The sequence below is a fragment of the Neorhizobium sp. SOG26 genome, assembly GCF_003491345.1.
Classification (GTDB): Bacteria; Pseudomonadota; Alphaproteobacteria; order Rhizobiales; family Rhizobiaceae; genus Neorhizobium; species Neorhizobium turbinariae.
Map to the genome: position 1 here is coordinate 829,265 of NZ_CP025513.1, position 223,900 is coordinate 1,053,164.

Sequence of the window (223,900 nt, forward strand, 5' to 3'; positions counted from 1 at the left end):
AGCCGGCGGCTGCACGGAAGCGTTGACCTCCTTGAACCCCATCGAGGAATGCGCAAACCAGCCGACGGAGAACAACAGTGCGACCGCCGCAATCTTCCGCAGGACATGCAGTGTCCGCGCCGTGGCAAGACCGGCGGAAAGGCGTCGCGCCGCTTCACGGGTCTCCGGGCGGCCTGATGCGTCCGTCGCGCTCATGGCGAGCTTCAAAGTCGATCGAACGCTGAGATCCGCCATGACCTGCGCTGCGACATCCGGATTCTTTGCCAGCCAGTTTTCCACCCTCAGGCGACCGGCTGGATCGAGCTGGTTGTCGATATAGGAGTCGAGATCGGTCGTCTGGACAGGTTCGAGATCAGTCATTGCCGCCTCCTTCGATCAGTCGCAGATGGCTGGGTTTGGCCGCCCCGTTCTCGTATTCGCGCAGCGCAGCCCGCGCTCTCGATACGCGGGACATCAACGTTCCGACGGGGATGCCGAGAATGTCGGCGGCTTCCTGGTAGCTCAGGTCCTCGACCGCAACGAGATGCAGCGCCTCACGCTGTTCTTCGGGAAGCGTCAGGAAGGCCCGCCGCACCTGCGCGAGGCGCACGTTGAGCTCCTGTTGGGCCGGATAGGCCTCGTCTACCTCAAGCGCGATGGTCTCATCGCGGCGCCCGCGCGCCATCGCGGAGCGGACACGATCGATGTGGGTGTTGTGGACTATGGCCAGCAGCCAGCGCCGCAGGCCCATGCCGGACTTATAGGTCGAGCGTCGCTCGTAGGCCCTGACCAACGCGTCATGCACCAGGTCCTCGGCATCAACGGCATTGCGCACGAGGGAACGCGCGTAGCGTCTCAAGCTCGCGAGTTGGCCGATGACATCGAAGGCGCGTCCGTCTTGTTTCATACCGTCGTATACGAAAGAGACAGCGCGCTTATTCCCGCCGGAGAAGAAAATTTTCCGACGGGTGTTTGATGACGGGTGACCGTCAGCCGCGCCAGCTCAGGAAGCGGGCTTCGATCTGTCCGATGACGAAGTTGACGATCAACCCGAGCACGGAAAGGATCGTCACGCCAGCAAACAGCTTCTCGAGGTCGTAAAGCGAACCAGCTTCGAGAATATAGGAGCCTACGCCATATTGAGCGCCGAGCATTTCAGCGGCGACCAGCAGGATGATGGCGATCGAGACCGAGACGCGGAGACCGGAGAGGATAGCCGGAAAGGCGCCGGGCAGCACGATCTTGCGAACGATCGACCACCAGCTCAGCCCGAAGCTCTGGCCCATCCGGATCAGTGACCGGTCGACATTGTCGACGGCGCCGTAGGTGGCGACGACCGTTGGCGTAAAGGTGCCGAAGGCGATCAAGGCGTATTTCGACATCTCGTCGATCCCGAACCAGATGACGAACAGCGGAAGCAGCGCGATCTTCGGAATTGGGAAGAGTGCGGCCACCAGCGGCACGAGCCCGGCGCGCACGTAACTGAAGAGGCCGATCAGCACACCAAGCGAAATGCCGGCCACGATACCGAAGGCACCGCCGACCAGAAGGCGCTGCAGTGACGGCAGCAGGTGGCGCCAAAGCCCACCGGTCTGCCAGAGCTGGACCAGTGTTTCGAGAACCGCCGATGGCCGTGGCAGCGTGAGGTTGGAAATAAATCCGACGCGTGTTCCGACCTCGGCAAGGAGGAGGAGTGCGACGAAAACCACCAGCGCCATGCCGCGCACCGGGATCGGCGAAAAGCCGCCGCCGCGAAACGGCACCTGCTTGACGCCGGCTGCTGCGGTCGTGCTCGTGCTAACGCCGGATGGCGTGGAGATTGTGCTGATATCAGACATTGGCCAACTCCTTGTCGGCAGCCATGGCTTCTTCGCGCATCAGCTCCCAGAGTTGCTTCTGCTTTTCTTCTAGAAGAGCGTGCCCGAGATGCCGCTCCGCAAGCGGGATGTCGATATCGACGATCTCCCGAACGCGGCCCGGCCGGCGCGACAGCACGATGACGCGATGCCCGAGGCGAACGGCTTCGCTGAGGTTGTGGGTGACGTAGACAGACGTGAACGGCTGGCGCGTCCAGAGCGAGACGAGGTCGTCCATCAGCAGTTCACGCGTCTGGCTGTCGAGCGCCGAAAGCGGCTCGTCCATCAGCATAACCGCGGGACGAACGGCCAACGCCCGGCTGATGGCAACACGTTGCCGCATGCCGCCGGAGAGTTGCTTGGGCAGGGCGTCGCGAAAATCCGAAAGGCGAGTGCGCTCCAGCACGTCTGCCACGATCGCTTCCATCTCGTCGCGTTTCAGGTTGTGGTCTTCAAGCACGAGCTTGATATTGCCTTCCACCGTGCGCCAGGGCAGCAGCGCGAAATGCTGGAAGACGTAAGTCAGCGGGTTGAGGCAGTCCTTGGGAGGCTGACCGATCTGGAGAACTTCACCGCTGTCGGGCCTTTCCAGCCCGCCCAGGAAGCGCAAGAGTGTCGACTTTCCGCAGCCGGATGGTCCGACGAGGCAGACGATCTGGCCTTGGGGGATTTCGAGCGAGATATCGCGCAGAACCTCGACGGTGCCATAGCGATGGGTGATGTTCTTGAGCTTCAGGTCCATGTGGTCTCCCGACGGAGGCCCGCTCGGGCCTCCCGTCGTCTTCGTAGCGTGTTCAGATCGTCTTGACGTAGGATGTGTCGAAGAGCTGTTCGCTGCTGATGGCGTCCTTGACCATGCCTTCGGACTTGAACCATTCCAACTGTTCGGTGCAGCTGTTGAGCGACAGTGCCAGCCCCTTGTTGATGCGCATCGCACCTTCAATCAGGTTCTGCTTGGCCACTTCGTAAGGGCTGTCCTTCTCGACATACTTGTAGACGAGCTTTGCCAGAGCATCCTGCTCCTCGGCGCTGGCCGTTTTGTCGACGAAGGCAGCGTTGTAGTCGTCGATCGCCTTTGTGTAGGCGTTGATGAAGGACTGCGTCAGCTCGCGGTTCTCGGCAGCGTTCTTCGACGAGGTGAAGGCGGTCGTGACCTGGTAGTCCGGCGCGTAGTCCGAAACGAGGCCGATCTTCTTGGCCGCACCTTCACGGATCATCTTGTTGGCGACGTTCGCCTGGATTGCCCATGCGTCGATCTGGCCGGTGGAAAGCGCACCGACGACGGCGCCGAGCTTCTGCAGCGGCCGCAGCTGGATGTCGGCAAGGTTGATGTTGTTTGCCGACGCGATCTTGTGCGCCATGAAATGGAAGGAGGAGCCTGCGGTGGTGATGCCGAAGCTCTTGCCGGCGAGCTTGGACGGATCAGTGAGGCCGGCCTCGTAAGCCTTGTTCGATGCCAGGATGACTGCGCCGACGATGCCCTTCTCTTCCGTGAGTGCACCGCCAACGACCTTCACCGCCCCCTTTTGAGCCAGGCTGATCAGGCCACCACTCATCGCGGTTACGCCAAACTCGGCGTCGCCGGAGGCGATGGCAACAGCCATCGGCTGGGCCGCTTCAAAGAACTTGAGCTCGATGTCGAGACCTTCTTCCTTGAAGTAGCCGCGCTCGAAAGCAATGAAGCTCGGCGCATGGCTGGCAAGGCTAAGAACCGCCAGGTTACGCTTTTCGGCGGCGCGCGCAGGCAGGCCAAAGGCTGCGGCGGCACTTGCAGCGCCCATGGCAAATAGCGTCTGGCGACGATTCAGGGTCACACTCATCTCTTAATCCTCCGTGATGACATAAGCGGCGTCATACCCTCAGTGCCACTCATTTCGGGCAAGCACAACAACCATGGTGATACGTGGCCTTGTTCGAGCGCATCTGATCAAACCTGCCTTGCGTTAGAACTTGGCGGGCGCGAGTTCAAGGTTTGGCCGCAGCTATATGATCACATCTTTTCAGGTTGGCGCGGATGCGCATGCCGGTTAGACACGAGCAAAAACAGAGTGAATCGCCATGATAGGAAGCAGTACTCGTCTGGTCGCGATGATCGGCACGCCGATCATCCAGGCGAGATCCCCCCAGAATTTCAACAGATATTTCGATGCCAGGAATGAAGACCGGGCGATGATCCCTGTCGACCTGCGGCCCGAACAGGTCGCGGATTTCGTCGCCGCCGCTCGCGGCTGGGATAATCTCGACGGCTTCGTTGTGACAATTCCTCACAAGACGGCCGTTGCTGGACTTGTAGATGATATGACGCCGCGCGCCAAATTCCTTAATGCGGTGAACGTGGTTCGGCGTCACCCGGACGGACGTCTCTCGGGAGACATGACGGATGGTGAGGGTTTCCTCCTCGCTGCCCGCGCCAACGGCTTCGACGCGGCGGACAAGACGGCGCTTGTTGTCGGAGCAGGCGGTGCCGGCCGGGCGATTGGCCGTGCATTGGCGGAAGCCGGTTTGTCGGAGCTCTTCATCCATGACGTGGATGAGGCTGCCGCGAACAGCCTTTGCTCCCGGCTCAAGGAGGCGTTCCCAAGCCTTGCCGTCGCTGCCGGATCGATCCCGCAGAGGAGCTTTGATCTTGTCGTCAACGCCTCCCCGTGCGGCATGGGCGGCAATGATCCCCTGCCTGTGCCCGAAGAGGTCATCAAAGCCATCAATCCGGGCGGCCTCGCTGCAGACGTCGTCACAAGTCCGGAGCGGACGCGGTTTCTGGAGCTTGCGGCCCATCACGGCGTGAAGATCCAGTTCGGGCATCAGATGGCCGGAGCACAAATGGAGGCGCTTGGGCGCGCCATGGGTGTGATGGGAGCCGATGCGAATGTCTGACAGGCGAGCGGAACGTTACGACGTCGTAGTCGTGGGTGGCGGCGCGGCGGGCATGAGTGCTGCCGTTGCGGCGGCAAGGACGGGTGCCAAGACCGCCCTGATCGAGCGGTACGGCTTTCTCGGCGGCGCGGCATCAAACTCGCTGGTGCTGGCCTATTGCGGTTTCTTCCAGAAGGGGGAACGGCAGGTCACCGCGGTCCGCGGCATCGGCGAGCATTTCTTGAACATCCTTGGCGACATCGGTCAGGACGTGTCGCCACTTCTCTCGCCAAGCGGCAACAGGATCATCCTGCTTGATCCCGAGGCGGTGAAATTCGCGGGCGACCGCCTTCTGGAGCAAGCGAATGTCTCGGTTTTCCTGCACAGCCGCGTCACCGGCGCGACGATGGAGGGTGACCGGATTAGCTCGGTCACCGTCACCGACCATGGCGGCAGCTTCGAGCTTTCCGCCGACGCATTCGTTGACGCAAGCGGCGAAGCCACTCTGTCTGCCTTGGCGGGGGTCGAGATGACCGCCGACAGCCTTATGGGTCAGCATGTCCAGCCGGCGTCGATGCCGGTGCGGATTGGCGGGGTGGCGCCGGGTATCGGGTTCGATCGTGAGCGCGTCGCCGCCATCATTGCAGAACACAACAAGACGGCGGATAAGCCGATCCAGCGTGCGGATGGCGGGATCATGTTCCGGCTGCCGATATCGAACGATTACTGGTGGATGGCGATTGACCTCGCCACAGACGGGTTGACGGGTGCCGATCTCGGCGCTGCCGAACGGCAGGCGAGGTGGGAGGCTTGGCGCAATCTCGGCCTGTTGCGCCAGCTACCGGGCTTCGAAACTGCCTACATCATTTCCACCGGCCCGCAGATCGGCATTCGTGAGACCCGCCGGCCACGGTCGCGAGAAGACTTGACAGGCGAAGCGCTGCAACAGGGACTGCAGCGGGAGGACGGGATTGGACGCGCCGCCTGGCCGATGGAGGTTCATGAGGCGCCGGGAAAGGTCCGCTTCATCGACATCGGCGGCGAGGGGTTCGCCGATATTCCACCGGGAGCCCTGCAGGCTGCGGGACGCGATAATCTGTTTCTCGCGGGACGCGTCGCCGGCGCGGATGCTGTCGCTTATGGCTCATCCCGTGTCATGGGAACCGCTTTTTGCACCGGACAGGCAGCAGGGGTCTTGGCGGCGCTCAATATAGCAGGCAAAGCTAATATCGCAGCTGTGCGCCGGGAGCTCGTCAGCCAGGGGGCCCTGATCTGTTGAGAGCAGGACGGATAGGAGCCGATGGTGGCTTGCAATAGGAAGCGATGGCTGTAGGAGGAACCTGGGACAACGCGATTTTTGGGGGAGAAATCAATGTATCGCGCATTGCTACTATCACTGTCGACTGCATTGCTGATGACCGCCGGTGCCGCCTCGGCGCAGGAAACGGTGAAGCTGGGTATGGTTGCTGAGCTTTCCGGTGCTGGAGCGCCGGCGGGCACCAATTGGCGGGACGGCATCAAGATCGCCGTGGAGGAAATCAACGCTGAAGGTGGCATCCTCCAGAAGAAGATCGAACTGACCGAATACGACACGCAGACGGACCCGCAGGTCTCGCGCGCGCTCGTGCAGAAAGCGATCGATGGCGGCGCCTATGTGATCCTCGGAACGATCTATTCCGGCTCGACCCTGGTCAACATGCTTGTGGCGCAGCAGAACAGCGTTCCGCAATTCGTTGGTTCAGAAGCTCCCAACATCGTGGAAAAGGGCAACCCCTTCGTGTTCCGCACCTCGTCAGGTGCCCAGAAGGGCGTTCCGGCGCTGACGCCTTACTTCAAGGATACGCTGAAGGCGAAGAAGGTGGCCGTAGCCTGGGTCAATAACGAGTTCGGCAAGGGCGGCCGCAACGTCTTCATCGAGGAGATGAAGAATGCCGGCATCGAGGTGATTGCCGACGTTCCTTCCGAGCAGGCGCAGACCGACTATGCGGCTGACGTTGCCAAGCTGAAGCAGGCCAATCCGGATGCCGTTTTTGTTTACATGAACCAGGAAGAGTCGGCCCGATTCCTCATCGAGGGCAAGAAGCAGTCGCTCGCCATGCCGCTCGTTGGTGAAGTGACGCTGACCGAGGCGAAGGTGATCGAACTGGCCGGTGGCGCTGCAGAAGGTGCGATCGCGCATGTTGGCGTCACGGCGACGGCAACCGACGTTCCGGGCATCGGCGCGTTCTCCAAGAAGTTTGAGGAGACCTTCAAGCGCAAGCCGACCCATGACGCGATCAAGGGTTATGTCGGCGCCTGGACCACGAAATACGTAACCGAACTGGTCGGCGAATTCGATGGCGAAGCGTTCTCCGAGAAGATGCACGGGCTTTGCCTGAAGGTCGCCGACCATCCGAAGATCCTGCTCGACACCTGCTGGGATGATCGTGGCGAAATGTCTCGTCCGAGCTTCATGGTCCAGGTCAAGAACGGTGCTCCGGTCGTTATCGGTACCGTGCCGGCCAACTAAGCGGCTCGATATTGCCGCGGCGGATCGCCGCCGCGGCTTCTTTCAAGAGAGACCTCCGTGTCACAGTTCATGCAAGTGTTGTTGTCCGGTCTTGCGACCGGCTCGATCTACGCGCTGGTTGCTATCGGCTTCACGCTGGTATGGCAGGCGGCGCAAACGGTGAATTTCGCCCAGGGCGAATTCGTCATGCTCCCGGCCTTCTTCGTGCTGGCTGGCGTGAGCTTCTTCGGCCTGCCGCTCTGGGCCGCCTTGCTGCTCGGTCTTGTCGCGTCCATCGTGGTTCTGGGCATCCTGTTCAAGAAGCTGATCGTCGAGCCGATCCTGCCGCATGGCGGCATCACCTTGATCATCGCGACCATGGCGCTCGGCATCCTGCTGAAGGAAAGCGTCAAGGAGTTCTATTCCGCCGAAGCACAGCCGTTCGCGTCACTGGTGCAGAGCGCGCACGTTGACGTGCTTGGCGCCGTTCTTTCGCTGCAGGATCTTGTCAATCTCGCCATCTCGCTGACGATTGTTGTCCTGCTGACCCTGTTTCTCAATCGGACGCGTACCGGGCGCTGCATGCAGGCGACCGCCCAAAACCCCGCGGTTGCGGAAATCCTTGGCGTCAACGTCAAGCGGATGATCCTTTACACCTTCATCATCAATGCCGCGCTTGCCGCGCTTGCATCCTTCCTCATCACTCCGATCTATCTTGCCAAGTTCTCCAACGGCGAGACGCTCGGCCTGATCGCCTTCATCGCGGCGATCGTCGGCGGCTTCAACCAGATCCGCGGTGCGTTGGTTGGTGGGCTTTTGATCGGGGTTCTGGACAATCTGACCGCTGCCTATGTTACGGCTGAGTATCGTGCGGCCCTTCCTCTCGTGCTCCTGATCGCGATCATTCTCCTGCGCCCGCAAGGCATCATGGGGACCTCCGAGGGGAGGACGGTATGACGCTCAACCGGTCGCTGCTGACCAAAATAGCCATCGCGGTCCTGCTGCTCGCGGCGATCGTCGCGCCGATTGGGCAGGGCAATTACATCACCTATGTCCTGACCTCCTGGCTGGTGTTTTCCATCGCCGCGATGGGGCTTAACCTGACGCTCGGTTACGCAGGCCAGATCTCGCTTGCGCAGGCGTCCTTCATGGCGATCGGCGCCTATACAACGGCGCTGCTCACGCTGGCGGGCTGGCACTGGGTTCTAGCCATGCCGCTTGGGCTTATCTTGTGCTTCGGCGTCGGGCTTCTGCTTGGTTATCCAGCGCTTCGGGTGAAGGGGCACCTTCTCGCCTTCGTGACGCTGGCCTTCAACACGCTGGTTTTCCTTGTGCTGCGCAATGAGGAATGGCTGACGGGCGGCACCTTCGGGCTCGTTGGTATGCCGCGTCCCGACTTCTTCATCTTCAAGACGATGAAGCAATTGCACTTCTATTACTTCACCCTCGGCATCACGGTGTTCGCGTCACTAGCCATGTGGGGCATCGTCCGGTCGCCCTGGGGTCGGGCATTCAAGGCTCTGCGCGAGAACCCCGTTCGTGCCGAAAGCCTCGGCGTCGACACGCGACGCATCACGTTGCTCGCTTTCGCAATTGGTTCCGCTTACGGCGGACTTGCCGGCGCGCTGATCACGCCGCTCGTGCAGTTCATCGAGCCAGGCTCGTTCGGCCTGGCGCATTCGCTGCGCATCCTGCTGATGGTTGTTGTCGGCGGTAGCGGCTTCTTCTTCGGCCCGTTCCTGGGTGCCGGCGTCGTGATCCTGCTCCCCGAGGTCCTTCGATTTACCGAGGGCTACTACCTGATCATCTACTCGGCACTGGTGATCGTGATGCTGGTCTTCGTGCCCTCCGGGCTGATTGGTCTTGGTGGCCGGTTGCGGGAAAAGCTGTGGCCGCGCCAGCAGGTGCGAGGTGATCTAGTTGAAGGGGCGGCGCAGAAATGAACATGCCGATCCTTTCCGTCCGCAATATCGAAAAGAGCTTTGGCGGCATCCGCGCCGTTCGCGATGTCTCTTTTGACGTGCAGAAGGGCGAGATCCTCGGCCTCATCGGGCCGAACGGCTCTGGCAAATCCACGCTGTTCAATTGCATTCTGGGCCAGCTGAAGCCGGAAAAGGGTGAGGTGGAAGTGCAGGGGCGCAAGGTATCTGGCCTGCGCGCCTCGCAACTGAACAAGCTCGGTGTCGGCCGCACCTTTCAGCAGCTTTCCGTCTTTCCGAAGATGAGCGTCCTCGACAACATCATTCTTGCGGGACAGGAGCATCATGGCAGCATGCTGTCGCGCCTGTTTGGGCCGAGCGACGCAGGATTGACGGAGGCTGCCGAACGGCTGATCTCGTTCTTCCGGCTGGATCACCTGCGCGACACGCTGGCAGGCTCATTGTCCTACGGCCAGCAGAAGCTGGTGGATGCGGCGATGGCATTCATGGCGGGACCAAGCCTGGTGCTCCTCGACGAGCCGGCCGGTGGCGTCAACCTCACGATGCTCGCGCATCTCAAGGAGCGGCTGGTCGCTTACAATGCCGAGCATGGCACGACCTTCGTGGTGATCGAGCACAATATGGAATTTGTCATGAGTCTGTGCACCCGCGTCATCGTGCTGGCCGAGGGGGAGGTCATCGCCGAAGGAACGCCGGCTGAGATCCGTGCCAACCCGAAGGTTATCGACGCATATCTTGGAGGCGGGGCGTGATCGAGCTCAAGGACGTCTACGGCGGCTATGGCCAGATCACCATCCTGAATGGCGTGTCCTTCTCGATCCCGAAGGGCTCGATCACCACGATCATCGGGCCGAACGGGGCAGGCAAGTCCACCGTCTTCAAGGCGATCTTCGGCCTGTTGAACATCCACTCCGGCCAGGTCATCCTCGACGGGAAGGACGTGACGCGCCAGACGCCGCGGCAGATGATCTCGCATGGCGTGACCTATGTGCCGCAGGGCCGCAACATCGTGCCGCAGCTCTCCGTCTACCATAATCTTGAACTGGGCGGCATCACCGCGCCGGATCAGGCGCTCGTGCGCCGGCGCATTGAGGTCGTCATGGACCAGTTCCCGATGCTGCGTCAGTTCCGCGACCGCAAGGCGATCGAGCTTTCCGGTGGGCAGCAGAAGCAGCTCGAGGTTGCGCGGGCGCTCCTTCTTGACCCCAAGCTCATCCTGATCGACGAGCCCTCGATCGGGCTTTCTCCAAACCTGGTCCAGGAGGTGTTTCGCACGCTGATCCGGCTTCGCGACCAGGGTGTGACGATCCTGATGGTGGAGCAGAACGCAAAGGCTGCACTCGCCATGTCCGACTACGGGCTTGTGCTGGAACTGGGCCAGACCCGCATGCATGACGAAGCAGCCAAGCTGCTGCGTGACCCCCGCGTCGGCCAGTTGTTTCTCGGCGGGCACGTCGCGGAAGCCTGACCGCGGCCGGTCTTCTAAAGAACCTCGCGGATCCGGGTCGCGGTATCACGGAGCAACTGAAGGTACTGGTTTTCCTTCTCCTCGGTGAACCGGGCGCTTGGTCCGAAGACGGACATACCCACCAGCATTGTTCCCTCCGCCGTAGTCACGGGAACGGCAACGGCGGACAAACCTGTCTCGCGTTCGCCGCGGTTGAGGGAGAACTTCCGGCTGCGAGTGAGCTCCAGGTCGGCTCGCAGGGACGCCGGATCGACTAGCGTGTTGTCGGAAATGGCGTCAAGCGTGGTGGTGCGGAAGTAGCTGTTGAGCGCCGTCTCGTCCAACGTGGAAAGCCAGAGCTTTCCGTTGGCCGTCGCATAAGCTTCCATTCGTGCGCCGACGCGGGCGTTAAAGCTGAACGTGTGCTCGGAATGGGCCGCCGCGATACACGTGATCAGCGAGCCGTCGAAGGTGGTCGCCATCGCACCCTCCTGGGTCGCGGCCGCCAATTCGTTAAGGAAGGGCTGCAACTGTGCAGCCAGCCGGCTGAAGCTCTTGGCGCGTTCCCCATAATCGACCAGCTTGCTTCCGAGCGAAAAGACGCCCTTTCGAGGTGAGCGCAGAACGCCGATCTGCAGCAAGGTCTTGAGGAAACGATGGGCGGTGACACCGTTCAGCCCCGTCAACTCCGCGACCTGGCCGGCCGTGACCTCCTGCCGCCGGTCGTCAAACAGGTCAAGGATCGCGAATGCCTTGATGATCGAGCCGTTAGACGGAGTAGGCATTGCCACCTATAGATGTTTAACAAGAAAACTATCGGGCGCTTGACCCATAGAATTATAGCTGCGATACTGAAATTACTATTTCAAATAATGAAATTCAAGCAGTCTCGGGAGGAGCGCTTGGACTCGTTGAGCGGGCGCGAACGCAAGGTCAGTGCCGGTAGCGTAATCTTCAGTCGCTTGAAGACGCTGGGCGTTGATTACGTCTTCGCGAACTCCGGGACAGATTTTCCTCCGATCATCGAAGGTTTGGCCGAGGCCGCTGCCTCTGGCACGGAACTCCCGCAGGCGCTGACAATCCCGCATGAGCATGCCGCCATGGGAATGGCGCATGGCTATTACTTCATGTCGGGAAAGGCGCAGGCCGTCATTCTTCATACCAATGTTGGACTCGCGAATGGCGCCATCGGCGCCATCAATGCAGCAACGGACCACGTTCCGATGCTGCTTATGTCCGGGCGGACACCGACGGTCGAAAAGGGCCGGTTTGGTGCTCGTACGGTTCCGATCGGCTGGGGTCAGGAGATGCGCGATCAGGCGGCCCTCGTCCGTGAGGCCGTGAAGTGGGACTATGAGTTACGCTTTCCGGAACAGATCAAGGAAGTGCTCGACCGGGGGCTGGCAATCGCCAATACCACACCGAAAGGGCCGGTTTACCTCAGCCTTCCGCGTGAAGTCCTGACGGAAACCATCGATGTGTCCGACATGCCGGCAACGCCGCTGATGGCGGCGGCCACTGCGCGCGGTGCCCAGGCGGATTATCAAACGGCTGCCGAATGGCTGGTCGCGGCGAAGAACCCGGTCGTCTTCGTGCAGCGTGGTGCAGGTGACGAGCAGGGTTTCCAAGCACTGTCGCAAATGGCAGACCGGTATTCGATCCCGGTTGTGCATTATTGGGCGACCCAGATCGGCATCCCGACGGACCATTCCATGTGGGCGGGTGGCGACCCGGCGCCTTGGCTTGCGGAGGCCGATGTCATTCTGGCGGTGGATGCGCTCGCGCCATGGATGCCGGATGCTCACGGCCCGCGTGCTGGCGCCAGGGTCATCCAACTGGGGCCGGACCCGCTCTTCAGCCGGTTCCCGGTGCGCAATTTCCGTTCTGACCTGTCGATCACATGCGAAACCTCGATAGGGCTTGTCGCTCTTGCCGCGGAAATGGACGCAGCCGCAGCCCGTCTTGGTCGCGACGGTCGCGACGAATGTGCTTGCCTGCGGGAGCGCCTCGCAGCTCAGAGAGACAGGGAAATCACTGCCGCGCGAGACGAGTCGGGGCCGCTGATGACGAAGGCGCATGTCGCCTGGTGCCTGTCGGAAGCGCTGAAGGGCTATGATGCCACAGTCCTGTCTGAGCTCGGTTGCCCGCTTGCGCCGATGACGCTGAGGACGCATCGGGGCTGGTATCAGGAGCCGCATTCCGGTGGGCTTGGCTGGTCCTTGCCCTGCGCCATGGGCATGAAGCTCGCAAAGCCTGACCACCTGGTCGTGGCGACGATGGGCGATGGCTCCTACATGTTCGCCAATCCGGTCGCCTGCCACCAGATCATGGAGGCTTGCGGGATCCCTGTGCTGATCCTGATCGTCAACAATGCGGAATGGGGTGCGGTGCGGCAGTCTGTATCAATGCTATATCCCGATGGTTACGCAGCAAAGGCCAACCGCATGCCGCTCACCGGCTTGTCACCGAGCCCGGATTTCACCAAGGTTGCCGCAGCCAGCAATGCCTGGGCGGCAAGGGTTGCAGAGCGCGAGGATTTACCTGGAAAGCTGCGCGAGGCGATAACGGAAGTCATGGTCAACAAGCGTACGGCGCTGCTCGATGTAAAGATCGCGTGAAATGGTCTCCGCCGCCGGCGGAGATTGGTCAACTGTCTGTTACGGGAGGAATGGACACATGAGACTTACCAAGACCCTGATGCTTGCGGGTATCGCGGCTATCGCCATGTCGACGGCGGCCGCCGCGCAGGAATTCAAACTCAAGCTGCACCATTTCCTCGGTCCGAAGTCACCGGCACAGACGCAGATGCTGGAGCCCTGGGCCAAGACGGTCGAGGAAAAGAGCGGCGGCAAGGTCAAGATCGACATCTATCCGTCGATGTCGCTCGGGGGCGGTCCGCCGGAACTGATCAGCCAGGTGCGCGATGGGGTTGTGGACCTTGTCTGGACCGTCAATGGCTACACGCCAGGCCTCTTCCCGCGCACCGAAGTTTTCGAACTCCCCTTCATTCACACCAACGACATCAAGGCGACGAACCTCGCCATGCGCGCCATGTTCGACGAGTATCTCGCCGACGAATACAAGGGCGTGAAGGTGATGTTCCTGCATGTCCATGGAGGGCAGGCGATCCATATGGCCAAGAGCGAGGTGCGCAAGCCCGGCGATCTGGCCGGCAAGAAGATGCGCATTCCGACGCGCACCGGCGCATGGGTGATCGAGGCTCTTGGCGCGGCGCCCGCCGCCATGCCGGTTCCGGATACGCCGCAGGCGCTGTCCAAGGGTGTCGTCGATGGTGCGCTCATTCCCTGGGAAATCATCCCGGCCCTCAACCTGCAGGAGCAGACCGATTACCAGATCGAAGGTGTCGACATGACGCGCTTCGGCAATACGACCTTCCAGGTTTCGATGAATGCCGATGTCTGGGAATCCCTGCCGGATGACGTGAAGAAGGCCTTCGAAGACGCGTCCAACGAGGAATGGGTCAAGAAGGTCGGCGACATCTGGCGCAATATCGATGACAACGGCATCAAGGTGGCAACCGATGCCGGTAACAAGCACATCCAGCTGACGCAGGAAGAGACGGATGCCTTCCGGGCAAAGCTCGAGCCGGTTGTCGATCGCTGGGTGAAGGAGGTTGCGGCCAAGAACATCGATGGTCAGGCCCTGGTTGCCAAGGCGCGTGAATTGATCAGCGCCAACGCTTCTAAGTAGGCAAACAATGGCAGACGCGGAGACGAGAAGGGAGGCGAGGCTGTTCAGCCTCGCCAGATCCGTCATCACCGGATGGGCGCTGCTGGGTGGCGTGGTTACACTCGCCGTCGTGGTCGTCCAAACTGCGAGCGTCGTGACCGGGATCTTCGGAGCGCCTGTTCCGGGCGACTTTGAATTGACCGAACTCGGCATCGCCGTCGCCGTCTTCGCGTTCTTGCCCTATTGCCAACTGACCGATGCCAATGTCACGGCCGACATCTTCACCTCCGGCCTTGGCAAAAGAACTCAGTCTGCCTTGGTGCTTCTGTCTTCGGTGATCGCGCTGGTCTTCGCCATTCTCATGGCCTGGCGCACCTGGCTCGGTGCGGAGAACCAGTTCGACTACGACTATCAGACCGCGATCCTGCAGATCCCGATCGGCTATGCCTTCATCGCGATCGTGATTTCCCTCATCCTCGTTGCGGTGGCGGCGATCATCACGATCGTCGAAAGCTACCAGGGCGTCGTAACCCGTAGCCAGAACGTGATCACAGATGGACCATAGCCTCTTCCTTGGCGTCGTTGGTCTGGTTGCGCTCGTCGTCCTCATCGGCATCCGCGTCCCCATCGCCTATGCGATGATCGTCGTCGGCGCGGTCGGAACGGTGGCGCTCAATGGGCCGAACGTCTTCCTCAACCAGTTGAAGACTTTAGGCTTCAGCCAGTTTTCAAAATACGACCTGTCGGTCATCCCGATGTTCGTGCTGATGGGATATATCGCCACCCGCGCCGGGCTGTCTCAGGATCTCTTCCGCGCCGCGAATGCCTGGTTCGGACGTTTGCGCGGCGGCGTTGCCATGGCGGCGATCGCCGCCTGCGCAGGGTTCGGTGCGGTCTGCGGCTCGTCGCTCGCTACGGCCACGACCATGGGGCAGGTGGCGTTGCCGGAACTGCGGCGCTACAGATACAAGGGTTCGCTGGCAACCGGTACGCTCGCGGCCGGCGGATTGCTCGGCATCCTCATCCCGCCTTCGGTTGTCCTTGTTGTTTACGCCATCATCGTTGAAGCCAACATCGTTTCGATGTTTGCGGCGGCCCTTATTCCCGGCTTCATCGCAGTCGCCATCTTCATCGTCGTCATTGCCGTTTTTGTCCGGATCTACCCGGATTCGGCACCGTTGAGCGGGTCGGTCGAGCGGGGCGAGTGGCTGGCGGCGACCCTTGGTGTCGTGCCGGTGCTCGGCATCTTCGTCATCGTGATCGGTGGCATCTATGCCGGCTTCTATAATCCCACACCGGCTTCGGCAGTGGGCGTCGCGTTGGTTGCAATCTACGGCTCGCTGCGTCGCGGCGTACGGCTTGCGGATTACAAATGGGCGCTGCTGGAAACCGCCAAGACAACAGGCATGATCTACCTGATCCTGCTCGGCGCCGAGCTGCTGAAGATCTTCATGTCGCGCGGCGGCGTGCCGCAAGCGGCGGCCGAGATGATGGTGACGTCCGGCCTTTCGCCGATGTTCATCCTGATCCTCATGCTGGTCGCGCTGATCTTCCTCGGTTGCCTGATGGACTCCATGTCCATGATCCTGCTGGTGATGCCGTTCTTCTGGCCGGTTATCAGCGAGCTCGATTTCGGCATGGACCCCAACGACGTGAAGATCTGGTTTGGTGTGCTGGCGCTGGTGGTGGTGGAGCTTGGACTGATCACGCCCCCTGTCGGCATGAATGTCTTTGTTATCAACTCCCTGGCGAAGGACGTGCCCATGTGGGACACGTTCAAGGGCGTATTCCCCTTCTTCATCGGCGAGCTCGTTCGCCTCGCGTTGCTGATCGGCTTCCCCGCGCTGACACTCTGGTTGCCGCACATGGTCAGTGGCTGACGCGACGACCGCGCAGCCGCTGCGTGATCCGCAAGGTGGTACGTCACGGCCACTGCTTGACATGCGGTTGTGCTGCCCACAGAAGTATCGGCTCCTAAAGCAGGTGAAGCAGGTTCCTGATGCATGACGAACAGGACACAGTTGGTCCGTTTTCGCGCAAGACCGACTGGCCCTACTACTGGGTGACGCGGGTCAGCGCCCGCTACATCAACGAGATGGAAAAACTGCTGAAGCCTGCCGGTCTGGATGTTCCGCGCTGGCGGGTGCTGTCGTCGCTTCGCGAGCACAGCCCCCTGGGTGTTTCCGAGATCTCCGACTACTGCATCCTGAAGCTGAACACGACGACGAAGATCGTGCAGCGTATGGTGGCGGATGGCCTGGTGACGACACGCAGCAGCCCACAGGACGCCCGGGTCACGGAAGTCAGCCTCACGAAGAAGGGAGAGGAGGCGGCCATTCGCGCCTCCCATTTCGCGGAAATGGTCTTCGACCGCACCTTCGCTGATTTCAAGCCGGACGAAATCGCCCAGATGAACCAGTTGCTGAAGCGGCTTTTCGAGAAGCTTGGCTGATCAGTCCTGCGCGATCGCCGGGATCTCCAGCGCCCGGCCCATGCGCGCTTCGATGCGCATATAACGCCAAAGCCGGTATTCCCCGACCTCGATCGTCCGGAACAGGTTGCAGGCAGCCTGCACCGTTTCCCGATCCGGGCAGTCGGCCATCACGTAACACGTCCACGGGAAACCGGTGGGCGAGGTGCCGACCATCGTCTCGTCGTCATCCAGCGTCCCGAGAACCGTTACGCCCGGAAGGTCCGCGACGCCGCGCAGGAAGGCGGAGAAACCTTTCCAAACCGGACCAATATCCTTGAATGGCAGGTCGAAGAAGTTCTGTTGGACGGCAATGCAAAACAGCGTTCGGATCGGCTTCTTTTCTGCCATGTCATCGTTCCCTTTGTTCATTTGACAGTGCTTGACCAAGCGTGTGGTCTGCGGTGAAGCTAGGGGAGATTACGTGAAAAGTACAGTAAGCTCCAGGCGCCACGTTGACCGCTTGAAAGGAATACGGTAAAACTACCGTAATAAGGGAACTACATCGGCGCATCAAAAGCCTCGCCATCTGCATCTGACGGATGCCCCGTCCGGTGCCACGCTGGACCTGGCCGCGTCTTGGGAGCGAGACATGGCAGAACCCCTTGCAGTACTACGCGACTCTTCGACCGAGCTTGCGGATCTTCTTGCAGAGATTCGCATGCGCAGAGGCGAGTTTGAAAAGCTGACCTATGTCCCGGTGGACATGGTCGCCAAGCTCCAGAAAATCGGCGTCTATCGCGCTTTCGTCCCCAAGGGGCTGGGCGGAGATGAAGTTTCCCCTGCTGAGTTCCTTCGTCTCATCGAAGCGCTGTCCACGGCCGATGCATCCACCGGCTGGGTGGCGAGCTTCGGAGTATCCTCGACCTATCTCGCATCACTGCCGAAGGAAACCTTCGAGCACATCTACGGCACCAACCCGGATACGGTTTTTGCGGGAGCTATCTTCCCGCCCCAGACCGCGAAAAGGACTGCGAACGGCTTCAAGGTGACCGGGCGCTGGCCTTATTGCTCGGGCAGCATGGGCGCTTCGCTCATCGGCGCCGGCATCAAGGTAGACGACGGAGAGGCGGGCGGTGGACTACCGCGCATGGCAGTCATGCCGCGCAACAAGGTATCGATCAAGCACACCTGGGATTCCGCAGGCCTGACGGCAACCGGCAGCCATGACATCGTCGCGGACGGCGTCGAGGTGCCGGAGGACTGGACCTTTGTCCGCGGCTCTCCCGCCAATCGCTCCGAACCTATCTTCCGTTATCCGGCGATGGCGCTGGCGGCCCAGGTGCTCGCCGTCGTGGGTCTCGGATCGGCACGCGAAGCCTTGGATTGGATCAGAGGCGAGGCTGCAGGCAAACCCTCCATTACCGGAGCCCCCTCGCTTGGGGCACGGCCGCATATCCAGTCAGAGCTCGGAAAGGCGGAGGCGCGACTGGGCGCTGCGCGCTCCTACTTCTACGATACGGTAGAAGGCGCATGGGAAACCGTGCTGGCCGGCGGCGGCCTCTCACAGGAACAGCGCGTGACGCTGCGGCTTGCCGCGACGAACGCGGCGAGCGAAGCTGCCTCTGTTGCTCAATCGGCTTTCTATATGGGTGGTACGTCTGCGATTGCGCGCGGGCACGTCCTTGTCCGTTGCATGCTGGATACGGCGTCGGTTGCACAGCACGCGTTCCTCGGTATTGGAACATGGACGTCGGCCGGTGCCGGGCTACTCGGTGAAAAGACACCTCCCGGTTATCCCTGATCAAGACCTATCGAGTTGAGGAGGAGCAAGCTATGACGGCACCCGACGGGATCGGACCGCAAACTGCCATTGTCACCGGAGCCGCGGCTGGTGTCGGCGCCGAGATTGCCCGCGCCCTGCACGCCGCCGGGCTGCGCGTTGTTGCAACCGATGTGGATGAAGCCGGTGCCGCTGCCTTGGCACATGCGTTGGATCAAAGCGGCGAGACGGCGCTTTCGCAGAAGCTGGATATCGCCAAGCCGGAAGATTTCCAGCATGTGCTTGATTGGACGGTTGAGCGTTGGGGTTCCGTTCAGGTTCTCGTCAACAACGCCGCGATGACCAAGGCGCGCCCGGTTCTCGAGATCGAGACGGACGAGTTCAACGAGATCATGGCGGTGAATGCCGGTGGCACGTTTTCCGGCTGCCGCATCCTGGGCCGGTATTTCAAGCAGCAGGGCTACGGGCGCATCATCAACATGGCCTCGCTGGCGGGGCAGAACGGCGGCACCGCCACCGGCGCGCATTATGCCGCATCCAAGGGCGCGATCCTCACGCTCACCAAGGTGTTCGCGCGCGATCTCGGACCATTCGGCGTGACGACGAATGCCATTTCGCCGGGCCCGATGGACACGCCTCAGGTGCGGTCGATCGTTCCGGAAGCCGCACTGCCAGGCTTGATCGCCGGCATCCCCGTCGGTCGTCTGGGCGATACCGGTATTGTCGCCGAACTGGTCGCCTTCCTTGCCTCTACCAAATCGGGCTTCGTGAATGGCGCATGCTGGGACGTCAACGGCGGCCTGTTCATGCGCTGACAAAAGAGGAGCCGGCGGCGATGCATCCGAAGGCACTGGATTTCCGCGAGGGCATGAGCCGGCTCGGCGCTGCCGTCACGCTCATCACCACAGATGGCCCGGAAGGCCGGCATGGCATGACGGCGTCGGCCGTCTGCTCCATCACCGATGACCCGCCGACTCTGCTTGTCTGCGTCAATCGCACCAATCGCTCGCATGACCTGTTCAACGGCAACGGAAACCTCTGCGTCAACATCCTTGCAGGGCGACATCAGGAACTGGCGAATGCCTTCGCTGGTCGCGGCGGAACCGAACGGTTTACCGGCGGCGAATGGAACACGTTGACAACGGGCGCACCGGTGCTGGTGGACGCCGTAGCCGCCTTCGATTGTCGCATCGTTGAACGCGTTGCCATTGGCACGCATTCAGTGTTCTACGGCCGGGTAGAGGCAGTGCATCTCAACGACGCGCCGCCCGAAGCGCTGATCTGGTTCGGCCGCGGTTTTCACACACTCGTCGCTCAATCGTAGACATCGGCGCGTTGGTTGCGCCGACGTGTCAGCGCGTGAGCTTGTAGCCTGCCTTCTCGCGATCCCAGGTGTTCTCGGTAACGCCCTTGGCCGTCAGCTTGTACTTCTGCACCTTGCCGTTTTCCGTGAGCGGGAGCTCGGTCACAAAGTCGATGAAGCGCGGAACCGAGAAATAGGACATCCGTGGTTGGCAGAAATCCAGAAGTTCTGCCGGTGTCACGCTCGTCCCCTGCTTCAGCACGATCGCCGCCATCACCTCGTCTTCCGCGAGTTCGGACTGGACGGGGAACACGGCGACGTTCTCGACAGCCGGATGCGCCACGATCACCTGCTCGACCTCGTAAGACGAGATATTCTCGCCCCGCCTGCGGATCGCGTCCTTCATCCGGTCGAGGAACTGGATATAGCCATCGCTGTCCATCACCACGCGGTCGCCCGTGTGGAACCAGAGATTGCGCCAGGCCTCAATGGTTTTTTCCGGCATACCGAAATAACCCGTGGCGGTCGAAAAAGGCTCGTGCGGGCGCACGACCAGTTCTCCTGGCGTGCCGGCCGGAAGGCTGTTGTCGCTTTCGTCAAAGACAGCCAAGTCAAACCCGGGACGCGCTTTGCCCACACGCCCCGGCTTCTGCTCATGATAAAGGCTGCCGATCACGAAATTGGTTTCGGTGGAGCCGTAGCCTTCCAGCATCTCGACGCCGAAGCGTTCAGTAAACGGTCCGTGGAACTGCGGCGGCACGCCGGGTGCAAGAGCAATACGCGTCTTGTGCGCGCGATCTGCCGGCGAAGCTTCCTTCGACAGGAGCATGGGGACCATGGCGCCGAGCAGATAGGTGACCGTTGCCCCGGATTCTGCCAGTGACGTCCAGAAGCGCGAGACGGAAAACTTCGGTTCAAATGTCACCGGCGCGCCCGTGAGCAGCGCCTGGTAGAAGGTGTTCAGCGCGTTGGTGTGGAACAGCGGCAGGCAGGTCAGCAGCACATCATCGTCATCGATGCCGAGAAGGGCTGCCGTATGAACGCCCCACCAGAAATATTGCGCATGAGGACAGCAGACGCCTTTGGAAAGGCCGGTCGTGCCCGAGGTATAGAGGATGGCGACGGTGTCCGAAGGCTTGCATGGATGCGCGTCGATATGGGCTGTCGGCTCGGGAAGCGGTGCGTGTTTCACCTTCAGATCGATATTGGCCGGCACCTTGCCGATCGTCCAGATCTGCTGAAGCGGCAGGTCTGTCGGAAGGTTTGCAAACACGTTGAGGAAGCTAGCCTCAACGATTGCGAGGCGAGCCCCGCAGTTCTTCAGGATGTGCTCCAGCTGCGCGCCACGCGAGGCGTTGTTGATCGGCACTGCAATTGCGCCAGACCATGCACAGCCCAGGAAAGCGGTTAGGAATTCGATGCGGTTGCTGCACATGATCGCGACCGTGTCGCCAGGCTTGATCCCGGCTTCGCGCAGCATGTGGCCCGCGCTTCCTGCCAATGCCTTCGTCTCGGCAAAGCTGAGGGAGCGATCACCAAAGGTGACGAGCCGTCGATCGCCGTAGCGCTCCGCCTGGCGGGTCATGATCTGCGGGAAGGTCCGCTCCTCGGGGGCGAACACGTCTTTCAGGCCAAAGACCTTTGCTTCGCGGTTCCGTTCGATCTCAACTCGGTTCATCGTCTCCCCCACTCCTTTTTCTCCGGCCTCGATCAGTCCTGAACCAGCGCCAGCACCCGCAACGGGCTCCCGGAACCGTTCTGGATCTTGAGCGGCGCAGCGAAGATCAGGCTGCCGGTCGGTGGAAGCTGGTCGAGATTGGTGAGGCACTGCAAGCCGTAGCGTCCGGCGCCATGCAGGTAGTGATGGGCGGGGTAAGGCGGCGAGAAATGCCCCGCCTGGCCCGCATCTGTTCCGATCGTTTCCGTTCCGAGCCCGATAATGCCACGCTCCTCGACGAGAAACCGCATGACCTCCGCGTCTGGCCCCGGCGTATGCGCGCCATCAGCCTGGAGGTTCGCGTAAGCGGCGCCGGACTTCTTCGACCAATCCGTGCGCAACAGCACCCAGGAGCGTTCGGGAATTCGGCCGTGCTGGTCCTCCCAGTGGGCGACATCCGACACGGTGAAGAGGAAGTCCGGATCTTTGGCGGATTGTTCGGAGCGATCGATGACGCAGGCCGGCGCGATCATGTCGGCGGGCGGAAGCGTGTCGACCGAGTTCAGTGGCAGGTCGCGGCCGGTGTACCAATGGATCGGCGCGTCGAAATGCGTGCCCGTGTGCTCGCCGAAGGAGAGGTTATTCCAGTACCAGGCAGGCCCGCCGCCGTCATAACGCGAGATGCGCTCCATGCGGAAGGGAGCCGACTGGCCCAGTTCCGGTGGCATAACGATCACCGGAAAATCGGGCGACAGCGTGTGGGTGAGATCGACGATCCTGACCTCCCCGCCGCCGAGGGCACTCGCCAGCGATGCAAGAAGATTGCTGCTCATTGCCCCGCCTCCCGTTCAACAGCCTTGGGATTGTCGAGGAGCCTGGCTTCCAGGTCCTTTGCGACATCGCCCACGTAAAGGTCTTCCAGTCCTCGCTTGAGGCCGTCTACGATGGCATCAGCAAGTGTCTTCGGCGCAAGTTTCGGCGGCGGTACCGTCTGGAACCACTCGGCATCGAGCGGTCCGGCAAACGCGTTCATCAGCCGTACCCCACCTTGGCGAAGTTCATGGCGCAACCACTGGGACAGTGAAAGGCACGCCGCCTGGCTGGCGGAATGGATTCCAAACTGGGGAACGCTGCTCAAGGCGTGTACGGAAAGCACGTTCACCCAGGCCGCCGCGCTGTTGACGCCATCGGCGCCGCGCGATCGCACGACCGGGCCAAAGGCCTGCGCCAGTCGCATCAACCCCATGAGGGTGTGGTCGAGCGTGTCGCGGGCGCTTGCGGCAGCACCAGCGTCGAACAGATGCACCTGCCGCACATGGTCAGCGGTATTGATTAGGATGTCGACCTTGGCCCCGATATCCTTGGCGAGATCCTGCACCGATCGCTCGCTCGTAAGATCCAGGTCGACAAGTTCGACGCCCTCGATGATCTCGAGTGCCGCCCTTCCATCGAAGGGTTTCCAACGATCAGCTATGCCGACGAAGATCTTCGCCGCGCCCGCCTTCTTGAGGGCCTGCACCAGGGGGGGCGCAAGCGAGCTGCGGCCATCGGTCAGCAGGATGCGGCGGTGCTTGGGATCGGCTGTCAGCTCTCGCAGCTGGCGGTCATCTTCCATATGAGGGGTCTCCGAAAGAGGCTTGCCGAAGAACACGGCTTGGCCGGCTCGGTCCAGTTGCAGGCTAAGCGTGAGCAGACTGCCCGGCCCGCCGCAGTCCCCGTGCAGATGCGCGACCACAGTTGGTCCGCAATCGAGCTTCACGAGACCCGCGCGCCACGGCATCCTTTCACGATAATAAGGATCGCTCGTGACGCCGATCTGAGTTTCGGACAACAGGGTACCGCTTGCCGGCGCATCGCGGAACGGCAGATTGGACGACAGGCAGTTCGGGCAGGCATCACGGGTGGGATAGGTGTATTGCCCGCACTCATCGCAGCGCTGCAGCATGAAACGACCGTGCGCAGCCGCGCGGGTGAAGCCATGCGCCTTTCGGCTGCGCGACGAGGGTGGCAGAAGCGGTTGGTTGGTGCGCGCGAGCGGGTTCTTTCGCTTGGGCTTGGGAAGTGGCTCGGTCATTAGGGCCTCGCAAGGATGGCGGCGGCGGAGGCAAGGCCGCGGTCGTAGTTGATCATGCCGAAGCCGGAAACGATGCCCAGTTCGGCGTCCTTGACCTGGGTGCCGCCGGCGGTGCCGAGCAACTGGCGCATCGCCTCGGTGATCCCGAGGTGACCGCCGGCCGCCCCCGCCTGACCGACAGATAGCTGACCACCCGAGGTATTGTGCGGGATCGTCCCGTCGATCGTGAAGGTGTTGGAGCGGACGAAGTTCGCGCCTTCGCCCTTGCCGCAGAAGCCAAGGTCTTCGAACTGCATCATCGAGATGACTGGGTAATCGTCATAGGTCTGGACGAAGTCCAAGTCCGATGGCTCGACTCCGGCCATGCCGTATAGCTCGTCGCGATCGACCACCCAGCCGCCACGTACCTGCACGGGATCCTCGGAAAAGGCATTGTGTCGTTCGATCGCCGAAAGCAGCCGTACGAATGGCAGGCCAAGCTCCTGCGCAGTTTCCTCGCGCATCACCAGAAACGCTTCTGCACCCGCGCAAGGCATGACGCAGTCGAAGAGATGCAGCGGCTCGGCGATCGGTCGCGCCGACATGTATTGGTCGAGCGTCAGCGGCTTCTTCATCAGCGCGTTCGGGTTCTTCAGCGCATTATCGCGCTGCGCCACGCACAGCTTGCCGAAATCTTCACGCCGGGCGCCGTAGGTGTCCATGTAATGGCGCGCGATCAGCGCGAAGCTGCCGTTCGCGCCGCCAGCGCCATAAGGATAAACGGCATCCTGCGAGAACCGTGAAAAGCCTGCGAGAAGATGGCGGAAGCTGTCGACGCGGTTGGTGTCAGCCGCCACGCAGGCGACGATATCCGCGTCACCGGCCTGGACAGCGCGCGCGGCACGCCGAATAGAGACGATGCCGGCAGCACCACCCATCGGCACGTGGTCGATATGGCGCGGCGACAGCCCGAAATGCTGCGTCAGCCCGATGGCAACATCCGGGCCCATGGTGAAGCTCGCGACAGAGAACCCATCGAACTCCCGGTGGCTGATTCCTGCGCCCTCGGAAAGCGCGCGCAGCGCCTTGCCCATCCACCAGGGCGCCGCCTCGATCGAGTAGCGCTGATACGGCACGGTCACGGGGACAGCGAGGACGACGCCGTCATAACCGCGCCGTGCACGTGCAAACCGCCCGCGGCCATATGCTTCCGATGCAGCAACCGTCATGCGGCGCCGCCGAGATACGCCGTCATCAAGCGTGGATCCTGGAGCAGTTCCTGGGCGGGGCCGTGGTGGGCGATCTCCCCCGTTTCCAGCACATAGCCATAATCTGCTGTTTCCAGCGCGGCACGTGCGTTCTGCTCCACCAGCAGGATGGAGACGCCGGCCTTTCGGAGCGATGCGATGATCTGGAAGATCTCGCGAACGATGAGCGGCGCAAGGCCAAGGCTCGGCTCGTCCAGCAACAAAAGGCGCGGCTGCGACATCAATGCTCGCCCAAGGGCCAGCATCTGCCTTTCGCCGCCTGAAAGCGTGTTGGCCTGCTGACGGCGACGCTCAGCAAGGCGCGGGAACTGCTCGTAGACTGCCGCCAGGCGCTCCTGAAAATCGCTGCTCTTGTAGCGGCGCGAATAGGCGCCAAGCAGAAGGTTATCGGCGACCGACATTTCACCAAACAGCTCCCGCTTTTCCGGAACAAGGCAAAGCTTGCGCTGAACGCGTTCTTCGACATCCAGCCGTTGCAGGTCCTGGCCCTCGTAGCGGATGGTTCCGCGGCTCGGGAGCAAACCCATCAGCGCACTCAGCATGGTTGTCTTGCCGGCGCCGTTAGGCCCAATCACGGTGACGATCTGGCCTGGCTGGATGGACATCGATACGCCGCGGACAGCCTCCACCTTGCCGTAACCGACATGGAGGTCGTTTACCTCAAGAAGAGCTGTCATGCGGTACCTCCGAGATAGGCATCCTGCACGCGCTTGTCGGCGCGCACATCTGCGGGAAGGCCTTCGGTCAACTTGGATCCGAATTCCATCACCACGATTCGGTCGACGAGATCCATCACGAACTCCATGTCGTGTTCGACAAGGAGAATGGTGACGCCTTCGCCACGCAGGGAACGAAGCAGATCTGCAAGTGCCTTTTTCTCCAGCCGGCGGAGACCTGCTGCCGGCTCGTCCAGAAGGAGTAGGGCAGGGTCGGCGGCAAGGGCTCTGGCGATTTCCAGAATGCGCTGCTGGCCAAGCGCGAGGTTGCCCGCCAGCTCATGCGGATTGTCGCCAAGCCCGCATCGACGCAACTGCCGCATTGCCTCGTGCCGGGCGCGGCGCTCCTCAGCCTGGTTCAGCCGCAACGCGCCGGCAAGGAAACCAGACGAGGTTCTGCGGTATGCGCCAAGCATGACGTTGTCGATGAGAGACATCGTCGGGCGAAGCTTGACGTGCTGGAAGGTGCGGGAAAGACCAAGCGACGCGATCCTGCGCGGACCATAGGAAGTGATGTCCTGCCCAAGGAAGCGGACGCGACCTTCGGTGGGGCCCAAGACGCCGGAAATCAGGTTGAACATGGTGCTCTTGCCTGCACCATTGGGGCCGATCAGCGCGACGATCTCACCCGTCCTGACGGTGAAATCCACTTCATTGACCGCAACGAGGCCTCCGAAGCGCTTCACCACCTTGTCAACTTCCAGCATCAGCGAACCCGGCTCGGGCATTACGCGGCGTGGCATTTCCTCGGCCTCGGCCGGCATCGGGAGCGCCCGGCGCGGAAGCCAGCGCTGGACGGAAGCCACGATGCCCGTGCGTGCATATTGCAGCAGCAGGATGAAGATGACGCTGAAGATCACGGTCTCAAACGGCCCGGCATTCGAGGTAATGCTGGGCAGCACGTCCTGCAGGAAGTTCTTGGCCACGCTGGTGAAGGCGGAACCGACGATGGCGCCTGCAAGATATCCTGAACCGCCCGAGATCGCCATGAACAGGTAGTCGATGCTGGCGCGAACATCGAACGGGGCGGGGCTGACGAAACGGCTCATATGCGCGTAGAGCCAGCCGGACAGACCGGCGAGTAGAGCCGCGATGACAAAGGTGTAGAGCCTGATGCGGAATGTATTGATCCCGAAGCTCTCGCTCATGATCCGGCCGCCGCGCAGACTGCGGATCGCGCGGCCTTCCCGCGACCTCAGGAGGTTCCAGCACAGGAGGGCTGAGATGCACACCGTGATCCAGATCAGCACGTACATCGCGCCGTTGGTGGCAAAGGAGATCGGCCCCAGCGTGATCGGCGGCACGCCGGACAAGCCGCCGAAGCGGCCGAGGCTGTCCATGTTTCCGAACAGGAAATAGATCGAGATGCCCCATGCAATCGTGCTGAGCGGCAGGAAATGCCCACCGAGTCGCAAGGTCACGGTGCCGATGACCAAAGCAGCGACACCGGTCAGCACCAGAGCAAGCACGAGACCAGCCCAAGGGGAAAGGCCGTAGGCAGTCGTGAGCCAGGCGGTCGAATAGGCGCCAACACCGACGAAGGACGCCTGGCCGAAAGAGGTCAGCCCGCCGATGCCGGTCAGCAGCACCAGGCCGAGTGCGACCAGCGCATAGATGCCGATGTAGTTCATCAGCGTCACGGCAAAGGTCCCGGCAAACGACGGCAGCAGGACGAGCACGAGGAGGCCTGCGATCAATGGCAGCCGGGCGATCAAGCTGGAATTGCTCACTCCTCTTCCTCCTCTTCCTCATGGGATGCAGCGCTGATCGATCGCCAGAGCAGAACCGGGATCAGGAAACTGAAGATGACGACTTCCTTGAAAGCGCTGTTCCAGAAGGAGGCGTAGCTTTCCAGCAGGCCGACGAAGAGCGCGCCGAGTGCGGTGATCGGATAGCTGACGAGGCCGCCGATGATCGCGCCGACAAAGGCCTTCAATCCGAACAGGAAGCCGGAGTCATAGTAGATGGACGTGATCGGGCCGATAAGGACGCCGGCGACACCTGCAAGCAAGGAGGCCAGGAGAAACGCGACATCGCCCGTCACCGTCGGCCGGATACCCATAAGGCGAGCGCCGACGCGGTTGACCGCCGTCGCCCGCAGCGCCTTACCCGTATGAGTGAACTCGAAGAACAGGTAAAGCAGGCCCATGAAAACAACAGACGCCAGCACCACCAGCATGGCCTGGGCGGAAACCACCGTGCCACCGATCTCGTAGATCGCATCGCTCAAGGGTTCGGTGCGGAAGCCTTCCGGCCCGAAGAAGATCAGGCCGAGACCTGCCAGTGCAAAGTGAAGCGCGACCGCCACGATGAGCAGCACCAGGACGGGCGCATCCGCGATCGGTCGAAACGCGAGGCGATTGAGGAGCGGTCCAAGAGGAAGCACGAGCAGGACGGCAAGGATGACTTCGATCGCCATCGGCATGTCGGTCTGTGCCAGCGCAATGCACAGAAGCACGGGGATCATCGGCAGGACGAAATAGACCGCGGCGAAGGAGGGGATCTTTCGCGCGCGCCCGGAGCGTACAAGCCTCGCAGCCTCTGCAAGAAGGGTCAGGCCCGCCACCACTGCCACCAGCCAGACCGTTCCGGGCAGTTGACCGGACTGCAGTGCTGCAAGCGTCAGCGCTGTAAAGGCTGCGAGGTCTCCGAACGGCACGAAGACAACACGGGTGACGGAGAAGATCAGGACGATACCGAGTGCGACGAGCACATAGATCGCGCCGGTTGCAATGCCGTCCACTCCCAGGATCAATGCGATTTCTGCCGTCAACTAGTGCTCCCCACCATCAGCCTAGATTTGAAACAAAAATTTGCATACAAAGATACCAACTTCAAGGAGAAAATCATGAGCCAAACATCGGCATCTGCTACTAAAGAGACTGGCGCCACTGCTGACGCTGCCGTCGATGAAGGCGTGCGGCATGAGCAGGCCGTGAACGCGTTCGAATATGCGATCTGGCACCTTGGCTCCTCGTTTGCCCGCTGGCGCCGCGACTGTCTGGCATGCCTCCCCGAAACGTCATTGACCGGCGCCGAGGCCTCGATCCTGCATGTCATCCACCTGAATGGTACGGACAAGGGCATCACCGAAATCAGCCGATTGCTTCACCGCGACGACATGGCGAACCTGCAGTACGGGATCAAAAAGCTTCTTGCGCAAGGGTATATCGAGAAGGCCAATGCCTCCGCACCGAAGAAGAACGTCGCCTACCGCACGTCAAGCAAGGGTGCGAAACTTGTCGAGGACTACCTGACGGTTCGACGCGAAACGCTGATGAAACTTACGGACCGCATGCCGGGCATGACCGATGCGATCAACGAGGTGACGATGATGATGCACATCATGATCGGGATCTACGACCAGGCGAGCAACATCGTGGCCGGGCATGGCGGCCCACTTGGGCGTCTGCAGCCTTGACCAATAAATTGTGCTGACAACCCGGGGGCTTTGTGCAACAAATTTCCCATGACAGCCATGTCTGCGGCTGTTAACTGGGAGAAGATCATGAAAAAAATGAACATATGGCTTTTGGGTAGCGCCTTGGCGGCAGTTCTGTCTGCTGGAAGCGCGGTCGCAGCTGAAATCAAGGTTGGCTTTGTGACATCGATGTCGGGCCCGGCTTCCTCGCTGGGTATTCCGTATTCGAAGGGCTTGGCCGCTGGCCGCCAGTCGATTTCCGAGATCGAAGGGAACACGATCAAGGTCATCGAGCTGGACGACGCGTCCGATCCGACGGCTGCGGCGAGAAACGCGCGCAAGCTGGTCGAGGAAGAAAAGGTCGACCTGCTGATCGGCAGCGCCGGTTCGCCGGCCGCGCTTGCCATGGCGGCCGTCGCATCCGAACTGAAGGTTCCGCTGATCTCGATCGCCAATGCCAATCCGACCGGGGAGGCTGGTGCCTGGACGATCACGGTTCCGCAGCCCGCACCGCTGATGGTGAGCGCGCTGGTCGAACACATGAAGAAGAACAATGCCAAGAGCATTGGCTATATCGGCTTCAGCGATCCTTGGGGTGACCTCGTCTACGACGCGTTGAACGAAACGACCAAGGGCTCCGACATCAAGATCGCGACCAATGAACGCTTCGCACGCTCTGACTCGTCGGTCACCGCGCAAGCTCTCAAGATCGTCGCCGCTCGCCCTGACGTGGTGGTGACGGGTGGATCCGGCACGCCAGGCGCGCTGCCCCACATCGCTCTTGCCGAACGTGGCTTCAAGGGCACCGCCTACGGCACGCACGCGATCATCAACCCCGACTTCGTTCGCGTCGGCGGCAAGGCGGTCGAAGGCGTCATCGCTCCGAGCGGCCCTGTGGTTGTCGCCGAGCAGCTTCCGGATTCCAACCCCATCAAGAAGGTCGCGATGGATTTCCGCAAGGACTACGAGGCCGCCAACAAGGAAAGCAACTACAACGCTTTCGCGGCCTACAGCTATGACGCCTGGCTGCTGTTTGCGGATGCTGCAAAGCGCGCCCTGCCAAAGGCTACCCCCGGCACGCCCGAATATCGTGCGGCGCTGAAGGAAATGCTGACAAGCACCAAGGAAGTTGTCGGCACGCATGCCGTCTACAACTTCACGCCGGATAGCCGGTACGGAACCGACGAACGCTCTCGCGTCCTCGTCCAGCTCAAAGACGGCAAATGGTCGCTGGTCGAATAATGAACCATGGAAGCTCCCCAAGCTTGGGGAGCTTCTCTCTACGCCTGTCGTTCGTGACTCTTCAGCATTTGTAGAGATTTGCCGCTCAATCTGACCTGGCTGCGAATCAACAGCAGCTATGGAGAGAGAATGACGGTTCTACAATTTCCCGCCGATCGAAGAGCTGCGGATATCAAGCGTTGCGCAATGAGGCTACTTGATCTCCACGGTGAAGCAGCAAACCGTTTCTGGCGTGCAGAGATGGCAGAGCTTGCCGCTTCTTTGCGAGCTCAAGGCGCATCGGAAACTGAACTGTCACTGCAGGCCGGCATGTTCATGCAGGCTGTCCAGGCGGAAATGCAGCGCGCTTACGGGCCGGACCTCGCGGAATCGACCGCAGGATAACGGTGCGGGCGCCAGCGCCCGTCACTTAGGCGTCTCCGACGATGACCGTCACCGTTCCGGTGCCGCCGCATCCCGGGCAAGTATTGCCATCCACTTGTCCTTCGCCGCCGCAATCGGGGCAGATGCCATCGGCCGTCTGATCCGTGCCGGGTTTGGCTTCGTCGCCATGAATGGACTTCGCGTTCCCACCGTTTCTGTTCTCGCTCGGCTGCATTTGGTTGTCGCTCCTGGTTTCGTGGATTGAACTTCCCGGCGCGCGATCGAGTTCCCCGCGCGGATGCTCGCGTTCCGACCAAAGGCCGATGCGCCGAAACAAAGGTCCTAACCCGGAAACATCCGCCTCCTCCCGCCGTTTGAGCCAGAACTTCAGAGGACAACAGCTTCGGAGGGCAGCAGCATGAGCGACACAGGGCACAATCTGCGGCGGGTGGCCGCCGAACTGACGGCGGGCTCACGGCGCTACAACGACGGCGATACCGCCGCCGGGGCTCACGTGCTTGCTGGGCTTCTGTTGGAAGTTTCAGTTCATGATCCCGAACCGGATCCGCAGACCGTCGAGACCTTTCTCAGAGTGGCGGACAGGATCCTGGAGCGTTCCGTTCGACTGCACTAGCAGCCGGTCGTCGACTGGTCAGTTGGAGGAGACCCTGCGCATGCGGCTCGCGGCCTCCGGTTCAGCGCGATGAGCGTTGTCGAGCTTGGTTAGCAGTTCCTGGAAGACATCGGGCGTATCCTGCGGCAAAGCAAATGCCGGGAGTCGACCCAACTGCCGACCGGCATTCTGCACCGCATGCTGCGATATCAGTTTTGCTAGTTCGTTGTTTGCTTCTTTTGTCATGATCACACAACTTGGAACATCGAAAAGCGGTTCCAGATTTTCTGCAGCTTCTGCTTCAGCAGCCTCACGCCCACATCGTGACCTTGAAGGGTTTCCCGCTCGTTAGGTGAACGCGAGGCGACGTCGCCACGTGCTCCTATAGTTAACGATTTACCTACGGGATCTCCGGCTTAGAAATCGACCCAGTAAGCATGCGAAAGGCCGGAAAACCGCATTTTATCTGGTTTTAGTAACATATGTTCCATGGCGGGAAGCGGCTGCTTAACGGCTGCATGAGCAAGCCCGAAAACTTTTAATAAAACAGTCCGATATTCCATTAATAGGTCGTAACCATTGCAGGGGAATGGGTTTGAACCGCCCCCCCAACAGATCTAGGTCTCTGTCCATACGGCATCCCAAACATGAAGTTGGATAACGGCCTTGCAGATCAGAGCGCTCAGCAAAAACGTCATCGACATCGAGAAGAAGCGTGATCCGTCGAGCGTGATGCTGGGCGGCCTACCGATCGCTCGCTACTCGATGGACGAAGCCGCATCGAACATTGTCGAACACGCGCTTCGGGTTCGCGGTCGCAACCTGCGGCCTTTGTTCTCGACCTCCGCGAATGGTCAGGTCCTGGCGATGTGCCTGCGGCAGCCGGAACTGCTCGACTTGATGCACAAGGCGGACCACATCCACGCTGACGGCATGCCTCTCGTCAAATTCTCGCGGTTCTGGAGCCCGGAGCCGCTTCCGGAGCGCGTTTCGACCACCGATCTCGTTCACGCGGTCGCGGCGAAGGCCCAGGCAGCCGGCGCGAGCTTCTATTTCCTCGGTGCCACGGAGGAAGTGAATGCCAAGGCGGTCGACGCCATGCAGCAGGCTTATCCGCAGTTGAAGATCGTTGGCCGTCGCAACGGCTACTTCACGAGGAACGAAGAAGAACGGATTGTCGCGGACATCCGCCGCAAGCGGCCGGATATCCTGTGGGTCGGCCTCGGCTTCCCGCTCGAGCAACAGTTCATCGTGCGCAACCTGGACAGGCTTCGGGGCGTCGGTGTCGTCAAGACGTCAGGTGGGTTGTTCGACTTCTTGTCGGGCAGTGTGCGCCGCGCGCCGGAATGGATGCAGCGGAGCGGGCTTGAATGGGCCTACCGCGCCTACCAGGAGCCGCGTCGCCTCGCGCTTCGCTACCTGATTACCAATCCGCTCGCGGTCTACGCGCTCTGGAGTCGCTCTCCGCTACGCTGATGTCCATCACCCAGCGCAGCTAGCTGGCGTAGGACATGCTTTCGGTGCGCCGACGCCCGAACCCCCACAAGCCCCAGCCAACGGCTGCAGCACAGCCGATGATGCCACCAGCGACAGCCCCGCCTATCAGGAGGTAGAGGTTGCGCGGTGGAAAGCTGTGCGTCTTGGGGATCGCGGGCGGCGAGATGATCCGGATATTCGTCGTGCTGATCTGCTGGCGCTCGGCAATCTCGCGTGCGCGGCCCATGAAGGCGTCATAAACGGAAGACTTGGACTGGAACTCGCGCTCCAACTGACGAAGCTGGACAAGCGCCTCGTTGTCCTCGAACACGACAGACTTCATCGCATCGGCCTGGCTTTGTTGCGCCATCAGCGAGGCCTCGGCCTGGGCGAGTTCGGATTTCGCCGCTTCCAGCAGCCGCCTTTGTTCGGCGTTGATCTGCGCCTGGATTGCTTCAAGCTGCGGCCGCATTGTCGCAAGCCGTGGATGGCGGGCGCCAAAGACGGCTGCCTGAGCATCAAGCTCCCGCTTGACCGCCGAATATTGGGTACGAAGCGCCGTCATCGTCTGTGACTCGATGGATGCGCTATCGAGGCGGCTTTCCATGTTGCCGGTCGAGAGCTCCTGGTAACGACTGCGGGCCCGGATTACGCGCGCCTGCGCCTCCACCAGTTGTGTATTCGTCTGGTTCGCCACCAGCGTGCTCACAAGTTCGCCAGAGCTCGACAGGATGTTGTTCTCGCGGCGGAAGCGCTGCACTGCTTCGTCGGCCTTGGCCACTTCTTCCTTCAGCGTATCGAGGCGCGCGAAGAGCTCGGTTGCTGTGCGGCCTGCCTCGCCGGCTTGCGCCTTTATCAATTCCTCCCGGAATGTTTCCACGATCGTATTGGCAATCCGAAGGGCCTTGGGCGCCTTCTCGCTCCAGACGCTCAGGTTGACGATGAAGGATCCTTCTTCGCGGTTTGCACCGACATGCTGCTCCAGCGTCCGCAAGGCTTCCAGCTGACGTAACGACGCGTCGCCTCCAGCATCGCCGGCGAATTCGGGGTCCTCATCGAGCTTCAATGTCTGAATGACACTGTTGAGGACGTTGGATGAGGTCAAGATTCGCAGCTTGCTTTCCACGTCGTAGAGCTGCGCGTCGAGCTGGCTGTTCTGCGCGAAGAGATCCTCGGCCATCACCTTCAGGTGGCTGGGGTCGACGAAGATTTGGGCATTGACTGTATATTTGCGCGTCGCGACCTGGCCGAAGACGATGCCGGCAAGCGCCCCAATGAGCAGGAATACGCCAATCAGCACGCGTCCGCGCCAGAGCCATTGGATGACCATTTCGCCGGAAATATCCTGCCAGGACGGCGCGCCTCGCGAAACCGGTGCCCTGACTTCCCTCTCGGGAACGTCCGCCAGTGCCGGTCGTCTAAGCTCCGCCTCGTCCGCGGGATAGGACAGCAAGGAGGTGTAGCCGGGCCGGTAGCCATGCCTGCGCGACACGCTTGAATAGCTTGAGGCGTCGGACGCTCGGTCCGATTGGACTTCCTTACCGTGACGCGCTTTCTTCAAGGTGTACATCGGGTGCCCTGAGCTTCTCAAACACCAGATGAAATGCCATCGGCGCTAAGATTAGGTTAAGCATCCGCCCACGCGGCGTCCCCGAAGGGAAAATAGTTTGAAGTTTCCCTTTCTCATCACCCAAAGATTAAGGATTTTCGGCTTCCGTAGCGAATACTAACGCCAGCGGACGGGACCGGTTTACCATGACGCGCTATCTGGTTCTCACATCAGACGCCGAGACCCTCTGTGGCGTCGAGGCGTTCACGCGAAACCTGGCGGAGCATCTCGGCAGGTCGGCGCAGATGGCGCCTCTGAGCTTCGACATTCCCACATTCAGGCAACGCCTTCGCGACTTTGATTGCATTGTCTTCAACTTTCCGATCGTCGCATGGAAGAAGCGGCTGCTCGAGCCGATGCTCGTAGCGATGCTGGCGAAGCTGCGGGGCAAGAAGGTTGCGGTCGTCCTCCACGAGTGGACCAACCTCGATTGGAAGCGACGCCTGATCATATGGCCGGTTGTCAGGGTGGCGGATCAGCTATTGTTTTCGGCTCCCGAGATCGAGCGAGAATGGCGCGATAGCGCTGTCTCCCGGGGATCGAAGCAGCAGACAGCCGTCATACCCATTCCGCCGAACGTGGTTCCCGGCAACTCTGATGGCACCGGTGAAGCTGGTACTGCGATCTGTTCACTGCGAAAGCCCGGCCGCATCATCATCGGCCAGTTCGGCTCCATCTATCCGAAGAAGAACTGCGCAGAACTCCTGTCCATCGCGCGCGTGCTCATCGATGCCGGTCACGATGTCGGCGTCGCCTTTGTGGGCTCCTTCATCAAGGGCGTGGACGACGTGGAGCAAGACTTTTACCGGGAGGTGGAGGCTCGTGGCCTCGACGGGCGTGTGGTGGTGACTGGCTATCTCGCGACGGACGAAGAGGTCTTCGCGGCATGCCGCGAGATCGACGTGTTCTGTTATCGCTTCACCGAGGGGTTGACCGCGCGGCGCGGCAGCGTGCTTGCAGCCGCGCTGACGGGACGGGCGGTGGTCGTTAACGCGCCGAAGGTTGAGCGTGCGCTCGCGCACCACAGCCTTTTCACCAGCCTGATCGAGAACGGGAACGTCGTTTTGGCACCCTATAATGCCGATCCGACAGCCATGGCCGGGGCCGTGAAAATTGCGACCGCCAAACGCCCGCCGCAAGTAGAGGTGGAGAAGGAAATCGGGCGTCTCTGGCACAGGATCATCGAGACGCTGGACAAGGTGCAGCAGCGATAACGAGAGACGGAGCGATCAGCTTACGCCAAAAACGGCTTCTCGGATGGCGGCAGGCGAGGTCGCGGTGTGGGACTGGATGGCGATTGCGTATTGGGTTTCGTCGAGCCCGGCTATGAGGTTTCGGATGCCGTCAGTATCGAGCGACGGGCCGCTCCAATAGGTGGCGCACATGCTGTGTTCCACGAGTTCATGACGTTCTCGCAGGCTCGCCTGCGTCATCACCCCCACTCCATAGAAAATGTATTCGGAGAAATGCCTCACCCTGCATAGCGCCTTCCACCATGCACGCCCCGTCACGCTCTCCAGCCTCTCGACGACTTGCTGCAGGCTCTCGCGATCCCACACAATCATCTGGCCGATGTAATCGTCCCCCGGCAGCGGTGGTTCCTGCCTTCCAAGCATATGATAAGCGTTCTTCTGCCATAGAACATGGTTCGGGAGCTTCGAGGTGATGACGCCGCGGTCCAGGTAGAGCGGAGAGCGAAAGTCGCCCGCAGCCTTTGCAGCGTCAAACGGCCTGACGAAACAATTGTCAGAGTCGATGCAGATCACACGCGGGCAAGGTTGCGAGAGCGTCATCGCGATCTTGCGCAATTGCTGGATATGCCAGCCATAAACGGGAAGGCCGGCACCAGACACCCAATAATACTGACGGTTCTTCCACTTCAGGAATGTGGGGAGGGGATGCAAGGCGCCGGGCAGCAGCACCGAGTCCGGAAGGACGTCGCGCTTCGGGCTTCGGAACGACTGAAACAGAGGAAGGTCGGCATCCGCCACGACGAGGTAATGCTTGTCATATCCCGTCGCGAAGGCATCGATCGAGTCACACAAGAGGCGGCAGGACTCAAGGTCACCGCGATAAGTCGGCGTGATCAGGCTGACCGCTACGCCCATTACCCTGACACGCCTCCCGATCCTAGCAAGCCTCTAAACTGCACACCGTGTTCCTAATGGTCCGTTAATCGCGCTTGGCCATAGTGATGGCAGTCTCATTTCGGAAACGCTAAGGCGTATCCGGACAACGCCGGGATGATCTCGGCTGGCCAGCACTGATTGTCGGCAGGAGCTATGGAGATCCTCGCGTGAAGTTGATGCCCAAGCGCGATTTCAGGCGGCTCATCGGGCCGGTTAGCTCCTATCTGGGGTCGAGCAGCGCGTTGCTCGCATCAAGCCTTGCTGTCCTCTTCACCTTTGCGCTGTTGGCGCGCCATCTCGGCCACGAACAGTTCGCACTGAACGCGACCATCACGGCGTTGACCAATCTTGGCGTCCAGATCTGTGGCCTCGGCTCGCAGGAAGCGCTCGTTCGGCGGGTCGCACAGGACCGTAGCTGCTATCCTCGACTGCTGGGCCACGTGCACATCCTGAACCTTACGACTGGCGCGGCGCTGTTCGTGATCGGCATGATACTGATCCCGTGGATGTTTCCGATTTCAGCCGATCTCGGGGTAACACTTCTTGCCACAGCCCTCATTCTCTTCACCAACATCATCCTCCTGAAGATCGTGTGGCTGGCCACGAACAGCTATATTGCCCATGGCAGGTTTGCGGTCGCGAACCGGATCGAATTCATCTTCGCTGGCCTCCGGATGGCAGCGGCGGCCGTTGCTTGCCTGGTCGTCAACATCACGACAGTCGCAGAGTGGGCCATCTGGAATTTCGCCGCTCATGCGGTGGCGGCGGTTCTTTCGTTGGCCGCCATTCGACGTCTCGGTCGGCCACGGTTCGGTCTCCTTCGGGAAGAGCTGTCGATCGGCGTCATGTTCGCGAGCCAGTTTTTCTTCAAGGCGGGCCGCAACAATGCGGATATCCTGGTGCTGAGCGCAGTCGCCGGCTCGGAGCTCGTCGGTAGTTATTCGATCGCGCGGCGCCTGACGGAAGCGTCCTATATGTCCGTCGATGCGCTAAACCGCATCCTTTACCCCGGTTATGCCGCTGCAGCGCTCAATGGCGTGAGCAGGGTTTGTGCGCATGCAAAGCGCATGCTGAGCGTCACCGGCGGGATCGCCATCACGGCAGCCTTCTTTGTCTGGGCTATTTCTTCATTTCTTCCGCTCCTGTTCGGTGCGGAATATATATCGCTGCCGCTTCTTGCCCAACTGATGTGCTGGACGGTTGTGCCGATTGCCGTCGCTGCCGCTGCTTTCGAGGCACTCGGTGCCGCCGGGCTGCAGAGGATCCGTGCCCGGATCGTCAACCTCTCGAACCTGATCGGCACTGCGCTTGTCGCTGCCGCAGCCTTCCTGATTGGCTTGAGCGGGATGATCGTCGTTACCTACTTGCTCGAGATCATCATCGCCGTTTTGGCTTGGCGTGCGCTGACGCAGGCGGCCAGTGCTTCAGTCGCCGGTGGATCAGTAAAAGTAGACCCTGCCGAAAGCACAACTGATACGAAGGCCGCTTAGATTGGTGCGCGTCAGGTTTGCGATGATGTAGCGATGCGCGCGTCAGCCGCAGGAATAGCGCTCGCTTCATAGGGAGTTGGCAGGAAGCCAAGGCTCGCGGTGACGCGTCCAAAGGACATCAGGATGGGATGGGTCGCGGGCAGCAGCGCTTTTGTCTTGAAGAGAATGGCGATCGCCCGCGGAATGCTGAGACCAAGCGAGATGACGTTCTTCAACTGAAGCGCGGCCACCGTGACTGGCGACCTCGCACGTTTCCTATCGATCACGTAGTTAATGCTTCCGGTTCGGACAGACCGCCGCATCAGCCAGGATGGCGACGCGCGATCCGCAGCAACGGTTTCGTGGATCAGCACTTCCTGGCACCACCAGAAGGTGAAGCCTGCCTCCCTGCAGCGCCTGAAGAAATCCATGTCGCCGCCACCGAGGAAGTTGAACCTCACGTCGAAGAGGGAAGGGTCGAGCGTCTCGAAGACCTTGCGGCTGATAAGGCAGTTCCCGGTTCCATGGATGGCAGGCACCTGCCGGCTCGGCCCATCGATATATCCATAGAGGGCATGGGCGCTAACCGCATGTGACACCGGCACCTCGAACTGACGGACAACGGGGCCGCCGACGATATCGGCTCCGGTTCGGCGCGCGGTGCTGACCATCGCCTCAAGCCAATGCGGGTCTGCCACCTCGTCGTCATCGATCATCAAGAAGCAGTCGGCAGATGGATAGATTTCTCTTGCCTCGGAAAAAGCCCGGTTGATCGCGTGGCAGTTTCCCTGCTTAGGCTCCACGACCACGTGATGCGGCAGGGCGGCGGAGCCCAAGACCTCCCGTGCAACCTGCGACCCGAGAGGATTGGCGGCATCGTTTTCAACGACAACGATTGCGAACGGCAAGTCCGTTTGCTGCTGGATCAGGGACTGCAGGGTCTTGCGCAGGCCCTCAGGTCGCCGAAAGGTCGGGATGCAAACCGTGACTTCAATCGAGGCATTGCCGTCGGTCAATTTCGCCTCTCATCGCCAATGGACGACCATCTGTTCCTACCGTCTTACGAGAAGTCGTTTATCGGCGCAATTTGATGTCCGTCAGTGCGTTAACGTGCGGTTTCGATCCGCCTCGTCTGCGCTGCGCAGGGTGGCGCTTGCCTGCAGCCTGAGTCCGAACACGGCGACCAGCATGCTGAACCATGTCGGTCCGGAGTTGATGAAGAACACGCTTTCAAGCGACCCGAGGAGGACGCAGAAGATCCAGATCCTCAGGAACAGCCGGGTCAATGCCATGTCGTTGTTGCTTTCAAAGGCGGTGCCGGCATCGCGGATCGGCAGCAGGATGAGCCAGACCACGACCAGCAGGCAGCCCAGGAGCCCACCACCGAGAAGAAGTTCGAGAAACGAATTGTGGGAATGCGCCGCGAGATAAGCCCAGGACTCGGTCGATGTTTTGCTGACGATCTTACTTCCCCAGAACGACTGGAAGCCATAACCCGTCCAGGGACGATCTCCGATGCGGTCCAGTGCATAGGCCCAGATCGCGTCACGCCCGGTGAACGTGATGTCGATTCCAGCGTTATCCAGCAATTGCCGGACGCCCTCGAAACGCGGGAGCCCGATCAGGACGACGTTGAGCACTATGATCGATCCCAGCAGGATGACCATGCCCGAAAGCTTCGAGCGCTCAAATATCCAGACCATGGATAACACAAGCGGAAGCATTGCCGTTGCTGTCTTTCCTCGCGTCAGCAAGAGGAAGACCATGGCCAGCACGGCGGCCACCGTGCCAACCTTCGAGTAGCTGGTTTTGCGCAGGTAAAGGCCGAACATCACAGCGAGCGCCATGGCGGCAGCGGTCATGTTCTTGTGACCAAAAATGCCTCGCCAGTCCCCGGCAAGCGCGGCTTCCACTTCGCTGCTCTGGTGAATGCCGATCGACGGCACGATGAAGACCGCGAAATAACAAAGACCGAGAACAAGGATAACGGCGGTCGCAAGCAACTTGTCGAATTCCTCGCGACTGCGGGGCAACAGGATCGCGGCGCTCGCGCATCCACAAACCAGAACCGCATAGGCGATCCGGCGGAATGCCGTGGCTGGGTCAACCGCGAACATCGAAACGAGCGAAAACCAGCACAGGATGAGAAGCAGAAGCCCGTGAGGCAGGAAGAGTGCACTCCGATTTTCATCCCGCGCGACAGTCGCCACCGCGACCGTAAACATCAGGATGACGACCGTCTGATTGAGGAAATCTCCTCCTGCAGTCGCCGCGCGTTCAGCTCCCGGCGTCGCGAAAGGCTCGAGGCCGATCCAGAAATAACCGAATACGAAAAGCGCAATGACGGCGCCGAGGCTCCAGGGCGCGGCGCTGGATATCCTGCCCGCGTTCAAGCTGTCGAAGCTTGCCTGTTCCGGCTCATGAACGGTCAAGAAGTCCTGCTCCATCTGGCTGGCAGCGCGATCAGCCAACAGGAACACGAGAACGGTTAAATGCCAGTGAAGCTTGAGGCTCCCGAAGGCGTATTAACGTAACTTCCCATTAGTATTTTAGCCTGCGGTGCCGATATGCGACATTCCTCTCCAAACTTGGCGAGGAGGGATGGAATTATGCGCAGACGTGAGTTCATCCAGGGCAGCCTGGCCGTTGCGGCGCAGGTCGGCCTCCCCGCCGCGACCGCGAACGCAGCTCCCACTCTGACTATACCGTATGGTGCCGCCGTGCGCGGCGATGTTCTCGTTGATGACTACAATTACCGCAAAGCGCTGATCGATCACTGCCAACTGATTGTCGCCGAGGGCAGCATGAAATGGGAGAGCATTCACCCGACGCCCGACAGGTTCGACTTCTATGACGGCGACAAACTGATCAACTTCGCCGAACAGAACGGGATGAAGATGCGTGGTCACACGCTTGTCTGGTACGCCGCCATGCCGGAATGGGCGCTGGCGCTCAGAGGCGCAAACCAGGCGAACAGCGAAATGAGCCGCCACATCGAGACTGTCGTCGGCCGGTACCGTGGCCGGATCCCAAGCTGGGATGTCGTCAACGAGGCCGTAGCGGATGAGCCGACCGCTTCAGACTATCTGCGTCCCAACGTCTGGCTGGAGAACCTGGGCAAGGATTATCTGGCGACCGCGTTTCGTCGCGCCCATGCAAGCGACGACAAGGTACAACTGGTCATCAACGAATATGATATCGAGTGCGTTGGCGAACAGTACAAGCGGCGGCGCGAAGCGTTGCTGAGGATCGTGCGCGATCTTCGAGATAGGGACGTGCCGGTGCATGCCGTGGGGCTGCAAGGGCATCTTCGGGGCGAGTTGGAGATCGACAAGCACGCGCTTTCCGAATTCGTCTCGCAGGTGAAAGCGATGGGGCTCGATGTCCTGGTGACGGAGCTCGACGTCACCGACAACCTTCTGCCGCCAGACCAGCAGGAGCGCGACAGGATCGTCGCATCGCGTGTTGAAGATTTCCTGGGCGCCATTTTTGATGCCGCTCGACTGACCGCCATTGTCACCTGGGGTATATCGGACAGACATACTTGGGTGCCGATGTATTTCACCCGCGAAGACGGGCGCCACAACCGACCTCTGCCGCTTGACCGAAACTACCGGCCCAAACCGATGATGGAGGTGATCGAGCGGTTCACGCGGAAGACTGGCTGAGAAGGGCATACCAGCATCTGGCCCAAGCCGGCACACCGCAGACCGGCCGTAACCTACCATTAACATAGGTCGGCAGGACCTTCTAAACCCTGATCTGCTTTTCCTGGGCTCCGGCAGGCGATGTTAACTCTCTGGTTCGCGCCGGCAACGTAGTTTCCTCGTAAAGGCGCCGGGGCATGTTCGCCCAGCAAATACAATTGGTGCCAAAGCCAAGCAACGCGGCCTCGGTCGAGCAGACGCAGAAATGCACTGCCGACCAACAGTCTGACGTTGCTGAAGGGGACGTACCGGGATGAACCTGAGGGTACAGCAACTCATCGATGTGCCGCTGGCAGTTGACCTTGACGGCACGCTGATTTCGACGGACCTGCTTTGGGAAAGCATCTTCATGCTCCTGAAGCAGAACGCGCTGTACCTGTTCCTTCTGCCCATCTGGTTGATGTCCGGCAAGGCGCATCTGAAGTCCGAGATCGCCAAGCGCGTGACGCTCGATGCAACGACCTTGCCCTATCGCCAGGACCTCGTCTCATTCCTGCGGCGCGAGGTTGCGCGGGGCAGGGAGGTTCTCCTCGTCACCGCGGCGGCCGAGCCGTTCGCGCGAGCTGTCGCGGCGCATCTCGGTATCTTCAGCGGCGTCTACCACACGGATGGCACGAACAACCTTGCCGCCCACCGCAAAGCTAAGCTGCTTTCGGAGCTTTATGGCGAAGGCGGTTTTGACTATGCGGGCAATGACCGGGCGGATCTCGCCGTATTCAAGGCGGCCCGCAGTGCGATCGTCGTCGCACCGGATGCTGCCGCCGATCGTTACGGCAAGACGCATTCGTCCGTGCGCTTTGACTACGGACGGCCGAAGATCAAGACCTACCTGAAGATGCTTCGCGTGCATCAGTGGCTCAAGAACCTGCTGGTGTTCGCGCCCGCGGTTCTTTCCCACGACATCACCAATCCAGCCGTGTTCCTGGCCGCGACCTTGGGAATGATCGCCTTCTCACTGTCGGCGTCCGCCATCTACATCCTGAACGACATCCTCGACCTGCCGCTCGATCGACAGCACCCGACAAAACGGAACCGGCCTTTCGCGGCTGGATTGCTGTCGATCCCGTTCGGCCTGACGGTATCTGCCTCGCTGCTGGCGCTGACGGCGGTAATCTGCCTCTTCCTGCCGATCCAGTTTGCGCTCGTCATCGGCATCTATCTCGTGGCCACGACAGCCTATTCGCTTGCGCTCAAGCGCATGCTGCTGATCGACGTGATCTGCCTGGCGGGGCTCTACAGCCTGCGCTTGATCGGCGGCAAGATGGCAACCGGCCTGCCGCTTTCCTTTTGGCTGCTGGCCTTCGGTCTGTTCTTCTTCCTCTCGCTTGCGCTGGTGAAGCGATACGTCGAGCTTCAGGGCACAAAGATTGAAGAGAAAGACCGCATCGTCGGGCGTGGTTATCGCGCCGAGGACATGGATATCGTCGGCCAGAGCGGCGTTGCCGCCGCCTTCGCCGCTGTGCTCGTCCTGTCGCTTTACATCCAGTCGGACGAGATCCAGGGGCTCTACAGCGACCCGTGGCTGATCTGGCCGCTTGTCCCGATGGTGCTCTACATCAACGTGCGTATCTGGATCTTGGCTCACCGCCGGGAAATGTATGACGACCCGGTCGTCTTCATCGCTACCGATTGGCGCAGCCAGCTCTTCATCGGTACTGGAGTCGTGCTGTTCACCGTGGCGAGCGTGTTCTGATGTCCGGAACCTTTGAAAGCTTCGGGCGCATAAGACGGCATGAACGGCGTGCGATCGACCCAAGCTCGGCAATGGAAGCCCTTCGCGTCGGGCGATGCGAACCAGCCGGGCTGCTCGCCTTCGGTAATGGACGATCCTATGGCGACAGTTGCCATAACGACGCCGGTTCGCTCATCGCGATGCAGCGAGGGGCGCAAATTCACGCCTTTGATCCGACAACAGGCATTGTTGATGCCGATGCAGGTGTCACGCTCGCCGAGCTGATCGAATATGCGGCGCCGTATGGTTTTTTCCCGGCGGTCACGCCCGGCACCCGTTTCGTCACTCTCGGCGGTGCGGTTGCCAACGACGTGCATGGCAAGAACCACCACAAGCGCGGCACGTTCGGCTGTCATGTCGAGAGCTTCGAACTGCTGCGCTCCGACGGGAAAACCCATCACTGCACCGTAACGCAGAACCCGCATCTATACGCGGCGACGATCGGCGGCATGGGTCTGACCGGCGTCATCCTGCGGCTGCGCATGAAGCTCATCAAGGTCAATTCGCTCGACATCGAGCAACACGTTACGCCGTTCGCAAACCTTAGCGAATATTTCGATCTGGCGGACGCGGCGGACGAGGAGAACGAGTTCGCGGTGGCGTGGGTGGACCAACTGGCGACGGGGCGGTTTGAAGGCCGTGGGGTACTGATCACCGGCAACCACGCCGACAACGGGAATTTCGCCGCTAAGCGTTCGCGCCTGCCGCTCCGCGTCCCGTTTGATCTGCCGTTCGCCGCGCTCAACCGGACAACCCTCGGCCTGTTCAACAGCGCCTACTTCAACGTCAACAAACGCAAGACGTCTCCGCATCTGGCCAACTACCAGAGCTTTTTCTACCCGCTTGACACCATTGAGCACTGGAACAGACTCTATGGTCCGGCAGGCTTGTACCAGCATCAATGCATCATCCCGTTCGATGCCGCACGCTCGGTCGTTCCCGCCATGCTTGCGGCAAGCCGCGATGCGGGCCAAGCATCGTTCCTCACCGTGCTGAAGCGGTTCGGCCACGTGCGGTCACCGGGCCTGATGTCGTTCCCGCAGCCGGGTTACACGCTGACGATGGATTTCCCCAACCAAGGCGAGGCGACACTTCGCCTGCTCGACCGGCTGGACCGGATGACGGTGGAAGCCGGCGGCCGGATCAACCCTTACAAGGACCAGAGGATGAGCCCCGCTGCGTTCGAGGCAGGTTTCCCGGAATGGCGGCAGCTTGAGCGGCTGCGGGATCCGGCTTTTGTTTCCGATTTCTGGCGCCGGACTGCCCTGGCGCTCGGAGCAGACGCTGCCGCCCCCATGGCTCAATACGCACGAGGACATGCATGAAGTACATTCCGTTCATCCTGTTTACGGTGCTGACGAATGCCGCCGCCCAACTGCTCCTGAAGCATGGCATGATGACGCTTGGGCCAATCAGCTTTTCGGCGGAAACCGCCATCCAACGGATATTCCAGATCGTCTTCAACCCTTGGGTCTTCCTGGGCTTGAGCACCTTTGTCATCTCGATGGCCTCGCACCTTTACGTGCTGAGTAAGGTCGATCTTTCCTACGCCTACCCCTTCCTCAGTCTCGCTTATGTCGCTGTCGCCTTCTTTGCTTGGCTGCTGTTCAAGGAGGAGTTGGGTGCACTGAAGATTGCCGGCATTGCCTTCATCTGCGTCGGCACAGTGCTGATCGCGCAGAGCGGACACAAGCCGACCGAGGACGACGTTGCTGCCGTAGAGGAACTCAGCTCCTAGCGTCGACGAAGAACGAATGAAAAGATAGAACCACGAGGATCCGGGACATGAGACATATCATCTTTGGGGGAGACGGATTTGTCGGGCGCCACCTGGCGCCGCGCCTCGCCGCAGAAGGCCACGAGGTTATCGTCGCTGACATCGTCAAGAGCGACCTGCCGCATTACCGCGACGTTCGGTTCGAGCAGGTCGATGTCACCGACCTCAACTCGATCGAGCGGCTTGGCCTGCGCGCCGACGATATGGTCTACAACCTGTCAGCCAAGATGCTTTCGCCGATCCAGGTGAGATCAAAGCGGCACGATTTCTTCTTTCCCGTGAACTACTACGGGACGGAGAACATCATCAAGGCGATGGCGCGCGTCGACGCAAAGTCGCTCGTGCATTTCACGACCGACATGGTCTACGGTCATACCTATGTCTGGCCGCAGACGGAGGAGCACCCTTGCGCGCCTCTGGGCGAATACGGCCTCTCGAAGCTGAAGACGGAGGAGCTTGCCGCCGAATGGCGCGAGCGCGGAATGAACATCACGCTGTTCAGGCCGCGTCTCATCATCGGCCCAGGACGCCTCGGCATCCTGGCAAAGCTCTTCAAGCTGATCGACCACAACCTGCCGGTTCCGATGATCGGCGCCGGCAAAAACCCGTATCAGTTCATCTCGGTGTTCGATTGCGCGTCGGCGGCGCACGCCGCCTTCAGCGCCGGCGTTCCCAATGAAGTCTACAATCTAGGCTCCTTGAACCCTCCGCCGGTGCGCAAGCTGCTCGGCGACCTCGTCAAGCACGCGGGTTCTCGGTCGATCCTGCTCCCGACGCCCGCTTGGCTGGTGAAGCGGACGCTCGACCTCCTCGACTTCATGAACATGCCGCTGATGGATCCCGAACAGTATCTCATCGCGGATGAAATGTGCGTGCTCGATGTCTCGAAGGGAGAGCGCGAACTCGGCTGGGTGCCACGCTACCGGGACGAGGACATGCTGATCGCGGCCTATACCGAATACCGGAAGGTCGTGGAACGCGGCGTTGACGCCAAAGTCGCAGAGCCGAAAGCTGCTTGAGGAAAACCCCATGGCCATTCTAGCGCAAGTGATCGAAGACCAAGACGATATGCCCGCCGAAGCGCCGCGCGCTTCGACGTCCAAGCCGGCACTCCTCTCCGTGGAGGAGGCGAAGGCGCTTGATGTATCGCGGATGACGGAGCTCTTCCTGCGTCATCTCAACCCCGGCCAGCTTCACTTCATGAAGCTTCTCGGCTTCCACAAGGTGAAGATCGAGCGTGCCGAGGGCATGTACTACTATGACCAGAATGGCCGCGCGATCCTCGACTTCTTCGGGGGGTTCGGGTCGCTGGCGCTTGGCCACAACCATCCGCGGATTCTCGCGGCCCGCCGCAAGTTCCAGGAGGAACATCGCCAGGAGATTGCGATCGCCTTCATGTCGCAATACGCAACGGCCCTTGCGCACAACCTTGCTGCCTGTTCACCGGGCGACCTGGATATGGTCTTCCTCGGCTCTTCCGGATCCGAGGCGATGGAGGCGGCCGTGAAAGTGGCCGAACGTGCAGCCGGCCCGAAGCGGCCGAAGATCGTCTATGCCGAAAACTCCTTCCACGGCAAAACCAAGGGCGTACTTTCAATAACCGATGGTGCCCTTTACCGCGGCGACTTCAAGCTGGTTGACCACACCGTGCGGGTCCCGTTTGGCGATATCGCTGCGATCGAGCATGCCTTTCGCACCGACCCCGAGATCGGCACGATCGTGCTTGAGACGGTGCAAGGGGGCGGCGGGATCATCCAGGCGGATGCTGCTTTCTGGCAACGCCTGCGCCAGCTTTGCGATAAGTACGGCGTGTTCTGGGTGGCCGACGAGGTACAATGCGGCTTTGGCCGTACCGGCAAGTTCTACGCCTTCGAGCATTATGGCGTGGTTCCGGATGTGACGGCTCTCGCCAAGTCTCTGGGCGGCGGCAAGTCCGCCGTCGGCGCGATGATCGCCAAACGCGACGTCTACATGAAGGCCTATGGCTCTCCGAAGACCGCGATGATCCATGCCATGGCAACCTTCGGCGGCATCGGTGAGGCTTGCGTGACCGCGATCGAGGCGATCAACACGCTCTACGACGAGAACTTGATTGATAACTCAGCTGAGGTCGGCGGTTACCTTCTGGAGCGGTTGAAGGAGTTGCAGGCGCGTTATCCGAGCCTGCTGAAGGAAGTGCGTGGGCAAGCCATGATGGTCGGCCTTGAATTCCATGATTTTTCGCAGGCAATGCCGATGGTGCTGCGCCCGCTGATCGGCATGCTCGACGACAAGCTGAAGGGCTCGCTCCCCGGCTTCATCGGCAGCCATCTGCTGCGCGATCACGGTGTTCTCGTCGCCTTCACTGAGTATAACCGCAACGTCATCCGGCTGGAGCCGCCGCTGATCTGCGAACGGCAGCACGTGGACGCTTTCATCAAGGCGCTCGATGAAGTGATGGCGCGCGGCATCGTGAAGATCGTCAAGGATTTCATTGCCGCACAGGTGAAGTAGGATCGCAGACGAAGCGGCGGGCGAGCCCCGCGGCCGCGGCAGCGGAGATGCGCATAATGGTCCGGAGACGGGATGTAATGGTGGATCATCTGCTAGGTGCCCGGCTGTGGATGGCTCTGCTTGCGATCTCGCTGACCGTTTCGCCCGCTCGCGCCATGGCCGAAATCACGAACCTCTGCTCGGAGGAAAACTTCGAGGGCAGCAAGCTCACCGTCTGCTCGTTTGACCCCACAAAGACCAAGCTGCGAATGTTTTGGAAAGCGCCAGACGGCGCGCCGTTGAAGTCGTTCGCCCGCCTGGCGGAAGAGGTCACGAGTGGTGGCAAGCAACTCGTCTTCGCGGTGAACGGCGGGATGTATTCCGAAAGCTTTGAGCCGGTAGGGCTTTATATTGAGGATGGTCGCGAACTCAGGCCAATCAATACAAAGACAATGACTGGGTCACCCGGATCGATTCCGAATTTCTATAAGAAGCCGAACGGCATCTTTTTCCTGACGGGAAGCGACGCGGGGCTCCTGACGACCGAAGAGTATCTCGGCCGGCCGAGAACGGTACAGTATGCCACGCAATCGGGCCCGATGCTGGTCGTGAAGAACAAGCTGCATCCGGCGCTTATTCCTGGCTCGACGGACAAGACGCGACGTAGCGGTGTGGGTATCTCGAAGGATGGCATCATTCATTTCGCGATCAGCGAGGATGACATCAACTTCCATGCTTTCGCGCGCTTCTTTCGTGACCAAATGAAGTGCCCCAACGCGCTGTTCCTCGATGGCGGACGAGGGGCTGGGATCTATAGCGAGCGCCTGGGACGAAGCGATTGGTCGTGGCACGGCGGGTTTGGTCCGATGATCGGCGTTGTGGAGTGATAGCCTTGTCCGCCGTTCACGAGAGCTGCTCGTAGCAAGCCTGGGCGATCTCCTGCAGGCGTTGGCGTGAGACTTCACCGGTAACGGCGTACCCAAGCTCACCGTCGATCCAGTAGAAGGTTTCGATCGATCCGGCGGAATGAAAGCGGAAGCTCGTCGTGGTGTTGTCCCGGTTGCGCGCCAAGACGATGGTGACCCGCTGGCCGGCCTGATCCTCATACATGAACATGCCGCCGGGTTTGCCCGCCACCGGGATCAACCGTCCGCCGACAAGCTGGAAGCCGAGCGCCTGTAGCGCAGGGATCTTCAGGTCGGCGACCGCCAAGCGCTTGCCGAGCCAGGTCGCGAGATGAGCCTCTTCCTCGGCAAAAACTTCGACCGGATGGCGTACCTCGCCAGCATAGACCAGATAAGCATCCTGCGCTTCGCGCGGAAAGGAAGCAGCTGTGGTGACGGTCTCAATATCTTTCCCGCCGAGGGCGGGGCCGTAGTGACCGGCAGCCGCGCCGGTTAAAAAGATCGCCACGGCTGCCAAAGCAGACGCCAAACGCGCACGCGGCTTGCCGAGGCGAGGCCTGGTCAGGAGGAGATCGAGATCGTCAGGATGAGACCGCTCGTAGGGGGCGAAGGTGCGGCGGAGTCCGACGTTCTGGGCTTCCCATTTCGAAACCAGCTCGGCGGCATCTGGATTCCCTTCCAAATACCGTTCCACCCGCACGCGATCGGCCTCGCCAAGCAGTCCATCTGCATAACCGTGCAGATCAGCCTCGGTGATGAGGGAGGCTTCGGTCATGTGGTTCTCCGTAAAGGGACAACATTATCCTCCTGCAGCTTGTCTTGAAGCGCATGTCTGGCGCGCGACAGGCGGGACATGACAGTGCCGACGGGCACCTCCAGAATATCGGCCACCTCCTGATAGGAATACCCTTCAACGACCACCAGCATCAGCACGGCCCTTGCATCCTTCGGAAGCGCGTCGAGCGCGCGGATGAGCTTGCGTCGCTCCAGCGGATCGCTCGGCGACGTCTCCTCTGTCGCGTTCTCAGCAGCTTCGATGGGAACGGAGGGGTGTCGGGCGAGCGCCCGCCTCGTGTTGAGGTGAACATTGGTCATGATCCTGTAGATCCAGGACTTGAGGCTGCCTCCGCGCCACTGGCCCCGGTTCGCCAACGCCTTTTCGAGGCTATCCTGTAGCAGGTCGTCGCTTTCGGAATCCGAGCGCGTCAGGCTGCGCGAATAACGGCGCAAGCCAGGAAGCAGGGTCAGCACTTGCAGTTCAAAGGAAAGAGGCGCGGCACCCGGTGGCTGCCGCGTCGCCATGTCTGTCGCCGGGGGCGGCTCTGGTTGCTCAGGGTCTTGCAAGATCCCACACGCCGTTCACGCCGTCGCCTGTTGTGTCGCCTTCCTTCTTATCCTTAACCCAGTAGTAGAGCGGCATGCCATCCTTCGCCCACTGCTTTGCGCCATCCTTTCGCGTCACGAGCGTGTAGTCGCCTTCGGCATTGGCGCCGGATGCGGACAAGGCGGGAGGCCAGTTCGTTGCGCATTTGTCATAGCAGTTGGAGGTGCCGGGCTTGTCGTTCTTGAAGGTGTAAAGGGTCATCCCCTTGTTACCGGCAAGAACCTCACCCTTGTCTGTCTTGACGGTCTTGAACGGACCGGCAGCAAAAGCTGTCCCGGCCACTGCGGCGAATGCTGCCGCCAAAATAAGCATCTTCTTCATTACCATCTCTCCCATTGGAAGGCGGATCGCTTGACCGCCGAATGTAGAGACACTGCAGGGGCAGGATTTATTCCTTCAGCCGTCGAAAATTCGTGTGAAAGCCCATTCGGGCAGGATCACAGGCTGTTTATGCCGTTGCGCCGTCGCAACCTCGGCCTATGTAGGTGGGTATGGTAATGCATCAGAAATATCGGATAGCGTGATGGCCTGGGTCGTTGCCATCGCAGTCCTGGCTATCGGCCTCAGCTTCCTGCTCAATCGTCGCTTGGGATACATCCTGCTGGCCGCGGCCTTCGTGGCCGGATGCGGCCTGTGGTGGTACAGTTCGCAGCAGGCAGAGAAATCTGGACAGGTGAAGGATGCGGTCGCGGCAGAAGCATCGGCAGATGCAGCCTCCTGTCCTGATCCGGCCGCGCCCATCCTGGTGAAGTTCAGCAACGGCAATCGTCGTGCCATCGCGCGAATCTCCTTCAGCCTCACCGGACGCCTTAAAGGCCATTCCTCCGTTGCCTACCGCGGCTATCTGCGTGACGACAAGATCATCGAGCCGGGACAGACCTCACAAACCTGCTTCGGCTTGCTGCCGCATGGGTTTGCAGCGCCCCGGCCGGAGACGGTCGTCGTTGGCGACTATGACTGGATGGTGGACATCTCACTCGTCGATTTCCTCAACTAGGTCGGGCCGTCGGCTATGCCTCTCGGCGCCACATCGGGCCGAAACCTCGTCCGTCGAGGAGCCATAGAAGGCTCACGTCAAGCGTCAGGGCGACCGTTTCAAGAAGGTGGGTGGCTGGCGCGTCGCGATCGTTCTCCCATGTCGTCCAGACGTCCGGATCGACGTCGTTCAGGTTGGCAGCGTCTTCCACGGAAATGCCTTTGGCCGCGCGGGCCAAGGAGATGCGACCACCGAGCGTATCGCCTTGTCCGAAGGCCCGTTCGTTGGACATGTCATACATCAATCGTCCTCCGAGAAGGGGGAGTGGCTCCGGAAGGATCCGGAGCCAGCAGGATCAGTTCTTGTCGCCGAGCCAGGTTTTGACCTGGTCCGGGTGATCCGTGATGTATTTGGCAACTGCCTCGTCGTAGGAGGTTTCCTGAGCGGTGAACATCGCTGCTTCAAGATCCGCGATCGGCAGCTTCATGCGCGACAGGAAGCCTGCAACCTTCGGGTTGTCGGTGCTGAAGTCCTTGCGGGCAAGCACGTCGATATGTTCAGCTTCGCCAAGTGAGGTCTTTGGGTCGTTCAGGTAACGGAGCTTGTACTTGCCGAACATCCAGTGGGGGCTCCAGGAGGTGGCCACGAACCACTTCTCGCCCCGGTAAGAGCGGTCAACGCTGGTGAGCATCCCGGCTTCACTGGAAATTTGAAGCTTGTAGCCGTCGAGGCCGTATTCCTTGACTGCCTTTTCCGAAAGCCGCGTCAGGCCAGCGCCCGGATCAATACCTTGGATCGTGCCGCCGAGTTCCTTCTGCACGTTCGGCTTCTTCAGGTCCTCGATCGAAGCGATCTCGCTTTCCGGGATGTATTCCGGAACAACCCAGCCGAGCTTGGCGCCGTCGTAAACGGTACCGAGCGTCTCGACGCGGTCCTTCACCTTGTCGAAGTAGTCGGCATGCGTCTGAGGCAACCAGGCCATCATCATCGCATCGACGTCCCCGCGGCTCACGCCCTGATAAAGAGGCGCTACGTCCGTCTGAACCAGTTCTACGTCCTGGCCAAGTTCGTCCTTGATGAGCTTTGCGGCGAGCTTGGTAACAAACTCGGCGTCTGACCAGGCTGCCCAACCGATCTTGATCGGCTTTGCATCCTGGGCAGCGACCGGCATGGTCGATACGGACAGAACGGATGCCGCAAGCCCGAAGGCTGTCAGCAGGGCCGTCCGGCGAGTTGCAGATTTCAGTTTCAACATGGTAGCTCCTTTTTGTGGAGTTCGGTTTTGCGGGTTCAGCGCCCGCGCGGGTCCGGCACAGGAAAAAGCTCAGGCGGTCGCCGTCGTCATCTTCTTGCGCTCGTTCTTCCTGAAGAGGCCCTGCCAGAAAGAGGCGCGGGACTTCCCCAGTGACTGGGTAAGGCGGTCGAGAATGACAGCCAGGATGACGACAGCGAGGCCGCCCTCGAAGCCGGTGCCGACATCAAGGCGTTGGATACCGGTGAGTACCGTGTTGCCGAGGCCGCCCGCGCCGATCATCGAGGCAATCACCACCATCGACAGCGACAGCAGGATCGTCTGGTTGATGCCGGCCATGATCGACGGCATGGCGTTCGGAAGCTGGACCTTGAACAGCAACTGCCACGAAGTGCAGCCGAAGGCGTTGCCGGCTTCGATGAACTCGGGATGGACCTGTCGGATGCCGAGATTGGTGAGGCGCACGACCGGTGGCATCGAGAAGATGACGGTGGCGAGCGCACCCGGCACGGCGCCGAGGCCAAAGAACATTGCCGCCGGAATGAGATAAACGAAGGCAGGCATCGTCTGCATCAGGTCGAGGATCGGCCGCACGACGGCTGCGATTGAATCCTTGCGGGCCATGACGATGCCGAGCGGCAGGCCGACGATCATTGCCATCAGAGTCGACGCGATCACAAGCGACAGGGTTTCCATCATCGCGTCCCAAAGGCCCATCTGGTTGACGAGCCAGAGCGCAATGCCAGTCAATAGGCCGAAGCCGATGCCGACGCGCCAGAGTGACAGGAGTACGAAGATTGCCAGCGCAACGGGCATGGGAGCGGCTGTGAGCAGGTCGTGGATCGTACCCGTCACAAAGCCGATGGCCGCCGCGATGAAGTCGAGGACGGGCGAAAAGTTGTCCAGAATGTAATTGACGGCGGCGTCGATGCCGTCACCGATATCGAAATTCATATGTATCTCCGGTGGTTGGCCGGTTGGTCAAATCAGCTAGCGCGGTCGAGCGTTTCGAGAAGCGAAGACTTGCTTATGGAGCCGACATAGCGCCTGTTCTCATCGATCACGGGAACGGGCCATGGGCTGGCCGCCACGCGGCCGAGAACGTTCGAGAGAGGTTCGTTGGCCGGGATTGCCTCGACCTCTTTAAGGAACGCGTCGCGATAGGGATCAGCCGCCTTGAGGCGCATCTTCTCCACAAGAGACGCCTGGCTGACCATGCCGTGATACGTCTTGTCGCGTCCAAGAATGATCGCGTATTCGCGGTCAAAGTTCTGCATCCGCTCCAGCGCGGCGGCGGCAGAGACACCTTGCCGCTCGATGATCGTCACCTGTGTCTTGCGGGCCACGTCACCCGCCTTGAAGACGTGGGAGACGTCGACATTGCGGAAGAAGGAACGGACATAGTCGTTCGCCGGGTTCATGACGATCTCGTCAGGCGTCCCGACCTGGACCACCGCACCGTTCTGCATGATGCAGATCCGGTCTCCGATGCGCATCGCTTCGTCGAGATCGTGGCTGACGAAGACGATGGTGCGGCTGTGCTCCGCCTGCAGGCGGACCAACTCGTCCTGCATCTCGGTGCGAATGAGCGGATCGAGTGCCGAGAAGGCCTCGTCCATCAGAAGCACTGTCGGCTCGCTGGCAAGTGCCCGTGCAAGTCCGACGCGCTGCTTCATGCCGCCAGACAACTGGTCGGGGCGGCTATCGGCGTAACCGTCCAGCCCGACCGCCTTCAGCGCATCGAGCGCCTTCTGGTGCCGTTCCGCTTCGCCAACGCCGGCTACTTCGAGCCCGAAGGCGGCGTTGTTTAGCACGGTCCGATTGGGCAGCAACGCGAAGGATTGGAAGACCATGCTGATGTCGCGCCGGCGTAACTCGATGAGCTCGCGCCGTGACATGCTGGTGATGTCCTTGCCGTCGATTTCGATTGTGCCGGATGTCGGCTCGATCAGGCGGTTCAGGAGGCGAAGCAGGGTCGATTTGCCCGAGCCGGACAGACCCATGATCACGAAGATTTCGCCGGCCCTGATGTCGAAGCTTGCATCGTGGACGCCAACGAAGGCGCCGGTCTCGGCGTGGATTTCTGATTTTGTCTTCCCGGCGCGCACCATCTTGAGCGCTTCGTCGGTATTCTCGCCGAAGATCTTGTAGACGTTCTTAACACTGATTTTGGTCGTAGCCGGTTTGTCCAGCGCGTCTTCCTCAGTTGCAAAAGCCATTCATTCTAAGCCCCGCTCAACAGCGCAGGCATTCTCCTTATAGGTCTTCAGCCCAGCAGGATGCGTATCCTCTGAGCGGAAGAGCAGCAAATTGATTGTCGTAGGACGTATATCCCCCTCAGTACCTATGCAGTATGTCGATGATTGACAGGGAGTGTCCATAAAAAAACATATTTTTCGGATCGCGTTGTTCGAAGCGGCGCACTGATCTTTTAGGCGCATCGCCTTTTGAACCACCGGCTTTGGCGTCCTGTCTTTGCCGTGCGTGTATCTGCTCACAAAATCGTGAGCGGGGTGTCCAAGCCGTGATCGGATGCTGACATAAGCTTTGCGCAGGTGCACATGCTCCATGATCGTCGCACTGTCGCGCGAAACTGCTTGGGCTTGCGCCTCCAGTGACGAGACGTTTCTGCTTTACCGGTTTGAGAGAGCTACCATGGAACTGCTACAAAGCTGCAGCTCGCTGCTGGAAGATCATGAACCGCTGAAAGCGGCTGTTGAAACGCTTTCGAGCAGTGGCGCGCATGTCGACCAGAACCTGGTATTGCGGCTTGCAGTCTCCTTGTATCGGTCCGGGCTGAACGATCCGCAGCGTCTGGCGGACGCCGTTGCTTTCCTGTCCACGAGCAAGCTCTTCACGACAGGATTGTTCTAACCGAGCCTGCAGGCCGATTAACAACTGCGGTCAGGAGGAGTACACTAAATATAGGGGGCGGCTTGTTCAGAAGGAGAACATGCGATGCCTGCTGTATCCGAAGTCGGTTTCCAGGAAGTTTCTCGGGAAGATGGGTTCCACCGGCTGTTCGAGCATGACGTTCACAGCTCGCCCACGGCGAAGATGGAGACGCTCCGCGGCCTCATCTCACAACAGGGCTATACGCCGGAAGGCATGAACTGGCGCCTGCTTTTGCTTGAGTGGCAGTACGATCTCGACATCCTGTTCGGCAATGTCCGGAACTGGATGAGCTATGTTGACCGGCAGTTTGATCCCGAGGCGACGAAGGCCGAGCAACCCGGTGAAGGCCAGGCGCGTTGACGGTTCAGGGTGTAGGAGAGGCCCCGAGGTGAGGCCTCCCGATTTCTGGCTCAGCGGCCTGCCGCGAGGCCGAGGATCAGGCCAGTCGCCATGCTGACGAGTAGGTAGTCGTTGTCGACCTTGATCCACTGCTGGCCCTTGCCCGGTGCGCGCAGGCCGTAGCGGCGATAGTCGCGCACGTGCTGGCGGCGCTTCCAGTCGGAAACCTTGTGGCCACGCGCCCACTTGTGCTTCGGCGGCGGACGATGGGCCTGGGGCTTGTGCGACTGATGGAACGACGGCTTGCGGTCCGGATGGTGCGACTGCGCCTGGGCGGAAAGCGGAGCCGCAGCGCATGTCATTGCCAGGGCGACTGCAAAAGCGCGGGTGAATAGCTTCATAATGAAGTCCTCATGTTTTCGACGAGAACAGCCTTAGGAGCCGAGTGGTTAATCAAAGATGAATCTCAGGATTAAGCTTTGGTAAGGCAGATGCTGGCCCGTGCCTTCAACTTGCCTGGGTTGCCCGGGCATAGGCACCAGGCGGGGTTCCGACGTGCCGCGTAAAGGCTGCTTTGAAGGCGCTGGCGGAGCCGTATCCGACGCGGCGAGCGATCTCTGTGGTTGCCAGATCCCGGCGCAGGAACTCCTTGGCGAGCGCCATCCGCCATGCTGTTGCATATTCCATTGGGGAAACACCCAGCTCGCGGCGGAAGCGCTCGAAGAAGCTCGACCGGGATAGGCCGGCGCTGCGCGCCAGCGCCTCGACATTTACAGTTCGAGCCGGGTCCTCGTGGATGCCGCGTAGAGCGGGTGCCAGATGCCGGTCGCTCATGCCGCGCAACAGGCCAGGCGGCACCTCGCTGCCAGCGGTGCGAACCGCCTCGATGAGCAGCACCTCCAACAGACGGTGCAACACCATGTCCCGGGCAACGCGGCTGCTTCTCGTTTCGTCGTGGATCATGCCGACCAGCAATGCAAGCCGATCCTCGCCGCGGATGTGGATCACCTCCGGCAGCAGGGACACCAGCAGCGCCTTGTCATCGGTCGCAAAGGCGCAGTGACCTACCATCATCTTCACGTCAGCAGGCAGTCGCGGATCACCAAGCCGGAAGACACCTGGCGCGGTTTCCAACCGCTCTGCGAGCGCGCCGCGCGGAAGCGGGTCGATGCTTTCCATCGTGAAGGAGCAGACTTCTGGGATGAGCACGAAATCGCCCCCACTGAGGATGACGGGCTCGCGGCCCGTGATCGTCAACCGACAGCAGCCTTCTACCATGGCGCAATAGAAAGAACTGTCGAGGTCCTTGCGCTCCACCATCCAGCGTCCGCCGCCGGTGACGAGCTTCGAGATCGAGAGGCTTGGCTTCAGAAGCGATACGACTTCGGCGATCGGATCTGCCATTGTTGGACTTTCGCTAAAGCATGCTGGACTTCCAGATATATAAAGTCCGCCGCTGAGAGTCCATTTCTCCAGTGTCACACCACCAGGAGAAACAGAATGCCAAGAATTCTTATTACCGGCTGCTCGTCCGGCTTCGGCCTTGCCACCGCCCGCACCTTCCTTGCAGAAGGCTGGGAGGTCATCGCGACCATGCGCAAACCGCGACCCGGCGTGCTTCCGGACCATGAGCAGTTGAGCGTCATCGCTCTGGACGTTTCGGAGGCAGACAGCATTGCTGCTGCAGTGGAAAGCGTTGGCACCATCGATGCCCTCGTGAACAATGCCGGCGTCGGCATGCTGAACGTGTTAGAGGGTTCCGGGATGGATCAGGTCCGGGAGCTTTTCGATACGAACGTCCTCGGTCCTATTGCCATGGCGAAGGCTTTCCTTCCAGGCATGCGCAAGCAGGGTTCGGGCGTGATCGTCAATGTCAGCTCAGTCGTCACGGTGAAGCCGCTGCCGGCCCTGTCAGTCTACAGCGCCAGCAAGGCGGCCCTCAATGCCTTCACCGAAAGCCTCGCGCTGGAGGCCGCTCAGTTTGGCGTAAGGACGCGGCTCGTGCTGCCGGGTGCCGCACCCACCACGGACTTCGGCAAGAACGCCGTAGCTCGCATGGGGATGGAGGTTCCGGAAATCTACCAGCCGTTCGTACAGGAGCAGTTGCAGAAGCTGCAGTCATCGACCGAAGTGACGACAGCAGAAGATGTCGCGCGTGCTGTCTGGACGGCCGTGACGGAGCCGGACGCACCGATGCGGATTCCTGCGGGAGCAGATGCCGTCACCTCGTTTCGCGCAGCCGGCTTGAAAGCAGCGTGAGGACCTAAAGCCTCCATTCCCGTACTGCGAGATCAGCGAGTGGAGTTGCTCGCTGACTTGCGGGCGTTGGATTATTCGGCGTTGCGGGTTTGAGTGTTCGACCTTGCTCGGGTTGTGGTTCGAATGGTCGACGCATAGATTCGGGCGATGCTTGACCGTTCCTCCCAGCCCGTGACCCAAGCGCCTTCTGATCCCTTGAGCGAAGTCCTCCAGGATTTTCGTCTGAGCGGCATCACCTATGGTCGCTGCGAACTGCGCCATCCCTGGAGCATAACCTTTTCCCAACAACCGCTGCTTCGTTTTCACTTCGTGAGTGAGGGGCCCTGCTGGATCCATACCGAAATGCACGGATGGCAGGAACTGCAGAACGGCGATCTGGTCCTGTTGCCGCAGGGCGTTGAACACCGTCTCGCGAGCCAGCCGGATGTTGCCGCAGATACGTTTGACCGCTGCCACGTGAAAAGGTTCGGCGGTAATGTCTGCGAAGTGGTGCAGGAAGGCACGGGTGCAACAAGCACTCTCTTTTGCGGCTCGATGGCCTTGGGCGCGCATGCGCTCAACCCGTTGCTTGCGCTGATGCCGCCGATCATCAAGGGCTGCGACGTTGCGGGCAATGACCCCATTATCGGCCCACTGATTGCCGCGATGACCGCAGAATCCTGCGAGCGGCAGATGGGCAGCGCTACGATCCTGTCGCGCATGGCAGATGTGCTCGTTGCGCGGCTTATCCGCTGCTGGGTCAACTGCAGCGGCGCTTCGACCAGCGGCTGGCTTGCTGCCATCCGTGATCCGCATGTCGGCCGGGCACTTGCCGCCATTCATCGTGATCCCGGCCGGGACTGGACGCTGGAGGCACTTGCGGCGGTCGCCGGTCAATCGCGCTCCGTTTTCGCGGAGCGTTTCAGTGCGATTCTGGGAGAGGGCGCGGCCCGTTATCTCACGCGCCTGCGCATGCAGCTTGCCCGCGATCTCCTGCGCAAGAACATGTCTGTTGCCGAGGTCGCTTCGCATATGGGCTATGAGTCCGAAGCCTCTTTCGCGCGCGCCTTCAAGCGCATCACCAGCGTCTCTCCCGGCGTTGTGCGTCGCACCAAATCCGGACGAATGGACATGCATATCGGACTTTAAGCTACATATCATCCTGCCTGACTTCGTTATTAAAGGCCACCAATCTTGGAGGTACTTCAATGACGGACACAACATCTCAGCTAGACAGCGCCACCATTGATCTCGACGATGCGGTTCCGACGAGTTGGAGCCCGACGACCTGGTTTGCTGTTATTTCCATGGCAGCCACGAGTTTTGCTCTCGTCTCTGCCGAATTCCTGCCGGCCGGACTGTTGACGCCGATGGCGCGTGATCTTGGTGTCAGTGAAGGCACGGCGGGCCAGGTGGTTACCGCCACGGCATCTGTTGGTGCAGTGACCGCCCTGTTGAGCAATGTGCTCATCGGCAAGTTGAACCGGAAGACCGTTCTGGTCGGGCTAAGTGCACTGGCGATCATTTCCAACCTTCTCGCCGCGTTCGCGACAGACTTCTGGCTGTTGTTGCTCGGCCGCGCTGGGCTTGGCATTGCTCTTAGCGGCTTTTGGGCTCTCTCGGTGGCGGTAGTCGCGCGTCTCGTAGGCACGAACGCGACAGGTCGGGGGATGGCGATTGTGACGCTCGGCGTCTCGCTTGCCACCATTGCCGCACCTTCCATGGGGGCCTTGATCAGCGACTGGATCGGCTGGCGTGCGGCCACGGCACTGACGGCGGGCTTGGCGGCGATCGCCATGCTTTTGCAGATCCTGAGCCTGCCGAGCCTGCCCGCAAATACCAGCAACAGCCTGTCGGACGTGTTCCGGCTGACAAAGCGCCGCACCGTCCAGCTCGGCATGCTCGCCATCCTGATGCTGATGACGGGGCACTTCGCCGGCTCCGTTTACGTGCGGCCCTTCCTTGAGCAGGTAACGCTGCTGGACACCGGTCCGATCGCGCTCGCCCTGCTTGGCTTCGGCGTCGCCTCCGTGTTCGGCAACTTCGTCGGCGGCCGTCTGGCAGACGCAAATGTTCGTATCGCGCTCGCGGTCACCGGCGGACTGATGGCCTTCTCGGCTGTCTCGCTTGTCTTGTGGGGCGTCAACAGCAGCGTCGCGTTCACGCTTGTCACATCCTGGGGTCTCGCCTTCGGCATGGCGCCGGTCGTTCTGCCGACCAACCTCTCTCGTGGCGCGAGTGACGCATTGGAAGCGGCCGGAAGCCTGATGGTGGTTTCCTTCCAGGTAGCCATCAGCATCGGTGCGCTGTTCGGTGGCTTCGCGGTCGACCACTTCGGCGCGTCTGCACCGCTGACGCTGACCTCGATCCTTGCTGCGGCAACGCTGGCGCTGGCACTGCTTCAGCCTCGCACCTGAGGGCGCAGAACTCCGGCCAGGTTGACGGGAAACCGCACTTGGCCGGAGCCTTTAGTAGTACGGAATCATCACTCTCATACGGCTGAAGCGTGCAGGATCTACAATCCTCGCGCTACGCGAGTGATCATGAAGGCTCGGAACGAATGGCTCGCCAAGTCTTGAACCGTGAGCAAGATATGTTCGTCAGGCCCGGTTAGTTAGAATTCTTATGTCTACCGAATGAGTAGAGTTAGCTTACGGTTTTAGAGACGGAAAACAGGTCCTCTCTAGCTCTGGAGCTAACACATGAAGCGTCGAGACTTTCTGCTAACATCCGCAGCAGCGGGAGCAGCAGCGCTGGTAACACCATCGATTGGTCGAGCCGCAACCAAGCCAGGCAAGCTGGTCGTCGCGGATCAATCGGAGTTCGTCCGCAACCTTCTCAAGGCAAGCGGCGAAGGTGAAGCGCTCGATTTCGAGCTTGAACTTCCCAACTTTGCAGGCGGACCTGCGATTCTTGAAGCTATCCGCGCCGGGGCGCTTGATATCGCCTATGTCGGTGACACGCCGCCGATCCAGGCGCGTGCCGCGGGAACGCTCCTACCCATCATCGCCACCTTCACCCGCGAAGTTGCGCAGTATCGCCTCACCAGCCGACCGGACCTTGTCATCAACAAGCTCGCCGAGCTCAAGGGCAAGAAGCTGAGCTACGTGGAAGGCTCCGGCCGCCAGGTATTTCTCATTGAAGCGCTGAACAAGGCGGGCCTGACCCTCGATGACGTTGAGCTCATCAATCTGCGCGTCGCCGATCTGCCGGATGCGGTTCGGTCCGGTGCAGTCGATGTTGCGGTGCTGAGCGAACCGTTCGTCACCCGGCTTACCAAACAGGTCGGCGCGAGTGCGGTACGCGATCCGGAGGAACGCAAGATCCTCCCCAGCACCTCCTACATCTACGCACGTCCCGACGTTCTTGCGGACCCACAGAAGGTGGAAGCGATCAACCAGTTCCTGCCCGCCTTCGTGAAGGCTGGAATCTGGAGCAACAAGCACGAACAGGAGTGGGCGAAGTTCTACTTCACGGACTTCCAGCGTGTGTCGGCCGAAGACACGGCCGCGATCTTGGAGGGGCAGTCGCCGCTCGTCTTCCAGACTTCGGACGAAGCCATTCCCCACCATCAGAAGCTGATCGATATCCTTTATCAGGCGAAGTCCATCAAAGAGCGCTTCGACGCCAAGCAGTCCTTCGTCGGCACCTTCGACACGCTGATCGCACAGTCGCGGTAGGAAGGGGAGCCCCATGGTAGATATCTCCACGAGCGGCCTGATCAGGCAACCTGCACGCGTCGAACGGCGTACCACCACCGGTCGGCAGGCGACGCGGCTGACCCCGGAAAAGCTGCCCGCGGGCGTGCGCCTCCTGGGGCCCGCTATTGTCCTGGTCATCTGGGAAGCGGCATCGCGTCTCGGCTTCCTCTCGCCCGGCACGCTGGCGGCGCCTTCCACGGCACTCTGGACCGGCTACGAGATGTTGATGGACGGCAGCCTGCTGCCGCATCTGACCGCCTCGGCTGGCCGGGCCTATTCAGGGCTTCTCCTTGGGGTCGTCGCTGGCGTTGTCCTGGCGCTTCTGTCCGGTCTCACACGTACAGGTGAGGCACTGATCGACGGGCTCGTCCAGATCAAGCGGGCTGTTCCGACGCTCGCCCTGATACCGCTCGTCATCATCTGGCTCGGCATCGGCGAGGCGATGAAGATCTTCCTGATCTTCACGGCGGTGCTGATCCCCGTCTACATCAACACGCATGCTGCACTGCGTGGCATCGACATCGGCCATGTGGAGCTTGCCCGGACGCTGGGCCTCTCCCGCGCCGAATTCATTCGCCACGTCGCTCTTCCGGGAGCCTTGCCGGGCTTCTTCGTGTCGCTGCGCCTGGCGGTCGCATTGTGCTGGACGGCGCTCGTCGTGCTTGAGCTCATCAATACCCAGACTGGGATTGGCTACCTGATGAACCGAGCCCGAGACTGGGGCCAGACCGAGATCATCGTCGTCGGCATCATCATCTATGCCGTGCTCGGGCTGGTCTCGGATGCGCTGGTGAGGCTCCTTGAGCAGCGTGCACTGTCCTACCGGAGGGCGCTCGGCTCATGAACGTTCACGTGACCAACTCCGTCGTGCTTCGTGACCTGTCGCGAAGCTTCAAGGGGAAATCGGTTCTCGACCGCATCTCGCTTGACGTGCCGCGCGGCCAGTTCGTGTCGCTGCTTGGCGAATCCGGTTCTGGCAAGACCACGCTACTGAGGGCACTGGCTAGCCTCGATGACGATGCAGAGACCTCGGGACGCTACACAACGCCGGAGAGTGTTTCGGTGCTTTTCCAAGATGCGCGGCTCTTGCCCTGGAAAACGGTCATCGAAAACCTCACGCTCGGCCTTCGGGATCCCAACGCACGGGATGTTGCAGCGGCCATGCTTCACGAAGTTGGTCTTGGCGACAAGGCCGATGCCTGGCCGGCGACCCTTTCGGGTGGACAGAAGCAGCGCGCATCGCTGGCGCGCTCCCTGCTTCGTGCGCCCGACCTGCTGCTGGCAGATGAGCCCTTCGGCGCGCTGGACGCGCTGACGAAACTGCGCATGCAGGCTCTACTCATGAAGCTCGTGGAGCGCACGCGTCCGACAGTGATCCTCGTGACCCATGATGTGGATGAGGCACTGCGCCTTTCTGACCGGGTGCTCGTCCTGAAGAACGGCAGGATCGCCGAGGACCATGCCATTTCCTTGCCGCATCCGCGGCATGACCACCAAGCCGAAATCATCTCGCTGCGTGCGAGGCTCCTGAAGAGCCTCGGCGTCGACACCGACACTATCTGAAAGGGCGTTATACCATGTCGCGGCAGTTGCACCTCAACCTGTTCCTGATGTCCCGAGGCCACCATGAAGGCGCATGGCGGCATCCGAAATCGAACCCGAAGGCGCTCACCGATCTTAATCTTTATGTCGAGGCGGCGAAAATCGCGGAGGATGCAAAGTTTGATGGCGTCTTCCTGGCCGACACGCTGGCTGCGGGGAACAGCAGCGGTCTTGCTTCATCCGGATCGTTGGAACCGATCGTGCTCCTCTCGCTGCTGGCCGCGCATACGAAGCGCATCGGGCTCATTGGCACGGCATCGACCACATACAGCTTACCCTACACGCTTGCCCGGCAGTTCGCGACGCTCGACCACCTGAGCAATGGCCGCGCTGGTTGGAATATCGTGACATCCTGGGCACCCGAGGCGGGTGCCAACTACGGCCTTCAGCAGAACCTCGACCACGCGGACCGGTACAAGCTGGCGGAAGAGTTTGTCGAAGCGGTCGATGCACTGTGGAAAAGCTTCCCTGCGGATGCCATCATCGATGATCGCGAGGGCGGCCAGTATCTTGACGTGTCGAGAGTGACGCCTGCGAACTACCAGGGAAGCCACCACAAGACCAAAGGGCCGCTCAATGTACCCGGCAGCCCGCAGGGACGCCCGGTTTATATCCAGGCCGGTCAGTCCGATGCAGGACGCGCCTTTGCCGCGCGCTGGGCGGAAGCCATCTTCACCGCCCATATGGTAAAGGACACGGCCAAGACCTTCTACTCCGACGTCAAGAACCGCGCCGCTGCCTACGGCCGGCGTTCCGAAGACATCGTCGTCCTGCCGGGCATCAGCGCCGCCATTGGTTCGACCAAGCGCGAAGCGGAGCAGGTGTGGGAAGAACTTGACGCGCTGACCAGCACGGAAGTTGGCCTCACGCGGCTGTCGGCACGGTTCGGCGGCCATGACTTCAGCCACATCCCGCTCGATCGGCCGCTGACCAAGGATGATTTCCCTGATCCGAACTCGGTCGAGGCGTCAAAAAGCCGGGTTGTCGGTTACGTCGACATGACTTTGCGGGAGAAGCTGACACTGCGGCAGCTGCTGCGCAAGCTTGCCGGTGCACGCGGGCACTTTGCGCTCGCCGGAACGCCGGAGGAGGTCGCCGACGTCATCCAGGACTGGTTCGAGTCCGGAGCGGCGGATGGCTTCAACGTGATGCCGCCGATCATCAATAGCCAGCTTGAGCTGTTTGCGCAGGAAGTCGTGCCCATCCTCCAGAAGCGCGGGTTGTTCAGGGCAGACTACGAGGGCGCGACCCTTCGCTCCCACTTCGGACTTGCCGATGTGCAGCAGGAAAATCCGCTCGCCAAGTCTGCTTAAGAACGCCGCAAGGCGCGGCAACCCCTGCCGCGCCTTGCCTCGCCCGCCGCATTGAAGTTGGCAGTGACCTACAGGATCGATGCCAGGAACTCGCGGGTCCGTTCGTGCTTCGGCTGGCCGAAGATTTCTTCCGGCGCACCCTGCTCGCAGATCCGCCCCTTGTCGAAAAAGCAGACGCGATCCGACACCTCGCGTGCAAACCGCATTTCGTGGGTGACGAGCAGCATGGTGAGGTCGTGTTCATGCGCGAGCGCGCGGATGACGCCGAGGACTTCGCCAACCAACTGCGGGTCGAGCGCCGAGGTCGGTTCGTCGAAAAGGAGAACGCGGGGGCGCATGGCAAGCGCCCTGGCGATCGCAACGCGCTGCTGCTGCCCGCCAGACAGCTGCACCGGGTAATGGTCCTTCTTGTCCGCGAGGCCCACCATCTGCAACAGTTCGATCGCGCGGGCTTCCGCCTCGGCGCGCTGCATCCCGAGAACGCGAACCGGCGCTTCCACGACGTTACGAAGCACGGTCATGTGCGGAAAAAGGTTGAAGCTCTGGAACACCATGCCAACGTGGTTGCGGATCTGGCGCAGATGCTTTTCCGAGGCCTTGAACCGTCCTCGGGCGCCCGGCTCATGATAGGACGTGCCGGCGAGTGTCAGCGTGCCTTCCTGAAACGGCTCGAGCGTCATCAGGATGCGCAGTACGGTCGACTTGCCCGAACCGGAGGGCCCGATCAGCGTCACCTTCTCACCCTTGGCGACACTGAAGTTGAACTGGTCCAGCACCGTTAGCACGCCGAACCGCTTGGTCACGTCGGAAAACTCGATGATGGGCGGATCTGTCGTGTTTGTCATCGCATCGGGATCCCTGCTTTGGGAAGAGCCTTCTGCAGCCGGTGGAGCCCGGCCGAGCAGATCAGCGTTAGGAGAAGGAAGATCAGGCCGACGAGTGTCAGCGGCACGAGGTATTCAAAGGTGCGTTCGCCAATCATGTTGGCCAGTCCCATCATCTCGAGGACCGTGATCACGGAAAGCACCGGCGTCTCCTTGATCATTGCCACCATGTAGTTGCCCATGGCGGGCACGATGCGTGGAACCGCTTGCGGAATGATGATGTCGCGGTATGTCTGCATGCGGGTGAGGTTGAGCGCGGTCGCTGCTTCCCACTGGCCGCGGTGAACCGCCTCGATGCCGCCCCGATAAACCTCCGAGGTATAGGCGGCGTATTGCAGCCCGAGAGCGATTGCTCCTGTAAGGAAGGCTGGCAGGACGATGCCAAAGTTCGGCAGCACGTAATAAAGAAAGAAGAGCTGCACCAGAAGCGGCGTGTCACGGAGAAACTCGACCACGACAGCGGTTGTCCAGGAGATCACCTTCAGGCGGCTGCGACGCAGCAGTGCAAACACGAGGCCAAGCACCAGCGCAATAGCAAAGCCTGCGGCGGCTGCTTTCAGCGTCACCGTCAGGCCGATCAGGATGATCGGCAGGATCGAGATCGTGTAGGTCAGCCAGGTCGTCGTGTCCCACTCATAGCCATACATCATGTGTCAGGTCCTCATGAATGGGCCGAGCGCGGGAAGACATCGCCGCGCCTGACGAAATGCTCGATGATCCGGATGGCGATCATCAGCACGAGAGACATCGCGAAATAGCAGATGAGCGTCACGGAATAGATGCTGGCGCTGTCGAGCGTCAGGTTCCGGATCGACTGCGCGGTGAAGGTGAGGTCGGCAATCGAGATCAGGGATACAAGCGAAGAAAGCTTCAGCGTCTCGATTGCAAGGTTGCCGAAGGCCGGCATCATTTCGACGATGGCCTGTGGCAGCGAGATCCGGAACAGCGTCTGGAAGCGGTTGAAGTTGAGCGCTCGCGCCGCCTCCAATTGCTGCGTGGATACTGACGACAGGGCGCCGCGCACGATTTCCGCCCCATACCCGCCGGCATGCGCCGCCAGCACAAGGATGCCGGTGGTGATAGGCTCGAAACTGAGCCCGACCAGCGGCAGCGCGTAATAGAACCAGAACAACTGGACGAGCAGGGAGGTGCCGCGAAACAGCTCCGTGTAACAAAGCGCAATCGTCGACAGCACCGGGCCGCCTTCGACGCGCAGAATGCCGAAGAAGAACGCCAGCAGCGTGCCGACAACGATGGAGGCCAGCGTGATCGTCATGGTGACGCCGGCGCCCTTCAGGATCATCGGCAGGTATGCACCCCAGTCCATCCAAAACCTCCCTGCAAAAGGTGGCGCCCGGAAGGTGCCGGGCGCCGTCTTGAGCTATTTGCCGGCACAGAGGTCAGCGACGTTCTTTTCTGCAGCGGCCGCGATGCTCTGCTCGGACAGCCCGTATTTGCCGAGGATGGCCTTGTAGTCGTCGGTCTTGCGGAACTCGATCAGCGCCGCATTGAAGGCGTCGCGCAGTTCCTTGTCTTCCGGACGGAAAGCGAAGCCGCCATAGTTGCGCACCGGCTGGTCGTTCACGATGGGATCGGTGAAGGGCGAGACCTGCTCGACCTGGGCCTGGTCCTTGGCAAGTTCCGAGACAGTCAGTTCGGTTGCGGCATAGGCGTCAACACGGCTCTGGACAGTGGGAATGGCGTCGGCATTGGCCTGGATGAAGACGATCTGGTCGTCCTTCACGCCAACAGCGCGCAAGAAGTCGACATTGTTGGCGCCGGACACCACGGCAACCTTCAGCGACGGATCCTTGGCGATGTCGGCATAGGTCGTCAGCTTCTTCGGATTGCCCTTCTTCACCAGAAGCCCTTCGCCGTAAGAGGAGTTCGGCTCGGTGAACGCCACTTGCTTGCAGCGCTCGGGCGAGATGTTCTGCTCGGCGGCGACGAAATCATACCGCTTAGCCTTGAGGCCCGGAATGAGCGTTCCGAACGGTGTCACGGTCCAGTTGACTTCCTCGATCCCCATCGTCTTCAGCACCTGGTTGGCAACATCCGGACCAATGCCAGCGGACGTTCCGTCAGGCTGCATGTAGGAATAAGGAACTTCATTCGCGGTTGCGGCGCGGATGAAACCCTGCTGCTTAACCTCTTCGACCGTAAGGGCGGCGGCGGACGTGACGGTGGCGGCGAGTGAAAGGGCGGAAAGCCCGATAATTTTCGAAAACTGCATCTCTCTTCTCCTCTGGTTGACGGTTCTCCGTGGCCCGTTTTCGAGTCTCACGCGGTTTTGTGGCTAAGGTTGCTCCGTAATCGTGGCGATGACGGAAAGGCAGTCGCCCGCCTTGATAAGGCCGGGGACATGGCGCGCGGCCAGCACACCATCCATGGTGGCCGCGTAGGAAACTGGAGCGATGCCCGTCCTGCCGACGGGATAGACGCGGGCTATAGTGTCACCCCTGCGGACCGGATCGCCCAGATTGCAGGCGAAGGCGACAAGGCCGTCATCTTCTGCGAAGGTGAAACAGTCGCCGGAGGGCATGTCCAGCCAGCGGGTCGGCTGGAGCTCCGGCTCACCTGATAGTATCCCCGCATGCCGCAGCAGGTTGCGTGTTCCGCGTCGGGCGATGTCGATCGAGCGGGCGCTCGCTGTGCCGGCGCCACCGAGTTCCGTGGTTACGAAGACCTTACCCATTTCCTCAACGGTGGTGTCGAGCATGCCGACCGCGTCGATTTCCAGCATCTTCATGGAATAGGGGGCCGAGAACGCGGCCACCGCCCTGAAGCAGCGTGCTTCGTGGTCCTTATTTGGCAGGTCGTGGGCCGCCGCGTAGGGAAGGAAATCGAGGGTCTTTCCGCCGGAATGAAAGTCGAGCACGATGTCCGCCAGCGGGATCAGGTGGCGCGTCACGTAGTCGGCGATCTTCTCCGTCACCGAACCGTCGGGCCGGCCGGGGAAGCTGCGGTTCAGGTTTCCGCGGTCGATCGGCGAGGTACGTGTCCCGGCGCGGAAGGCCGGATAGTTTAGTGCCGGCACGATGATGACGCGGCCCTGCACGTGTGATGGGTCGAGCGTCTGTGCCAGTTCGAAAAGCGCTGCCGGACCTTCATATTCGTCGCCATGATTGGCGCCGGTGAGGAGGGCTGTCGGGCCATTGCCGTTGGCGATGACGCAGATCGGGATCATCACCGAACCCCATGCGCTGTCATCGCGGCTGTACGGCAGCCGCAGGTGACCGTGCTGCACCCCCTTGGCGTCGAAATGGACGGTCGGAGTAATCGGGGAAGGTCGTGGCGCCGTCGTCAGCATGGCGTCAGGCCTTCACGAACAACTGGCGGGGTACGTTGGACAAGCATTCGACGCCGGTCTCGGTGATCGCGATGCTTTCGGTGATCTCCAGGCCCATGTCTTCGAGCCAGAGGCCTGTCATGAAGTGGAAGGTCATGCCCGGCTTCAGCTCCGTGCGGTCACCCGGGCGCAGGCTCATCGTCCGCTCCCCCCAATCCGGCGGATAAGAAAGGCCGATGGGATAGCCGGTGCGGTTATCCTTGATGATCCCGTATCTCTTCAAGACAGCAAAGAAAGCGTTGGCGATATCTTCGCATGTATTGCCCGGCTTGGCGGCGGCAAGCCCCGCTTCCATGCCTTCAAGGGTCGCTTTCTCCGCATCGAGGAATGCCTGCGTCGGCTTGCCGAGGAAAACCGTGCGCGACAGCGGGCAATGGTAGCGCTTGTAGGCGCCGGCAATCTCGAAGAACGTGCCTTCGCCGGTGCGCATCGGCTTGTCGTCCCAGGTCAAGTGCGGTGCGGAAGCATCGGCGCCCGACGGCAGAAGTGGGACGATTGCCGGATAATCACCACCAAACTCGGCGGTGCCGCGAATGCCGGCGTCATAGATCTCGGCCACCAGATCGCATTTGCGCATGCCTGGCTCAACGACATCAACAATGCGCTTATGCATCAACTCGACGATCTTTCCGGCCTTGCGCATGTAGTTGAGCTCGGTCGGGCTTTTGACGGCGCGCTGCCAGTTCACCAAGCCCGCCGCATCCGTGAAGCGGGCATTCGGCAGATGTTTCTGCAGCGACGCGAATGCTGCGGCCGAGAAATAATAGTTGTCCATCTCGACGCCGACTGTAAGGCCGGACCACTTCCGCTCGTCGATGATCTGCGAGAGCAGGTCCATCGGGTGACGTTCGGTCGACTGAACATAGTGATCGGGATACCCGATGATATTGTCATGGGCGAGATAGGCGGTGCGCTTGGCGCCGTTGGCGTCCTGCTTGCGACCGTACCAGATCGGCTCGCCGGTCGGCGGTACCAGCACGCATTGATGCACATAAAAGGACCAGCCGTCATATCCGGTCAGCCAGTGCATGTTGGACGGATCCGTGACGATCAGGAGATCGATCCCGGCCTGCTCCATCGCGCGACGGGTTTTCGACAGGCGCTCGGCATATTCCTCGCGCGTAAAGTTCAGCGTCACGCTCACGCTGCATCTCCCATGTTCAGTTTGTTTTCGATGATCTGGCCGCGTCCCGCGTCTTTCGCGCGGGTGAGGGCGAGATTGGCAATTGCGGTGTCTTGCACGCCGGTTCCGGTGAGGTCGGCAAAGGTGATGTCACTGGCGGCAGTACGTCCAGATGCCTTCCCGGCGATGACGGCTCCAAGCTCCCCGAACAGCTCATCCGCGGATGCCACGCCCGCCTTGATCGCGTGGTGCAGCTCCCCGAGCACCCGCGTCTGCGTGATGCGGTCGGCGACATAGGTTGCCCGGGCAAAGACGGCCGGGTCGATCTCGTTCTTGTGCTCGGAGTCAGATCCCATGGCGGTCAGGTGCTGGCCAGACTCCAGCCAGTCCGCCATCAGAATGGCAATTTCCGCCGGTGTGGTCGTGACGATGATGTCGGCGCCGCTAACGGCCTGCCGCGGATCGGGTATCGCGGTGACCTCGATACCGTGGTCGCGCGAAAACTGCACGGCAAGTTGCTCCGCCTTGGCATAGTCACGAGCCCAGACGCGCGCCGACTTAATTGGCCGCACTAGCGTCAGTGCCTGAAGCTGCAGCCGTGCCTGCATGCCGGCACCGAAGATCGTGGCCACCGAAGCATCCTCGCGTGACAGATGCCGCGCGGCGACTGCCCCGGCCGCGGCCGTGCGCACGTCGGTCAGGTAACCATTGTCGAGCAACAGTGCCTCAACCAATCCTGTCCTGGCGCTGAGCAAAATCATCAAACCGTTGAGACTTGGCAGGCCGAGCTTCGGATTGTCGAAGAAACCAGGGCTGACCTTGATGGCGAAGCTGTCGAAACCGGGGACGTAAGCAGTCTTGACATCGACCTCGCCGCGGAACTCGGGAATGTCGAGACGCAGGATCGGCGGCATGGCGACGGCTTTGGTCGCGAGCGCGGCGAACGCCTGCTCAACGCAATCGACCGCAGAAGCATCGAGCTTCACGATGGCACGCAGATCACCTTCCGTCAGGATGCTGATGCGGCTCATCCGGCTGCTCCCACGATGTCCCGGTGTTTCTTGGGATCGATGTTGGCGCCGGAGACGATGATCGCCGTCGGACCAGTCGGCTGGATTTTACCTGCTAGGATGGCCGCGATGCCGACCGCGCCGGCACCTTCCACGACTTCGCCTTCCTCGTGCGTCGCATGCCGGATGCCGGCTGCAATCTCCTCCTCGCTAAGCAGGACCACGTCATCGAGAAGCTCGCGGCAGAGCGCGAAGGTCACTCGGTTTTGAAGCCCGATGCCACCGCCGAGTGAATCCGCCAGCGTCTCCTCCTCGCAGATCGGGACCGGCTTGCCAGCAGCAATGGCCGCATGCATGGCCGCGCCGCGCTGCATCGAAATCCCGATAATGCGCGCCTGTGGTCTCAGCGCCTTCACCGCCACAGCGATACCGCCCGCCAGGCCGCCACCGGATAGGGGGATCAGCACGGTCGCGAGATCCGGCAGGTCCTCGATGATCTCGAGCCCGATCGTACCCTGGCCGGCCACGACATCGACGTTGTCGAAGGGCGGGATAGGGGTGAGGCCGGCGCTTTGAACGAGACGCTCGACTTCTTCCTGTCCGTCATCCTGCGATGTGCCGACGATGCGGATATTGGCACCCAGCGCGCGGATTGCCTCGACCTTGTTCGCCGGAACAAGGGAAGACATGCAGATCGTTGCTGACACACCAAGTTCGCGGGCCGCATAAGCGACGGCGCGGCCGTGATTGCCAGTCGATGCGGTGACGAGACCACGCTGACGTGCCGCGTCATCGAGGGCGAGGGTGGCGTTTGTCGCCCCGCGAAGCTTGAATGCACGGATCGGCTGGCGTGTCTCGAGCTTGAGATGAACCGGATGGCCGCTGCGGTCCGAGAGGGTGCGGGAAAAGACGAGCGGCGTGCACGCAACGTGGCCTTTGATCCGAGCCGCGGCCTGTTCCACATCGGCCAGCGTCACCGGCAGGGGAGTATCTTCGCTCAACTTGGACAGGCTCGCGCTCTTCATGATTGTCATGTTGCGAGCGATGTAAAATCATGTCAATTGTTATATTGTCATGATTCAATATTCGTGGAGCGCCTTACCCGATTGAACCGATGTCATAGACCGGCGGCAGTTGTTCGAACGTATTGCGCACGGTGGTAAGGGCGTTGGTCAGCGTCGCATGGCTCATGCGACCGCCAAGACAAATGCGGATGCCGCCGCCGTGACCGGGCCCGGCTATGAAAGGTTCCGACGGCGAGACGGCAACATTCTGGTTGGCGAGCGCACGCACCAATCCATCTTCCGTCCAATGCGTTGGCACCTTCAGCCAGGCGCAGAGCGAGAGCGGGTGGCTGGAGGCGATGTGTTCGCCAAGAATACCTGTCGCGATCGACTGGCGCGCAGCCGCTTCCCGGCGCTGTACTTCCACCAGCCGCAGTGCTGTGCCGCTCTCCACCCAGCGGGTGGCAATCTCACCGGCCAGATAGGTCCCGCTCCAGCTTGAAACGCGCAGGATCGAGGCTGCACGGATGGAATAGGACGGCGGGACGACGAGATAACCCACGCGCAGGCCCGTCAGCACCGCCTTAGTGAAGCTGGTGACGAAGAAGCCGAGATCCGGCAGCATCTCGCTGATTGACGGCAGATCCTCATCGATCATCGGACGGCAGACTTCGTCTTCAACGACAAAAACGCCGTGACGAGCGGCAATGGCCGCGATTGCCCTTCGACGCTCGGCGCCGGAGACGTGACCAGTTGGGTTGTTGAGGGTTGGGATCAACACGAGTGCACGTACGCCGCCGGCTGCACACGCCGCTTCCAGCGCATCAGGCAGGATGCCTTCGTTGTCGGTCGGCAGGCCCTTGAGGCTAAAGCCAAGCACGTTGGAAAGGCCAATGATGCCGTGATCGGTCAGGTTTTCGCACAGCACCACATCGCCTGAACGGACGATGCAGCTCAGCGCAAGGAAAATGCCGTGCGCCGCGCCATTGGTGACGAGGATGCGGTCAGCACCGGCCGGTACTCCAAACCGCCGCAGCCAGAGGCTCGCCGTATCGCGATGACGCTGAAGGCCGGCGATCGGACGGCAGGGGCGCATGAAGCTCGCGATATCGCTTTCCGCCAACTCATGGAAGATCTCGCGCGAAGCCGTCTCGTGCTCTTCCAGATAAACGCCGCGGATGATCGACAGGTCGAGCACTTCATTGGGGCTGTGGTCGAGCATCATCCGCCCCGCGCGGTCCGTCACCCGCGCCTTGACGAAGGTGCCGCGGCCGATCTCGCCGCTGAGGAAACCGAGCCGTTCTGCCTCCTTGTAGGAGAGGCTGACGGTCTGGACGGAAAGACCAAGCTCGCGCGCCAGGTCCCGGTGCGTCGGCATCCTGTCCATCGGCTTCAACACGCCGGCGTCAATATCGGCGATGATCTTCTCGGTGAGAGCCGCGTGCTTCGTCACGCCCTTCTGCTTGGCGAGTACCGGTCGCCACGCCACCGGTTTTGTGGCAGGCACGGGATCCCTGGCGAGTGGATTGGCTTGACGAAGCATGAAATTGACTCGTTCTCGGCGGAAGCAATTTCATGACATTATGCACGCTCCCGCGGAAAAGCGGAAGTGCGATGAGGTGAGTCGGGCGGCGAACCGCCCGACCTCGAGGTGGATCAGATGGTTTCGCCGGCCCGGACGAGATCATCCATGACAGAGCGCACTGCCGCTTCCGCGATGGATACGATCTCATCGACCTCTGCCTTTGTCGTCACCAGCGGCGGTGCGAAGCCAAGGATGTCGCCATGCGGCATGGCACGAGCAATAAGTCCACGCTCGCGCGCCGCCTTCGATACCTTAGCGCCGACGGTGAGGTTTGGCTGGAAGCGGGTCTTCTTTTCTCGGTCTGCGACGAACTCGATTGCGCCCATCAAGCCGACGCCGCGCACCTCGCCCACAATGGGAAGCTGGGCGAACTTCGCCTTCAACTGCTCCTGGAAGTAGGTCCCGACCTCCCGCGCATTTCCTGGCAGGTCTTCCTTTTCCACGATGTCGAGGACGGCGTTGGCGGCAGCCGCACCGATTGGGTGGCCTGAATAGGTATAACCATGTGAGAAGGCGCCGACCCGATCCGCTCCGTCTTCAAGCACCTTGTAAACCTTCTCTCCGACGATCGCGCCAGACAGCGGGAAATAAGCCGATGTCAGCCCCTTGGCGACAGTGATCAGGTCCGGCTCGATGCCATAGTGTTGCGAGCCAAACATGGAGCCGGTGCGCCCGAAGCCGGTAATAACCTCGTCAGCGATCATCAGGATGTCGTACTTCCGGAGAACCTTCTGCACAGCTTCCCAATAGCCCTGCGGCGGCGGCGTAATACCGCCGGTGCCCAGAACCGGTTCGGCGATGAAGGCGCCGACCGTGTCCGGATCCTCGCGCAGGATCATTGCCTCAAGCTCGTCCGCCCGGCGGTTAGAAAATTCCTGCTCCGTCTCGCCTGCTTCCGCGCCCCAGTAGTGATGCGGGGCACCAGTATGCAGGATGCCGGCGCGCGGCAGGTCCATGTGGTCATGGTAGAAGCTCATGCCGGTCATCGAGCCTGAAACGACGCTGCACCCGTGATAGCCTCGCTCGCGCGAGATGATCTTCTTCTTGTTCGGCTTCCCGCGCAGGTTGCTGTAGTACCAGACGAGCTTCGCCTGCGTCTCGTTCGCGTCGGAGCCGGACATTCCGTAGAACACCTTGCTCATCTTGCCCGGCGCCATCTTCACGAGACGGTCGGAGAGGATCGCCAACTCGTCCGTCGTGTGGGCGGCATAAGAATGGTAATAGGCCAGCCGATAGGCCTGGCGCGAGATGGCTTCTGCCACTTCGGTGCGGCCATACCCGACATTGACGCAGTAGAGGCCTGCAAAGCCGTCGATCAACTCCTTCCCGTGCGCATCCTGAATGCGGATACCCTTTCCGGTCTCAACGATCGTCGGGTCGCCCATCTTGCCCAAGGCAAAGTCCTTCATCTGCGTGAAGGGATGCAAGACCGAGTTGCGGTCCATCTCGGCGATCTGGTTGAGGTTGATGGTCATCGATGTAGGTCCTTTCATGCAGCAAGATTGCCGAAGCAGACGTATTTCGCTTCAAGATATTCCAGAAGGCCGTGGCGGGAGCCTTCGCGGCCAAGACCGGACTGCTTCCAGCCCCCGAACGGGATCGGCGCGCCTGTAAACTTCGGCGTGTTGACGGCAACCATGCCGTATTCCAGCCGATCTGTAAGGCGCATCGCACGGCCCAGGTCATTGGTGTAGAGGTAGGCGGCAAGGCCCATTTCCGTGGCATTGGCACGCGCCAGCACTTCCGCCTCGTCATCGAATGGCAGGATCGCGGCCACCGGCCCGAAGGTCTCTTCCTGCGCGATCAGCATGTCGTCAGTGACATCCGCCAGTACGGTGGGCGTGACGAAGTTGCCGCCGAGCGGGCTGTCCTGTCCGCCGCAGACAAGACGTGCGCCCGCTGAAACGGCCTGGGCAATCTGCTGCCGGCATTTCTCAGCCACCGAGGCGCGCGTCATCGGGCCGACATCGGTTCCGGACTCAAGGCCGTGGCCGACCCTAATTTCCGCGGTTGCCCGGGCGAACTGATCGACAAAACGATCGTAGGCGCGGCGCTGGACATAAATGCGGTTCGCAGCAAGACAATCCTGACCCGAGGTCGCGAACTTCGCACCAATGCAGTCTTCAACAGACTTGGCGAGGTCGACATCATCGAACAGGATGAATGGCGCATGGCCGCCGAGTTCGAGCGAAGCCTTCTTCACGGTTGCCGCGGATTGGGTGAGCAGGATGCGCCCAACCTCGGTGGAACCGGTGAAGGAGAACGCACGCACCTCGGTATTCTCCAAAAGGCGACGAGCAAGCGAAGCGGCTTCGCCGGTGAGGACCTGGAAGACACCCGGCGGCATGCCCGCCTCTTCGGCCAGTTTCGCCAGCGCGAGTGCCGAGAGTGGTGTTTCCGGCGCGGGCTTGACGATCATCGTGCAACCGGCGGCCAAGGCGGCGCCTGCCTTGCGGGTAATCATCGCGGTGGGGAAGTTCCACGGCGTGATGGCAACGGTGACGCCGAGAGGCTGCATCTGTACCGAAAGTCGGCTGCCGGGCAGGTGGCTTGGAATGGTTTCGCCATAGGCGCGCTCGCCCTCGGCTGCGAACCAATCGAGAAAACTGGCGCCATAGGAGATCTCCCCGAGCGCTTCGGCGAGCGGCTTGCCCTGCTCGGCCGTCATGATGGTGGCGAGATCGCCGGCATTGTCGCGCATCAGATTCGCCCAATGGCGCAAGATCGCGCCGCGCTCGGCGGGGAGCATGTCGCGCCAATCGACGAACGCTCGCCTCGCGGCAGCGACGGCATCGTCCGCATTGGCGGGAGAGCAGGCCGCAACATCCGCTAGATGTTCACCCGTTGCGGGGTCGGTCACGCCAATGACGTCGCGGCGGGAGGTCCAGACACCATCCAGGAAGGCACGATCTTCAATCAAGTCCGGTCGCGAGAGCTTTTTGAGGGCCGCAACGGCGATGCCTTTCATACGGGAACTCCATGAGTGTTTACATCAGCCTATCCGCGTCGCATGATCATTCGTCTGCGTTGGTGCTGACGCCGATGCAGATTTCCGGAGTTTTGGAGCGCTCGCGCGCAGGAATCCTGCAATGGTGACACTAGACAGGGCGGATCGGGCGCTTCTTTCGGCGGTCCAGAAAAACAACCGCTTGACGTCAGAAGAGCTGGCGCAGATCGTCAATCTTTCGCCGACCGCGTGCCAGCGGCGCCTGAAGCGTCTGCGCGAGGAAGGGGTAATCGAGGCGGATGTTTCGATTGTCTCGCCGAAGGCGGTCGGGCGCGGCATCACCATGATCGTCCTGGTTTCGCTGGAACGCGAGCGCGCGGATATTGTCGACCGCTTCAAGTCGGCTATCCGCGCCACCAAGGAAGTAATGATCGGTTACTATGTCACGGGTGACGCTGACTTCATCCTCGTGGTGACTGCCAAGGACATGGAGGACTACGAAAGCTTCACCCGCCGCTTCTTCTACGAGAACCACGACATCAAGGGGTTCAAGACCATGGTGGTAATGGATCGCGTCAAGGCAGGTTTTGCCTTTCCGATTGGCGACTGACGCGTAGCGGTCGCGCCGAGCTTCAGGCAGTACCTTTCGAGGCTTCGAACACCGCGCGCTGTGCCTCAAAAGCGCGTTTGTAGGCTGGCCGGGCTTCGCCACGTCCGACGTAAGCGAGGAGGTTCGGGTAATCCTCCAGGATAGTCGACCCGTGCAGCCTGCGTAGGACCGAGACCATCAACAGGTCACCGGCGCTAAACGCGCCGTCAAGCCATTCGGCGTTGCCCAGCCGGGTAGAAAGCCCGTCCAGCCGCTTGCGGATGTTGGCTTCGAGCACTTGCAGTCGCTGCTCAAACCAGGGCTCGTCGCTTTCAAGGATCTGGGCGAGCGTGCGCTCGAAGATCGGCGTCTCAACTGTGTCAAGCGCAGCGAACATCCAGGTGATCGCGCGGGCCCGCGCATCGCGCTCGTTGGGAAGCAGGCTGGAGTGACGCTCGGCGATATGGAAGACGATGGCGCCGGATTCAAACAGCACAAGATCCTCTTCCTCATAGGTCGGGATCTGTCCGAAGGGGCTGCGGGCGAGATGATCGGGCTGCTTCATCGCTTTGAACGAAACAAGCCTGACATCGGCTGTCCTACTTCCTCCAGTGCCCAGCGGACGCGCATGTCGCGTGCCAAGCCTTTCCCTCTGTCGGGTGATCGTTCAAAGGCCGTTATGGTAATGGTCATCAGTCGTCTCCATGGCTTGCTCACCTTGAAGACGACTGAATGGCGGAGATCCCGACGTGGCTCTCTTGCGAAATTCAGTTCGTTGTGCCGAACTTCCGCAGCAGGCCCGCGATCGCTGAGAATGCTGCAATGAATGCACCATAAACCAGGCTCGTATTGGTCAACCCGAAGGTGCCGATGGCAACGCCGGCGACAAGTGCGGGAAGGCCAAAGGCTAGATAGCTCAGGGTGAAAAGTGCGGCGAAGAGCTCGCCGCGTTCGCCGGGCCGTACCAAAGGCACGATTGAACGAAGCACGCCGTAGAAGCAGGTACCAAAGCCGGTGCCGGCGATGGCAAGCGCGACGAGGTAAAACGGCAGGGACTGCATAACGATAGCGACGAGCGTCAGGATCGTCCCGATTGACAAGGCGGACGCACCATAAAGCGTGACCGCTCGGGAGGAGTGGCGGCGGGCGACATAACAGGCGAGGGCGCCCGCACCGCAGAGCAGGGCAATAACAACCGACTGCGTGACGTGATCCTCGGCGTCAAACGTTTGTCTGACGAGTGGCGCGCCGAGCGAGAGGTAAAGCCCGCCTGTCGCCCAACCCGCGACGACCGCAGGCGAACTGCGCCAGAAGGCCGTCTTTGCAGAGGACGGCACGCCGATACGCGGACGAAGCGAGGCGAGGATCCCCGCATGCCGTGGCGCCGTTTCTGCGACAAACCAGATGATGACAGCGAGCACGGCGCAAATCGTTACGAGCGTGCCGAACACATCCGCTTTCGCGAACGTCGCGATGTCCATCATGATGCCGGTAACCAGCGCACCTGCGGCCAATCCCATGAGCGGGATGACCGAGTTCCAGATTGATGCGCTGCCGGGTCTTTCCTTCGGCTCGAAATCCACGACGGCCGCGGAAAGGGCAGAAAGAAGCAAGCCGGCTGCCACGCCTTGCAGCACTCTTGCTGGAAGCAAGGTGCCGACACTGCTGGCCTGCCAGAACAGCAGAAGGCTCAAGGCCATTAGCGCAAAACCGGCGGAAATGACCGGGCGGCGCCCTAGATGGTCAGAAAGCGATCCCGTGATGAGCAGCGATGCCAGCAAGGAGACGGTATATATGGCGAAGATGCCGGTGAGGGCGGCCGCGGAAAAACCGATTTCAGCCTGAAGCACCGGATAGAACGGCGAAGGCGCACTTGCCGCTGCCATCAAGACTGCCATGCCAGCAAGCGTGAGGCGGAAGCCAGCATTGGCACGCACGGAAGCAGGGATGGTCGTGTCAGTCATGACGCTGTCCATGGTTCGAGTATTTTCGAACCATTTTCTACCACTTCCGCAATGGTTCAAGTAAATTCGAACAATGCCACAGGATAACGCCGACCTTCCGCATCCAGAGCGCGATGCGCTGCAATTGACCGAGGTGCTGTTTGCGCTGAGTGATCCGGAGCGCCTGGCGATCGTCCGTCAACTTGCCGACGGGCCGCTTGAGATGGCGCAGTGCCATCTTTCCGATCCGTCGATGCCCAAATCGACGAAGTCGCATCTCATGAAGGTGCTGCGAGAAGCTGGCATCATCCGGAACCAGGCCCTGGGCCGCGGGCGGCTCCTGACGCTGCGGCGCGAGGATCTTGATGCGCGTTTTCCGGGCCTGATCGACTCCGTTTTGAAGAGTTCAGCTTAGTGTTCCGATCATAGTATCTTCAAAAAGCCGGCCATACTGCTGATGGAGATCAATGGGAGGAAGGATCATGATCAAGCGGATGTGGAACGGCTACACGACACCGGAGAATGCTGATGCCTACGAGCAACTGCTGGACACGTTCGTCTTCCCCGGCATCGAGGCAAAGCAGATCCCGGGATATCGCTCGATCGAGCTGCTGCGACGCGACCTTGGCCACGAAGTGCAATTCACGACAGTGATGGAGTTCGACTCGCTCGAAAACGTCATCGCGTTTCAAGGCCAAGACTACGAAACGGCTTACGTGCCTGCGGAGGCTCGCAAGGTGCTGAAGCGATGGGATGAGCGATCCACCCACCACGACGTGCGGCAGACACGACGCTATTAGCCATCTTTTGCGGTCGCTTCGACGTCGCAGACAGGCATTTCAGAAAGTCTCAACATTGTTATGGCAGCGTGAATATCACGAGCGGGCCGGCAACCGGTGCGCTCGTTGTGGAATAGATGGAATTTCTTTGCTTGTTTACGCAGCAGCAACTCAACTCGATCCTGTCATCCCTGCCTGATCCGGCCTTCATCCTGACCCGTAGCGGCCGATACGCGGCCGTTTTCGGTGGAAAGGATGTCCGACATTACCATGATGGAAGTGGTCTCGTGGGTCGCAGCATGTTCGACATGGTGAGGGAGGAGAAAGCCCGCTGGTTTCTCGGTGAAATCGAGAAGGCGCTGGAACACCGCGGGCTCCACATCGTCGAATATGAGCTCAGCGGCGCCGACGTTAAGGGTGCAGGCGAAGGGCCCAGCTATTCGATCTGGTTTGAAGGCCGGGTACAGGCGCTCGATTTTCCCGTCGATGGCGAGCAGGCCGTTGTCTGGGTAGCGAGCAACATCACGGAAAAACATCAGACGCAGAAGAAGCTGCTGCAGTTGAGTGAGACGGATGCGCTGACGGGCCTCTTTAACCGTCGCAAGCTGATCGAAACGCTCGACCATCGCCTCGGCATCTTCGCGCAGGATAGCGATCAAACCTCGGTTCTGGTCTTCGATCTTGATAATTTCAAGCGTCTGAATGACGAGATGGGCCACGACGCAGGCGACGCGGCCCTCGTGGAGATCGCGCGGATCTGCCGCCAGCAATTGCGCAGGAGCGATGTCGTTGCGCGCTTAGGCGGTGATGAGTTCGTGGTGGTAATGCCCGGCACGCATCGGAGCGATGCCTTGAATATTGCCGAGCGCCTACGCCAGGATGTCCCGATCATCCTGAAGGAAAACATCCATTACGAGTCGACGATTAGCGGGGGACTCAGCCAGTTCGACCAGCTTGACCGGTTCTCAAGCGACGTCCTGAAACGCGCCGACGAGGGGCTGTATCGGTCGAAGAGACGCGGCCGCAACATGGTGTCAGCCGTCTAAGCGTTAAACGCCGCGTGCACCTGGGCTGGGTTGCTCGAAGGTGAACGACGTCAGGAGAGTCGTGACAACATTGGTCGCCTTCTCCTTCACCAGCGTTTCGGTCCATTCGCTGGTACCGCGCAGCCTCAAGTCGCTGTAGATGCTGTCGACCGCGCCTTCTTCGATACGCTTGATGTGCGCCTTGAAGACGGCTTCTCCCTGGCTCTGGTAGAGGTCGCGGATCACCATGCGCAGGATTTCCTGCATTGCGATCTGCCACGCGGTGGTGCTGGCCTGAAGTTCATGATTTTCATTGGGCATTGGATCTCCTGAAGCATGAGGCACTTGAGTTGGCGAGGGCAGGGTGACGCACGTCGTCAATCCTTGGCGGCTGATGCGGCTTTCGTGCTCTCGTCAGCCTCTTTCGCCAGTCGCGCTGCCCTCAGGCGTGCTGTCTTTGCATCACGGGCCTGTGACGCGAAGTCCTGTTCTTCCACTGCCTCGTCCTTTGCGAAAAACTGGCTTTGGATCTTGCTGAATGCGTTTTCCGCCTGCTGACGGGTTTTGCTGAATGTCTGTGTCATGAGGTTCCCTTTCCGGGTTCGGCCAGTCTTTTGGCCAAAAAAAAGCCGGGCGTCGCGCCCGGCTTTGGTTGGTTCAAACTCTCGACAGTGCCAGTACATCCGTGGTCACAGGAGAGCAGATCCTTGGTGTCAGACGGCCTGGAGATTGCAGGCCGACATCTTGCCCGACTTGTTGTCGCGCTCCAGCTCGTAGCTGAGCTTCTGGCCTTCAACGATTTCGCGCATGCCTGAACGTTCGACAGCCGAGATGTGAACGAAGGCGTCTGCGCCGCCGTTGTCAGGCTCGATGAAACCGAAACCCTTGGTGGAATTAAACCATTTTACTGTGCCAGTGGTCATGATGAACCCTTTCTATAGCAATAGAGATCGACCGCGATGCCGATGGCATCGTGGATGGTGATAGCGATGTTTTAAAAGGAAGGTTCGTTCAGGGCGCGGTGCCAATCGCGCAATAACCAAAGCTCAGCAAGAAAAAGATCGATAAACTTTAAATAGAGATGCTGGGCCTGAATGTCAACTAAAAGTTTTCGGGACTGGTGGCTACGATGGTTTTCCCGGCGAGGTTGCCGGCCTCCCGCATCGGCCTCAGGAGACGGTGGACCGTTTGAGCGTCTTGGCAACGTGCTCCGCAAGCCTGAGTGCAAGAGCGACGGCCGGCAGTGTGGGGTTCGCGTGGCCACCGGTCGGAAAAACGCCGCTGCCTGCGACATAGAGATTGGCAACCCCATGGAGCTTGCAGTTGCGGTCGACTGCACCGTCGTTCGGATTATCGGCCATCCGTGACAGCCCGATCTGGTGATAACCGTCGAACGCCTGCGCCATCACCGCCTGTCGGCGTTCCGCCAATGGGTGGATATACTCGAGCCGTCCGATCCGGTTGCGCCGCAACCAGGCGTCGAGCAGGTCATGGGATGTGAGGACGGAGTCGATATCCTGATCAACGACCCGATAATCGACAGACAAGGCTGCCTGAGAGCTTCCCGGTGACTGGGGTTTAAGCAAGACGCGGCTCTCCGGGTTTGGTACCTGCTCGGCGTGGTAGCGTAGCAGGTACCGGCCCTTTGGGTTGAACAGTGTTTGGTGCGGTTTCGTTCGCCGCTTCAACAAGTCTCGCGTCGCCTGCCACAATTCCACAGGCCAACGCGCATTCTGGCGGATGTTGCGCCAGTGCTGTTGTTTGTCGATGTTGCCAAGGCCCCTTGCGGTAGGCGCCAGCCCCTTCGACATGCGACGGTAGAGGCCGGACGCCGCCAGGAACAGATAACACAGCGACAGCGCTCCGGAGCCATGGACGGGATCAGCGATTGAAAGCGCGTCGATCCAGAACACCGTGTTCAGGAGCTTCTTGTCTGCCTGCAGTTCAGGTGCGATCTGCAGCCGCTGCCGGTAGCTATACCCTTCATCATCGGTGCGAAACGAAAGTGATCGCGCCTTCCGGGGGTCGGCAAACTTCAGCATCGCAATATAGCCGGTGAGATGGCCTTGGTAGAAGCGGCCGAGCGAGGCGGAAAACCGGGCAGCCACGTCCGGGCGCGCCGCCTGCAGCGAAAGCAGCAGCCGAGCATTTTCGAGGCCGCCACCGGCGAGGATGAAGACCTTTGCGGACACCTTCGCCGCTCGTCCCGCATGTTTCAGCGCAAGGCTCTGAACTTGGTCCCCCTGGGCGTCGAGATCAATGGATGTCACTGTGGCCGAGGGGACAACCGTCACGTTTCGGGAACGAGCCAGCCGTTGCGAATAATGCGGTCCGAGTGCCGGATGTTTGCTCCAGCGCTCGATGGCATCAACAACAACAGCTGAATCCGGCAGCCCGAGGCTCTCTGAACGCAGCGCGCCGGTTCTGCAGGTGAGGAACTTGTAGGCTTCTTTGTAATACGGACGAACCTCGTCGTGCGAGATGGGCCAGCCGGAATACGGGACATGCGCCCGTGGTTGGAAATCGAGGTCGTCGAGTTCAACACAACGCCCTCCCCACAGCGCGGAGGTGCCGCCAATACCGGGGCGCGAGACCGCTTCGGAGAGGGCATGATGGCCGTTGCGAAATTCAGTGTCGGCCGGCACATCGGGGGTAGAGGTCTCACCGCTGCCACGTTCCAGCACGATGACGTTTAGCCCAAGCGTCTCAAGCCTAAGTGCCAGCGCCAGGCCGACGGGGCCGGCTCCAACGATGCAGACATCGTTTTCGGTGGGGAACGTGTCGCCATCCGCGAGTATCATGAGAGCGTGGAGTTACCTGGAACTTGAGTGGCGACGCGACTGCCATGGGACTAGACCGGCTTAGGCGGTGTCCGTCAACTCCCTTTCTCCGGATGCCGGGTCAGGCGCGCCGCCGGTCGAGCTGGCGCAGGTTAGCAATGAGATCCCCGAAACGGTCACCCTGGACGGCGATATGGCTGCGCAGCCTCACGGTTGCCGCATCCGCGTCCCCCGCAAGGATGGCGTCAACAATGCCTTCATGCTCCGAGAGCGAAACCGACATCCGGTTGCGCACCCTCAATTGCAGCCGGCGATATGGCCGAAGCCGCCGATGCAGCGCGATGCATTGTTCTTGCAGGAAGCCATTGTGGCTCGCGACATAGATGGCGTGATGGAAGGCTTCGTTTTCATAATAATACCGATCGGTGTCGTTGCTTTCTGCCGCGTCTCGACATTTCGCCAGGGCCTCGAGAATGGCGATCTGGTCCTGCTCCTGGTGCCGACGGGCAGCCATCGCACCGGCCATGGCCTCCAGTTCAGCCATAACCTCGAACATCTCGAAGATCCTTTCCGGACCCGGATCTACAACCGTAGCGCCGCGTCGGGGTTTGATTTCCACCAGGCCGATGGCGCTGAGTTGCATGAGAGCTTCCCGCACGGGTGTTCGTGATACCTGGAAGCGAGTGGCAAGCTGGACCTCGTCCAGCCGATCCCCCGGATGGAATTCGCCGGTGAGAATGCAGTTCTCGATCTGGTCCCTTAGCTTGTGGTGGGTACTGGTTGTCATTGATGCTCTCATACAAGTCTACATTTCTTGTATACAAGAGGGTTGACATTGTCCACAACCTGCACGCATCATTCGCGGGCTTCAACAGGAGGGTTGAGGCCAAGGGAGGAATTTAGTCATGAACCTGACGAAGGCATTGAAGCTTTCAGCCGCGGTCCTGATCACCGGCATGCTTGCCTCTGGTGCATCGGCGCAGACGATCCTGAAGGCATCCCACCAGTTCCCTGGCGGCAAAGGCGACATCCGCGATGAGATGGTGCAAGTCATCGCGCGTGAAGTTGCCGCGGCAGATGTGGGCCTGGAGATCCAGGTCTATCCAGGCTCTTCGCTCTACAAGCCCAATGACCAGTGGAATGCCGTCACGCGCGGCATCCTAGACATGACGTCGTTCCCGCTCGATTATGCGTCGGGGCGGCATCCCGAGTTTTCCGCCACTCTCATGCCAGGGCTTGTCGGCAACTTTGATAGGGCGAAGCGCCTGAACGAGTCGGAGTTCATGACTGACATCAAGAAGGTCATCGAGGACGCCGGGGCAATGGTCATCGCCGATGCTTGGCTTTCGGGCGCGTTCGCCTCAAAGAAGGGCTGCATTACCTCGCCCGACACGATCAAGGGTCAGGTTATCCGCGCCGCCGGCCCGGCCTTCGAGGAGATGCTGGTGGCAGCAGGCGCCTCGATCTCATCCATGCCCTCGTCCGAAATTTACACGGGCATGCAGACGGGCGTGCTTGATGCCGCCAATACCTCGTCGGCAAGCTTCGTGTCCTACCGGCTCTTTGAACACGCCAAGTGCCTCACCGCGCCAGGCGAGAATGCGCTATGGTTCATGTACGAACCGGTTCTGATGTCGAAGAAGGTCTTCGACCGGCTGACGCCGGAGCAGCAGAAGGCGATCCTTGCAGCCGGCGAGAAGTCGGAGGAGTTCTTCGACGCAGAAGTGCGCAAGGGCGACCAGATCATGATCGACGCCTACAAGAAAGCGGGGGTTGAGATCGTCGAGATGAGCAAGGCGGATTATGATGCCTGGCTCGAGCTCGCCAAGCAGTCGTCATACAAGAACTTCGCAGAAAAGGTTCCTGGCGGTGACAAACTGATCGAAAAGGCCCTGGCCGTCCAATGAGCGAAGGCGGCGCATTTGCGCCGCCACTTCCTCGGAGAACCGTTCCATGCTGAGTGCCTATGTTCTGTGGGTGGGCAGGCTGTCGCGCCTGTTTGCGATCATCGCGACCGCACTGATCATCATCGCCATGCTCGTCGTCTGCCAGATGATCCTGATGCGCTACGTTTTCCGGCTGCCGACGATCTGGCAGACGGATTTCGTGGTTTTTTCCGCAACTGCGGCGATCTTTCTCGGCGCGCCTTATGTGCTGCTCAAGGGCGGGCATGTCGGCGTTGACGTCATCGAGATGTTGCTCAGCGAGCGAAATCGCTTGCGGCTGAAGGTCGTCGGGTCTTTTCTCGGCCTCATCTTCTGCATTGTGATGCTCGCCGCGACCTGGGTGCAGTTCGAGGAAGCCTGGACAGGCAACTGGAAGCATTCGAGCGTCTGGGCGCCGCGGCTCTGGATTCCCCTGGCGGCCCTGCCACTCGGTTTCCTTCTGCTTTGCCTGCAATACGTCGCGCAGATCCTCGTGCTTCTGCGGCTCGGACGTGAGCCGGCTGCTGTTGGTGACTTGCCATCATCGCATCTCCCGCTTCCCGCCACGCCAGCGGCCGAGCATTCCATGGAAGGACGCCGCTCATGAGTGCGACCGGGGCAGGACTTCTCCTCATCTCATTGCTGTTCATTCTGCTCGCCACAGGAATGCCGATCGCGTTCGCACTCGGGCTTGCAGCCTTCGCCGCGCTTTTCCTGCAGGACGGGTTCGACATCTTCTACATCCTCGGCGACACGATGTTCTCCGGCATCGCCAACCTTGCCTATGTCTCCATCCCCATGTTCGTGTTGATGGGGGCAGCCGTGGCATCGTCACCGGCAGGCTCCGACTTATATACCTCGCTTGACCGATGGCTGAACCGCGTGCCGGGCGGGCTCGTGCTCTCGAACATTGGCTCCTGTGCTATCTTTTCCGGCATGACCGGCTCGTCGCCCGCAACCTGCGCGGCCATCGGCAAGATGGGCATTCCGGAGATGTTGCGACGCGGTTATCCGAACTCGGTTGCCACCGGATCGATCGCGGCAGGTGGGACCCTCGGCATCCTTATCCCGCCGTCGGTGACACTGATTGTCTACGGCATCTCGACGGAGACCTCGATCGGTCGCCTGTTCATGGCCGGCGTCATCCCCGGCATCATGCTGACGATCATGTTCATGGCTTGGGCCATCATTGACTGCCGGCGCAAAGGTTATGAGTTTGCCGCACGCTCGGTCCGCTACACGTTGAAGGAGCGGCTGGCGGCCATGCCGCGCATCCTGCCCTTCCTGCTGATCATCGCCGGCACGCTTTATGTGCTCTACGGCGGCATCGCCACACCTTCGGAAGCGGCAGGCGCAGGCGCACTGCTGACGCTTCTGGTGGTCATCATCGCCTACCGCTTGTTCCGCTTCAGCGCCGTGAACGGGATCTTTGCCTCGGCGATGCGCGAAAGCGTGATGATCATGATGATCATGGCGGCAGCAGAACTCTTCGCCTTTGCCCTGTCCTCGCTCTTCATCACCCAATCCATCGCCGCCGTGATCGCCGACATGGAGGTCAACCGCTGGGTGCTGCTCGCGGTGATCAACGTCTTCCTGCTCGTTTGCGGCATGTTCCTGCCGCCGGTGGCCGTCATCGTTATGACCGCGCCTATGTTATTCCCAATCGTCACACAGGCCGGCTTCGACCCCTATTGGTTCGCGATCGTGCTGACGATCAACATGGAAGTGGGGCTAATCACGCCACCCATCGGCCTCAACCTCTTTGTCATCAACGCGATCGCGCCCACCGTGCCGACGAAGGACATCCTGTGGGGCTCGCTGCCCTACGTCCTGGTCATGTTCCTGGCGATCATCATCCTGTGCATCTTCCCTGATATCGCAACATGGCTTCCGAACCAGATGCTGGGGGTCGTGCAATGAACAGCGCTCCGTTCCTGCTTTCCGACATGCTTCAGGCGATTGCCGACAAGGGCCGGCGTTTCCTTTCGCTGGCGCCGCGGGAGACGGATGATCCGATTGCCACGGTGTCGGCGCTTTGCGACACGCTGCTGTCGAGCAGGGGCGAGGCGTCCGGAATGGCGCTCGCCCAGGATATCCTTAACCGCTGGCAAGGCTTTTCGCGCGAGCAGCAGCGCGATTTCATGGTGATGCTGCTTGAGCGTTTCGGCCCGGACGTACAGCGTCTGGAGCGCGCCATCAGCGCCTATAAGGCGGATCCCAATCCGGAGATCCTGCTGGAACTGCATCTGGCTGCTGAGCCGCGTCGGCAGGAACTGATCCGGCGCCTCAACCTTGCGCCGCAAGGCATCCGGACGCTGGTGCGCATGCGCGAGGTTTTGCTGGGGCTGAGGGAGGAAAATCCGGATCTTGCCGCGGTTGACGCGGACTTTGCCCACCTTTTCGGCTCCTGGTTCAACCGCGGCTTCCTGCTGCTTCGTCCGATCGACTGGTCGACGCCAGCCAACATCCTGGAAAAGATCATCCGCTACGAGGCGGTGCATGACATCGGCGGCTGGGATGAATTGCGTCGCAGACTCGAGCCGGACGACCGGCGGTGCTTTGCCTTTTTCCATCCGCAGTTGTCGGACGACCCTCTTATCTTCGTCGAGGTGGCGTTGACGCGCGAGATACCGTCGAACATTGATGAACTGCTGCGCGAGGACCGGCCGGTTTTGGGCGCCGAGGATGCGACGACTGCGGTCTTCTATTCGATATCGAACTGCCAGAACGGGCTGAGGGGCGTCTCGTTCGGCAACTTCCTCATCAAGCAGGTGGTGGAAGACCTGCGGCGTGACCATCCCAAGCTGCAGACCTTCGTGACGCTGTCGCCAGTCCCCGGCTTCGCAGGATGGCTCGCGAGAGAGCGCGGCAATGAGGCTTCCGAGGTCCTGTCACAGACGACAAGGGAACTGCTGGGCCTGCTGGACCAGCCCGGCTGGGAGAACGATGGCCAGGCAAGGGAGCAACTCGAGGCGCCACTTAAAACCGCGGCCGCTTGGTATTTCCTCAGGGCACGCAATTCGAAGGGCCGGGCGATCGACCCGGTCGCCCGCTTCCACCTTGGCAATGGCGCCCGGTTGGAACGGCTCAATGTTCTGGGCGACAGCTCTCCGCGTGCGATGCGCCAGGCCCACGGATTGATGGTCAACTACCTCTACAAGCTGGACGAGATCGAGGCCAACCACGAAGCCTTCGTCGGGCGCGGCGAGGTGGTTACCACACCCGCTATTCGACGCCTTGTTCCTGCAGAGAAAAGCGGCCGTCCTTTGATTCCAACAATGCTGGCTCCCATCGGAGCCGCTGATGAGACAAAACAAGTCAATGCCGGGGAGCCTAGACCATGACCAACCACCTCTTTGACGCCATCCGTTCGGCAGCCGATCCGGCAGCAACATTCGTCGAGGACAGCAAGGGCAAGGTCTGGACCTATGGCGAAATGCTCCAGGAATCGGCACGTCTTGCTGCAACGCTTGAGAAGCTCGGCGTTAGTCCCGGTGACCGCGTTGCAGTTCAGGTAGAGAAGAGCGTCCCGGCGCTGATGCTGTACCTTGCATGTGTGCGGGCCGGTGCGGTCTACCTGCCCCTCAACACGGCTTACACCCTGAACGAGATCGAATATTTCGTTGGTGACGCAGAACCAAGTCTGGTCGTCTGCGATCCGCGTAATCAGGCAGGTATTGCCGAGATTGCGGCCGCGAAAGGCGCTTCTGTTGAAACGCTTGATGAGGCTGGCGAAGGGTCACTGATAGAGCAGGCACGCACTGCACCCACCGAATACCAGGATGTGGCGAGGGGGGCGGACGATCTTGCCGCCATCCTTTACACCTCGGGCACCACGGGCCGCTCGAAAGGCGCGATGCTCAGCCACGACAACCTGCTGTCCAACGCCCTGACGCTGCGGGAATTCTGGCGCTTCACCTCATCGGACCGGCTGATCCACGCCCTGCCGATCTTCCACACTCACGGCCTCTTCGTCGCGACCAATGTGATCCTGATGGCGGGGGCGTCGATGCATTTCCTGCCGAAGTTCGACCCGGACGAGGTCATCCGGCTGTTGGGCGGTTCGACCGTGATGATGGGCGTGCCCACCTTCTACGTCAGGTTGCTGCAACATCCCGGTTTGACGCGCGAGGCCGCGGCGAACATGCGACTCTTCATCTCCGGATCTGCACCGCTCTTGGCGGAAACTCACCGCGCCTTTTTCGGGAAAACCGGCCATGCGATCCTTGAGCGTTACGGCATGACCGAAACCAACATGAATACCTCCAACCCTTACGACGGCGACCGCATCGCAGGGACTGTGGGCTTCCCGCTGCCCGGCGTCGACTTGCGCGTCACTGATCCGGCCTCCGGCAATCCACTGCCCCAGGGCGAAACAGGCATGATCGAAGTGAAAGGCCCCAACGTCTTCAAGGGTTATTGGCGCATGCCGGAAAAGACGCAAGCCGAGTTTCGGGCCGATGGCTTCTTTATCACCGGCGATCTCGGGATCATCGATGACCGTGGCTACGTGCATATCGTGGGGCGGGGCAAGGACCTCGTCATCTCCGGCGGATACAACATCTATCCGAAGGAGGTCGAGACGGAAATCGACCAGTTGGATGGCGTCGTGGAAAGTGCCGTCATCGGCGTTGCACATCCGGATTTTGGCGAAGGAGTCACCGCGGTTGTTGTTCGCAAACCCGGCTCCACCATCAGGGAACAGGACATCCTTGACGGGTTGAGTGACCGGCTGGCTCGCTACAAGCAGCCGAAGCGGGTGATCTTCGTGGATGAGCTACCGCGCAACACGATGGGCAAGGTGCAGAAGAACGTGCTTAGGAACAGCTACGCTGATCTTTACGCCCCGGTTGCGTGATGCCGGTCGCAACAGGTTGGTGTGTCCAAGGGTCCTCATCCCTGTGAACAACATGCGGTACGGCGGCATCCGCCGTGCCCTCTGGCGCAAGGTCGGTTGACGACACCGGCCATGCGACGTATCCAGATCTTGAGATGGTTCTGCCTCGGCAGATTAAAACGGGAACGTGGTGATGCTCATCTTGGGCCATTCCACGACTGCCCCCGCAACTGTGACCGCTGAGCCCTCTTCCACAATGCCACTGGAGACATCCGTCTCCGGGAAGGCGGAAGAGGAGCGATGACGCGGAAGTCAGGAGACCTGCCATTTCAGTCACCCATGCAAGAACACGGGGTGTGTTCCTGCGCGGCTACCGTTGCGGTGACGATCGATGAACGTTGCCGTGGCGGGGTAAGTGCAGGCTGTTTCTGCATCTGTCCCCCGACACGACCTTTGATGGACCTGCGCTTTGCGGCGCATGGAGTTGGAGCGGATATGCGCAAACTAATCCCGTTATTGGGACCTTTAATGATAATGACTAGTGGCAATGCCCATGGACAGCAGGTGGAGCAGGAGGCTGTCCTTGAGCCCATCGTGATTTCCGCGCCGCTGAGGCGGGAAGCCGACATTGCCACCGCGACAAGTTCTGTCACCGTAATCGACGAAGCCGAGATTCGTGCGAGTGCGGCATCGGATCTGGCCTCATTGCTGCGCTCGTACCCCGGTGTCAGCATCGCCACGTTTGGCGGGTTTGGCTCGAATGCCGAGGTCACCCTGCGCGGCGTCTCACCGACCCAGACGCTCGTGCTCATCAATGGGGTGCGCGCCTCATCAGCCACCAGCGGCACCACGTCCATCTTCAACGTGCCGCTCGAGTCCATCTCGCGCATCGAGATCGCCAAGGGGGCGCATTCGGCGCAGTACGGATCCGACGCCATCGGCGGCGTCATCAATATCATCACCAAGGATGGTTCCGGTTGCCCCGACGGCAAGGACCACTGCTCGACGGTGACGGTCGGCGTGGAGCACCCGTGGGGTGCGTCTGGCCGCGTCGAAACCCGCGGCAAGACCGATGGCGGCTTGAACTACGGCTTCGGGATCACCGGCCGGGGAACGCGAGGGTATGACTTCACCGGCCCGACCTCCTGGGGACACGAGCCCGATGATGATGGTTTCCGCCAAGGCAGTTTCGACCTTCGCCTGTCACAGGATTTCGATTGGGGCAGGCTTTATGCCGACGGTTTCTACGCACGCGGCATGTCAGAGTTCGATGCTTTCCCCGATTCCAACGAAGCGCGCACAGTGACATTTGCCGGCAAGGTTGGCGCGCAGATCAATCATAGCGATGACTGGTTCTCGCGCATCGAAGTGTCGAACGCCATTGACGACGCACGAAACCATCGCGATGGCGTCCCGGGCCACGAAGACTACCGCACCGTGCGCTCTGGCGTCTTGTTGACCACCCAGAAAACGCTCAAGACAGATCTTGCCGAACACGTCTTCAGCGGCGGGGTAGAAGCCTACCGCGAACAGATTGACACCAATGTCGTGAGCTACGCGGTTGAGGACCGCACACTCGCGGGCATCTTCGGGCAGTACGCGCTGTCGATGGGATCGTTCAACGTCGATGCTGGCCTTCGCCATGACTATAATGAGCAGTTCGGAGAGGCGACCACCTACAATCTCGGCGCGCGCTACGAACTGATGGAAGGACTGAGCGCGCGCGCCTCCTTTGGCACGGGGTTCCGCGCCCCGACCTTCAACGACCTCTATTACCCCGGTTGGTCGAACCCGAACCTCTTGCCGGAGCGCTCCAAGTCCGTGGAAGCCGGCCTCGCATGGCAGATCGATCCGGACACAAGTCTGGATGTCGCCATCTACCGAACCTGGATCTCCGAGGCGATCGCTCTTGATGCCTCGTATCTTCCATACAACATCGGAAGTGCTCGAATTTCCGGAATCGAGGCGACCATGTCACACCGGATCAATGAGAGCTGGACGGTGAACGGAAGCCTGGATCTTCGCCAGCCGCGGGACCAAGATACCGGCAATGACATCCCCAACCGTGAGCGGTTCAAGGGCTCGATCGGCGCTGTCTATACGCCTACGGAGAGCCTCACGCTTTCCGCCAACCTGCTCTACGTTGCGTCGCGTTACATCGATGCAAGCAACACCAGGAAGTTGCCAGACTTCGTGACCATGGATTTCGCCGCCACCTATGATGTCGATGAGCAGTCACAGTGGAAACTTGCCGTCCTGAACGCGTTCGATGAGGATTATTCGACGCGCGAAGGCTTCCGGGCACCCGGCCGGACCATTAGTCTCAGCGTCTCCCGTCAATTCTGATTGAGACAGCGGTAGGGGGATGAGCAGCTTGGCAAGAATGATGTGCATGCCCCACCTGTTGCGGAGTTTGAAGAGCGGGCGTTTTGTGCTGGTGGCTGCCGTTCTTGGCCTCGTCAGCACACCCGCCTTCAGCCAGCCTCGCCGTGTCGTGTCTTTGAACGTCTGCACCGATCAGTTGGCTATGCTCGTGGCGGAGCCTGGGCAATTGCTGTCGGTCTCTCATCTTGCAGCCGATCCCGCGGTTTCCGCACTGGCTGAGGCTGCCCGGGCGTACCGTCTCAACTATGGCTCGGCGGAAGAGGTCTTCATGATGAAGCCGGACCTAGTGCTCGCCGGTAGCTACACAACCCGCTCCACCGTGAACCTGCTTCGCGGACTGGGCGTAACGGTGGAGGAATTTCCTCCGGCGAGCTCGCTTGATGACATCCCTCGGGACATCAGGCGGATGGGGCAAGTTCTCCAGCGCGAGACGCAGGCTGAAGCCCTCGCAGGCAAGTTCGAGGCGGAACTTGCAGCCCTGGAGGCGCTGCCACCGACAGGCATGAGCGCCGCGTTCTATTACGCCAACAGCTATACTGCCGGGGGCGGCACGCTTGTTGACGCGATCGTCGCGGCTGCCGGTATGACCAACGCCGCGCAATGGATCGGCCTGTCCGGCACGGCGTATCTACCCTTGGAGAGCCTGATTTTAGCCGGGCCTGATGTCGTGGTGCTGGGTGATCACGCGTATGAAAAGCCGGCACTGGCGCAGGCTAACTTTGCGCATCCGGCTCTCGCCGATTTCATCAACAGCCGGCGCTCTGTGTCCGTGCCGCCGCGGATGACGATCTGCGGTGGCCCCGTCACACTTGAAGCCGCGCGGATCTTGCGAGCGGTAGCCGAGGGGGATAAGGGAACGTGAACCCACGCCTCTCCCATCGGCTGCTGATCACCGGCCTCGTCCTGCTGGTCATGTTGACCTTCCTCCTGTCGCTCTTCAGCGGGCCGGCCAGTTTTGGGGTGTGGGAAAGCCTGCGGGCGCTGATGTCTGACGACGCCGGCTCCATCGCGCTCATCATGCACGAGATCCGCCTGCCGCGCGCCCTTCTCGGGCTGATGGTCGGTTTCACGCTCGGCCTCTCGGGTGCAGTGCTCCAAGGTTATCTGCGAAACCCATTGGCCGAACCGGGGCTGATAGGGGTCAGCGCCTCCGCCTCGCTGGGGGCGGTACTAGCGCTCTATACCGGGCTCTCTGTCCTGTTCCCGCTGGCCTTGCCGCTTGCTGCACTGGCCGCTGCCGTGGTCTCGGTCCTCGTCGTCCAGTTTCTCGCCGGTGCCTCGGGCAGTTTCGTCACCATCATCCTTGCCGGCGTCGCCGTCTCGACCTTTGCGACCGCCATGACATCGCTGGTCCTTAATCTGTCTCCCAATCCTTATGCCGCCCTCGAGATCATGTTCTGGATGCTGGGGTCGCTGGAGGATCGGTCTTTTGAACATGTCCTGCTGGCCGCACCTGCGATGATCCTCGGCTGGGTCATGCTTCTCGGCGTTGGCCGGGGCCTCGATGCCCTGGCCCTTGGTCGTGACACGGCTGCCAGCATGGGCGTCAATCTGCGCCAGGTGCAGTTCCTCGCGATCTTCGGCACGGCGGCGTCCGTCGGCGCGGCAACCTCGGTGACCGGCTCGATTGGCTTTGTCGGGCTTGTCGTGCCGCATCTCCTGCGGCCGTTGACCCGGTCGCTGCCCTCTCGGCTGTTGCTCGCCAGTGGCCTCGGTGGTGCGGCACTCATTCTGGCAGCCGATGTTCTTGTTCGCCTTGTCGCTCCGGAGCGTGGCCTGAAGCTTGGGGTCGTCACGGCCGTCATCGGTGCGCCCTTCTTCCTAGCACTCGTCTGGCGCAGCAGGAGGCAGATGATTTGACCCGATTGCCTTTGCTTGAAGTCGCGCTGCAGCGGGTTCTTCGGGGAACCCGCTCTGTCCTGGGGCAGATCGCCTGTCGGATCGAACCCGGCGAGGTCGTCGGCCTGCTTGGCCCCAACGGCGCCGGCAAATCCACCTTGTTGCGATCGCTGTGCGGTCTGATCCCCTTCGAAGGCAAGGTCCTCGTGCAGGGAAAACCCATCAACAGGCTTCACGGGCGCGAGCGGGCAGGTCTCATCGCGTATGTTCCGCAAGAGCATGATGTCGCCTGGCCGATCAGTGCCGCCGATCTCGTCGCGCTGGGACGGGACGCACACAGGACGAGTTGTGTAGCAAAGCTGAGTTCGGAGGACCAGCGTGCCGTCGTACAAGCGATGGAGCGCATGGATGTTGCAAGGCTCGCATCACGGCCGGTCGACACATTGTCAGGCGGCGAAAAGGCCCGCGTGCTGATTGCGCGGGCGCTGGCGCAGGAAACGCCGCTGCTGCTCACCGATGAGCCTGCCGCAGGGCTCGATCCGCTCCACCAGGTCAATCTGATGAAGACATTCCGCAGCCTCGCGGACGATGGGCGTGCGGTGGTGCTTTCGATGCATGACCTGGGTCTTGCGGCGCGCTGGTGCACGCGGCTCATTCTCCTGAACAGGGGTGAGGTCGTCGCAGACGGGTCGCCGGAAGTGGTCCTGCGGCCGGATGTGATAGCGCAGGTTTATGGTGTCTCGGCCTACATCGCCACTGTTGAGGGCGGTTTGGTTGTCCAGGTGCTTGAGCCGACCTCTACCCGATAAAGCTTTATCACGCCACCGCTTCCGGGCCTGACGTGCGTCAGGCACTTGCCCGGGCAGCGGCAAGAGCAGCAGCGACCTGGTTGACCACCGCCAGCCGTTCGTTCGGCTCGGATTTCTCAAAGGCTGCATCGAGCATCGTTGCATACCCTTCAAGCCGTGCCAGTTCCTGGTCGAAGACTGCGGCATGGATCGGCTCGCCATAGTGGAGATCAGCGACTTCCTGGGTGGCGGTCGCGAGCAGGAAATAACCGCTGGCCCGCTCCTTGTCGCGCAGCGCGGCCTCCTGGGCCGCCGTTGCGGCGGCGCGATAAGCCCGCGCTGCATTGCCCTTCTGGCGAATGATGTTCGGTGATCGACCTAAACATCGTATCGGGATCCTTCATTGTCTGGCGGAGGGCATTAATCTTCCCCGACCGTTTGGCAGGGTTCATCAGGAACTGGTGCAGGACAGTCGTGGCGATGGCGAAATCGGCGATCTCCATCGCTTCCTGCGGGTTGTGCGAGCCGTTTCGGTTGCGAATGAAGATCATGCCGGCGGGAACGCCAGCATGCGCAAAGACGGCCGCATCATGGCCACCTCCGGACGGTAAAAGTGCCGGCTCGACGCCCACCGCTTCCGCGGCCCGCAAGAGTTCATTGATGAGTGACGGATCGCAGAGCGCAGGCTCGGTTCTGAGAGGCGTGCCGAGCTCGAAGCGCACCGCACGTTCCTGCTCGATGCGCGCCACATGCTTCAGCATCAGCGCGTGCATGGTCTCCAGCGTCTCGCGATCTTGGCTGCGAACATCAAGGCTGAAGTGGACGCTATCCGGAATGCGGGAGAGCGCATGTTTTTGCTGGTCGGTCGAAACCATGCCGCTGGTGACAACAAGATGGCAGCCTTTCGCCACCAAGTCATGCCATGCGGCATCCAGCACATTGAGCAGTTCCGCCATGGCCAGCACAGGATCGTGCCGATAAGCGAGGGGAACTGCGCCGGAATGACCGGCTTCACCAAAGCAGGAAATGGTCTTGTAGCGGAAATTTCCGCGGATGCCGGAGACGATCGCGGCCGGCAGGTTGCGCTCGATCAGCACGGGGCCTTGCTCGATATGGACTTCGACATAGGGGGTGATCGCCTCCCGGTCGAGGAGCGGCCTCCCGGCCCCTACGGCTGTCATGTCGACGCCGGCTGCTTCCATGTGTTCAAAGAGCGTGCGGCCATCGCCCTTGTGGCGAGAGACTAGCTCCTCCACTACGCTTGCGGCCAGCCGTATCAAGCGTGATGGTCCCGCCGGTCGCCTGATCGAGGCCAGAGATGAGACGCAGCAGGGTGGATTTACCGCAGCCGGATGGACCGACAATCGAGATGAACTCGCCTTCCTTGATGGTGATGGTGACCGGCTCGAGCGCCGTCACCGTCCCGTGGTCCGCGACGAATGTCTTATGAACACCCGCAATATCGATCATCCGCTCCGACTGCGCCACCCGCAAACTCCGTGTACCAAGATAGGGAAAAGCACGCGCCGGGGACAACGCCCGGGCAAGCTGAAATGTGTCCACAACGTCGATCTCGCACGTCCGCGTGGAGAGGGCACCAAGCTTGATCCTGCTTACCACGCACTCGTCGCCCAACTTCGCCGCGATCTGCGCGATCCACATTCTGCCACGAGCGGGGAGGGCACTGATGGCGAGGCGCCTCACCGCGTGGGTGGATTACGCGCTGGCTCTTGCTGGTCTGCTCGGTGCCTGGTGGTTTGCTACGGGACCGATGGCAATGCCAACATACCTTCTGCCGTCACCTCTGCGGACCTGGAATGCGTTGGCAGGCATAGCCGCCTCTGGCGAGCTCTGGTTGCATCTCGGCTTCACGCTGCAGAACATCGTTCTCGGCCTGGCGCTCGGCTGCGTCGCAGGTATTGGACTTGCCTTCCTGATGACGCGCTTTCCCAAGCTCGCCGTGTGGCTTGATGGCCCGTTGGTGATCCTGCAGACCGCGCCGAAGATCGCGCTCGCGCCACTTTTCATCGTCTGGTTCGGCTTCGGCGTCCTTTCAAAGGTCATCCTGATCTTCTCGCTGGTCTTCTTCCCGGTCTTCATCGGGGCGATCGCCGGCTTCCGCGCGCTTGATCCCAAGATGAAGGATCTCGCGAAGCTATTGGGCTTGAGCAACATCCTGCGCTTTCGGCAGATCGAGCTGCCGTCCGCCATGCCGGAGATCTTTGTCGGGCTGAAGATTGGCGCCGTGCAGGCCCTTGTGGGCGCCGTGCTTGCCGAGTGGATGTCCGGCAAATTCGGTCTCGGTTACCTGATGACCTTTGCGGGTGCGACCTACAAGACGCCGCTGCTGTTCGCGGCCGTGCTGGTGACCGTGTTGGTTGGGCTGGCCATGCATGTCGTGCTGACGATCCTGGAAAACCGGCTGCTTTCCTGGAAGGGAGCGAAGAAATGACGAGCGCCGCCTTTCCCTGGAAGAACGGTCGTCCGCCGCATCTGCCCTGCGGGCCCGGAGATATTGCCGAGAATGTGCTCACCCCCGGCGATCCGGATCGCGTGCGGCTTCTCGCCGACATGCTGGAGGACGTGACGGATTTCGGCCGAAAGCGCGAGTTCGCCGTCATCACCGGGACCTATGAAGGCGTACGGCTGACGATCTGCTCCACCGGCATCGGCGGCCCGTCCACCGAAATCGCACTGGTGGAACTCGCCATGCTCGGCGCCAAGCGCGTGGTGCGCATTGGCGGCATGTCGTCGCTCGTGGCGGAATATGCAACTGGCTCTTTTGTGGCGGTAGATCGGGCCATTGGCGAGACCGGCACGGCCCGCACTTATCGTGCCGCGGGCGGTGAGGCGGCAGCATCACCCCGCATCGTCAACGGTCTGGTTGGTGCGGCCGCACAACTCGGACTCACCTGCCGCCCGGGCATGGTGGCCTCGACCGACAGCTACTATTTTGGCCAGGACCGTCGTTACCGCCCCGTTGATGACGGGCAGGATCTCTCCGCTAATTTCATCGATCGCTTCCAGGCTCAAGGCGCCATCGGCGTCGAGATGGAAAGCGAGATCACCATGACCGTTGGCCGGGCGATCGGCCTTGAGACCGGTTGCCTACTTGGTGTCCATGGAAACCGCGCCACCGATGACTGGCTCGATGACTATGAGGCCACCCAGCGAAACCTTCTGCGCATCGCAGGAAGGGCCTTTTCCTCCACAGAATGGGAACTCAGGAGTAAATCATGATCCAGTTTCGCGTGAAGACGGCAGCAAGCCTTGCTGCCCTGCTCACCTCATCGCTGTTCGCCATGGCCGCTGAAGCCGCCGACAAGGTCGTGCTGCAGATCGACGGCGCTGCCGCTCCGTTCTACGCGCCGCTTTACGCTGGAGTCGAAAACGGCATCTTCGAGAAGAACGGGATCGAAGTCGAGTTCATCTATGCGGCTGCGGCCGATATCCTGACCAACATCGCTGCCGGCAACGTCGACTTCGGCTTCCCCAACGGTGATGCGGTTGTGGCCGCCGCTGCAAACGGCCTGCCGGTCAAGGTCGTTCACACCACCTACCAGCGCGGTATTGGCGCATTGCTCGCCAAGGAAGAAAGCGGCATCAAGTCGTACAAGGACCTGAAGGGTAAGAAGGTCGCCGTCACCAGCTTCGCAAGCCCGAACTACCTTCAGTTGCAGGTTGGCCTGCAGCAGGCTGGCCTGACGCTCGATGACGTCACCGTCGAAGTCGTTGCTACCGGTGCAATCGTCCAGTCGCTGCAGGCTGGCCAGGTCGACGCTATCGTCTTCTCGGAACTGCGCAAGTACAACCTCGAAGCTGACGGCACCAAGGTCACGATGATCCTGTCGAACGACTTCCTGCCATCCTTCGGCAACGTCGTCGTCACCAGCGACAAGAAGCTTGCTGAGAACGCTGACGTCGTGAAGCGCTTCACCACCGCCGTTACTCAGTCTTACGAATGGGTCATCGACGGCCATATCCCGGAAGCGCTCGACATCGCGCTGACGAAGTACACGCCGACCTGGCCGAAGGACCAGATGCCGATCCTGACGACCGCTTTCGAACAGACCTTCGTATCGTCGGTCTGGCAGAGTTCGCTCACCAAGGAAAAGGGTCTCGGTGCTGCTGACTTCGCCGCCTGGCAGAAGAACGCCGACATCCTGGCGCAGTACAAGGTCATCGACAGCGCGCCGAAGGCTGAGGACTTCGTCGTCGATCCGTCGACCATCGGTCAGTAAGCATGATCCTGCGTGGCTTAGCGGGTCTGATCGTGACCCTCGTCCTGTGGACGGCGATCGTCTTCATCTTCAACGTTCCGGCCTTTCTCCTGCCGGGACCTGTTGAGGTGTTCGATCGCGTCGCGTTTCTGTTCGAAAACGCCAAGCTGACCCGGCACATCTGGGTCACGCTCTCGGAAATCGTCGCTGGTTTCGTGTCCGGAACCGCCGCCGGCATTTTCGCTGGCGTCGTTTTCGCGCGCCTGCCTCGCGTCGAACGCTTTGCCACGCCGCTCATCCTGCTTCTGCAGACCGCTCCGAAAATCGCGATCGCGCCGCTGCTGTTACTCTGGCTCGGCATCGGCCCCACGCCAAAGATCGTGCTGATCGGGATTGTCACCTTCTTCCCCGTCATGCAGGGCATGGTGACAGGCCTGCGCTACGGGGAGGGGAGCTTCCGCGACCTTGCCTCTGTTCTGAAGCTCAGTCCCTGGCAGCGTTTCCGGCACATCGAACTGCCGTCTGCCTTGCCGTCAGTGCTGGCCGGCATGGCTGTTGCCACGACGCTTGCGATGACCGCCGCGGTCATCGGCGAACTGATCGGCGCCAACGAGGGCATCGGCTATCTCCTGTCCTCCGGCCAGGAAAACAGCGACACCGCGATCGTCATCGGCATGGTCATGCTGCTGTCGCTGATCGGCTGGGCCTTCTACGAGATGATCGAGTTCGTGCGCCGGCGCTCGCTTGGCCGGTTCCAGCTCTCCTGAGGTTCGAGCCGATGGCGAGGGCCTTTCTCTGTGTCCTTGATTCCGTCGGTTGCGGTGGTGCACCCGATGCGGCAGCCTACGGTGACGAAGGGGCCAACACGCTCTTTCATATAGCCGAAGCCTGCGCTGCAGGCCGCGCGGAAGACGGTCGGAGCGGACCACTGAGTCTCCCGAACCTCGATGCTTTGGGGCTGGGCGCGGCGATCACACTTGCCTCCGGCATGGTCGCGCCCGGTCTCACTGCCGTTCCGTCCGGCCGCTGGGGTGCGGCACAGGAAATATCGGCCGGCAAGGACACGCAGTCCGGACACTGGGAACTTTCCGGCGTCCCGGTGGCGCGTGACTGGCATTATTTTCCGCGGACCGAACCTGCGTTCCCTGCCGATCTGATGGCAGAATTGATGATCCGTGCCGGCCTTCCCGGCACGCTTGCCAACAACCATGCGTCGGGAACTGAAGTCATCGACGCATTCGGGCTGGAGCACATCGCGACGGCAAGCCGATCGTTTATACGTCCGCCGACAGCGTCGCGCAGATCGCGGCACACGAGACGCATTTCGGTCTCGACCGGCTGCTGGAAACCTGCCGGATCGCCGCGGACATCTTCCACCCGCTGAACGTCGGCCGGATCATTGCCCGACCGTTCGTGGGGGAGGCGCCTGGTGAATTCGTCCGCACCGCAAACCGCAAAGATTTTGCCATCGCGCCGCCGGATGGAACCATCTGCGACAGGGTGGTTGCCGCTGGTGGCGCTGTGCATGCGGTGGGCAAGATCGGCGACATCTTCGCCATGAAGAGCATCACGGACGTCTCCAAGGGCAAGGACGACATGGCCTTGTTCGACCATCTTCTTGAGTGGACGCAGAAGGCTGCGCCGGGCGACCTCGTCTTCGCCAATTTCATCGAGTTCGACAGCCTGTGGGGCCACCGCCGCAATGTTTCCGGTTATGCCCGCGCCCTTGAGACCTTCGATGCGCGCCTGCCGGAACTGACACGGCGTTTGCGCAAGGGCGATCTCCTCATCATTACCGCTGACCATGGCAACGATCCGACATGGCCCGGCACCGACCATACCCGCGAAAGGGTGCCGGTATTGGTGACGGGGCCGGATATCGGGGAGCAGGCGCTTGGGATTGTTCCATTCACCGCGGTAGCGGATATGGCAGCATCCCATTTGGGGATCGCTTGACCGAACCTCTTTGGTTTAGAAATTGCGCTGCAGATTCAGCCAGCGCCCAGGCGGCAAGCCGAACGCGTTGCGGAAGTGCCGGGTAAAATGCGCCTGGTCGGAAAACCCGCTGCCGAGGGCCGCATCGGCAAGGCTGCTGCCTGAGACCAGCATTTCCTTCCCGCGGTCGAGCCGACGCATCACCAAGTACCGGTGCGGGCTTGTGCCGAGCAGCCGGCGGAAGTGCCGGGCAAGCTCGTAGCGATCAAGTTGCGTCACCCTTTCCAGGTCTGCCGAAGTCACGTTGGTCGCTACCTGCACGTCGAGGTAATCGCGCGCTGCCAGCACGGCGAGTCGTGCCACCGGCTGCACCTTCCCCCGAACCACGCCCGCCTGCCGCCCAAGCGCTGCTGCGATGCGAGCAAGCGCGTCGTCAATCAGAAGATCGTCCGGCTGCTCATCAAGATCGGCGAGAAGATCCGCAAGCGCGTGGCGAAGCGCCGGGTCGCTGACAACAGGGTCCGCAACGAAAGGAAGAGCCGTACGATGATCGAAAGCTTCGGCCACCAAGGTCGGCGGCAGGTAGATCATCCGATAGATCAGACCAACATCGGTTCCTGCTGCACCATCATGAACTTCGTCCGGATGCAGGACGATGACATTGCCGGGCTGGCTGAAGCGCGGGCTGCCGCGGTACCGGAACGTCTGCACGCCATGCATGGTCAGTCCCAGGGCATAAGTATCGTGCCGGTGCGGCAGGAAGCCGTTGCCGTGAAATCGCGCCTCCATCCTCTCCATTGCTCGCCGTTTTGCGCCGACGCGCAGTCCCTGCCGGATGGACATGACGCACGAACGTTCAAGACCGTCGGGTTCGATAGCCGTTAGATCGGTGCTCCGCGGATCATCGAAGAAGGAGCTGCTTTGCATGTTTGACACCAAGATCGCGATTGTGGTGCGTGAGGATCTTGCCATGTGGCAGAAGCTGAACGTCGTCGCCTTCCTGACGAGCGGGATCATGGCCCAGAACCCGAAGATCATCGGCGAAGAGTATCGAGACTTGCAAGGGAATGTCTATAACCCGATGACCATCCAGCCCATGGTTGTCCTGGCGGCGGACCAGGAGACCTTGCGCACCATCCAGAAGCGCGCGCTGGAGCGCAACGTCACCACGTCGGCATATATCGAGGAAATGTTCTCGACGGGTCATGATGCCGCGAACCGGGAGGTGTTTTCGCGGTTTTCACCCGATGACGCGAAGCTGGTGGGCGTGGCACTCAGGTCAGACCGGAAGATCGTCGACAAGATCACCAAGGGGGCGAAGATGCACCCCTAGCAGCGGCGCCAGTCTTATTCAGCTGCGGCGTCGGCGTGCCGCTCTGCTATGCCGCGGCGATGTTCGCGCCACACCGTGAACAGTCCCGCTCCGACCACGATGACGGCGCCGACGATCATGTTCGTCGTCAGGGTTTCGTTGAAGAAGAGCGATGCCAGCGCGACGCTCAGCACCAGCTGAAGGTAAGTCACAGGCTGCACTTCGACTGTCGTCAGGTGGCCATAAGCCTTGATCAGGAAGTAGTGGCTCGTCGCGCCGCAGATGCAAAGCGCGGCCATGGCCGGCCAATCCTCCATGGCGATCGGCGTCCAGTAGAAAGGCCCGATCAAGGAAGCAGTCAGAGCGCCCACTACGCCTGCGTAGAACACACTAGTGACTGCCGTGTCGCGGCTGCCGACAGCACGCGTCGCGATGTTGTAGAGCGCGTAAAGAAAGCTTGCCCCGAGCGGGATGAGGAGGCGAAGGTCGAAGTGAACGTTGAGGGGATTGAGGATCACCATCACGCCGAGCAAGCCGACGATGACCGCGAGGCTGCGCCTCCAGCCGACCTGCTCGCCGAGCAGGGGAATGGACAGCACTGTCACCATCAGTGGCGTCACCTGCATGATCGCCTGGCTCATCCCAAGGCCAGCCGTCGTAAAGGAGATGACCACCACAACAACCTCGGTGACCAGCAGTACGCCCCGCAGCACCTGAAGCAACGGGCGCTGCGTCTTCACTGCGGCGCGAAGACCTCCAGGCGCTGCTGCCGCGAGGATGGTCACGAAGAACGCGAAGGCCCAGAACCGGATCATGGTCACCATGATCGGCGGATATTTCTCACCCAATATTTTCGAGAACGCGTCCTGCCCGGCGAATATGCCGATCGCGATGAGCACGTAGAGGTAGCCGAGGGTCTTGTTGTTCATGACCTGCCAAAAAAAATGGGCTCACGGAAATCCGGAGCCCATGAAGTGTGAAGGTCATGGACCTCCAGAGGGGAACAGCAGATACGCGGAACTGGGAGGGAAGCCGCGTGGTGCATCTGCTGCGGGCCTTATGCTCGCTTTATGGGCGGAAGGAAAACATTTCCTGGGCAGTGCAGCTATGTTGAAGCTGCATTGCTCCGGCGACGGCATGGTTTTACACCGAAGCGAAACTTGATCAAGTGAGTCGCAGGGCAAAATGACGATGGCAACCCCGGACCGGACCTTCCTGGGTATCGGACTTGCATCTGCGGGATATGCCTGCTTCGCACTGCAGGACGCGATCGTGAAACTGCTGGTCGCCTCCTACGAGGTGCCGCAAATCCTGTTCATGCGCAGCATGATCATCGTGATTGTCACGGGCGTCCTGGCGAGGCATTTCCGCCATCCATCGGTCATGAAAAGCCAGCACCGGGGAACGCTTGTCTTCCGTGCGGCGCTGCTGCTCATGGCTTGGCTGCTTTTTTATAACGCGGCCAAATATCTCGGGCTTGCGGAGCTGACGACGCTCTATTTCTCAGCGCCGGTCCTCGTCGTCCTGCTGTCGATCGTCGTTCTCAAGGAAAAGGTCGGGGCCGGTCGGTGGATTGCCTGCGTCGGTGGCTTCATCGGCGTGCTTGTTGCCGCGAACCCGACTCATTCCCCGAACCTGCTGCCGGCGGCGATGTGCGTCGCGGCCGGCTTCTGCTGGGCCTGGAGCACCGTGCTTGTCCGTCTGGTCAGCAAGACGGAAACGACGCTGGTCCAGATGTTCGCCACAAGCTTGATGTTCGCCATCGCCTGCGCTGCGTCATTCCCGTGGATATGGAAAACACCCGATACCACGGGCTGGATGCTGATGATCGGGCTCGGCGTGGTCGCGACGATCGGCCAGTACCTTTTGTACGAAGGCTTCCGTCACGCCCCGGCGTCAGCCCTCGCACCGGTAGAATATACCGGCCTCATCTGGGCGTTTGTCTATGGTTACGCGATCTGGGCCGAAATCCCGGCGCCTTACGTTTTTCTCGGGGCGGCGCTAATTGTCGCCTCGAGCATGGTTCTGCTGGTGTTCGAGAAGAGGACGGCCGCCAGCGCGCGCTAGCGGCATCCGATGATACGCCGCAAGGCGGTGGGACGGGCTCGGCCCGTCACCTTAGGCCTTCATGCTTCCAGTTGCCTGCTGCCGGGTGTGCCAGGAGAACGCCTCTTCCAAGATGTGAGGCGTGTGGCCGCCGCGCGCTGCTGCACGCTGGAAGTAATCCATCAGGGCTTCACGGTAGTCCGGATGGGCGCAATGCTGGATGATCTGTTCCGCCCGCTCACGCGGCGCAAGCTGGCGCAGGTCGGCAAGGCCGTTTTCGGTGACGATCACATCGACATCATGTTCGGTATGGTCGACATGCGGCACCATCGGCACCACCGACGAAACTCGACCTTCCTTGGCGAGCGACTTGGTGACGAAGATCGACAGGTAGGCATTGCGGGCAAAGTCGCCCGAACCGCCGATGCCGTTCATCATATGGGTGCCGTTCACATGCGTGGAATTGATGTTGCCGTAGATGTCGACTTCCAGCGCCGTGTTGATGCCGATCACGCCGAGGCGGCGGATGACTTCCGGGTGGTTGCTGATTCCTGCGGGCGAAGGATGAGCCGGTCCTTGTATTTTCCAAACTGGCCGAACACGCGCTCGCTGCACGCCGCCGACAGCGTGATGGAGGAACCGGAGGCGAAGACGAGCTTGCCGGAGTCCAGCAGGTCGAACGTGCTGTCCTGCAAAACCTCGCTATACATGCGAAGATCATGGAATGGCCCGTCTACCAGGCCGGTCAACACGGAGTTGGCAATCGTCCCGATGCCGGCCTGCAAAGGCTGCAGTGTCAGGTCCAGCCGGCCTGCATCCACTTCGCCCTTGAAGAAGTCGATGAGGTGGCCGGCAATCGCCTGCGTGCCTTCATCGGGTGCTTCCACCGTTGAGAAACTGTCCTTCTTGTCGGTGACAACGATTGCCGCGATCTTCTCAGGGTCGATCGGCACGTAAGGGAGGCCGACGCGGCTTTCGCAGGCAACAACGGGGATCGGCGTACGTGTCGGACGTTTGGTCGGGATATAGATGTCGTGCAGGCCTTCGAGATTGGCCGGCTGGCTGAGGTTGATCTCGACGATGATCTTCTTGGCGAGAATCGCAAAACTCGCGGAGTTGCCGATCGAGGTCGTTGGCACGATGCCGCCTTCTTCGCTGATCGCAGTGGCTTCCACGACCGCATAATCGATCGGTCCGAGCTGGTTCGAGCGCAGGTGCTCCACCGTCTCGGACAGGTGCTGGTCGATGAACATGACGTCGCCGCGATTGATCGCGGCGCGCAGCGTCCGGTCGACCTGGAACGGCATGCGGCGGGCCAGAACACCGGCCTCGGTCAGCATGCGGTCGATGTCATGGCCGAGTGATGCACCGGTAATGAGAGTGATGTTGAACGGCTGCTCTTTTGCTTTCGCCGCCATGGCAATCGGAACGGCCTTCGCGTCGCCTGCACGCGTAAACCCGCTCATGCCAACGACCATGCCATCCTTGATGAGATCGGCCGCAGCTTCGGGGGTTGTGACTTTGTCGAGAAGGGATTTCAGGCGAATGCGATCGTTGACCATAATCAACTCCGGATGATCAAAAGCTTGTCGGCGCGAGACCCGGCGCGCCAAGTTTGTTTATGTTCTACTGATAGTCTCCGCCCTTGCTCGCAAAGCGACGTACTTGCAGGGGACGCACAGTTGCGCGTCCTTTACTCCTTACCCATTCTCGAAACCAGCTAATTTAGCCTACGGGTAAGAACTGGTACCGGGTTCTTCAGGAAGGTGATGGTGGCTATCGCCAGAAGATCAGGGTCATACCAGCCACGACAAGCGCAGCACCAGCCCAAGCGCCGGGTGCCGGCACTTCGCGGGTCTTCAGCCAGAGCATTGGCAGGATGATCACCGGCGTCGTGGCCGAGAGAGTCGAGACAATGCCGAGCTTGCCGCCGGAGAGCGCGAAGAGAAGAAGCGTCATGCCGAAGGCAAGCGCAATGATGCCGGTCATGGCTGTCTGGAGAAACACGCCGCGGGTCAATGCACCTTTGGGCCGCACCGCTTCGAAGGGCGTCTGGGTCAGGATGGTCAAGCCAACGGCCGCGATCGCCACCCGAACCATGGAGGCGGCGAGCGGATCAATGCCGGTCGCCATGACGGGCCTGGCAATCAGTGAGCCGATGGCTTGGCCAAGTGCTGCGAGGAGACCAGCCAGCACGCCGAGCCAAAGCGGTCCCTTGACGGCTTCCCATTGGTGCAGTTGCGCCTTGCGCTTGCCAAACAGGATTGCGAGCAAGACGCCGCAGAGTGTTAGGCCGATGCCGGCCAGAGCCGTTAGGGATAGCTGTTCGTCGAGAACCGCCCAGCCGAGCAGCGCCGCGATCGGGGCGTTGAGGGCGAACAGGATCCCGGCGCGCCTCGGCCCCAGCCGGTTAAGGCAGGTGAAGAGCAATGTATCACCAAGAAAGATGCCGATGAAGCCGGACAGGAGAAGCGGCCAGAGGATGTCGGGCTGCAGGTCCTGCCAGGTTCCCGACGCCAGCACGTAAAGGCCAAGCAGGACGGCGATGAAGAGCTGTCGCGTCCGGTTGAAGGCAAGTGCGCCGAGATGCGCTGCCGGGCCTGCGGACAGCAGCCCCGTCAGTGCCCAGCAGGTTGCGGCTCCCAAGGCCGCCAGTTCATAGATCGGCATCCCGTCCTCCTCCGGCGCGCCTAGTGCTACACCGCTGTCGCCCCACTATGCGTGCTTCTGCGCCCATCTCAGGTTCTGCGTGAGCCCGCCGTAGCCATAAGTGTCACCATCCACGGCGTGAACGAGCACATAACTCGCTTCATGCACCGGGCCGAGAAGCTTACGCATCTCGTCATATACGACACGAACCCATTTCGTCGTCTCGTCGTTGATGTTCGTGTGCTCAGTGATCGAAACCTCGACATAGAAGGTCGCGAGCTTCTGGTCGGACGCGGTGGCTCCGGCAAGGAACCAGTCCTCGGGATCGGCAGTCTCGACCAAGACTGCCGTGACGGACGGATCCTTGTGCAGTATTTCTGCCGTGAGGCGAGACAGCAGGGCGGCCATTTCCGGTCGCAGGTCGCCTCCGTCACGGGACTTCGTATAGCGGGCTTTGATCATCGGCATGGTGTTGTCTCCTTGTTTGCAGGAGCACCTTGCACCACGACATTCATAGTGAGAAGATGGTGGTGCGTATCTCAATCATAGCGATTTCATATGATTGATCTGGAAAGTGTTCGCCTGTTTGTTCTTACCGTCGAGCTTGGCAGCCTGACCAAGGCGGCCGAGGCGGCAGGAACCGTGCAGCCGATCGTGAGTCAGAAGCTGAAACTGCTGGAAAAGCGGCTCGGCCGGCGCCTGGTCGACCGCACGCCACGCCACCTGCGGCTGACGGAGGACGGGCAGGTCTTCCTGCCAAAGGCACGGGAGTTGCTGGCCAAGCACGAGGAGGCGCTCACTTTCGGCAACGAAGCGCCGCTGCATTTCATTCTGGCGGCCAGCGACCACGCCATCGGCAGCCGATTGTCGCCAGCGATCCGGGCCATGCGGCTGGCACTCCCGGTCAATGCAGTGATCGAGGTCAGCTTAGGTTTTTCCCGCAATGTCAGGGAGGCCTTCGCGTCGGGCCAGGCGGATGCGGCCATCATCCGGCGAAACGGGGGAGGGTTAGACGGCGAGGTGCTCCGCACGGACCGGCTGGGTTGGCGGACTGCACCGAACTGGCGGCTACATTCTAACAGAGCCATCCCGCTGGTGTCGCTCGGATCCGCCTGCGGCGTCCGCGATGTTGCGATTGCGGAGCTTCGACGCGCGGGCGTGGAGTGGCGAGACGCCTTTACCGCGGGAAGCTGCGCGGCACTTCATGATGGCATCCTTGCAGAAGCCGGGGTGGCGCCGATGGGGGATATCAGCGCGCGCGGCCTGCCCGACCGCGGTGCCGAGCTCGGCCTTCCGCCGTTGCCTCCGTCGGAAATCGTGCTTATTTCCAGAGCACGCTCGCCCGCACATGCCGCAGCCATCAGGGCGCTCGCCGCAGCCGTGTCGGGTGCTGCCGGCTGACCCCGAAGTCACCCCTTGCCTCCGGCAGTCGCGCGGCAATATCTGGAGCGACGAGCAGGTCCTTCGGCCGCGCGTCGAACAACAAAACAAGGAACAAGCCATGGGCAAGCGGATCGTTTTCACCGGAGGCAGCGGCAAGGCCGGTCGTCATGTCCTGCCATACCTGAAGGCGCAGGGGCATGAGGTCCTGAATATCGATCTCGTGCCGTCTCAGGTGCCGGGCATCAATACGATCCACGCAGACCTGACAGACAGTGGCGAGACCTTCAACGCTCTGTCGATGCATTTCGATTTTGCCGACCTCGAAACTGGCAAGGGACCGGCTCCGGTGGATGCCGTCGTGCATTTTGCAGCTGTGCCGAGGATACTGATCCGTCCGGACAACGCGACATTTGCTGCGAACACGGTCTCGACCTACAACGTGATCGAGGCGGCGGTGAAGCTCGGGATCCGCAAGATCATCATCGCCTCCAGCGAGACCACCTATGGTGTCTGCTTCGCCGAGGGGGACAAGGACTATCACTCGTTCCCCCTGACTGAAGACTATGACGTCGATCCGATGGATAGCTATGGGCTGTCGAAGGTGGTCAACGAGAAGACGGCGCGCGCCTTCGCCATGCGGTCCGGCGCGGACATCTATGCGCTGAGGATCGGCAATGTCATCGAGCCGCACGAATACGACAAGTTCCCGACATTTCTGGCTGACCCGCCATCCCGCAAGCGCAATGCCTGGAGCTACATCGATGCCCGCGATCTTGGCCAGATCGTCCACCTCTGCGTCGAGAAGAGCGGGCTTGGCTTCCAGGTCTTCAACGCGGTGAACGACACGATCACGGCCTGGGAGCCGACACGCGACTTCCTGAAACAGTGGGCGCCTGAGACGCCAATCAATGGAGAACTCGACGAGTTCGGCGCACCGATCTCCAACCGCAAGGCGCGCGAGGTTCTGGGATTCCGCGAGGAGCATGATTGGCGGAAATACATTCTGCGGTCGTAGTGGCAGCGTATTCAGCACGCATGCGGCAACATGGCCGATGTTAAGAGGCACCACTTTGCAGTAGCAGTTCCTCATCAACATGCGTCTCAATCAACCGCCTGGATATACAAAATGTGGGATTGGTTCCCTCTCGTCGTGCTGCCGTTCAAGCTCATCGTGCTGGGCACGGGCATGTTCTTTGCCATCAAGTGGCACCACGACCAAGCGAAGAAGAAGTAGCGCAGCAGTGCCTACTTCGTGGGACGCACCAGCGAGATGACGCGCGGTTTCGACGGCGTGTCCAACCATTCTGTCCACTTATCGCGCTCTTCCAGAGTGTCGAAGAACCGCCAGAGTTTGTAGTCGTCCTCGGTCGTCTGCAGCATTTCGCCGATCGTGACTATCTCCAGCGGAAGCGTCACTTCGTTGCCCTCGAAGCGGACGAGATAGGCACCATCGATGGCCGGGCGGATGACCTGGCCGACGGAGTATCCGCCGTCCTCGTCATCGACTGTGAAGTACATTCCGCTCAGTGTCTCGAAGAGTTTATCATTCATTCTCGGCGTCAGTCCTGGAATTGGTTCGGAAGATGCGGAAAGGCCCTCCGATAGAAGGGCGGTTTTGGAGCTTCAGGGTACAGCTTTTGCGAACCGACGCAACGCCTCAACCGATCTGCAGTCCCGGCGGATCCATACTGCTAGATACTGTAGTCCAAAGGCTCGGTAATGGCTGACAGCATGCGCGGGACGTCTGTCGCGGGAACCGGCCGGCTGTAGAGATAACCTTGGCCCAGTGTGCAGCCCCGGCCGCGCAGGTAACGTGCTTGCTCATCCGTCTCTATACCTTCGGCGACAGTTGCCATGCCAAGCCGGTTGGCCATCTGGAGGATAGCGTCGATCACTGCGGTCGCCTTCGGCTCATTGTCGTCGATGCGCTCGACGAAGGACCTGTCGATCTTGATCACATCGACCGGGAAATCCTGAAGATGGGTGAGCGACGCGTAACCGGTGCCGAAGTCATCAAGCGCCACCGCCATGCCAAGCTGGCGCAGTTCCTGCAACATACGCGCGACATCGGGACCGAGTTCGCCGATGAGCACCGTCTCGGTCACCTCGATATCGACTGACGCAAGATCCTGGTCGGACGCACCGGCGTGGCGCCGAAGCCGGTCCAGCAGGTCGTTCTGGCGGAAGTCTGCCGCGGATACATTGACGGCGATGCGTCCCGGCGACACACCTTCCGCCTTCCAACGTTTGAGATCGGCAAATACGAGCGCGAGCATCCGGTCGGTCAACTGAACTGCAAGTTCTGCATCGGAAAAGGCTGCGGAGATCTCGGATGGCGGCAGGATGCGGTCGCCTTCACCACGGATGCGGAGAAGCGCCTCCCAACCTGTCACGCGATTGCTCTTCAGGTCGACCTTCGGCTGGTAGAAGGGGACAATGCTATCTTCCTTGAGCGCCTGCCGTGCCCGCGCGAGCATGCCGGAGCGCCGCTCGGCGGCTCCCTTCAATGCGGGCGTAAACTCCAGCACCGTCCCCGGCATTTCCGCCTTGGATGCATACAGTGCGAGATCTGCGGCGATCAACAAGGACTCCGGCTCACCTCCGTCCCGGGGCCATATTGCCACGCCGGCGGAAACGCTGGCGGGAATACTCTGGTCGCCGAAGGTAAAGGGTTCCCCAAGTGCCTGCAGGGCATTGTCGATCGTTTCCTTGTACGCGTCAGGCGTCGGAAGCCCTGGCAGGATGATCGCGAACTCGTCGCCGCCGAGGCGGGCAACTGTCGCGGAAGCGGGAAGAGTGGTCCTCAGGCGCTCGGCAGTCTGCCACAATACGCTGTCACCTGCGGCATGGCCCAAGCTGTCGTTGAGTTCCTTGAACCCATTCAAGTCCAGCAGGACCAGGCCAACAAAGGTGCCGCTGCGCGCGGCGGAATCGATCGCTGCGAGCTTCTGTTTTCGATAAAGCGTTCGGTTGGGCAGCTTGGTCAGCGGGTCATGGTGGGCAGCCCAGTTGAGCTCCGCTTCCGCCTTCTTCTGCTGCGTTACATCCAGCATCGAGCCTACAAGGCGCACAGCCTCACCGGCGTTGTTGCGGACAATGACACATCTGGTGCGGACGTCTATCCAATCGCCCGAGGCGTTCAGGAATCGATATTCCTCATTCCAGTAGTCCGCCCCTTGCTCCAGGGCCAACGCCTGGCTCGCGAGCACCCGCGGTCGGTCCTCTGGATAGATGCGATCGAGCCACCAGTTCAGGTCCGTTTCGTGTTGCAGTTCCGGATAACCCAGAACCTCCTGATGGGCGCCTGCCCATCTCGCCCGTTCGCGCTCGATGGACCAGTCCCAGATGATGTCGTTGGTTGCGCGGCTGGCGAGTTGGTAGCGTTCTTCGCTCTCGCGAAGCGCGGTCTCGGACAGCACCTGTTCGTGGATATCTTCAAGGGTGCCGTACCAGGCAACAATCGTTCCTTCGGCATTGCGGCGCGGTCGGGCACGCGCCCTGAACCATCGGTATTCGCCATCGACCAGTCGCACACGGTAGCGAACGTCTGCAAGCTTGCCTTCACCTGCCTCGATCGCATTTCGCCAAAGTTCGATGACACCTGGGATATCATCTGGATGCACCACATCAGCCCAGCCTTGGCCGACACTGGCTTCACGCGGCAGCCCGACAAGCTGGCTCCACAAGGGCGCGATCTCGGTCACCCGGCCTTGCGGGTCAGCCACCCAGGCAATCTGCGGGTTCAACTCAATGTAGGCACGGTGATGGTCTTCCGTTTCGCGAAGGACCTCAAGGGTGCGGATATAGCGGCTTTGCTCCCGAGCCGTCGCCTGGGCCAAACGCTCTGAATGCCATGTATAGAAGATCGCCCCGAACAGGATAATGAGGAATGCTGCGACAACGACGATCGAGAGTTGATCGACCGAGGCGATCCAGACGCTTGGCTCCACAGGGTTTGAGGCCGGTACGACCGTAGTACCGGACATCGCGATGATGTGAAGCGCGAAGATGGCAGCGGAGAGCGATACGGCCGCCGGCCAGGCAAAGATATGGTTCCGGGAGCGGACGAGGCAGTGACCAGCGAGGCCTGCAAGAAACATCCCACAGGCAACTGCTGCTACGTTGACTTTCGGATCCTGGATGATCCCGCCTGGCAGCCGCATCGCCTGCAGATCCAGAAGATGGGAGATCGCGATGCCAACGCCGATGATAGTGCCAGCGAGGATGCCGCGTGGGCGTCCTAACAAACCGACGCACCCGGCGACGACGGTCAATGCCACGGATAAGAAAAGCGAAAACGCAACGGTCTTCAGCTTGAAGTGAATATCTAGATCGCCTCGATATCCGAGCAGCAGCGTAAAATGGGTCGTCCATATGCCAAGGCCCGTCACCACCGAACCGAGAAGCAGCCAGCGCCGGCGCGAGGATGCTTGTTCCGTCAGGCTGTACTGTGCGATGCCAGCACTGGTCAGGCTTGCCAACGCGCAGATGCCCACGGCCAAAGCGACAAAGCGCAGGTTATGCTCATAGATCAGTGTATGGAGTACTTCGCCCATCCAGAACTCTCAGCCGATGAGTTCCAACCTGCCCTTGATACTTTAATAAACGTTCAAGAAGGAAGCGCTAAAGCATGCGTTCTGGACGTCTTTTCAAGTTCCTTTCGTTCGCATTAGCTAGCATGTTTCTTGTCCGGTGAAGCGATGCACTGCTCAATGCAGGTGCTTCAACTTGTCCGGATTGCGCATCACATAGATCGCGGTGACCTTGCCGTCCTCTATATCGAGGGCAGTGGTTTGCAACTCCCCATCTGCTTCGCGGGTGATAAAGCCGGGTAAGCCGTTCACCATTGTGATCCGCACGAGTTGCCAGCCACCTCTTTCGAAGAAGCGCACCAGCGAGCGCTGTACCTTCATCACGTCTTCGATCCCGAACAGCAGCCTGAGCGCTGCCGGGCGCTTGCCACCGCCATCGGAATGCAGGCTGACATCGGCGGACAGCATGGCGGAGAGTGCGGTCATGTCGCCGCTACGCGATGCGGTGAAGAAGGCTTCGGCGATTTCCAGTCCGCGCTTTTTGTCGACCTGGAAACGGGTGCGGGTTTCGCGCACATGAGCGCGTGCCCGGGCCGCCAGTTGTCTGCAGGCCGCTGGTTCACGGTTGATCGAGGCCGCCACCTCGTCGAACTCTAGGCCGAACACGTCGTGCAGCAGGAAGGCCGCGCGCTCCAATGGCGAAAGGCGTTCCAGCGCCAGCATCAACGGCAGCGTTACATCCTCTTCTTCCTCCTCCTCGACCACGGGATCGGGAAGCCAGGGGCCGATATAGGTTTCACGCGTCTTGCGTGCAGATTTCAAGTGGTCAAGGCAGAGCCGGGTGACGGTGCGGCGCAGGAAGGCTTCCGGCTCGCGCACTTGAGCCCGGTCGGCCCTCATCCAGCGGATGAAGGCCTCCTGTACCACGTCCTCGGCATCGGCCACGGAACCGAGCATACGGTAAGCGACGCGCATGAGGCGGGGGCGCAAGGGCGCAAAGCTTGCAGCAGCATCCTCATGGCCGACGACCTCCATCAGGCGACCGCCTTTTCCGCTTGGGGACGGGCCGGCGTTTCGAGCCACAGGCCGAAGCCGACGGCTAGGCGGTTCCAGCCGTTGATGACATTGATCATCAGGGTAAGCTTCACCTGCTCCTCCTGCGTGAACTTCGCCTCCAATGCCTGGCGAGCCGCATCAAGTTCAGGGCCTTCTGAAAGCCGCGTTAAAGCGTCCGTCCAGCCGAGTGCCGCCCGCTCACGATCAGTATAGCACGGCGCCTCGCGCCAAGCCGAGAGCAGGTAGATGCGCTGCTCCGTCTCGCCCTTAGCCCGCGCTTCGAGCGTGTGCATGTTGATGCAGTTGGCGCAGCCGTTGATCTGCGACGAGCGGATCTTCACCAGTTCGATCAGGCTCGGTTCAAGGCTGGCAGCCGCATCAAGCGACATGCTCATCCACTTCTTCATCAGGACTGGCGAAGCGGCGAAGGGATCAAGTCTCGGTGTCATTATCATATCCTCTGTTGGGGTTACGACATCATGACGAGCGAGCGTCGGCCGGTGTGACATGACGGGCAAATTCTCCAGAAGTCGCTTCGCTTGCGAAGCGCCATTCGCCAACTACCGCGCATCTCCCGGTCCCATTGACACCAGTGCGGCAGCCTGTATTCTGTTATAAAAGTTTATATAACATAATTGTGGAACATAAGTGGGGAGACTGCCATGAAATTGAGACTCGCATTTCTTGTCGCCACGGCGCTTGTTGCCGCGCCTTCGCTGCTGATGGCCCAGGAGAAGGGCGGCGTGATCAACGTCGCAACGATCGGCGAACCGCCGACGCTCGACCCGATGACCTCGACCGCCGACCTCGTCGGTATCGTCACGCAGCACATTTTCGAGACGCTCTACACTTTCGACAAGACCTGGAATGTCACGCCTCTCCTGGCGGAAAGCCTTCCGGAGGTCAGCGATGACGGTAAGACCTACACGATCAAGCTGCGCTCCGACATCAAGTTCCACGACGGTAGCGACATGGCGTCCGATGACGTGGTTGCCTCGCTCAACCGCTGGACGAAACTCGCCTCGCGCGGCAAGCAGGCCGCCGGTTTCATCGAATCCATCTCCGCGGCAGATCCGTCGACCGTCGTGATCAAGCTGAAGCAGCCCTACGCGCCACTCGCTTCGCTGCTCGCCTTCAACAACTCTGCCGCAATCATCATCCCGGCTGAAAAGCAGGCCGACACGATGACAGATTTCATCGGCACCGGTCCCTACATGCTGAAGGAACGGAAGGCAGACCAGTACATCCAGTTGGCTCGCTTCGACGGCTACAAGGCACGCTCCGGCGAGAGCGACGGATACGGCGGCGCTCGCAAGCAGTACCTCGACGAAATTCGCTTCGTGCCGGTGCCGGATGCCAATACCCGCGTCGAGGCTGCCGTTTCCGGCCAGTATGACTACATCGACTCGCTGCCAGTTGAATCCTTCGACAAGTTGAAGGCCTCGACGGCGACGCAGCCGCTAATGCTGAAGCCCTTCGGTTATCCGGTTTTTGTCTTCAATACGGCGGAAGGCGTTGCCAAGGATGTCGAGGTCCGCAAGGCAATTCGACAGGCGCTCAACATGGAAGACATGCTGGCCGCTGCATTCGGCAGCACGGATTTTTACGCGCTGGACGGCAATATCTACCCGGAACCCTATGCGTGGGCGACGGATATCGGTGCCGAGGGTAACTACAACGTCGCCGATCCTGAAGGTGCCGCGGGGGCTGCCAAGGCCGCCGGCTATGACGGCAAGCCTGTCCGCATCCTGACCAGCCGCCAATATGAATTCCACTACAAGATGGCGCAGGTCGCCGCAGAATATCTCAAGCTCGCCGGGTTCCAGGTAGACATGCAGGTCGTGGATTGGGCGACGCTAACCCAACGCCGCGCCGACAAGGCCCTGTGGGACATCTATATCACCCACAGCCCGTTCCTGCCGGAGCCGGCGCTGATCGGCTCGCTGTCGCCGAGTTCTCCGGGCTGGTGGGATACGCCGGTGCGCAAGGAGGCCGTTGATGCTTTTTCGGCGGAATCTGACCCGAAGAAGCGCGTCGAACTGTGGGCGAAGGTCCAGAAGGCGGTCTATGACGAGGTGCCCTTCATGAAGATCGGTGACTTCAACGCCGTTTCTGCAATGTCGACCAAGCTTCAGGGCGTTGATCCGGCTCCGTGGCCCTACTTCTGGAACGCCTCGATCAAGAAGTAGCATCTCGTAGGAATTGAACTGATGCTCACTCTCTCCCCGTACGCGGGGAGAGATACGTGCCCGGCCGCCCGACGCTTCTTCTGTGGAAGAGGAGGAGCAACAGGCGGACGAGGCGCAAACCGACAGAATAAGCGGACACAGGAACCGCCCATGATACGTTACATCCTCCAGCGCCTCCTTGGCATGATCGTCGTGATGTTCCTTGTCGTCACGATCGTTTTCGTGATCGTGCGTGTCACGCCGGGCGATCCGGCGGCGGTGATGCTGGGGCCTGATGCGACGCCGCAGGATATTGCAGAGCTACGCAGCCGGCTCGGCCTAGATCAGTCGATTGTCCTGCAATACATCTATTACATCGGGCAACTGCTGAAGGGCGACCTTGGCCAGTCGATCTTCCTCAATATGCCGGTCACCTCGGCACTTCTTGACCGCGCCGAGCCCACCTTCTTCCTGACGATTTTTTCACTGGCCATTGCCAGCGTCATCGCCCTGCCAATCGGCATCTATGCCGCCTACCGGCGCGGTTCGTTCGTCGATCAGGCCTCGACCACGATCGCCATGCTGGCGGCTTCGATCCCGAGCTTCTGGCTCGGCCTCATCCTGATGCAGTTCTTTGCCGTGCGCTTCAGTATGTTCCCCGTCTCAGGGTATGGCGGGCCGGGAGCGAGCTTCGCGACGCGCATGTATCACTTGACGCTTCCAGCCTTTGCGCTCGGTCTCGTGTCCTCCGCGCTCATCCTGCGGTTCACCCGGGCTTCCATGCTTGACGTGCTGGGCGACGATTATATCCGCACTGCCCGCGCCAAGGGGCTGATCGAGCGGAAAGTCATTCTGAAGCATGCGCTGAAGAACGCGTTGATCCCGATCCTGACGGTGATCGGGCTCACCGCCGCCGTTCTCATCTCCGGCGCAGTGGTGACGGAAACCGTCTTCGGCCTGCCCGGCGTTGGCAATCTCGTCGTGTCCGCCGTGCTGCGCCGTGACTATCCGGTGATCCAGGGCGCGTTGCTCGTGATCGCTGGGCTCTATGTCTTCATCAACTTCGCGATCGACATGCTTTATCTGCTCGTTGATCCTCGTGTCCGTTACTAGGGGGTGCGCGACGATGGCTGATATCGCGACCACCGCCCAGAAGCCGGAAGTGAGCGAACGGAGCCGTTTCTTGCGGCGCTTGCTGAAGCGCAAGACCGTTGCCGCCGGCTTGATCGTTCTGACGATCTTCGTGTTGCTGGCTGTTCTGGCGCCGTGGATTGCACCCTATTCGCCAACGAAGCTTTCGATCGTCAATCGACTCAAGCCGCCGAGCGAACTGTTCTGGTTCGGGACCGACGAGTTCGGCCGCGATGTTTTTAGCCGCACCATTTACGCTGGGCGACTGTCGCTGCTGGTCGGCGCCGCAGTTGTCGCTCTTTCGGCCGTCATCGGAGTGACGATGGGACTACTCGCTGGTTTCTTCCAGCGGCTCGACACGCCGATCGCGCGCCTGATCGACGCGATGATGGCTTTCCCGGACATCCTGCTTGCGATCGCGCTGGTCGCTGCACTCGGTCCGTCGCTGACGACCGTCATCGTGGCACTGTCGATCGTCTATTCGCCACGCCTCGCGCGGATCGTCCGTGCTTCGACGCTCGTCATTCGGGAACTGCCCTATGTGGAAGCGGCGAAGGCGCTCGGGATCTCGACCTTCCACATCATGACGCGACACGTGCTGCGCAACCTCGTCTCGCCGATCCTGGTGCAAGGCACGTTCCTGTTCGCCAGTGCGATGCTCGCCGAAGCCGGCCTTTCCTTCCTTGGCCTCGGCGTGAGCCCCGAAATCCCGACCTGGGGCACAATGATCTCCGCCGGCCGCCAATATATCGGCCAGGCCGACTGGATGACCTACTTCCCGGGCTTCGCCATCATCTTATCCGTGCTGTCGCTGCAAATGGTCGGCGATGGTTTGAGAGATATGCTCGATCCCAGACTGCGAAAGGATCTTTGAATGAACGGTGAAAAAGCGGCCAAGCCGCTCCTCATCACCAATGTGAAACCGATGGCGTTCCGGCAGAGTGTGCCGGATGCAGCGACGGACATTCTCGTCGGCTCCGACGGTAAGATCGCCGCGATCGGCTCTCAGCTTGCCGCTCCCGCCGATGCGGAACGCGTCGACGGCAAGGGCGCCTGGATCTCGCCCGGTTGGGTCGACCTGCATGTCCACATCTGGCATGGCGGCACCGACATCTCCATCCGCCCGTCCGAATGTGGCGCCGAGCGGGGCGTCACCACGCTGGTCGATGCCGGCTCCGCGGGTGAGGCGAACTTCCACGGTTTTCGCGAGTACATCATCGAGCCGTCGAAGGAGCGCATCAAGGCCTTCCTCAATCTCGGTTCGATTGGTCTCGTCGCCTGCAATCGCGTCGCCGAGCTCCGTGATATCCGCGACATCGATCTAGACCGTATCTTGGAGTGCTATGCCGAGAACAAGGAGCATATCGTCGGCATCAAGGTTCGCGCGAGCCATGTCATCACCGGCTCTTGGGGTGTGACGCCGGTCAAGCTCGGCAAGAAGATCGCCAAGATCCTCAAGGTTCCGATGATGGTGCATGTCGGCGAACCGCCGGCGCTGTATGATGAAGTCCTGGAAATTCTCGGCCCCGGCGACGTCGTCACGCACTGCTTCAACGGCAAGGCTGGCTCCTCCATCATGGAAGACGAGGACCTGTTCAACCTCGCCGAACGTTGTGCTGCCGAAGGTGTGCGGCTCGACATCGGCCACGGCGGAGCGTCTTTCTCCTTCAAGGTGGCGGAAGCTGCGATTTCGCGCGGGCTGTTGCCGCATTCGATCTCGACCGATTTGCACGGTCACTCGATGAACTTCCCGGTCTGGGATCTGGCGACCACGATGTCAAAGCTGATGTCGGTCGGCATGCCCTTCGACAAGGTGGTTCAAGCTGTGACGCATAATCCGGCGGACGTCATCAAGCTTTCGATGGAGAACCGGCTTTCGGTTGGCGAACGCGCCGATTTCACGATCTTCGACCTCGTTGATGCCGATCTGGAGGCGACCGATTCGAACGGCGACGTCTCGCGCCTGCAGAAGCTGTTCGAGCCCCGCTACGCGATCATGGGATCGGAGGCGGTAGCTTCCAGCCGCTACATCCCGCGTGCCCGCCGGCTCGTCCGTCACAGCCACGGCCTGTCGTGGCGGTGATCGGTAATCTCATGAAAATCGCATGACAGGAGTTTACGTGACGACGTCTCCAGCAAAGGCCGCTCCCACGGCAACTGCGCCCTACGACCGGTTGGCGGCACTCGGAATCGCGCTGCCACCTTCGCCGCCGCCGATCGCCAATTTCGTGACGCATGTGCTTGAAGGCAACATGCTCTACCTTTCCGGCCAAGGGCCGCGCGAGGCGGACGGGTACCTTCATGCCGGGAAGGTGGGGGGCGAAGTGGATGTTGCTCTCGCTTATCAACACGCGCGCCTTGTCGGCATCAACCTGCTGGCCGTGATGCATGAGGCACTCGGCGACCTTTCACGAGTGAAACGCGTGGTGAAGCTCTTGGGAATGGTCAACGCCGTTCCCGACTTCCGGGATCACCCGAGCGTCATCAACGGCTGCTCGGACCTCTTCATCGAAGTCTTCGGCGAAGCGGGCCAGCATGCCCGATCTGCTGTCGGCTTCGGTTCGCTGCCGGGCAACATTACCGTCGAGATCGAAGCGATCGTCTCGCTTAGGGATTGACCAATGACCTCAGTGGTTGCGCCAGCCCATCAGTTTTTCGATTTGCTCGGCGGAGGCGCGAACGTGCTCTGTGTAGTGGTTCTCGTCGGAAAGAACCTTCTGTTCCGGAAGGACGATGGAAATGGTCGCAACACAACGGCCGTCACGGTCGCAGATCGGCGAGGCGATGCAGGCAACCGCGTAGTCGGACTCGGCAACCTGGATGGACAGGCGCTCTCCAAAGGCCTTGCCGGCGGAGTCGGAAAGCGTGCGCGCGTCGATCTCCGCGCGGCCGGTCGGGGAGGTGCGGGCGCAGCGCTTGAACAGCTCGATCCGCTCGCTCTCCGGCAGGTGTCCTACCAGGAGCCGTCCGGACGCTGTCCAGTTGAGCGGCACGCGGGTACCGACGCGCGACGCGACCTGGAAGTGGCTCGGACCATCGGCCATGGCAAGCACCAGCATATGGTCGCCGTCGCGGCCGCAGAGCTGGACGGTTTCGCCGGCTTTCCGGCAGAGGTCGTGCATTTCGTGGGTGGCAACGCTCATGAAATCAAGCGAGCGGGCGTAGGCGAGGCCGTAATGGTAGAGCCGTGCACCGAGCCAGATCGAACCGTCGGCGCCGCGGGCCAGCATGTTCTTTTCGACCAAGTCGTCGATGATGACGTAGACGGTCGAAAGCGGCGCCTTGATCGCCTTCGCGATCGCATAAGCGCCGGCTGGCGAACCAGTTTCGTAGAGATGATCGATCACCTGCAGCGCACGATCGATGCCGCTCACACGAGAGCGGCGCGCGCCTTTCGCGCTGGTTTCCTGTGCAGCGCCAGCGTCCTCGTCGAAAACAGCGGGTGAAGTCTTCGCGTCCAAATAGGGTGGTCCTCATCTGATTTGGGAGCCTATTACATTATTATGGCATAGCTGTCGATGGCAAACTACGGCGGCCAGCATCTGGAGAGAGATAAAATGTCCGATGACATCCGCACCAAGATCGGCCTTCGCCCGGTCATCAACGTTTCCGGCACGATGACCAGCCTTGGCGCATCGATCGTTGTTCCCGAAGCGATCGAGGCGATGACGGCGATCCTGCCGCAGTTCGTCGAGATCAACGACCTGCAGCGCAAGGCAAGCGCGGTCATCGCGCGGTTGACCGGCGGCGAGGCAGGTTTCGTTACGGCGTCCTGTTCAGCCGGCATCAGCCTTGCCGTTGCGGGAGCAATCACCGGAGACAACCTGCTGGCAATCGAAAAGCTGCCGGATGCGACGCCTGAGAAAAACGAAGTCATCGTTCAGATGGGCCATGTGGTGAGCTACGGCGCGCCGGTGGACCAGGCGATCCGGCTTGGCGGTGGCAAGGTCGTGCTCATCGGCCAGGCAACCTCGACGCACCGTTTCCACATGGAAAACGCCATTACCGAGAAGACGGCTGCGGCTGTCTATGTCGTTTCCCATCATGTGGTTGATTACGGGCTTCTGCATCTCGCCGAATTCGTTGAGATCGCCCATGCCAAGGGTGTGCCGGTCATCGTTGATGCGGCTTCCGAGTACGATCTGAAGCTGTTTCTGGCGCAGGGTGCCGATATCGCGCTCTATTCCGGCCACAAGTTCCTTGGCGGCCCGACTTCTGGCATCGTTGCTGGCAAGAAGGAGTTGGTCCGCCATGCCTTCCTGCAGAACATGGGCATCGGCCGCGGCATGAAGGTCGGCAAGGAAAGCGTCTACGGCGTCATGGCGGCGCTGGAAGCGTGGGAGACGCGCGATCACACCGGCATTCGAGAGCGCGAAACCGGCTACCTGAACCTCTGGAAGGAAACGCTCGACGGCCGACCGGGCATTACCGCGCTGATCGAGCCGGATCCGACCAACAACCCGCTCGACCGCCTGCGCGTGATCGTCTCGCCCCCGGAAGCCCATATCACCGCTTGGGATCTTGCGGCCGCACTTGGCCGCGGCAACCCGCCAGTCATCGTCCGCGACCACGAAGTGGAGCACAACTACTTCTATCTCGACCCCTGCAACCTGCATCCGGGCCAGGAGAAAATTGTGGCGGCGCGCCTTTCGGAGGAACTCGACAAGGCGCGTGCCTCCAACGAGATCATCGCCACGCCGCTTGAAAACCGCAGCAGGCACCGCTTCGACAACCTGTTGCGCTGGCCAGACTGAGGCTTTTCCCTTCTCCCCGGCGGGGGGAAGGTGCCCAAAGGGCGAATGCGGGAGCCGTTTAGCTGGCTCACAGGAACGAGGGAACGATCATGACAAACATCGAAACCAGGAACATCGCCCCGGTTCTGTCCGTCCAGAACCTTACCACCTCGTTCAACGTGGACGGCGAATGGAAGCCGGTGGTTCGCAACGTTTCCTTCTCGGTCGCGCCGGGAGAGACCGTGGCGATCGTCGGGGAGTCGGGATCCGGCAAGAGCGTCACCTCGCTGTCCATCATGCGGCTGCTGCAGGAAGAAACGAGCCGCATCGAAGGCAAGATCATCCTCGATGGCCGCGACCTGCTTTCGCTTCCCGAGCACGAGATGCGCAAGGTGCGCGGCAACGAGGTCTCGATGATCTTCCAGGAGCCGATGACGAGCCTCAATCCGCTCTTCACCATCGGCGACCAGATCTCCGAGGCGCTGTTGTGCCACAAGCCGATGTCCGCCGCGGAAGCGAGGGCTGAAACCATCCGCCTCCTGGACAAGGTTCGCATCCCTTCTGCCGCGTCGCGGTTCGATGAATATCCGCACCGGTTCTCCGGCGGCATGCGCCAACGCGTGATGATCGCCATGGCGCTCGCATCGAAACCGAAACTCTTGATCGCGGACGAACCGACAACGGCGCTCGACGTAACGATCCAGGGGCAGATCCTCGACCTGATCAAGATCCTTCAGGAAGAGGAGGGGACCTCGGTCCTCTTCATTACTCACGACATGGGGGTGGTGGCGGAAATTGCCGACCGCACGGTTGTCATGTATCGGGGCGAGCAGGTGGAAACGGGGGCGACAGCCGACATCTTCCACCGCGGCAGGCATCCCTACACGCGTGCATTGCTGTCAGCGGTGCCGGTTCTTGGCTCGATGCAGAAATACGAGCGGCCGTTGCGTTTTCCGGTCGTCAACAATGCGACGGGCCAGTCTGATACGCCGGTGGAGGTGCCGGATACGGTTGCCAGAGATAAGCCAATCCTGGAGGTGAAGAACCTCACCAAGCGGTTCGAGATCCATTCGGGCCTGTTCGGCCGCCTAAGCGGCCGCGTTCATGCCGTCGAGAATGTCTCGTTCGACCTTTATGCCGGTGAGACGCTGTCCTTGGTTGGCGAATCCGGCTGCGGCAAGTCCACGACGGGCCGCGCCATCATGCGGCTGATCGAGCCCGACTCCGGCTCTGTTACCGTCGAGGGCCGTGACCTGCTGGCGCTTGACAAGCGGCAGATGCGGGAGATGCGCAAGTCCGTCCAGATGATCTTCCAGGATCCGTTCGCGTCCCTCAACCCGCGCATGACGGTCGGCCAGGCGATCGCCGAGCCCTATCTTGAACACAGAATGGGAACGTCGAAGGAGGCTAAGGAGGTAGTCGCCGACATGCTGCGCAAGGTCGGGCTGACGCCAGACATGGCAAGCCGCTATCCGCACGAGTTCTCCGGCGGCCAGCGTCAGCGTATCTGCATCGCTCGCGCTCTTGCGCTGCAGCCCAAGGTGATTGTCGCGGACGAAAGCGTCTCAGCACTCGATGTTTCGATCAAGGCGCAGGTCATCAACCTCATGCTCGATCTGCAGCAGAGCCTCAACCTCGCCTTCCTGTTCATCTCCCACGACATGGCGGTGGTGGAGCGGGTGAGCCACCGCGTGGCGGTCATGTATCTGGGGGAAATCGTCGAGATCGGGCCGCGTGCGGCAGTGTTCGGCAACCCCCAACACGAATACACGAAGAAGTTGATGGCTGCCGTTCCCGTCCCCGATCCGGATCGTCGGCGGGAGAAGCGCATGGTTGCGAGCGATGAGCTCAGGAGCCCGATCCGTCCCGCCGATTATATCGCGACGAGACGGGAATATCGTGAAGTGTCAGCAGGCCATCTCGTCGCTCAGTAGAGGCCGGGACGACGGCTCACGGATAGGACATGACTTCCGCATGCGAAGCAACGCGGAACTCACCGGCATCGGTCACCCAGCCGCGGAACATGCCATCCGTATTGTAGGGTGCGGCAACAGAACCATCAGCGCCAACCGCAACGAGGCCCGCACCGATATTGTGGACCTTCAGGTCTTCCATGATGACCTTGGCTGACGCTGTCTTCACGTCCTCGCCGAGATAAGCCATGCGCGCCGCAATCTCGTGGCCGACGACATGGCGGATGAAGAACTCGCCCTTGCCCGTGCCTGAGATGGCGCAGACGCCATCACGCGCGTAAGTGCCGGCGCCGATGATCGGACTGTCGCCCACGCGTCCCTCCGGCTTGTTATTGTAGCCGCCGGTTGAGGTGGCGGCGGCAAGATGGCCGTGCTGGTCGAGCGCGACCGCGCCTACCGTGCCGTGCTTTTCCGCCTCGCTGGCGGCGACCGCCGTACCGGCGGCGACATGCGCCTTCATCGCCGCGAGGGCCCGCTTGCGCTTCTCTGTGGTGAAATAAGCCTGCTCCTCGACTGCGAGCCCTTTGGATTCGGCAAATCGGTCGGCGGCGGGGCCAGCAAGCAGCACCGCATCTCCGTGTTCGAGAACGGCACGTGCGCCGATGATTGGATTGCGGATGTGGCGTGCGCCGCAGATGGCGCCGGCGGCGAGCGTTTCGCCGTCCATGATGGAGGCATCCAGTTCATGGATGCCGTTTTCGTTCAGCGCTGCGCCATGGCCGGCGTTGAAATGGGGACTGTCTTCCATGACGACAACGGCAGCCTGGACAGCATCGATGGCCCGTCCGCCGCGCTCCAGGATAGCATAGCCGGCTTCGAGTGCACGCCCGAGGTCGCTGCGGGCGGCATTCCATTCGGCCTCGCTGAGGTCCAGCTTGGCCATCACGCCACAGCCGCCGTGGATGGCAAGAGCGAATTTCGTCATGGGTATCCTCCGATAAAAGAGAAGGGCACCGGGTGTTGCCGGTGCCCTCGTAATGTTTCGCTTACTTCTTGGGCTGGACGTCCATGGCCAGCGTGTCTTCATCAGAACGCGGGTTGTACGTCACCTTATCAGCCTTGGCACCCCAGGCAGACAGGTTCGTCGCCAGCGGCAGGTCCGGACGGTCCGTCGCAACCAGCATGTTGGCTTCCTCAAGCAGGGCAAGGCGCTTGGCTTCGTCCATCTCGACGGCGGCGTCCTGGATCAGCTTGTCCATCTGCGGGTTCGAGTAACCGCGCACGTTGAAGGCGCCGAGCGACTTCTCCGCGTCATTGGTGTGCATCAGCGACGACAGCATGTAGTTCGACTCGCCCGTCAGCGTGCCCCAGGAGGCCATGTAGAGCGAATACTCTCCACGCGTCTTGGCCGGGTTGAACACGGCTGCCGGAACGCCCTGGACGTCGACCGTGACGTTGATCGCGGCCAGAAGCTGTGCCACCGTCGGACCAAGCTCGGTCGGCATGCGGTCGTTGGCGTAGCTCAGCGCGACCTTGAAGCCTTCCGGATAGCCGGCTTCAGCCATCAGCTTCTGAGCCTTTTCGACATCGAACGCCGGAGCAGGGATCGCCTTGTTGTAACCGAAGATGTTCGGGGCAACGAGCTGGGTTGCTACGACGCCCATCCCCTCGAGCGCGAACTCCACAATGGTCTCGCGGTCGAGCGCGAGGTCGAAGGCTTCACGGACGCGAGGATCCAGGAAGGGGTTCTTGTCCAGCTTCTTGCCGGAATTGTCCCAAACCTGCGGGGAATTCTCGCGGAAGTCGAACTCCAGGTAAGGAATGTAGACAGATTCCTTCTTGATCACCTGAAGCTTGGAGTCGGACTCGATGCTGGCGAGGTCGGTTGCCGGAACCTTGGCGATGAGATCGACCTGGCCCGCCTTCAACTGCGCAACGCGTGCCGCGTCATTCGGGATCTCCTTGCGGATGACCTTGTCCCAAGGCTGGGCTCCGTCCCAGTAACCGTCGAACTTCTCCAGCACTAGGTCCTGTGTCGGTGCCCAGCTGACAAACTTGTAGGGGCCGGTACCGATGGTGGCCTTGCCCATGTTGAAGCCTTCGGCCGAGGTGTCCTTCGTCGAATAGTCCGCCGCAGCCTTGTGCGACACGATGAACAGGCGAACGAAGTCGTTCGGCAGGTTCGGCGCCGCGCCGTTCGTCTTCACGCGGATGGTATAGTCGTCAACGATCTCGACGCTGGCCACGCGGCGCACATAGATGGTGGACGGGTTCGGGCCGGTGACGTTCGGGATACGCTCGATCGAGAACTTGACGTCCTGCGCGGTGAAATCCGAGCCGTCGTGAAACTTCACGCCCTGGCGCAACTTGAATTCCCAGGTGGTGTCGTCAAGCGCCTGCCAATTGGTTGCCAGACCGGGCAGGATTTCGAGGTCGTTGCCCGACCGCAGCAGCGTGTCGAAAACGTGCTTGGTGGCTTCGGCATTGGCCGAGGTCGCCGTGAAGTGCGGGTCCATGGACGCAGGGCCATTCTTGGTCGCGATCACCAGGTCGGCTGCGAGTGCCGCGACGGGCGACGACAGAATGGTGGCCACAAGGGCCGCACGGATTATGGATTTCATCGTCATAGGTTCCTCTCTTGTTGAGTGTTTTGGGTTCTGTCGCTCGGCCCATGGCCGGGAAGTTGTGCTACGCGATCAAATCGCGTCGTCGGTATCCTCGCCTTCGATCATCGGTGGCCACTCGGCTGACGCCGTGACGAGTTTTGTCAGGATTTCGGAAAGGCTCAGCCGCTCAGCCGGACTGAGGCACTCCAGCATCCGGCGCTCGTGCTCGATCATCTTCCCGCGGGCCGATTCCACTGCCGCCCGACCTTTCTCCGTCAGGCCGAGCGTAACGCGCCGCTGGTCGTCCTGGTCGATCTCGCGATCGATCATCTCCAGCCGGGAAAGCTTGTTCGCGGCGCGGCTCAACGTGTTCTTGGGAAAACCCGACGACCGAACAACATCAGTCAGCGTGGAACTGCCGCCAAGGTAAAGCGACCACAGCACCACGAATTCAGGACGCAGCAAACCAAGGTTCTGCTGGATGTAGCCGTAGACCGGATTGTTGAAATGAAGGGCCAGATAGTTGAGCCGGAACGAAAACCAGCAGGGATTATCCCAAAGCTTCGCGTGCATCATGGCGTCGATCTTCGGGCCGGGCGACGTTGCCGGTTCTTCCCGTCCCGCTCGCCCTTCAAACAGCGCCTGACGCATTGCGTCGTCCATTACGATATCCACCGCGAAAACCGATATTGATCTCGAATGGAACTGTATTCCGCCAAAAAGGCTTGCGTCAATCGCCTTTTTCGATCCATAAAGAACTAAATTGGAGTTTTGGCCGCCGGGAGCGGAAGGGACGAAACGCGTCCTGGAGGTGGCGGCACAGCAGTGAGAAGGATAGAGAATGCGCATTCAGGACATGCACTGGGCCCAGGTTGAGGAGCGGGTAAAGGAGGACGACCGTTGCGTCCTGCCGGTCGGTTCGATCGAGCAGCACGCTTACCTGAGTCTCGCTACTGACATGATCCTCGCAGAGCGCGTGGCCGTGGAGGCCGCCGAGCCGCTGGGCGTGCCGGTTTTCCCTTGTTTGCCGTATGGCATGGCTTCGGGATTTGCCGATTTTCCGGGCACGATCACGCTTTCCTTGCGCACCTATATCAGCGTCTTTGAAGACATCCTCGACAGCATCTACCGCTCTGGTTTCCGGCGTATCCTGATCGTCAACGGCCACGGCGGAAACACGCCGATCAATCCGTTGATCGGTGAATGGATGAACCGCAACCGCGACACCTCGGTCAAGCTGCATGACTGGTGGCGCGCGCCGAAGACCATGGCCAAGGTGCTGGAGATTGATCCGGCGGCATCACATGCAAGCTGGATGGAAAACTTCCCGTGGACACGCCTCGAAGGCGCACCCGTTCCGAACTTCCAGAAGGAGCGGATCGATTTTGCCGCCACGAGCCGGGTCGATGCAGGGCGCAAGCGCGAACGCATCAGCGAGGGCAACTACCATGGCGTTTTCCAACGGCCGGACTCCGACATGATGGAGATCTGGCGGGTTGGCGTTGAGGAAACGCGCCACGAAATCCAGCACGGCTGGCACTAAGACTTCAGGGGGCGCTGCCCCCTTTCAAGGATCTATCCGGGGGCAGCCATGGCATCATTCATATTACGCCGTTTCATACAGGCACTCTTCGTGCTGCTGATCATGTCGATGCTCGTCTTCATGGGGGTTTACGTCATCGGCAATCCCGTCGATGTGCTGATATCGCCTGACGTGACGCAGGAGATGCGCCAGCTCGTCATCGAGCAGTATGGCTTTGACCTGCCGTTGTGGCAGCAATATCTCCAGTTCCTGCAGCGGCTGCTGACCGGTGACTTCGGGCGTTCCTTCGTCTTCAACATGCCGGTGGAGACACTGATCGCCCAGCGTCTGCCTGCAACGCTGGAACTGACGTTGATCGCGGTATTGTTCGCTTCGGTCGTCGGAATTCCACTTGGCGTTTACGCCGGCTACAAGCCGGACGGCCTGCTCGCTAAGATCATCATGGCCGTTTCGATCCTCGGTTTCTCGGTGCCGACATTCTGGATCGGCCTGATGCTGATCATGGTGTTTGCCGTGCAGTTCGGCGTGCTGCCGGCGGGCGGGCGTGGCGAGACGGCGGAGCTTTTGGGCATACCGTTTTCGTTCCTGACACTCGACGGCTGGTCGCACCTGATCCTGCCGGCGCTCAATTTGTCCCTGTTCAAGCTCGCCATGATGTGTCGCCTGGCCGCATCCGGCACGCGTGAAGTCATGCTGACCGACACAGTGAAATTCGCCCGTGCCGCGGGCATTTCGGAATGGACGATCCTGCGCCGGCATGTGCTGAAGCTGATCTCTATTCCTCTTGTGACGGTGTTCGGCCTGGAACTCGGTTCGACGCTCGCCTTTGCGCTTGTTACCGAGACAATCTTTAGTTGGCCGGGCCTTGGCAAGCTCATCGTCGATTCCATCACCTCGCTCGACCGGCCCGTCATGGTCGCTTACCTGATGCTTGTCTCGGCGCTGTTCGTCATCATCAATCTTAGCGTGGATCTCGCCTATGCGGCGCTCGATCCGCGCCTGCGGAATGGGAGGCGCTGACATGGCCACGGAAGCCCGCGCAGTAAAATCCATCTCACCGCTTGCCGAGTTCTGGCACACGTTCCGCCGCAATAAGGTTGCGATCGCCGCCCTTGCGGTGGTGGTGGTCATCATCCTCGCAGCGGTCTTCGCGCCGTTCATCGTGCCGCAAGACCCTTACGACCTGAAGTCGCTGGTGCTGCGCGACGCGCGCCGTCCGCCAGGCTATGTCAGCTCGAAGGGCATCGTTCACCTCCTCGGCACCGATAGCCAGGGTCGTGACCTGCTGTCCGCCATTGTCTATGGCCTGCGCATCTCACTGCAGATGGGTCTGATGGCCGGCGCGATCGCCTTCTCGATCGGTGCAGTGGTGGGATGTTTTGCTGCTTATGTCGGTGGCCGCATCGAGCAGCTCATCATGCGCATCGTCGACATCCAGCTATCCTTCCCGGCCATCCTGCTGGCATTCGTGGTGGCGGCTGTTCTCGGCCAGGGCAAACCGCAGCTCATCCTCGCACTTGTCTTCGCACAGTATGCGTATTTCGTGCGCACGGCCCATGGCGCAGCTGCCGCGGAGCGTCAGAAGGACTATGTGCAGGCCGCACTTTCCGTGCCGATGAGCGGTTGGTTCGTCATCACCCGCCATATCCTCCCCAACTCCTTGCCGCCGCTCATTGTGGTCGCCACAGTGCAGGTCGCCTCCGCCATTTCGCTTGAGGCGACGCTTTCCTTCCTCGGCGTCGGGCTTCCGCCGACCGAGCCGTCGCTCGGGATGCTGATCGCCAACGGCTTCCAGTACCTCATGTCGGGGCGCTACTGGATTGCGATCTACCCCGGCGTGGCACTGATCATCCTCATCATGGCGATCAACCTGGTTGGCGACCAGATCCGAGATCAGCTCAATCCGAGGCTGCGCAAATGACCCATCTTCTGGATGTCCGTAACCTGCGGACCTATTTCGAAACCGACAAGGGTACCGTTAAATCGGTTGACGACATTTCCTTTTCGCTGAAGCGCGGCGAGATCATGGGGTTGGTCGGCGAGTCCGGCTCCGGCAAGTCGATCACCGGCTTCTCGCTGATCGGGCTGCTGGACGAGACCGGTCGCATCCAGCCGGAAAGCTCGATCCGCTTCAACGGACGCGAACTGGTCGGGCTGAGCCAGAAGGAGCTGCGCAAGATTCGCGGCAAGGACATCTCTATGGTGTTCCAGGACCCGATGATGACGCTGAACCCGGTTGTCAGGATCATCGACCAGATCGGCATGGCAATCCGCGCGCATGAAGATGTATCGGACGCGGAGGTACGCCGCCGGGCGGTTGAGGCGCTGGCCAAGGTTAAGATCGTCGATCCGGAAAACAAGGTCGACCAGTACCCGCATGAGTTTTCTGGCGGTATGCGTCAGCGTGTGGCCATCGCGATTGCGCTCCTTCATCGGCCACAGTTGGTGATCGCCGACGAGCCAACGACCGCGCTCGACGTGTCGATTCAGGCTGAAATCCTGCGCATGGTGAAGGCGCTCGTTGCGGAAATGGGTACGTCGCTGATCTGGGTGAGCCACGATCTCGCGACGGTGTCGTCTATTGCCGACACCATTGCCGTCATGCGGCGCGGCAAGATCGTTGAGGCCGGCCCTGCGCGGGAGGTGCTGCACAATCCGAAGCATCTATATACACAAGGTCTGCTGGATGCCTTGCCATCACGTTCGACGCCTGGGCAGCCGCTCGCATCTGCCGCAACGGAAGCCGCCGGGCCGGTTGATCTCGGCAACCTTGCCGGCGATGCCGTCGGCGCCCCGGCCGATCCCGAGTTCGTGAAGGCCGAGGCGATCGACAAGATCTTCTCGCCACGGGTCGGCGCGCTCCGTAGCCTTGCTATTCGCTGGGGCTTGATGAAGCAGCCGAGCCCGGTGCATGCGGTCATTTCCGCCAATCTGACGATCGAACGCGGCGAGATCCTGGGGCTCGTCGGTGAATCGGGATCAGGCAAATCGACCCTCGGTCGCATCCTGTGCGGCATCTATGCACCGACCTCCGGCACCGTTTCCATTGGCGGCATGCCGGTGCGCTCGGCAACTGGAAAGCTTGGTACCCACGTGCAGATGATCTTCCAGGATCCGTTCGCCTCGCTCGACCCGCGCCGAACTATCTTTCAGTCAGTGGCCGAAGGTCCGATTGCGCATGGTTTCTGCACGCGGTCCAACGCACGGGAATATGTGAACCGGTGGCTGCGTGCCGTTGCCTTCGATCCTGCACTCGCCGATCGCTATCCGCACCAGTTCTCGGGCGGCCAACGGCAGCGCATCGCCATTGCCAGAGCGCTCGCAATGCAGCCGGAGGTCATCATCTGCGACGAGCCGGTCGCCTCGCTCGATGTCTCGATCCAGGCGCAGGTCATCAACCTGTTGATGGATCTACGCCGCAACCTCAACATCACGCTGCTGTTCATCAGTCATGACTTGTCGGTCGTGCATCACCTTTGCGACCGCGTGGTGGTGATGCGGCATGGCGAGATCGTGGAGGAGGGGACTGCAAGGCAGGTCTTCAGCGCGCCGCGCCACGCCTATACGCAGATGCTGCTCGATGCGGTTCCGAAGCTGGAAACAGCGCCCTCGGCTTAAGGTCGAAGCCTTCGCCCAAGAGATGCTGCAATAGCGGTGATCGCCAAAAAATGTGCCTGGGATCTGGACCCCAGGCGCCTCTCACTCGGCCGATTCACGCTTTCTTGTGGATCGTGCTGTAGATGATGTTGCGGTTGCTACCCCACCACACGTCGACCTCGACCTTTGACGGGTCGCTGCTGAGCTTGGCGATCTTCCACATCTCCTCTTCCGAGCGCTGCAGCAGTTCCCAGTTCATGTAGGATTCCATGTAGCCGTCGTCCGCCATCTCATTGGAGAAGTTGGCGAAAAGGAAGACACCGCCCGGCTTCAGCATGTCCAGGCATACTTCGGTGAGGCGGATTGCCACTCGGTCCGCAAGGTAGTCGTAGAGGCCGGCCGCATAGATCAGGTCGAACGTACCGAGCTGATACTTATTGGCCAGCAGGCCGCGCACGGATCCCTCGGTCGGCTCGATGCAGGTGTTCTGGAATTGGCGGGCGATCGTGGCGATGCTTAGCGGGTCCTGATCTAGGGCAATCCACCGCTTGATCCCGTCATTCTTCAAGGCCTCCGAGGCTTCTGCTTCGCGCAGGTGACCGGCGGCGACCGTCAGAATTTCTGTATCGGGCCCCTTCTCGGTTGCTATACGATCGACATACTGGGTGAGGATATCGCGCCGTTCCCGCACGGCCACCGGCCCCGGCGCATTGATCGTGTATTCGAAGATTTCCAGCCCCTGCGGCGTGGACCGTGCCACCTCTTCGGCCACGTCTTCATGGCCATAGATGAAGTCGATCAGGCTTGCGTCACCAGAATATCCACGTGGCTTGTCGAATGACCAGCGGGTGAACGGGCACTGCTGCATGATTTCGGCAGAAGGATGCGCCTGGATGAGAGGGATGAGCTTCTGCCACACCGCCGGACCGGCCTTGGCGCGCAACTCGTGCATTTGGGTGATCAGCCATTTGACAGCTTCGGGAAGATTTTTGCCTGCTTCAAAACGTTGCGCTGCAATATTGGCGATAAGCGCGAACTCGGCTTCTGCAGTTAAAAGTAAGTCGTTGATATCGTTTGTAGGTTGTGCCGCAGTCGTATTGCTGACGGACTGTGGGGTGATCAAGCTTGCGCCATCAAGAGAAAATAAAGGCTGGGCCACGCTAACCTCATAATTAATTTCAGATAAATGCATTGACTAAAATCCTTAGCATTCTCCAAAAGGTCAAGTTGCAGCACGCAATCTTTGGTCGCATTCCCTCAAAAGTTTAGTGAACGTTAAACCCTTGGAAGGATAATTGCCTGAAATCGCGTCTGAAAAAACCGACGCCGGTTGCCTTCGAGATCGTCTGAGGCAACTAGGTTTGGTCCGGAGTAAAGGGTGTGCATCAGGCGCAGCCGAACCATTGGGTAAACAGGGCATGATGCACATGTTGGCCGATACCAATGTACCCACTGTCGGGTCGGCATATTCGGCGGAGCGGATGCGCGACCTGTACCGCCAGGAAAGTGAGGACGGGCGCAAGCAGGTGACACGGCGCGGGCTGTGGATCGCGGTTCTCGCCTATGTCGCCTATTCGGTCACCGATCTTCTCTTCGTCCCTGATGTCGCGGCCCACACGATTGTCGGCCGCGTGATCGTTGGCATCACGTCGCTTTGCTTGCTTGAGTTGCTCCTGCGCCTCAAGGCCTCCGCCGATTTGCTGGATGTGAACGCCGCCCTGGCTGTGCTGGCAGGTTACGTCGTCTGGCTGCTGACGGCGGAAAAGACGATCTACGCAGAGGCCTTCACCTATTACATGGCCTTTGGCGCCATCTTCATGATGAGCGTCAACCTGTTCTTCAGCTTCCGCTTTCGGCTCGCGGTTGCCTCATCAGCGACGAACCTGCTGATCTTCATCAGTGCGCTCTATTTTTTCGGGCCGATGCTGCTTCTCCACAAGCTGATCCTCGGCGCCTTCTGCATCTCGTGCTTCATCTTTACGGCCTATGTAAACCTTGAGCTCAATCGGGAGCGCTACAAGGTCTTCCTCAACGCCTTTGAAGCGCGTTTGCAGCAGGAGGCTGCGGAAGAACGGGGCAGGGCGCTGCTCCATCTTTCGCATACGGATTCGCTGACGGGGCTGGAAAACCGGCGTGCTGTAGACCAACGCCTGCGGAGCCACTGGCAGGATTGGCAAACGTATCAACGCGGCTTTGCCGTGCTGCTTGTTGATGTCGACTTCTTCAAGCGCTACAACGACTTCTACGGTCACCAGGAGGGTGACCGTTGTCTCATCGCCGTAGCACAAGGGCTCGATCAGGCGACTGCGGCCCGGGGGGCTGCAATCGGCCGTTATGGTGGTGAAGAATTCATCGTCATCGCTCCGATCGACAACCCGGAGCAGGCCATCCGGCTGGCCGACGACCTCTGTGCCTCAGTGCAGGCAATGGCCCTGCCGCATGAGTACCGGCGCGACGGTACCTCCGTCGTGACCGTCAGCGTCGGCGTTTCCTACACCCGCAGCCAGACGAAGCAACTCGAGAAGATCGTGCATGAGGCCGATCGCGCGCTCTATGCGGCCAAGGCCAACGGTCGCAACTGCGTCATGGTTTTCGACCCGGAAGATCCGCAGACCGGCGACGAGAGCGAAAATATTGCGGCGATCCTCCGGATTGCGCTGGAGCAGCGCCTGATGTCGCTCGTCTATCAGCCGATCTGCAACGTGCAGACAGGTGCGCTGGATGGTGCCGAAGCCCTGATGCGGATGAAGATGCCGGACGGCACGCCCGTAACGCCCAACACCTTCATTCCTGTCGCTGAACGCACAGGCGCGATCGTAGAGCTTGGCCGCTGGGCCATCCGCACGGTTTGCGAAGAGTTGCTTGCCACCAACCGGGTACAGGTCGCAAGCGTCAATGTTTCACCGACCGAGCTCAAGATGCCGGGTTTCGCAGCCTATGTTGCGGCAACGCTCGCAGAGCATGGGTTGATCGGAACGCGACTCGCCTTCGAGATAACCGAGGGGGTCGAACTGGAAGTGGACACGGAGGTCGTCCGCTGCATCAGCGAACTGAAGCGGCTCGGCGTACAGATCTGGCTTGACGACTTCGGCACCGGCTTTGCCGGCCTATCCTGGCTGCGGATGATCGAGTTCGACACAGTCAAGATCGACCGCTCGTTCCTCCATGACTGCGCGGAAGAGCGAGGGCGGGTGATGTTGCGCGACATCATCAGCCTGTTGCGCCATCGCGGCCTCAGGATCCTCGTGGAAGGCGTCGAGACCGAGGAGCATGAGGATCTGATGCGGGCATACGGGATCGACCAGATCCAGGGTTACCACGTCGGGCGCCCCGCGCCGGCTGCACGTTTCGCCATGGTCGACCGATTCCGCTCTGCAGCGGCCGTCGGCCTGTCGTCTGCTTAGCGGCCGACCAGGTGGCCGCCACCGATATCGACAAGCTCCACGCGTTGCGGTTCTTCACCGACCTTACAGACGGGGCTCGGAATATCTCCTGAAAGCCGTGCAGTTGCCTGCCGCTCACGGCGCGGATCCGGCACCGGCACCGCCTCAAGCAGGCGCTTGGTATAAGGGTGCTGGGGATTTTCGAAGAGCTGCGCGCGTGTGCCCATCTCAACGATCTGGCCGAGATACATGACCGCGACGCGGTCGGAAATGTTTTCCACCACCGCCATGTCATGGCTGATGAAGAGATAGGTGACACCGCTCTCCTTCTGCAGGTCGCGGAGAAGGTCGAGCACCTTCGCCTGGATCGAGACGTCAAGCGCGGCGACGCTTTCGTCGCAAATGATCAGCTTCGGCTTCAGCGCAAGGGCGCGCGCAATGCAGATGCGCTGACGCTGGCCGCCCGAGAATTGGTGCGGATAGCGGTTGTAGACGCTGGGCGACAGCTCGACGCGCTCAAGCAGTTCGCGAACGCGTGCCTTCTGCTCGGCGGGTGTGCCGATGCCGTGGATGACCAGCGGCTCGCGGATGAGCTCGCCCACGGTCATGCGCGCATCAAGCGCCGCCATCGGATCCTGGAAGACGATCTGGAGGTCGCGGCGGATTGCCTTGCGCCCCTTCGCATCAAGATCGCCCAGCGCCTGGCCGTTTATCTCGATGCGGCCGGTATGCGGTACGAGGCCGACGAGGGCCTTCGCCATGGTGGACTTTCCGCAACCGGACTCGCCGACCAGGGACAAGGTCTCTCCGCGGAAAATATCCAGCGACACATGCTCGACCGCATGGACGCGTGCCGCGACCCGCCCAAGCAGGCCCTGCCGGATCGGGAAGTTGACGGACACGTCCTCATACCGGACCAAGACCTCGCGCTTGGCGAGGTCCGGGCGTGAGGCGCCGGTTCCAATGCGCGGCACCGCCGCAAGCAGGTCGCGGGTATACTGCTCCCGTGGAGCATCGAAGAGATCAATCGTCGGCGCGGCCTCCACCATCCTGCCCTTGCGCATGACGATAACGCGGTCGGCCATTTCGGCCACGACGCCCATGTCATGGGTGATCAGGATTACGGCCGTCCCGAGGTCCCTCTGCAGGTCACGCAGGAGATCAAGAACCTCGCGTTGCACGGTCACATCGAGCGCGGTGGTCGGTTCGTCGGCGATGAGCACGGCCGGACGCAATGCGATCGCCATGGCGATCATCACGCGCTGACGCATTCCGCCCGACAGCTCGTGCGGATATTGCTCGAGGCGCTTTTCCGGCTGCGATAGCCTTACTGCCTTAAGAGCTTCCAGCGCGCGTGCCCTTGCCTGCGCGACGGAAAGGGTTTCATGTGCTCGGATGGCTTCTACGAGCTGGCGGCCAATGCTCATCACCGGGTTGAGCGCGGTCATCGGTTCCTGGAAGATCATCGCGATGCGCGCGCCCCGCATCTCCTGCATCTTCTTCTCAGGCAGGCTCGTGAGTTCGGTTTCGCCGAAGCGGATGGACCCGCCGGTCACGCGAACGGCGGGTGCCGGCAAGAGCCCCATGCAGGCAAGCGACGTGATCGACTTGCCCGAGCCGCTTTCTCCCGCAATCGCAAGGGTCTCGCCTCGATGAAGATCGAAGCTGAGGCCCTCGACGAGCGGAACCAGTCCCTGTTCCGACCGGGCAGAGACCTGCAGGTCTCGTACCGACAGGACGACGTCCGTCGCTGTATCGACGATGGGAGAAAGCATGGCTGCGGTCATTCGAAGACGGCCCTCGGGAAGTAGAAGCTGACCACGACGTTCGGCATGTCGACGATCTCGGAGATGCGGAGATCGCCACAGGTCGAAACGAGCATGTATGCGTCGACCGGATCCATCTTCTGCGTTGTAGCGAGAAGATCGACCATGTTGGCAACAGCGTCCTTGGCCGCAGTCCAGAGGTCTGGGCCAATACCGGTCGTCACTTCGTAGCCTTTGGCGTCGAGGTGGCGCGTCACCGGTCCGGGCGTTGTGAAGCGCGGCGTCTTCAGCGGCTGGTCCTTGATCAGGTCGAGCGTCAGCACGACGTCGAACGGGCTCTCGATTGCGGTGCCGCAGACCTCGCCGTCGCCCTGTGCGGCGTGGGTATCACCGACGGAGAACAGCGCGCCGTCAACTTCCACCGGCAGATAGAGCGTCGTGCCAGCAGCCAAGTCGCGGATGTCGAGATTGCCGCCAACGCGACGCGGCGGAACCACCGAGTGATGGCCCTTTTCGGCGAGCGCATTGCCGATAGTGCCGGCAAACGGCTTCAGCGGCACGCGGCCGTTCTTGCCAAAAAGCGCCGGCTCCATGCTCGACGCGTCGAACTTCCAGACGTTGAGAGCCGGTTCGGTGAACTGGTCGGCAAGAAGACCGAAGCCGGGGATGTTGGCAGTCCAGCCGAAACCTGCACCGTCGCGAAGCTGCGGCGTGAAGCTTTCGATCGTTACCTTCAACACGTCGCCGGGCTTCGCGCCGTCAACATAGATCGGCCCCGATACCGGGTTGATCTTGTCGAAATCCAGCGCCTGGACATCCTCGACAGTGGACTGAGGGCCGAGCTGGCCCCCAGAACTGTCAAGGCACTGGAACAGGATCGTTTCGCCCGGTGCAGCCGTCAGGGCAGGGGCAAAGGAATTGTCCCAACCGAAGTGGTGCTGGTGCGCATGGATCGTGTGGTTGCAGTGCTTGCACATGACCAGACTTACTCCTTGATATAGACGTAGTCGTAGTTGACCGGGATCGAGACGGGATCGACGTAAAGCGCATCATCACCGCCCATGCGCGCAGACTTCATGGTGAAGCGCTGCTCGTTGAACACGGGTGCCCACGGTGCGTCTTCCATCACCTTCATGTAGATCTCGGACCACTTGGCCAGGCGCTCGTCGACCTTGTTCGGGTCAACGATCGAGTCAGCTTCGGCGGCCAGCTTGTCGAGTTCCGCGTTGCAGTACTTAGACCAGTTCCAGCCGCCTTCGACCGCACCGCTGCAGCCCAGGATCGGGCCGTAAAAGTTTGCCGGATCCGGGAAGTCGGCGATCCATGCCATGCCGCCCGACCAGATCATCGGCGCAGTGCCAGCACCGCCAGCTTCGATCACGTTGGCCTGTGCGAGCGACTTGATTTGGGCATTGATGCCGATCGCCTTGAGATCCTGCTGGATCGCCTGGGCGATGCGCGGGTTCGGGTCCGTGTTCATGACGAAGAGTTCGGTGTCAAAGCCGTTTTCGTAACCTGCGTCAGCAAGCAGCTTCTTTGCCGCTGCCTGGTCGAACTTGTAGCCTTCGTAGTCTTTGGTGTAGCCCGGCATGGACGGGGGCAGGGGCTGGTTTGCCGGAACGGCGCGTCCGTTGATCACCTGGACGATACGGTCCTTGTTGATCGCCATGTTGACCGCGCGGCGCACTTCAACCTTGTCGAACGGTGCCTGCGTTACGTTCATGGTGATGTAGCCGGTGTGGAGCTGACCACCTTCGACAACGAGGTCAGCCTGCGCCTTGTCCTTCATCACTTCCACGAACTTTGCCGGCGGAATGCCGTCGCCTGGAACGTCGACTTCGCCTTTCTGTGCGCGCAGAAGGGCAACAACGGGCTCCTGGCCGACTTCAACCGTGAAGCTGTCGAGGTAGGGAACGCCGGAGATCCAGTAGTCGGCGTTCTTTTCGAACACGAGGCGCTGGCCGAGCGTCCATTCTGTCAGCTTAAATGCACCCGTTCCAACGGGCTTCTTGCCGAAGTCGGCACCGGCTTCCTCGACAGCTTCCTTCGGCACGATGAACGAGAAGTTCAGCGCCATGATGTGCAGGAAAGTCGCGTCCGGGCGCGACAGCTTGAAGACAACCGTGTTCTTGTCGGGTGAAGAAACGCCGGAGACGGTGTCAGCCTTGCCGGCGGCGGCATCATCAAAGCCTTCGATCATGCCGAAGAAGCCCTGGCCAGGAGACTGGGTGGCCGGCTTGATAACGCGGTTGATGGAGTAGACCACGTCGTCAGCAACCAGTTCACGGCCATTGTGGAACTTGACGCCCGGGCGAAGCTTGAAGGTGTAGGTAAGGCCGTCCTCGGAGATCTCGTAACTTTCCGCCAGACCCGGACGCAGCTTCGTGGTGCCCGGCTCGTAGTCCATCAGCCCGTCGAAAACCGACTTGATCATCGACCAGTTCTGCCAGTCGTAGCCGATGGCCGGGTCAAGGGTCGCCACATCGTCCTTGTAGGTCACGACCATGTTGCCACCATGCTTGGGCTCCTGGGCCTGGACCGGCGCAAGCGCTGGCAGCGCCATGAGCGTTGCAAGCGCGGTAGAAAGGATCAGCTTCTTCATAGGCTTCACTCCTGAGGGTTGACGGTTCAGCGCAGCTTGATGCGCGGGTCGATGAGCGGCGAAATCAGATCGGCGATGAGGTTGCCGAGAACGATGCCGCAAGCTGAGACGAGCGTGACGCCCATGATGATCGGGATGTCGACGCGCTGGATGGCCTGCCATGCGAGCTGCCCGATGCCGGGCCACCCGAAGACGCTTTCGACAACGACGATGCCGGACATGAACAGGCCGATGTCGATGCCGATCATGGCGATGATGGGCAGGATGGCGTTGGGCAGTGCGTGGCCAAGGATGACCTTGCTGCGGCCGAGCCCCTTGGCGCGGGCGGTGCGAATGAAATCAGCGCGCAGCACGTCAACCATTGAGGAACGCATGATGCGCGAGTACCAGCCGGAGCCGAGGATGCCGAGCGTGACTGCCGGCAGGACGATATGGGCGAAGGTCCCGTAACCGCCGATGGGGAACCAGCCGAGCTTGACTGCAAAAACGAAGAGCAACAGTAGCGCGACGACGAACTGTGGGGCGGACACAGTCAGGAAGCTCGTCAGCATCAGACCGTTGTCGATCATCTTGCCGCGGTTGAGGGCGGCGACGATGCCAAGTGGCAGGCCGATCAGGAGTTCGCATGCAATGGCGGCAACAAGGAGGAGCAGCGTTGCCGGCAGGCGCGACACGATGAGCTGCGCCACCTCCGTCTTCTGCAGGTAGGAGCGGCCGAAATCACCCTGGATGAGGTTCAGAAGGTAGTTGCCGTACTGGACCAGGAAAGGCTGGTCGAGGCCAAGCTGCTGGCGGATGCTCTCAACCGTCGCGGCGGTCGCGGAACGGCCCGCAATCTGCCGCACCGGGTCAGCCGGCAGGACATAAAGAAGTACGAAGGTAATGAAGGACACGCCAAGCAGTATCAGCGCGGACTGGATGAGGCGTCGAACGATATAGGCGGCCATCAGTCACGCCCCTGCTGCGTTGGATCGAGGATGTCGCGGAGAGCATCGCCCACGAGGTTGAAGGCCAGTGCAAGAAGCAGGATGGCTGCACCCGGAATGAAGACGAGCCATGGCGCCGACTGGAAGTAGGTCTGATTTTCGAAGATGATGTTGCCCCAGGACGGGATTGGCGGCTGCACGCCAATGCCCAGGAACGAAAGCGTTGCTTCCAGAAGGACGGTTGTCGAGATGCCGAGCGTGCCCCAGACGATGAGCGTCGGGATGAGATGCGGCAGGATGTGCTTGAACACGATGCGGCCGTGGCCGGCGCCCAGCGTCTTTTCGGCGGCAATGTAGTCCCGTTCGGCGAGAGACGAGGTCTGGGTAAAGATCACCCGCGCCGTCTGAACCCAGTTCACGAAGGCGATGACCATCGCGACGATCCACAATGACGGCGAGAAGATCGCGGCGAGGCAGATCGCCAGCAGCAGTGCGGGGAAAGCCATCATCAGGTCGGTGAAGCGCATCAGCACTGCGCCAACGATCCCGCGGAAGTAGCCTGCCGTCACGCCCACAAGCGTCCCGATGATCAATGCAGTTCCGTTGGCCACGAGGCCGATGATCAGAGAGGTCTGCGCGCCGTAAAGGATTCGCGAGAACAGGTCGCGCCCAAGAAGGTCAGTTCCGAACCAGAAGTTCTCGTTCGGTGAAAGCGGTGCACCTTCTAAGGTCAGCCCGTCGAAGAACTGCTCGTAGGGGTCAAACGGTGCCAACCATCGTGCAAAGACCGCGCCGCCGACGCAGATGAGGATGATCAGCAGTCCCAGGATCGCCAACTTGCGCCGGGCGAGCCGGCGCAGCACGGAAGGTCCGTTTTCAGGCACCGCCATGGGTTCAGGCGAGATCGATGCGTCGGCCATCGTCATTGCCCCTCTCGTTCGAATGGTTTGCCACCAGCCGCTCGGCGGCGGTCTCGATTGTCACGCGCCATGCCATCGCGGTCTGGCGCAAAAGGTCGTAGGCCTCGGCCTCGGTCTTGCCCTGCATCACGAAGATCATCACCGCCCGAACCACGGTCTGACGCGCCGAAAGGCGGTTCTGCAGGTCGGTGATGATAGCATCCGATGACTTGGCCCGGTCGAAATTGCTGCGCGCAACGAGGAGGGCTGCGTAGACACCCTTGTCGCTCATTGGCTTCAGAAGTTGCGCATGGGCGCCCATCTCCATCGCCCAGCGAAGGCGACCGGGTGCTTCCGAGCCGATCAGCGCGATCATCGGCATGGGTGACTGGCCAGCCGCCCACGGGAACTGCTCATCATGGCCCATATCGGCGTCATAGAAGATGAAGTCCGCGCCGATCGCTTCGGCCGGCAATTCGGGCCAGGCTTCGCGAACAACAAGCCCGATGACGCCAAGCTGGCGGATCAGGCCCTGCACCGATGGGTGCGGCCGGTGCAGGATCCAGGCCGTAGCGCCGCCGAGATTCTCGGTGCGGATGCCTGTCATGACACCACCTTCAACAAGGGGTGGTCATGGGAGGCTTCGAACTGTCGCGTCAGATAAGGATCTGCCGCAAGCGGCGGCAGCCGCTTGATCTCATGGAAGCGTCCGTTCAGCAGCCGCGCTATGATGGCGGGCTGGCGCGCGTGGAGATTGGTAGGGTCGAGCCGCGGCGTGTGGCCAGACCCGGCTGCAGACTGCACGAGTTCGGAGAGCGGAAGGACATCTGCACCAGGCCGGCCGTGCAGCAGCTTCGCCAGCTCATGTACCGACTGGCGCGCGATCTCATGGAATGATCCGCCGGAGCCACCCTCCGGTTCAAACCAGGGACCGGCTGAAACCAGCCCCTCGGCCGCACGGCCGGCCGACTCGACTTCGCATTCGGTGAAGTTGCAGGAGAGGACCGTGAGACCGCTCTCGAAACCCGCCTCCCGCTTCAACTCTGCCAGGCGAGCCAGGAAGGCATAGGAGCTGTCCCCCACAAGAGAGTTGAGGATGAAGTTCGGCTTCAGCGCCCGGATCTCCTGGATGATGTGGTCAAGGTCAGTATCGCCGACGGCGATATATCGGTCACCCAGAACGTCACCCGCGGCTGCGGCGACGCGCTCGCGGGCGATCCGGGCCATTTCCCAACCCCAGATATAGTTGGAGCCGACGAAATAGGCGCGTTTGCCGAGCGAGGGCAGGGCCCAGTCCAGAAGCGGGATCAAGTGCTGGTTCGGGCATGCGTGCATGTAGGCGACGTGTTCCGACGCCTCGAAACCTTCATAGGGTACCGGATACCACAGGACGCCGCCGAAACGTTCAAGCTCCGGAATGACTTCCTTGCGGCTCGCCGAGGTGATGCAGCCGAAGATGTGGCGGGCCTGGGAGTCGCGCAAGATCTCGCGACAGAGCGGAGCGTAGCGGTCGAGACGACCTTCGGGGTCGCGCTCCACGACCCGAAAAGCCACGTCGAGCGTACGATCGGCATTCACCTCGGCAACACCTTGGAGGACGCCGAGGCGGCTCGCGTATGCCAGGGCCGCATACATGCCGCTGCGCGAAAGGAGAACGCCAATGTCCAAGGTCCGCTTCATCAATGGTCCAATACAAAAAGCCCCGACCGATGCGCGCTATCAGACGCGATCGAAACGGGGCTCGAGTGCCGGCTATTTCCTCCAGCTTAGCGATGGTCAGCGTTGAAGGGAAGCAAAATTACGTAGTGAACCCATGAAAATGCACAGTTACGTCTCACCCGGTCGGTGGCGCGAAAGAAATGTGCATGTGCTGCTTTTCTAATCCTCCATTTGCTTTGGTAACAGGCGCTCCCGAGGGATCACGAAGGCGCGAGGCAGCGCCCCGAGGGTTGAATGCCTGCCTACTAGAAGATAGATGAGGATCATGAGCAATTTGACCAACACCCCCGATGCTATCCTCGCCTGCGCGAGAAACCTGATCATGAACGGCGGCTACAACGGCTTCAGCTATGCTGACATTGCCGATGTCGTCGGAATTCGCAAAGCCAGCATCCACCACCATTTCCCAAGCAAAGTCGATTTGGGGCGCGTGCTGGTGTCGCGATACATCGAGGACGCGCGAGCCGGCCTTTCACAGCTCGAACAGTCCGTGGAGGATCCGCGCGCCATCCTGGAAGCCTACACCAACCATTGGGCGCAGTGCATTGCCGATTCAAGCCGTCCGTTTTGTGTCTGCGCGATGCTCGCAAGCGAGTTGCCGATCCTGCCGCCTGAAGTCGCGGCCGAAGTCAGGGCCTTCTTCCGTCTCATCTCCCGCTGGCTGACGTCGGTCATGGAGCGTGGCGGCAAGGAAGGTGTTCTCGTCCTCTCCTCGGCTCCAGAAGTTGAAGCCGAAGCATTCATGGCTTCCGTTCACGGTGCCATGCTGTCAGCCCGCGCCTATGGAGATGGCAGGACCTTCGCCACCATCCTCGCGCCAACTCTTCGCCGCCTCTCTCCCGTAGCGGCCCACTAGGGCAGCGGGCGGGTCACGCCGCCCACCGCCACCCTTGTTACCCGTCCACCTATCAACTAGTAGGAAGATTTGCCATGAAGCGCATTTTACCAGCCATTGTTTTTGCCCTTTCCAGCGCAGTGTCCGTCACGACTTTCACTGCACCCTCCTATGCCGCGGAACAGCAAGCCCCCACAAACGTCCGCGGCAGCGTCATCAGTTACGCCGGTTCAACGCTCAAAGTGAAAACTCGCGAAGGCAAAACCGTCGATGTCGCTCTTGCTGACGACTGGAAGCTTGCCGGTGTTGCGAGCGCAAAGGTTACCGACATCAAGCCCGGCGATTTCGTCGGCATTGCCTCCTTGCCGAAGGCTGGCGGAGGTGACGGCGCGCTTGAAGTTCTTATCTTCCCGCCGGCCATGAAAGGTACGGGCGAGGGCAGCTACGGCTGGGACCTGAAGCCCAAGAGCAGCATGACCAACGCCACCGTGGCGGATGCAGTGAAGGGCGTCGACGGCCGGACCGTCACAGTCACCTACCACGGCAAGGAGAAGAAGATCGCCATCCCGGATGGCACGCCGGTCGTGACCATTGCCGCCGCATCGAAGGATGACCTGGTCCCCGGCGCGGTCGTCTTCATCAGTGCCGAGAACGCTGCTTCCGGTCCCGTCGCCCATCAGGTGGTCGTCGGCAAGAATGGCGTGGTTCCTCCCATGTGAGCCACGTCGTCGCTGGCCGGGTCAACCGCCCCCTGGTCCGGCCAGCAACTTGCAGAACAAGCTGCATGATCTGCAGCCGCTTGATGCCACAGATGAAAGGCGCAGCGATGAACGAGAATGCTTCCAACGACAACATTCGTTACCCCCGAACGGTGTTCATCCGCCGTCATTCGATTATCACCCGGTTCACCCATTGGCTGAACGTGCTTTGCCTGAGCTTCCTCCTCTTGAGCGGGCTACAGATCTTCAATGCCCATCCGGAGCTCTACTGGGGCCAGTATGGCGCCGACGGCGACCCCGCTTTCCTGACGATCGGTGCCGATGACGCGGGCGACAAGCCACAAGGCTTCGTGCGCATCGCCGGGCTGAAGTCTCCGACGACAGGCGTTCTTGGTGTTTCCAATGTTGATGGCGAACCCACCAAGCGCGCATTCCCGGAATGGATAACCATCCCGTCGTTCCAGGACCTTGCAGTCGGCAGGCGCTGGCATTTCTTCTTTGCCTGGTTGTTCGTGATCAACGGTCTGCTGTACCTCGGCTTCAGCTTGGTCAGCGGGCATCTGCGGCGTGACCTGGCGCCGAAGACGGAGGAGCTTTCACCGCGCCATCTCGGGCAGGAAGTCCTCGACCACGCGCGTCTGCGCTTTCCCAAAGGGGAGAAGGCCAGGCACTACAACTCGCTGCAGAAGTTGACCTACCTCGCCGTGATCGTTGTCCTGTTGCCGCTCATGGTGCTGACGGGGCTGACCATGTCGCCCGGCGTTGATGCGGCCGTTCCAGTGCTCGTTGAGATCTTTGGTGGCCGCCAAACCGCGCGCACCATCCATTTCATCACGGCGTCTGGCCTTGTGCTCTTTGTCGTTGTCCATGTGGCGATGGTCATCCTGTCCGGCACTTGGAACAACATCCGTTCGATGATCACAGGACGTTACGCCATCCGTGAAGAAGGACCGAATGCATGAGCACGTTTCTCACCCGCCGCAGGTTCCTGATCGGCAGCACCCTCGGCGCCAGCGCGCTGATGCTGAGCGGCTGCGATATCCTGGGACAGAATACCGATGTCGAAGAAGTTTTGCATTCAGCTGAACAATTGACCATGAAGGCGCAAAGGGCTCTTCAGGGGCGCGGTGCGCTGGCCCGCGAGTTTGACGAGAAAGACATTTCTCCCTCGTTCCGCGTCAACGGCACCAGTGCTCCTGACAGCGATGAATATGCGCAATTGCTGGAGAACAAGTTCGAGACATGGCGGTTGAAGGTCGACGGGCTGGTCGAACGGCCCCGGGACTTCTCGCTCGCTGACCTGAAGAACCTGCCAGCCAGAACGCAAATTACCCGGCACGACTGCGTCGAGGGCTGGAGCGCCATCGGCAAGTGGACCGGTGTTCCGCTGGCGAACCTGTTGCAAGTGGTGGGGCTGAAGCCCACGGCGCGTTATGTCGTGTTGCACTGTGCCGATGAACTTGAACAGACGCTTGATGGTAGCGGCCGCTACTACGAGAGCATCGATCTCATCGACGCGATGCACCCTCAGACTATCCTCGCCTACGGAATGAACGACAAGGACTTGAGCGTTGGCCATGGCGCGCCGTTGCGGCTGAGGGTTGAACGACAGCTCGGTTACAAGCAGGCAAAGTACATCATGCGCATCGAACTCGTCGATAGCTTCGCGGGCTTGTGGGGTGGAAACGGCGGGTTCTGGGAAGACCGCGGATACGAGTGGTATGCCGGAATTTGATGCCGATGCCGCCGATGTGCTTACCAGCGGAGCAGGCGAGGGCCGGCAAGGGCACCGAGGGCTCCGACCAGAAGGATGCCGACGGAATACCAGGTCAGCACGAAGGGCATGCCGTTTTCCGTGCAGAACCAGGAGTAAACCCAAGCCCCGGCGGCGCCAGCTGCAATGCCGGAGATGAAGCCGGTCAGGCGCAGGTTCGCGGGGGCGCCTTTTCGAAGCACCCAGGAGATGCCTGCGAAGACCGGTAGCGCGAATGCGAAAATCAGGAACGGGCAATGAAGCGCCGAGGAACCGAGGATCAACTCCCCATAGGCTTCTGGCGGTGAGGTGACGAGTTGAACCGCGGCGGCAATCGCCATGGCGAGGACAATGGCAGCGCCCATCTTGAAGAACCCACCTTCCGCTCCATCCGGCCGTGCGAGGTGGTAGGTGGCCCAAAGGGCGACGAGAGCGATGAGGGCGTTATAGGCGGACTTGATCCAGAAAACCGGCAGCATGAGTGCTTCCGGCATATCTGACCTTAGGCCGAGAATCGCCAGCATCAGCAGGAGCGACACGGCAAGTGCCGGCAAGAGGCCCAGCAGGAAACGGTCGCGCAGCGCGTGGCGCGGCACCGGCCTCAGGTCGCGCACCAAATCAGTGATCATCCTGTCCGTGTCTCTCACGATCCGCCTCGCATCCTTTCGCCAAGTGCTTTCAGTGCCCGATGAATGCTCACCTTCACCGCCGATTCCGATTGGCCCACCCGGTCGGCCGTGTCGGCGATCGACTGCCCCTCCAGCTTGACCTGCCGGATCAGTTCCTGCTGCCTGGGCGTCAGCCCATCCAGCAGTCGTTCGACATCGAGACGCGCGGTCAACGCCTCTTCGCTGAAGCCGCTTTCCAGTTCCTCTCCAAGCTCGGTCTCGGCCAGTCGCCGTCCACCGCGGCTTCGGTGGTGGTCGATCAACTTGTAACGGGCGATTGAGAAGAACCAGGCCGTGAAGGGGCGGTCTCGGTCATAGGTTGCCCGGCGCGAGTGCAGTGACAGCAGGGTCTCCTGGACGAGGTCTTCCATGTCCGCCTTCGTCGCCGCGCCCATGCGCCGGGTATAATATCCGACCAGCAGAACGCGCAGAGTCGTCAGTAAACGCCGATAGGCTGCCTCGTCCCCATCAAGGGAAAGAAGCATCAGGGCTTTCAGTACGTCTTCCGAATGGGCGATCGTCATGCTGATGCAGGTTCATTCGAAGCAGCGCGGAAACGGTTACAGCCAACTTCGGATTTTTTCCGGCCGCCGAAATCTATCACATGCACGTGAGGGCGTAACGCCTGTCGCGGACGCTCGAATGAATGGATGTGTGCCAACGGCAAGGTGCCGGCGGACACGTGTCATCTCGAGGAGAACACCATGACCAGGATCTTTTCCGCCATTCTAGCTTCCACTTTCATCGTCGGCCTGTCGGTCGCGGGCGTCGCGTCCGCGCAGGATGCCATGCAAGCCGATCCGATGAAGAAGGACAGCATGCAGACCGACACGATGTCGAAGGATGGCATGAAGAGCGATGCGATGACGACCGGCAGCACCAAGGCAGATTGCATGCATCAGGCCGACATGGAAACCGACGCGATGAAGAAGTCGGATATGATGAAGGCGTGCGACGCGATGAAGTAACCTGAGACGCGGCTGTCCAACGTCTTGACGCGGCGGCCGCTACTTCCTTAGCCGAAGGTGACTTCGCTCACTGTCCGCTCGATTTCCTCAACCCTGTGGCGAGGTGTGCGGTTTGCGGCCGCAAGCAGCAGGTCAAGTTCGGCGCGGTCGCTGCCAAACCTGCGGATATATCGTCGTGCCTGCTGAATGCTGATCTTGTACCTGCGGGCGAGATCTTCGGCCCCGTATTCTTCCATGGATTCGTCGGATGCGTCTGGCATTTGAAAACCTCCTTTTGACGTCAATGGCCGTGGGCGCGAGACGTTCCAACACATGATCAGCTTCCGCTTGGAACAATCAATGGCTGGGCCGGTTGACGAGGGAGAGCTGGCGCCAAGAGCGCGTGCTTGATCTCAAGGAAATCCAGATCCAGGAGCGGCCGAGAATGAACCACCTGCCACCCGAAATGCGGACATGCATCGAGAACTGCCTCACCTGCTACAGCGAGTGCCTTTCGATTGCCATGGGACATTGCCTGGAGATGGGCGGCAAGCACACGGAGCCAAAACACTTCAAACTGATGATGGCCTGTGCCGAGATCTGCAGGACATCAGCACACTTCATGCTCATTGGCTCCGAGCACCATCGCCACACCTGCCGCGAATGCGCCGAGATCTGCCGGCAATGCGCTGCCGATTGCGAACGGGTGGGAGACATGCAGAGTTGCGTCGATGCCTGCCGCAAGTGCGCGGAGAGCTGCGAGAAAATGGCAGCCTGACCAGCCGCGCGGGAGACTGCGCGGTCCACACTGGAACCGCGCAGCTATTTTTCGGACTTCAGTCGAGACCGAGCTTGCCACGCAGGGTGGAGAGGTCTTCCGCCAGCGTATTGACCGCAGCCGACAGGACATTGCGGTCATCGTCCGTCAGCTTGTCGTAGGACTTGTACCCGTCGCCTTCCTTGTACTTGGCCAGCGTCGTTTCGATGGTCGCGAAGTTGCCGGCGACCTTCTGCACGAATGCAGGGTCCTGCTTCTCGACCAACGGGCGCACGAGCTGGAAGATCTTGTCGGCCCCATCGAAGTTGCCCTTGAAGTCCCAGAGGTCGGTGTGGCTGTAACGGTCTTCTTCGCCGGAGATCTTGGTGGCAGCCACTTCTTCCATGAGGACAGCCGCGCCGCCGACAACCTTTTCCGGCGGCAGGGCGAGATCGGTGATCCGCTCCCGCAGCGCCTTCACGTCAGCCAGCAATTGGTCGGCAACCGGATCCAGATCCTTGGTAGAGCCCTTTTCCCAAAGGCCATACTCGATGCGGTGGAAGCCGGGGAAGGCCGGATCCTGTTCCTGCTTTTCATAGTCGTCTGCGCGCGAATCGATCGACGCATCAAGATCGCTGAACAGTTCAGCGATTGGCTCGATTGCTTCGTAGCTGAGGCGGGTCGGCGCGAAAAGCGACTTCGCCTTCTCGACGTCGCCAGCCTTGACTGCGGCAGTGAAGGCTTCCGTATCCTCGACCAGCTTGTCGAGCTTCTCCGATACGTAGATCTTGTAGTCGGCGATCGGTTCGACCAGGTCCAGAACGGTGCTGGGGGCCGCAAGGCTGCTGCCGGCCATGAGAAGGAAAGACGCTGCTGCAAAAAGAGTGTGCCTCGTCATGTGACGTATCCTTTGGATGTTAGGTGGGACAGGCAGTGGTTCGGCAGGCGGCCCGGACCAGGGTTTCGCCGAGATAGGTTTCGGGCGCCGGTGCACCAGGCAGCACGTAGAAGTAGCCGCCGCCGACGGGCTTAAGGTATTCCTCGAGCGGTTCTCCATCGAGCCGACGCTGTACGGCGATGAAACCTTCCTCAAGGTCCGCCTGAAAGCTGATGAACAGCAGGCCCTGGTCCAACTGGCCGGATTTCGTCACGCCGTTGGAGTAATTGAACGGCCGCCTCAGCATGAGGTTCTTGCGGGATTTTGCCGTGCGGGGATTTGCCAACCGAATATGCGCATCAAGTGGCGTGATTTTGCCGTCGGGGTCCTTCTCATAAGCCGGAACGTCAGCTTCCGTTCCGCCATCGAGCGGCGCACCGGATGCCTTGTTGCGGCCAATGATCCGCTCCTGTTCGCGAAGCGGCGTCCGGTCCCAGCGCTCCACAAAGTTGCGGATGATGCGCACCGCCTGATAGGTGCCGTTAAAGGCCCATTCGGGCTCGTCGCGCTCAGCGCCGACCCAAACCGTTTCCGCCATCAGGTTGGCGTCGTTGGAATCCGGATTTGCCGAGCCATCCCGAAAACCCAGGAAGTTGCGGGCGCTTTCGGTGCTGCCGTTTGGTTTCGGTGGGACAACAGGAACATTTCCTTCCTGCTTCCAGCGCAAGACGAGATGAGCCGACATCGTTTTCAGGATGTCGCGCAAGGCATGGATGTTGGTGTCCGGGGTGTTTGCGCAGAATTGCAAAAGCATGTCGCCATGGCAGATGTCGGCCGACAAGGCATCGTTACGGAACTTCGTCATCCGCTGCAGGCGCCTGGGTTTGTGCGGTTTCAGCCATTCCCGATCATCGAATAGGGAGGAGCCGAGCGAAACGGTGATCGTGAGATTGTCGGGCGCGATCAGGGGCCCGAGGATCCCGGAATCTGGCGGCGGCAGCCGCGGATCGAGCTCCGGCACGGCGCCGCCCTGCGTGAGGAAGAGGATACGCTCGGTCAGCAACCGGAACATGGCCTCAAGATCTTCCGGCGTCTTCGCGAGCACCGAGAAGGCGGCGACCATGCCATTGGCGGGACGCGGCGTAACGACGCCTTGCTGAACCATGCCAAAGAAGGGCCAGGCATCCTTGCGCGCCTCGTGTCCGGTGGGTGCATCCGCCACGTGAGGAGGATGGGCAGGACCTTGTCCTTCGGCAGCCGGCGACACCCTGGCGATGACACTTCCGCCCAAACCCGCGCCGAGCCCCAGGATGAGCCTGCGCCGACCGAGACTGGTCTCGTTATTCCGTGCCATCTTGGTCATGCGGCAACCCGCCCGAGCGCGTCTCCAGCGGCCTCGAAGGCATTGGCCAGATCATTGAACGCGGATTTGATCTTCGCTCGCTCGTCAGCCTTGATCGACGTGTAGTCGGGATAGGCGTCGCCTGTCTTGAAGCTATCGAGCAAGGCTGAAAGCGCCTCGATGCGCGCCTGCAACTGCTGGGCGGCAGGCAGCGCGTCCCCTGTCATGGCGGGAGCCAGAAGCGCCGCCATCTTCTGCATGCCGACGAGGTTGGCGGCAAAGTCCACGAGGTCGCTATGGGCATAGAGGTCTTCGCCAGTATCGACACGCCCATCGGCAATGCGGCGGGCGAGAAGGGAAGCACTGCTCGCCAGATAATCCGGCGAGAGCTTCGCTTCACGCAACCGCTGCTTCAGTGCGGCGGCATCCTCTGACAGATGCCTGGCAACATCCTGAAGACCGTCGAGGCTGTTCTGCTCATAAAGCCCGTACTCGATCCGGTGGAAGCCCGTGAAGGCCGGATCCTGCTCGTGCTTTTCGAGGTAGAGTGCAGCGACGTCCAGCCGCGATTGCAGGTCCGCAAAGCGGCCACCGATCGCTTCGATCTGCTTGTAGGGCAGGCGGGTCGCCTGATAGGCGTCGCGTGCCTTGTTCAGGTCCCCCGACGCGACCGCCTCTGCAAGCGCCGCAGCTTTTCGCTCGAAGGCAGAAGCCTGCAGGGTCACATAGACCTTGTATTCCGAAAGAGGCGCGATGAATGCCTTGAGCGACGGAACGGCGTCGCCCGAAGCATCGGAAGCCGCGGTCGGCGTCACGACCATGTTGCCCGGCGGGTTCGAAAGGAGTCCGCAGGTCATCCGGTACTCGCCCGGCGCGAGCGTTGCCGTCAGTGTCTGACGGAAGCCAGGTGCGATATTCTCACGCTCCTCGACCACCATCACGCCCTGGAGGATCTCCCATTCGATCGGGCGCGACGACGCGTTGAAGATCTCGAAGGTCTGGCGACCGGCCGGCACGCTCAGATGGTTTGGATTGCAGGTCTTGTCTCCGACCTCAACCTTCACGACGTCCGCAGTCGGTTGAGCGCCATATTGCACGGTGGCGGCGTAGAACAGCCCACCACTCAGGATGGTGAGGAAAACGGCGCCGCCGAGGGCAAGGCGCATCAGCTTCTGTGGCGGTGCGGAGGAAGAGGAGGGGGCAGGGGTCATGACCGTGCTCCTTCAGCGTGCCGAGCCCCAGCCGGCACATGTTTCTGCGGCGCGAGGAACAGCGCAAGCGTGATCAGCAGGAAGGCGAGATAAACAATAACCTCTCCGACGGCCGGAGATTCCTGGTAGTTCAGGAGGCCCGACAACACGGTTCCGATCATCCCGTGCTGCGAAAGGATGCCGCTCATGTCGTAGGCTCGCTCCTGCAGCATGTTCCAGAGCCCCGCCTCGTGCAGGCTGCGAACAACGGCGGACAACAGACCCGCAGCAACAAAGAGAATGAAGATGCCCGTCCAGCGGAAGAAGCGTTTAAGGTTGAGCCGAATGCCGAAGGCATAGATGATGTATCCGATCGCGATCGAGACCAGCAATCCCGCCAGCGCGGAGAGGGGAGCCGCGGGACCAGCGCTCTGCTGGAAGATGGCAAGCAGAAAGAATACGGATTCCAGGCCTTCGCGGGCGACGGCGAAGAACACCATGAGGATCAACCCCGTCCCGCTGCTGCCCGACGACAGTGCGGCCTCGACTGAGTCCTGCAGCTCATTCTTGATCGACCGCGCGGCTTTCTTCATCCAGAAGACCATGGACACGAGCACGACAACGGCAATCAGCCCAACAGCCGCCTCGAAACCTTCCTGGAGTTTTTGCGGGAACTGCGCATTGGCATACTGCAGAGCGGCGCCGACGAGCAGCGACAGGGACACCGCCAGGAGGATGCCGATCCAGACGGCGGGCATCCAGGCCGAGCGGCCGGTGCGGCGCAGGTATCCAGCGACGATGCCGACGATCAATGCGGCCTCGATCCCCTCGCGGAGCATGATGAGGAATGGAGCGAACGTGGGAGTGACCTTTCCCAGCAATTGATCTTGATTGGCGGTGTCAGGTTTTAATGCTTAAATTGCCCCAAGTTCAAGAGGATTGTTTACGCCTATTGTCAGCTTTTGCGTTGGCAGGGCGAGGGCTGAAAAAAGGCTGTTGCAGCCAATCTAGGGCGCTTGGTCGCGGAACCTGCGGAAATGGTCGGTCAGCGCCCGCAGCTTCTGCGTTACAGTGCGGCTGCACGAGATCTACCTTCTGCGGGTTGAGCCGGCGCACAGTCGACGGGCCCGTGGGACTTCTACAACCTCATTGTAACGGTGCCGGATGAGCAAGCTTATCGGGAGGTTGATCGATGCAACCATCAGGCCTGGCGGCGGTTGGATGTTCCATAATGCCGATTATCTGATTGAAAAGTGTAGCCGCAAAGTTGGAATGTCCTGTTTCTGCAAAGTTGGAATGTCACACTCCCCGGGTCTGAATGATGCCTGGGAGATTGCAGATGGGATTGATAGCGATGAGCGAGCGCGATCTGCGGCGGATCGAGGTTTTATCGAAGGTCGCTGGCGGACGGATGACGACGGTGTCAGCGGCGCATGTGCTTGACCTGAGCGAGCGCCAGGTGCGCCGGCTTCTGGAGCGAATACGGACTGGCGGCGCGGCGTCGATCCGGCACAAGGCGATCGGCCGGCCATCGAACAACCGGATCAGCGACGGCGTTCGGGATTATGCGATGATGCTGGTGCGCGAACGTTATGCGGATTTCGGTCCGACCTTGGCGACGGAGAAGCTTGCTGAACGCGATGGTTTGCGCGTGTCGCGCGAGACGGTGCGCGGTTGGATGTCCGAGGCTGGACTGTGGTTGTCACGCAAACAGCGTCGGACGTTTCATCAGCCGCGTCTGCGCCGCGAAGCTTATGGCGAACTGGTGCAGATCGATGGGTCGGAGCATCGCTGGTTCGAGGATCGCGGACCGCCATGCTCGCTGTTGGTGTTTGTCGATGATGCGACTGGCAGGCTGATGCAATTGCGCTTCGTGCGCTCGGAAAGTGCCTTCACCTACTTCGAGGCGCTAGATCTCTATCTCCAGCGTCACGGCGCACCGATCGCCTTTTACTCGGACAAGCATTCGGTGTTCCGGGTGGCGAAGAAGGATGCCAGGGGTGGCCAGGGCATGACCCAGTTCGGGCGTGCACTTTGCGAGTTAAACATCGAGATTCTTTGCGCGAATTCGAGCCAGGCCAAGGGCCGCGTCGAGCGGATGAATCGGACGCTGCAGGATCGGCTGGTCAAGGAGCTGCGGCTGGCTGGCATCGACGATATGGAGGCTGGCAATGCGTTCTTGCCGGGCTTCATGGAGGATTACAACAGGCGGTTTGCGGTGGTCCCTGCCCGGCCCGATGATTTGCACCGGCCGATCAATCTGGGGCCGGACCGATTGGCGGAGATCCTGTGCAAGCGCGAGCAACGTTATGTCGGAGCGCAGCTGGCGTTTTCGTTCGAGCGCAAGCGGATCATGCTGCAGGAGACCGATGTGACGCGGGGGCTGGTTGGTCGCTATGTCGAGACCTATGCCTATGCGGACGGTCGCCTGGAGGTGCGTTGGAAAGGATATTCCCTGCCCTACACGGTGTTCGACAAGGACCAGCGGGTGACGCATGCGGCGATCACGGAGAACAAGCGACTGGGTGATGTTCTGGCCTATATCAAGGAACGCCAGGATCAGCAGTCGAAGCCGGACGTAAAGACCAACAGCGAGAAGATTGGCTATAAACCGCGTGGCCGGAAACCCGGTCCCCGGACAGATTACATGAACGATCCGGCGATCATCGCGCGACATGAGAAGGCACTGTTGCGGCAGCAAGCCGCAGAGTGAATGCTCGTTCGAATAGCCTCAAAGCTAAAGCCGAGGGGTGGTTCTCACCCGCCCCGATCTGATCTTGCAACCGGGATCAGCCGCTCAGATCGGGGCTGGTCCTCGTCCCATGCGGCGACTTCTCGGACATTTCTTTTTTGCAGGCTGGCGGACATTTCGACCTTGCCGTCACAAAAAGTTACGCCCGGCATCTGCGAAGGCTAAAGGAACCTCTTCCGGTTGATGACGTTGAGTTCCCGCAAGACAAAGACCTCAACATAGTCAACAGGAGACACAACATGGGTCGCGGTATTCTTCTCTGGCTTCTTGGTATCCCCCTGCCGATCGTCATTCTTCTCGTCCTGTTCCTGCGCTAACAGGCACGGGCATCTGAAAGCCAACCATGGCAGCATCGGCATCAAGTCCGATGCTCCATCCTTCATGAACAGTTCGACCGCCGCTCCGGCGATCAGCCTTCCTTCCCGGCGGCGGATGTTCTATCGAGATGGCCAAGGTCGCGGTCCGGATCAATCACGTCCCGCACCCGCTGCTTAAGCTCCTTGGGTCCAGGGAAACCGCCGTCCCGTTTCCGCTCCCATAGCAGTTCGCCATCAAGCCTGATCTCGAAATTGCCGCCGGTGCCGGGCACCAGCGCCACCTCAGCGAGCGAATCGCCGAACGTCTGCAGCAGTTCCTGCGCCATCCATCCCGCTCTCAGCAGCCAGTTGCACTGGGTGCAGTACAAGATCGTTACGCGCGGCTTGGTCATCTAAGTCTCCTGTCGCAATACGGGCTCTTTCACGAGAATGTCACCTGCCGGGCTCAAGGTTTTGATCGCCATTGGCTCGACAGGGTTAAAAGAGGAAGCGATGTGAAGCCGTGATTGATTCAACATCCTCTGAAGGTCCTCCCATGTCTTTTGATTCCGCAGGTCGCTCGAAGCTGATCGTACCAGCTCTGGCGCCGCTTTATAGCTCCACCGAACAGATCGTCGAGACGATCCTGCGCGTCACCGCGGGCGTTCTGCTTGTTACCCACGGCATGATGAAGATCGTCAACCCGTTTGGCGCGGTCGGCATGGTGGAGAGCCTCGGCTTCTACCCCGGCGTCTTCTGGTCGCCGCTGCTCGCCGCGACCGAGTTCTTTGGCGGCATCCTCGTCGCGATCGGCCTGTTCACGCGACCCGCTTCGTTCGCGGCAATGATCGTGCTCCTCGTCACCGTCTATTTCCACGGCATCGTGCGCGCCGAAGGCCTGGCCGGAGCGGAAAAATCCATCCTGTGGAGCGCAGTCTTCCTGTTCTTCGCCATCCGCGGCGGAAACCGGCATTCCGTTGACGCGCGGCTCTCGCGCACATTCTGAACTGACTTCAGCCGGCGATCCCAACGATCTCCGGCTCCCTCCCCGCCCTAAAATTCGCTTATTAGCCATTTCGCATGCGAAATACGCCCCGTGTAAAGATTGCATTCAGGATTTCCTGGTAATCCTCTGTTAGCAATTCTCGTCGATTTGCGACGGCGTGGGCTGCCTCTCTTGTTGTTTTGCGTACGGGTTAGAGATGCGAATATCGGCTGCACCAGCAATCCTTCTTGCATGCCTGAGCTTGTCCAGTTGCTTCTGGTCCGACGACGTCGTCGCGCGCCGGGAAACAACCGGCTCCATCGCGCGTCCCGCTGCCCCGGTTCCGTCCGTCGGCGTCGGCAAGAGCGGCCGGATCGACGCGAACCGCTCGGCAGAAACGGCATCTCCACAACTTGCCTCCGCCTCCCCCGCGTCTTCCGGTGAACCGCATCTGGAACAACTTGCATGGGCCGATGCGGAGCGCCCGCCGCAGGCTTTCGCGAGCCAGACGACGGTCGGCATGCCGCTACCAACAGGTCGACCGGTGGCCATTCTGATGCCCGATAACCCTGCAGTTGATCCGGCACCCCGGCGCGGCGAGCGGATGCGCATCTATAGCCGCCAGTTCCGTGACGCCAAGCCGATCGATTTTGGGCGCGTAACGCCGAAACACTATCCGGTACATGGCGTCGACGTGTCGCGTTGGCAGGGCGAGATCGACTGGGCCAAGCTGCGGACCCAGGGGGCGAACTTCGCCTACATCAAGGCAACCGATGGCGGCGACCATCTCGACCCGATGTTCAAGACCAACTGGAACCGCGCCAAGGCAGCGGGCCTTAAGCGTGGCGCCTACCATTTCTTCTATTGGTGCCGTGTTGCCAGCGAACAGGCGGATTGGTTCATCCGCAATGTGCCGCGCGATCCGGATGCACTGCCGCCGGTCATCGACGTGGAATGGAACGGCGACTCGCGGTGCAAGCAGCGCATCAGCCGCGCCCGCGTGCTGGAAAAAATGCAGGTGTTCATGGACAAGATCGAGCGCCACTATGGCCAGCGTCCGATCATCTACACGGCTCCCGATTTCTACAAAGACAACCTGCAGGGCGAGTTCCTGGATTATCCGTTCTGGCTGCGCGCCGTCGCGCAGCACCCCTCGAAGGTTTACCCTGGCCGCAAGTGGGTCTTCTGGCAGTATTCCGGATCTGGCCTATCGCATGGCGTGAGCGAAAAAATCGACCTAAATGCCTTCCACGGAACGGTGGAGCAATGGCACAGCTGGATAAACTCAAAGGCACTTGTCGCCCGAAACTGATCTTGCCTGACGAGAATTTGAAAAGGACTGGCCTTCGGAGGTCAGTCCTTTTTTGCGTTCAGGTTTCGGCGATTCTCCCAATGCCATTCGACGTTGCCCGGAATGAAACCGAGCCGCGGGTTTCGGGTCGCGATGATGCGCCCCGCCGCCGAGTTTGGCGTGAAGGGATCAATGTCTTCGCAGAAGGTCTCGAAGCTGTTCCTCCAGTGAGGATGGACATGCTGACTGGACGTGAGCATTCGGCGATATTGCTCGCGTAGAAACCGTTGTTTTCTCGTTTTAGGCATGGCTCACAGATGGGCGCCGGCGATTCTTTTCGCAACTGCCCGCGACGTTTTTGCCCTGTCTTATGGCTTGCGAACAAAGGTGCGATGGCGGCGCGCTTTTCTTCCCGTATTCAGTTTCATTGCGTTTCGCTGCATATGAGCTAAAACGAAACAGAAATGAATAGCGGGGGCATCATGTTCCTTTCTGATCGCCAGGCGAAGATCATCGAGATGGCCAAATCCGCCGGGCGCGTGCTGGTGGATGACCTGGCGGTCCATTTCTCCGTCACCCCGCAGACGATCCGCAAGGACTTGAACGACCTCTGCGATGCCCAACTGCTGAACCGCATCCATGGTGGCGCGACGCTGCCGCGCGGCACCGAAAACATGCGGTATGAAGCGCGGCGCCAGATGGCGGCGGCGGAAAAGCAGGCGATTGGCGCTGCCGCCGCGCAGCTGATCCCCAACAACACTTCGCTGTTCATCAATATCGGCACCACGACGGAGGCGGTTGGCGAGGCGCTCGTGGACCACAAGGAACTGATGGTGGTCACCAATAACATTAATGTCGCCAACACCTTGCGGCTGGTTGATGATATCGATGTGGTCATCGCCGGCGGTGTGGTGCGCCAGTCCGATGGTGGGATCGTTGGCGAAGCAGCAGTCGACTTCATCCGGCAGTTCAAGGTGGATTATGCCGTAATTGGCGCGTCCGCCATCGATCCGGACGGATCGATCTTCGACTATGACTTCCGTGAGGTGAAGGTGGCGCAGGCGATCATCGCCAATGCACGCCACGTGATCCTTGTTGCTGACTCGAGCAAGTTCGAGCGCACGGCGCCGGTGCGCATCGGCCAGATCAGCCAGATCCACACCTTCATTACAGATAGATGCGAGTGGGCGGAGTTCCGCGGGATGTGCGAGCAGAGCGGCGTGAGGTTGATCGAGACCTCTGAGTTGGCGTCCTGACCGTACCCCCAGTAGCTTTCGTTTGACATTCGAAAAATTTCGGTTCTAATCTCCTGAAGTTTCGATTTGAGCAGCGGGCGCTGCCTCTCCGGCAGCCGACAGGTACATGAACCAAGACGTGCTGGACATCTTTGTCATTGGAGGCGGTATCAACGGGTGCGGTATCGCACGCGACGCCGTCGGCCGTGGCTACAAGGTGGCCCTGGCGGAAATGAACGACTTTGCATCGGGCACCTCGTCCGGCGCGACCAAGCTTATCCACGGCGGCCTTCGCTACCTCGAACATTACGAGTTCCGGCTGGTTCGCGAATCGCTGATGGAGCGCGAAGTGCTGTGGGCCATGGCGCCGCATATCATCTGGCCGATGCGCTTTGTCCTGCCCTACCACAAGGGCGGCATCCGGCCCGCCTGGCTGATCAGGCTGGGCCTGTTTCTCTACGACCATCTCGGTGGCCGCAAACTGCTTCCCCCGACAGCGACGCTCGACATGCGCAGCGACCCTGCGGGCAAACCGTTGAAGCCGCTCTTCACCAAGGCGTTTGAATATTCCGACGGCTGGGTGGATGACGCGCGCATGGTGGTGCTCAATGCGCGTGACGCCGCAGACAAAGGTGCGACGATCCTGCCGCGGACCAAGGTCATTTCAGCCCGTCGTGAAGGTGGCGTCTGGATCATCGAGACCCGTAACACGCTGACTGGTGAAACGGGCACCTATACTTCTCGGATGCTGGTCAATGCCGCTGGCCCTTGGGTGGACCAGGTCATCCGCACCGCGTTTGGCAAGAACGATGCCAAGCATGTTCGGCTCGTGCAGGGCAGCCACATCGTCATCCGCAAGAAGTTCGAGGGCGAGCGCGCCTACTTCTTCCAGAACCCGGACAACCGGATCATCTTCGCGATCCCTTATGAGCGTGATTTCACGTTGATCGGCACGACCGACCGCGATTTCAACGAGGATCCGAAGAGCATCCAGATTACCGACGAAGAGACGGATTATCTCTGCAAGGCGGCCAGCGAGTACTTCCGCGAGCCGGTGCGGCGCGAGGACATCGTCTGGACCTATTCTGCCGTACGCCCCCTCTTCGATGACGGTGCCTCCAAGGCGCAGGAAGCGACACGCGACTACGTGCTCAAGCTCGAGACCGAAGAGGCCGCACCGCTTCTCAATGTTTTCGGCGGTAAGCTCACCACCTACCGGCGCCTGGCCGAGCATGCATTGGAGAAGATCGGCGAGGCGATCGGTCCTAAGGGCAAGCCGTGGACAGCGCAAAGCCATCTTCCGGGCGGCGATTTCGCGACGAAAGGCTACGAAACCGAAGTTGCGAAATTGAAGTCAAACTACGGCTTCCTTTCGGACGGGCATGCCCGTCGGCTGGTTCGCCGTTATGGCACCCGATCCGCTGTTCTGTTGGGCAATGCTGCCAGTATTGCAGATCTCGGGCAGCATTTCGGTGGTGATCTCTATGAGGCGGAGGTTCGCTACCTGATCGAAAACGAATGGGCGATGAGCGCCGAGGACGTCCTTTGGAGGAGGACGAAGGACGGCTTGCGCGTGGATGAGAATGGTAAGAGGCTGTTGGAGGAGTACATGGCCGCATTACCAGCCGGACGAATGGCTGGTTGACGGCGTGTGTTCCCGCTGTGAGGAGGCGGGGGAACAGGCATGCTGGAACTGCGCAATGTCGCGAAGATGGTTGCCGGTGAATATCACATTCATCCGACCAACCTTGCGTTCGAACGAGGCTCACTGAACGTCCTGCTTGGCCCGACCCTTTCGGGCAAGACGTCGTTGATGCGGCTGATGGCGGGTCTTGACCAGCCGACCGCAGGCTCCGTGCATTTCGATGGTTCGGATGTCACTGGCGTGCCGGTCCAGAAGCGCAATGTCGCGATGGTCTACCAGCAGTTCATCAACTACCCGCTGCTGACCGTCTATGAAAACATCGCGTCGCCCATGCGCATCGCCGGCCAGGAAAAATCGGTCATAGACCGCGAGGTCCGCAAGGCCGCCGAACTGCTGCGCCTGACGCCTTATCTTGATCGCACCCCTCTGCATCTTTCCGGCGGCCAGCAGCAGCGCACCGCGCTTGCGCGTGCTTTGGTCAAGAATGCCAGTCTGGTGCTGATGGACGAGCCGCTCGCCAACCTCGATTACAAGCTGCGCGAGGAACTGCGGGAGGAACTGCCGAAGATCTTTGCGCAATCCGGTGCCATCTTCGTTTATGCGACCACGGAACCATCGGAAGCCCTGCTTCTGGGTGGAAACACCGCGACCTTGAGCGAAGGCAGGGTCACGCAGTTCGGGCCAACGACGCAGGTCTACCGCCAGCCATCCGACCTGACGACTGCCAAGACCTTCGCCGATCCTCCCCTCAACTTCATGGAGGTTGAGAAAGCCGGGGCGTCGTTCCAGCATCACGGCCATGTACTGCCCGTTCCAGCGCATCTTCTGAATGTCGATGACGGCCCTATCACCATTGCCTTCCATCCGCATCATCTGGGGCTTGCCGAACAGACCACGGCGGCGGCGCGGTTGCAGGCCCGCACGCAGATCTCCGAGATCACCGGGTCCGAAAGCTTCGTTCACTTGGACTTTGGTGGCCTGAAATGGGTGATGCTCGCGCCAGGTATCCACGATCTTGAGCCCGACAGCAGCGTCGATGTGTTTCTCGACACGAGGCACCTGATGGCCTTTGGGCGTGATGGCCGCGCCATTGCCGCGGCAGCGTGAGGTAGGACCATGGCCAGTATCACCCTCGACCAGATCCGCCACGCCTACAACCCCAACCCAGTCTCGGATGCCGACTATGCGCTGCGCGAGGTCGATCATGAATGGGTCGATGGCGGTGCCTATGCCCTGCTCGGGCCCTCCGGCTGCGGCAAGACAACCTTGCTCAACATCATTTCGGGCCTGTTGCACCCCTCGCACGGCCGCATCCTCTTCGACGGCAAGGATGTGACGGGGCTTTCGACACAAGCCCGCAACATTGCGCAGGTGTTCCAGTTCCCGGTCATCTACGACACGATGACGGTTTACGACAATCTCGCCTTCCCGCTGCGCAACCGGAAGGTTCCTGAAGCCGAAGTAGACCGCCGTGTCCGCGAAATGCTCGACATCATCGATCTCGCCGACTGGTCGAAGCGGAAGGCACGCGGGCTGACCGCCGACCAGAAGCAGAAGATCTCGCTTGGCCGCGGCCTGGTGCGCAACGACGTCAACGCCATTCTCTTTGATGAGCCGCTGACGGTGATCGACCCCCACATGAAATGGGTCCTTCGCTCGCAGCTGAAACGGCTCCACAAGAAGTTCGGCTTCACGATGGTCTATGTGACGCACGACCAGACCGAGGCGCTCACCTTCGCCGATAAGGTCGTCGTGATGTTCGAGGGCCAGATCGTACAGATCGGTACGCCGGCAGAGCTGTTTGAGAAACCGCGCCACACCTTCGTGGGTTATTTCATCGGCTCGCCCGGCATGAACATCATGCCGGTGCGGCTGGAAGGTAGCGCAGTGCTGCTTGGACAAGAGAGGCTTGATCTCGTCGCTGCCGCCAGCGTGAACCCGGCTGATCGTCTCGAACTCGGCATCCGCCCGGAGTTCATACGCCTCGGCCAAAGCGGTCTGCCCGTCACCGTCACCCGCGTGGAAGACATCGGCCGGCGCAAAATCGTTCGGGCCGAGTTGCAGGGCCAGCCGATCGCCGCCGTCGTCAATGAAGACACGGAGATCCCGACGGACGCACATGTCAGCTTCGATCCGGCAGGCTTGAACCTTTACGCCAATTCCTGGCGCGTCGAGGAGAGGGCCTGAGCATGAACAAGACCTACAACAACAAGGCCTGGTTCTTCGTCCTGCCCGTTCTTCTGCTCGTGGCATTCTCCGCTGCCATCCCACTGATGACGGTAGTCAACTATTCGGTGCAGGACACGTTCGGGAATAACGAGTTCTTCTGGGCCGGCACGGACTGGTTCGATGAGATCCTTCATTCCGACCGCTTCTGGGATGCGCTCGGCCGCAATCTCTTCTTCTCCTTTATCATCCTGGCGATCGAGATACCGCTCGGGATCTTCATCGCTCTCAACATGCCGAAAAAGGGTATCGGCGTGCCGGTCTGCCTTGTCCTGATGGCCCTGCCGTTGCTCATTCCGTGGAACGTCGTCGGGACTATCTGGCAGGTGTTTGGCCGCGTCGATATCGGGCTCCTTGGACGCACCCTCGCTTCGCTTGGGATCGACTACAACTACGTCCGCGACCCGCTCGATGCCTGGATCACTGTCATCGTCATGGACGTCTGGCATTGGACGAGCCTTGTCGTGCTTCTTTGCTACGCCGGCCTCGTGTCCATCCCTGACGCCTATTACCAGGCCGCGAAGATCGACGGTGCGTCGCGTTGGGCGGTTTTCCGCTACATCCAGCTTCCGAAGATGAAGCGGGTGCTCCTGATCGCCGTTCTGCTTCGCTTCATGGACTCGTTCATGATCTACACAGAACCCTTTGTTGTGACGGGCGGCGGGCCGGGCAACTCCACGACCTTCCTTTCAATCGACCTCGTCAAGATGGCGGTTGGCCAGTTCGACCTCGGGCCTGCGGCGGCCATGTCCATCGTCTACTTCCTGATCATCCTGTTGCTCTCGTGGGTCTTCTACACGGTGATGACAAGCAGCGATGCTGAAGAGGGAGGCCGCGACCATGGCTGAGGCAAAGAAGTACAAGCCGGCGGGCAGCTACTCCTGGGTGGTGTCCGCCCTCTATATCTTGTTCCTGTTGCTGCCGATTTACTGGCTCGTCAACATGAGCTTCAAGGAGAATTCAGAGATCACCGGCGCATTTACGCTCTGGCCGCAGAACCCGACCTTGCGGAACTACACGGTGATTTTCACTGATCCGTCCTGGTACAACGGTTACATCAACTCGATCCTTTATGTCGTTCTGAACACGATCATTTCCGTGGCAGCGGCACTTCCGGCTGCTTACGCCTTCTCGCGCTACCGGTTCCTCGGCGACAAGCACCTGTTCTTCTGGTTGTTGACCAACCGAATGGCGCCGCCGGCAGTCTTCGCCCTGCCCTTCTTCCAGCTGTATTCGGCGTTTGGCCTGATCGACACCCACATTGCAGTCGCTTTGGCGCACTGCCTGTTCAATGTGCCGCTCGCCGTCTGGATCCTCGAAGGCTTCATGTCGGGCGTACCGAAGGAGATCGACGAGACAGCCTATATCGACGGCTACTCGTTCCCGCGCTTCTTCATCAAGATCTTCATGCCGCTGATCGCCTCGGGGATCGGTGTCGCCGCCTTCTTCTGCTTCATGTTCTCCTGGGTAGAGCTCCTGCTGGCCCGCACGCTGACGACTACGGCGGCAAAGCCCATTTCCGCTATCATGACGCGCACAGTGTCCGCCTCGGGCATGGATTGGGGCGTGCTGGCCGCAGCCGGTGTGCTCACCATCATCCCAGGTGCCCTGGTCATCTATTTTGTCCGCAATTACATCGCCAAGGGTTTTGCCCTTGGCCGAGTTTGAGGGAGAGCGAGCATGAGCTTCGGATGGATGGCGTGGACCCTGCCGACGGCTGTGTTCTTCATCACCATTCTGGTGCTGATCGCCGCCATGGGCGTCTGGGAGTACTTCTCGCCGGGCGGTGCTTCAAGGGTGGGCGCCCTGCGCTTCGAGACGACCCGCGGCGACCGTCTCTTCATCTCGCTGCTTGGCGCGGCCTTCATTCATCTGGCTTGGCTTGGGTTTGTCGGACCCAATCTTTGGTGGGCTCTGGGACTATCGGTGGTCTACGCGATCGGCGTGTTCCGCTTTGTCTGAAACCCTGTGAATTGGTGGCGGAGGAGGTCCGCTGCCAGAAATGGTGAACTGCAATCGCATCAATGGGAGGACTCGATATGCGACGGCATCTTCTGACATCGACAGCAGGCATACTGCTTGCCCTGGCGGGATCCGCCATGGCCGGCATGGAGGAGGCAAAACAGTTCCTCGACAAGGAAATCGGCGACATGTCCGTGCTTTCTCGCGCCGATCAGGAAAAGGAAATGCAGTGGTTCATTGATGCTGCCAAGCCTTTTGCCGGCATGGACATCAAGGTGGTGTCCGAAACCATCACCACGCATGAATATGAATCCAAGGTTCTGGCTCCTGCCTTCACCGCGATCACCGGCATCAAGATCACCCACGACCTGATCGGCGAAGGCGACGTTGTCGAAAAACTGCAGACACAAATGCAGTCGGGCGAAAACGTCTACGATGCCTATGTCAACGACTCCGACCTGATCGGTACGCACTGGCGTTACCAGCAAGCCCGCTCTCTGACCAAGTGGATGGAGAACGAGGGCAAGGACGTCACCAACCCCGATCTCGACCTGGAAGATTTCATCGGCCTGAAGTTCACAACCGCTCCGGACGGTGACCTCTACCAGCTGCCGGACCAGCAGTTCGCGAACCTCTACTGGTTCCGCTACGACTGGTTCAACGATGAGAAGAACAAGGCCGACTTCAAGGCCAAGTACGGATACGACCTTGGCGTGCCCGTCAACTGGTCGGCTTACGAAGACATCGCCGAGTTCTTCACCGGCCGCGAAATCGACGGCAAGAAGGTCTTTGGCCATATGGACTATGGCAAGAAGGATCCGTCGCTCGGCTGGCGCTTTACCGATGCCTGGCTCTCCATGGCCGGCAACGGTGACAAGGGCCTGCCGAACGGCCTTCCCGTCGATGAGTGGGGCATCAAGGTCAACGAGCAGTCCCAGCCGGTCGGCTCTTGCGTCGCACGTGGTGGTGATACCAACGGCCCGGCGGCGGTCTATTCCATCCAGAAATATCTGGACTGGATGAAGGCCTATGCTCCTCCGGCAGCGCAGGGCATGAACTTCTCCGAATCCGGTCCGGTGCCGGCACAAGGCGAAATCGCCCAGCAGATCTTCATGTACACGGCCTTTACCGCAGACATGGTCAAGCCCGGCCTGCCCGTGATGAACGAGGACGGAACGCCGAAGTGGCGCTTTGCCCCCTCGCCGCACGGCGTATACTGGAAGGACGGCATGAAGCTCGGCTATCAGGACGTGGGTTCCTGGACGCTGCTGAAGTCCACGCCTGACGATCGCGCCAAGGCCGCATGGCTTTACGCGCAGTTCGTGACCTCGAAGACCGTGGATGTGAAGAAGAGCCACGTCGGCTTGACCCTCATCCGCGAAAGCTCGATCCGCCACGAGAGCTTCACCGAGCGTGCTCCGAAGCTCGGCGGTCTCATCGAGTTCTATCGTTCTCCGGCACGCGTCCAGTGGTCGCCGACGGGTACGAACGTTCCCGACTATCCGAAGCTCGCACAGCTCTGGTGGCAGGCGATCGGTGATGCGGCCTCCGGCGCAAAGACGCCGCAGGAAGCCATGGACTCGCTCTGCGCCGAGCAGGAGAAGGTGTTGCAGCGTCTCGAGCGTGCCGGCGTGCAGAAGGACATGGGTCCGAAGCTCGCCGAAGAGCATGACCTCGAGTACTGGAACAAGGACGCCGTGGCCAAGGGCAACCTGGCGCCGCAGCTGCCGATCAAGGACGAGAAGGAAAAGCCCGTCACCGTCAACTATGACGAGCTCGTCAAGAGCTGGGCCGACGCCAAGCAGTAACCATAGCTCTGCCGGGCGCCTTGGTGGCGTCCGGCAGGCAACCGTACCCATCTGACAAGTAGGCAATGTGCTCCGACAAGCATAGAAGAGCCCCCTTCCCCGGTTGTAAGCCACATGCTATGCCTCTCGGGCAACTTGCTTGCCCAAACCAACAGGCTTCAGGATGAAGCCTTCGAAACACGAGGATATCTATGGCAACCGGTACCGTGAAGTTCTTCAATCAGGATAAGGGCTTCGGCTTTATCACACCAGACAATGGTGGCGCGGATGTCTTCGTGCACATTTCGGCACTCGGCGGCCAGGCGCTGCGCGACGGCCAGAAGGTCAGCTACGAGCTTGGCCAGGACCGCAAGACGGGCAAGTCCAAGGCTGAGAACGTCAGCGTTCTCTGATTACAAATCAAGAAAGGGGTGGGACTTGTGTCCCGCCCCTTTCTTTTTGAACGTTTTTCCGGGGCGAAGCAGCGCGCGAGCGCGTTCTCCACGCATGCGTGACGCTGTTATTCCTGCTCCGCCACGGAGCGCAGCAGTTTTCGCGCCAGCTTCAGATGCGGCAGATCAATCATCCGCCCGTCCAGTTGCAGTGCGCCCTTGCCTGGATTGGCCTCGAAGGCGGCAATGACCGCTTCGGCATGCGCGACCTCTTCGTCGCTTGGGCTGAACGCCTCATTGATGATCGGCACCTGGTTCGGATGGATCGCCATCATGCCGGTGAACCCGTCCCTGCGGCCATTCCTCGCGTAGGTCCGCAATCCTTCCAAGTCACGGAACGACGGATAAACCGTCTCGATGGCGGGTACATTGGCCGCATGGGCGCCAAACAGCGTCAGTGACCGCACAAGTTCATAAGGTGGTAGATAACGCCCATGTTCGTCGCGCGCGGTCGATGCGCCTATGGCGGCCGGAAGATCCTCCGCACCCCAGGTAAGCCCCAATAACTGCTTTTCGACGCCGGCATAGCTGCCGATCTTGAAGATGGCCGATGGCGTTTCGGTGACGATCGGCAGGATCGGAATACTGTGACATCGGGTAGCAAGCGCCTCGATGCTTTCCGCGCCTTCGGCTTTCGGCAAAACAAGCCCATTGGGAGGAGCGTCGAGGACGGCGGCCAAATCATCGTCGATAAGATCACTGCCCAGCGGATTGACCCGCACGAAGAGCTTCACACTGCGTGGAGCGGACTTGAGGAACATATTGACTGAGGCGCGCGCCTGCGGCTTCGCCTCCAACGCGACCGAGTCTTCAAGATCCAGGATCAGGGCATCGGCACCCACCTTCAGCGCCTTTTCCATACGCTCCGGACGATCGCCCGGCACGAAGAGCAGCGAACGCAGTCTCATGCCGGCTTCCTCTGGACGAGCGCCGAACGAAGGCAGCGGCATACGACTTCATCCCGCTGGTTCAGGAGCTCGTGCTGAAAGGTGACGATGCCGGCCTGCGGCCGGGAACTGCTCGCCCTTGTCTCGACCACCTCTGTCTGAGCCCGCATTGTGTCGCCGATGAACACGGGCTTCGGCATCACGAGCTTGTCGTAGCCCAGGTTCGCAACCAGTGTGCAGAGCGTCGTATCGCCGACCGAGAGCCCGATCATCAAGGCGAAGGTGAACGTGCCATTGACAAGGATTTGACCGAACTCGCTCGCCTTGGCGGCCTCTGCATCGAGATGCAGCGGCTGCGGATTATGCGTCATGGTCGAAAACAGGAGGTTGTCCGTTTCGGTGACCGTTCGGCGGATGTCATGCGACAGGCGATCGCCAACGCTCCAATCTTCGAAATACCGGCCTACCATCACGCATCTCCCTCAACACGAACAAGAAGGCTGCCTTCTGCGACCTGGCCTCCCGTAGTAACCTTCAGCTCCGCGACGGTGCCGTCGAATGGCGACACTAGAGCCTGTTCCATCTTCATCGCCTCCAGCACGAGAAGCGGCTGGCCGCGTGTCACATGATCCCCCTCGGCCACGTGAACCGCGATTACGTTGCCAGGCATTGGCGCCATCACGGCTCCATCACCAGCCGCACCAGCCTTAATCGCACTGTCAGCGCGTGGGATGCCAAACGACCAGGCGCCACCATCCATAAACAGCACGCCATCGGCGACCGTCCCAGCCTTAGGTTTCGGCTCTAGCTCCACCCGATACACGCTCGAACCTACCTGTACCGAAACCGTTCGTTGCGGTTCGGCATTGAGACGAAGTCCAGATAGCGCTGTCCAAGGATTCGATTTGTCGCGGCTGATGATGGCGTTGGCCGCGGCCTGCAGCACGGCGTCGTTCGGCTCCTCGGGAGGAATGAGTTCCGCTGTGTTCCGTTCGATGAACCCCGTGTCCAACTCACCGGATAGGAAGCTGGCGTGCTGCAGCGCCCGCACAAGGAAGGCCGCATTGGTCTTGACGGGCCAGACTTCGACCGCTGCAACCGCTTGCGCCAGTTTGAGTGCGGCTTCCCGGCGGCTGGAGCCGTGGCTGATGAGCTTTGCGATCATCGGGTCGTAGTGGGAGGTGATCTCGCCGCCCTCTTCCACGCCACTGTCGACGCGAATGGTGTTCGGGAGCCGAAGGTGCTCTGACCGGCCGATGGACGGCAGGAAATCCCTCGTCGGGTTCTCGGCGTAAAGCCGCGCTTCGATGGCGTAGCCCGTCATCTGGAGGTCATCCTGCTTCAGCGGCAAGGGTTCGCCAGCGGCGACCCTCAACTGCCACTCCACCAGGTCATGTCCGGTAATTGCTTCGGTGACGGGATGTTCGACCTGCAGCCGCGTGTTCATCTCCATGAACCAGATGCGGTCGGGCCTCAAACCTTCCGACGAATCGGCGATGAACTCGATCGTCCCGGCGCCCACGTACCCCACGGCTTTGGCAGCCTTCACGGCTGCCCCGCAGACAGCGTTGCGGGTTTCAGCGTCCATTCCAGGTGCCGGCGCTTCTTCGATCACCTTCTGGTGGCGGCGCTGCAGCGAGCAGTCGCGCTCGAAGAGATGGATGGCGTTCCCGCGGGTGTCGCCGAAGATCTGCACCTCGATGTGCCGCGGCGAAAGGATATATTTTTCGAGCAACACTCGATCGTCACCGAAGGAAGACGCCGCCTCGCGCTTGCAGGCCTGCAGAGCGGCGGCGAAATCCGCCGAGGTATCGACACGGCGCATACCCTTGCCACCACCGCCGGCAACGGCCTTGATGAGGATGGGATAACCGATCGCGTCCGCCTCCCGTTGCAGGTATTCAGAAGCCTGGTCCTGTCCGAGATAACCTGGCGTCACGGGCACGCCCGCGGCGATCATCCGCTCTTTCGCTGCATCCTTCAGCCCCATCGCCCGGATTGCCGCGGGAGGCGCACCGACCCAGACCAACCCGGCATTGATGACGGCTTGGGCAAATTCCGCATTCTCCGAAAGAAAGCCATAGCCCGGATGAATGGCCTGGGCGCCCGTTTGCTTGGCAGCCTCCAGGATGCGGTCCTGACGCAGATAACTTTCACGTGCTGGCGCAGCCCCGATGCAGACGGCATCGTCGGCTTCGCGAACGAACGGCATGTCGCGGTCAGCTTCGGAATATACGGCGGTTGTCCGCACGCCGAGCCGCCGGGCGGTTCGGATGATCCTTCTGGCGATCTCGCTGCGGTTAGCGATCAGCAGGCTGTCGATCATGGTCTGATCCAGTGCATCATTCCGGGGAACATCGGCAGGCATAAAGGTCACATCCGGAACACGCCGAACTGCGGTCGCTCGGGAATTGGTGCGTTCAGGGCGGCGCTGAAGGCAAGGCCCAGAACTTCGCGGGTCTGCGCCGGGTCAATGATGCCGTCGTCCCAAAGGCGCGCGGTCGCGTAATACGGATTTCCCTCGTCCTCATATTTCTGCCTGATCGGTGCCTTGAAGGCCTCGGCGTCCTCTGCGCTCCAGGTTTCGGCATCCCGATGCACAGTCGCAAGAACCGACGCTGCCTGTTCACCGCCCATGACGGAAATTCGCGAATTCGGCCAGGTGAACAGGAAACGCGGTTGGTAGGCGCGCCCACACATGCCGTAGTTCCCCGCACCAAAGCTGCCACCGATCAGCACGGTGATCTTCGGAACCGAGGCAGTTGCCACCGCTGTCACGAGCTTTGCGCCATGCTTGGCGATACCTTCGGCCTCGTATTTGCCGCCCACCATGAAGCCGGAAATGTTCTGGAGAAACAGCAACGGAATGCGGCGCTGGCACGCGAGTTCGATGAAATGAGCGCCTTTCAGCGCACTTTCGGAAAAGAGCACGCCACTATTGCCCAAGATGGCGACCGGTATACCCCATATCCGCGCGAAACCGCAGACAAGGCTGGTGCCGTAAAGCGCCTTGAACTCCTGGAACTCCGATCCATCCACAATACGCGCGATGACTTCGCGAACGTCGTAGGGTGTTCGCACATCAGGAGGAATCAATCCGTAGAGTTCTGAAGAGTCCAACCGCGGCGGCTTGGGTTCCCACAGTTCCACATCCACGCGCTTGGGTTTGTTGAGCGTAGCTACGATCTCACGAACGATCAGTAGCGCATGCTCATCGTTTTCGGCTATGTGATCCACGACGCCGGAGCGTCGGCCATGGGTTTCCGCGCCACCGAGTTCCTCGGCCGAGATGACCTCCCCGGTCGCGGCTTTCACCAGCGGCGGTCCCGCAAGGAAGATCGTACCCTGGTTGCGCACGATGACCGTTTCGTCTGACATGGCCGGAATGTAAGCGCCGCCGGCCGTGCAACTTCCCATCACGCAGGCAATCTGCGCAATACCTGCGGCTGACATTTGCGCCTGGTTGTAGAAGATACGGCCGAAGTGGTCGCGATCCGGGAATACCTCAGCTTGGTGCGGCAGGTTCGCTCCACCGGAGTCAACGAGGTAGATGCAGGGCAGCCGGTTCTCGAACGCAATCTCCTGCGCCCGAAGGTGCTTCTTCACCGTCATTGGGAAGTAGACGCCGCCCTTGACCGTTGCGTCATGTGCAACGATCATGCATTCGCGACCGCAGATACGGCCGATCCCTGCGATCAGGCCGGCGCCGGGCGCCTCGTCGTCATACATGCCGTTGGCCGCAAGCTGGCCGATTTCGAGGAACGGCGAGCCGGGGTCTAGGAGGCGGTCGACGCGATCCCTCGGCAGCAGCTTTCCGCGTGATACATGCCGCTCACGATGTTTCTCCGGTCCGCCACGGGCGGCAACGGCTACTTTTCCCTTCAGTTCCTCAACGAGGCGCCGGTTGTAGGCAGCGTTCTGGCGGAAGGTCTCGCTCGCCGCATCAACCATGCTCTGGATCACGGTCATCTGGCCAGCCCTTCGCTGCCGATCACTTCGCGGCCAATCAGCATACGTCGGATTTCGTTGGTGCCGGCGCCGATATCGAGAAGCTTGGCGTCGCGCCAAAAGCGCTCCACCGGCCAGTCCTTGGTGTAGCCGGCGCCCCCGAGGGCCTGTACCGCTTGCTCCGAAACCCTTACCGCGGATTCCGACGCATAAAGGATGGCGGCCGCGGCATCATGGCGGGTCACCTTGCCGGCGTCACAAGCCTTTGCGACGGTGTAGACGTAGGACCGTGCCGAGTTCAGCGCGACCACCATGTCCGCCACCTTGGCTTGCATCAGTTGAAAGCTTCCGATCGGCGTGCCGAACTGTTCCCGCTCCCGGACGTAAGGCAGGACCACATCAAGGCAGGCTTGCATGATGCCAAGCTGAATGCCCGACAACACCACGCGTTCGTAGTCAAGCCCCGACATGAGGACGCCGGCGCCGCCGTTGAGCGGCCCCAGTATATTCTCTTCCGGCACAAAGCAGTCGTTGAAGACCAGTTCGCCGGTTGGCGAGCCGCGCATCCCGACCTTGTCAATCTTCTGGCCGGTCGAGAAGCCTTCAAAGCCCTTCTCGACCAGGAAGGCCGTGATGCCTTTCGCGCCCGCATCCGGCTTCGTCTTCGCATAGACGACCAGCGTCTCGGCATAAGCAGCGTTGGTGATCCAGAATTTCGTGCCATTGAGCCGGAAGCCGCCCTGCACCTTGTCTGCGCGCAGGCGCATCGAGACGACGTCGGATCCCGATCCTGCCTCCGACATAGCAAGACTGCCGACATGCCTGCCCGAGATCAGGTCCGGCAGGTAACGCTGTTTCTGCGCCAGCGTGGCCCAGCGCGAGATCTGGTTCACGCAGAGGTTTGAATGGGCACCATAAGACAGGCCGACGGAAGCTGAGGCACGGCTGATTTCCTCGCAAGCCACGACGTGCTCAAGGTATCCAAGTGCCAGCCCTCCATACTCTTCTTCAGCAGTGATCCCGTGCAGCCCTAAGCCGCCAAGCTCCGGCCACAGTTCAAGGGGAAAGCGATCCTCCCTGTCGATTTCCGCTGCGATGGGAGCTATTTTTTGGCTGGCAAAACGAGACGTGGTGTCGCGAATGGCATCGGCCATTTCACTCAGGCCGAAGTCCAACTCTGGCATGTTCACATCCTCCCAGTGCCGGATGTTAGCCGTCGGCGCGCGAATAGCAACAGGGGGAAACGGAGCCATCAGGCTTCACAACAAGAAGCAACGCAAGGCCGCGCGAAAGCTAACAAATTGTCAGCAAATAACCCGTAACCATTCCCTTCATTGCGAGGGCTTCTTGGTCACGCACTATTGGTACTAGAGGAAGGCGGTTTCACTGAATGCGGGACATCAAAGGCGCGGGCCTTCTGCTTGCCTCTCCTGTTGCTTGGCTTGCAGGTGCGATGATCCCGCTGGTGATCCTGCTCATTTTGCCCGTTTCGATCCCGATCGGCCCGATGTACTGGGATACTTATCTTTACCTGGATGCAGCCCAGCGGATCTGGAATGGACAGGTGCCCGCTGTCGATTTCCTCACGCCAGTTGGGCCACTCGGGTATTACCTGTTCGCCTGGGGCCTGCGCCTTTTCCAGAACGCCCAGCCGCTCCTGCTTGCGCAATGGTGCATGCTCGTCGTGGCCGTGCCGTTGATGGCCTTGGCGGCCGCTGATGTTGCACGCGAAAACCGTCTCCTCACCCTGGCCCTCGTCGTGCCGTTCCTGTTGTTCGCGGTGTCGCCGGCCAATGTTCAGGCCTTCCACCCGGACCCGGGCCTCGACGGCTTCGGGGTCTATAACCGGCACGCCGTCATCCTGCTTTACGTCATGACCACCGGCCTCCTGTTCCTGCAGGACAGCCGGAAGATGGCTGTGTTCCTGGCGGCCGTCATGCTCGCCCTGTTCCTGACCAAGGTCACCGGGTTCCTTGTCGGTGGCTTGCTCGGGTTGCAGACGATCCTCGCCGGAAAGGTTTCTCTCCGTCACAGCGTGCTCGCAGCGTCGCTCTTCGTCGTTGCGCTTGCCGTCCTAGAGCTACCGACGGGCATGATTTCGGCTTATGTCCGCGAGATCCTGCAACTCGTGGAGATGAACGACGGGTCGATGCTGCCGCGGTCCGTGTCGACGGCTTCTGCAAAACTCGATGTTCTGATCCCCGTAGGGCTGCTTGTTCTCGTGCTGGCGTGGAATGTCTGGAAGCACGGTAAGAGCGATACCCGCTCTCTCGATCACGGCGTCTGGTGGCTTTGTGTTGCCCTGTTCGGCGGCTGGATGTTCGAGACGCAAAACACCGGCAGCCATGAGTTCATCTTCATCTGGCCGATCCTGGTGATGTTATGGACACGAATCGGCCACCTCGACCCGCGCCTCAAGACCACCGTGCTGGTGCTGGCGGCCTTTGCCACGATCCCGACTGCCACGAAGGTGGCGCATCGGACAATCCGGTCTGCTATGGTCAGTCCGTCTTATGCGTCCCTCGACCTGCCCTTGGTCAAGAACATGCAGCAGGTGCGCTCACGCGCCGATATTATCGGCCACGCGCAGTACCTGGAGACGCACTACCAGAACCATGGTCACGTCTACACCGATCTGCCGAACTGGCACTATTACTCGAACCTCGATTTTCAGCTCTACTGGATCATGTCGGCCAGTCACGCTGTAGAGGCGATCCTGAAGTTCGAGGCGGAGAATGCGGTGAAGCTTGCAAGCCTCATGACGCTGGATTTCAGTAATCCCTTTCCCTGGCTGCTCGACAGGCAAGCGACGAAGCACATCCAGATCGGCGCGGTTCCGGGCCGCACCGTTCCGCCGATGACGCCGAAAACCAAGGAAGCGGTTGAAGCGACCGCAGGCGTCTTGCGTCCGAAGTGTCCTTCAACTGACGCACGGCATATTATCGAGGATCATTACCGGGAGGCCCTCGCTTCCCGGCACGTCGTGGAACTCACGCCGTGTTGGGACCTTCTTCTTCACCAGGATCTTGCGGTGGCTCGCTCTCCGGCGGCACCCTGAAGCGCATCAAAGCGCCACGCCCGACTGGCTGTCGAACACATGCACTTGGTCGGCCGGGATATGAGCTTCGAACGGCGCGCCGTATCGCACTGGGTATTCCCCATCAACGATGGCGGTCACGCCCTGCCCCGCCAGGTCGAAAACCACGTGCGTTTGCGCGCCGGTGGGCTCGATCAGCAGCGTTCGGCCAGACAGCTTGGTGCCGTCCTGCTTCGGATTCAGGTGCTCCGGCCGCAAACCGATCTTGATCGGCTGGCCACGCTTGAGCTTGTGGCGCGGGTCGAGCTTGATGGCAGTGCCATCGCTCAGGCGAGCCGCCGCCTCGCCGTCCTGTCCATCGGCAACGCCATCGAGAAGGTTCATCGCAGGCGAACCGATGAAGGCGGCAACAAACAGATTTGCCGGCCGACGATATAGCTCCATCGGCGTTCCTTCCTGCTCCACTCGCCCCTGGTTCAGAACCACGATACGGTCGGCGAGTGTCATTGCCTCGATCTGGTCGTGCGTGACATAGATCGATGTGGTCCCGACCTTCTGGTGCAGCGTCTTGATCTCGGAGCGCATCTGCACGCGCAGCTTGGCATCGAGGTTGGACAGGGGTTCGTCGAACAGGAAGACGGCCGGGTTGCGTACGATCGCTCGTCCCATGGCAACGCGCTGCCTTTGGCCACCGGAGAGATTGGCCGGCTTTCGGTCAAGAAGCGGAAGGAGATCCAGCATGCGGGCGGCTTCGTTGACCCGTTCGGCAATTTCCGGCTTTGGCGTGCCGGAAAGGCGCAGATTGAACCCCATGTTCTCCGCGACCGTCATATGCGGGTAGAGTGCATAGGACTGGAACACCATCGCGATGTTGCGCTCGCGGGGTGTCAGTTCATTGACGACCGTGTTGCCAATGACGATCTCGCCCGCGGTGATTTCCTCGAGCCCGGCGATCATGCGTAGCAGCGTGGACTTTCCGCAGCCGGAAGGACCCACGAGCGCAATGAATTCGCCGTCCTGGATGGACAAGGAGACGCCATGTATGACGTCAAAGGCGCCGTAGGCTTTGCGGACTTGCTTCAGTTCAACGGATGCCATGTTCTGCTCCAGATCGGGATCAGGATTTTACGGCGCCGGCGGTGAGGCCAGCGATGATGTGTTTTTGTGCCAGGAAGAATGCGATGATCGTCGGCAGGATGGTCAGCGTGATGAAGGCGAGCACCAACTGCCATTCCGTGCTGAATTCGCCGCGGTAGATCATGATCCCGAGCGGCCAGGGGTAACGGCTCTCGGAGTTCAGCATGATCAGCGGCACGATGTAGTTGTTCCAACTGCTAACGAAGGAAATGATGCCGACGGTGGCGATGATCGGGCGGGAAAGCGGCAGCGTCACGTGCCAGAAGAAGCGCAGATATCCGCAGCCGTCGACAAAGGCCGCGTCGAACAGTTCCGAGGGCAAGTTCCGGAAGTAGTTGCGAAACAGCATGATGCTCATGCCCATGCCGAAGGCCACCTGCGGCAGCACGACGCCCCAATAGGTGTCGATCAGCCCAAGATCACGGATACGGATATAGAGCGGAAGGATAGCCGTTGCCGCCGGAAACATCAGTCCGATCAGGAAGTAGTTGAGGAGGTAGGACGATCCGAAGAAGCGGATATGCGCGAAACAGTACGCGGCCATCGCGCCGAACCAGATCGTCAGGAACACGGTCAGAAGCGCGATGATCAGCGAGTTCGTCATCTGCAGCCAGTAGCGCTTGCTGAAGATGATGTCGGTGTAGTTCGACCATTGCCATTCGACAGGAAGGCCGAACGGGTTAGCCCGCAGGTCGCCGAGCGTCTTGAAGCCGCCAAGAGCGGTGCTAACCAGCGGCACGATGACTATCGCAGCGACCAGGATCAGCGACACGTAGATATAGACCTGGGTGGACCGGCGCACGGGCTGCCCGGATGTGGGTGCCTTGGCGGCGTCGATGGGCTGTGCGGCGGAGATATCAGTCATTGCGCATGAAGACCCGCTTGTAGCTGAAGGCGAGTGTCACGCAGATCACGAACAGCACGACACCAACGGCGCTGCCGAAGCCGATCTGCATTCGCGTCACCCCGAAATTGTAGAGGAATGTCACCATGGTCTGCGTCGAGTTCGACGGGCCGCCTCCGGTGAGCGGCATGATCATGTCGAAGAGCTGCAGCGAGCCCACCACACCGAAGAAGACGGAAAGCCGCACTGTCGAGCCGAGCAGCGGCAGAGTCACCAGTCGGAACTTCTGGAACCCGGTTGCGCCATCTATGTCGGCCGCCTCCAGCACGCTTTTATCGATCGCCTGCAGGCCGGCGATGAACAGCATCATGTGGAAACCGAAATATTTCCAGACGACCACACCCAGGATCGCGTACATCGCGACATCGCGGTCAGCCAGCCAAAAGGGCGCCTCGGCGCCGAGGAAATGCGCGATCCCGCCCACGAGCCCAAAGTCGCCGTCGTAGACGAAGCGCCAGATCATGCCCGCGGCAACATCGGCAAGCACGTAGGGCAAGAAGAAGATCAGGCGGAAAAGCAGTGCGCCCTTGATCCGGCTGGAGATCATTGTCGCAAGCCACAGCGCCAGCGGGATCTGCACGCAGACCGACACGAGAACAATCAGCCCGTTGTTGATCAATGCCTGGGTGAAAGCGCTATTGCGGAAGATAAGCTGATAGTTGCGCAGGCCGATCCACTGCGTGGGGCTGCCATAACCGTTCCAGTTGAAGAACGAGTACCAGGCCGCTTCGCCCATCGGCAGGATCACCAGAACGGTAAAGACGAGAAGCGCCGGCGGAAGAAAGAGGATCAGCACCGGCCATTTGCTGTGGGCCAGTGATCGGCGGCCGCGGCGCGGCGCAGTCACCACTCCTGTCGAAGGACGGGCATTGGCCGGCATCAAGCTATCACTCATGAATATTCGCACCTCCTGAGCCGGGCACATGCCACGGCCGGGAACAGGGGCCGGCGCTCCCGAAGCCGAGGCTTAGAGGAGCAGGAGCGCCGGGCGAGCGCGTTACTTGCGCTCGAGAGAGAAGGCATCCTCTATCTGCTGGGCAGCATCCGCCGGATCCATCGAACCGGAGACAATCTCTACACTGATGTCGTTGACGATCGCGCCGACATTCGGCCCAAGATCCTGGTCGAGGAAGTTCTGGTGCCAGGTTTCCTTGGCAAGAGCATCGGCCACTTCCTTCAGCAACGGCCGTGAGACCGCTTCGCTCGCGCCCTTGGCGATCGGCATGATCTGGGTTTCCTTGGCCAAAAGCTTCTGCACTTCAAGGCTGCCCATGTAGCGCAGGAACTCCTCGGTTTCCGGAGGCGCATTCTTGGTCACGGCCCATCCGTTCAGTCCGCCGAAGCTGTCGGTTGCGACGCCTGGAGCGCCGTCAACCACCGGGAACGGGAAACGGCCGATCTTGTCGTCCGGCAGTCCCTTGCGGTCGGTGGAGTTCGTTGCCTGGGTGGCCGGGGTGTTTTCAAAGCTCAGGATCATGGCTGCACGCCCGTCGCCGAAGGCGGCAAGCGCGTCGTTCCAGGTGGCGCCAAGATAGCCGTTCTGGAACGGTTCGAGTTTGCCGAGCTCGGCAAGATGCTGGCCAGCCTTCACGAAAGGCTCGCCGGCAAAACCGTCGTCGTCCCCAGCCTTCGCCTTGGCAAAGCCTTCCTGGCCGGCTTCGCGCATGGCCAGGTAGCTCCAGTAGAAGTGCAGAGGCCACTTGTCGCGTCCGCCACCGGCGATAGGGGTGATGCCCGCGTCTTTCAGCGTCTTTACCGCCGCCAGGAGGTCATCCCACTTTTCAATCTTCGAGGCATCAACGCCGGCCTTCTGGAACAGATCCTTGTTGTAGTAGAAGGATATGAGACCGCTTTTCGACGGTGCTGCCCACACCTTGCCGTCGAAGGTCAGACCTTCGATCGCAGAAGCGTTGGTGACATTGCGCCACTCGCCGCCGTTGGCATCCAGCGCCTCGTCGAGCGGCCGCAGCGCACCCGTTACCGATTGCGCCTCAAGCACCCCGCCGCCCCAGGTATAGAACATCGACGGTGCGTCCTCGGACTGAAGCAGCGTCGGAAGCTTGGCCTTGAACGCCTGGTTCTCCAGGAACTGCAGTTCGACCTTGACGCCTGGATGTTTTGCCTCAAAATCCTTTGCGATCTGCGACCAGACACCAATCGTTGACGGCACCTGCTCGACATGCATCCAGCGGATGACGCTGTCTGCCGCGGCCGTGCCGGCGGCAAGCAGCCCGCCCGCGAAGGCAAGCGTGGTGAGGCGAAGGGAACTTCTGAAAATCTTCGTGGACATCGAACGTGCTCCTCCCAAAGCTTTATTTCGTGATCCGTACAAAATAATCGGCACCTTGATCTGATCTGTCAATAGGGTTGCGGGTAATCTGTTCTACGGCGACAGAATTTGCGGTCAGTTGCAGATTTTGCGGTTGCGTTTCTTCGTTTTTGGCCTTTACAAGACGGTGTATTAATTTGCGTGCCGGATTAAATCCGCCGGCGCGGGTTTATGTAAGGGCGAAATGAAGACTGCAGATCCGGAACTCATGCGCGCGATGAACCGCCTTAGTGTGCTGGATGTAATCCGCCGCCATGGCCCGATCGCGCGTGTCGAGATCTCGGAGCGCACCCAACTCTCGCCGACCACGGTATCCGCCATCACCGCCTCCCTCCTCGACGACGGACTGATCCTGCCGCGCCACGAGGGCGATATCCGCAGCGAAACCGTGCGAGGGCGCCCGCGAGTGATGCTGGAGCTCAATCCAGGTGCTGCACGCGTGGTCGGAGCCAAGATCGCCGCGAACCGCATGGTGTTCGTAGTCACTGATTTCTGCGGAACGGTGCTCGCCACCCTCACCCTACCCATCCGCATCGATCGCCAGCCGATCAGCGTGGTCGCCGACATCGTCGAAGATGGCGTGCGTCGTTGCGTTCTCGATGCGGGGCTTTCGCTGGCGGACGTCCACAGCATCTGCCTTGGCCTTCCGGGCGTCATCGAGCATCGCAGCGGCCATATCCGTTCGAGCCCCATTCTGCGCGACAGCAATGTTGATTTTGCTGCGGAAATGTCATCGCGGCTTGATACCCGAACGATCGTGGAAAGCGATGCCACGGCAATTGCCCTCGGCCATCATTGGTTTGGGCGCGCGCGCGATCTTGAAGACATGGTGCTGGTTTCGCTGGAGCAGACGCTTGGGCTCGGCGTGCTCCACAACAACCGCGTGTTCCGTGGCGCCGGGGGCCTCAGCCACAACCTTGGCGACCTCGTGCTCGGCATGAATAGCGAAGGTGTCGTGCGCCTCTCCAGCCAGGCCGGCGAGACAGCGATCCTGAGCTTCCAGCACTCCGAAGCGCGCTTCGCCGAAGCGGTTCGACTTGGAAGAGGCATGGCGCATGCCCAGGCCTTGATCGAGGCCGACGACAGCCAATTGATTACCGCTGCAGTGCGCGCCGGGGAAACTATCGGCTTCACCATCGCCAACATCGTCACCTTGTTTGCGCCGCCACGGGTCATCGTCGTTGGCTCCTCGCTCGCGCTCGGTGAACCCTTCCTCAAGAGCCTCCGCGATGCTTATGCGCTCGCCATGCCGCCGTCGCTGCACGACGTCAGTGAACTCGTGTTCGACAACTCCGGTGACGATTTCTGGGCTCGGGGCGCTGCCGCCGTTGCCCTCTACGAACTTTATGAATCGCCCTGGAGCACCACCGGGCCAGCCTCAAGCGTCTGAAAGACATTCAAGGGAGGAAATGAATGAACAGGGTCGGAATCGGCATCATCGGGTGCGGAAACATTTCTGGTGCCTATCTCAAGGCCATGACGACCGAGTTTCCAATTTTGGATATTCGTGGTCTGGCCGACCTGAACAGCGAACTTGCACAGTCGCGCGCCGCGGAGTTCGGTCTTGTTGCACGGTCGATCGACGAACTGCTGTCGGATCCGCAGATAGAAATCATCCTCAACCTTACGGTACCAAAGGCCCATGTAGCGGTCGCGATGCAGGCGCTGGAGGCGGGCAAGCACACCTATTCCGAAAAGCCGCTCGGCATCAACTTCGCCGAAGGCAAGAAACTGGCTGATGCCGCGCGCAGCAAGGGGTTGCGGATCGGCGCCGCACCCGACACCTTCTTCGGTGGCGGCCACCAGACGGCGCGGAGCCTGATCGACCAGGGCGTCATCGGCGTGCCGGTTGGTGGCACGGCGACATTCATGTGCCCCGGCCATGAACGGTGGCACCCCAACCCCGCCTTCTACTACGAAGTTGGCGGCGGTCCGATGCTCGACATGGGGCCATACTACATCACCGACCTCGTGAACCTGCTCGGCCCGGTGTCAAAGGTTGCAGGGTTTGCCATCACGCCGCGCTCTGAACGCGTCATCACCAGCGAGCCACGCAACGGCGAGCGTATCCCGGTTGACGTGCCCACCCATGTGGCCGGTGTCATGGCCTTCGAGAATGGCGCAGTCGTGCAGATCGGCATGAGCTTCGATGTCGCGGGCCACAAGCACGTGCCGCTGGAGGTGTACGGAACGGAAGGTACGCTGATCGTGCCGGACCCAAACCGGTTTGGCGGGCCGGTGGAGTATCTCAAGAAGGGCGGCCAGTTCGAGGAGCAAACCCTCACCTCGCCTTATGCGGACGGTAATTTCCGCTCCATTGGTGTGGCCGACATGGCTCATGCCATCCGATCTGATCGGCCGCATCGTGCCAATGGCGATCTCGCGCTGCATGTCCTGGAGGTCATGGAGGCCTTTCAGACGGCATCGGAACAGGGGCGCACGATCGAAATCACCACGAAGGTGCAGCGGCCGGCGCCGCTGTCCGATTCACTCGTTGATGGCCGACTGGCTAAGTAGGTTTTGGAGGAAAGTGCATGCGTGAAGCCTTGATCGTATGGGGTGGTTGGAGCGGCCATGAGCCACAGGAATGTGCGGAAGTGATCAAGACCATGCTCGAGGGGGACGGGTTCAAGGTCTACCTGGAGCATTCGACGGAAGCGTTCGCCGACCCCTCCATCCATGACCTGAGCCTGATCGTTCCGATCATGACGATGTCCAAGATCGAGAAGGAGGAGGTGAAGAACCTCGCGGCGGCCGTTGAAAATGGCGTCGGTATCGCAGGCTACCATGGTGGCGCCGGCGACGCGTTTCGGGAATCGGTTGAGTACCAGTTCATCATCGGCGGACAATGGGTGGCCCATCCCGGCAATATCATCGACTACACCGTCAACATTACCAAGCCGGACGATCCACTCATGGAAGGGATCACCGACTTCCCATATCATTCCGAGCAATATTACATGCATGTCGACCCTTCGAACGAGGTGCTCGCCACCACCACCTTCACCGGCGAACATGCCTATTGGATCGATGGCGTGGTGATGCCGGTCGTCTGGAAGCGCAAATACGGCAAGGGCCGCGTCTTCTATTCCTCGCTTGGCCACGTGGCGAAGGAGTTCGAGGTGCCGCAGATGAACACGATCTTCCGCCGCGGCGCAAACTGGGCGGCGAGATAGACAACTGCCAGGTATTCCCGTTGACATGAAGCGATCGCCCAACATGCATGTGGCGGTCGCTTTTCCTTTCTGATAGCGTTGCACCGATGACAGGGGCGTCTGGCGTATGCCGGGCTGAGAAGCACCCTTTGAACCTGAACCAGATCATGCTGGCGGAGGGAGTCGTTAGGGTTCTGATTGAGCTCAAGCGTCCAGGCTCCGCCGAGAAAGGCGATGATGCAGACGCAGCTTTTAATCCAAAGTCCGGGCCAGATGCTCGAAGAGATGCGGGCACAGGCACCATTGGTCCAGTGCATTACTAACTTCGTTGCCATGAACATTGCCGCGAACGTCTTGTTGGCGGCGGGCGCCTCTCCGGCCATGGTCAGTGCGCAAGAAGAGGCGGGTGAGTTCGCATCTATTGCTGGTGCCTTGACCGTCAACATCGGTACGCTCTCGCCTCTTTGGGTCGGTGGCATGAAAAGCGCTGCGAAGGCGGCGAGGGAACACGGTAAGCCATGGGTGTTCGATCCGGTCGCGCACTATGCAACGACTTACCGTCGCGCCGTGACTGCCGAACTCGTCGCACTGAAACCGACGGTTATCCGCGGCAATGCCTCCGAGATCATCGCCTTGGCTGGCACGAAATCGGGAGGCAAGGGTGTCGACAGCGGGGATGCTGCACGCGCGGCGGAAGGTCCTGCGCTGGAATTGGCAAAGCAGCTTGGTACCGTGGTTGCCGTGACCGGCGAAACCGACTTCGTCACCGACGGCCAGACCTCCTGGAGGATCCATGGTGGTTCGCCGCTGATGCCAAAGGTCACGGCCTTGGGATGTTCATTGACGGGCCTCGTCGGCGCATTCGCTGCCGTCCGGCCAGACAACCCACTCGACGCGACAGTCGCAGCACTGGCGCTGTTCGCGGTCGCGGGTGAAGCCGCAGCCGCTCAGGCCTCGGGACCAGGTTCGTTCTCCGTCGCCTTTCTGGATCAACTGACCGCGATCGATGCTGGCACGCTGGATGCTCAGGCAAGGATCGAAGGAGCATGAAACAGTTCGACCTTTCGCTTTACCTCGTTCTCGACCCAGACCTTTGCGAACCAACGGGAATGGTCGAGACCACCCGCCTTGCCGTTCGCGGCGGTGTTACCATGGTTCAGTTGCGCGACAAGAAGGCTTCGACAGCCCGCATGATCGAAACCGGCATGGCACTAAAAGCAGCTCTCGCCGGCACGGGTGTCCCCCTCATCATCAACGATAATGTCGAGGCTGCAATTGCGATTGGTGCCGATGGCATCCACGTCGGTCAGGAAGACATGTCCGCCGATGAAGTTCGCGCCCGCGTCGGCAACGAGATGATTCTCGGGCTCTCCGTCGATCGGGGCGAGCATGCCCGACCCGCAGACCCACGCCATGTCGATTATGTAGGTGTCGGCCCCGTTTTCCCGACAAATACCAAGCTCGACCACTCACCGGCGATCGGCTTTGACGGATTGGCGCAGCTCATCGGCATGTCTCCCCTGCCCGCAGTCGCCATTGGTGGGATCAAGGCTGAACACATCGGCGAGTGCCTGAATGCCGGCGCCAAGGGCGTCGCCGTTGTCTCGGCCATATGCGGCCAACCGGATCCTGAAGAGGCCGCCCGCCACATTGCCCAGATGATACGGGAGGTCCGCCGATGATCCGCAACGTGCTGTCGATCGCCGGCTCCGATCCTTCCGGTGGTGCCGGTATCCAGGCTGATCTCAAGGCATTTGCCGCCCGTGGTACCTATGGCATGGCAGTGCTGACGGCGCTGACAGCCCAGAACACGCAAGGTGTTTCCGGTGTGCATGCCGTGCCAGCTGGTTTTGTTGCTGACCAGATCCGCGCTGTTTTCGCCGATGTCCGTGTGGATGCGGTGAAGATCGGCATGTTCGCCAATGCCGAAATCGCCGAGGCCGTCGCTGACGTCCTTGCACCTTACCGATCGAGCGTGCCGATCGTCCTCGACCCGGTGATGATCGCCAAGGGTGGTTCGCCTCTTCTCGCGGCAGATGCGGTTTCGGTCGTGGCCAAGCGGTTGTTGCCCATGGCGACCCTCATCACCCCCAACATACCGGAAGCCGCAGCTCTTCTCGGGGCGCCGGTGGCGGCGAGCCGCGACGACATGGCAAGGCAGGCGCAGCAACTGGGGAGGCTAGGTTCCGCGGTTCTGGTAAAAGGTGGACATCTTGAGACCGACGACAGTCCGGATGTTCTGGCCACGGAGACCAGTCTGCAATGGTTCGAAGGCGATCGCATTGCGACAAAGAACACCCACGGCACCGGCTGCACGCTTTCAAGCGCCATTGCCGCGGAACTTGCCAAGGGCGCCTCGCCAGGCGAAGCAGTGAGCGCTGCGAAAAGCTATCTCGCCGGCGCCATTGGTGCAGCGGACGGATTGAGCGTCGGAAGGGGGCACGGCCCCGTCTCCCATTTCTGGCACCTCTGGGCGTCTTGAGGTCAGACTGGAGAAATCGCGGCCGAGTGAGCATCGGCCACGATCTAGTTCTGTTACTTGCAGGACGCGGCCTGGTTCAGCGCAGCAGTGACACCCGAAAGGGAGAAGGTGTAGCTTGTCGAGGTGCCGCGCTGCGAAGTCGCCTTCAGCGTCATGTTGCTGCCGGCCTTCATGGCGTTGATGAGAGCCGCATCAAAGCTTGCTTCCTGGGTCCAGCCGGAATTGCCCTTCGGCAGCATCACGAAGGACTGGCCATCGATGGTGAGCACCATCTGCGAGCCCTCGCGCAAATTGTAGCCCATCACTGCCTGCGGATAATATCCGGAACCGTTCTGGTTCGGCGCTACGAGGAAATAGTTGTCGCCATGGTTCACGCTCGCCGGCTGGGCATCCTTGGGCGTCGTCAGCACGTAGCAGGTCGTGTTGCCGCTGGCTTGGTAGGAGTAGACGCCCCAGTCGTTGAACTTCCGCACCATGTTCGGGCTCGGCTGGGCCGAGGCGACCGACGTAACGGCTGTAACAGCGACAGCGGTAAGGGCGTAAAGCTTGATGGACATCGTGCCTCCATAGTCAGATATGGTGAGAGGAGCGGCCGGCGGGAAGCCGGCGCTGGAGCGCCATTGGAGAATTTATGGGTTACCGTAAAGTTAATTCTGCGTAAGAATGAACCGCTTTGATACGCATTTGCGTCATCATATGGACCGCAATGTGAACGGCCTGAGACTTGAACCGGCTGCATCACAGTGCCCCCGCCCAGGCGGTTGCAAGCTGCCTCACACGCGGTCACAATTCTGTCATTCGAAGCCTTTGGCCGTTCAATCCGCCGCCTGGAGCGCAAGGCCGCCTTCGTCCGCCGAAACCCGAACGGGCACTGATTTTGCTGCAGGTACCTTGCTACCCTCGGCATGCTGGTAGAGCGGCAGAAGAATGTTGCATTCCGGGTAATAGGCGCCGCAGCAACCTTCCGGAATGTCGTACGGTACAGCGCGCAACCCGCCGAGCGAGCGCGCGATGTTGTCGCTCGCAAGCGTCTCCAGCCGCACATCCTGTCCTTCGGTGATGCCGAAGCGTTGCATGTCCTTTGGGTTCAAGAAGATCACCATCCGGGTGCCTTCGACGCCGCGGAATCTGTCATGGTAGCCATAGACCGTCGTGTTGAACTGGTCGTTGCTGCGCAAAGTGATCAGCCGCAGCACGTCTTTGCTGGTGCCGGCGTCGAAGCTCGCGGAAAGGGCCTTCGGGAGCTTGAAATTAGCCTTGCCCGTCTGCGTCTTCCACTCCCGCTTGTTGGCGGACAGCGTCTTCTCGAAGCCTCCCGGCGTCCACATCCGTTTGTTGAAATCCTTGAAGATGGTGGGATACGTCCGCTCGATCGCGTCACGAACCTTGCCGTAGTCCGCCACCCATTCATCCCATGGAACATTGCGGTTGGGCGGCAAGCTGGCCTTGGCTATCTCCGCCACGATCCGGGGTTCGGATAGCAGGTGCTCGCTGATGGGTTTGTACCTGCCCTTGGAGGCGTGGAAGCAGGAGGTCGAGTCTTCGATGGTGACGACTTGCGGCCCGGTCTTCTGCTCGTCGAGCTCCAGCCGTCCAAGGCATGGCAGCAGGTAAGCAACGTCGCCATTAAACAGATGGTTGCGGTTGAGCTTTGTGGCGACCTGCACTGTCAGGCGCATACGCGGCCACGCGTCTTCCATCGGTCCCGTTTCGGGAATGGCGCGCAGGAAGTTTCCGCCAAGGCCAATGAATGCCTTGATCTCGCCGTTGAGGATCGCCTGGCAGGCGTCGACGGTCGTCAGCCCCTCCTCCCGCGGCGGGTCGAAGTGATAAAGTTCGGCAAGCTTGTCGAGTGGCACCAGTTCCGGCTTTTCGGAGATGCCGACCGTGCGCTGGCCTTGGACGTTGGAGTGGCCGCGCACCGGGCAGATGCCGGCGCCGGGCCTGCCGATATTGCCGCGAAGCAAGAGCAGGTTCACCAGCGACTGGACGGAACTCACCCCGTGCTTGTGCTGGGTAAGGCCCATGCCGTAGACGCCCATCACGGCATTTGCTCTGGCGTATATCTCCGCCGCCTCCTCCATGTCGGACCGATGCAAGCCACTTTCAGCCTCCAGCACGCTCCATGCCTGCTCCTCGCAGAAGCTTTGGAATTCGGAAAAGCCGTGACAGTGCTCCTGAATAAATGTGTGATCCAGTACGCCGCCGGATGCAGCCTCGCGCTCAAAGAGCGACTTGCACATGCCGATGATCGCCGCGATGTCGCCGCCGGCCTTGAGCTGGTAGTAACGGTGGCTGATCTGGGTTTCCCCACCTGTCAGCATCTCGGTTGGACTCTGCGGGTTGGTGAACCGCTCAAGGCCCCGCTCCTTCAGCGGATTGAAGGTAACGATGGTGCAGCCGCGCTTCACCGCCTCCTGCAACTGGTGCAGCATTCGAGGGCTGTTCGATCCGGTGTTCTGGCCAAAAAAGAAGATCGCGTCCGCATGCTCGAAATCCTCCAACCGAACCGAACCCACCGGCTGCCCGATCACCTCCGGCAGCGCCACAGAGGTTGTCTCATGGCACATGTTGGAACTGTCGGGCAGATTGTTGTTGCCATAGAGCCGGGCGAACAACTGATACATGTACGACGTCTCGAGCGACGCCCGCCCCGACGCATAAAACACGGCCTTCTTCGGATCGTCGGCGCGAATTGCCTTCAGTTCGCGACCGATCTCCTCGAAGGCGATCTCCCACGACACCGGTTCATAGACATCCAGTAGGTGATCGTAACGCATCGGGTGGGTCAGGCGACCGACGGCTTCCAGATGGTAGTCGTCCCAGGTCCGCAATTCGGAGACCGTATGGCTGGCGAAGAACTCAGGCGTGGCCGTCTTCTTCGTCAGTTCCCAGAAGGTGGCCTTGGCACCGTTTTCACAGAACTCGGCAGCGTGGGGCTTGGCCGGCTTTGCCCATGCGCAACTGACGCAGGCAAAGCCCTTCTTCTTGTTTTGCCGCAGCAGGGCATCCGCCGTCGAGAGCCGCACCTTGTTCTTCAAAGCGTTTCGGAACAGGGACTGTACTGAGCCCCATCCTCCCGCGGGACCTTCGTAGCGCTTGATGCGGATGTTCGTTGTCATGTCAGGGTTCTCGTTGGGACGCCGCCTCGGCAGACCTGCCGCTTATCCCTTAATGGCTGCCGTTTCCGATGGTTCCGCCCCTAGCCCCAACGCTTTCGTCTATCCCGGAAGAGCGCATTGACTCCTGCTGAGCAATTTGTACATTCGTACAAACTAGAGATACAAATGAACGGGAAGCGTGTGCGTCCGAGCATTCGTGACAGCCTGCTGAAGAGCGCCGTGACGTTGTTTGCCCAGAACGGCTACAACGCGGTGTCCCTGCGCGATATCGCCAAGGCCGCGGCCGCGAATGTTGGCAGTATCACCTACCATTTCGGATCAAAAGCCGGCTTGCTGCGGGAAATCTATGCGCGGCACACCGAGCCGATGAACGCCCGCCGCCGCGAACTTCTCGGAGAAGCGCGGCGCATCAGCGATCTGGATGAGCGGCTGATGGCAATCCTGCGAGCCTATGTCGTTCCAGCCTTCATCTCCTCATCCGAAAGTGATGGCGGGGGCGCGGAGTTTACCCGCCTGCGCGCGATCATGTCGGCGGAGGGCAATCCGGACGCCCGCGCGATCATTGCCGATGCCTTTGACGAGACTAGCCGTGCCTTCGTCGATGCGGTTGCCGAATGTCTGCCCGGCGCATCGCGCGAAAGCCTGGTCTGGCGCAGCCAGTTCCTCCTGGGTGGGCTCTATTACACACTCATCAATCCGGAACGAGTGACGCGCCTCTCGGGTGGCAAGGCGGAGGGCGACAATCGCGAAGAAGCGATCCGCGAACTTGTTGCCGCGACGTTTGCAAGTTTCCGTAGCCTGTCGGAGGCGGATGCGGAACCGGCTCCGGTTGTGACGAAACAGAGAAAGCGAGCATGAACGACCACGGAATTACCCAGCGGCGCAAGCCGACCTTTGTCTTGCCAGCCGGAAATTGCGACGCGCATTGCCATGTGTTCGGACCCGGCGACGTCTTCCCCTATGCGCCAAGCCGTCGCTACACGCCGCAAGATGCGCCCAAGGAGGCTCTAGCTGCACTGCATGACCGCCTCGGCGTCGAACGCGCGGTGATCGTTCAGGCAAGCTGCCACGGAACCGACAATCGCGCCATGCTTGATACCATCGCCTGGCGTCCGGACAGATATCGCGGCGTGGCGATTGTTGACGACACCTTTGATGATCGTGCCTTTGACGAACTTGATGAGGGCGGCGTTCGCGGCGTTCGCTTTAATTTCGTTCGCCATCTCGGTGGTTCGCCGGACATGGATGTGTTCAACCGCGTCATCGACCGGATCAAGGGTCGCGGCTGGCATGTCGTGCTGCATCTCGACGGAACCGATATCGTTCCTCTCGCCGACATGATCCGGCGCCTGCCGATCCCCTATGTCATCGATCACATGGGCCGCGTTGACACGCAGCTTGGTACGGCGCAGCCAGCTTTCCAGGCCCTGCTAGAACTCGCCCGGCGCGACGAATGTTGGGTCAAGGTCTGCGGCTCGGAGCGAATTTCCTCTTTTCCGTTTGATGCGGCGGTGCCGTTCGCTCGGGCGCTCGTGGAGGCGAGCCCCGAGCGGACGCTCTGGGGGACGGATTTCCCGCATCCGAACCTCAAGGAGCCGGTGGACGAGGCGGATCTCGTGGACCTCGTGCCGCGGTTCTCGCTGACGCAGGAGGAGCAGCAGCGGCTGCTGGTTGATAACCCCGCCCGCCTTTACGGCTTCGGCAAATAATAGCGTTTTTCAGGAGGAGGAGAATATGAACATGGGCAACTTCAAGCTTCGACTAGGCCGTCGAAGCGCATTGGCGGCATCGGTGGTCGCAGCGCTTGCGCTGGCCCTGCCGGGCACAGCTGCGGCTCAGGATAAATATCCGTCGCGCGACATCACGCTTGTGCTGCCATTCGGTCCCGGCGGGATCGCGGATATCACCGCGCGGCTTGTGGCAGATGGGCTTGGCAAGAAGCTCGGCCGCCAGATCGTCATCATGAACCAACCGGGCGCTGGCGGTGCTACGGCGGCACGCGCGGTGCTGAACGCGGAAGCCGATGGCTATACGCTTGCGCTCTTCTCAAACGGCACTGCAATCAGCGTTCCGCTATTCAAGAAGCTCCCGTTCGATCCGGTGAACGAATTCGTGCCGGTCTCGAGCCTTGCCTACTTCGACTTCATCTTCGCGGCGAAGGGTGACGGCAAGTTCAAAACCTTGCAGGATGTCCTTGCGGCGGCGAAAGAAAAGCCGGGCGCGCTAAACATTGGCACGATCAATGTCGGCAGCAGCCAGAACCTGGCCGCCGAATTGTTCAAGTCCGCAGCGGGCGTCGACTTCACGATCGTGCCCTACAAGGCAACGCCTGACCTTCAGGTCGCCCTGCTGGGTGGCGAGGTTGACGTCATCATCGACAGTCAGACGGCGCTAAACGCTGCCCTACAGCAGAACCAGGCGGTCGCCATTGCGTCCTCGGGCACAGTTCGGTCTAAGCTGCTGCCGGACGTGCCGACCGCGGTCGAACAAGGTGTCAACGGCTTCGACGTCACGTCGTGGAACGCGATATTTGCCCCGAAGGGCACGCCGGACGAGGCGGTCAAGGTGCTGAACAGTGCGCTTGTCGAGGTGCTTTCCGACCCGGCCATCCAGAAGCGGTTTGCCGATCTTGGCGTAGAGGCCCGCTCCAGCACGCCCGAGGAAATCGGCAAGCGCCTGACTGACGATATCGGCAAGTGGGGTGCCGTTATCGAGAAGGCCGGCATTCCGAAGCAGTAGTGCATCAATGGAAACCGGCGCAGGTTTAAAGACTTGCGCCGGTTTATCTATGGGGGATTGCGACAGCCGGGCTTCTTCCAGCCTCGTCTGGTTGCGCTTCTTGACCGGACTTAGTGGCGCGCTGCCTTCTCGACCGCCAGATGCTGGCCGAGCAGACTTTCATCCGCCAGCAGATCCGCGCTCTTGCCCTGGTAGACGATCGCACCGCGATCGAGGATCACTGCATCATCGGAAAGGGGCAGCACTTTCTTGGCCTTCTGCTCGATGATGATGGCCGACATGCCCTCGCCCTGCGTGATCCGCTGGATCGCTGCCAGGAGCTCGTCAACGATGATGGGCGCGAGACCTTCGGTCGGTTCGTCCAGTAACAAAAGCTTCGGGTTGACCATCAGCGCGCGCCCCACGGCCAGCATCTGCTGCTCGCCGCCTGACAACTGGTTGCCAAGGTTCTTCCGGCGCTCCTTCAGACGCGGAAACATCTGGTAGACGCGTTCTAGGTTCCACATGCCGGGCCGTGCGATAGCCGTCATGTTTTCCTCGACAGTCAACGACTTGAAGATGTTGCGCTCCTGCGGCACCCAGCCAATGCCCGCCGCCGCACGACGATCAGCGCGAAGCTTGGTAACATCCTTGCCGAGCAGGTGGATTGAGCCGGAATGGTGCGTGGTGACGCCAGCGAGCGTGTTGACGAAGGTCGTCTTGCCCGTCCCGTTGCGGCCGAGCAACGCCAGCGTCTTGCCTTCATCAAGCGTGAGGCTGATGCCCGCAAGTACGCTAGCCTCGCCGTAACCCGCAACCAGCTTGTCAGTGACCAGAACCGCGGTCATGCATTTTCTCCGAGATAGACGGCCTTCACGCGCGGGTCCGACGAGATCTCCGCGACCGTTCCTTCCGTGAAGACGGCGCCCGCGACGAGCACCGAGATCCGGTCTGCAAAGGAGAATACGAGATCCATGTCGTGCTCGATGAGAAGCACGGTCACATCCGCCGGCAGATCAGAGACGATCTGCAGCACCTCGTGGCGTTCATCCTCAGGCACACCGGCCGCCGGTTCATCGAGCAGCAGCACCCGGGGCTTGGAGGCAAAGGCCAGCGCGATTTCGAGAAGACGCTGCTTTCCATACGGCAGGATGGTCGTGCGTTCGCCCATGACGGAGGCGAGGCCGAACTGCGCAAGCAGGCTCGCTGCCTCGTCCGTGATCTTGCTGTAGCTCGAGATCGACTTGAAGAGGTTGTGACCGACGCCTTCACGTTCCGCGATCGCCAGAGCCACCGTTTCGAGCGGGGTGAACTCGTTGAAGAGTTGGTTGATCTGGAACGTGCGGGTCAACCCGCGCTTGACGCGCTTGAAGGACGCGAGAGAGGTGATGTCCTCGCCTTCGAGAAGAACCTGTCCTTCCGACGGCGGCAGCACCCCGGTTAGCAGGTTGATCAGCGTTGTCTTGCCGGCGCCATTCGGGCCGATCAATGCATGGCGTGCGCCGCGCTCGACCTTGAGGCTGACGTCGTTCGTTGCCAGGAACGCGCCGAAGCGACGCTTCAGGTTCCTGGTCTCCAGCACGATCTCGCTCATTGGCCGCCCTCCTTCTTCGAGAAGCGTTCGGGCAGATATTCCACCCAGCGCGCCAGGCGGTCACGCCCGATCAGCACGAGGATGACGAGAAGCAGGCCGATGTAGAACATCCAGTATTGCGGCGTGATGACGGAGAGCCAGTCCTTGATGAGCGTGAAGAAGACGGCGCCGAAGATCCCGCCATAGAGATAGCCGGTGCCGCCGATCACCAGGACAAGAAGAACGTCGGCCGAGCGGTGGAAGGCCAGCACGTCGGGCGAAACGAAGCTCGTCGTCTGGGCCAGCAGCGCTCCGGCCATGCCCGCGAAAACGGCTGCGATCGTGTAGGCGATGACGATGCGCTTGCGGGCGGGTACGGCGATCATGCCGGCGCGCATCGGGTTGCCCTTGATCGCCTTCAGCGACAGCCCGAATGGCGAAAAAGCGATGGCACGCATGATCATGGTGCCGACGAACAGCACCGCCAGGCAATACAGGTAGCCGGTCTGACCAAACAGGTCGAATTCGAAGAGGCCGAGGATCGCCGTCGGCGAGAAGCCGGAAAGGCCATCAGCGCCGCCGGTGAGCCATGCCATCTGGTTGGCAACTTCCGCCATCATCAGGCCGATGCCGAGCGTTGTCATCAACCGGGTCAGGTCGGAGCCGCGTAGGATCAGGAAGCTCGTGAGCAGACCGAGCACGCCGGAGATGACGCCGGCGACGATCAGTCCGGTTACGGGTTCCGCGACATAATGCAGGGCTAGCAGGCCGGCAACGTAGGCGCCAAGCCCAAAGAAGGCCGTGTGGCCAAGCGACACGATGCCGGCGAAGCCAAGAACCAGATCGAGCGACACGGCAAACAGCGCCAGGATCGCGATCTCGGTGAGGATCAGCATCTTCGTCGGCAGAAGGAAATAAGCGGCAATCGCCGCAACCCAAACGATGATCTCGTAGAAGCGGATACGGCTGCGCCGCTTCATCAGCGCAGCTGCGCGGCTCGTGGTCTCGGGAGAGGTCGATGGCGCGGTCATGGCGGGCTCCTGAACAAGGCTCATCGGCCACCTCTTGCAAACAGACCATTCGGCCGCACGATCAGCATGACGATCATCAGGCCGTAGATGACGAAGGGGCCGATTGCCGGGACGTAATACTTGCCGGCGACATCCGCGATGCCGAGCAGGAGTGCCGCGAGGAAAGGCCCGGATACCGTCGAGGTGCCGCCAACTGAAACGACGATCAGGAAGTAGATCATGAACTTCAGCGGGAAGTTCGGATCAAGACCCAGGATCTCGGCGCCCATCGCGCCACCGAGGCCAGCAAGCCCCGAACCGAATGCAAAGGTCAGCGCGAAGACGACGGGGACGTTGATGCCGAGGCCCATGGCGACTCGACGATCGTCAACTGCTGCACGAAGGCGGCTGCCGAAACGGGTCTTGGAAAGGATGAGCTGCAGGGCGATAGCCAGCAGTGCACACAGGACAATGGTGAAAAGCCGGTATCGACCAACCCCGACGCCCATGACCTCCATGCGGCCGGAAAGCTCCGGCGGAAGGTTGATGAGCTGCTGCTGACCACCCATGAAATAGTCAGTCCCGGCAACGGCCATGAAGACGATGCCGATGGAGAAGAGAACCTGGTCCAGGTGTGGAGCCTGATAAAGCCATTGGTACAGTGTGCGTTCCAGCACGAGACCGATCACGGCTGCGACGAGGAAGGCTGCGGGCAGGCACCAATAGAAGGAGATGCCATAGCGGTTCATCATGATGACGGTGATATAGCCGCCCGCCATGGCAAAGGCGCCATGGGCAAGGTTGATGAAGTTCATAAGGCCCAGCGTCACCGTAAGCCCGCAGGCCAGGATGAACAGCAACATGCCATATGCAATGCCGTCAAACAGGATAGTCAGCATGGAGGTCTTCTCTAGAGCAACCAGTGTGCCGGGTCTGCGCTCAGGTTCGAGCGCAGACGGCTAGTCAGGCTTGCCAGGTGATGATGAGCCTGCGGTCCCACCACCTGGCAAGTATCGGCTCAGTTCGCTTCAGCCTTCTCAGGGTCCTTCAGGTCCTTGAACGTTGCGAATTCCACGTTGTGCAGTTCGCCGTCCAGTTCCTTGACCTCGCGCATGTAGATGTTCTGGATGATGTCGCGGGTCTCAGGATCGATGGAGACCGGGCCGCGGGGACTCGTCCAGGACATGCCCTTCACCGCTTCCATGAAGGCCGGGCCGCTGACATCACCATTGGTCTTCTCGAGCGCTGCGTAGATCAGCGCCATGCTGTCGTAACCGCCGACCGACATGAAGTTCGGCCGCATGTTGTCGTTTGCCTTGGTGAAGGCTTCGACATAGGCCTTGTTCTCCGGGCTGTCGTGGGCCGTTGCGTAGAAGTGGCCCGTGATCGTGCCAAGCGCCGGCTTGCCCATGGAGTTCAGGATGTCGTCGTCGGTCACGTCGCCGGTAGCGATGAGTTTGACGCCGGCTTCCGGTAGGCCGCGGTCTGCGAACTGCTTCATGAAGAGCGCGCCGGCACCAGAGGGAAGGAAGACAAAGACGGCATCCGGCTTGGCGTCACGAACGCGCTGCAGGAACGGCGCGAAATCGGGGTTGGCGAGCGGAACGCGAACAGCTTCGATAATCTCGCCGCCCTTGCCCTTGAATTCCTTGCTGAACCACTTCTCGGCATCGATGCCCGGACCGTAGTCCGAAACCAGCGTCACGACCTTCTTGATGCCGTTTTCAGCGGCCCAAGTGCCGACCGGCAGCGAATACTGCGGCAGCGTGCCGGAGGTACGGGTGATGAAAGGCGATGCCTTGGTGATCGAGGCCGTGCCGGCCGAGGTCACGATCATCGGCACCTTCGCCTGGGTTGCAACTGGTGCAACAGCCATGGCGAGCGGCGTCAAACCGCCACCAGCGAGAAGCTTTACGCCTTCGTTGACGACAAGCTCCTGTGCGATACGGCGGGTCTGGTCAGCCACGCCGGCGTCATCGCGGATGATAAGTTCGATCTTCTTGCCAGCGACCGTATCGCCCTTCATCTCCAGGAAGGTCTTGGCGCCAGCCGAGACCTGTCGTCCGGTCGACGCAAACGGGCCCGTCATCGGCAAAATCAGGCCGACCTTCACGGTCTCCTGCGCAGCCGCCGGAACAGCAGCAAGCGCGCCGAGCGCAACACCCGCAGCCGCAAGTAGGGTTCTTCTTTTCAGCATAATCTTCCTCCTCAAGATGCGGGTTTACTGACAGCCCCCGCCTGTAGCCCTTTGATCCTCTGCCGCGCCACTCAAGAGGCGGCGGCATCCTTCATCGGTGTATACACCACGCTGATCCAGAAACCAGAGTGTTGTCCGATCAATTAAAGTTTGGCGTCACCCCTTCCTGACGCTCAAGCTCATGATTGCATCTCTCTATAGAATGGACCTCAATTCGTTTAATCAGTTCGTCTGCTCCGATCATAAGATTTGATTATAGCGCTGCGCCGGATGAGCCGACAGGAGGTCCAGGAACGTCTGCTGGGCCGCGGTTGGAAGCCAGTCTTCTCGGAGCACGACGCCGATCGGGCGAGATGTGTGCCCCAGTTCGAACGGCAGCGCGTGCATCAGGCCGCGCTTGATCTCGGCCTCCGCTTGCAGGCGCGATGTGCAGCCGAGATGCGCAGTGCCGTCCAGAAGCTCGCGCATCAAGATCAGCGAGCCGGTTTCCACGATGTTGCGCGGCAGAGGACACTGGGCGTCGAGGAAGATGCTGTCGAAGTAGCGGCGGATCGGCGTACCCTTGGGCGACACGACCCAGGGGTAAGAGGCTAGTTCTTCAACGGTGACCTTCTGGGAGCGCGTGAGGGGATGCTGGATCCCACCGACCAGCACAACCGAGTCGTGAAAAAGCACTCGCTGCTCAATGTCGCTTGTCGGCGGCGGGACTCGCAGGGCGCCCACCAGGAAATCCAGTTCCCCACGCCGCAGAGCCGACATCAGTTCGCCATATGGCCCCTCCTGGATACGCAGTGGCAGGTTTGGGCGGACCTCTCGAAAAGCAGCAATGGCTTTCGGCAGTGTGTACGACTTGGCAAGCGGCGTGGCGCCGATGACGATCTCACCACATTCAGTCGCCGTCAGTTCGGCCATGTCGGCATCAGCCTGGCTCAGTTCGAGGAAGGCGAGTTTTGCCGCCTGCGCCAGAGCCTGCGCCGGACGTGTGGCGACAATGCCATAGGAGGTCCGCTGGAAGAGCGGTCTCAAGGTCTCTTCTTCCAATTGGCTGACGGCCCGGTAGACCGCCGGCTGGCTGACACCCAGGCGCTCGGCGGCGAGGGTGAAGTTCTCGGTTTCCCGTACCGCGATCAGCGAACGCAGTTGAGCGCCGGTCGCCGTCATCTTCAGTCGTGGGGAAAGTTCGGCGAGCGCCGGATCGAGGTAGGCGAAGGCGCGGGCGATGCGGCGCGCGAGTGTTTCTCCGGCGGCGTTTGCAAAGATCCGCTGCGGTGTTCTTGAGAACAGCGGAAGACCGGCGGTGCGCTCGATCTTCGACAGGGCTTGGGTAACTGCCGGCTGTGACACGAAACAGGCTTCCGCCGCCCGAGTGACCGATCCAGTATCAACCACGGCAAGAAAGGCCCGCAAGTGCCTCAAGCTGTGGCCGGCTATACTTGAAGAACTCGGCCCTGTTTCGCTCATGGGCGAACCCGGGAGAGCCGAAGGCCAGCCCAACTGTGACCAAGGCCGAGGAACGGAATTGAATACGGACAGTTGGAATAAAGGAACCGCAAGTATTGGTTTTCCTTCAACAACGGATCGTCGTTTTCACCATGATGCATCAAAGGCTGGACCACAACATGCTCAATTCGGAAGGTCCAAGACCTGAAAAGGCAATGGCCGAACTGAAGCGATACATCGAGGGCGTCATCGACCGGGCAATTGCCGAAGGCATGGATGAACTCGATGCCTGCGAGCGGGTCGTCTGCGTGGCAAGCGCCCGTCGGAACAAGGCGAAGTCCAACCGGCCCATGAAGGTTCTCATCCGGTAGGTGGATGGCCAGCACCCGAAGGGCTGACCATCTCTTCTTTATTTGAACCGCGTATCCCCTGCCCGATCAGACCCGTTCCAGCGCGATCGCGATGCCCTGGCCCACGCCAACGCACATGGTCGCCAGCGCATACTTGCCCTGCCGCTGTGCAAGCTCGAGGGCTGCCGTGCCCGAGATGCGGGCGCCGGACATGCCAAGCGGGTGACCGAGCGCGATCGCGCCACCGTTGGGGTTGACGCGCGGATCATCGTCGGCGATCGCCAGTTCGCGAAGGGTTGCAAGACCTTGGGATGCGAACGCTTCGTTCAGTTCGATGACGTCGAGCTGATGTGCTGCAAGGCCGAGCATTGCCAGAAGCTTCTTGGAGGCGGGAGCCGGCCCGATGCCCATGATGCGCGGTGGAACGCCGGCCGTCGCACCGCCCATGACACGAGCGATCGGCGTCAGGCCATACTTCTTGGCAGCGGCTTCAGAGGCAATGATGAGCGCGGCAGCGCCGTCATTGACGCCCGAGGCATTGCCGGCAGTGACGGTGCCGCCTTCAATCTTGTTGATCGGCTTCAGCTTCGCGAGCGCTTCCATGGTCGTTGCACGCGGATGTTCATCCTTCGAGACGACAACTGGGTCGCCCTTACGCTGTGGGATCGTGACGGAGACGATTTCCTGTGCCAGGCGGCCGTTCGCCTGTGCGGCGGCAGCCTTGTCCTGCGAGCGCAGCGCAAACGCATCTTGGTGTTCGCGCGAGACCTTGTAGTCGATCGCCACGTGATCACCGGTTTCCGGCATGGAATCAACGCCGTACTGCTTCTTCATAATAGGATTGATGAAGCGCCAGCCGATCGTGGTGTCGTAGATTTCGGCATTGCGGGAGAACGCGGTCTCGGCCTTCGGCATCACGAATGGTGCGCGGCTCATGCTTTCCACACCGCCGGCAATCATCAACTCGGCCTCGCCAGCCTTTATGGCGCGGGCTGCGGTAATCACGGCGTCCATGCCGGAGCCGCACAGCCGGTTCATGGTCGTGCCGGTCACAGAAAGGGGCAGTCCTGAAAGAAGGGCCGCCATGCGTGCGACGTTGCGGTTGTCTTCGCCGGCCTGGTTGGCGCAGCCGTAGATCACGTCGGCGACAGCTTCCCAATCGACCGAGGAGTTGCGCTCCATCAGCGCCTTCAGGGGGATGGCCGCAAGGTCATCGGCACGAACGGAGGACAGCGATCCCCCGAAACGGCCGATCGGCGTGCGGATGTAGTCACAGATGAAAGCTTCGGTCATTTCTTTCTCACAATTCCGGAACAACGAGATCGGCAACTGGGCCATCGGTGTGAAGCGGAGCACCCGTCATGGCCTGAAGCTCATCCATGCTCATGCCAGGCAGTTTCTCACGCAGCACGAAGTGCTTGTCCTTGATGTCGATCACGGCGTGACTTGTATAAACACGGGTGATGCAGGCAACCCCGGTCAGCGGGAAAGTGCACCGCTCCACAAGCTTTGGATCGCCGTTCTTGGTGACATGCTCGGTGATGACGAAAACCTGCTTGGCGCCGTGCACCAGGTCCATTGCGCCGCCAACGGCCGGAACACCCTTCGAGCCGACGCGCCAGTTGGCAAGGTCGCCGTTTTCCGCGACCTGAAGCGCACCGAGGATCGCCACGTCGAGGTGGCCGCCACGCACCATGGCGAAGCTATCGGCATGGTGGAAGAAGGCAGCACCCGGCTTCAGCGTTACTGCCTTCTTGCCGGCGTTGATAAGGTCCCAGTCTTCTTCACCGGCAGCCGGTGCCTCGCCAAAATTCAGGATGCCGTTTTCGGTGTGGAAGATCGCCTGGCGGCCCGGCGGCTGGTAACGCGCCACCATCTCCGGGAAGCCGATGCCCAGATTGACATATGCGCCATCGGCGATGTCCTGGGCTGCACGCCACGCGATCTGCGCGTTGGAGAGCTTGATATCGTCTCGTGTGTCGACGCTCATATGTAAACCACCCCTGCCCGGATCATTTCTTCTTCCTGTTGAGGATTGGGAACCTCAACCACGCGATCAACAAAGATGCCGGGTGTCACGACATGCTCGGGATCGATTCCGCCGGCCTCCACGACCTTGGAGACCTGAACGATCGTTTTCGCCGCAGCCATGCACATCAGCGGGTTAAAGTTACGCCCGGCCTTGTTGTAGGTCAGGTTGCCGTAATTGTCGGCGACATGCGCCTTGACGATCGCGAAATCGGCCTTCAGCCAGCGTTCCTGGACATAGTGACGGCCGTCGAATTCTGCGATCGCCTTGCCCTCGGCAAGCTCGGTGCCATAGGCTGTCGGCGTATAGAAAGCCGGAATGCCGGCACCGCCGGCGCGGATGCGTTCGGCCAAGGTGCCCTGCGGCACCAGTTCCAGCTCGATTTCTCCCGCCAGATACTTTTCGGTGAAGGCCCGGGGATCCGACGACTTTGGGAAGGAGCAGATCATCTTCCGCACCATTCCCGCATCGATCATGGCCGCGATGCCGATGCGCCCGTTGCCCGCATTGTTGTTGATGACGGTGAGGTCTTTCGGCCGCTTGTCGATCAATGCGTGGATCAGTTCGATGGGAGCACCTGACCCGCCGAAGCCGCCGATCATGACGGTTGCACCGTCACCGATCTCGGACACCGCGTCCGCCAGGTTTCCGATGATCTTGTTCATACTCGGCGCCTCCTTCCGCACGGGCAGGCTTAAAGCTGCCGGATGACGTGATAGAGCGGGCGGTTCTCGACAGCAACCCTGTTGTGCGCTATTTGATATTTGTTCGTATATCGCACGCGGAGACAGCCATGCGCGAGACAGACTATGTCAGCGGCTTCGCCCGCGGGCTGAAAGTGATCGAGGCATTCGGCGAAACGACGAGACGGTTGTCGATCGCGGATGTTGCACGCGCCACCGGCCTCGACAGGGCGACATGCCGCCGCTCGCTGCTTACCTTGGTGGAGCTCGGCTACGCCACCTATGACGGAAAGTTCTTCGCGCTTACACCGAAGGTGCTGCGTCTTGGGCATGCCTATCTGTCGACAACGCCACTGCCGCATACGGTACAGCCGTTTCTCGACAAGCTATCGGAGGATGTGCAGCAGAGCGCTTCCGCCAGTGTGCTGGACGGGACGGAGATCGTTTATATTGCAAGGGCCGCGCAAAAACGCGTCATGTCCATCAACCTGAGCCCTGGCAGCCGGCTTCCTGCCTATTGCGCTTCCATGGGGCGAGTGCTTCTCGCCGCCCTTCCCTCCGACGAGGCCAAGGCGCTTCTCGACCAGACGAACATCAAAGCCCTGACGCCTCATACGATCACGGACAAACAGGCGCTGATGGAAGAATTGGCGCGGGTACGCGAGCAGGGTTATGCGGTGATCGATCAGGAACTTGAGCTCGGACTGCGGTCGATTGCGGTTCCCCTCGAGAATGACCGCGGAAAGGTTGTGGCGGCGCTGAATGTCGGCGCCCCCGCAGCACGCGTGTCGGCGGACGATCTCGCGGGGCAGTACCTGCCGGCCCTGCAGGCGATTGCCCAGAAGCTGAAGCCGCTGCTGCACTAGTGGCGCCGCATTCACGGCGCCACGCGCTGACAGCTTAGATCATGATCTCGCCGCCAGTGACCGGGATGATGGCACCGGTCATATAGCTGCCGAGGTCGGAGGCGAGGAGAACATAAGCGCCGGCAAGCTCGGCGGGCTGTCCGGCACGACCGATCAGTGTCTGTTCGCCGAACTTGGCTGCCTTCTCCGCCGGCATGGTTGAAGGGATCAGAGGCGTCCAGATCGGGCCAGGCGCCACCGCGTTGACGCGGATCCCCTTACTTGCGACCATCTCCGCCAGGCCGGCCGTGAAGTTCGACACCGCCCCTTTGGTCGACGCGTAGGCCAAGAGTTGTGGCGATGGCTGGCGTGATTGGATCGAGGTGGTGTTGATGATGGCGCTTCCAGGCTTCATGTGCGGGATGGCCGCCTTGGAGATGAAGAAAGGGGCATAGATATTGGTGCGGAAGGTCTCGTTCCATTCCTCTTCGGTGATGTCGGCGATATCTGCATAGGTGCGCTGGAAGGCGGCGTTGTTGACGAGCACATCGATGCGGCCGAACTCGTCCATCGCCCTCGTTACCAGGCTTTTGCAGTGCTCTTCGGTCTTGATGTCGCCGGGCACCAGTACCGCCTTGCGGCCCGCCTCTTCAACCCACCGTGCCGTGTCGCGCGCATCCTCGTCTTCATTGAGATACGAGATCAGCACATCTGCACCTTCACGCGCAAAAGCGACTGACACCGCTTTGCCGATCCCGGAGTCGGCGCCGGTGATGATCGCAGCCTTGCCCGACAGCCTGCCGTTGCCCTTGTAGGAACGCTCGCCATGATCGGGAGTAGGTTCCATCTGCGCTGTCGTGCCGGGCGGTGCCTGCTGCTGTTCAGGGAATGGCGGCTGCGGGCGACGAACTTCATCGGTCATGGACTGCTCCTGTCATTGATCGGGAGCATGTCGAACACGGTAGCGGCGCCAAGGGTTCCCTGAGAGGTCAATCTCAACCACCTGGCGTCGCGTCGCGCAGTCTTCTCGCTGCAGGAACTGCCGGTCAGGCGAGCGCTTCACCAATGATCTTGGTGATGGCCGATTCAAGATCTTCCAGCGTGTAGGGCTTGGAGATACGCGGTACCTCAAGTCCAGAGTCCGGCGGCAGGTCGGCATAACCGGTCGCGACGATCACCTTCAGCCCGGGCACTGCCTCACGCGCTGCCTTGACCAACTGCACCCCATCCATGGACGGCATGGAATAGTCGGTGATCAGCAGATCGATCTTCGGCTCCTGCGCAATGATATCCAGCGCCTGCGCGCCTGAGTTGGCTTCAATCGCGCGATAGCCGAGTTCCGTCACCATGTCTGCACATGTCATTGCGATGAGCACGTCATCGTCGACTACGAGTACGGTGAGATGATCGCTCATCAGACTTCTTCCTGCGTATTTGTACCGGTCGATCCGGTTGCTGCTGCGTGTTCGCCGTTCGAACTTGATCTGCTGTCATCGATCAGCGCTGCAAGTTTTTCGGCATCATAAGGCTTGGTAACGATGATTGCATCGGTCTCTTTTCGGACCGTGCCGGGATCTCCCGTCGCATAAACGATAAGTGCATTGGGGCGAACCGTGCGCGCCTGTTCCGCGAGTTCGGATCCCGAGATGCCGGGCAGGTTCAGGTCCGTCACAAGCACATCGACCGGCAAAGTCTGCAGGGCCGTCAGCGCATCTTCAGCGCTGGCCGCCTCCAGCACGACGAAGCCATGCTCCTTCAGCATCTCCGCGGTGGTCGAGCGAATGAGATGATCGTCCTCCACGAGGAGCACCGTCTTTGGCCCCTTGCGTTCAATGATCGGCGCGGGGCGAACGGTGAGGTCTGCGTCAGGCTTCGGCCCTGGCGACGGCTTGTCGCTGCGCCGCGTACCTCGCTGCTTCTGGTTTGCCAGCACGTGGCGGAACTTCCGGGCAAGCGCTTCGCGCGTGTAGGGTTTCGACAGGAGTTCGACGCCAGCGTCCAACCGTCCGCCGTGGACGATCGAGTTCTCGGTATATCCGGAGGTAAACAGCACTGCGAGGTCGGGCAGCCGTTCCTTCGCTTTGCGCGCCAGTTCCGGGCTCTTCAGCGTTCCCGGCATGACGACGTCGGTAAACAGGATGTCGATCGGAATGCCGCTATCGATCACGGTCAGCGCGCTTGCCGCGTCAACCGCCTTGAGCACCCGGTAGCCGAGGTCGGTCAGCATCGCGATGACCGTCTCGCGCACTTCCGCGTCGTCCTCGACCACGAGCACCGTCTCCGTGCCGCCGACGATCGGGCCATTGTCGACAACGACCTCGACGTCTTCCGCTTCCATGGCTCGCGGAAGGTAAAGCCGGATGGTTGTGCCATGACCGACTTCCGAATAGATCTTCACATGGCCGCCGGACTGCTTAACGAACCCGTAAACCATCGAGAGGCCAAGGCCTGATCCCCTGCCCTCCGCCTTTGTCGAGAAAAACGGTTCGAAGACCTTATCGATGATCTCCGGCGGCATGCCACATCCGGTGTCGCTGACGGCGAGCATCACGTACTGCCCCGGCGTCACCTCGTCGTGGAGGCGGGCGTATTCATCATCAAGATGCGCGTTCGCCAGCTCGATCGTCAGCTTGCCGCGACCTTCCATGGAATCGCGGGCGTTGATCGCGAGGTTGAGCAGCGCATTCTCGATCTGGTTCGGATCGATGAACGTGTTCCAGAGCCCGCCACCAAAGATCGTTTCGACCTCGACAGCCTCGCCAATGGCGCGGCGGATCATGTCGTCCATGTCACGGATGAACCGGCTGATATTGACGACCTTCGGCTCCAGCGCCTGGCGTCGCCCGAACGCGAGCAACTGGCTCGCGAGGCGCGAACCACGGGCAACGCCGGCCATGGCATTGGCAACCTTGGCCTCCGCCCTCGGGTTGCCCGCCACATCCTTTGCGAGAAGCTGAAGGTTGCCAGAAACAACCTGCAGCAAGTTATTGAAATCATGCGCCACGCCGCCTGTCAGCTTGCCGACGGTCTCGAGCTTCTGGGCCTGCGCAAGCTTTGCCTCCGCCTGCCGGCGTTCATCGATCTCTGCAATGACTCGCGCCTCCAGGGTCTCGTTGAGCTGCCGCAACTGCTCTTCGGCACGCTCGCGGTGCTGGACCTGGCGCGTCAGGGCCTCCGCCTGTTCGCGCAGCGCTTCTTCTGCGGCGCGCTGATGGGTGATGTCAGTATGGACGCCCACCCACTCGACAACCTTGCCGCTGGAGCCAATGATTGGCAGGGCCCGGATGGCGAACTGGCGCCAGGTGCCGTCATGACGGCGAACGCGATGTTCGTGGACATACATCGATTGCGAGGCGACGGCCTGTTTCCAAGTCGTCACCGAGCTCTCCACGTCATCCGGATGGACGGCATCCGCCCAGCCGACGCCCTGGTACTCTTCGTAGCTTTGACCAGTCAGTGCGGCCCAGCCGGGCTGCTCGCCCACCATCTGGCCATCGGCAGTATTCGTCCAAAGCACCCCGTGCACGGCGCTCATCGCCGTCCGGAAGCGGCTGTTGCTTATGGCGAGTTCGGCTTCTCGCAGCGCGCGGTCCTCAATATCGATGCCGAGGATATGGACGCCGGGAACAGATCCGTCTGCTTCGATATGGGGGATATAGCGCAGCTCGAAGCGGCGCGGCTCACCGCCGCCAAGCACCAGATCCGCCTCGGCGGAGACGACTTCGCCGGCCAGCCCACGATCGATGTCGTGACGCCGGCTCTCGTAGGAGACTTCACCAATGACATCGACGACCTTGCGACCGACGACGTCATCGAGCTTCAGGCCGAACCAGTCCTCATAGGTAGCGTTGGCGAACCGGTAGACATGCTGGCGGTCGACATAGGAGATGAGCATCGGCACGGCGTCTGTCACGCGGCGAAGCTCTGCCTCGCTCGCCGCAAGACGCTTTTCCATTGCGACGCGACTGCTGTTGTCGACGACGGTGCACATGACGCCACCGATCGTCCCGTCGGCCTGGTAGACCGGGGTGTAGAACAGATCGAAGATGAACTGGGTGGCGATCCCATCCCGCTCGAGCGTCATCGGCTGGTCGTGGAAAGACTTGAGCTCACCGTTGAAGCCGGCCTCGAGCATCTCGCGGTTCCAGTCCCAGATCTCCGGCCAGGTTTCTGAGACCCGCGCGCCCATCGCCGCTGGGTGTTTGGCGCCGGCAATCTCTGCATAACGATCATTATAGACCATGACGTGGCTTTTGCCCCACATCAGGACCTTGGCGACCGGAGAATTGACGACATTGGCAACGGTGGTACGCAGCTCGACCGACCACGTGTCTACAGCGCCGAGTGGCGTCTTCGACCAGTCCAGCTCGCGGATCAACTGACCACATTGACCGCCACCAATCGGCCAGATCGTAGGAAGTGGTTGAGTTGTCTCCGCACTGCCGCGAAGCGCACGCAAGCCTGCGCGGACAACTTCGCTGGCGTTTGCATAATCGCCGGACGCCAGGCACTCGTTTATGAATGCCTCAAGTTCCGATGTCAGGGAAACGTTGCGAGACTGGCGATTGATCATGATCGCCAATCGCAAATTCGCACCTCTGTGTCAATAATTGTTACAGCGGTGGACGGGCGGCATCCAAAATCAAACGGTACCGAAACGTCGAGCGGAAACAGATCCTTATAACGTTGAGCTCAGGCAACCGCCGCATTGGTGGCGACCATGGCGCGAAGCCTGTTGAACAGCGCCTCGCCTGTGATCTTGTCAGAATCGAAACCGGTCTCCGGCCCCAGATGGGCGAACAGTGCCGAATCTTCACCAACATAAGCCATGGCCCAGGTGTCGAAGGAGCGGGTGTCGGTGGGCGCGAACTCAAGAAGCGCAACATCCCCATGCCGAGGATCCTGCTGGATCCGCTCGAAGGTGGCCTCCACAGCAGCCTGCGGCCCTTCCAGCACCTGTCCAAAATAGCCCGAGCTGAACATGAGCGCGCCAGTTACGCCCACAAGTGCGTTGTTGCGGCGGCTCTGGGTCAAGATCTCTTCTACCTCCGCCTGGAGATCCGCCACTGACGAAGAAATGCGGTTTTCACTGTAGTAAACGAGGCGGTACAAAGACATTTTCGGTCCTGAATTCATGTTCTTGTTGAGATAAGTTCAGCTGCAGCGTCAGCGGCAAGGGGCCTTCCTGTCAAATAGCCCTGCACCTGCGCGCATCCGTCGCGCGCAATAAGCTCCAACTGGCTCTCAGTCTCGACACCTTCGGCGATCGTCATCATCCCGAGGCTCTTGCCGAGCGCGGTGACGGCGCGGACAATCGCGGCACTGTCGGCGTTCGTCTCCAGGCTGCGAATGAAGGACTGGTCGATCTTGATCTTGTCGAAGGGGAACTTCTGCAGGTAGCTCAGGGAAGAATACCCCGTCCCGAAGTCGTCGATCGACACCTTGATGCCCATCGCCTTGATCTGGTTGAGCATGAGGAGCACCGTTTCTGTGTTCTCGATCAGCGCGCCTTCGGTAATTTCAAGATCCAGCCGTGACGGTGGAAGGCCTGCGCTCGAAAGGGCGCCAACAATGATGCTGACCAGCTTCGGGCTCTTGAACTGAACAGGCGAGAGATTGACCGAGACCGTCAACGGCTCAGGCCAGCGTGCCGCTTCCTTGCAGGCCGTGCGCAGCACCCATTCCCCCAACTGGTCGATGATGCCGGTTTCTTCCGCCAAGGGGATGAACTGTGCGGGCGAAACGCTGCCGCGTTCCGAGGTGGACCAACGCACGAGCGACTCAAAGCCGACCAGCTTGTTTCCGTCGATCTCGAACTGCGGCTGATAAACGAGCGACAGTTCCTGCATGATGATCGCTCGGCGCAGATCGATCTCCAGCGCCCGCCGTTCCTGGATCTCGCGATCCATGGCGTCGGTGAAGAACCGGAAGGTGCCCCGGCCGGCTGATTTGGCCTTGAAGAGCGCGAGATCGGCATTCTTGATTAGCTCTTCCGGTGTCTTGCCGTCGGTCGCCGCCAAGGCGATGCCGACGCTCGCGCCGACCTGGACCGAATGTCCCTGAAGAAGATAGGTGCGTCCGACGATCTCGATAATGCGGGAAGCCAGAACTTCCGCGGCGTGCGGCTGTTCGCCCTCCGCCTGCAGGATGACGAATTCGTCGCCACCAAGCCGCGCAAGCACGTCCTTTGGCGCCAGCAACCGCTGCATGCGCTCGACGACCAGCTTCAGCAGTGCATCGCCGATCGGGTGCCCCAGCGTGTCATTGACCATCTTGAAGCGGTCCAAATCGACGTACAGAACCGCAGTTTGTGGGAGCGACGCGGGGGAAGCAAGATGTTCGTTCAGCCTGCGCAGCAGTTCTACCCGGTTCGGCAGGCCCGTCAGCACATCCCGCTGCTGGCTCAGCGTCATCTGCACCGCAAACGAGACGTCAACGAAGTGAAGCGTCATGTCGTCCGCGGCAGCGAACTCGGTCGCGACCATGATGCTGCGGCCATCTGCCAGGCTGAGCAGTTGCTTCGATTGCCGTGCTGCGAGTGCGGTGTTGATGCTTGCCGCCGTTCCGCCGGGCAGGAAGCCAAACTTCTCCGCCTCGTCGAGCAGATCGACCAGCGGCTTGCCGGGAACCGCGCGCCCGCCGAAAAGGTCGGTCGGTCCTCCCGCGACATCCGTCACCACACCGTGGGTGATGTGCAAGGTCGTCGCTACGGATGGCGGGGAGCCGTCGGGCCCCTCGCTGGGACGACCGGTGGTAAGCTTCTCGGCTGGTGACAACATGCACAGACTCTGGAAGGAAAGCTCGCTGATACAACAACTTGCCATCGAGTTCTTAACATTTGTCATTCATTGCGAGCTCGGGTTTGAACAGTGGAACGAGCTCGCGTCTAGTTGAAGTCGCCAATCCTGCCCGCCGAGAACAGGACCTCGGGCTCGCCTTCCTCGCCGATCGCGGGTGCACCCTGACGACGCCAGAGGACTACGCCCCCGTGCCGGGCAGAAAGGGCTTCAGCTTCGCGCCGGCCATCCGAGGGATCGGATACAGGACGTGGCTCGAAGGCGGGTACCGGCTGGCCGCGATCATCGAGATCGAAGGCAAGCAGGAAACAACTGGTGAATGTGCCAGGCATCGGTCGTCATGCCGATCCGCGCTGCGGCTTTTCGATCTGCTCCTGAACTTCCTTCTTGAGGGTCTCGCGGTTCGATCCGACGAGTTGGTCTCTCGCGCGTTCAATCTGCTGCTCCGAAACCTCGATCGGGCTGCTGCTGTCGTCAGGCAAGCCGGGGCCGGATTGCGCGATGCTGCTCTCTCGCGGGCGGTCGTTCAGGCCGGGGGTTATCTTCTCTGTCATGTCTATCCTCCTGATCAGGAGAGAAACACGCGGCAGCTCGATTTGTGCCACGTATCGCTGCAAATCGGCTCACGAACAGCGGCATATTGCCCCTGCTCCCTCGACGGGAGCTTTGGCTGACACAGGTTACGGATATGATCTACTTTACGAGCGATACGCATTTCGGCGACCCGCGCGTGCTGCGCATCGACCGCCGCCCTTTCCAGAACATGGCTCTGCATGACGATGCTCTGATCCGGAACTGGAACGCGGCTGTCGCAGACGATGATGAAGTCTGGCATCTCGGCGACTTCATGTTGACCCGTAGCGGCGATGCCTCCGAGATGCTGAAGAAGCTCAACGGAAGGAAGCATCTGATCATCGGGAATAACGACGGTGAGGCGACGATTTCGGCAACCGGCTGGGAGACGGTCCAGCACTATCGGGAGCTGGTGCTGGATGGGCAACTGCTCATCCTGTGCCACTATCCGTTCCGCACCTGGAACAAGATGGGGAAGAAATCGATCAACCTGCACGGCCACTCCCATGGGCGCCTGAAGACGATGCCTCGGCAGTTCGACGTCGGCGTCGATGCGCGCGATCTCAAGCCAGTGACGCTGGACCAGTTGCTGGTACCGCGACGTCGTGCGGCAGTGATTTCTCCCAACGAACCGGCACCAGATGCATAGGCTTCACTCAAAGATGGAACTCCTATGTTGCTGACAATCTCCGGCCTCACGAAATCTTATTCGACCGCCGAGGGTCCTATCGCCGTGCTGAAAGGCATCGACCTTCAGTTGCAAGCCGGCGAGACCGTCGCGCTGACCGGTGAATCCGGCAGTGGGAAAAGCACGCTTCTGCATCTGGTGGGCGGGCTGGACCAACCGGATGCGGGCAGGATCATTGTCAACGATCGCGATATAGCCACCCTTGCTGATGCCGAGCGGGCGCTCTACCGGCGGCACGAGGTGGGGCTCGTCTTCCAGCAGTTCAACCTCATACCGTCTCTCGATGTCGCGGCAAATATCGCGTTCCACGCCAGGCTCGCCGGACGCCAGGAGCCGGAGTGGGAGCGGCAGTTGGTGGAAAAGCTCGGACTTACCGCTCTCCTCAATCGTTATCCGGAACAACTGTCGGGTGGGCAGCAGCAGCGTGTCGCGATAGCCCGCAGCCTTGCCGTTCGACCGCCACTGATCCTCGCCGACGAGCCGACCGGGAACTTGGACGAGGCGACGGGCGACGCCGTACTTGACCTCATGTTGTCCTTGAGCGGCGAGGCGGGCTCTGCCCTCCTCCTCGTCACCCATTCCATGCGCCTCGCGGGCAAGCTCGATCGCCAGATCATGCTGCGCGCCGGAAGGATCGGCGGATGAAGCGGGTTGCGCTTTGGGCGCTGCTCTCCCACTGGCGGCACCGGCCCCTGCAGTTTCTGACACTGCTTCTCGGCATCTCGCTCGCCACGGCATTATGGTCCGGCGTTCAGGCCATCAATGCCGAAGCCCGAGCCAGCTATGCCCGGGCAGCCAGTGTGCTGGAGCAAGGCGATCTCATTCAGCTTCTGCCGCAGCCCGGCCGACAAATTACGGTTGCCGATTACGTTTCGCTGCGCCGCGCCGGCTGGGTAGTTTCGCCAGTCATCGAAGGGGGTTATCGATTCGGAGAGGCGAGGATCCGGTTGATCGGTATCGATCCTCTTTCCATGCCGCGCGAAGGCCGCGCCTTTGAAATCAGCGGCGGCAACGACATCTCAAGCTTCATGGGCGCCGAGGGCGAACTGGTCGTATCGGCAGCAACAGCCGCCAAGCTCGACGGCAAGACGGATATTCCGCTCAAGATCGCAGCCGAGGTTCCCAACGACGCAGCCTTTACTGACATCGCGGTCGCGGACCGGCTGCTACAGCGGAATGGGAGCATCGACAGGATCGTCGTGGCGCCATCGCAACAGCTGGACGTTTCGGATCTGCAGGAGGCGGCACCTTGGGCCGTACTGCGTAGTCCGTCAGAGAAGCCCGATGTTGCGCAGCTAACGGACAGCTTCCACCTCAATCTGACGGCCTTCGGGTTTCTCGCTTTCGTCGTAGGGCTTTTCATCGTCTACTCGACGATCGGGCTGTCGTTCGAGCAGCGACGCAGCACCTTTCGCACGCTGCGTTCGCTCGGCGTCTCGCTGCAGTCGTTGATCGTGCTCCTGATGCTTGAATTGGCGGTCTTCGGCCTCGTCGCGGGTCTCCTCGGCGTTACAATCGGATATCTGCTGGCGTCCACGCTGCTGCCGGGTGTCGCGGCAACCCTGCAAGGCCTCTACGGGGCCAGCGTTTCCGGCAGCCTCGCGCTGCGACCGGAATGGTGGGGTGCAGGCTTGGCCATGGCGCTGGCGGGAACCGCCTGTGCATCGGCCCAGAACCTATGGCAGGTGAAGCAACTCCCCATTCTCTCCGCAGCTCAACCGCGGGCCTGGGCCGGGCTCTCGGCACGGGTCCTTCGTGCTCAGGTCGTTTGCGGACTTCTGCTGCTTGTGCTCTCGGCGGTGCTGGCTTTCGCCGGCACCGGACTGGTGGTGGGCTTTGCAGTTCTCGGCGCGCTGCTTCTGGGTGCGGCCCTTCTGCTTCCTCCCTTGATGTCCGGTTTTCTCAAACTGGCGGAGAGCTGCGCAGGTGGCGCGGTGACCCAGTGGTTCTGGGCCGACACACGGGTTCAGCTGCCAGGTCTATCCCTTGCGCTGATGGCGCTGCTTCTCGCCCTTTCTGCCAATATCGGCGTCGGCACCATGGTGTCGAGCTTCCGTCTCACCTTCATAGGCTGGCTGGACCAGCGGCTGGCAGCGGAGCTCTACGTCACCGCCCGGGATGAAGACGAGGCGGCGCGGCTGAGGCAATGGCTGGATGGCAGGCACGTTACCGTACTACCGATCTGGAGCACGGAGGGCCAGGTGCTTGGGCGGCAGGTGGAGATCTACGGGGTGGCCGACGACGCGACCTATCGCGACCACTGGCCCTTGATCCGCGGAAACCAGGATGTCTGGGACGCTATCGCCAGCGGCAACAGTGCATTGGTGAACGAGCAGTTTTGGCGCCAGGGCGAAGTTGACATTGGCCAGGAGCTTGAGCTGCCCGGTGGGTGGAAAGTGAAGGTTGTCGGCGTCTATTCCGATTATGGCAATCCGAACGGTCAGGTAATCGTGGATGTAACCGCTCTGGCGCAGCACTATCCGGACATCCCCAAGCTGCGTTATGGCCTGCGCGCGGCGCCCGCCGTAGCCGCAGATCTGCAGCGCCAGTTGATGGACGAGTTCGGGCTGCCGGATGGCAACGTGCTGGACCAGGCTTCCGTGAAGCAGCGGTCACGCGAGGTTTTCGACCAGACATTCACCGTCACCGGGGCCTTGAACGTTCTGACGCTGGCGGTGGCAGGGTTTGCTATGTTTGCGAGCCTCCTGACGCTGTCCGGTCGCCGTCTTCCGCAACTGGCTCCGGTCTGGGCGATGGGGATGCGGCGACGCGATCTGGCCCTGCTGGAAGTGGTGCGTACCCTGCTTCTGTGGTCGGCGACGTTTGTTGCCGCTATCCCGCTCGGATTGGTGCTCGCGTGGGTGCTGTTGTCGATCATCAATGTCGAAGCGTTCGGATGGAAGCTGCCCATGCATGTCTTCCCACTGGACTGGCTGTGGCTAGGTCTCGTCGCATTGGGCGCAGCGCTTCTTTCCGTCCTGTTGCCCGTCAAGCGGCTCGCGACGGTGCATCCCGCCGACCTGCTGAGGATATTCGCGAATGAACGATAGCTGGTCCAAGCGCGCCCTCGCCCTCCTTCTGCTCATCGCCGCCCTTCCGGTCGTGGTTCTTGCGCAAGGTTTTGCTGGTCTGGGCTCCGATGCTGAAGGGTTCAGCGTTCCCCGGCGCGGCACGCTCATGGCTTTTCCAGCCGACCACGGACCCCATCCCGATTTCAGGATTGAGTGGTGGTATGTGACCGCCAATCTCGAAGCCGAGGACGGCCGTGTGTTTGGCGTTCAGTGGACGCTGTTTCGCTCTGCTCTGGCACCGGGAAATGCCGAAGGCTGGCGCGATCCGCAAATCTGGATCGGCCATGCAGCGCTTACCACACCGGACCACCATTATGTAGCCGAGCGGTTGGGGCGTGGCGGTATAGGGCAAGCCGGTGTCGAGACGACCCCGTTCCGGGCCTGGATCGATCACTGGGAGATGAAGAGCAACAGCCTGCCAGACGAGGATGAACTGGCCCGTCTCGATCTATTCGCAGCGGGCGATGCATTCAGCTACCAACTGACGCTGGAAACGAGCACTCCGCCCGTCCCCCAAGGTGATCGCGGCTATTCCGTCAAGTCCGAAGCGGGTCAGGCAAGCCACTACTACTCGCAGCCATTCTATCAGATTAAAGGGGCTCTGGTGGTCGGCGGGAAACCGGTTGCCATTACCGGAAAAGGTTGGCTCGATCGGGAATGGTCCTCGCAGCCGCTGGCGGCTGACCAGGAGGGCTGGGACTGGTTCTCGCTCCACCTTGATAGCGGGGATAAGCTTATGGCGTTTCGTCTGCGCGATGCAGCAGGCGGATTTATTTCAGCAAACTGGATCAAGGCAGACGGAGAGACGGAAATGATCGACACGGAGTCGGTCTCGCTTGAGCCGCTCCGAACCGCAAAAGTGAATGGTCGGCCGGTTCCGGTTGAATGGAGGATCCAAGTCCCCGCCAAGAGGGTGGACATCACGACACACGCCTTGAACGACCAGAGCTGGATGGGCACCTCAACGCCGTATTGGGAGGGGCCAATCCGGTTCGGGGGCAGCCACTCAGGCGTCGGATATCTGGAAATGACCGGATATTAGCTGCCGCTATGCTTGCAGCGCATTGCTGCGCTGCAACAACAACACTGGCATCAGCCAGCTTCAACAGCTACATGTTGTTCATCGAACAGCGCACCTCCTCCCGCGCTGTTGGAACGTGGTGTTTCTCTCCTCCTCCCGGAAACACCCACAAGAACAGCGGCACTCCTCCTCCCAGTCGCCGTTCACAAATCAAAAGCCTGCCGCACCTCCTCCCGCGGCAGGCTTTTTTCGTTTCAGATGAGATCGGCCAGCGCCTTGTGCTCGGACACAGCCCTGCGCAGCGCAGGCACCGTGTCATTGCCTTCCCGGAACAGATTGATCATCACTGCCGCGGCCAAGCCGACATCCGGGCTCTCCTTCGGCAGATCGTGCTCCTGCCTCCACTCATCAAGCACGGTATCGAGAATTTCCAGTTCGGCGGGGCCGAACGTGGTTTCGAAGAACGGACGCATTTCAACTGAACTCCCGCATTATCGCGGCGAATGTGGGAAGCTTGCCGGAAGGTTCAAGGCCGCTCCGAATAATTTGAACCGCGGGTGAAAACCTAGCGGAACCATCGCTCTAGCTGGCGATTACCCACTCGTCGCCAAGGAGAAGATGATGTCAGACAACAGCAGCAAGACCGTTACCGCCAGGTTCGAAACCCGTGCCGCAGCAGAGGTCGCGGTAGAGCATCTGGCGCAGGATCACGGGATCGACCGGGCTGACATCTTCGTCCAGCCGGTTGGCGCCGAGAACACGTCGGGCACCTCCCCCAATGGCAGCGATGCCCCATCGGTTCGGGACGAAACGAGGCACGACGGCGCAAATCAGGGTGAGATCGAGGTTTCTGCGGATGTCCCGGCGAACGAGGTTGCAGCCGTCCAGCGGATCTTTGGAGACATCGGCGCGCTGCACGTTTCTGCTGGCTGATCCGTCCCGCGTACTACATCCGGAACCCATGCTTCAGCGCCGCCTGTGATAACTTGGCATAGGCGCTGCGGCAGCGCTGGTCGAGATCACGCCGCTGCGCCTCGGTCTTCTGCTTGAGATCGGAAAGCCGGTCTTCCGCCAGGTTGACGTCGGCTGCCATCATAGTGCCTGCAAATGCCGCCTTGACGATTCCTGCGCCCGAGAAGAGGTCGCTCGCGACAACGTGGTGGATGTGGCCCGCGACGCCCGCCAGTAGTTCGAGGCAATCCATCAGGACGTCTGCAGCTTCAAGAGGCTGGCGGGTGGCATCGGCTCCTGCGTCTTCGAGCGGCTTGTCCGGTTTATGATCCTCCTCTGACTTTTGCCGCAGGATACTCATGTAACGCTGGAACTGGATCCGATCCTGCTCAGCCGCGTCAGCCAGCCGCTGCGTCAGGTGTCCGATCTCCTGTTCAGCGTGAGAAAGGGCACTGTCTTGTTTGTCTCGTGCGGCGGATATGACCACGGCCATCTCGGCCATTCCAAGCCCGATGAGAGCGCAGGCAAGCGAAGCGGTGCTTCCGCCCAACCTGGGCGCCTTGCAGCCAACCGCGTCGTTGATCTCGGCGATGCTCATGTCCGTCAGGCCTTGTTGCTGCCCCACCTCGGTCCGCTCCCGTTGTGATGACCCGTTCGCCGGGCTTCAGATGCCAAACAGCTGAAACCGGCAGAGGTTCGAAACGATGTGCGACGGATCTGATCGGCGAAAGCGTCAGCTACAGACGGCGAAACGCCACATGTTCTTCCCGGCCGCCTTGGCCTCATAGAGGAGTGCATCCGCATGCGCCGTCAGTTGGTCGAGGGGCTTCTTGGTTTGGCACCACGTGCAGCCGACGCTTGTACCAAGCCGCACGGTCCCCGTCGTCAGTTGGAACGGTTCGCTGATCGCCTCGACGATGCGTTTGGCGACGGCTTCGCCGACCCCCGGCTCCCCGACCACGATCAGGATGAATTCGTCCCCGCCCGCGCGACAGACGAGATCGTTCACCCGCACTGAAGCCTGCAACCGTTTTGCTGTTTCCACGAGCACCGCGTCACCTGCCGGATGGCCATGGCGGTCGTTGATCGCCTTGAAGCCATCGAGATCGATGGCAAGCACACTGAACCCGTCACTTGAAACAAGCATTTCGTAGCGGCTTTCCAGCCCGCGCCGGTTGAGAACCCCAGTCAGTGCGTCCGTCTCGGATTTTTCCATGAGGCGCTCAAGGCGATCGTGCTCCTCGGTAAAGTCGATCGCTACACCCACGATCCGCCAGGGATCGCCATCGGGATCACGCAGCAAGCGCCGGTCGCAACGCATCCAGCGCTCCCCTTCGATCGTCCGCAAGCGGTACTGAGCAACAGACTGGTCGAGCTTACCGGCGATGAGAGAGGAAAGGTCCGCGGCAGTGCTGTCGTCAGGATGGACGCGTTCGGTATAGCCCTTGAGGTCGAACTTGGCAGCATCCGGACCTCCTATGAACTGCGTCAGACGTTCTGATGTTTCGAATTTGTGGGTCTTGACGTCCATGTGCCAGAAGCCGCCGCGGATCGCCTGCATGGCAAGTTCAAGTTGGGCGGCACGCTCTGCGAGTTCCCGCTCGTTTTCCTTGTCCTTGCTGATGTCTTCGATCTGTGAAATGAACCTTGCAACCTTGCCGTTTGCCAGCCGCATCGCAGCCACATGGATTCGCACGTGCAAGATGGAGCCATCGCGTTGCACGTAGCGCTTCTCGATCGAGTACCCATCGCGTTTCCCCGCAAGTACCTCAGCAAACAGCGCAAGGTCAGCCGCCAGATCTTCCGGATGCGTGAAGTCCCTGAAGGAGATGCCCTCCAGTTCCGAAAGCGGGATGCCGACCATGCGCGAAAAAGCGGCATTGCCACGGATGACGCAGCCGTCCAGATCGATGAGGGCGATGCCGATAGGAGCATGATCGAAAGCGAAGTCAAAAAGGGCCATCCGCGACTCGGCGGCAAACTGCCTTGATCCTCGCTGATCATCCATCGCCATCTCCATCCATCCTTCTTCGCCGATCCCGCCGGGAGAAACATAGAAAGCTAGGGGATTTGATGGCCAAATCTAGCATGCGCGGTGGCGTAGTGCTGTCAAATCTCCTTATAAGGTTGAAGACTATTCACTTCGATCGGTCGACGAACTATGTCCGGTTGCAGACCCCAATCCCTTTCGCGCAGCCCAGCAATTGCCGGCGTGTCGCCTGGAACGACTTGACGTGGAACAACAGCATCTGACATTGAAAGCCGCAGCCTGGATGATGGCAGGCATCGCCCTGCTGCTGCTCATGGCCGTCTCCGGTCGTGCGATCACCACCGAGCTCAGCGTTTTCCAGGTCATGGAGATGCGTTCGGTCATCGCTTTCTTTATGTTGCTGCCGCTCGTCCACCGCGAAGGCGGGATCAGGCAGATGCGCAGCGGCATCCTGCTTACCCATATCGGGCGCAACACGGCGCATTACGTCGGTCAGTTTGCCTGGCTGATCGGTCTGACGATGATCCCGATGGCGCAGGTCATCGCGATCGAGTTTACCGCTCCTATCTGGACGGCCATCATGGCGGCGCTGTTTCTCGGGGAGAGGCTAACGGCGGGCAAGATGGCAGCGATCCTGTTCGGCCTCGTTGGCGTCACGCTGATCGTCAGACCCGGCGCGGCACCGCTGAATCCAGGTCACCTCATCGTCTTGGGCGCGGCCTTCGTTTTTGCGATCTCGTTCATCACCACGAAAATGCTCACCCGCTCTGACAGCGCGACCAAGATCATCTTCTGGATGCTCATCATCCAGTCGGTCATCGGGCTTATTCCCGCGCTGAACGTCTGGGTCTGGCCGTCGCTTGCCATCTGGCCGTGGATCTTCGTGATTGCCTTTGCCGGCACCTTCGCGCATTTTTGCATGGCACAGGCGCTTTCATACGCCGATGCGACGGTTGTGATGCCGATGGATTATCTTCGGGTGCCGCTGTCTGCCCTGCTCGGGTTTCTTCTTTATTCCGAAGCCATCGACGGCGTGACGGCTGTGGGTGCCGCCCTGATCCTGGCCGGCAACCTGTTCAACCTGCGCAAGTCGAACGCCGCCGGCAAGGCACCGACAGCGAACTGATCTTAGTCCTCTGTGTGTTCCCAGTACCAGGCGACGTAACGTTTCCTGCGATCGTGGCCGCGGTTCTTCAGGAACGTGCGCATGGCGCGGACGTCTTCCTTTTCGCAGGCAAACCACACGAACGTGTCTTCCGATGCGGCGGCAACGGCGGCCTTCGCCTGTTCCAGGAGAACCTGGGCGCTTCCTGCCGGATAGCTCTTGCGGTGCAGCCAGCGTACGTTCACCGACGCAGCCGTCTTAAGTTGCTGCTGCTCGCGCTCATCCGCGACTTCGATGATCGCTTCAACCTTCGTGTCGGCCGGCAGCTCTTCAAGTATCCTCGCGATCGCTGGAAGCGAGCTTTCGTCGCCAGCCATGAGCAGGGTCTTTGCATCCGGCACGCCGCCACCGCCAGGTCCGAGAAGCGCTACCACCTGCCCCGGCTCGGCATCGCGGGCGAAATCCCCACCCGGGGTCGGAACGCCGGGTGTCGGGTGCTGCAGGAAGTCGATCCAGAGCTCCTTCCGCTCCGCATCAACGCCACGTATCGTATAGACGCGCACGAGAAGTTCATCCTCGCCCTCCGGCCAGGCCACGCGACCGTCTTCACGATAACCCGGCCAGACCGGCGTCCTGCCCTTCGGCGGCACGAGCAGGCGCACATGCATGTCGCCGCCTGCAAAAGCTTCGATGTTGTCGCAGGAGAAGCGGACGCGCCGCATATGCGGCGTGACGTCTTCGGCGGAAATAACGGTGAGTTCGTTGATGTTCGGCAGCGAGGTAAGAGCCGTCGCCTTCGCCCAATCGAGCTCCAGCGGTTCGTCACCTGCAAAGTAAAAGAGATGCTCGGCAATGCTGTTGCGGCTCATCTGCAAAGCCGTCTCGGACGGGCATGCGAGGTCGATCAACAGTCTCCTATCCTCGATCCGGATGCTCGCCGTACCGAGCTTGCTCTTCAGGAGCGCCTGGTGCCCTTCCCTTTCGACATCGGCATGCTCCACGAAGTGCTCGCAGATTTCGTCGAGCATATGGAGCGCATCGTGTGGCCGTGCCACGCCGGAAAGCTTGAAATGCTGACCTGCATTCATGCGCGGTCCTCCTTCAGGTGTTGATCTCTGGTCATTCTGTGCCGTCCGATCGGCAACATCATCGGCCGGCCGGATGTGGGGTCGGTTACGATGCAGTTGTCGAGGCCGAAAACCTGACGGACGTTCTGTTCAGTAAGCACGTCATCCGGGGCGCCGGTGACATGGACGCGACCATCGGCCATGGCGATGAGATGGTCCGCATATCGGGCCGCGAGGTTGAGGTCGTGCAGGACCATTACCACGGTCGTTCCGCGCTGGTCGTTCAGGTCCGTGAGCAGGTCCAGCACTTCGACTTGATGGCTGATGTCGAGGAAGGTCGTCGGTTCGTCCAGCAGAAGGATGTCCGTCTGTTGCGCGAGCGCCATGGCAATCCAGACCCGCTGGCGCTGTCCACCCGAAAGCTCGTCAACCGGCCGTTCCGCGAGATCCATGGTCTGGGTAGCGACAAGTGCCGCTTCCACCGCCGCATCGTCTTCGCGAGTCCAGCGGGAGAAGAGGCCCTGGTGCGGATGCCGCCCACGGCTGACGAGGTCGGCCACGGTAATCCCTTCCGGAGCGATCGGCGATTGCGGCAGCAGGCCGAGCGTTCGCGCAAGCTCCTTGGGCGGCGTGCGATGGATGGCCTTGCCGTCCAGCAGAACCTGGCCCTTGGCCGGTGCAAGAAGCCGGGACATCGCACGCAGGAGCGTCGACTTGCCACAGGCATTGGCGCCGACGATGACGGTGATCTTGCCCGACGGAATCACGAGATCGAGGTCATGCAAAACCGCGACATCACCGTATCCGGCAGAAACGTTCTGGACGCTGAGCGAGTGGCTGGGCTTCACGTTCACAGGGAGCCTCCACTGCGATTGACCCGAACGATGAGGTAGATCAGGTACGGTGCCCCAAGCGCGCCGGTGACGACGCCGACGGGATAGCGGCTCGGCAGGAGGAACTGTCCGACGTAGTCTCCCGCCAGGACCAGGGTCGCGCCGACCAGGGCAGACGGGATCAGCAGCGAGCCGCTGTTTCGCACGATGCGTGCAGCAATGGGTCCGGAGAGGAAGGCGACAAAGGCGATTGGTCCGGTGACCGCGGTTGCCGTGGCAATCATGCCCACCGCAGCCATGATGACGATGATCCGTGTCTCTGTGACCTTCACGCCAAGCGCTGCCGCGGTGTCATCCCCCAGACGAAGCGCCTCGAGATCTTTAGCGCGGGACAGGAGTAAGCCGCCGCAGAGGGCCAGCATCACCAGAAGCGGAAGCACCTGCGAAAGCTGTGCACCGTTCACACTCCCCGTCAGCCACCGCATCGCTTCCTGCAGCGTCCAGGATGGCGCCTGCGACAGCACATAGGCGACAAAACTATCCAGCATTGCGGAAACGCCGATGCCTACAAGGATCAGCCGCGTGCCCGCCACACCCTGCCGGGATGAAAGACCGTAGACGCAGAGAGCGACGCCAAGCCCGGCAAAAACGGCGACGACAGAAACAAGGGGGCCGCTCAAGGACAGCAGGACGATCGAAAATACGGCGGCCGCACTGGCGCCAGAGCTGATGCCGATGATGTCGGGGCTCGCCAGCGGGTTGCGCAGCATGATCTGGAAGGCGACGCCCCCCATGCCGAAACTGAGACCCGCGAGGATGGACAGCAGGGCACGCGGCAGCCTCAACTGCCCGACGGTGAAGCTCGCGCCGGGGACACTCTCGCCCAGCAGTACGCGCAGGACATCCCCAGGCGGCGTGAAGCTCTGGCCTAGCGACAAGGCGAGCACGAAGAACGCAAGCACCAGAACGAGGAGCGTCAGGATCACCGAGCCGTGCCTGCGAGCGCGGCGGCGACGGCCTTGTTTGATCGGGTTGATGGAGGCAAGAGCGGTTCCAGTCATAACTCGCGCACCCTCTGCCGCCGGACGGCCCAGATGAAGAAGGGTGCGCCAAAGAAGGCTGTGACGATCCCGACATCCAGTTCGGCAGGCCGTGCGATCAGGCGCCCAAGGACATCCGCCACCAGGAGAAGGCATGCGCCACCCAAGGCTGAAAACGGCAGAAGCCAGCGATAGTCGACCCCGATGAGCAGCCTGCAAAGATGTGGGACGACAAGTCCAAGGAAGCCAATCGGGCCACACACGGCTGTCGTCGCGCCACACAGAAGAACGGCGCCAAAGGCTGCTACTGCGCGGGTCAGCGCCACACGTTCTCCAAGACCCGCCGCGAGGTCATCCCCCAACGCCAGGGAGTTCAGCTTACGCGCCGACAGGAGGCTGATGATGAAGCCGGCAGCCAGGAAGGGCAGCACCGGCAGGATGCGTTCAAATGTTGCCCCGCCCACCCCGCCGATCTGCCACGATTGAATGCCGCCGGCGATGTCGTTGCGCGGAAGGACGACGGCAATGACCATGGAGGCGAAGGCGGCCGACGTTGCGGCGCCGGCCAACGCCAGTTTCAGTGGCGTCGCGCCGCCGCGCCCGAGCGAGCCGATGGTGTAGACAAACACTGCCGCGCTTCCTGCACCGGCAACAGCGACCCAGATGAAAGCCTCTGCTGAGGAGATGTCGAACCATGCGACGCCGATGACCACCGCAAGCGAGGCACCCATGTTGACGCCGAGGATGCCGGGGTCGGCCAACGGGTTGCGCGTGACGCCCTGCATGATAGCGCCGGCGAGGGCCAGCGCGCCACCGGCGAGCGCGGCTAGAACGGTGCGCGGGATACGAACATTGACGGCAGCTTGACCGATGCTGTCGACCTTGCCTTGTACGCCGGCAAGGATATCGCCCCAATCGACGTCTCGCGTTCCGACGGTTACAGATAGCGCGCAGAGCAGCAGAAGAAGCACAAACAGTCCCACCAGCCACACGCTGCGCGTGGCATTGGTGCGTGCAAGCACGCTTCTCTGGGGTGGCCGTCTCTGCGTCAGCATTATGGAGATTTCTTCGCCGCCTCGCTGAGGAGAGCCACATAGTCCTTCAGCACCCAGGAGATTGAAAGCGGGGTGGGGTTAGCGGCCGTGCCCACTGGATTGCGTCCCAGGGTCACCAGCGCACCTTTGGCGACAGCCGGCATCTTTGCCATCAGCGGGTTCTTTGCCAGGGCGTCGAGAAGCTTGGCGTCGCCGTAGGTGACGAGAATGTCGACGTCATCGAAATCATCGACACGTTCGGCGCTGATCGATCCGGAATATTTGCCCGGCACTGATGCTTTCGACACGCTCTTCGGCGACTTCAGGCCAAGATCCCCGAAGAATTTCACGCGCGTGTCGTTGGTCGTGTAGAAGCTGACGGTGCTGAGGTCGGTAGCGTTGAGATGGGTGATGAACATCGCCGTTTTGTCCCGCAGTTCCGGATGTCCCGCGAGCGTTTCGGCGATCTGTGCCTCGATCTTCGCAATCAAGGCCTCGCCTTCCGCGGCCATGCCGAGGCCGAGGCTGTTGAAGCGGATCATCTGGCGCCAGTCCGTTGACCAGGGCGCCTCCGGATAGGCAACGACCGGCGCGATCTGGCTCAGCGTATCGTAGTCAGCCTGGCTGAGCGCTGAATAGGCGGCGAGGATCACATCGGGCTGGGCCGCGGCAACCGCCTCGAAGTCGATTCCGTCCCCTTCATCGAACAGGATGGGCTTATCCGCCTTAAGCTCCGCTAGTTTTTCGGCGACCCACGGCAGCAGGCCATCCCCATCATCATCGCCGAAATTGGCGCGGGCAAAGCCGACCGGCACGACGCCGAGCGCCAGCGGGACTTCATGGTTTGCCCATGCCACGGTGACGACACGTTCCGGCTTCTTCTCGATGACCGTGGTGCCGAGAGCGTGGTTTATAGTGACCGGGAAGGCGCCTTCTGATGCCGACCACGCACCTGTTGCCCAGAGCGCCGCGCCGCATGCGACAAGCAGTCGGATCCACACAACAAACAACCGCAGCATTTCAAACTCCGCCGGACATTAAGTGGACTTTCACTTTCAGGTTCACTCCCGCACGTCAACGATAATGCAGTTGGGCGCGCCCAGAGGCGGTGACATTTCCGCGGAATCCTACAAGGCCAAAGAAAAATACAATACTAGACCTCGTTTCTCAAGTTAAGAGCCGCAACGGGGACAAAACACGACATGATGCAGCGGGCGCTTTGGGCTCAGGGGGCATCTGCGGTTCACTTCCCACAGATTTTGTTGATCTCGCTGCAAGCAGCGCCTTAACCGTTTGGAACGCGTCATGGACATGAACAGAGTACACCGTCACCTAAAGCCCGGCCGCGTCGCGCATCGAAAGATCGCCTTGCTTGGGTGTACGGCGCTTGCTCTTGTTGCACCGGCGCTGGCATCGGCACAGGACATCAACAGCGTGACCGACGGCCCGACGCTTGCCCCGATCGTCATCGAAGGCAATGGTTCGAGCACAGTACTCGACACCAGCAATGACTCGAAGTCGATCGTCGCTACCCAGACGACGGGTGTCGGCAAGCTGCCGACGGACATTCTCGTTGCGCCAGCCTCCGTCTCGGTCATCACCTCGAAGGAAATCGAGGAACGTGACGCAGAAACCGTCGAGCAGGTTGTTCAATACACCGCCGGCGTCGTGACCGACTTTTACGGTGGGGACGACCGCTACGACTATTTCGATATCCGCGGATTCACACCCTATACCTATCGTGACGGCTTGGCTGTCGGCCGCACCTTCGGCGGTGTTCGCGAGGAACCTTATGCATATGAGCGTATCGAAGTACTCAAAGGAACGAGTTCATCGGGCTTTGGCGCAGCAGAGCCGGGCGGCTCCGTCAACTACGTGACCAAGCTACCGAAGCGCGAGCGCTTCGGCGAAGCCTATATCACTGGCGGCTCCTTCTACCACAAGGAGGTCGGCCTCGACTTCGGCGACAACATCACGGAAGATGGCTCGCTCTCCTACCGCCTGACCGGCAAGCTGCAGGGCGCAGAAGCGGAATACGATTATTCCCAGAACGATGAAAAGTTCATCATGGGTGGCCTGACGTGGCGCCCGACCGACATGACGAGCCTCTCCTTCGTGTTCGACCACCTGGAGCGGCAGGGTGTGCCGGGAAATGGCGGCCAGCCGCTCGGCACTAACTTCGATCGGGACAAGTTCTTCGGCGAGCCGGACTACTACTTCCTCGACACGAGCCGCAACGTCTACAGCCTGATGTTCGACCACGACTTCGGCAATGGGCTGAGCTTTGCGTCCAATGCACGCTACAGCAAGGCAGACAACGCCTTTGGTAGCGCTTACCTGTCGAACACCCGCACCGACGGCTCCAATCTCGCCGATCGTTACTTCTTCGGCAGTGACACGTCCGCCGAGCAGTTCGTCATCGACGCCAACCTGATCTACGAGACGAGTTTCGAAAACGTCGACAGCCGCACCTTGATCGGCGCCGACTACAACAACTTTGAGTCCAGGAACTACGGCCTCTACATTCCGGGCGCTCCGCCAATCAACTGGACCAACCCGGTCTATTCAGGCGGTCCGATATCCACGGCACCAACATCCGGAACGGGAAATGACCAGGTCACCAAGGCGATTTATCTCCAGCAGGACCTGACCTTTGCCGACAGACTGACCGTCAGCCTCGGCTTGCGCAATGACTGGTTCGACCTCAGCCAGACCAACCTCCTCACTGGTGCTTCTTCCTCAGGTGACCATAGCGAGTTCACCAAGCGTCTCGGCGTGAGCTACAAGATCACCGAAGAGCTGGCTGCCTTTGCGAGCTACGCGGAATCCGCGGCACCTCCCGGTATCGGTACCGATCCGACTACGGGCAAGCAGTATGAGATAGGCATCAAGTACCGTCCGGATGCCTTCCCTGCCCTCTTCACCGCTTCGGTCTATGACCTGACCAAGGGCAACATCACCGTCTACGACAGCGTCACCTACCTGCCGGCAACAGTGAACAAGGTGCGGCATCGTGGTGTGGAGCTCGAAGCCAAAGCGGAGATCGCCGACAACTTCAACATTATCGCGGCCTACAGCTATATCGACTCCAGGATCGACGAGCCGGGTGGTGCCAGCGACGGCAACCGCTTGATGCGTGTTCCGGAGCACACGGCGTCGATCTGGGGCACATATACGCTTGAGGGCGACGGGAACC

At 60.9% G+C, this 223,900-nt stretch carries 220 protein-coding genes, 3 pseudogenes and 2 riboswitches (2 of these 225 cut by a window edge); of the genes and pseudogenes, 110 read left to right on the top strand and 113 right to left on the bottom strand.

Going from position 1 to position 223,900, the window contains the following annotated elements:
* The 5 genes from CYG48_RS20510 to CYG48_RS20530 all read right to left on the bottom strand — a co-directional run.
* On the bottom strand, positions 1-360 hold the 5' end (the start) of the coding sequence (locus CYG48_RS20510; RefSeq protein ID WP_118852486.1) for an anti-sigma factor family protein. The gene continues 402 nt to the left of window position 1, outside the view; only the first 360 of its 762 coding nucleotides appear in the window; its start codon is at positions 358-360; its stop codon lies off the left edge, out of view.
* Positions 353-886 (bottom strand): sigma-70 family RNA polymerase sigma factor, encoded by a 534-nt coding sequence (locus CYG48_RS20515; protein WP_118852489.1) that lies wholly within the window; start codon positions 884-886, stop codon positions 353-355. The genes CYG48_RS20510 and CYG48_RS20515 overlap by 8 nt, the downstream gene beginning before the upstream one ends.
* Positions 887-968: 82 nt before the next feature.
* A complete protein-coding gene (locus CYG48_RS20520; protein ID WP_340162654.1) occupies positions 969-1,697 on the bottom strand; it encodes an ABC transporter permease in 729 nt (242 codons plus the stop codon).
* Positions 1,698-1,809: 112 nt separating this feature from the next.
* Positions 1,810-2,577 (bottom strand): ABC transporter ATP-binding protein, encoded by a 768-nt coding sequence (locus CYG48_RS20525; RefSeq protein WP_118852493.1) that lies wholly within the window; start codon positions 2,575-2,577, stop codon positions 1,810-1,812.
* Positions 2,578-2,629: 52 nt separating this feature from the next.
* Positions 2,630-3,655 (bottom strand): ABC transporter substrate-binding protein, encoded by a 1,026-nt coding sequence (locus CYG48_RS20530; RefSeq protein ID WP_118852495.1) that lies wholly within the window; start codon positions 3,653-3,655, stop codon positions 2,630-2,632.
* A gap of 238 nt (positions 3,656-3,893) precedes the next feature.
* On the opposite strand from CYG48_RS20530, the gene CYG48_RS20535 reads away from it, so the two are divergent.
* From CYG48_RS20535 to CYG48_RS20565, 7 genes are all read left to right on the top strand, one after another.
* On the top strand, positions 3,894-4,709 hold the full coding sequence (locus tag CYG48_RS20535; RefSeq protein ID WP_118852497.1) for a shikimate dehydrogenase family protein: 816 nt from the start codon (positions 3,894-3,896) through the stop codon (positions 4,707-4,709).
* Positions 4,702-5,967 carry an FAD-dependent oxidoreductase gene (locus CYG48_RS20540; RefSeq protein WP_118852499.1) on the top strand — a complete coding sequence of 422 codons (1,266 nt, stop codon included), beginning with the start codon at positions 4,702-4,704 and terminating at the stop codon, positions 5,965-5,967. The genes CYG48_RS20535 and CYG48_RS20540 overlap by 8 nt, the downstream gene beginning before the upstream one ends.
* Before the next feature lie 93 nt (positions 5,968-6,060).
* Entirely contained in the window at positions 6,061-7,197 is a 1,137-nt protein-coding gene (locus CYG48_RS20545) for an ABC transporter substrate-binding protein (protein WP_118852501.1), read from the top strand.
* Positions 7,198-7,254: 57 nt separating this feature from the next.
* A complete protein-coding gene (locus tag CYG48_RS20550) occupies positions 7,255-8,133 on the top strand; it encodes a branched-chain amino acid ABC transporter permease (protein ID WP_118852503.1) in 879 nt (292 codons plus the stop codon).
* A complete protein-coding gene (locus tag CYG48_RS20555; RefSeq protein ID WP_118852505.1) occupies positions 8,130-9,119 on the top strand; it encodes a branched-chain amino acid ABC transporter permease in 990 nt (329 codons plus the stop codon). The genes CYG48_RS20550 and CYG48_RS20555 overlap by 4 nt, the downstream gene beginning before the upstream one ends.
* Entirely contained in the window at positions 9,116-9,868 is a 753-nt protein-coding gene (locus CYG48_RS20560) for an ABC transporter ATP-binding protein (protein WP_118852507.1), read from the top strand. Before CYG48_RS20555 ends, CYG48_RS20560 begins: the two co-directional genes overlap by 4 nt.
* The gene (locus CYG48_RS20565; RefSeq protein WP_118852509.1) at positions 9,865-10,584 is read left to right on the top strand and encodes an ABC transporter ATP-binding protein; all 720 of its coding nucleotides are present in this window, start codon (positions 9,865-9,867) and stop codon (positions 10,582-10,584) included. The genes CYG48_RS20560 and CYG48_RS20565 overlap by 4 nt, the downstream gene beginning before the upstream one ends.
* A 14-nt stretch (positions 10,585-10,598) precedes the next feature.
* Here the strand turns inward: CYG48_RS20565 and CYG48_RS20570 are convergent, their stop codons facing one another.
* Positions 10,599-11,348 (bottom strand): IclR family transcriptional regulator, encoded by a 750-nt coding sequence (locus tag CYG48_RS20570; RefSeq protein ID WP_118852512.1) that lies wholly within the window; start codon positions 11,346-11,348, stop codon positions 10,599-10,601.
* Positions 11,349-11,465: 117 nt separating this feature from the next.
* Between CYG48_RS20570 and CYG48_RS20575 the strand changes: the two genes are divergently transcribed.
* The 5 genes from CYG48_RS20575 (at position 11,466) to CYG48_RS20595 (ending at position 16,705) form a co-directional block, all read left to right on the top strand.
* Positions 11,466-13,181 (top strand): thiamine pyrophosphate-requiring protein, encoded by a 1,716-nt coding sequence (locus CYG48_RS20575; RefSeq protein ID WP_245450556.1) that lies wholly within the window; start codon positions 11,466-11,468, stop codon positions 13,179-13,181.
* A 58-nt stretch (positions 13,182-13,239) separates the two neighbouring features.
* Positions 13,240-14,274, top strand: a complete 1,035-nt coding sequence (locus CYG48_RS20580) for a TRAP transporter substrate-binding protein (RefSeq protein WP_118852516.1) — start codon at positions 13,240-13,242, stop codon at positions 14,272-14,274.
* Positions 14,275-14,281: 7 nt separating this feature from the next.
* Positions 14,282-14,818: a TRAP transporter small permease gene (locus CYG48_RS20585; RefSeq protein WP_118852518.1), complete on the top strand. Its 537-nt coding sequence runs from the start codon at positions 14,282-14,284 to the stop codon at positions 14,816-14,818.
* A complete protein-coding gene (locus CYG48_RS20590) occupies positions 14,808-16,133 on the top strand; it encodes a TRAP transporter large permease (RefSeq protein WP_118852520.1) in 1,326 nt (441 codons plus the stop codon). The genes CYG48_RS20585 and CYG48_RS20590 overlap by 11 nt, the downstream gene beginning before the upstream one ends.
* Before the next feature lie 119 nt (positions 16,134-16,252).
* The gene (locus CYG48_RS20595; protein ID WP_118852522.1) at positions 16,253-16,705 is read left to right on the top strand and encodes a MarR family winged helix-turn-helix transcriptional regulator; all 453 of its coding nucleotides are present in this window, start codon (positions 16,253-16,255) and stop codon (positions 16,703-16,705) included.
* On the opposite strand, the gene CYG48_RS20600 is transcribed toward CYG48_RS20595, so the two are convergent.
* Positions 16,706-17,074, bottom strand: a complete 369-nt coding sequence (locus CYG48_RS20600; protein WP_118852877.1) for a hypothetical protein — start codon at positions 17,072-17,074, stop codon at positions 16,706-16,708.
* Between the two features lie 241 nt (positions 17,075-17,315).
* On the opposite strand from CYG48_RS20600, the gene CYG48_RS20605 reads away from it, so the two are divergent.
* Genes CYG48_RS20605 through CYG48_RS20615 form a run of 3 tightly spaced genes read left to right on the top strand, consistent with a single transcriptional unit; the run spans position 17,316 to position 19,770 of the window.
* Positions 17,316-18,467: a flavin-dependent monooxygenase gene (locus CYG48_RS20605; RefSeq protein WP_118852524.1), complete on the top strand. Its 1,152-nt coding sequence runs from the start codon at positions 17,316-17,318 to the stop codon at positions 18,465-18,467.
* Between the two features lie 32 nt (positions 18,468-18,499).
* Positions 18,500-19,261: an SDR family NAD(P)-dependent oxidoreductase gene (locus CYG48_RS20610; RefSeq protein ID WP_118852527.1), complete on the top strand. Its 762-nt coding sequence runs from the start codon at positions 18,500-18,502 to the stop codon at positions 19,259-19,261.
* Between the two features lie 20 nt (positions 19,262-19,281).
* A complete protein-coding gene (locus CYG48_RS20615) occupies positions 19,282-19,770 on the top strand; it encodes a flavin reductase (RefSeq protein WP_245450557.1) in 489 nt (162 codons plus the stop codon).
* Between the two features lie 28 nt (positions 19,771-19,798).
* Here CYG48_RS20615 and CYG48_RS20620 read toward each other — a convergent pair whose 3' ends face one another.
* The 7 genes from CYG48_RS20620 to CYG48_RS20650 are packed head-to-tail and all read right to left on the bottom strand — an operon-like array spanning position 19,799 to position 28,216.
* The gene (locus CYG48_RS20620; protein ID WP_118852532.1) at positions 19,799-21,427 is read right to left on the bottom strand and encodes an ATP-dependent acyl-CoA ligase; all 1,629 of its coding nucleotides are present in this window, start codon (positions 21,425-21,427) and stop codon (positions 19,799-19,801) included.
* Positions 21,428-21,459: 32 nt separating this feature from the next.
* A complete protein-coding gene (locus CYG48_RS20625; protein ID WP_118852535.1) occupies positions 21,460-22,239 on the bottom strand; it encodes a cyclase family protein in 780 nt (259 codons plus the stop codon).
* Positions 22,236-23,480, bottom strand: a complete 1,245-nt coding sequence (locus CYG48_RS20630; RefSeq protein WP_118852538.1) for an SDR family NAD(P)-dependent oxidoreductase — start codon at positions 23,478-23,480, stop codon at positions 22,236-22,238. The genes CYG48_RS20625 and CYG48_RS20630 overlap by 4 nt, the downstream gene beginning before the upstream one ends.
* Positions 23,480-24,688, bottom strand: coding sequence for a thiolase family protein (locus CYG48_RS20635; protein ID WP_118852540.1), 1,209 nt, complete (start codon positions 24,686-24,688; stop codon positions 23,480-23,482). The genes CYG48_RS20630 and CYG48_RS20635 overlap by 1 nt, the downstream gene beginning before the upstream one ends.
* Complete coding sequence (locus CYG48_RS20640) at positions 24,685-25,404, bottom strand: ABC transporter ATP-binding protein (RefSeq protein ID WP_118852542.1); 720 nt, start codon at positions 25,402-25,404, stop codon at positions 24,685-24,687. Before CYG48_RS20640 ends, CYG48_RS20635 begins: the two co-directional genes overlap by 4 nt.
* A complete protein-coding gene (locus tag CYG48_RS20645; RefSeq protein WP_245450558.1) occupies positions 25,401-27,173 on the bottom strand; it encodes a branched-chain amino acid ABC transporter ATP-binding protein/permease in 1,773 nt (590 codons plus the stop codon). Before CYG48_RS20645 ends, CYG48_RS20640 begins: the two co-directional genes overlap by 4 nt.
* Complete coding sequence (locus CYG48_RS20650; RefSeq protein ID WP_118852544.1) at positions 27,170-28,216, bottom strand: branched-chain amino acid ABC transporter permease; 1,047 nt, start codon at positions 28,214-28,216, stop codon at positions 27,170-27,172. Before CYG48_RS20650 ends, CYG48_RS20645 begins: the two co-directional genes overlap by 4 nt.
* 75 nt (positions 28,217-28,291) lie before the next feature.
* On the opposite strand from CYG48_RS20650, the gene CYG48_RS20655 reads away from it, so the two are divergent.
* From CYG48_RS20655 to CYG48_RS20665, 3 genes are all read left to right on the top strand, one after another.
* Positions 28,292-28,864, top strand: a complete 573-nt coding sequence (locus CYG48_RS20655; protein ID WP_118852546.1) for a winged helix DNA-binding protein — start codon at positions 28,292-28,294, stop codon at positions 28,862-28,864.
* 87 nt (positions 28,865-28,951) lie between these two features.
* A complete protein-coding gene (locus tag CYG48_RS20660; RefSeq protein WP_118852548.1) occupies positions 28,952-30,106 on the top strand; it encodes an ABC transporter substrate-binding protein in 1,155 nt (384 codons plus the stop codon).
* 78 nt (positions 30,107-30,184) lie between these two features.
* On the top strand, positions 30,185-30,490 hold the full coding sequence (locus CYG48_RS20665; protein WP_445304355.1) for a DUF6074 family protein: 306 nt from the start codon (positions 30,185-30,187) through the stop codon (positions 30,488-30,490).
* Between the two features lie 25 nt (positions 30,491-30,515).
* On the opposite strand, the gene CYG48_RS22855 is transcribed toward CYG48_RS20665, so the two are convergent.
* Positions 30,516-30,806: a hypothetical protein gene (locus CYG48_RS22855; RefSeq protein WP_340162649.1), complete on the bottom strand. Its 291-nt coding sequence runs from the start codon at positions 30,804-30,806 to the stop codon at positions 30,516-30,518.
* 81 nt (positions 30,807-30,887) lie between these two features.
* Here CYG48_RS22855 and CYG48_RS20675 point away from each other — a divergent pair, with 81 nt between their 5' ends.
* Positions 30,888-31,103, top strand: a complete 216-nt coding sequence (locus CYG48_RS20675; RefSeq protein WP_118852550.1) for a hypothetical protein — start codon at positions 30,888-30,890, stop codon at positions 31,101-31,103.
* A gap of 18 nt (positions 31,104-31,121) precedes the next feature.
* Here CYG48_RS20675 and CYG48_RS20680 read toward each other — a convergent pair whose 3' ends face one another.
* Entirely contained in the window at positions 31,122-31,328 is a 207-nt protein-coding gene (locus CYG48_RS20680; protein ID WP_150132740.1) for a hypothetical protein, read from the bottom strand.
* Positions 31,329-31,748: 420 nt separating this feature from the next.
* On the opposite strand from CYG48_RS20680, the gene CYG48_RS20685 reads away from it, so the two are divergent.
* On the top strand, positions 31,749-32,558 hold the full coding sequence (locus CYG48_RS20685) for a WecB/TagA/CpsF family glycosyltransferase (protein WP_313791069.1): 810 nt from the start codon (positions 31,749-31,751) through the stop codon (positions 32,556-32,558).
* A 19-nt stretch (positions 32,559-32,577) separates the two neighbouring features.
* Here the strand turns inward: CYG48_RS20685 and CYG48_RS20690 are convergent, their stop codons facing one another.
* Positions 32,578-34,128 (bottom strand): GumC family protein, encoded by a 1,551-nt coding sequence (locus CYG48_RS20690; RefSeq protein ID WP_118852552.1) that lies wholly within the window; start codon positions 34,126-34,128, stop codon positions 32,578-32,580.
* A gap of 185 nt (positions 34,129-34,313) precedes the next feature.
* Between CYG48_RS20690 and CYG48_RS20695 the strand changes: the two genes are divergently transcribed.
* Positions 34,314-35,381: a glycosyltransferase gene (locus CYG48_RS20695; RefSeq protein WP_118852553.1), complete on the top strand. Its 1,068-nt coding sequence runs from the start codon at positions 34,314-34,316 to the stop codon at positions 35,379-35,381.
* 15 nt (positions 35,382-35,396) lie between these two features.
* Here the strand turns inward: CYG48_RS20695 and CYG48_RS20700 are convergent, their stop codons facing one another.
* A complete protein-coding gene (locus CYG48_RS20700) occupies positions 35,397-36,275 on the bottom strand; it encodes a DUF6492 family protein (protein WP_118852554.1) in 879 nt (292 codons plus the stop codon).
* Positions 36,276-36,472: 197 nt separating this feature from the next.
* Here CYG48_RS20700 and CYG48_RS20705 point away from each other — a divergent pair, with 197 nt between their 5' ends.
* Positions 36,473-37,786, top strand: coding sequence for a lipopolysaccharide biosynthesis protein (locus CYG48_RS20705; protein WP_118852555.1), 1,314 nt, complete (start codon positions 36,473-36,475; stop codon positions 37,784-37,786).
* Positions 37,787-37,797: 11 nt separating this feature from the next.
* On the opposite strand, the gene CYG48_RS20710 is transcribed toward CYG48_RS20705, so the two are convergent.
* A complete protein-coding gene (locus CYG48_RS20710; RefSeq protein ID WP_118852556.1) occupies positions 37,798-38,781 on the bottom strand; it encodes a glycosyltransferase family 2 protein in 984 nt (327 codons plus the stop codon).
* Positions 38,782-38,862: 81 nt separating this feature from the next.
* Positions 38,863-40,236: an O-antigen ligase family protein gene (locus tag CYG48_RS20715; RefSeq protein ID WP_150132742.1), complete on the bottom strand. Its 1,374-nt coding sequence runs from the start codon at positions 40,234-40,236 to the stop codon at positions 38,863-38,865.
* A gap of 138 nt (positions 40,237-40,374) precedes the next feature.
* On the opposite strand from CYG48_RS20715, the gene CYG48_RS20720 reads away from it, so the two are divergent.
* From CYG48_RS20720 to CYG48_RS20750, 7 genes are all read left to right on the top strand, one after another.
* Positions 40,375-41,433, top strand: a complete 1,059-nt coding sequence (locus CYG48_RS20720; RefSeq protein WP_118852558.1) for an endo-1,4-beta-xylanase — start codon at positions 40,375-40,377, stop codon at positions 41,431-41,433.
* 292 nt (positions 41,434-41,725) lie between these two features.
* Positions 41,726-43,165 carry a UbiA family prenyltransferase gene (locus CYG48_RS20725; RefSeq protein ID WP_118852559.1) on the top strand — a complete coding sequence of 480 codons (1,440 nt, stop codon included), beginning with the start codon at positions 41,726-41,728 and terminating at the stop codon, positions 43,163-43,165.
* Positions 43,165-44,529, top strand: coding sequence for an FAD-binding oxidoreductase (locus CYG48_RS20730; protein ID WP_118852560.1), 1,365 nt, complete (start codon positions 43,165-43,167; stop codon positions 44,527-44,529). The genes CYG48_RS20725 and CYG48_RS20730 overlap by 1 nt, the downstream gene beginning before the upstream one ends.
* Positions 44,526-44,942, top strand: coding sequence for an EamA family transporter (locus CYG48_RS20735; protein WP_118852561.1), 417 nt, complete (start codon positions 44,526-44,528; stop codon positions 44,940-44,942). The genes CYG48_RS20730 and CYG48_RS20735 overlap by 4 nt, the downstream gene beginning before the upstream one ends.
* 47 nt (positions 44,943-44,989) lie before the next feature.
* Complete coding sequence (locus CYG48_RS20740; protein WP_118852562.1) at positions 44,990-46,000, top strand: NAD-dependent epimerase/dehydratase family protein; 1,011 nt, start codon at positions 44,990-44,992, stop codon at positions 45,998-46,000.
* Between the two features lie 49 nt (positions 46,001-46,049).
* Positions 46,050-47,474, top strand: coding sequence for an aspartate aminotransferase family protein (locus CYG48_RS20745; protein WP_199925370.1), 1,425 nt, complete (start codon positions 46,050-46,052; stop codon positions 47,472-47,474).
* A gap of 110 nt (positions 47,475-47,584) precedes the next feature.
* Positions 47,585-48,340: a phosphodiester glycosidase family protein gene (locus tag CYG48_RS20750; RefSeq protein WP_445304369.1), complete on the top strand. Its 756-nt coding sequence runs from the start codon at positions 47,585-47,587 to the stop codon at positions 48,338-48,340.
* A 16-nt stretch (positions 48,341-48,356) separates the two neighbouring features.
* Here CYG48_RS20750 and CYG48_RS20755 read toward each other — a convergent pair whose 3' ends face one another.
* The 3 genes from CYG48_RS20755 to CYG48_RS20765 are packed head-to-tail and all read right to left on the bottom strand — an operon-like array spanning position 48,357 to position 50,069.
* The gene (locus CYG48_RS20755) at positions 48,357-49,133 is read right to left on the bottom strand and encodes an anti-sigma factor family protein (RefSeq protein WP_118852565.1); all 777 of its coding nucleotides are present in this window, start codon (positions 49,131-49,133) and stop codon (positions 48,357-48,359) included.
* Positions 49,130-49,660 carry an RNA polymerase sigma factor gene (locus CYG48_RS20760; RefSeq protein WP_118852566.1) on the bottom strand — a complete coding sequence of 177 codons (531 nt, stop codon included), beginning with the start codon at positions 49,658-49,660 and terminating at the stop codon, positions 49,130-49,132. The genes CYG48_RS20755 and CYG48_RS20760 overlap by 4 nt, the downstream gene beginning before the upstream one ends.
* A 28-nt stretch (positions 49,661-49,688) precedes the next feature.
* A complete protein-coding gene (locus CYG48_RS20765) occupies positions 49,689-50,069 on the bottom strand; it encodes a COG4315 family predicted lipoprotein (protein ID WP_445304356.1) in 381 nt (126 codons plus the stop codon).
* Between the two features lie 196 nt (positions 50,070-50,265).
* On the opposite strand from CYG48_RS20765, the gene CYG48_RS20770 reads away from it, so the two are divergent.
* Entirely contained in the window at positions 50,266-50,739 is a 474-nt protein-coding gene (locus tag CYG48_RS20770; RefSeq protein ID WP_118852568.1) for a hypothetical protein, read from the top strand.
* 13 nt (positions 50,740-50,752) lie between these two features.
* On the opposite strand, the gene CYG48_RS20775 is transcribed toward CYG48_RS20770, so the two are convergent.
* The 4 genes from CYG48_RS20775 to proV all read right to left on the bottom strand — a co-directional run bounded on the left by CYG48_RS20775 (position 50,753) and on the right by proV (position 54,162).
* Positions 50,753-51,019 (bottom strand): helix-turn-helix domain-containing protein, encoded by a 267-nt coding sequence (locus CYG48_RS20775; RefSeq protein ID WP_118852569.1) that lies wholly within the window; start codon positions 51,017-51,019, stop codon positions 50,753-50,755.
* A gap of 54 nt (positions 51,020-51,073) precedes the next feature.
* Positions 51,074-51,973, bottom strand: a complete 900-nt coding sequence (locus tag CYG48_RS20780) for a glycine betaine ABC transporter substrate-binding protein (RefSeq protein WP_118852570.1) — start codon at positions 51,971-51,973, stop codon at positions 51,074-51,076.
* A 69-nt stretch (positions 51,974-52,042) separates the two neighbouring features.
* Positions 52,043-52,924, bottom strand: a complete 882-nt coding sequence (locus tag CYG48_RS20785; protein WP_445304357.1) for an ABC transporter permease — start codon at positions 52,922-52,924, stop codon at positions 52,043-52,045.
* A 32-nt stretch (positions 52,925-52,956) separates the two neighbouring features.
* Positions 52,957-54,162: a glycine betaine/L-proline ABC transporter ATP-binding protein ProV gene (proV, locus tag CYG48_RS20790; protein WP_118852881.1), complete on the bottom strand. Its 1,206-nt coding sequence runs from the start codon at positions 54,160-54,162 to the stop codon at positions 52,957-52,959.
* 463 nt (positions 54,163-54,625) lie between these two features.
* Between proV and CYG48_RS20795 the strand changes: the two genes are divergently transcribed.
* Together CYG48_RS20795 and CYG48_RS20800 are read left to right on the top strand one after the other, a co-directional pair.
* Positions 54,626-54,844 (top strand): hypothetical protein, encoded by a 219-nt coding sequence (locus tag CYG48_RS20795; RefSeq protein ID WP_118852572.1) that lies wholly within the window; start codon positions 54,626-54,628, stop codon positions 54,842-54,844.
* Positions 54,845-54,928: 84 nt separating this feature from the next.
* Complete coding sequence (locus tag CYG48_RS20800) at positions 54,929-55,225, top strand: hypothetical protein (RefSeq protein WP_118852573.1); 297 nt, start codon at positions 54,929-54,931, stop codon at positions 55,223-55,225.
* 50 nt (positions 55,226-55,275) lie between these two features.
* Here CYG48_RS20800 and CYG48_RS20805 read toward each other — a convergent pair whose 3' ends face one another.
* Entirely contained in the window at positions 55,276-55,605 is a 330-nt protein-coding gene (locus tag CYG48_RS20805; RefSeq protein ID WP_118852574.1) for an RcnB family protein, read from the bottom strand.
* A gap of 106 nt (positions 55,606-55,711) precedes the next feature.
* Positions 55,712-56,608 carry an AraC family transcriptional regulator gene (locus tag CYG48_RS20810; RefSeq protein WP_118852575.1) on the bottom strand — a complete coding sequence of 299 codons (897 nt, stop codon included), beginning with the start codon at positions 56,606-56,608 and terminating at the stop codon, positions 55,712-55,714.
* Positions 56,609-56,704: 96 nt separating this feature from the next.
* Between CYG48_RS20810 and CYG48_RS20815 the strand changes: the two genes are divergently transcribed.
* The 7 genes from CYG48_RS20815 (at position 56,705) to CYG48_RS20845 (ending at position 64,058) form a co-directional block, all read left to right on the top strand.
* Positions 56,705-57,463, top strand: a complete 759-nt coding sequence (locus tag CYG48_RS20815; protein ID WP_118852576.1) for an SDR family oxidoreductase — start codon at positions 56,705-56,707, stop codon at positions 57,461-57,463.
* A gap of 147 nt (positions 57,464-57,610) precedes the next feature.
* Positions 57,611-58,591, top strand: coding sequence for an AraC family transcriptional regulator (locus tag CYG48_RS20820; protein WP_118852577.1), 981 nt, complete (start codon positions 57,611-57,613; stop codon positions 58,589-58,591).
* 59 nt (positions 58,592-58,650) lie between these two features.
* Positions 58,651-59,859 (top strand): MFS transporter, encoded by a 1,209-nt coding sequence (locus CYG48_RS20825; RefSeq protein WP_118852578.1) that lies wholly within the window; start codon positions 58,651-58,653, stop codon positions 59,857-59,859.
* 285 nt (positions 59,860-60,144) lie between these two features.
* Complete coding sequence (locus CYG48_RS20830) at positions 60,145-61,122, top strand: ABC transporter substrate-binding protein (protein WP_118852579.1); 978 nt, start codon at positions 60,145-60,147, stop codon at positions 61,120-61,122.
* Positions 61,123-61,135: 13 nt separating this feature from the next.
* Positions 61,136-61,987, top strand: coding sequence for an ABC transporter permease (locus CYG48_RS20835; RefSeq protein ID WP_118852580.1), 852 nt, complete (start codon positions 61,136-61,138; stop codon positions 61,985-61,987).
* The gene (locus CYG48_RS20840) at positions 61,984-62,706 is read left to right on the top strand and encodes an ABC transporter ATP-binding protein (RefSeq protein ID WP_118852581.1); all 723 of its coding nucleotides are present in this window, start codon (positions 61,984-61,986) and stop codon (positions 62,704-62,706) included. Before CYG48_RS20835 ends, CYG48_RS20840 begins: the two co-directional genes overlap by 4 nt.
* Positions 62,707-62,720: 14 nt before the next feature.
* Positions 62,721-64,058, top strand: coding sequence for an LLM class flavin-dependent oxidoreductase (locus CYG48_RS20845; RefSeq protein WP_118852582.1), 1,338 nt, complete (start codon positions 62,721-62,723; stop codon positions 64,056-64,058).
* 68 nt (positions 64,059-64,126) lie between these two features.
* Here CYG48_RS20845 and ehuA read toward each other — a convergent pair whose 3' ends face one another.
* From ehuA to CYG48_RS20900, 11 genes are all read right to left on the bottom strand, one after another.
* Positions 64,127-64,903, bottom strand: coding sequence for an ectoine/hydroxyectoine ABC transporter ATP-binding protein EhuA (ehuA, locus tag CYG48_RS20850; RefSeq protein WP_118852583.1), 777 nt, complete (start codon positions 64,901-64,903; stop codon positions 64,127-64,129).
* On the bottom strand, positions 64,900-65,592 hold the full coding sequence (ehuD, locus tag CYG48_RS20855) for an ectoine/hydroxyectoine ABC transporter permease subunit EhuD (protein ID WP_118852584.1): 693 nt from the start codon (positions 65,590-65,592) through the stop codon (positions 64,900-64,902). The genes ehuA and ehuD overlap by 4 nt, the downstream gene beginning before the upstream one ends.
* 11 nt (positions 65,593-65,603) lie before the next feature.
* The gene (gene ehuC / locus CYG48_RS20860) at positions 65,604-66,269 is read right to left on the bottom strand and encodes an ectoine/hydroxyectoine ABC transporter permease subunit EhuC (RefSeq protein WP_118852585.1); all 666 of its coding nucleotides are present in this window, start codon (positions 66,267-66,269) and stop codon (positions 65,604-65,606) included.
* Positions 66,270-66,323: 54 nt separating this feature from the next.
* Entirely contained in the window at positions 66,324-67,175 is an 852-nt protein-coding gene (gene ehuB, locus CYG48_RS20865) for an ectoine/hydroxyectoine ABC transporter substrate-binding protein EhuB (RefSeq protein ID WP_118852586.1), read from the bottom strand.
* A gap of 63 nt (positions 67,176-67,238) precedes the next feature.
* Positions 67,239-68,252, bottom strand: coding sequence for a N(2)-acetyl-L-2,4-diaminobutanoate deacetylase DoeB (gene doeB / locus CYG48_RS20870; protein WP_118852587.1), 1,014 nt, complete (start codon positions 68,250-68,252; stop codon positions 67,239-67,241).
* Between the two features lie 4 nt (positions 68,253-68,256).
* Entirely contained in the window at positions 68,257-69,435 is a 1,179-nt protein-coding gene (doeA, locus tag CYG48_RS20875) for an ectoine hydrolase DoeA (RefSeq protein ID WP_118852588.1), read from the bottom strand.
* Positions 69,432-70,445 carry an ectoine utilization protein EutC gene (eutC, locus tag CYG48_RS20880; protein ID WP_118852589.1) on the bottom strand — a complete coding sequence of 338 codons (1,014 nt, stop codon included), beginning with the start codon at positions 70,443-70,445 and terminating at the stop codon, positions 69,432-69,434. Before eutC ends, doeA begins: the two co-directional genes overlap by 4 nt.
* Entirely contained in the window at positions 70,442-71,458 is a 1,017-nt protein-coding gene (gene eutB / locus CYG48_RS20885) for a hydroxyectoine utilization dehydratase EutB (protein WP_118852590.1), read from the bottom strand. The genes eutC and eutB overlap by 4 nt, the downstream gene beginning before the upstream one ends.
* Positions 71,459-71,522: 64 nt before the next feature.
* Positions 71,523-72,971, bottom strand: a complete 1,449-nt coding sequence (ehuR, locus tag CYG48_RS20890; protein WP_118852591.1) for a MocR-like ectoine utilization transcription factor EhuR — start codon at positions 72,969-72,971, stop codon at positions 71,523-71,525.
* Between the two features lie 113 nt (positions 72,972-73,084).
* Positions 73,085-74,488: an aspartate aminotransferase family protein gene (locus tag CYG48_RS20895; RefSeq protein ID WP_118852592.1), complete on the bottom strand. Its 1,404-nt coding sequence runs from the start codon at positions 74,486-74,488 to the stop codon at positions 73,085-73,087.
* A gap of 14 nt (positions 74,489-74,502) precedes the next feature.
* A complete protein-coding gene (locus CYG48_RS20900; RefSeq protein WP_118852593.1) occupies positions 74,503-75,981 on the bottom strand; it encodes an NAD-dependent succinate-semialdehyde dehydrogenase in 1,479 nt (492 codons plus the stop codon).
* Between the two features lie 121 nt (positions 75,982-76,102).
* Here CYG48_RS20900 and CYG48_RS20905 point away from each other — a divergent pair, with 121 nt between their 5' ends.
* On the top strand, positions 76,103-76,570 hold the full coding sequence (locus tag CYG48_RS20905) for an Lrp/AsnC family transcriptional regulator (protein WP_118852594.1): 468 nt from the start codon (positions 76,103-76,105) through the stop codon (positions 76,568-76,570).
* Between the two features lie 22 nt (positions 76,571-76,592).
* On the opposite strand, the pseudogene CYG48_RS20910 reads toward CYG48_RS20905, so the two are convergent.
* A pseudogene (locus tag CYG48_RS20910) lies at positions 76,593-77,242 on the bottom strand (glutathione S-transferase family protein).
* 74 nt (positions 77,243-77,316) lie between these two features.
* Positions 77,317-78,513 carry an MFS transporter gene (locus CYG48_RS20915; RefSeq protein WP_118852882.1) on the bottom strand — a complete coding sequence of 399 codons (1,197 nt, stop codon included), beginning with the start codon at positions 78,511-78,513 and terminating at the stop codon, positions 77,317-77,319.
* 73 nt (positions 78,514-78,586) lie between these two features.
* Here CYG48_RS20915 and CYG48_RS20920 point away from each other — a divergent pair, with 73 nt between their 5' ends.
* The 3 genes from CYG48_RS20920 to CYG48_RS20930 all read left to right on the top strand — a co-directional run bounded on the left by CYG48_RS20920 (position 78,587) and on the right by CYG48_RS20930 (position 80,317).
* Complete coding sequence (locus tag CYG48_RS20920) at positions 78,587-78,907, top strand: ArsR/SmtB family transcription factor (protein WP_118852595.1); 321 nt, start codon at positions 78,587-78,589, stop codon at positions 78,905-78,907.
* 67 nt (positions 78,908-78,974) lie between these two features.
* Positions 78,975-79,292: an antibiotic biosynthesis monooxygenase family protein gene (locus CYG48_RS20925; RefSeq protein WP_118852596.1), complete on the top strand. Its 318-nt coding sequence runs from the start codon at positions 78,975-78,977 to the stop codon at positions 79,290-79,292.
* A 278-nt stretch (positions 79,293-79,570) separates the two neighbouring features.
* The gene (locus CYG48_RS20930) at positions 79,571-80,317 is read left to right on the top strand and encodes a GGDEF domain-containing protein (protein ID WP_245450559.1); all 747 of its coding nucleotides are present in this window, start codon (positions 79,571-79,573) and stop codon (positions 80,315-80,317) included.
* A 3-nt stretch (positions 80,318-80,320) separates the two neighbouring features.
* Here CYG48_RS20930 and CYG48_RS20935 read toward each other — a convergent pair whose 3' ends face one another.
* From CYG48_RS20935 to CYG48_RS20960, 5 genes are all read right to left on the bottom strand, one after another.
* Complete coding sequence (locus CYG48_RS20935; RefSeq protein WP_118852598.1) at positions 80,321-80,617, bottom strand: hypothetical protein; 297 nt, start codon at positions 80,615-80,617, stop codon at positions 80,321-80,323.
* Between the two features lie 56 nt (positions 80,618-80,673).
* Complete coding sequence (locus tag CYG48_RS20940; RefSeq protein ID WP_118852883.1) at positions 80,674-80,880, bottom strand: hypothetical protein; 207 nt, start codon at positions 80,878-80,880, stop codon at positions 80,674-80,676.
* A 129-nt stretch (positions 80,881-81,009) separates the two neighbouring features.
* A complete protein-coding gene (locus CYG48_RS20945) occupies positions 81,010-81,219 on the bottom strand; it encodes a cold-shock protein (RefSeq protein ID WP_118852599.1) in 210 nt (69 codons plus the stop codon).
* A 246-nt stretch (positions 81,220-81,465) separates the two neighbouring features.
* On the bottom strand, positions 81,466-83,097 hold the full coding sequence (locus CYG48_RS20955; RefSeq protein WP_118852601.1) for an FAD-dependent oxidoreductase: 1,632 nt from the start codon (positions 83,095-83,097) through the stop codon (positions 81,466-81,468).
* Positions 83,098-83,197: 100 nt separating this feature from the next.
* Positions 83,198-83,863 carry a GntR family transcriptional regulator gene (locus CYG48_RS20960; protein ID WP_118852602.1) on the bottom strand — a complete coding sequence of 222 codons (666 nt, stop codon included), beginning with the start codon at positions 83,861-83,863 and terminating at the stop codon, positions 83,198-83,200.
* 118 nt (positions 83,864-83,981) lie between these two features.
* On the opposite strand from CYG48_RS20960, the gene CYG48_RS20965 reads away from it, so the two are divergent.
* The 9 genes from CYG48_RS20965 to CYG48_RS21005 all read left to right on the top strand — a co-directional run bounded on the left by CYG48_RS20965 (position 83,982) and on the right by CYG48_RS21005 (position 94,871).
* The gene (locus tag CYG48_RS20965; protein ID WP_118852603.1) at positions 83,982-84,983 is read left to right on the top strand and encodes a TRAP transporter substrate-binding protein; all 1,002 of its coding nucleotides are present in this window, start codon (positions 83,982-83,984) and stop codon (positions 84,981-84,983) included.
* 46 nt (positions 84,984-85,029) lie between these two features.
* Positions 85,030-85,608 (top strand): TRAP transporter small permease subunit, encoded by a 579-nt coding sequence (locus tag CYG48_RS20970; RefSeq protein WP_118852604.1) that lies wholly within the window; start codon positions 85,030-85,032, stop codon positions 85,606-85,608.
* Positions 85,605-86,921, top strand: a complete 1,317-nt coding sequence (locus CYG48_RS20975; protein WP_118852605.1) for a TRAP transporter large permease — start codon at positions 85,605-85,607, stop codon at positions 86,919-86,921. Before CYG48_RS20970 ends, CYG48_RS20975 begins: the two co-directional genes overlap by 4 nt.
* Positions 86,918-88,345, top strand: a complete 1,428-nt coding sequence (locus CYG48_RS20980; protein WP_118852606.1) for a malonyl-CoA decarboxylase — start codon at positions 86,918-86,920, stop codon at positions 88,343-88,345. Before CYG48_RS20975 ends, CYG48_RS20980 begins: the two co-directional genes overlap by 4 nt.
* Positions 88,342-89,859 carry a malonate--CoA ligase gene (locus tag CYG48_RS20985; RefSeq protein ID WP_118852607.1) on the top strand — a complete coding sequence of 506 codons (1,518 nt, stop codon included), beginning with the start codon at positions 88,342-88,344 and terminating at the stop codon, positions 89,857-89,859. The genes CYG48_RS20980 and CYG48_RS20985 overlap by 4 nt, the downstream gene beginning before the upstream one ends.
* Before the next feature lie 118 nt (positions 89,860-89,977).
* Positions 89,978-90,181, top strand: a riboswitch (cobalamin riboswitch).
* Between the two features lie 191 nt (positions 90,182-90,372).
* Complete coding sequence (locus CYG48_RS20990) at positions 90,373-92,184, top strand: TonB-dependent receptor domain-containing protein (protein ID WP_118852608.1); 1,812 nt, start codon at positions 90,373-90,375, stop codon at positions 92,182-92,184.
* 46 nt (positions 92,185-92,230) lie between these two features.
* Entirely contained in the window at positions 92,231-93,085 is an 855-nt protein-coding gene (locus tag CYG48_RS20995; RefSeq protein WP_118852884.1) for an ABC transporter substrate-binding protein, read from the top strand.
* 50 nt (positions 93,086-93,135) lie between these two features.
* A complete protein-coding gene (locus CYG48_RS21000; RefSeq protein ID WP_118852885.1) occupies positions 93,136-94,083 on the top strand; it encodes a FecCD family ABC transporter permease in 948 nt (315 codons plus the stop codon).
* The gene (locus tag CYG48_RS21005) at positions 94,080-94,871 is read left to right on the top strand and encodes an ABC transporter ATP-binding protein (protein WP_118852609.1); all 792 of its coding nucleotides are present in this window, start codon (positions 94,080-94,082) and stop codon (positions 94,869-94,871) included. Before CYG48_RS21000 ends, CYG48_RS21005 begins: the two co-directional genes overlap by 4 nt.
* A 209-nt stretch (positions 94,872-95,080) precedes the next feature.
* Here the strand turns inward: CYG48_RS21005 and CYG48_RS21010 are convergent, their stop codons facing one another.
* Positions 95,081-96,106: a M20/M25/M40 family metallo-hydrolase gene (locus CYG48_RS21010; protein WP_245450560.1), complete on the bottom strand. Its 1,026-nt coding sequence runs from the start codon at positions 96,104-96,106 to the stop codon at positions 95,081-95,083.
* Positions 96,057-96,512, bottom strand: coding sequence for an ATP-binding cassette domain-containing protein (locus CYG48_RS22725; RefSeq protein ID WP_245450561.1), 456 nt, complete (start codon positions 96,510-96,512; stop codon positions 96,057-96,059). The genes CYG48_RS21010 and CYG48_RS22725 overlap by 50 nt, the downstream gene beginning before the upstream one ends.
* A 25-nt stretch (positions 96,513-96,537) precedes the next feature.
* On the opposite strand from CYG48_RS22725, the gene CYG48_RS21025 reads away from it, so the two are divergent.
* The 5 genes and pseudogenes from CYG48_RS21025 (at position 96,538) to CYG48_RS21045 (ending at position 101,026) form a co-directional block, all read left to right on the top strand.
* Complete coding sequence (locus CYG48_RS21025; RefSeq protein WP_118852610.1) at positions 96,538-97,302, top strand: ABC transporter permease; 765 nt, start codon at positions 96,538-96,540, stop codon at positions 97,300-97,302.
* Entirely contained in the window at positions 97,299-98,090 is a 792-nt protein-coding gene (locus CYG48_RS21030) for a nucleoside phosphorylase (protein WP_118852611.1), read from the top strand. The genes CYG48_RS21025 and CYG48_RS21030 overlap by 4 nt, the downstream gene beginning before the upstream one ends.
* Positions 98,087-99,091, top strand: a complete 1,005-nt coding sequence (locus CYG48_RS21035) for an ABC transporter substrate-binding protein (protein ID WP_118852612.1) — start codon at positions 98,087-98,089, stop codon at positions 99,089-99,091. The genes CYG48_RS21030 and CYG48_RS21035 overlap by 4 nt, the downstream gene beginning before the upstream one ends.
* A 32-nt stretch (positions 99,092-99,123) precedes the next feature.
* A complete protein-coding gene (locus CYG48_RS21040) occupies positions 99,124-99,837 on the top strand; it encodes an ABC transporter permease (RefSeq protein WP_245450562.1) in 714 nt (237 codons plus the stop codon).
* Between the two features lie 11 nt (positions 99,838-99,848).
* Positions 99,849-101,026: pseudogene (locus tag CYG48_RS21045) on the top strand (phosphopentomutase).
* Positions 101,027-101,041: 15 nt separating this feature from the next.
* Here the strand turns inward: CYG48_RS21045 and CYG48_RS21050 are convergent.
* Positions 101,042-101,803, bottom strand: a complete 762-nt coding sequence (locus CYG48_RS21050) for an AraC family transcriptional regulator (protein ID WP_118852886.1) — start codon at positions 101,801-101,803, stop codon at positions 101,042-101,044.
* Between the two features lie 127 nt (positions 101,804-101,930).
* Here CYG48_RS21050 and CYG48_RS21055 point away from each other — a divergent pair, with 127 nt between their 5' ends.
* Positions 101,931-102,338, top strand: coding sequence for a DUF2000 family protein (locus CYG48_RS21055; protein WP_118852614.1), 408 nt, complete (start codon positions 101,931-101,933; stop codon positions 102,336-102,338).
* Positions 102,339-102,352: 14 nt separating this feature from the next.
* On the opposite strand, the gene CYG48_RS21060 is transcribed toward CYG48_RS21055, so the two are convergent.
* Entirely contained in the window at positions 102,353-103,246 is an 894-nt protein-coding gene (locus tag CYG48_RS21060) for a DMT family transporter (protein ID WP_118852615.1), read from the bottom strand.
* 256 nt (positions 103,247-103,502) lie between these two features.
* Here CYG48_RS21060 and CYG48_RS21065 point away from each other — a divergent pair, with 256 nt between their 5' ends.
* Positions 103,503-104,384: a DMT family transporter gene (locus CYG48_RS21065; RefSeq protein WP_118852616.1), complete on the top strand. Its 882-nt coding sequence runs from the start codon at positions 103,503-103,505 to the stop codon at positions 104,382-104,384.
* Positions 104,385-104,435: 51 nt separating this feature from the next.
* Here CYG48_RS21065 and CYG48_RS21070 read toward each other — a convergent pair.
* From CYG48_RS21070 to CYG48_RS21080, 3 genes and pseudogenes are all read right to left on the bottom strand, one after another.
* Positions 104,436-105,925, bottom strand: a pseudogene (locus CYG48_RS21070) (acetyl-CoA hydrolase/transferase family protein).
* Positions 105,926-106,139: 214 nt separating this feature from the next.
* Positions 106,140-107,033 (bottom strand): DMT family transporter, encoded by an 894-nt coding sequence (locus tag CYG48_RS21075; RefSeq protein WP_118852617.1) that lies wholly within the window; start codon positions 107,031-107,033, stop codon positions 106,140-106,142.
* A gap of 45 nt (positions 107,034-107,078) precedes the next feature.
* Positions 107,079-107,480 (bottom strand): tautomerase family protein, encoded by a 402-nt coding sequence (locus CYG48_RS21080; RefSeq protein WP_118852618.1) that lies wholly within the window; start codon positions 107,478-107,480, stop codon positions 107,079-107,081.
* A 90-nt stretch (positions 107,481-107,570) separates the two neighbouring features.
* On the opposite strand from CYG48_RS21080, the gene CYG48_RS21085 reads away from it, so the two are divergent.
* Entirely contained in the window at positions 107,571-108,413 is an 843-nt protein-coding gene (locus tag CYG48_RS21085) for a LysR family transcriptional regulator (protein WP_118852619.1), read from the top strand.
* 100 nt (positions 108,414-108,513) lie between these two features.
* The gene (locus CYG48_RS21090; RefSeq protein WP_118852887.1) at positions 108,514-109,410 is read left to right on the top strand and encodes an NAD-dependent epimerase/dehydratase family protein; all 897 of its coding nucleotides are present in this window, start codon (positions 108,514-108,516) and stop codon (positions 109,408-109,410) included.
* Positions 109,411-109,640: 230 nt separating this feature from the next.
* On the opposite strand, the gene CYG48_RS21100 is transcribed toward CYG48_RS21090, so the two are convergent.
* From CYG48_RS21100 to CYG48_RS21115, 4 genes are all read right to left on the bottom strand, one after another.
* Positions 109,641-109,946 carry a hypothetical protein gene (locus CYG48_RS21100; RefSeq protein WP_118852621.1) on the bottom strand — a complete coding sequence of 102 codons (306 nt, stop codon included), beginning with the start codon at positions 109,944-109,946 and terminating at the stop codon, positions 109,641-109,643.
* A 140-nt stretch (positions 109,947-110,086) separates the two neighbouring features.
* Positions 110,087-112,951 (bottom strand): bifunctional diguanylate cyclase/phosphodiesterase, encoded by a 2,865-nt coding sequence (locus CYG48_RS21105; RefSeq protein ID WP_118852622.1) that lies wholly within the window; start codon positions 112,949-112,951, stop codon positions 110,087-110,089.
* Between the two features lie 153 nt (positions 112,952-113,104).
* Positions 113,105-113,962 carry a sigma-70 family RNA polymerase sigma factor gene (locus CYG48_RS21110; RefSeq protein WP_118852623.1) on the bottom strand — a complete coding sequence of 286 codons (858 nt, stop codon included), beginning with the start codon at positions 113,960-113,962 and terminating at the stop codon, positions 113,105-113,107.
* The gene (locus tag CYG48_RS21115; RefSeq protein WP_118852624.1) at positions 113,962-114,432 is read right to left on the bottom strand and encodes a carboxymuconolactone decarboxylase family protein; all 471 of its coding nucleotides are present in this window, start codon (positions 114,430-114,432) and stop codon (positions 113,962-113,964) included. The genes CYG48_RS21110 and CYG48_RS21115 overlap by 1 nt, the downstream gene beginning before the upstream one ends.
* Before the next feature lie 213 nt (positions 114,433-114,645).
* Here CYG48_RS21115 and CYG48_RS21120 point away from each other — a divergent pair, with 213 nt between their 5' ends.
* The 5 genes from CYG48_RS21120 (at position 114,646) to CYG48_RS21140 (ending at position 119,900) form a co-directional block, all read left to right on the top strand.
* Positions 114,646-116,172: an ABC transporter substrate-binding protein gene (locus tag CYG48_RS21120; RefSeq protein ID WP_118852625.1), complete on the top strand. Its 1,527-nt coding sequence runs from the start codon at positions 114,646-114,648 to the stop codon at positions 116,170-116,172.
* Between the two features lie 150 nt (positions 116,173-116,322).
* Positions 116,323-117,264 (top strand): ABC transporter permease, encoded by a 942-nt coding sequence (locus CYG48_RS21125; RefSeq protein ID WP_199925319.1) that lies wholly within the window; start codon positions 116,323-116,325, stop codon positions 117,262-117,264.
* Positions 117,265-117,277: 13 nt separating this feature from the next.
* Positions 117,278-118,156, top strand: a complete 879-nt coding sequence (locus CYG48_RS21130; RefSeq protein WP_118852626.1) for an ABC transporter permease — start codon at positions 117,278-117,280, stop codon at positions 118,154-118,156.
* Complete coding sequence (locus CYG48_RS21135) at positions 118,157-119,365, top strand: amidohydrolase/deacetylase family metallohydrolase (RefSeq protein WP_118852627.1); 1,209 nt, start codon at positions 118,157-118,159, stop codon at positions 119,363-119,365.
* Positions 119,366-119,387: 22 nt separating this feature from the next.
* Positions 119,388-119,900: a RidA family protein gene (locus tag CYG48_RS21140; RefSeq protein WP_118852628.1), complete on the top strand. Its 513-nt coding sequence runs from the start codon at positions 119,388-119,390 to the stop codon at positions 119,898-119,900.
* A gap of 9 nt (positions 119,901-119,909) precedes the next feature.
* Here CYG48_RS21140 and CYG48_RS21145 read toward each other — a convergent pair whose 3' ends face one another.
* Positions 119,910-120,743, bottom strand: a complete 834-nt coding sequence (locus CYG48_RS21145; protein ID WP_118852629.1) for an IclR family transcriptional regulator — start codon at positions 120,741-120,743, stop codon at positions 119,910-119,912.
* A 96-nt stretch (positions 120,744-120,839) separates the two neighbouring features.
* Here CYG48_RS21145 and CYG48_RS21150 point away from each other — a divergent pair, with 96 nt between their 5' ends.
* On the top strand, positions 120,840-122,036 hold the full coding sequence (locus tag CYG48_RS21150) for an aminotransferase class V-fold PLP-dependent enzyme (RefSeq protein ID WP_118852630.1): 1,197 nt from the start codon (positions 120,840-120,842) through the stop codon (positions 122,034-122,036).
* A gap of 89 nt (positions 122,037-122,125) precedes the next feature.
* Positions 122,126-123,949 carry an ABC transporter ATP-binding protein gene (locus CYG48_RS21155; RefSeq protein ID WP_118852631.1) on the top strand — a complete coding sequence of 608 codons (1,824 nt, stop codon included), beginning with the start codon at positions 122,126-122,128 and terminating at the stop codon, positions 123,947-123,949.
* A 16-nt stretch (positions 123,950-123,965) separates the two neighbouring features.
* On the opposite strand, the gene CYG48_RS21160 is transcribed toward CYG48_RS21155, so the two are convergent.
* The 3 genes from CYG48_RS21160 to CYG48_RS21170 form a co-directional block, all read right to left on the bottom strand.
* Complete coding sequence (locus CYG48_RS21160; RefSeq protein ID WP_118852632.1) at positions 123,966-124,913, bottom strand: isoaspartyl peptidase/L-asparaginase family protein; 948 nt, start codon at positions 124,911-124,913, stop codon at positions 123,966-123,968.
* A gap of 61 nt (positions 124,914-124,974) precedes the next feature.
* Entirely contained in the window at positions 124,975-126,549 is a 1,575-nt protein-coding gene (locus CYG48_RS21165; protein WP_245450564.1) for an ABC transporter substrate-binding protein, read from the bottom strand.
* Positions 126,550-126,624: 75 nt separating this feature from the next.
* The gene (locus CYG48_RS21170) at positions 126,625-127,197 is read right to left on the bottom strand and encodes a MarR family winged helix-turn-helix transcriptional regulator (protein ID WP_199925320.1); all 573 of its coding nucleotides are present in this window, start codon (positions 127,195-127,197) and stop codon (positions 126,625-126,627) included.
* A gap of 178 nt (positions 127,198-127,375) precedes the next feature.
* Here CYG48_RS21170 and CYG48_RS21175 point away from each other — a divergent pair, with 178 nt between their 5' ends.
* The 4 genes from CYG48_RS21175 to CYG48_RS21190 are packed head-to-tail and all read left to right on the top strand — an operon-like array spanning position 127,376 to position 131,695.
* The gene (locus tag CYG48_RS21175; protein WP_118852635.1) at positions 127,376-128,077 is read left to right on the top strand and encodes a creatininase family protein; all 702 of its coding nucleotides are present in this window, start codon (positions 127,376-127,378) and stop codon (positions 128,075-128,077) included.
* Between the two features lie 48 nt (positions 128,078-128,125).
* Positions 128,126-129,097 (top strand): ABC transporter permease, encoded by a 972-nt coding sequence (locus CYG48_RS21180; RefSeq protein WP_118852636.1) that lies wholly within the window; start codon positions 128,126-128,128, stop codon positions 129,095-129,097.
* A 1-nt stretch (position 129,098) separates the two neighbouring features.
* A complete protein-coding gene (locus CYG48_RS21185) occupies positions 129,099-129,998 on the top strand; it encodes an ABC transporter permease (RefSeq protein WP_118852637.1) in 900 nt (299 codons plus the stop codon).
* Positions 129,995-131,695 (top strand): dipeptide ABC transporter ATP-binding protein, encoded by a 1,701-nt coding sequence (locus CYG48_RS21190; RefSeq protein WP_118852638.1) that lies wholly within the window; start codon positions 129,995-129,997, stop codon positions 131,693-131,695. The genes CYG48_RS21185 and CYG48_RS21190 overlap by 4 nt, the downstream gene beginning before the upstream one ends.
* A gap of 94 nt (positions 131,696-131,789) precedes the next feature.
* Here the strand turns inward: CYG48_RS21190 and CYG48_RS21195 are convergent, their stop codons facing one another.
* Complete coding sequence (locus CYG48_RS21195; RefSeq protein WP_118852639.1) at positions 131,790-132,833, bottom strand: class I SAM-dependent methyltransferase; 1,044 nt, start codon at positions 132,831-132,833, stop codon at positions 131,790-131,792.
* A 262-nt stretch (positions 132,834-133,095) separates the two neighbouring features.
* On the opposite strand from CYG48_RS21195, the gene CYG48_RS21200 reads away from it, so the two are divergent.
* A complete protein-coding gene (locus CYG48_RS21200) occupies positions 133,096-135,078 on the top strand; it encodes a putative bifunctional diguanylate cyclase/phosphodiesterase (RefSeq protein ID WP_118852889.1) in 1,983 nt (660 codons plus the stop codon).
* Here CYG48_RS21200 and CYG48_RS21205 read toward each other — a convergent pair.
* The 7 genes from CYG48_RS21205 to CYG48_RS21235 are packed head-to-tail and all read right to left on the bottom strand — an operon-like array spanning position 135,075 to position 142,930.
* Positions 135,075-136,844, bottom strand: coding sequence for an ABC transporter ATP-binding protein (locus tag CYG48_RS21205; RefSeq protein ID WP_118852640.1), 1,770 nt, complete (start codon positions 136,842-136,844; stop codon positions 135,075-135,077). The two genes, CYG48_RS21200 and CYG48_RS21205, sit on opposite strands and share 4 nt — an antisense overlap.
* On the bottom strand, positions 136,841-137,800 hold the full coding sequence (locus tag CYG48_RS21210) for an acetamidase/formamidase family protein (protein WP_118852641.1): 960 nt from the start codon (positions 137,798-137,800) through the stop codon (positions 136,841-136,843). Before CYG48_RS21210 ends, CYG48_RS21205 begins: the two co-directional genes overlap by 4 nt.
* 8 nt (positions 137,801-137,808) lie before the next feature.
* Positions 137,809-139,425: an ABC transporter substrate-binding protein gene (locus CYG48_RS21215; protein WP_118852642.1), complete on the bottom strand. Its 1,617-nt coding sequence runs from the start codon at positions 139,423-139,425 to the stop codon at positions 137,809-137,811.
* A 26-nt stretch (positions 139,426-139,451) separates the two neighbouring features.
* Positions 139,452-140,372, bottom strand: coding sequence for an ABC transporter permease (locus tag CYG48_RS21220; protein WP_118852643.1), 921 nt, complete (start codon positions 140,370-140,372; stop codon positions 139,452-139,454).
* A complete protein-coding gene (locus CYG48_RS21225) occupies positions 140,372-141,271 on the bottom strand; it encodes an ABC transporter permease (protein ID WP_118852890.1) in 900 nt (299 codons plus the stop codon). Before CYG48_RS21225 ends, CYG48_RS21220 begins: the two co-directional genes overlap by 1 nt.
* Positions 141,246-141,857, bottom strand: a complete 612-nt coding sequence (locus CYG48_RS21230; RefSeq protein WP_118852644.1) for an ANTAR domain-containing response regulator — start codon at positions 141,855-141,857, stop codon at positions 141,246-141,248. The genes CYG48_RS21225 and CYG48_RS21230 overlap by 26 nt, the downstream gene beginning before the upstream one ends.
* Positions 141,854-142,930: a transporter substrate-binding protein gene (locus tag CYG48_RS21235; RefSeq protein WP_118852645.1), complete on the bottom strand. Its 1,077-nt coding sequence runs from the start codon at positions 142,928-142,930 to the stop codon at positions 141,854-141,856. Before CYG48_RS21235 ends, CYG48_RS21230 begins: the two co-directional genes overlap by 4 nt.
* A 304-nt stretch (positions 142,931-143,234) precedes the next feature.
* Between CYG48_RS21235 and CYG48_RS21240 the strand changes: the two genes are divergently transcribed.
* From CYG48_RS21240 to CYG48_RS21255, 4 genes are all read left to right on the top strand, one after another.
* Positions 143,235-143,825, top strand: coding sequence for a TetR/AcrR family transcriptional regulator (locus CYG48_RS21240; protein WP_118852646.1), 591 nt, complete (start codon positions 143,235-143,237; stop codon positions 143,823-143,825).
* A gap of 74 nt (positions 143,826-143,899) precedes the next feature.
* Positions 143,900-144,523: a hypothetical protein gene (locus CYG48_RS21245; RefSeq protein WP_118852647.1), complete on the top strand. Its 624-nt coding sequence runs from the start codon at positions 143,900-143,902 to the stop codon at positions 144,521-144,523.
* Between the two features lie 107 nt (positions 144,524-144,630).
* Positions 144,631-145,485, top strand: a complete 855-nt coding sequence (locus tag CYG48_RS21250) for a cytochrome b/b6 domain-containing protein (RefSeq protein ID WP_118852891.1) — start codon at positions 144,631-144,633, stop codon at positions 145,483-145,485.
* Positions 145,482-146,258: a molybdopterin-binding protein gene (locus CYG48_RS21255; protein WP_118852648.1), complete on the top strand. Its 777-nt coding sequence runs from the start codon at positions 145,482-145,484 to the stop codon at positions 146,256-146,258. Before CYG48_RS21250 ends, CYG48_RS21255 begins: the two co-directional genes overlap by 4 nt.
* A gap of 20 nt (positions 146,259-146,278) precedes the next feature.
* Here CYG48_RS21255 and CYG48_RS21260 read toward each other — a convergent pair whose 3' ends face one another.
* Together CYG48_RS21260 and CYG48_RS21265 are read right to left on the bottom strand one after the other, a co-directional pair.
* A complete protein-coding gene (locus tag CYG48_RS21260) occupies positions 146,279-146,923 on the bottom strand; it encodes an NrsF family protein (protein ID WP_118852649.1) in 645 nt (214 codons plus the stop codon).
* Positions 146,920-147,468 carry a sigma-70 family RNA polymerase sigma factor gene (locus tag CYG48_RS21265; protein WP_118852650.1) on the bottom strand — a complete coding sequence of 183 codons (549 nt, stop codon included), beginning with the start codon at positions 147,466-147,468 and terminating at the stop codon, positions 146,920-146,922. The genes CYG48_RS21260 and CYG48_RS21265 overlap by 4 nt, the downstream gene beginning before the upstream one ends.
* 180 nt (positions 147,469-147,648) lie before the next feature.
* Here CYG48_RS21265 and CYG48_RS21270 point away from each other — a divergent pair, with 180 nt between their 5' ends.
* A complete protein-coding gene (locus tag CYG48_RS21270; protein ID WP_118852892.1) occupies positions 147,649-147,912 on the top strand; it encodes a pentapeptide MXKDX repeat protein in 264 nt (87 codons plus the stop codon).
* 47 nt (positions 147,913-147,959) lie between these two features.
* On the opposite strand, the gene CYG48_RS21275 is transcribed toward CYG48_RS21270, so the two are convergent.
* Positions 147,960-148,172, bottom strand: a complete 213-nt coding sequence (locus CYG48_RS21275) for a hypothetical protein (RefSeq protein WP_118852651.1) — start codon at positions 148,170-148,172, stop codon at positions 147,960-147,962.
* A 164-nt stretch (positions 148,173-148,336) separates the two neighbouring features.
* On the opposite strand from CYG48_RS21275, the gene CYG48_RS21280 reads away from it, so the two are divergent.
* Entirely contained in the window at positions 148,337-148,669 is a 333-nt protein-coding gene (locus tag CYG48_RS21280) for a four-helix bundle copper-binding protein (RefSeq protein WP_118852893.1), read from the top strand.
* Positions 148,670-148,727: 58 nt separating this feature from the next.
* Here CYG48_RS21280 and efeO (CYG48_RS21285) read toward each other — a convergent pair whose 3' ends face one another.
* From efeO (CYG48_RS21285) to efeU, 4 genes are read right to left on the bottom strand one after another with little or no spacing between them, the layout of a single operon-like run.
* Positions 148,728-149,546, bottom strand: coding sequence for an iron uptake system protein EfeO (gene efeO / locus CYG48_RS21285; RefSeq protein WP_118852652.1), 819 nt, complete (start codon positions 149,544-149,546; stop codon positions 148,728-148,730).
* Between the two features lie 19 nt (positions 149,547-149,565).
* Positions 149,566-150,888 carry an iron uptake transporter deferrochelatase/peroxidase subunit gene (gene efeB / locus CYG48_RS21290; RefSeq protein ID WP_445304358.1) on the bottom strand — a complete coding sequence of 441 codons (1,323 nt, stop codon included), beginning with the start codon at positions 150,886-150,888 and terminating at the stop codon, positions 149,566-149,568.
* Positions 150,885-152,078 (bottom strand): iron uptake system protein EfeO, encoded by a 1,194-nt coding sequence (gene efeO, locus CYG48_RS21295; RefSeq protein WP_118852653.1) that lies wholly within the window; start codon positions 152,076-152,078, stop codon positions 150,885-150,887. The genes efeB and efeO (CYG48_RS21295) overlap by 4 nt, the downstream gene beginning before the upstream one ends.
* Positions 152,075-152,935, bottom strand: a complete 861-nt coding sequence (gene efeU / locus CYG48_RS21300) for an iron uptake transporter permease EfeU (protein ID WP_256371658.1) — start codon at positions 152,933-152,935, stop codon at positions 152,075-152,077. The genes efeO (CYG48_RS21295) and efeU overlap by 4 nt, the downstream gene beginning before the upstream one ends.
* A 461-nt stretch (positions 152,936-153,396) precedes the next feature.
* On the opposite strand from efeU, the gene CYG48_RS21305 reads away from it, so the two are divergent.
* The gene (locus CYG48_RS21305) at positions 153,397-154,770 is read left to right on the top strand and encodes an ISNCY family transposase (protein WP_118849733.1); all 1,374 of its coding nucleotides are present in this window, start codon (positions 153,397-153,399) and stop codon (positions 154,768-154,770) included.
* 448 nt (positions 154,771-155,218) lie between these two features.
* Here CYG48_RS21305 and CYG48_RS21315 read toward each other — a convergent pair whose 3' ends face one another.
* Positions 155,219-155,518, bottom strand: coding sequence for a SelT/SelW/SelH family protein (locus CYG48_RS21315; RefSeq protein ID WP_118852655.1), 300 nt, complete (start codon positions 155,516-155,518; stop codon positions 155,219-155,221).
* 143 nt (positions 155,519-155,661) lie between these two features.
* Here CYG48_RS21315 and CYG48_RS21320 point away from each other — a divergent pair, with 143 nt between their 5' ends.
* The 11 genes from CYG48_RS21320 (at position 155,662) to CYG48_RS21375 (ending at position 166,649) form a co-directional block, all read left to right on the top strand.
* The gene (locus tag CYG48_RS21320; protein WP_118852656.1) at positions 155,662-156,111 is read left to right on the top strand and encodes a DoxX family protein; all 450 of its coding nucleotides are present in this window, start codon (positions 155,662-155,664) and stop codon (positions 156,109-156,111) included.
* A gap of 196 nt (positions 156,112-156,307) precedes the next feature.
* Entirely contained in the window at positions 156,308-157,402 is a 1,095-nt protein-coding gene (locus CYG48_RS21325; RefSeq protein WP_118852657.1) for a glycoside hydrolase family 25 protein, read from the top strand.
* A 461-nt stretch (positions 157,403-157,863) separates the two neighbouring features.
* Positions 157,864-158,637: a DeoR/GlpR family DNA-binding transcription regulator gene (locus CYG48_RS21335; protein WP_118852896.1), complete on the top strand. Its 774-nt coding sequence runs from the start codon at positions 157,864-157,866 to the stop codon at positions 158,635-158,637.
* Positions 158,638-158,743: 106 nt separating this feature from the next.
* Positions 158,744-160,261, top strand: a complete 1,518-nt coding sequence (gene glpD, locus CYG48_RS21340; RefSeq protein WP_118852659.1) for a glycerol-3-phosphate dehydrogenase — start codon at positions 158,744-158,746, stop codon at positions 160,259-160,261.
* A 39-nt stretch (positions 160,262-160,300) separates the two neighbouring features.
* Entirely contained in the window at positions 160,301-161,368 is a 1,068-nt protein-coding gene (locus CYG48_RS21345) for an ABC transporter ATP-binding protein (RefSeq protein WP_118852660.1), read from the top strand.
* Positions 161,369-161,377: 9 nt separating this feature from the next.
* Positions 161,378-162,448: an ABC transporter ATP-binding protein gene (locus tag CYG48_RS21350; protein ID WP_118852661.1), complete on the top strand. Its 1,071-nt coding sequence runs from the start codon at positions 161,378-161,380 to the stop codon at positions 162,446-162,448.
* 2 nt (positions 162,449-162,450) lie between these two features.
* Positions 162,451-163,335, top strand: coding sequence for a carbohydrate ABC transporter permease (locus CYG48_RS21355; RefSeq protein ID WP_118852662.1), 885 nt, complete (start codon positions 162,451-162,453; stop codon positions 163,333-163,335).
* Positions 163,328-164,155, top strand: a complete 828-nt coding sequence (locus CYG48_RS21360) for a carbohydrate ABC transporter permease (protein WP_118852663.1) — start codon at positions 163,328-163,330, stop codon at positions 164,153-164,155. The genes CYG48_RS21355 and CYG48_RS21360 overlap by 8 nt, the downstream gene beginning before the upstream one ends.
* Positions 164,156-164,167: 12 nt before the next feature.
* Complete coding sequence (locus CYG48_RS21365; RefSeq protein WP_118852664.1) at positions 164,168-164,449, top strand: DUF2160 domain-containing protein; 282 nt, start codon at positions 164,168-164,170, stop codon at positions 164,447-164,449.
* Positions 164,450-164,526: 77 nt separating this feature from the next.
* Entirely contained in the window at positions 164,527-166,257 is a 1,731-nt protein-coding gene (locus tag CYG48_RS21370; protein ID WP_118852665.1) for an ABC transporter substrate-binding protein, read from the top strand.
* A 191-nt stretch (positions 166,258-166,448) separates the two neighbouring features.
* On the top strand, positions 166,449-166,649 hold the full coding sequence (locus CYG48_RS21375) for a cold-shock protein (protein ID WP_118852666.1): 201 nt from the start codon (positions 166,449-166,451) through the stop codon (positions 166,647-166,649).
* A 107-nt stretch (positions 166,650-166,756) separates the two neighbouring features.
* Here CYG48_RS21375 and CYG48_RS21380 read toward each other — a convergent pair whose 3' ends face one another.
* Genes CYG48_RS21380 through CYG48_RS21400 form a run of 5 tightly spaced genes read right to left on the bottom strand, consistent with a single transcriptional unit; the run spans position 166,757 to position 172,707 of the window.
* Complete coding sequence (locus CYG48_RS21380) at positions 166,757-167,596, bottom strand: HpcH/HpaI aldolase/citrate lyase family protein (RefSeq protein WP_118852897.1); 840 nt, start codon at positions 167,594-167,596, stop codon at positions 166,757-166,759.
* Positions 167,593-168,045 (bottom strand): MaoC family dehydratase, encoded by a 453-nt coding sequence (locus CYG48_RS21385; protein WP_118852667.1) that lies wholly within the window; start codon positions 168,043-168,045, stop codon positions 167,593-167,595. Before CYG48_RS21385 ends, CYG48_RS21380 begins: the two co-directional genes overlap by 4 nt.
* Positions 168,045-169,901, bottom strand: coding sequence for an acetyl/propionyl/methylcrotonyl-CoA carboxylase subunit alpha (locus CYG48_RS21390; protein WP_118852898.1), 1,857 nt, complete (start codon positions 169,899-169,901; stop codon positions 168,045-168,047). The genes CYG48_RS21385 and CYG48_RS21390 overlap by 1 nt, the downstream gene beginning before the upstream one ends.
* 47 nt (positions 169,902-169,948) lie before the next feature.
* Complete coding sequence (locus CYG48_RS21395) at positions 169,949-171,544, bottom strand: carboxyl transferase domain-containing protein (protein WP_118852668.1); 1,596 nt, start codon at positions 171,542-171,544, stop codon at positions 169,949-169,951.
* On the bottom strand, positions 171,541-172,707 hold the full coding sequence (locus CYG48_RS21400; RefSeq protein ID WP_118852669.1) for an isovaleryl-CoA dehydrogenase: 1,167 nt from the start codon (positions 172,705-172,707) through the stop codon (positions 171,541-171,543). The genes CYG48_RS21395 and CYG48_RS21400 overlap by 4 nt, the downstream gene beginning before the upstream one ends.
* Before the next feature lie 206 nt (positions 172,708-172,913).
* Between CYG48_RS21400 and CYG48_RS21405 the strand changes: the two genes are divergently transcribed.
* A complete protein-coding gene (locus CYG48_RS21405; protein ID WP_118852670.1) occupies positions 172,914-174,581 on the top strand; it encodes a hypothetical protein in 1,668 nt (555 codons plus the stop codon).
* Between the two features lie 6 nt (positions 174,582-174,587).
* Here the strand turns inward: CYG48_RS21405 and CYG48_RS21410 are convergent, their stop codons facing one another.
* From CYG48_RS21410 to CYG48_RS21425, 4 genes are all read right to left on the bottom strand, one after another.
* Positions 174,588-175,658: an ABC transporter ATP-binding protein gene (locus tag CYG48_RS21410; RefSeq protein WP_118852671.1), complete on the bottom strand. Its 1,071-nt coding sequence runs from the start codon at positions 175,656-175,658 to the stop codon at positions 174,588-174,590.
* Positions 175,659-175,677: 19 nt separating this feature from the next.
* The gene (locus CYG48_RS21415; protein ID WP_245450565.1) at positions 175,678-176,562 is read right to left on the bottom strand and encodes a carbohydrate ABC transporter permease; all 885 of its coding nucleotides are present in this window, start codon (positions 176,560-176,562) and stop codon (positions 175,678-175,680) included.
* The gene (locus CYG48_RS21420; protein WP_118852672.1) at positions 176,555-177,496 is read right to left on the bottom strand and encodes a carbohydrate ABC transporter permease; all 942 of its coding nucleotides are present in this window, start codon (positions 177,494-177,496) and stop codon (positions 176,555-176,557) included. The genes CYG48_RS21415 and CYG48_RS21420 overlap by 8 nt, the downstream gene beginning before the upstream one ends.
* Before the next feature lie 102 nt (positions 177,497-177,598).
* Entirely contained in the window at positions 177,599-178,891 is a 1,293-nt protein-coding gene (locus tag CYG48_RS21425; RefSeq protein ID WP_118852673.1) for an extracellular solute-binding protein, read from the bottom strand.
* A 223-nt stretch (positions 178,892-179,114) separates the two neighbouring features.
* Between CYG48_RS21425 and CYG48_RS21430 the strand changes: the two genes are divergently transcribed.
* The 6 genes from CYG48_RS21430 (at position 179,115) to thiD (ending at position 184,567) form a co-directional block, all read left to right on the top strand.
* Positions 179,115-180,320 (top strand): ROK family transcriptional regulator, encoded by a 1,206-nt coding sequence (locus CYG48_RS21430; RefSeq protein WP_118852674.1) that lies wholly within the window; start codon positions 179,115-179,117, stop codon positions 180,318-180,320.
* 23 nt (positions 180,321-180,343) lie between these two features.
* Positions 180,344-181,447, top strand: coding sequence for a Gfo/Idh/MocA family protein (locus CYG48_RS21435; RefSeq protein ID WP_118852675.1), 1,104 nt, complete (start codon positions 180,344-180,346; stop codon positions 181,445-181,447).
* Between the two features lie 17 nt (positions 181,448-181,464).
* Entirely contained in the window at positions 181,465-182,106 is a 642-nt protein-coding gene (locus CYG48_RS21440; protein ID WP_118852676.1) for a ThuA domain-containing protein, read from the top strand.
* Between the two features lie 81 nt (positions 182,107-182,187).
* Positions 182,188-182,284, top strand: a riboswitch (TPP riboswitch).
* Positions 182,285-182,322: 38 nt separating this feature from the next.
* Positions 182,323-183,135, top strand: coding sequence for a hydroxyethylthiazole kinase (gene thiM, locus CYG48_RS21445; protein WP_118852900.1), 813 nt, complete (start codon positions 182,323-182,325; stop codon positions 183,133-183,135).
* Positions 183,132-183,767, top strand: coding sequence for a thiamine phosphate synthase (gene thiE / locus CYG48_RS21450; protein ID WP_118852677.1), 636 nt, complete (start codon positions 183,132-183,134; stop codon positions 183,765-183,767). The genes thiM and thiE overlap by 4 nt, the downstream gene beginning before the upstream one ends.
* On the top strand, positions 183,764-184,567 hold the full coding sequence (thiD, locus tag CYG48_RS21455) for a bifunctional hydroxymethylpyrimidine kinase/phosphomethylpyrimidine kinase (RefSeq protein WP_118852678.1): 804 nt from the start codon (positions 183,764-183,766) through the stop codon (positions 184,565-184,567). The genes thiE and thiD overlap by 4 nt, the downstream gene beginning before the upstream one ends.
* Positions 184,568-184,620: 53 nt before the next feature.
* On the opposite strand, the gene CYG48_RS21460 is transcribed toward thiD, so the two are convergent.
* Positions 184,621-185,124, bottom strand: coding sequence for an invasion associated locus B family protein (locus CYG48_RS21460; protein ID WP_118852679.1), 504 nt, complete (start codon positions 185,122-185,124; stop codon positions 184,621-184,623).
* A gap of 258 nt (positions 185,125-185,382) precedes the next feature.
* Positions 185,383-187,689 carry an FdhF/YdeP family oxidoreductase gene (locus tag CYG48_RS21465; RefSeq protein WP_118852680.1) on the bottom strand — a complete coding sequence of 769 codons (2,307 nt, stop codon included), beginning with the start codon at positions 187,687-187,689 and terminating at the stop codon, positions 185,383-185,385.
* Positions 187,690-187,854: 165 nt separating this feature from the next.
* On the opposite strand from CYG48_RS21465, the gene CYG48_RS21470 reads away from it, so the two are divergent.
* The 3 genes from CYG48_RS21470 to CYG48_RS21480 are packed head-to-tail and all read left to right on the top strand — an operon-like array spanning position 187,855 to position 190,428.
* Entirely contained in the window at positions 187,855-188,547 is a 693-nt protein-coding gene (locus CYG48_RS21470) for a TetR/AcrR family transcriptional regulator (RefSeq protein WP_118852681.1), read from the top strand.
* Positions 188,544-189,398 carry an amidohydrolase family protein gene (locus tag CYG48_RS21475; RefSeq protein ID WP_118852682.1) on the top strand — a complete coding sequence of 285 codons (855 nt, stop codon included), beginning with the start codon at positions 188,544-188,546 and terminating at the stop codon, positions 189,396-189,398. Before CYG48_RS21470 ends, CYG48_RS21475 begins: the two co-directional genes overlap by 4 nt.
* A gap of 25 nt (positions 189,399-189,423) precedes the next feature.
* On the top strand, positions 189,424-190,428 hold the full coding sequence (locus tag CYG48_RS21480; protein WP_118852683.1) for a Bug family tripartite tricarboxylate transporter substrate binding protein: 1,005 nt from the start codon (positions 189,424-189,426) through the stop codon (positions 190,426-190,428).
* 110 nt (positions 190,429-190,538) lie between these two features.
* Here the strand turns inward: CYG48_RS21480 and CYG48_RS21485 are convergent, their stop codons facing one another.
* The 6 genes from CYG48_RS21485 to CYG48_RS21510 all read right to left on the bottom strand — a co-directional run bounded on the left by CYG48_RS21485 (position 190,539) and on the right by CYG48_RS21510 (position 196,648).
* Positions 190,539-191,255 carry an ABC transporter ATP-binding protein gene (locus CYG48_RS21485; RefSeq protein WP_118852684.1) on the bottom strand — a complete coding sequence of 239 codons (717 nt, stop codon included), beginning with the start codon at positions 191,253-191,255 and terminating at the stop codon, positions 190,539-190,541.
* Complete coding sequence (locus CYG48_RS21490; protein ID WP_118852685.1) at positions 191,252-192,001, bottom strand: ABC transporter ATP-binding protein; 750 nt, start codon at positions 191,999-192,001, stop codon at positions 191,252-191,254. The genes CYG48_RS21485 and CYG48_RS21490 overlap by 4 nt, the downstream gene beginning before the upstream one ends.
* Positions 191,998-193,011: a branched-chain amino acid ABC transporter permease gene (locus CYG48_RS21495; protein WP_245450566.1), complete on the bottom strand. Its 1,014-nt coding sequence runs from the start codon at positions 193,009-193,011 to the stop codon at positions 191,998-192,000. Before CYG48_RS21495 ends, CYG48_RS21490 begins: the two co-directional genes overlap by 4 nt.
* 20 nt (positions 193,012-193,031) lie before the next feature.
* On the bottom strand, positions 193,032-193,889 hold the full coding sequence (locus CYG48_RS21500) for a branched-chain amino acid ABC transporter permease (protein ID WP_118852687.1): 858 nt from the start codon (positions 193,887-193,889) through the stop codon (positions 193,032-193,034).
* Positions 193,890-194,008: 119 nt separating this feature from the next.
* Complete coding sequence (locus tag CYG48_RS21505; protein WP_118852688.1) at positions 194,009-195,187, bottom strand: ABC transporter substrate-binding protein; 1,179 nt, start codon at positions 195,185-195,187, stop codon at positions 194,009-194,011.
* A gap of 240 nt (positions 195,188-195,427) precedes the next feature.
* Positions 195,428-196,648 (bottom strand): LysR family transcriptional regulator, encoded by a 1,221-nt coding sequence (locus CYG48_RS21510; RefSeq protein WP_118852689.1) that lies wholly within the window; start codon positions 196,646-196,648, stop codon positions 195,428-195,430.
* Between the two features lie 158 nt (positions 196,649-196,806).
* Here CYG48_RS21510 and CYG48_RS21515 point away from each other — a divergent pair, with 158 nt between their 5' ends.
* Positions 196,807-196,998, top strand: coding sequence for a hypothetical protein (locus tag CYG48_RS21515; RefSeq protein WP_150132743.1), 192 nt, complete (start codon positions 196,807-196,809; stop codon positions 196,996-196,998).
* Positions 196,999-197,064: 66 nt separating this feature from the next.
* On the opposite strand, the gene pcaF is transcribed toward CYG48_RS21515, so the two are convergent.
* From pcaF to CYG48_RS21530, 3 genes are read right to left on the bottom strand one after another with little or no spacing between them, the layout of a single operon-like run.
* Positions 197,065-198,270 (bottom strand): 3-oxoadipyl-CoA thiolase, encoded by a 1,206-nt coding sequence (gene pcaF, locus CYG48_RS21520; protein WP_118852691.1) that lies wholly within the window; start codon positions 198,268-198,270, stop codon positions 197,065-197,067.
* Positions 198,271-198,277: 7 nt separating this feature from the next.
* The gene (locus CYG48_RS21525) at positions 198,278-198,967 is read right to left on the bottom strand and encodes a 3-oxoacid CoA-transferase subunit B (RefSeq protein ID WP_118852692.1); all 690 of its coding nucleotides are present in this window, start codon (positions 198,965-198,967) and stop codon (positions 198,278-198,280) included.
* Positions 198,964-199,671: a 3-oxoacid CoA-transferase subunit A gene (locus CYG48_RS21530; protein ID WP_118852693.1), complete on the bottom strand. Its 708-nt coding sequence runs from the start codon at positions 199,669-199,671 to the stop codon at positions 198,964-198,966. Before CYG48_RS21530 ends, CYG48_RS21525 begins: the two co-directional genes overlap by 4 nt.
* A 128-nt stretch (positions 199,672-199,799) precedes the next feature.
* Between CYG48_RS21530 and CYG48_RS21535 the strand changes: the two genes are divergently transcribed.
* Complete coding sequence (locus CYG48_RS21535) at positions 199,800-200,555, top strand: IclR family transcriptional regulator (RefSeq protein WP_118852694.1); 756 nt, start codon at positions 199,800-199,802, stop codon at positions 200,553-200,555.
* Between the two features lie 34 nt (positions 200,556-200,589).
* Here the strand turns inward: CYG48_RS21535 and CYG48_RS21540 are convergent, their stop codons facing one another.
* The 7 genes from CYG48_RS21540 to CYG48_RS21570 all read right to left on the bottom strand — a co-directional run bounded on the left by CYG48_RS21540 (position 200,590) and on the right by CYG48_RS21570 (position 207,885).
* Positions 200,590-201,456, bottom strand: coding sequence for a glucose 1-dehydrogenase (locus CYG48_RS21540; RefSeq protein ID WP_199925323.1), 867 nt, complete (start codon positions 201,454-201,456; stop codon positions 200,590-200,592).
* Positions 201,457-201,580: 124 nt separating this feature from the next.
* A complete protein-coding gene (locus tag CYG48_RS21545; RefSeq protein WP_118852695.1) occupies positions 201,581-201,949 on the bottom strand; it encodes a response regulator in 369 nt (122 codons plus the stop codon).
* Positions 201,949-205,107, bottom strand: a complete 3,159-nt coding sequence (locus tag CYG48_RS21550) for a type II toxin-antitoxin system ParD family antitoxin (protein ID WP_118852902.1) — start codon at positions 205,105-205,107, stop codon at positions 201,949-201,951. Before CYG48_RS21550 ends, CYG48_RS21545 begins: the two co-directional genes overlap by 1 nt.
* 119 nt (positions 205,108-205,226) lie before the next feature.
* Positions 205,227-205,652 carry a BLUF domain-containing protein gene (locus tag CYG48_RS21555; RefSeq protein ID WP_118852696.1) on the bottom strand — a complete coding sequence of 142 codons (426 nt, stop codon included), beginning with the start codon at positions 205,650-205,652 and terminating at the stop codon, positions 205,227-205,229.
* A 14-nt stretch (positions 205,653-205,666) separates the two neighbouring features.
* Positions 205,667-207,313: a putative bifunctional diguanylate cyclase/phosphodiesterase gene (locus CYG48_RS21560; protein ID WP_199925324.1), complete on the bottom strand. Its 1,647-nt coding sequence runs from the start codon at positions 207,311-207,313 to the stop codon at positions 205,667-205,669.
* Between the two features lie 107 nt (positions 207,314-207,420).
* The gene (locus tag CYG48_RS21565) at positions 207,421-207,663 is read right to left on the bottom strand and encodes a hypothetical protein (protein WP_118852698.1); all 243 of its coding nucleotides are present in this window, start codon (positions 207,661-207,663) and stop codon (positions 207,421-207,423) included.
* Positions 207,664-207,669: 6 nt separating this feature from the next.
* On the bottom strand, positions 207,670-207,885 hold the full coding sequence (locus tag CYG48_RS21570; RefSeq protein ID WP_118852699.1) for a hypothetical protein: 216 nt from the start codon (positions 207,883-207,885) through the stop codon (positions 207,670-207,672).
* A gap of 134 nt (positions 207,886-208,019) precedes the next feature.
* Here CYG48_RS21570 and CYG48_RS21575 point away from each other — a divergent pair, with 134 nt between their 5' ends.
* The 4 genes from CYG48_RS21575 to CYG48_RS21590 are packed head-to-tail and all read left to right on the top strand — an operon-like array spanning position 208,020 to position 212,705.
* Positions 208,020-208,553, top strand: a complete 534-nt coding sequence (locus tag CYG48_RS21575; RefSeq protein WP_199925325.1) for a metallophosphoesterase family protein — start codon at positions 208,020-208,022, stop codon at positions 208,551-208,553.
* A gap of 24 nt (positions 208,554-208,577) precedes the next feature.
* Positions 208,578-209,237, top strand: coding sequence for an ABC transporter ATP-binding protein (locus CYG48_RS21580; protein ID WP_118852700.1), 660 nt, complete (start codon positions 208,578-208,580; stop codon positions 209,235-209,237).
* Positions 209,234-211,642, top strand: coding sequence for an ABC transporter permease (locus CYG48_RS21585; RefSeq protein WP_118852701.1), 2,409 nt, complete (start codon positions 209,234-209,236; stop codon positions 211,640-211,642). The genes CYG48_RS21580 and CYG48_RS21585 overlap by 4 nt, the downstream gene beginning before the upstream one ends.
* On the top strand, positions 211,632-212,705 hold the full coding sequence (locus CYG48_RS21590; RefSeq protein WP_118852702.1) for a lipocalin-like domain-containing protein: 1,074 nt from the start codon (positions 211,632-211,634) through the stop codon (positions 212,703-212,705). Before CYG48_RS21585 ends, CYG48_RS21590 begins: the two co-directional genes overlap by 11 nt.
* Positions 212,706-212,938: 233 nt before the next feature.
* On the opposite strand, the gene CYG48_RS21595 is transcribed toward CYG48_RS21590, so the two are convergent.
* The gene (locus CYG48_RS21595) at positions 212,939-213,157 is read right to left on the bottom strand and encodes a hypothetical protein (RefSeq protein WP_118852703.1); all 219 of its coding nucleotides are present in this window, start codon (positions 213,155-213,157) and stop codon (positions 212,939-212,941) included.
* 148 nt (positions 213,158-213,305) lie between these two features.
* Here CYG48_RS21595 and CYG48_RS21600 point away from each other — a divergent pair, with 148 nt between their 5' ends.
* Positions 213,306-213,617 (top strand): hypothetical protein, encoded by a 312-nt coding sequence (locus CYG48_RS21600; RefSeq protein ID WP_118852704.1) that lies wholly within the window; start codon positions 213,306-213,308, stop codon positions 213,615-213,617.
* Positions 213,618-213,630: 13 nt separating this feature from the next.
* Here the strand turns inward: CYG48_RS21600 and CYG48_RS21605 are convergent, their stop codons facing one another.
* Both CYG48_RS21605 and CYG48_RS22810 read right to left on the bottom strand, forming a co-directional pair.
* A complete protein-coding gene (locus tag CYG48_RS21605) occupies positions 213,631-214,260 on the bottom strand; it encodes a cyclodeaminase/cyclohydrolase family protein (protein WP_150132744.1) in 630 nt (209 codons plus the stop codon).
* Between the two features lie 108 nt (positions 214,261-214,368).
* Positions 214,369-215,643 (bottom strand): diguanylate cyclase, encoded by a 1,275-nt coding sequence (locus CYG48_RS22810; protein ID WP_199925326.1) that lies wholly within the window; start codon positions 215,641-215,643, stop codon positions 214,369-214,371.
* Positions 215,644-215,908: 265 nt separating this feature from the next.
* On the opposite strand from CYG48_RS22810, the gene CYG48_RS21620 reads away from it, so the two are divergent.
* Complete coding sequence (locus CYG48_RS21620) at positions 215,909-216,751, top strand: DMT family transporter (RefSeq protein ID WP_118852903.1); 843 nt, start codon at positions 215,909-215,911, stop codon at positions 216,749-216,751.
* A 2-nt stretch (positions 216,752-216,753) separates the two neighbouring features.
* On the opposite strand, the gene CYG48_RS21625 is transcribed toward CYG48_RS21620, so the two are convergent.
* The 5 genes from CYG48_RS21625 to CYG48_RS21645 form a co-directional block, all read right to left on the bottom strand.
* A complete protein-coding gene (locus tag CYG48_RS21625) occupies positions 216,754-217,818 on the bottom strand; it encodes a DUF2218 domain-containing protein (protein ID WP_118852708.1) in 1,065 nt (354 codons plus the stop codon).
* Positions 217,815-218,582, bottom strand: coding sequence for an ABC transporter ATP-binding protein (locus CYG48_RS21630; RefSeq protein ID WP_245450623.1), 768 nt, complete (start codon positions 218,580-218,582; stop codon positions 217,815-217,817). Before CYG48_RS21630 ends, CYG48_RS21625 begins: the two co-directional genes overlap by 4 nt.
* 65 nt (positions 218,583-218,647) lie before the next feature.
* Positions 218,648-219,691: a FecCD family ABC transporter permease gene (locus CYG48_RS21635; protein WP_118852709.1), complete on the bottom strand. Its 1,044-nt coding sequence runs from the start codon at positions 219,689-219,691 to the stop codon at positions 218,648-218,650.
* Positions 219,688-220,725: a FecCD family ABC transporter permease gene (locus tag CYG48_RS21640; RefSeq protein ID WP_118852710.1), complete on the bottom strand. Its 1,038-nt coding sequence runs from the start codon at positions 220,723-220,725 to the stop codon at positions 219,688-219,690. Before CYG48_RS21640 ends, CYG48_RS21635 begins: the two co-directional genes overlap by 4 nt.
* A complete protein-coding gene (locus tag CYG48_RS21645) occupies positions 220,725-221,723 on the bottom strand; it encodes an iron-siderophore ABC transporter substrate-binding protein (protein WP_118852711.1) in 999 nt (332 codons plus the stop codon). The genes CYG48_RS21640 and CYG48_RS21645 overlap by 1 nt, the downstream gene beginning before the upstream one ends.
* Positions 221,724-222,009: 286 nt before the next feature.
* Here CYG48_RS21645 and CYG48_RS21650 point away from each other — a divergent pair, with 286 nt between their 5' ends.
* Positions 222,010-223,900, top strand: the 5' portion of a protein-coding gene (locus CYG48_RS21650; RefSeq protein ID WP_118852712.1) for a TonB-dependent siderophore receptor. The gene runs 251 nt beyond the window's last position; the window shows 1,891 of its 2,142 coding nt (coding positions 1-1,891); it begins with the start codon at positions 222,010-222,012; its stop codon lies beyond the right edge, outside the window.

Excerpts from the sequence above, each read along its gene's own strand:
- CYG48_RS20515 (WP_118852489.1), bottom strand. The coding sequence starts at position 886 with ATGAAACAAGACGGACGCGCCTTCGATGTCATCGGCCAACTCGCGAGC.
- CYG48_RS20520 (WP_340162654.1), bottom strand. The coding sequence starts at position 1,697 with ATGGCGCTGGTGGTTTTCGTCGCACTCCTCCTCCTTGCCGAGGTCGGA.
- CYG48_RS20525 (WP_118852493.1), bottom strand. The coding sequence starts at position 2,577 with ATGGACCTGAAGCTCAAGAACATCACCCATCGCTATGGCACCGTCGAG.
- CYG48_RS20530 (WP_118852495.1), bottom strand. The coding sequence starts at position 3,655 with ATGAGTGTGACCCTGAATCGTCGCCAGACGCTATTTGCCATGGGCGCT.
- CYG48_RS20535 (WP_118852497.1), top strand. The coding sequence starts at position 3,894 with ATGATAGGAAGCAGTACTCGTCTGGTCGCGATGATCGGCACGCCGATC.
- CYG48_RS20540 (WP_118852499.1), top strand. The coding sequence starts at position 4,702 with ATGTCTGACAGGCGAGCGGAACGTTACGACGTCGTAGTCGTGGGTGGC.
- CYG48_RS20545 (WP_118852501.1), top strand. The coding sequence starts at position 6,061 with ATGTATCGCGCATTGCTACTATCACTGTCGACTGCATTGCTGATGACC.
- CYG48_RS20555 (WP_118852505.1), top strand. The coding sequence starts at position 8,130 with ATGACGCTCAACCGGTCGCTGCTGACCAAAATAGCCATCGCGGTCCTG.
- CYG48_RS20560 (WP_118852507.1), top strand. The coding sequence starts at position 9,116 with ATGAACATGCCGATCCTTTCCGTCCGCAATATCGAAAAGAGCTTTGGC.
- CYG48_RS20570 (WP_118852512.1), bottom strand. The coding sequence starts at position 11,348 with ATGCCTACTCCGTCTAACGGCTCGATCATCAAGGCATTCGCGATCCTT.
- CYG48_RS20580 (WP_118852516.1), top strand. The coding sequence starts at position 13,240 with ATGAGACTTACCAAGACCCTGATGCTTGCGGGTATCGCGGCTATCGCC.
- CYG48_RS20585 (WP_118852518.1), top strand. The coding sequence starts at position 14,282 with ATGGCAGACGCGGAGACGAGAAGGGAGGCGAGGCTGTTCAGCCTCGCC.
- CYG48_RS20590 (WP_118852520.1), top strand. The coding sequence starts at position 14,808 with ATGGACCATAGCCTCTTCCTTGGCGTCGTTGGTCTGGTTGCGCTCGTC.
- CYG48_RS20595 (WP_118852522.1), top strand. The coding sequence starts at position 16,253 with ATGCATGACGAACAGGACACAGTTGGTCCGTTTTCGCGCAAGACCGAC.
- CYG48_RS20600 (WP_118852877.1), bottom strand. The coding sequence starts at position 17,074 with ATGGCAGAAAAGAAGCCGATCCGAACGCTGTTTTGCATTGCCGTCCAA.
- CYG48_RS20605 (WP_118852524.1), top strand. The coding sequence starts at position 17,316 with ATGGCAGAACCCCTTGCAGTACTACGCGACTCTTCGACCGAGCTTGCG.
- CYG48_RS20610 (WP_118852527.1), top strand. The coding sequence starts at position 18,500 with ATGACGGCACCCGACGGGATCGGACCGCAAACTGCCATTGTCACCGGA.
- CYG48_RS20615 (WP_245450557.1), top strand. The coding sequence starts at position 19,282 with ATGCATCCGAAGGCACTGGATTTCCGCGAGGGCATGAGCCGGCTCGGC.
- CYG48_RS20620 (WP_118852532.1), bottom strand. The coding sequence starts at position 21,427 with ATGAACCGAGTTGAGATCGAACGGAACCGCGAAGCAAAGGTCTTTGGC.
- CYG48_RS20625 (WP_118852535.1), bottom strand. The coding sequence starts at position 22,239 with ATGAGCAGCAATCTTCTTGCATCGCTGGCGAGTGCCCTCGGCGGCGGG.
- CYG48_RS20630 (WP_118852538.1), bottom strand. The coding sequence starts at position 23,480 with ATGACCGAGCCACTTCCCAAGCCCAAGCGAAAGAACCCGCTCGCGCGC.
- CYG48_RS20635 (WP_118852540.1), bottom strand. The coding sequence starts at position 24,688 with ATGACGGTTGCTGCATCGGAAGCATATGGCCGCGGGCGGTTTGCACGT.
- CYG48_RS20640 (WP_118852542.1), bottom strand. The coding sequence starts at position 25,404 with ATGACAGCTCTTCTTGAGGTAAACGACCTCCATGTCGGTTACGGCAAG.
- CYG48_RS20655 (WP_118852546.1), top strand. The coding sequence starts at position 28,292 with ATGAGCCAAACATCGGCATCTGCTACTAAAGAGACTGGCGCCACTGCT.
- CYG48_RS20660 (WP_118852548.1), top strand. The coding sequence starts at position 28,952 with ATGAAAAAAATGAACATATGGCTTTTGGGTAGCGCCTTGGCGGCAGTT.
- CYG48_RS20675 (WP_118852550.1), top strand. The coding sequence starts at position 30,888 with ATGAGCGACACAGGGCACAATCTGCGGCGGGTGGCCGCCGAACTGACG.
- CYG48_RS20680 (WP_150132740.1), bottom strand. The coding sequence starts at position 31,328 with ATGACAAAAGAAGCAAACAACGAACTAGCAAAACTGATATCGCAGCAT.
- CYG48_RS20690 (WP_118852552.1), bottom strand. The coding sequence starts at position 34,128 with ATGTACACCTTGAAGAAAGCGCGTCACGGTAAGGAAGTCCAATCGGAC.
- CYG48_RS20695 (WP_118852553.1), top strand. The coding sequence starts at position 34,314 with ATGACGCGCTATCTGGTTCTCACATCAGACGCCGAGACCCTCTGTGGC.
- CYG48_RS20700 (WP_118852554.1), bottom strand. The coding sequence starts at position 36,275 with ATGGGCGTAGCGGTCAGCCTGATCACGCCGACTTATCGCGGTGACCTT.
- CYG48_RS20705 (WP_118852555.1), top strand. The coding sequence starts at position 36,473 with ATGCCCAAGCGCGATTTCAGGCGGCTCATCGGGCCGGTTAGCTCCTAT.
- CYG48_RS20720 (WP_118852558.1), top strand. The coding sequence starts at position 40,375 with ATGCGCAGACGTGAGTTCATCCAGGGCAGCCTGGCCGTTGCGGCGCAG.
- CYG48_RS20725 (WP_118852559.1), top strand. The coding sequence starts at position 41,726 with ATGAACCTGAGGGTACAGCAACTCATCGATGTGCCGCTGGCAGTTGAC.
- CYG48_RS20730 (WP_118852560.1), top strand. The coding sequence starts at position 43,165 with ATGTCCGGAACCTTTGAAAGCTTCGGGCGCATAAGACGGCATGAACGG.
- CYG48_RS20735 (WP_118852561.1), top strand. The coding sequence starts at position 44,526 with ATGAAGTACATTCCGTTCATCCTGTTTACGGTGCTGACGAATGCCGCC.
- CYG48_RS20740 (WP_118852562.1), top strand. The coding sequence starts at position 44,990 with ATGAGACATATCATCTTTGGGGGAGACGGATTTGTCGGGCGCCACCTG.
- CYG48_RS20745 (WP_199925370.1), top strand. The coding sequence starts at position 46,050 with ATGCCCGCCGAAGCGCCGCGCGCTTCGACGTCCAAGCCGGCACTCCTC.
- CYG48_RS20750 (WP_445304369.1), top strand. The coding sequence starts at position 47,585 with ATGGCTCTGCTTGCGATCTCGCTGACCGTTTCGCCCGCTCGCGCCATG.
- CYG48_RS20755 (WP_118852565.1), bottom strand. The coding sequence starts at position 49,133 with ATGACCGAAGCCTCCCTCATCACCGAGGCTGATCTGCACGGTTATGCA.
- CYG48_RS20760 (WP_118852566.1), bottom strand. The coding sequence starts at position 49,660 with ATGGCGACGCGGCAGCCACCGGGTGCCGCGCCTCTTTCCTTTGAACTG.
- CYG48_RS20765 (WP_445304356.1), bottom strand. The coding sequence starts at position 50,069 with ATGGTAATGAAGAAGATGCTTATTTTGGCGGCAGCATTCGCCGCAGTG.
- CYG48_RS20770 (WP_118852568.1), top strand. The coding sequence starts at position 50,266 with ATGGCCTGGGTCGTTGCCATCGCAGTCCTGGCTATCGGCCTCAGCTTC.
- CYG48_RS20775 (WP_118852569.1), bottom strand. The coding sequence starts at position 51,019 with ATGTATGACATGTCCAACGAACGGGCCTTCGGACAAGGCGATACGCTC.
- CYG48_RS20780 (WP_118852570.1), bottom strand. The coding sequence starts at position 51,973 with ATGTTGAAACTGAAATCTGCAACTCGCCGGACGGCCCTGCTGACAGCC.
- CYG48_RS20785 (WP_445304357.1), bottom strand. The coding sequence starts at position 52,924 with ATGAATTTCGATATCGGTGACGGCATCGACGCCGCCGTCAATTACATT.
- CYG48_RS20795 (WP_118852572.1), top strand. The coding sequence starts at position 54,626 with ATGGAACTGCTACAAAGCTGCAGCTCGCTGCTGGAAGATCATGAACCG.
- CYG48_RS20800 (WP_118852573.1), top strand. The coding sequence starts at position 54,929 with ATGCCTGCTGTATCCGAAGTCGGTTTCCAGGAAGTTTCTCGGGAAGAT.
- CYG48_RS20805 (WP_118852574.1), bottom strand. The coding sequence starts at position 55,605 with ATGAAGCTATTCACCCGCGCTTTTGCAGTCGCCCTGGCAATGACATGC.
- CYG48_RS20810 (WP_118852575.1), bottom strand. The coding sequence starts at position 56,608 with ATGGCAGATCCGATCGCCGAAGTCGTATCGCTTCTGAAGCCAAGCCTC.
- CYG48_RS20815 (WP_118852576.1), top strand. The coding sequence starts at position 56,705 with ATGCCAAGAATTCTTATTACCGGCTGCTCGTCCGGCTTCGGCCTTGCC.
- CYG48_RS20820 (WP_118852577.1), top strand. The coding sequence starts at position 57,611 with ATGCTTGACCGTTCCTCCCAGCCCGTGACCCAAGCGCCTTCTGATCCC.
- CYG48_RS20825 (WP_118852578.1), top strand. The coding sequence starts at position 58,651 with ATGACGGACACAACATCTCAGCTAGACAGCGCCACCATTGATCTCGAC.
- CYG48_RS20830 (WP_118852579.1), top strand. The coding sequence starts at position 60,145 with ATGAAGCGTCGAGACTTTCTGCTAACATCCGCAGCAGCGGGAGCAGCA.
- CYG48_RS20835 (WP_118852580.1), top strand. The coding sequence starts at position 61,136 with ATGGTAGATATCTCCACGAGCGGCCTGATCAGGCAACCTGCACGCGTC.
- CYG48_RS20840 (WP_118852581.1), top strand. The coding sequence starts at position 61,984 with ATGAACGTTCACGTGACCAACTCCGTCGTGCTTCGTGACCTGTCGCGA.
- CYG48_RS20845 (WP_118852582.1), top strand. The coding sequence starts at position 62,721 with ATGTCGCGGCAGTTGCACCTCAACCTGTTCCTGATGTCCCGAGGCCAC.
- ehuA (WP_118852583.1), bottom strand. The coding sequence starts at position 64,903 with ATGACAAACACGACAGATCCGCCCATCATCGAGTTTTCCGACGTGACC.
- ehuD (WP_118852584.1), bottom strand. The coding sequence starts at position 65,592 with ATGATGTATGGCTATGAGTGGGACACGACGACCTGGCTGACCTACACG.
- ehuC (WP_118852585.1), bottom strand. The coding sequence starts at position 66,269 with ATGGACTGGGGTGCATACCTGCCGATGATCCTGAAGGGCGCCGGCGTC.
- ehuB (WP_118852586.1), bottom strand. The coding sequence starts at position 67,175 with ATGCAGTTTTCGAAAATTATCGGGCTTTCCGCCCTTTCACTCGCCGCC.
- doeB (WP_118852587.1), bottom strand. The coding sequence starts at position 68,252 with ATGCTGACGACGGCGCCACGACCTTCCCCGATTACTCCGACCGTCCAT.
- eutC (WP_118852589.1), bottom strand. The coding sequence starts at position 70,445 with ATGAGCCGCATCAGCATCCTGACGGAAGGTGATCTGCGTGCCATCGTG.
- eutB (WP_118852590.1), bottom strand. The coding sequence starts at position 71,458 with ATGACAATCATGAAGAGCGCGAGCCTGTCCAAGTTGAGCGAAGATACT.
- ehuR (WP_118852591.1), bottom strand. The coding sequence starts at position 72,971 with ATGCTTCGTCAAGCCAATCCACTCGCCAGGGATCCCGTGCCTGCCACA.
- CYG48_RS20895 (WP_118852592.1), bottom strand. The coding sequence starts at position 74,488 with ATGACCATCAACCTCAACCAGATCGCCGAGATGGACCGCAACTCGGTC.
- CYG48_RS20900 (WP_118852593.1), bottom strand. The coding sequence starts at position 75,981 with ATGAAAGGCATCGCCGTTGCGGCCCTCAAAAAGCTCTCGCGACCGGAC.
- CYG48_RS20905 (WP_118852594.1), top strand. The coding sequence starts at position 76,103 with ATGGTGACACTAGACAGGGCGGATCGGGCGCTTCTTTCGGCGGTCCAG.
- CYG48_RS20915 (WP_118852882.1), bottom strand. The coding sequence starts at position 78,513 with ATGACTGACACGACCATCCCTGCTTCCGTGCGTGCCAATGCTGGCTTC.
- CYG48_RS20920 (WP_118852595.1), top strand. The coding sequence starts at position 78,587 with ATGCCACAGGATAACGCCGACCTTCCGCATCCAGAGCGCGATGCGCTG.
- CYG48_RS20925 (WP_118852596.1), top strand. The coding sequence starts at position 78,975 with ATGATCAAGCGGATGTGGAACGGCTACACGACACCGGAGAATGCTGAT.
- CYG48_RS20930 (WP_245450559.1), top strand. The coding sequence starts at position 79,571 with ATGTTCGACATGGTGAGGGAGGAGAAAGCCCGCTGGTTTCTCGGTGAA.
- CYG48_RS20935 (WP_118852598.1), bottom strand. The coding sequence starts at position 80,617 with ATGCCCAATGAAAATCATGAACTTCAGGCCAGCACCACCGCGTGGCAG.
- CYG48_RS20940 (WP_118852883.1), bottom strand. The coding sequence starts at position 80,880 with ATGACACAGACATTCAGCAAAACCCGTCAGCAGGCGGAAAACGCATTC.
- CYG48_RS20945 (WP_118852599.1), bottom strand. The coding sequence starts at position 81,219 with ATGACCACTGGCACAGTAAAATGGTTTAATTCCACCAAGGGTTTCGGT.
- CYG48_RS20955 (WP_118852601.1), bottom strand. The coding sequence starts at position 83,097 with ATGATACTCGCGGATGGCGACACGTTCCCCACCGAAAACGATGTCTGC.
- CYG48_RS20960 (WP_118852602.1), bottom strand. The coding sequence starts at position 83,863 with ATGACAACCAGTACCCACCACAAGCTAAGGGACCAGATCGAGAACTGC.
- CYG48_RS20965 (WP_118852603.1), top strand. The coding sequence starts at position 83,982 with ATGAACCTGACGAAGGCATTGAAGCTTTCAGCCGCGGTCCTGATCACC.
- CYG48_RS20970 (WP_118852604.1), top strand. The coding sequence starts at position 85,030 with ATGCTGAGTGCCTATGTTCTGTGGGTGGGCAGGCTGTCGCGCCTGTTT.
- CYG48_RS20975 (WP_118852605.1), top strand. The coding sequence starts at position 85,605 with ATGAGTGCGACCGGGGCAGGACTTCTCCTCATCTCATTGCTGTTCATT.
- CYG48_RS20980 (WP_118852606.1), top strand. The coding sequence starts at position 86,918 with ATGAACAGCGCTCCGTTCCTGCTTTCCGACATGCTTCAGGCGATTGCC.
- CYG48_RS20985 (WP_118852607.1), top strand. The coding sequence starts at position 88,342 with ATGACCAACCACCTCTTTGACGCCATCCGTTCGGCAGCCGATCCGGCA.
- CYG48_RS20990 (WP_118852608.1), top strand. The coding sequence starts at position 90,373 with ATGACTAGTGGCAATGCCCATGGACAGCAGGTGGAGCAGGAGGCTGTC.
- CYG48_RS20995 (WP_118852884.1), top strand. The coding sequence starts at position 92,231 with ATGCCCCACCTGTTGCGGAGTTTGAAGAGCGGGCGTTTTGTGCTGGTG.
- CYG48_RS21000 (WP_118852885.1), top strand. The coding sequence starts at position 93,136 with ATGTTGACCTTCCTCCTGTCGCTCTTCAGCGGGCCGGCCAGTTTTGGG.
- CYG48_RS22725 (WP_245450561.1), bottom strand. The coding sequence starts at position 96,512 with ATGTGGATCGCGCAGATCGCGGCGAAGTTGGGCGACGAGTGCGTGGTA.
- CYG48_RS21025 (WP_118852610.1), top strand. The coding sequence starts at position 96,538 with ATGGCGAGGCGCCTCACCGCGTGGGTGGATTACGCGCTGGCTCTTGCT.
- CYG48_RS21030 (WP_118852611.1), top strand. The coding sequence starts at position 97,299 with ATGACGAGCGCCGCCTTTCCCTGGAAGAACGGTCGTCCGCCGCATCTG.
- CYG48_RS21035 (WP_118852612.1), top strand. The coding sequence starts at position 98,087 with ATGATCCAGTTTCGCGTGAAGACGGCAGCAAGCCTTGCTGCCCTGCTC.
- CYG48_RS21050 (WP_118852886.1), bottom strand. The coding sequence starts at position 101,803 with ATGGAGAGGATGGAGGCGCGATTTCACGGCAACGGCTTCCTGCCGCAC.
- CYG48_RS21055 (WP_118852614.1), top strand. The coding sequence starts at position 101,931 with ATGTTTGACACCAAGATCGCGATTGTGGTGCGTGAGGATCTTGCCATG.
- CYG48_RS21060 (WP_118852615.1), bottom strand. The coding sequence starts at position 103,246 with ATGAACAACAAGACCCTCGGCTACCTCTACGTGCTCATCGCGATCGGC.
- CYG48_RS21065 (WP_118852616.1), top strand. The coding sequence starts at position 103,503 with ATGACGATGGCAACCCCGGACCGGACCTTCCTGGGTATCGGACTTGCA.
- CYG48_RS21075 (WP_118852617.1), bottom strand. The coding sequence starts at position 107,033 with ATGCCGATCTATGAACTGGCGGCCTTGGGAGCCGCAACCTGCTGGGCA.
- CYG48_RS21080 (WP_118852618.1), bottom strand. The coding sequence starts at position 107,480 with ATGCCGATGATCAAAGCCCGCTATACGAAGTCCCGTGACGGAGGCGAC.
- CYG48_RS21085 (WP_118852619.1), top strand. The coding sequence starts at position 107,571 with ATGATTGATCTGGAAAGTGTTCGCCTGTTTGTTCTTACCGTCGAGCTT.
- CYG48_RS21090 (WP_118852887.1), top strand. The coding sequence starts at position 108,514 with ATGGGCAAGCGGATCGTTTTCACCGGAGGCAGCGGCAAGGCCGGTCGT.
- CYG48_RS21100 (WP_118852621.1), bottom strand. The coding sequence starts at position 109,946 with ATGAATGATAAACTCTTCGAGACACTGAGCGGAATGTACTTCACAGTC.
- CYG48_RS21105 (WP_118852622.1), bottom strand. The coding sequence starts at position 112,951 with ATGGGCGAAGTACTCCATACACTGATCTATGAGCATAACCTGCGCTTT.
- CYG48_RS21110 (WP_118852623.1), bottom strand. The coding sequence starts at position 113,962 with ATGGAGGTCGTCGGCCATGAGGATGCTGCTGCAAGCTTTGCGCCCTTG.
- CYG48_RS21115 (WP_118852624.1), bottom strand. The coding sequence starts at position 114,432 with ATGACACCGAGACTTGATCCCTTCGCCGCTTCGCCAGTCCTGATGAAG.
- CYG48_RS21120 (WP_118852625.1), top strand. The coding sequence starts at position 114,646 with ATGAAATTGAGACTCGCATTTCTTGTCGCCACGGCGCTTGTTGCCGCG.
- CYG48_RS21125 (WP_199925319.1), top strand. The coding sequence starts at position 116,323 with ATGATACGTTACATCCTCCAGCGCCTCCTTGGCATGATCGTCGTGATG.
- CYG48_RS21130 (WP_118852626.1), top strand. The coding sequence starts at position 117,278 with ATGGCTGATATCGCGACCACCGCCCAGAAGCCGGAAGTGAGCGAACGG.
- CYG48_RS21135 (WP_118852627.1), top strand. The coding sequence starts at position 118,157 with ATGAACGGTGAAAAAGCGGCCAAGCCGCTCCTCATCACCAATGTGAAA.
- CYG48_RS21140 (WP_118852628.1), top strand. The coding sequence starts at position 119,388 with ATGACAGGAGTTTACGTGACGACGTCTCCAGCAAAGGCCGCTCCCACG.
- CYG48_RS21150 (WP_118852630.1), top strand. The coding sequence starts at position 120,840 with ATGTCCGATGACATCCGCACCAAGATCGGCCTTCGCCCGGTCATCAAC.
- CYG48_RS21155 (WP_118852631.1), top strand. The coding sequence starts at position 122,126 with ATGACAAACATCGAAACCAGGAACATCGCCCCGGTTCTGTCCGTCCAG.
- CYG48_RS21160 (WP_118852632.1), bottom strand. The coding sequence starts at position 124,913 with ATGACGAAATTCGCTCTTGCCATCCACGGCGGCTGTGGCGTGATGGCC.
- CYG48_RS21165 (WP_245450564.1), bottom strand. The coding sequence starts at position 126,549 with ATGAAATCCATAATCCGTGCGGCCCTTGTGGCCACCATTCTGTCGTCG.
- CYG48_RS21170 (WP_199925320.1), bottom strand. The coding sequence starts at position 127,197 with ATGGACGACGCAATGCGTCAGGCGCTGTTTGAAGGGCGAGCGGGACGG.
- CYG48_RS21175 (WP_118852635.1), top strand. The coding sequence starts at position 127,376 with ATGCGCATTCAGGACATGCACTGGGCCCAGGTTGAGGAGCGGGTAAAG.
- CYG48_RS21180 (WP_118852636.1), top strand. The coding sequence starts at position 128,126 with ATGGCATCATTCATATTACGCCGTTTCATACAGGCACTCTTCGTGCTG.
- CYG48_RS21185 (WP_118852637.1), top strand. The coding sequence starts at position 129,099 with ATGGCCACGGAAGCCCGCGCAGTAAAATCCATCTCACCGCTTGCCGAG.
- CYG48_RS21190 (WP_118852638.1), top strand. The coding sequence starts at position 129,995 with ATGACCCATCTTCTGGATGTCCGTAACCTGCGGACCTATTTCGAAACC.
- CYG48_RS21200 (WP_118852889.1), top strand. The coding sequence starts at position 133,096 with ATGCACATGTTGGCCGATACCAATGTACCCACTGTCGGGTCGGCATAT.
- CYG48_RS21205 (WP_118852640.1), bottom strand. The coding sequence starts at position 136,844 with ATGACCGCAGCCATGCTTTCTCCCATCGTCGATACAGCGACGGACGTC.
- CYG48_RS21210 (WP_118852641.1), bottom strand. The coding sequence starts at position 137,800 with ATGTGCAAGCACTGCAACCACACGATCCATGCGCACCAGCACCACTTC.
- CYG48_RS21215 (WP_118852642.1), bottom strand. The coding sequence starts at position 139,425 with ATGAAGAAGCTGATCCTTTCTACCGCGCTTGCAACGCTCATGGCGCTG.
- CYG48_RS21220 (WP_118852643.1), bottom strand. The coding sequence starts at position 140,372 with ATGGCCGCCTATATCGTTCGACGCCTCATCCAGTCCGCGCTGATACTG.
- CYG48_RS21225 (WP_118852890.1), bottom strand. The coding sequence starts at position 141,271 with ATGGCCGACGCATCGATCTCGCCTGAACCCATGGCGGTGCCTGAAAAC.
- CYG48_RS21230 (WP_118852644.1), bottom strand. The coding sequence starts at position 141,857 with ATGACAGGCATCCGCACCGAGAATCTCGGCGGCGCTACGGCCTGGATC.
- CYG48_RS21235 (WP_118852645.1), bottom strand. The coding sequence starts at position 142,930 with ATGAAGCGGACCTTGGACATTGGCGTTCTCCTTTCGCGCAGCGGCATG.
- CYG48_RS21240 (WP_118852646.1), top strand. The coding sequence starts at position 143,235 with ATGAGCAATTTGACCAACACCCCCGATGCTATCCTCGCCTGCGCGAGA.
- CYG48_RS21245 (WP_118852647.1), top strand. The coding sequence starts at position 143,900 with ATGAAGCGCATTTTACCAGCCATTGTTTTTGCCCTTTCCAGCGCAGTG.
- CYG48_RS21250 (WP_118852891.1), top strand. The coding sequence starts at position 144,631 with ATGAACGAGAATGCTTCCAACGACAACATTCGTTACCCCCGAACGGTG.
- CYG48_RS21255 (WP_118852648.1), top strand. The coding sequence starts at position 145,482 with ATGAGCACGTTTCTCACCCGCCGCAGGTTCCTGATCGGCAGCACCCTC.
- CYG48_RS21265 (WP_118852650.1), bottom strand. The coding sequence starts at position 147,468 with ATGACGATCGCCCATTCGGAAGACGTACTGAAAGCCCTGATGCTTCTT.
- CYG48_RS21270 (WP_118852892.1), top strand. The coding sequence starts at position 147,649 with ATGACCAGGATCTTTTCCGCCATTCTAGCTTCCACTTTCATCGTCGGC.
- CYG48_RS21275 (WP_118852651.1), bottom strand. The coding sequence starts at position 148,172 with ATGCCAGACGCATCCGACGAATCCATGGAAGAATACGGGGCCGAAGAT.
- CYG48_RS21280 (WP_118852893.1), top strand. The coding sequence starts at position 148,337 with ATGAACCACCTGCCACCCGAAATGCGGACATGCATCGAGAACTGCCTC.
- efeO (WP_118852652.1), bottom strand. The coding sequence starts at position 149,546 with ATGACGAGGCACACTCTTTTTGCAGCAGCGTCTTTCCTTCTCATGGCC.
- efeB (WP_445304358.1), bottom strand. The coding sequence starts at position 150,888 with ATGACCAAGATGGCACGGAATAACGAGACCAGTCTCGGTCGGCGCAGG.
- efeO (WP_118852653.1), bottom strand. The coding sequence starts at position 152,078 with ATGACCCCTGCCCCCTCCTCTTCCTCCGCACCGCCACAGAAGCTGATG.
- CYG48_RS21305 (WP_118849733.1), top strand. The coding sequence starts at position 153,397 with ATGGGATTGATAGCGATGAGCGAGCGCGATCTGCGGCGGATCGAGGTT.
- CYG48_RS21315 (WP_118852655.1), bottom strand. The coding sequence starts at position 155,518 with ATGACCAAGCCGCGCGTAACGATCTTGTACTGCACCCAGTGCAACTGG.
- CYG48_RS21320 (WP_118852656.1), top strand. The coding sequence starts at position 155,662 with ATGTCTTTTGATTCCGCAGGTCGCTCGAAGCTGATCGTACCAGCTCTG.
- CYG48_RS21325 (WP_118852657.1), top strand. The coding sequence starts at position 156,308 with ATGCGAATATCGGCTGCACCAGCAATCCTTCTTGCATGCCTGAGCTTG.
- CYG48_RS21335 (WP_118852896.1), top strand. The coding sequence starts at position 157,864 with ATGTTCCTTTCTGATCGCCAGGCGAAGATCATCGAGATGGCCAAATCC.
- glpD (WP_118852659.1), top strand. The coding sequence starts at position 158,744 with ATGAACCAAGACGTGCTGGACATCTTTGTCATTGGAGGCGGTATCAAC.
- CYG48_RS21345 (WP_118852660.1), top strand. The coding sequence starts at position 160,301 with ATGCTGGAACTGCGCAATGTCGCGAAGATGGTTGCCGGTGAATATCAC.
- CYG48_RS21350 (WP_118852661.1), top strand. The coding sequence starts at position 161,378 with ATGGCCAGTATCACCCTCGACCAGATCCGCCACGCCTACAACCCCAAC.
- CYG48_RS21355 (WP_118852662.1), top strand. The coding sequence starts at position 162,451 with ATGAACAAGACCTACAACAACAAGGCCTGGTTCTTCGTCCTGCCCGTT.
- CYG48_RS21360 (WP_118852663.1), top strand. The coding sequence starts at position 163,328 with ATGGCTGAGGCAAAGAAGTACAAGCCGGCGGGCAGCTACTCCTGGGTG.
- CYG48_RS21365 (WP_118852664.1), top strand. The coding sequence starts at position 164,168 with ATGAGCTTCGGATGGATGGCGTGGACCCTGCCGACGGCTGTGTTCTTC.
- CYG48_RS21370 (WP_118852665.1), top strand. The coding sequence starts at position 164,527 with ATGCGACGGCATCTTCTGACATCGACAGCAGGCATACTGCTTGCCCTG.
- CYG48_RS21375 (WP_118852666.1), top strand. The coding sequence starts at position 166,449 with ATGGCAACCGGTACCGTGAAGTTCTTCAATCAGGATAAGGGCTTCGGC.
- CYG48_RS21380 (WP_118852897.1), bottom strand. The coding sequence starts at position 167,596 with ATGAGACTGCGTTCGCTGCTCTTCGTGCCGGGCGATCGTCCGGAGCGT.
- CYG48_RS21385 (WP_118852667.1), bottom strand. The coding sequence starts at position 168,045 with ATGGTAGGCCGGTATTTCGAAGATTGGAGCGTTGGCGATCGCCTGTCG.
- CYG48_RS21390 (WP_118852898.1), bottom strand. The coding sequence starts at position 169,901 with ATGATCGACAGCCTGCTGATCGCTAACCGCAGCGAGATCGCCAGAAGG.
- CYG48_RS21395 (WP_118852668.1), bottom strand. The coding sequence starts at position 171,544 with ATGACCGTGATCCAGAGCATGGTTGATGCGGCGAGCGAGACCTTCCGC.
- CYG48_RS21400 (WP_118852669.1), bottom strand. The coding sequence starts at position 172,707 with ATGCCAGAGTTGGACTTCGGCCTGAGTGAAATGGCCGATGCCATTCGC.
- CYG48_RS21405 (WP_118852670.1), top strand. The coding sequence starts at position 172,914 with ATGCGGGACATCAAAGGCGCGGGCCTTCTGCTTGCCTCTCCTGTTGCT.
- CYG48_RS21410 (WP_118852671.1), bottom strand. The coding sequence starts at position 175,658 with ATGGCATCCGTTGAACTGAAGCAAGTCCGCAAAGCCTACGGCGCCTTT.
- CYG48_RS21415 (WP_245450565.1), bottom strand. The coding sequence starts at position 176,562 with ATGACTGATATCTCCGCCGCACAGCCCATCGACGCCGCCAAGGCACCC.
- CYG48_RS21420 (WP_118852672.1), bottom strand. The coding sequence starts at position 177,496 with ATGAGTGATAGCTTGATGCCGGCCAATGCCCGTCCTTCGACAGGAGTG.
- CYG48_RS21425 (WP_118852673.1), bottom strand. The coding sequence starts at position 178,891 with ATGTCCACGAAGATTTTCAGAAGTTCCCTTCGCCTCACCACGCTTGCC.
- CYG48_RS21430 (WP_118852674.1), top strand. The coding sequence starts at position 179,115 with ATGAAGACTGCAGATCCGGAACTCATGCGCGCGATGAACCGCCTTAGT.
- CYG48_RS21435 (WP_118852675.1), top strand. The coding sequence starts at position 180,344 with ATGAACAGGGTCGGAATCGGCATCATCGGGTGCGGAAACATTTCTGGT.
- CYG48_RS21440 (WP_118852676.1), top strand. The coding sequence starts at position 181,465 with ATGCGTGAAGCCTTGATCGTATGGGGTGGTTGGAGCGGCCATGAGCCA.
- thiM (WP_118852900.1), top strand. The coding sequence starts at position 182,323 with ATGCAGACGCAGCTTTTAATCCAAAGTCCGGGCCAGATGCTCGAAGAG.
- thiE (WP_118852677.1), top strand. The coding sequence starts at position 183,132 with ATGAAACAGTTCGACCTTTCGCTTTACCTCGTTCTCGACCCAGACCTT.
- thiD (WP_118852678.1), top strand. The coding sequence starts at position 183,764 with ATGATCCGCAACGTGCTGTCGATCGCCGGCTCCGATCCTTCCGGTGGT.
- CYG48_RS21460 (WP_118852679.1), bottom strand. The coding sequence starts at position 185,124 with ATGTCCATCAAGCTTTACGCCCTTACCGCTGTCGCTGTTACAGCCGTT.
- CYG48_RS21465 (WP_118852680.1), bottom strand. The coding sequence starts at position 187,689 with ATGACAACGAACATCCGCATCAAGCGCTACGAAGGTCCCGCGGGAGGA.
- CYG48_RS21470 (WP_118852681.1), top strand. The coding sequence starts at position 187,855 with ATGAACGGGAAGCGTGTGCGTCCGAGCATTCGTGACAGCCTGCTGAAG.
- CYG48_RS21475 (WP_118852682.1), top strand. The coding sequence starts at position 188,544 with ATGAACGACCACGGAATTACCCAGCGGCGCAAGCCGACCTTTGTCTTG.
- CYG48_RS21480 (WP_118852683.1), top strand. The coding sequence starts at position 189,424 with ATGAACATGGGCAACTTCAAGCTTCGACTAGGCCGTCGAAGCGCATTG.
- CYG48_RS21485 (WP_118852684.1), bottom strand. The coding sequence starts at position 191,255 with ATGACCGCGGTTCTGGTCACTGACAAGCTGGTTGCGGGTTACGGCGAG.
- CYG48_RS21490 (WP_118852685.1), bottom strand. The coding sequence starts at position 192,001 with ATGAGCGAGATCGTGCTGGAGACCAGGAACCTGAAGCGTCGCTTCGGC.
- CYG48_RS21495 (WP_245450566.1), bottom strand. The coding sequence starts at position 193,011 with ATGACCGCGCCATCGACCTCTCCCGAGACCACGAGCCGCGCAGCTGCG.
- CYG48_RS21500 (WP_118852687.1), bottom strand. The coding sequence starts at position 193,889 with ATGCTGACTATCCTGTTTGACGGCATTGCATATGGCATGTTGCTGTTC.
- CYG48_RS21505 (WP_118852688.1), bottom strand. The coding sequence starts at position 195,187 with ATGCTGAAAAGAAGAACCCTACTTGCGGCTGCGGGTGTTGCGCTCGGC.
- CYG48_RS21510 (WP_118852689.1), bottom strand. The coding sequence starts at position 196,648 with ATGAGCGAAACAGGGCCGAGTTCTTCAAGTATAGCCGGCCACAGCTTG.
- CYG48_RS21515 (WP_150132743.1), top strand. The coding sequence starts at position 196,807 with ATGCTCAATTCGGAAGGTCCAAGACCTGAAAAGGCAATGGCCGAACTG.
- pcaF (WP_118852691.1), bottom strand. The coding sequence starts at position 198,270 with ATGACCGAAGCTTTCATCTGTGACTACATCCGCACGCCGATCGGCCGT.
- CYG48_RS21525 (WP_118852692.1), bottom strand. The coding sequence starts at position 198,967 with ATGAGCGTCGACACACGAGACGATATCAAGCTCTCCAACGCGCAGATC.
- CYG48_RS21530 (WP_118852693.1), bottom strand. The coding sequence starts at position 199,671 with ATGAACAAGATCATCGGAAACCTGGCGGACGCGGTGTCCGAGATCGGT.
- CYG48_RS21535 (WP_118852694.1), top strand. The coding sequence starts at position 199,800 with ATGCGCGAGACAGACTATGTCAGCGGCTTCGCCCGCGGGCTGAAAGTG.
- CYG48_RS21540 (WP_199925323.1), bottom strand. The coding sequence starts at position 201,456 with ATGACCGATGAAGTTCGTCGCCCGCAGCCGCCATTCCCTGAACAGCAG.
- CYG48_RS21545 (WP_118852695.1), bottom strand. The coding sequence starts at position 201,949 with ATGAGCGATCATCTCACCGTACTCGTAGTCGACGATGACGTGCTCATC.
- CYG48_RS21550 (WP_118852902.1), bottom strand. The coding sequence starts at position 205,107 with ATGATCAATCGCCAGTCTCGCAACGTTTCCCTGACATCGGAACTTGAG.
- CYG48_RS21555 (WP_118852696.1), bottom strand. The coding sequence starts at position 205,652 with ATGTCTTTGTACCGCCTCGTTTACTACAGTGAAAACCGCATTTCTTCG.
- CYG48_RS21560 (WP_199925324.1), bottom strand. The coding sequence starts at position 207,313 with ATGTTGTCACCAGCCGAGAAGCTTACCACCGGTCGTCCCAGCGAGGGG.
- CYG48_RS21565 (WP_118852698.1), bottom strand. The coding sequence starts at position 207,663 with ATGCCTGGCACATTCACCAGTTGTTTCCTGCTTGCCTTCGATCTCGAT.
- CYG48_RS21570 (WP_118852699.1), bottom strand. The coding sequence starts at position 207,885 with ATGACAGAGAAGATAACCCCCGGCCTGAACGACCGCCCGCGAGAGAGC.
- CYG48_RS21575 (WP_199925325.1), top strand. The coding sequence starts at position 208,020 with ATGATCTACTTTACGAGCGATACGCATTTCGGCGACCCGCGCGTGCTG.
- CYG48_RS21580 (WP_118852700.1), top strand. The coding sequence starts at position 208,578 with ATGTTGCTGACAATCTCCGGCCTCACGAAATCTTATTCGACCGCCGAG.
- CYG48_RS21585 (WP_118852701.1), top strand. The coding sequence starts at position 209,234 with ATGAAGCGGGTTGCGCTTTGGGCGCTGCTCTCCCACTGGCGGCACCGG.
- CYG48_RS21590 (WP_118852702.1), top strand. The coding sequence starts at position 211,632 with ATGAACGATAGCTGGTCCAAGCGCGCCCTCGCCCTCCTTCTGCTCATC.
- CYG48_RS21595 (WP_118852703.1), bottom strand. The coding sequence starts at position 213,157 with ATGCGTCCGTTCTTCGAAACCACGTTCGGCCCCGCCGAACTGGAAATT.
- CYG48_RS21600 (WP_118852704.1), top strand. The coding sequence starts at position 213,306 with ATGTCAGACAACAGCAGCAAGACCGTTACCGCCAGGTTCGAAACCCGT.
- CYG48_RS22810 (WP_199925326.1), bottom strand. The coding sequence starts at position 215,643 with ATGGATGATCAGCGAGGATCAAGGCAGTTTGCCGCCGAGTCGCGGATG.
- CYG48_RS21620 (WP_118852903.1), top strand. The coding sequence starts at position 215,909 with ATGATGGCAGGCATCGCCCTGCTGCTGCTCATGGCCGTCTCCGGTCGT.
- CYG48_RS21625 (WP_118852708.1), bottom strand. The coding sequence starts at position 217,818 with ATGAATGCAGGTCAGCATTTCAAGCTTTCCGGCGTGGCACGGCCACAC.
- CYG48_RS21635 (WP_118852709.1), bottom strand. The coding sequence starts at position 219,691 with ATGACTGGAACCGCTCTTGCCTCCATCAACCCGATCAAACAAGGCCGT.
- CYG48_RS21640 (WP_118852710.1), bottom strand. The coding sequence starts at position 220,725 with ATGCTGACGCAGAGACGGCCACCCCAGAGAAGCGTGCTTGCACGCACC.
- CYG48_RS21645 (WP_118852711.1), bottom strand. The coding sequence starts at position 221,723 with ATGCTGCGGTTGTTTGTTGTGTGGATCCGACTGCTTGTCGCATGCGGC.